Annotated in this window: 245 protein-coding genes, 4 tRNA genes and 2 pseudogenes (2 of these 251 running past the window's edge); 125 read left to right on the top strand and 126 right to left on the bottom strand. The window is 70.6% G+C overall.

Annotated features, from left to right (window positions below):
* The 3 genes in view from ACFPLC_RS15955 to ACFPLC_RS15965 are tightly spaced (at most 50 nt apart) and all read right to left on the bottom strand, a layout consistent with a single transcriptional unit that may run on beyond the window.
* On the bottom strand, positions 1–726 hold the 5' portion of the coding sequence (locus ACFPLC_RS15955) for a prephenate dehydrogenase (protein WP_378197437.1). 228 nt of this gene lie to the left of the window's left edge; only the first 726 of its 954 coding nucleotides appear in the window; the start codon lies at positions 724–726; its stop codon lies beyond the left edge, outside the window.
* A gap of 50 nt (positions 727–776) precedes the next feature.
* Positions 777–2,789: an FAD-dependent oxidoreductase gene (locus ACFPLC_RS15960; protein WP_378197031.1), complete on the bottom strand. Its 2,013-nt coding sequence runs from the start codon at positions 2,787–2,789 to the stop codon at positions 777–779.
* Entirely contained in the window at positions 2,789–3,331 is a 543-nt protein-coding gene (locus ACFPLC_RS15965) for a PadR family transcriptional regulator (RefSeq protein WP_378197028.1), read from the bottom strand. The genes ACFPLC_RS15960 and ACFPLC_RS15965 overlap by 1 nt, the downstream gene beginning before the upstream one ends.
* A 104-nt stretch (positions 3,332–3,435) precedes the next feature.
* On the opposite strand from ACFPLC_RS15965, the gene ACFPLC_RS15970 reads away from it, so the two are divergent.
* On the top strand, positions 3,436–4,374 hold the full coding sequence (locus ACFPLC_RS15970; RefSeq protein ID WP_378197025.1) for a patatin-like phospholipase family protein: 939 nt from the start codon (positions 3,436–3,438) through the stop codon (positions 4,372–4,374).
* On the opposite strand, the gene ACFPLC_RS15975 is transcribed toward ACFPLC_RS15970, so the two are convergent.
* Positions 4,371–5,213, bottom strand: coding sequence for an SAM-dependent methyltransferase (locus ACFPLC_RS15975; protein WP_378197022.1), 843 nt, complete (start codon positions 5,211–5,213; stop codon positions 4,371–4,373). The genes ACFPLC_RS15970 and ACFPLC_RS15975 overlap by 4 nt on opposite strands.
* A gap of 37 nt (positions 5,214–5,250) precedes the next feature.
* Complete coding sequence (locus ACFPLC_RS15980; RefSeq protein WP_191312508.1) at positions 5,251–5,700, bottom strand: MarR family winged helix-turn-helix transcriptional regulator; 450 nt, start codon at positions 5,698–5,700, stop codon at positions 5,251–5,253.
* A 153-nt stretch (positions 5,701–5,853) separates the two neighbouring features.
* Between ACFPLC_RS15980 and ACFPLC_RS15985 the strand changes: the two genes are divergently transcribed.
* Entirely contained in the window at positions 5,854–6,816 is a 963-nt protein-coding gene (locus tag ACFPLC_RS15985) for an alpha/beta hydrolase (protein WP_378197019.1), read from the top strand.
* Positions 6,817–6,960: 144 nt separating this feature from the next.
* On the top strand, positions 6,961–8,169 hold the full coding sequence (locus tag ACFPLC_RS15990) for an alpha/beta hydrolase (protein ID WP_378197016.1): 1,209 nt from the start codon (positions 6,961–6,963) through the stop codon (positions 8,167–8,169).
* Positions 8,170–8,178: 9 nt separating this feature from the next.
* Here the strand turns inward: ACFPLC_RS15990 and ACFPLC_RS15995 are convergent, their stop codons facing one another.
* A complete protein-coding gene (locus tag ACFPLC_RS15995; RefSeq protein WP_378197013.1) occupies positions 8,179–9,039 on the bottom strand; it encodes a serine hydrolase in 861 nt (286 codons plus the stop codon).
* A gap of 190 nt (positions 9,040–9,229) precedes the next feature.
* On the opposite strand from ACFPLC_RS15995, the gene ACFPLC_RS16000 reads away from it, so the two are divergent.
* Positions 9,230–9,922: a DUF4383 domain-containing protein gene (locus tag ACFPLC_RS16000; RefSeq protein ID WP_378197010.1), complete on the top strand. Its 693-nt coding sequence runs from the start codon at positions 9,230–9,232 to the stop codon at positions 9,920–9,922.
* A 15-nt stretch (positions 9,923–9,937) separates the two neighbouring features.
* On the opposite strand, the gene ACFPLC_RS16005 is transcribed toward ACFPLC_RS16000, so the two are convergent.
* Both ACFPLC_RS16005 and ACFPLC_RS16010 read right to left on the bottom strand, forming a co-directional pair.
* On the bottom strand, positions 9,938–10,942 hold the full coding sequence (locus ACFPLC_RS16005) for an SCO0930 family lipoprotein (protein ID WP_191312497.1): 1,005 nt from the start codon (positions 10,940–10,942) through the stop codon (positions 9,938–9,940).
* Between the two features lie 247 nt (positions 10,943–11,189).
* Positions 11,190–12,725, bottom strand: coding sequence for a class-II fumarase/aspartase family protein (locus ACFPLC_RS16010; RefSeq protein ID WP_378235834.1), 1,536 nt, complete (start codon positions 12,723–12,725; stop codon positions 11,190–11,192).
* A 69-nt stretch (positions 12,726–12,794) separates the two neighbouring features.
* Between ACFPLC_RS16010 and ACFPLC_RS16015 the strand changes: the two genes are divergently transcribed.
* The gene (locus ACFPLC_RS16015) at positions 12,795–13,436 is read left to right on the top strand and encodes a TMEM175 family protein (protein ID WP_378208252.1); all 642 of its coding nucleotides are present in this window, start codon (positions 12,795–12,797) and stop codon (positions 13,434–13,436) included.
* 4 nt (positions 13,437–13,440) lie between these two features.
* Here ACFPLC_RS16015 and ACFPLC_RS16020 read toward each other — a convergent pair whose 3' ends face one another.
* Positions 13,441–13,983 carry a DinB family protein gene (locus tag ACFPLC_RS16020; RefSeq protein ID WP_378208250.1) on the bottom strand — a complete coding sequence of 181 codons (543 nt, stop codon included), beginning with the start codon at positions 13,981–13,983 and terminating at the stop codon, positions 13,441–13,443.
* 213 nt (positions 13,984–14,196) lie between these two features.
* Between ACFPLC_RS16020 and ACFPLC_RS16025 the strand changes: the two genes are divergently transcribed.
* Together ACFPLC_RS16025 and ACFPLC_RS16030 are read left to right on the top strand one after the other, a co-directional pair.
* Positions 14,197–15,045, top strand: a complete 849-nt coding sequence (locus ACFPLC_RS16025) for a COG1361 family protein (protein ID WP_378235835.1) — start codon at positions 14,197–14,199, stop codon at positions 15,043–15,045.
* A gap of 127 nt (positions 15,046–15,172) precedes the next feature.
* Positions 15,173–15,245 (top strand) — tRNA-Lys (locus ACFPLC_RS16030).
* Between the two features lie 540 nt (positions 15,246–15,785).
* Here the strand turns inward: ACFPLC_RS16030 and ACFPLC_RS16035 are convergent.
* From ACFPLC_RS16035 to ACFPLC_RS16065, 7 genes are all read right to left on the bottom strand, one after another.
* Positions 15,786–16,268 carry a tyrosine-type recombinase/integrase gene (locus tag ACFPLC_RS16035; RefSeq protein WP_378208244.1) on the bottom strand — a complete coding sequence of 161 codons (483 nt, stop codon included), beginning with the start codon at positions 16,266–16,268 and terminating at the stop codon, positions 15,786–15,788.
* 170 nt (positions 16,269–16,438) lie between these two features.
* Positions 16,439–17,598, bottom strand: a protein-coding gene (locus ACFPLC_RS16040) for an IS3 family transposase (RefSeq protein ID WP_378208302.1) whose coding sequence is annotated in 2 segments (ribosomal slippage) — positions 16,439–17,317 and positions 17,320–17,598 — 1,158 coding nt in all. Because the reading frame shifts where the segments join, the coding sequence is not laid out codon by codon here.
* A complete protein-coding gene (locus tag ACFPLC_RS16045) occupies positions 17,567–18,067 on the bottom strand; it encodes a hypothetical protein (protein ID WP_378235836.1) in 501 nt (166 codons plus the stop codon). Before ACFPLC_RS16045 ends, ACFPLC_RS16040 begins: the two co-directional genes overlap by 32 nt.
* A gap of 975 nt (positions 18,068–19,042) precedes the next feature.
* On the bottom strand, positions 19,043–19,468 hold the full coding sequence (locus ACFPLC_RS16050) for a contact-dependent growth inhibition system immunity protein (protein WP_378197819.1): 426 nt from the start codon (positions 19,466–19,468) through the stop codon (positions 19,043–19,045).
* A 35-nt stretch (positions 19,469–19,503) separates the two neighbouring features.
* Positions 19,504–19,986 (bottom strand): polymorphic toxin type 28 domain-containing protein, encoded by a 483-nt coding sequence (locus ACFPLC_RS16055; protein ID WP_378197817.1) that lies wholly within the window; start codon positions 19,984–19,986, stop codon positions 19,504–19,506.
* A gap of 324 nt (positions 19,987–20,310) precedes the next feature.
* Entirely contained in the window at positions 20,311–21,276 is a 966-nt protein-coding gene (locus tag ACFPLC_RS16060; protein WP_378197815.1) for a metallophosphoesterase, read from the bottom strand.
* Between the two features lie 237 nt (positions 21,277–21,513).
* The gene (locus ACFPLC_RS16065) at positions 21,514–21,687 is read right to left on the bottom strand and encodes a hypothetical protein (RefSeq protein WP_378235837.1); all 174 of its coding nucleotides are present in this window, start codon (positions 21,685–21,687) and stop codon (positions 21,514–21,516) included.
* On the opposite strand from ACFPLC_RS16065, the gene ACFPLC_RS16070 reads away from it, so the two are divergent.
* Positions 21,663–22,658 carry an Lrp/AsnC family transcriptional regulator gene (locus ACFPLC_RS16070; protein ID WP_378235838.1) on the top strand — a complete coding sequence of 332 codons (996 nt, stop codon included), beginning with the start codon at positions 21,663–21,665 and terminating at the stop codon, positions 22,656–22,658. The two genes, ACFPLC_RS16065 and ACFPLC_RS16070, sit on opposite strands and share 25 nt — an antisense overlap.
* Here ACFPLC_RS16070 and ACFPLC_RS16075 read toward each other — a convergent pair.
* The 3 genes from ACFPLC_RS16075 to ACFPLC_RS16085 are packed head-to-tail and all read right to left on the bottom strand — an operon-like array spanning position 22,639 to position 23,943.
* A complete protein-coding gene (locus tag ACFPLC_RS16075; protein ID WP_378197812.1) occupies positions 22,639–22,977 on the bottom strand; it encodes a DUF1801 domain-containing protein in 339 nt (112 codons plus the stop codon). The two genes, ACFPLC_RS16070 and ACFPLC_RS16075, sit on opposite strands and share 20 nt — an antisense overlap.
* Positions 22,978–23,010: 33 nt before the next feature.
* Positions 23,011–23,685 (bottom strand): stage II sporulation protein M, encoded by a 675-nt coding sequence (locus ACFPLC_RS16080; protein WP_378197810.1) that lies wholly within the window; start codon positions 23,683–23,685, stop codon positions 23,011–23,013.
* Between the two features lie 60 nt (positions 23,686–23,745).
* Positions 23,746–23,943, bottom strand: coding sequence for a hypothetical protein (locus tag ACFPLC_RS16085; RefSeq protein WP_378235839.1), 198 nt, complete (start codon positions 23,941–23,943; stop codon positions 23,746–23,748).
* Positions 23,944–24,534: 591 nt separating this feature from the next.
* Between ACFPLC_RS16085 and ACFPLC_RS16090 the strand changes: the two genes are divergently transcribed.
* Positions 24,535–25,143 (top strand): TetR/AcrR family transcriptional regulator, encoded by a 609-nt coding sequence (locus ACFPLC_RS16090; protein WP_378197805.1) that lies wholly within the window; start codon positions 24,535–24,537, stop codon positions 25,141–25,143.
* A 24-nt stretch (positions 25,144–25,167) separates the two neighbouring features.
* Here ACFPLC_RS16090 and ACFPLC_RS16095 read toward each other — a convergent pair whose 3' ends face one another.
* On the bottom strand, positions 25,168–25,881 hold the full coding sequence (locus ACFPLC_RS16095) for a tyrosine-type recombinase/integrase (RefSeq protein WP_378197803.1): 714 nt from the start codon (positions 25,879–25,881) through the stop codon (positions 25,168–25,170).
* A 528-nt stretch (positions 25,882–26,409) separates the two neighbouring features.
* On the opposite strand from ACFPLC_RS16095, the gene ACFPLC_RS16100 reads away from it, so the two are divergent.
* Positions 26,410–26,916, top strand: coding sequence for a DUF4232 domain-containing protein (locus ACFPLC_RS16100; protein WP_378236271.1), 507 nt, complete (start codon positions 26,410–26,412; stop codon positions 26,914–26,916).
* A 482-nt stretch (positions 26,917–27,398) separates the two neighbouring features.
* On the opposite strand, the gene ACFPLC_RS16105 is transcribed toward ACFPLC_RS16100, so the two are convergent.
* Together ACFPLC_RS16105 and ACFPLC_RS16110 are read right to left on the bottom strand one after the other, a co-directional pair.
* Positions 27,399–27,815, bottom strand: coding sequence for a hypothetical protein (locus ACFPLC_RS16105; protein WP_378197799.1), 417 nt, complete (start codon positions 27,813–27,815; stop codon positions 27,399–27,401).
* 4 nt (positions 27,816–27,819) lie between these two features.
* Positions 27,820–28,119: a hypothetical protein gene (locus ACFPLC_RS16110; protein WP_378197798.1), complete on the bottom strand. Its 300-nt coding sequence runs from the start codon at positions 28,117–28,119 to the stop codon at positions 27,820–27,822.
* An 80-nt stretch (positions 28,120–28,199) separates the two neighbouring features.
* Between ACFPLC_RS16110 and ACFPLC_RS16115 the strand changes: the two genes are divergently transcribed.
* Positions 28,200–28,373 (top strand): hypothetical protein, encoded by a 174-nt coding sequence (locus tag ACFPLC_RS16115; protein ID WP_378235840.1) that lies wholly within the window; start codon positions 28,200–28,202, stop codon positions 28,371–28,373.
* Positions 28,374–28,614: 241 nt separating this feature from the next.
* Here ACFPLC_RS16115 and ACFPLC_RS16120 read toward each other — a convergent pair whose 3' ends face one another.
* Together ACFPLC_RS16120 and ACFPLC_RS16125 are read right to left on the bottom strand one after the other, a co-directional pair.
* Complete coding sequence (locus ACFPLC_RS16120) at positions 28,615–29,037, bottom strand: putative T7SS-secreted protein (protein ID WP_378197794.1); 423 nt, start codon at positions 29,035–29,037, stop codon at positions 28,615–28,617.
* Complete coding sequence (locus ACFPLC_RS16125; protein WP_378235841.1) at positions 29,037–29,216, bottom strand: hypothetical protein; 180 nt, start codon at positions 29,214–29,216, stop codon at positions 29,037–29,039. The genes ACFPLC_RS16120 and ACFPLC_RS16125 overlap by 1 nt, the downstream gene beginning before the upstream one ends.
* 518 nt (positions 29,217–29,734) lie before the next feature.
* On the opposite strand from ACFPLC_RS16125, the gene ACFPLC_RS16130 reads away from it, so the two are divergent.
* On the top strand, positions 29,735–34,045 hold the full coding sequence (locus ACFPLC_RS16130) for a LamG domain-containing protein (RefSeq protein ID WP_378235842.1): 4,311 nt from the start codon (positions 29,735–29,737) through the stop codon (positions 34,043–34,045).
* Positions 34,046–34,140: 95 nt separating this feature from the next.
* Positions 34,141–35,241, top strand: a complete 1,101-nt coding sequence (locus ACFPLC_RS16135) for a hypothetical protein (RefSeq protein WP_378197788.1) — start codon at positions 34,141–34,143, stop codon at positions 35,239–35,241.
* A 74-nt stretch (positions 35,242–35,315) separates the two neighbouring features.
* On the opposite strand, the gene ACFPLC_RS16140 is transcribed toward ACFPLC_RS16135, so the two are convergent.
* Complete coding sequence (locus ACFPLC_RS16140; protein ID WP_378197786.1) at positions 35,316–36,122, bottom strand: hypothetical protein; 807 nt, start codon at positions 36,120–36,122, stop codon at positions 35,316–35,318.
* 257 nt (positions 36,123–36,379) lie between these two features.
* Between ACFPLC_RS16140 and ACFPLC_RS16145 the strand changes: the two genes are divergently transcribed.
* Both ACFPLC_RS16145 and ACFPLC_RS16150 read left to right on the top strand, forming a co-directional pair.
* Positions 36,380–36,889, top strand: a complete 510-nt coding sequence (locus ACFPLC_RS16145) for a SixA phosphatase family protein (RefSeq protein ID WP_378197784.1) — start codon at positions 36,380–36,382, stop codon at positions 36,887–36,889.
* Between the two features lie 97 nt (positions 36,890–36,986).
* Positions 36,987–38,288, top strand: coding sequence for an alginate lyase family protein (locus tag ACFPLC_RS16150; RefSeq protein WP_378197782.1), 1,302 nt, complete (start codon positions 36,987–36,989; stop codon positions 38,286–38,288).
* A 56-nt stretch (positions 38,289–38,344) separates the two neighbouring features.
* On the opposite strand, the gene ACFPLC_RS16155 is transcribed toward ACFPLC_RS16150, so the two are convergent.
* From ACFPLC_RS16155 to ACFPLC_RS16165, 3 genes are all read right to left on the bottom strand, one after another.
* Positions 38,345–39,019 (bottom strand): S1 family peptidase, encoded by a 675-nt coding sequence (locus tag ACFPLC_RS16155; RefSeq protein WP_378197832.1) that lies wholly within the window; start codon positions 39,017–39,019, stop codon positions 38,345–38,347.
* 226 nt (positions 39,020–39,245) lie between these two features.
* Positions 39,246–39,617: a hypothetical protein gene (locus tag ACFPLC_RS16160; RefSeq protein WP_378197831.1), complete on the bottom strand. Its 372-nt coding sequence runs from the start codon at positions 39,615–39,617 to the stop codon at positions 39,246–39,248.
* 22 nt (positions 39,618–39,639) lie between these two features.
* Entirely contained in the window at positions 39,640–40,005 is a 366-nt protein-coding gene (locus ACFPLC_RS16165) for a hypothetical protein (RefSeq protein WP_378197780.1), read from the bottom strand.
* Positions 40,006–40,448: 443 nt separating this feature from the next.
* On the opposite strand from ACFPLC_RS16165, the gene lanKC reads away from it, so the two are divergent.
* The gene (gene lanKC, locus ACFPLC_RS16170) at positions 40,449–43,031 is read left to right on the top strand and encodes a class III lanthionine synthetase LanKC (protein WP_378197778.1); all 2,583 of its coding nucleotides are present in this window, start codon (positions 40,449–40,451) and stop codon (positions 43,029–43,031) included.
* Positions 43,032–43,820: 789 nt separating this feature from the next.
* Here lanKC and ACFPLC_RS16175 read toward each other — a convergent pair.
* Together ACFPLC_RS16175 and ACFPLC_RS16180 are read right to left on the bottom strand one after the other, a co-directional pair.
* Positions 43,821–44,234 carry an acyl-CoA thioesterase gene (locus ACFPLC_RS16175; protein ID WP_378197776.1) on the bottom strand — a complete coding sequence of 138 codons (414 nt, stop codon included), beginning with the start codon at positions 44,232–44,234 and terminating at the stop codon, positions 43,821–43,823.
* Complete coding sequence (locus ACFPLC_RS16180) at positions 44,228–45,460, bottom strand: hydroxyacid-oxoacid transhydrogenase (RefSeq protein WP_446681642.1); 1,233 nt, start codon at positions 45,458–45,460, stop codon at positions 44,228–44,230. The genes ACFPLC_RS16175 and ACFPLC_RS16180 overlap by 7 nt, the downstream gene beginning before the upstream one ends.
* 183 nt (positions 45,461–45,643) lie before the next feature.
* Here ACFPLC_RS16180 and ACFPLC_RS16185 point away from each other — a divergent pair, with 183 nt between their 5' ends.
* The 11 genes from ACFPLC_RS16185 (at position 45,644) to ACFPLC_RS16235 (ending at position 58,152) form a co-directional block, all read left to right on the top strand.
* On the top strand, positions 45,644–47,302 hold the full coding sequence (locus tag ACFPLC_RS16185; protein WP_378197829.1) for a thiamine pyrophosphate-binding protein: 1,659 nt from the start codon (positions 45,644–45,646) through the stop codon (positions 47,300–47,302).
* A gap of 213 nt (positions 47,303–47,515) precedes the next feature.
* Entirely contained in the window at positions 47,516–47,689 is a 174-nt protein-coding gene (locus ACFPLC_RS16190) for a hypothetical protein (protein WP_364245344.1), read from the top strand.
* Positions 47,690–47,895: 206 nt separating this feature from the next.
* The gene (locus ACFPLC_RS16195) at positions 47,896–48,099 is read left to right on the top strand and encodes a cold-shock protein (protein ID WP_004563013.1); all 204 of its coding nucleotides are present in this window, start codon (positions 47,896–47,898) and stop codon (positions 48,097–48,099) included.
* 64 nt (positions 48,100–48,163) lie between these two features.
* Entirely contained in the window at positions 48,164–48,388 is a 225-nt protein-coding gene (locus ACFPLC_RS16200; protein ID WP_378197772.1) for a heavy-metal-associated domain-containing protein, read from the top strand.
* 203 nt (positions 48,389–48,591) lie between these two features.
* Positions 48,592–49,626 (top strand): ATP-NAD kinase family protein, encoded by a 1,035-nt coding sequence (locus ACFPLC_RS16205; RefSeq protein ID WP_378197770.1) that lies wholly within the window; start codon positions 48,592–48,594, stop codon positions 49,624–49,626.
* Positions 49,623–50,372 carry a thiamine pyrophosphate-dependent enzyme gene (locus tag ACFPLC_RS16210; RefSeq protein WP_378197769.1) on the top strand — a complete coding sequence of 250 codons (750 nt, stop codon included), beginning with the start codon at positions 49,623–49,625 and terminating at the stop codon, positions 50,370–50,372. The genes ACFPLC_RS16205 and ACFPLC_RS16210 overlap by 4 nt, the downstream gene beginning before the upstream one ends.
* 86 nt (positions 50,373–50,458) lie before the next feature.
* Positions 50,459–51,721, top strand: coding sequence for a GAF domain-containing protein (locus tag ACFPLC_RS16215; protein WP_378197767.1), 1,263 nt, complete (start codon positions 50,459–50,461; stop codon positions 51,719–51,721).
* Between the two features lie 9 nt (positions 51,722–51,730).
* Positions 51,731–52,852, top strand: coding sequence for a sensor histidine kinase (locus tag ACFPLC_RS16220; protein ID WP_378197765.1), 1,122 nt, complete (start codon positions 51,731–51,733; stop codon positions 52,850–52,852).
* A gap of 191 nt (positions 52,853–53,043) precedes the next feature.
* The gene (locus ACFPLC_RS16225; RefSeq protein WP_378197763.1) at positions 53,044–54,462 is read left to right on the top strand and encodes a hypothetical protein; all 1,419 of its coding nucleotides are present in this window, start codon (positions 53,044–53,046) and stop codon (positions 54,460–54,462) included.
* Between the two features lie 29 nt (positions 54,463–54,491).
* Positions 54,492–55,433: a glutamate ABC transporter substrate-binding protein gene (locus ACFPLC_RS16230; protein ID WP_378197827.1), complete on the top strand. Its 942-nt coding sequence runs from the start codon at positions 54,492–54,494 to the stop codon at positions 55,431–55,433.
* Positions 55,434–55,488: 55 nt separating this feature from the next.
* A complete protein-coding gene (locus ACFPLC_RS16235) occupies positions 55,489–58,152 on the top strand; it encodes a tetratricopeptide repeat protein (RefSeq protein ID WP_378197761.1) in 2,664 nt (887 codons plus the stop codon).
* A gap of 66 nt (positions 58,153–58,218) precedes the next feature.
* Here ACFPLC_RS16235 and ACFPLC_RS16240 read toward each other — a convergent pair whose 3' ends face one another.
* Positions 58,219–58,812 (bottom strand): PaaI family thioesterase, encoded by a 594-nt coding sequence (locus tag ACFPLC_RS16240; protein ID WP_378197760.1) that lies wholly within the window; start codon positions 58,810–58,812, stop codon positions 58,219–58,221.
* A 236-nt stretch (positions 58,813–59,048) separates the two neighbouring features.
* Here ACFPLC_RS16240 and ACFPLC_RS16245 point away from each other — a divergent pair, with 236 nt between their 5' ends.
* Positions 59,049–60,377, top strand: coding sequence for an MFS transporter (locus ACFPLC_RS16245; RefSeq protein ID WP_191312423.1), 1,329 nt, complete (start codon positions 59,049–59,051; stop codon positions 60,375–60,377).
* A 56-nt stretch (positions 60,378–60,433) separates the two neighbouring features.
* Here ACFPLC_RS16245 and ACFPLC_RS16250 read toward each other — a convergent pair whose 3' ends face one another.
* The 4 genes from ACFPLC_RS16250 to ACFPLC_RS16265 all read right to left on the bottom strand — a co-directional run bounded on the left by ACFPLC_RS16250 (position 60,434) and on the right by ACFPLC_RS16265 (position 63,139).
* Positions 60,434–60,907, bottom strand: coding sequence for a superantigen-like protein SSL4 (locus tag ACFPLC_RS16250; protein WP_378197825.1), 474 nt, complete (start codon positions 60,905–60,907; stop codon positions 60,434–60,436).
* A 5-nt stretch (positions 60,908–60,912) separates the two neighbouring features.
* Positions 60,913–61,467, bottom strand: coding sequence for a SigE family RNA polymerase sigma factor (locus ACFPLC_RS16255; protein ID WP_378197758.1), 555 nt, complete (start codon positions 61,465–61,467; stop codon positions 60,913–60,915).
* A gap of 4 nt (positions 61,468–61,471) precedes the next feature.
* Positions 61,472–61,780, bottom strand: coding sequence for a hypothetical protein (locus tag ACFPLC_RS16260; protein WP_378197756.1), 309 nt, complete (start codon positions 61,778–61,780; stop codon positions 61,472–61,474).
* 159 nt (positions 61,781–61,939) lie between these two features.
* A complete protein-coding gene (locus ACFPLC_RS16265) occupies positions 61,940–63,139 on the bottom strand; it encodes a L,D-transpeptidase (protein WP_378197754.1) in 1,200 nt (399 codons plus the stop codon).
* 468 nt (positions 63,140–63,607) lie between these two features.
* On the opposite strand from ACFPLC_RS16265, the gene ACFPLC_RS16270 reads away from it, so the two are divergent.
* Positions 63,608–63,811, top strand: a complete 204-nt coding sequence (locus tag ACFPLC_RS16270) for a cold-shock protein (protein WP_003097368.1) — start codon at positions 63,608–63,610, stop codon at positions 63,809–63,811.
* 112 nt (positions 63,812–63,923) lie between these two features.
* Here the strand turns inward: ACFPLC_RS16270 and ACFPLC_RS16275 are convergent, their stop codons facing one another.
* Positions 63,924–64,382, bottom strand: coding sequence for a hypothetical protein (locus ACFPLC_RS16275; protein WP_378197752.1), 459 nt, complete (start codon positions 64,380–64,382; stop codon positions 63,924–63,926).
* A 713-nt stretch (positions 64,383–65,095) separates the two neighbouring features.
* Between ACFPLC_RS16275 and ACFPLC_RS16280 the strand changes: the two genes are divergently transcribed.
* From ACFPLC_RS16280 to ACFPLC_RS16315, 8 genes are all read left to right on the top strand, one after another.
* Positions 65,096–65,350, top strand: coding sequence for a hypothetical protein (locus tag ACFPLC_RS16280; RefSeq protein ID WP_086838175.1), 255 nt, complete (start codon positions 65,096–65,098; stop codon positions 65,348–65,350).
* A 151-nt stretch (positions 65,351–65,501) separates the two neighbouring features.
* Entirely contained in the window at positions 65,502–66,278 is a 777-nt protein-coding gene (locus tag ACFPLC_RS16285) for an SCO6745 family protein (RefSeq protein ID WP_378197750.1), read from the top strand.
* Between the two features lie 117 nt (positions 66,279–66,395).
* Positions 66,396–66,468: transfer RNA gene (locus ACFPLC_RS16290), tRNA-Glu, on the top strand.
* A 30-nt stretch (positions 66,469–66,498) separates the two neighbouring features.
* Positions 66,499–66,572 (top strand) — tRNA-Asp (locus ACFPLC_RS16295).
* Positions 66,573–66,603: 31 nt separating this feature from the next.
* A tRNA-Phe gene (locus ACFPLC_RS16300) sits at positions 66,604–66,677 on the top strand.
* Positions 66,678–66,768: 91 nt separating this feature from the next.
* Positions 66,769–67,686 (top strand): tyrosine-type recombinase/integrase, encoded by a 918-nt coding sequence (locus tag ACFPLC_RS16305; protein ID WP_378197748.1) that lies wholly within the window; start codon positions 66,769–66,771, stop codon positions 67,684–67,686.
* A gap of 29 nt (positions 67,687–67,715) precedes the next feature.
* Complete coding sequence (locus ACFPLC_RS16310) at positions 67,716–67,991, top strand: hypothetical protein (RefSeq protein ID WP_378197746.1); 276 nt, start codon at positions 67,716–67,718, stop codon at positions 67,989–67,991.
* A 45-nt stretch (positions 67,992–68,036) separates the two neighbouring features.
* A complete protein-coding gene (locus ACFPLC_RS16315) occupies positions 68,037–68,594 on the top strand; it encodes an NUDIX hydrolase (RefSeq protein WP_378197744.1) in 558 nt (185 codons plus the stop codon).
* Between the two features lie 3 nt (positions 68,595–68,597).
* On the opposite strand, the gene ACFPLC_RS16320 is transcribed toward ACFPLC_RS16315, so the two are convergent.
* Positions 68,598–69,938, bottom strand: a complete 1,341-nt coding sequence (locus tag ACFPLC_RS16320; RefSeq protein WP_378235843.1) for an XRE family transcriptional regulator — start codon at positions 69,936–69,938, stop codon at positions 68,598–68,600.
* A gap of 341 nt (positions 69,939–70,279) precedes the next feature.
* Here ACFPLC_RS16320 and ACFPLC_RS16325 point away from each other — a divergent pair, with 341 nt between their 5' ends.
* From ACFPLC_RS16325 to ACFPLC_RS16350, 6 genes are all read left to right on the top strand, one after another.
* Positions 70,280–70,873 (top strand): hypothetical protein, encoded by a 594-nt coding sequence (locus ACFPLC_RS16325; protein ID WP_378197741.1) that lies wholly within the window; start codon positions 70,280–70,282, stop codon positions 70,871–70,873.
* A 66-nt stretch (positions 70,874–70,939) separates the two neighbouring features.
* Complete coding sequence (locus tag ACFPLC_RS16330; protein ID WP_378235844.1) at positions 70,940–71,332, top strand: hypothetical protein; 393 nt, start codon at positions 70,940–70,942, stop codon at positions 71,330–71,332.
* A 143-nt stretch (positions 71,333–71,475) separates the two neighbouring features.
* A complete protein-coding gene (locus ACFPLC_RS16335) occupies positions 71,476–72,225 on the top strand; it encodes a DNA glycosylase family protein (RefSeq protein WP_378235845.1) in 750 nt (249 codons plus the stop codon).
* The gene (locus ACFPLC_RS16340) at positions 72,203–73,666 is read left to right on the top strand and encodes a B12-binding domain-containing radical SAM protein (RefSeq protein WP_378197735.1); all 1,464 of its coding nucleotides are present in this window, start codon (positions 72,203–72,205) and stop codon (positions 73,664–73,666) included. Before ACFPLC_RS16335 ends, ACFPLC_RS16340 begins: the two co-directional genes overlap by 23 nt.
* Positions 73,663–74,304, top strand: a complete 642-nt coding sequence (gene tmk, locus ACFPLC_RS16345; protein WP_378197734.1) for a dTMP kinase — start codon at positions 73,663–73,665, stop codon at positions 74,302–74,304. Before ACFPLC_RS16340 ends, tmk begins: the two co-directional genes overlap by 4 nt.
* Positions 74,305–74,376: 72 nt before the next feature.
* A complete protein-coding gene (locus tag ACFPLC_RS16350) occupies positions 74,377–74,838 on the top strand; it encodes an NUDIX hydrolase (protein WP_378197732.1) in 462 nt (153 codons plus the stop codon).
* Here ACFPLC_RS16350 and ACFPLC_RS16355 read toward each other — a convergent pair whose 3' ends face one another.
* From ACFPLC_RS16355 to ACFPLC_RS16435, 17 genes are all read right to left on the bottom strand, one after another.
* Positions 74,839–75,453, bottom strand: a complete 615-nt coding sequence (locus tag ACFPLC_RS16355) for a hypothetical protein (RefSeq protein WP_378197730.1) — start codon at positions 75,451–75,453, stop codon at positions 74,839–74,841. It lies immediately after the preceding gene.
* Positions 75,453–76,496, bottom strand: a complete 1,044-nt coding sequence (locus ACFPLC_RS16360) for a hypothetical protein (RefSeq protein WP_378197729.1) — start codon at positions 76,494–76,496, stop codon at positions 75,453–75,455. Before ACFPLC_RS16360 ends, ACFPLC_RS16355 begins: the two co-directional genes overlap by 1 nt.
* Positions 76,497–76,509: 13 nt before the next feature.
* Positions 76,510–76,812 (bottom strand): hypothetical protein, encoded by a 303-nt coding sequence (locus ACFPLC_RS16365; protein WP_378197727.1) that lies wholly within the window; start codon positions 76,810–76,812, stop codon positions 76,510–76,512.
* Positions 76,799–77,149: a hypothetical protein gene (locus ACFPLC_RS16370; RefSeq protein WP_378197725.1), complete on the bottom strand. Its 351-nt coding sequence runs from the start codon at positions 77,147–77,149 to the stop codon at positions 76,799–76,801. Before ACFPLC_RS16370 ends, ACFPLC_RS16365 begins: the two co-directional genes overlap by 14 nt.
* Positions 77,150–77,152: 3 nt before the next feature.
* Positions 77,153–77,611 (bottom strand): hypothetical protein, encoded by a 459-nt coding sequence (locus ACFPLC_RS16375; RefSeq protein WP_378235846.1) that lies wholly within the window; start codon positions 77,609–77,611, stop codon positions 77,153–77,155.
* A complete protein-coding gene (locus ACFPLC_RS16380) occupies positions 77,608–78,588 on the bottom strand; it encodes a LysM peptidoglycan-binding domain-containing protein (protein WP_378197721.1) in 981 nt (326 codons plus the stop codon). Before ACFPLC_RS16380 ends, ACFPLC_RS16375 begins: the two co-directional genes overlap by 4 nt.
* A 24-nt stretch (positions 78,589–78,612) precedes the next feature.
* A complete protein-coding gene (locus ACFPLC_RS16385) occupies positions 78,613–78,918 on the bottom strand; it encodes a hypothetical protein (protein WP_378235847.1) in 306 nt (101 codons plus the stop codon).
* Positions 78,919–79,064: 146 nt separating this feature from the next.
* Entirely contained in the window at positions 79,065–79,811 is a 747-nt protein-coding gene (locus ACFPLC_RS16390; RefSeq protein WP_378197718.1) for a hypothetical protein, read from the bottom strand.
* The gene (locus tag ACFPLC_RS16395; protein WP_378197716.1) at positions 79,811–80,941 is read right to left on the bottom strand and encodes a hypothetical protein; all 1,131 of its coding nucleotides are present in this window, start codon (positions 80,939–80,941) and stop codon (positions 79,811–79,813) included. The genes ACFPLC_RS16390 and ACFPLC_RS16395 overlap by 1 nt, the downstream gene beginning before the upstream one ends.
* Complete coding sequence (locus tag ACFPLC_RS16400; RefSeq protein WP_378197714.1) at positions 80,941–82,140, bottom strand: hypothetical protein; 1,200 nt, start codon at positions 82,138–82,140, stop codon at positions 80,941–80,943. Before ACFPLC_RS16400 ends, ACFPLC_RS16395 begins: the two co-directional genes overlap by 1 nt.
* 14 nt (positions 82,141–82,154) lie before the next feature.
* Positions 82,155–83,039: a phage tail family protein gene (locus ACFPLC_RS16405; RefSeq protein WP_378197712.1), complete on the bottom strand. Its 885-nt coding sequence runs from the start codon at positions 83,037–83,039 to the stop codon at positions 82,155–82,157.
* Positions 83,039–85,435: a phage tail protein gene (locus ACFPLC_RS16410; protein WP_378197710.1), complete on the bottom strand. Its 2,397-nt coding sequence runs from the start codon at positions 85,433–85,435 to the stop codon at positions 83,039–83,041. The genes ACFPLC_RS16405 and ACFPLC_RS16410 overlap by 1 nt, the downstream gene beginning before the upstream one ends.
* Before the next feature lie 183 nt (positions 85,436–85,618).
* Positions 85,619–86,164 carry a DUF7426 family protein gene (locus tag ACFPLC_RS16415; RefSeq protein WP_378197709.1) on the bottom strand — a complete coding sequence of 182 codons (546 nt, stop codon included), beginning with the start codon at positions 86,162–86,164 and terminating at the stop codon, positions 85,619–85,621.
* A complete protein-coding gene (locus ACFPLC_RS16420; RefSeq protein WP_378197707.1) occupies positions 86,164–86,688 on the bottom strand; it encodes a phage tail tube protein in 525 nt (174 codons plus the stop codon). Before ACFPLC_RS16420 ends, ACFPLC_RS16415 begins: the two co-directional genes overlap by 1 nt.
* A gap of 14 nt (positions 86,689–86,702) precedes the next feature.
* Positions 86,703–87,257: a hypothetical protein gene (locus tag ACFPLC_RS16425; protein ID WP_378197705.1), complete on the bottom strand. Its 555-nt coding sequence runs from the start codon at positions 87,255–87,257 to the stop codon at positions 86,703–86,705.
* A gap of 25 nt (positions 87,258–87,282) precedes the next feature.
* Positions 87,283–87,711: a minor capsid protein gene (locus ACFPLC_RS16430; RefSeq protein WP_378197703.1), complete on the bottom strand. Its 429-nt coding sequence runs from the start codon at positions 87,709–87,711 to the stop codon at positions 87,283–87,285.
* Positions 87,708–88,052 (bottom strand): hypothetical protein, encoded by a 345-nt coding sequence (locus tag ACFPLC_RS16435; RefSeq protein ID WP_378197701.1) that lies wholly within the window; start codon positions 88,050–88,052, stop codon positions 87,708–87,710. The genes ACFPLC_RS16430 and ACFPLC_RS16435 overlap by 4 nt, the downstream gene beginning before the upstream one ends.
* Before the next feature lie 55 nt (positions 88,053–88,107).
* On the opposite strand from ACFPLC_RS16435, the gene ACFPLC_RS16440 reads away from it, so the two are divergent.
* Complete coding sequence (locus tag ACFPLC_RS16440; protein WP_378235848.1) at positions 88,108–88,413, top strand: hypothetical protein; 306 nt, start codon at positions 88,108–88,110, stop codon at positions 88,411–88,413.
* On the opposite strand, the gene ACFPLC_RS16445 is transcribed toward ACFPLC_RS16440, so the two are convergent.
* From ACFPLC_RS16445 to ACFPLC_RS16465, 5 genes are all read right to left on the bottom strand, one after another.
* Entirely contained in the window at positions 88,406–88,735 is a 330-nt protein-coding gene (locus ACFPLC_RS16445) for a hypothetical protein (protein ID WP_378197698.1), read from the bottom strand. The genes ACFPLC_RS16440 and ACFPLC_RS16445 overlap by 8 nt on opposite strands.
* A complete protein-coding gene (locus ACFPLC_RS16450) occupies positions 88,726–89,151 on the bottom strand; it encodes a head-tail connector protein (protein WP_378197696.1) in 426 nt (141 codons plus the stop codon). The genes ACFPLC_RS16445 and ACFPLC_RS16450 overlap by 10 nt, the downstream gene beginning before the upstream one ends.
* A 69-nt stretch (positions 89,152–89,220) precedes the next feature.
* Positions 89,221–89,502 carry a hypothetical protein gene (locus tag ACFPLC_RS16455; protein ID WP_378197694.1) on the bottom strand — a complete coding sequence of 94 codons (282 nt, stop codon included), beginning with the start codon at positions 89,500–89,502 and terminating at the stop codon, positions 89,221–89,223.
* Complete coding sequence (locus ACFPLC_RS16460) at positions 89,502–90,506, bottom strand: major capsid protein (RefSeq protein WP_378197692.1); 1,005 nt, start codon at positions 90,504–90,506, stop codon at positions 89,502–89,504. The genes ACFPLC_RS16455 and ACFPLC_RS16460 overlap by 1 nt, the downstream gene beginning before the upstream one ends.
* Before the next feature lie 17 nt (positions 90,507–90,523).
* Entirely contained in the window at positions 90,524–91,183 is a 660-nt protein-coding gene (locus ACFPLC_RS16465; protein WP_378197690.1) for a hypothetical protein, read from the bottom strand.
* A 179-nt stretch (positions 91,184–91,362) separates the two neighbouring features.
* Between ACFPLC_RS16465 and ACFPLC_RS16470 the strand changes: the two genes are divergently transcribed.
* Together ACFPLC_RS16470 and ACFPLC_RS16475 are read left to right on the top strand one after the other, a co-directional pair.
* Positions 91,363–91,539 (top strand): hypothetical protein, encoded by a 177-nt coding sequence (locus tag ACFPLC_RS16470; protein WP_378235849.1) that lies wholly within the window; start codon positions 91,363–91,365, stop codon positions 91,537–91,539.
* Complete coding sequence (locus ACFPLC_RS16475; protein ID WP_364016464.1) at positions 91,536–91,844, top strand: hypothetical protein; 309 nt, start codon at positions 91,536–91,538, stop codon at positions 91,842–91,844. Before ACFPLC_RS16470 ends, ACFPLC_RS16475 begins: the two co-directional genes overlap by 4 nt.
* Here ACFPLC_RS16475 and ACFPLC_RS16480 read toward each other — a convergent pair.
* Genes ACFPLC_RS16480 through ACFPLC_RS16490 form a run of 3 tightly spaced genes read right to left on the bottom strand, consistent with a single transcriptional unit; the run spans position 91,841 to position 95,722 of the window.
* Positions 91,841–92,101 (bottom strand): hypothetical protein, encoded by a 261-nt coding sequence (locus ACFPLC_RS16480; RefSeq protein ID WP_378197686.1) that lies wholly within the window; start codon positions 92,099–92,101, stop codon positions 91,841–91,843. The genes ACFPLC_RS16475 and ACFPLC_RS16480 overlap by 4 nt on opposite strands.
* Positions 92,089–94,158, bottom strand: a complete 2,070-nt coding sequence (locus ACFPLC_RS16485; RefSeq protein WP_378197684.1) for a phage minor capsid protein — start codon at positions 94,156–94,158, stop codon at positions 92,089–92,091. The genes ACFPLC_RS16480 and ACFPLC_RS16485 overlap by 13 nt, the downstream gene beginning before the upstream one ends.
* A complete protein-coding gene (locus tag ACFPLC_RS16490) occupies positions 94,130–95,722 on the bottom strand; it encodes a phage portal protein (protein ID WP_378197682.1) in 1,593 nt (530 codons plus the stop codon). The genes ACFPLC_RS16485 and ACFPLC_RS16490 overlap by 29 nt, the downstream gene beginning before the upstream one ends.
* Positions 95,723–95,755: 33 nt before the next feature.
* Between ACFPLC_RS16490 and ACFPLC_RS16495 the strand changes: the two genes are divergently transcribed.
* Entirely contained in the window at positions 95,756–96,034 is a 279-nt protein-coding gene (locus ACFPLC_RS16495) for a hypothetical protein (RefSeq protein WP_378197680.1), read from the top strand.
* On the opposite strand, the gene ACFPLC_RS16500 is transcribed toward ACFPLC_RS16495, so the two are convergent.
* From ACFPLC_RS16500 to ACFPLC_RS16510, 3 genes are all read right to left on the bottom strand, one after another.
* A complete protein-coding gene (locus tag ACFPLC_RS16500; protein WP_378235850.1) occupies positions 95,994–97,256 on the bottom strand; it encodes a PBSX family phage terminase large subunit in 1,263 nt (420 codons plus the stop codon). The two genes, ACFPLC_RS16495 and ACFPLC_RS16500, sit on opposite strands and share 41 nt — an antisense overlap.
* Entirely contained in the window at positions 97,249–97,743 is a 495-nt protein-coding gene (locus tag ACFPLC_RS16505) for a helix-turn-helix domain-containing protein (RefSeq protein ID WP_378197677.1), read from the bottom strand. Before ACFPLC_RS16505 ends, ACFPLC_RS16500 begins: the two co-directional genes overlap by 8 nt.
* A gap of 109 nt (positions 97,744–97,852) precedes the next feature.
* Positions 97,853–98,425, bottom strand: coding sequence for a hypothetical protein (locus tag ACFPLC_RS16510; protein ID WP_378197675.1), 573 nt, complete (start codon positions 98,423–98,425; stop codon positions 97,853–97,855).
* Between the two features lie 63 nt (positions 98,426–98,488).
* Here ACFPLC_RS16510 and ACFPLC_RS16515 point away from each other — a divergent pair, with 63 nt between their 5' ends.
* Entirely contained in the window at positions 98,489–98,686 is a 198-nt protein-coding gene (locus ACFPLC_RS16515; protein WP_378235851.1) for a hypothetical protein, read from the top strand.
* An 898-nt stretch (positions 98,687–99,584) separates the two neighbouring features.
* On the opposite strand, the gene ACFPLC_RS16520 is transcribed toward ACFPLC_RS16515, so the two are convergent.
* From ACFPLC_RS16520 to ACFPLC_RS16570, 11 genes are all read right to left on the bottom strand, one after another.
* Positions 99,585–100,109: a WhiB family transcriptional regulator gene (locus tag ACFPLC_RS16520; protein WP_378197673.1), complete on the bottom strand. Its 525-nt coding sequence runs from the start codon at positions 100,107–100,109 to the stop codon at positions 99,585–99,587.
* Positions 100,106–100,438, bottom strand: coding sequence for a hypothetical protein (locus tag ACFPLC_RS16525; protein WP_378235852.1), 333 nt, complete (start codon positions 100,436–100,438; stop codon positions 100,106–100,108). The genes ACFPLC_RS16520 and ACFPLC_RS16525 overlap by 4 nt, the downstream gene beginning before the upstream one ends.
* A 16-nt stretch (positions 100,439–100,454) precedes the next feature.
* A complete protein-coding gene (locus ACFPLC_RS16530; protein ID WP_378197669.1) occupies positions 100,455–100,970 on the bottom strand; it encodes a zinc finger domain-containing protein in 516 nt (171 codons plus the stop codon).
* On the bottom strand, positions 100,967–101,947 hold the full coding sequence (locus tag ACFPLC_RS16535) for a hypothetical protein (protein WP_378197667.1): 981 nt from the start codon (positions 101,945–101,947) through the stop codon (positions 100,967–100,969). Before ACFPLC_RS16535 ends, ACFPLC_RS16530 begins: the two co-directional genes overlap by 4 nt.
* The gene (locus ACFPLC_RS16540; protein ID WP_378197665.1) at positions 101,944–102,186 is read right to left on the bottom strand and encodes a hypothetical protein; all 243 of its coding nucleotides are present in this window, start codon (positions 102,184–102,186) and stop codon (positions 101,944–101,946) included. The genes ACFPLC_RS16535 and ACFPLC_RS16540 overlap by 4 nt, the downstream gene beginning before the upstream one ends.
* A gap of 163 nt (positions 102,187–102,349) precedes the next feature.
* Entirely contained in the window at positions 102,350–102,694 is a 345-nt protein-coding gene (locus tag ACFPLC_RS16545) for a hypothetical protein (protein ID WP_378235853.1), read from the bottom strand.
* A complete protein-coding gene (locus ACFPLC_RS16550; RefSeq protein WP_378235854.1) occupies positions 102,673–102,939 on the bottom strand; it encodes a hypothetical protein in 267 nt (88 codons plus the stop codon). The genes ACFPLC_RS16545 and ACFPLC_RS16550 overlap by 22 nt, the downstream gene beginning before the upstream one ends.
* Positions 102,936–103,304: a hypothetical protein gene (locus ACFPLC_RS16555; protein ID WP_378197661.1), complete on the bottom strand. Its 369-nt coding sequence runs from the start codon at positions 103,302–103,304 to the stop codon at positions 102,936–102,938. The genes ACFPLC_RS16550 and ACFPLC_RS16555 overlap by 4 nt, the downstream gene beginning before the upstream one ends.
* Positions 103,301–104,110: a recombinase RecT gene (locus ACFPLC_RS16560; protein ID WP_378197659.1), complete on the bottom strand. Its 810-nt coding sequence runs from the start codon at positions 104,108–104,110 to the stop codon at positions 103,301–103,303. The genes ACFPLC_RS16555 and ACFPLC_RS16560 overlap by 4 nt, the downstream gene beginning before the upstream one ends.
* A complete protein-coding gene (locus ACFPLC_RS16565) occupies positions 104,107–105,012 on the bottom strand; it encodes a YqaJ viral recombinase family nuclease (RefSeq protein WP_378197657.1) in 906 nt (301 codons plus the stop codon). The genes ACFPLC_RS16560 and ACFPLC_RS16565 overlap by 4 nt, the downstream gene beginning before the upstream one ends.
* Entirely contained in the window at positions 105,009–105,173 is a 165-nt protein-coding gene (locus ACFPLC_RS16570; RefSeq protein ID WP_378235855.1) for a hypothetical protein, read from the bottom strand. The genes ACFPLC_RS16565 and ACFPLC_RS16570 overlap by 4 nt, the downstream gene beginning before the upstream one ends.
* 261 nt (positions 105,174–105,434) lie before the next feature.
* On the opposite strand from ACFPLC_RS16570, the gene ACFPLC_RS16575 reads away from it, so the two are divergent.
* Both ACFPLC_RS16575 and ACFPLC_RS16580 read left to right on the top strand, forming a co-directional pair.
* Entirely contained in the window at positions 105,435–105,902 is a 468-nt protein-coding gene (locus ACFPLC_RS16575) for a helix-turn-helix domain-containing protein (RefSeq protein ID WP_378197653.1), read from the top strand.
* Between the two features lie 34 nt (positions 105,903–105,936).
* Positions 105,937–106,434: a hypothetical protein gene (locus ACFPLC_RS16580; protein ID WP_378197651.1), complete on the top strand. Its 498-nt coding sequence runs from the start codon at positions 105,937–105,939 to the stop codon at positions 106,432–106,434.
* A gap of 179 nt (positions 106,435–106,613) precedes the next feature.
* On the opposite strand, the gene ACFPLC_RS16585 is transcribed toward ACFPLC_RS16580, so the two are convergent.
* Positions 106,614–106,997, bottom strand: a complete 384-nt coding sequence (locus ACFPLC_RS16585; protein ID WP_378197650.1) for a hypothetical protein — start codon at positions 106,995–106,997, stop codon at positions 106,614–106,616.
* A gap of 63 nt (positions 106,998–107,060) precedes the next feature.
* Between ACFPLC_RS16585 and ACFPLC_RS16590 the strand changes: the two genes are divergently transcribed.
* From ACFPLC_RS16590 to ACFPLC_RS16600, 3 genes are all read left to right on the top strand, one after another.
* Complete coding sequence (locus ACFPLC_RS16590) at positions 107,061–107,630, top strand: class I SAM-dependent methyltransferase (protein ID WP_378197648.1); 570 nt, start codon at positions 107,061–107,063, stop codon at positions 107,628–107,630.
* 114 nt (positions 107,631–107,744) lie between these two features.
* The gene (locus ACFPLC_RS16595; protein ID WP_378197646.1) at positions 107,745–108,095 is read left to right on the top strand and encodes a YciI family protein; all 351 of its coding nucleotides are present in this window, start codon (positions 107,745–107,747) and stop codon (positions 108,093–108,095) included.
* A gap of 33 nt (positions 108,096–108,128) precedes the next feature.
* Positions 108,129–108,920 (top strand): arylamine N-acetyltransferase family protein, encoded by a 792-nt coding sequence (locus ACFPLC_RS16600; protein ID WP_378197644.1) that lies wholly within the window; start codon positions 108,129–108,131, stop codon positions 108,918–108,920.
* Here the strand turns inward: ACFPLC_RS16600 and ACFPLC_RS16605 are convergent.
* On the bottom strand, positions 108,914–111,235 hold the full coding sequence (locus ACFPLC_RS16605) for a sensor domain-containing protein (protein ID WP_378197642.1): 2,322 nt from the start codon (positions 111,233–111,235) through the stop codon (positions 108,914–108,916). The genes ACFPLC_RS16600 and ACFPLC_RS16605 overlap by 7 nt on opposite strands.
* 65 nt (positions 111,236–111,300) lie before the next feature.
* On the bottom strand, positions 111,301–112,029 hold the full coding sequence (locus ACFPLC_RS16610; protein WP_378197640.1) for a rhomboid-like protein: 729 nt from the start codon (positions 112,027–112,029) through the stop codon (positions 111,301–111,303).
* Between the two features lie 168 nt (positions 112,030–112,197).
* On the opposite strand from ACFPLC_RS16610, the gene ACFPLC_RS16615 reads away from it, so the two are divergent.
* The gene (locus ACFPLC_RS16615) at positions 112,198–112,746 is read left to right on the top strand and encodes a hypothetical protein (RefSeq protein ID WP_378197638.1); all 549 of its coding nucleotides are present in this window, start codon (positions 112,198–112,200) and stop codon (positions 112,744–112,746) included.
* Positions 112,747–112,768: 22 nt separating this feature from the next.
* On the opposite strand, the gene ACFPLC_RS16620 is transcribed toward ACFPLC_RS16615, so the two are convergent.
* On the bottom strand, positions 112,769–113,974 hold the full coding sequence (locus ACFPLC_RS16620; protein WP_378197637.1) for an alkaline phosphatase: 1,206 nt from the start codon (positions 113,972–113,974) through the stop codon (positions 112,769–112,771).
* Between the two features lie 100 nt (positions 113,975–114,074).
* The gene (locus ACFPLC_RS16625) at positions 114,075–115,406 is read right to left on the bottom strand and encodes a nucleobase:cation symporter-2 family protein (RefSeq protein WP_378197635.1); all 1,332 of its coding nucleotides are present in this window, start codon (positions 115,404–115,406) and stop codon (positions 114,075–114,077) included.
* A 131-nt stretch (positions 115,407–115,537) separates the two neighbouring features.
* Here ACFPLC_RS16625 and ACFPLC_RS16630 point away from each other — a divergent pair, with 131 nt between their 5' ends.
* The 6 genes from ACFPLC_RS16630 (at position 115,538) to ACFPLC_RS16655 (ending at position 121,200) form a co-directional block, all read left to right on the top strand.
* The gene (locus tag ACFPLC_RS16630) at positions 115,538–116,677 is read left to right on the top strand and encodes a 5-methyltetrahydropteroyltriglutamate--homocysteine S-methyltransferase (RefSeq protein WP_378197633.1); all 1,140 of its coding nucleotides are present in this window, start codon (positions 115,538–115,540) and stop codon (positions 116,675–116,677) included.
* Complete coding sequence (locus tag ACFPLC_RS16635; protein ID WP_191312392.1) at positions 116,674–116,991, top strand: NIPSNAP family protein; 318 nt, start codon at positions 116,674–116,676, stop codon at positions 116,989–116,991. The genes ACFPLC_RS16630 and ACFPLC_RS16635 overlap by 4 nt, the downstream gene beginning before the upstream one ends.
* 124 nt (positions 116,992–117,115) lie before the next feature.
* Positions 117,116–117,889 carry an IclR family transcriptional regulator gene (locus ACFPLC_RS16640; RefSeq protein ID WP_378197631.1) on the top strand — a complete coding sequence of 258 codons (774 nt, stop codon included), beginning with the start codon at positions 117,116–117,118 and terminating at the stop codon, positions 117,887–117,889.
* 137 nt (positions 117,890–118,026) lie between these two features.
* Complete coding sequence (locus tag ACFPLC_RS16645; RefSeq protein ID WP_378197629.1) at positions 118,027–119,241, top strand: NAD(P)/FAD-dependent oxidoreductase; 1,215 nt, start codon at positions 118,027–118,029, stop codon at positions 119,239–119,241.
* Positions 119,241–120,410 (top strand): 4-hydroxybenzoate 3-monooxygenase, encoded by a 1,170-nt coding sequence (locus tag ACFPLC_RS16650; protein ID WP_378197627.1) that lies wholly within the window; start codon positions 119,241–119,243, stop codon positions 120,408–120,410. The genes ACFPLC_RS16645 and ACFPLC_RS16650 overlap by 1 nt, the downstream gene beginning before the upstream one ends.
* 52 nt (positions 120,411–120,462) lie before the next feature.
* A complete protein-coding gene (locus tag ACFPLC_RS16655) occupies positions 120,463–121,200 on the top strand; it encodes a Clp protease N-terminal domain-containing protein (protein WP_378197626.1) in 738 nt (245 codons plus the stop codon).
* Between the two features lie 96 nt (positions 121,201–121,296).
* On the opposite strand, the gene gndA is transcribed toward ACFPLC_RS16655, so the two are convergent.
* Together gndA and ACFPLC_RS16665 are read right to left on the bottom strand one after the other, a co-directional pair.
* The gene (gene gndA, locus ACFPLC_RS16660) at positions 121,297–122,736 is read right to left on the bottom strand and encodes an NADP-dependent phosphogluconate dehydrogenase (RefSeq protein ID WP_378197624.1); all 1,440 of its coding nucleotides are present in this window, start codon (positions 122,734–122,736) and stop codon (positions 121,297–121,299) included.
* A 141-nt stretch (positions 122,737–122,877) separates the two neighbouring features.
* Positions 122,878–123,798, bottom strand: coding sequence for an MBL fold metallo-hydrolase (locus ACFPLC_RS16665; RefSeq protein WP_378197622.1), 921 nt, complete (start codon positions 123,796–123,798; stop codon positions 122,878–122,880).
* Positions 123,799–124,033: 235 nt separating this feature from the next.
* On the opposite strand from ACFPLC_RS16665, the gene ACFPLC_RS16670 reads away from it, so the two are divergent.
* The 4 genes from ACFPLC_RS16670 to ACFPLC_RS16685 all read left to right on the top strand — a co-directional run bounded on the left by ACFPLC_RS16670 (position 124,034) and on the right by ACFPLC_RS16685 (position 127,262).
* Positions 124,034–124,897 carry a helix-turn-helix domain-containing protein gene (locus ACFPLC_RS16670; protein WP_013222333.1) on the top strand — a complete coding sequence of 288 codons (864 nt, stop codon included), beginning with the start codon at positions 124,034–124,036 and terminating at the stop codon, positions 124,895–124,897.
* Between the two features lie 88 nt (positions 124,898–124,985).
* A complete protein-coding gene (locus ACFPLC_RS16675; RefSeq protein ID WP_378197823.1) occupies positions 124,986–125,837 on the top strand; it encodes an SAM-dependent methyltransferase in 852 nt (283 codons plus the stop codon).
* Positions 125,809–126,657: an SAM-dependent methyltransferase gene (locus ACFPLC_RS16680; RefSeq protein WP_378197621.1), complete on the top strand. Its 849-nt coding sequence runs from the start codon at positions 125,809–125,811 to the stop codon at positions 126,655–126,657. The genes ACFPLC_RS16675 and ACFPLC_RS16680 overlap by 29 nt, the downstream gene beginning before the upstream one ends.
* Positions 126,654–127,262, top strand: coding sequence for a class I SAM-dependent methyltransferase (locus ACFPLC_RS16685; RefSeq protein WP_378197619.1), 609 nt, complete (start codon positions 126,654–126,656; stop codon positions 127,260–127,262). The genes ACFPLC_RS16680 and ACFPLC_RS16685 overlap by 4 nt, the downstream gene beginning before the upstream one ends.
* 62 nt (positions 127,263–127,324) lie before the next feature.
* Here the strand turns inward: ACFPLC_RS16685 and ACFPLC_RS16690 are convergent, their stop codons facing one another.
* Entirely contained in the window at positions 127,325–127,579 is a 255-nt protein-coding gene (locus ACFPLC_RS16690; RefSeq protein WP_191312374.1) for a hypothetical protein, read from the bottom strand.
* Between the two features lie 421 nt (positions 127,580–128,000).
* Between ACFPLC_RS16690 and ACFPLC_RS16695 the strand changes: the two genes are divergently transcribed.
* Positions 128,001–128,255, top strand: coding sequence for a DUF397 domain-containing protein (locus ACFPLC_RS16695; RefSeq protein WP_378197617.1), 255 nt, complete (start codon positions 128,001–128,003; stop codon positions 128,253–128,255).
* Positions 128,256–128,398: 143 nt separating this feature from the next.
* On the opposite strand, the gene ACFPLC_RS16700 is transcribed toward ACFPLC_RS16695, so the two are convergent.
* From ACFPLC_RS16700 to ACFPLC_RS16720, 5 genes are all read right to left on the bottom strand, one after another.
* Positions 128,399–128,944: a hypothetical protein gene (locus ACFPLC_RS16700; RefSeq protein ID WP_378197615.1), complete on the bottom strand. Its 546-nt coding sequence runs from the start codon at positions 128,942–128,944 to the stop codon at positions 128,399–128,401.
* A complete protein-coding gene (locus ACFPLC_RS16705) occupies positions 128,937–130,079 on the bottom strand; it encodes a hypothetical protein (protein ID WP_378197614.1) in 1,143 nt (380 codons plus the stop codon). The genes ACFPLC_RS16700 and ACFPLC_RS16705 overlap by 8 nt, the downstream gene beginning before the upstream one ends.
* A gap of 10 nt (positions 130,080–130,089) precedes the next feature.
* On the bottom strand, positions 130,090–130,482 hold the full coding sequence (locus tag ACFPLC_RS16710) for a FixH family protein (RefSeq protein ID WP_378197612.1): 393 nt from the start codon (positions 130,480–130,482) through the stop codon (positions 130,090–130,092).
* Positions 130,479–131,876 (bottom strand): hypothetical protein, encoded by a 1,398-nt coding sequence (locus ACFPLC_RS16715; RefSeq protein ID WP_378197610.1) that lies wholly within the window; start codon positions 131,874–131,876, stop codon positions 130,479–130,481. The genes ACFPLC_RS16710 and ACFPLC_RS16715 overlap by 4 nt, the downstream gene beginning before the upstream one ends.
* Before the next feature lie 95 nt (positions 131,877–131,971).
* Positions 131,972–132,826 (bottom strand): alpha/beta fold hydrolase, encoded by an 855-nt coding sequence (locus tag ACFPLC_RS16720; RefSeq protein ID WP_378197608.1) that lies wholly within the window; start codon positions 132,824–132,826, stop codon positions 131,972–131,974.
* A 54-nt stretch (positions 132,827–132,880) separates the two neighbouring features.
* Between ACFPLC_RS16720 and ACFPLC_RS16725 the strand changes: the two genes are divergently transcribed.
* A complete protein-coding gene (locus ACFPLC_RS16725; RefSeq protein ID WP_378197606.1) occupies positions 132,881–133,432 on the top strand; it encodes a CGNR zinc finger domain-containing protein in 552 nt (183 codons plus the stop codon).
* A 329-nt stretch (positions 133,433–133,761) separates the two neighbouring features.
* Here ACFPLC_RS16725 and ACFPLC_RS16730 read toward each other — a convergent pair whose 3' ends face one another.
* From ACFPLC_RS16730 to ACFPLC_RS16740, 3 genes are read right to left on the bottom strand one after another with little or no spacing between them, the layout of a single operon-like run.
* Positions 133,762–134,628, bottom strand: coding sequence for an oxygenase MpaB family protein (locus ACFPLC_RS16730; RefSeq protein ID WP_378197604.1), 867 nt, complete (start codon positions 134,626–134,628; stop codon positions 133,762–133,764).
* The gene (locus ACFPLC_RS16735; RefSeq protein WP_191312358.1) at positions 134,628–135,203 is read right to left on the bottom strand and encodes a TetR/AcrR family transcriptional regulator; all 576 of its coding nucleotides are present in this window, start codon (positions 135,201–135,203) and stop codon (positions 134,628–134,630) included. The genes ACFPLC_RS16730 and ACFPLC_RS16735 overlap by 1 nt, the downstream gene beginning before the upstream one ends.
* Positions 135,170–136,546, bottom strand: a complete 1,377-nt coding sequence (locus tag ACFPLC_RS16740; RefSeq protein ID WP_378197602.1) for an amidase — start codon at positions 136,544–136,546, stop codon at positions 135,170–135,172. The genes ACFPLC_RS16735 and ACFPLC_RS16740 overlap by 34 nt, the downstream gene beginning before the upstream one ends.
* A gap of 127 nt (positions 136,547–136,673) precedes the next feature.
* Here ACFPLC_RS16740 and ACFPLC_RS16745 point away from each other — a divergent pair, with 127 nt between their 5' ends.
* A complete protein-coding gene (locus ACFPLC_RS16745; protein ID WP_378197600.1) occupies positions 136,674–137,231 on the top strand; it encodes a dihydrofolate reductase family protein in 558 nt (185 codons plus the stop codon).
* Between the two features lie 28 nt (positions 137,232–137,259).
* A complete protein-coding gene (locus ACFPLC_RS16750; RefSeq protein ID WP_378197598.1) occupies positions 137,260–138,288 on the top strand; it encodes a D-cysteine desulfhydrase family protein in 1,029 nt (342 codons plus the stop codon).
* 78 nt (positions 138,289–138,366) lie between these two features.
* On the opposite strand, the pseudogene ACFPLC_RS16755 reads toward ACFPLC_RS16750, so the two are convergent.
* Positions 138,367–138,933: pseudogene (locus ACFPLC_RS16755) on the bottom strand (DUF998 domain-containing protein); the annotation flags it as partial.
* 34 nt (positions 138,934–138,967) lie between these two features.
* The gene (locus ACFPLC_RS16760) at positions 138,968–139,753 is read right to left on the bottom strand and encodes a protein phosphatase 2C domain-containing protein (RefSeq protein ID WP_378197596.1); all 786 of its coding nucleotides are present in this window, start codon (positions 139,751–139,753) and stop codon (positions 138,968–138,970) included.
* 636 nt (positions 139,754–140,389) lie between these two features.
* On the opposite strand from ACFPLC_RS16760, the gene ACFPLC_RS16765 reads away from it, so the two are divergent.
* Positions 140,390–140,599 (top strand): sigma factor-like helix-turn-helix DNA-binding protein, encoded by a 210-nt coding sequence (locus ACFPLC_RS16765; protein ID WP_014154112.1) that lies wholly within the window; start codon positions 140,390–140,392, stop codon positions 140,597–140,599.
* Positions 140,599–141,126 carry a Clp protease N-terminal domain-containing protein gene (locus tag ACFPLC_RS16770; protein WP_378197594.1) on the top strand — a complete coding sequence of 176 codons (528 nt, stop codon included), beginning with the start codon at positions 140,599–140,601 and terminating at the stop codon, positions 141,124–141,126. The genes ACFPLC_RS16765 and ACFPLC_RS16770 overlap by 1 nt, the downstream gene beginning before the upstream one ends.
* Here ACFPLC_RS16770 and yczE read toward each other — a convergent pair.
* Positions 141,123–141,749, bottom strand: a complete 627-nt coding sequence (gene yczE, locus ACFPLC_RS16775) for a membrane protein YczE (protein WP_378197592.1) — start codon at positions 141,747–141,749, stop codon at positions 141,123–141,125. The genes ACFPLC_RS16770 and yczE overlap by 4 nt on opposite strands.
* A 61-nt stretch (positions 141,750–141,810) precedes the next feature.
* On the opposite strand from yczE, the gene yczR reads away from it, so the two are divergent.
* Positions 141,811–143,259: a MocR-like transcription factor YczR gene (gene yczR, locus ACFPLC_RS16780; protein WP_378197590.1), complete on the top strand. Its 1,449-nt coding sequence runs from the start codon at positions 141,811–141,813 to the stop codon at positions 143,257–143,259.
* Positions 143,260–143,423: 164 nt separating this feature from the next.
* On the opposite strand, the gene ACFPLC_RS16785 is transcribed toward yczR, so the two are convergent.
* The 3 genes from ACFPLC_RS16785 to ACFPLC_RS16795 form a co-directional block, all read right to left on the bottom strand.
* Complete coding sequence (locus ACFPLC_RS16785; protein WP_378235856.1) at positions 143,424–143,588, bottom strand: hypothetical protein; 165 nt, start codon at positions 143,586–143,588, stop codon at positions 143,424–143,426.
* A gap of 165 nt (positions 143,589–143,753) precedes the next feature.
* The gene (locus tag ACFPLC_RS16790; protein ID WP_378197588.1) at positions 143,754–145,118 is read right to left on the bottom strand and encodes a hypothetical protein; all 1,365 of its coding nucleotides are present in this window, start codon (positions 145,116–145,118) and stop codon (positions 143,754–143,756) included.
* Positions 145,119–145,869: 751 nt separating this feature from the next.
* On the bottom strand, positions 145,870–147,036 hold the full coding sequence (locus ACFPLC_RS16795; RefSeq protein WP_378197585.1) for a pyridoxal phosphate-dependent aminotransferase: 1,167 nt from the start codon (positions 147,034–147,036) through the stop codon (positions 145,870–145,872).
* A gap of 29 nt (positions 147,037–147,065) precedes the next feature.
* Between ACFPLC_RS16795 and ACFPLC_RS16800 the strand changes: the two genes are divergently transcribed.
* Complete coding sequence (locus ACFPLC_RS16800; protein ID WP_378197582.1) at positions 147,066–148,364, top strand: DUF445 domain-containing protein; 1,299 nt, start codon at positions 147,066–147,068, stop codon at positions 148,362–148,364.
* A gap of 212 nt (positions 148,365–148,576) precedes the next feature.
* On the opposite strand, the gene ACFPLC_RS16805 is transcribed toward ACFPLC_RS16800, so the two are convergent.
* Positions 148,577–149,047: a CGNR zinc finger domain-containing protein gene (locus tag ACFPLC_RS16805; RefSeq protein WP_378197579.1), complete on the bottom strand. Its 471-nt coding sequence runs from the start codon at positions 149,045–149,047 to the stop codon at positions 148,577–148,579.
* 83 nt (positions 149,048–149,130) lie between these two features.
* Between ACFPLC_RS16805 and ACFPLC_RS16810 the strand changes: the two genes are divergently transcribed.
* The 3 genes from ACFPLC_RS16810 to ACFPLC_RS16820 are packed head-to-tail and all read left to right on the top strand — an operon-like array spanning position 149,131 to position 150,500.
* Positions 149,131–149,499, top strand: a complete 369-nt coding sequence (locus tag ACFPLC_RS16810; protein WP_378197576.1) for a VOC family protein — start codon at positions 149,131–149,133, stop codon at positions 149,497–149,499.
* Between the two features lie 7 nt (positions 149,500–149,506).
* Positions 149,507–149,887, top strand: coding sequence for a TFIIB-type zinc ribbon-containing protein (locus ACFPLC_RS16815; RefSeq protein ID WP_378197573.1), 381 nt, complete (start codon positions 149,507–149,509; stop codon positions 149,885–149,887).
* A 1-nt stretch (position 149,888) separates the two neighbouring features.
* Positions 149,889–150,500, top strand: a complete 612-nt coding sequence (locus ACFPLC_RS16820; protein WP_378197570.1) for a P-loop nucleotide/nucleoside kinase family protein — start codon at positions 149,889–149,891, stop codon at positions 150,498–150,500.
* Here the strand turns inward: ACFPLC_RS16820 and ACFPLC_RS16825 are convergent.
* Positions 150,497–151,642, bottom strand: coding sequence for a methyltransferase domain-containing protein (locus tag ACFPLC_RS16825; RefSeq protein ID WP_378197567.1), 1,146 nt, complete (start codon positions 151,640–151,642; stop codon positions 150,497–150,499). The two genes, ACFPLC_RS16820 and ACFPLC_RS16825, sit on opposite strands and share 4 nt — an antisense overlap.
* Positions 151,643–151,786: 144 nt before the next feature.
* Between ACFPLC_RS16825 and ACFPLC_RS16830 the strand changes: the two genes are divergently transcribed.
* From ACFPLC_RS16830 to ACFPLC_RS16855, 6 genes are all read left to right on the top strand, one after another.
* On the top strand, positions 151,787–152,197 hold the full coding sequence (locus ACFPLC_RS16830) for a helix-turn-helix domain-containing protein (RefSeq protein ID WP_191312562.1): 411 nt from the start codon (positions 151,787–151,789) through the stop codon (positions 152,195–152,197).
* A complete protein-coding gene (locus ACFPLC_RS16835; protein WP_378197564.1) occupies positions 152,194–152,883 on the top strand; it encodes a hypothetical protein in 690 nt (229 codons plus the stop codon). The genes ACFPLC_RS16830 and ACFPLC_RS16835 overlap by 4 nt, the downstream gene beginning before the upstream one ends.
* A gap of 84 nt (positions 152,884–152,967) precedes the next feature.
* The gene (locus ACFPLC_RS16840) at positions 152,968–153,261 is read left to right on the top strand and encodes a DUF2516 family protein (protein WP_013222364.1); all 294 of its coding nucleotides are present in this window, start codon (positions 152,968–152,970) and stop codon (positions 153,259–153,261) included.
* 13 nt (positions 153,262–153,274) lie between these two features.
* Positions 153,275–153,817: a YbaK/EbsC family protein gene (locus ACFPLC_RS16845; protein WP_378197561.1), complete on the top strand. Its 543-nt coding sequence runs from the start codon at positions 153,275–153,277 to the stop codon at positions 153,815–153,817.
* Positions 153,814–154,821 (top strand): ornithine cyclodeaminase family protein, encoded by a 1,008-nt coding sequence (locus tag ACFPLC_RS16850; RefSeq protein WP_191312323.1) that lies wholly within the window; start codon positions 153,814–153,816, stop codon positions 154,819–154,821. The genes ACFPLC_RS16845 and ACFPLC_RS16850 overlap by 4 nt, the downstream gene beginning before the upstream one ends.
* Positions 154,818–156,266 carry an aromatic amino acid lyase gene (locus ACFPLC_RS16855; protein WP_378197557.1) on the top strand — a complete coding sequence of 483 codons (1,449 nt, stop codon included), beginning with the start codon at positions 154,818–154,820 and terminating at the stop codon, positions 156,264–156,266. The genes ACFPLC_RS16850 and ACFPLC_RS16855 overlap by 4 nt, the downstream gene beginning before the upstream one ends.
* 228 nt (positions 156,267–156,494) lie before the next feature.
* Here the strand turns inward: ACFPLC_RS16855 and ACFPLC_RS16860 are convergent, their stop codons facing one another.
* Positions 156,495–157,010, bottom strand: a complete 516-nt coding sequence (locus ACFPLC_RS16860) for a GNAT family N-acetyltransferase (RefSeq protein ID WP_378235857.1) — start codon at positions 157,008–157,010, stop codon at positions 156,495–156,497.
* Between the two features lie 84 nt (positions 157,011–157,094).
* Between ACFPLC_RS16860 and ACFPLC_RS16865 the strand changes: the two genes are divergently transcribed.
* The 5 genes from ACFPLC_RS16865 to ACFPLC_RS16885 all read left to right on the top strand — a co-directional run bounded on the left by ACFPLC_RS16865 (position 157,095) and on the right by ACFPLC_RS16885 (position 159,318).
* Complete coding sequence (locus tag ACFPLC_RS16865) at positions 157,095–157,223, top strand: hypothetical protein (RefSeq protein WP_378235858.1); 129 nt, start codon at positions 157,095–157,097, stop codon at positions 157,221–157,223.
* A 270-nt stretch (positions 157,224–157,493) separates the two neighbouring features.
* Positions 157,494–158,057, top strand: a complete 564-nt coding sequence (locus ACFPLC_RS16870) for a cadmium resistance transporter (protein WP_378197551.1) — start codon at positions 157,494–157,496, stop codon at positions 158,055–158,057.
* A 72-nt stretch (positions 158,058–158,129) separates the two neighbouring features.
* Complete coding sequence (locus ACFPLC_RS16875; protein ID WP_378235859.1) at positions 158,130–158,417, top strand: hypothetical protein; 288 nt, start codon at positions 158,130–158,132, stop codon at positions 158,415–158,417.
* Positions 158,414–158,626, top strand: coding sequence for a hypothetical protein (locus ACFPLC_RS16880; protein WP_378235860.1), 213 nt, complete (start codon positions 158,414–158,416; stop codon positions 158,624–158,626). Before ACFPLC_RS16875 ends, ACFPLC_RS16880 begins: the two co-directional genes overlap by 4 nt.
* A 2-nt stretch (positions 158,627–158,628) precedes the next feature.
* On the top strand, positions 158,629–159,318 hold the full coding sequence (locus tag ACFPLC_RS16885) for a M15 family metallopeptidase (protein WP_378197548.1): 690 nt from the start codon (positions 158,629–158,631) through the stop codon (positions 159,316–159,318).
* 82 nt (positions 159,319–159,400) lie between these two features.
* On the opposite strand, the gene ACFPLC_RS16890 is transcribed toward ACFPLC_RS16885, so the two are convergent.
* Both ACFPLC_RS16890 and ACFPLC_RS16895 read right to left on the bottom strand, forming a co-directional pair.
* A complete protein-coding gene (locus tag ACFPLC_RS16890; protein ID WP_191312313.1) occupies positions 159,401–160,111 on the bottom strand; it encodes an ABC transporter permease in 711 nt (236 codons plus the stop codon).
* Complete coding sequence (locus tag ACFPLC_RS16895) at positions 160,108–160,797, bottom strand: ABC transporter permease (protein WP_378197545.1); 690 nt, start codon at positions 160,795–160,797, stop codon at positions 160,108–160,110. Before ACFPLC_RS16895 ends, ACFPLC_RS16890 begins: the two co-directional genes overlap by 4 nt.
* 138 nt (positions 160,798–160,935) lie before the next feature.
* On the opposite strand from ACFPLC_RS16895, the gene ACFPLC_RS16900 reads away from it, so the two are divergent.
* Entirely contained in the window at positions 160,936–161,856 is a 921-nt protein-coding gene (locus tag ACFPLC_RS16900) for an ABC transporter substrate-binding protein (protein ID WP_378197542.1), read from the top strand.
* A 1-nt stretch (position 161,857) separates the two neighbouring features.
* Here the strand turns inward: ACFPLC_RS16900 and ACFPLC_RS16905 are convergent, their stop codons facing one another.
* The 8 genes and pseudogenes from ACFPLC_RS16905 to ACFPLC_RS16940 all read right to left on the bottom strand — a co-directional run bounded on the left by ACFPLC_RS16905 (position 161,858) and on the right by ACFPLC_RS16940 (position 169,702).
* A complete protein-coding gene (locus ACFPLC_RS16905; RefSeq protein ID WP_378197539.1) occupies positions 161,858–162,637 on the bottom strand; it encodes a class I SAM-dependent methyltransferase in 780 nt (259 codons plus the stop codon).
* Between the two features lie 29 nt (positions 162,638–162,666).
* A complete protein-coding gene (locus tag ACFPLC_RS16910; RefSeq protein WP_378197536.1) occupies positions 162,667–163,137 on the bottom strand; it encodes a MarR family transcriptional regulator in 471 nt (156 codons plus the stop codon).
* A gap of 10 nt (positions 163,138–163,147) precedes the next feature.
* Positions 163,148–165,820 (bottom strand): fumarate reductase/succinate dehydrogenase flavoprotein subunit, encoded by a 2,673-nt coding sequence (locus tag ACFPLC_RS16915; protein ID WP_378197533.1) that lies wholly within the window; start codon positions 165,818–165,820, stop codon positions 163,148–163,150.
* Positions 165,817–166,536 carry an ABC transporter ATP-binding protein gene (locus ACFPLC_RS16920; protein WP_378197530.1) on the bottom strand — a complete coding sequence of 240 codons (720 nt, stop codon included), beginning with the start codon at positions 166,534–166,536 and terminating at the stop codon, positions 165,817–165,819. The genes ACFPLC_RS16915 and ACFPLC_RS16920 overlap by 4 nt, the downstream gene beginning before the upstream one ends.
* Positions 166,533–167,366 carry an ABC transporter permease gene (locus tag ACFPLC_RS16925; protein WP_378197527.1) on the bottom strand — a complete coding sequence of 278 codons (834 nt, stop codon included), beginning with the start codon at positions 167,364–167,366 and terminating at the stop codon, positions 166,533–166,535. The genes ACFPLC_RS16920 and ACFPLC_RS16925 overlap by 4 nt, the downstream gene beginning before the upstream one ends.
* Positions 167,363–168,499 carry an ABC transporter substrate-binding protein gene (locus tag ACFPLC_RS16930; RefSeq protein ID WP_378236272.1) on the bottom strand — a complete coding sequence of 379 codons (1,137 nt, stop codon included), beginning with the start codon at positions 168,497–168,499 and terminating at the stop codon, positions 167,363–167,365. Before ACFPLC_RS16930 ends, ACFPLC_RS16925 begins: the two co-directional genes overlap by 4 nt.
* Positions 168,500–168,747: 248 nt before the next feature.
* Positions 168,748–168,975: a 4Fe-4S dicluster domain-containing protein gene (locus ACFPLC_RS16935; RefSeq protein WP_176173465.1), complete on the bottom strand. Its 228-nt coding sequence runs from the start codon at positions 168,973–168,975 to the stop codon at positions 168,748–168,750.
* Between the two features lie 11 nt (positions 168,976–168,986).
* Positions 168,987–169,702, bottom strand: a pseudogene (locus ACFPLC_RS16940) (GntR family transcriptional regulator).
* Between the two features lie 198 nt (positions 169,703–169,900).
* Between ACFPLC_RS16940 and ACFPLC_RS16945 the strand changes: the two are divergent.
* Positions 169,901–170,335, top strand: a complete 435-nt coding sequence (locus tag ACFPLC_RS16945) for an SRPBCC family protein (protein WP_206797763.1) — start codon at positions 169,901–169,903, stop codon at positions 170,333–170,335.
* Positions 170,336–170,431: 96 nt separating this feature from the next.
* The gene (locus ACFPLC_RS16950; RefSeq protein WP_378197524.1) at positions 170,432–171,439 is read left to right on the top strand and encodes an NADP-dependent oxidoreductase; all 1,008 of its coding nucleotides are present in this window, start codon (positions 170,432–170,434) and stop codon (positions 171,437–171,439) included.
* On the opposite strand, the gene ACFPLC_RS16955 is transcribed toward ACFPLC_RS16950, so the two are convergent.
* Complete coding sequence (locus ACFPLC_RS16955; RefSeq protein ID WP_378197521.1) at positions 171,436–172,059, bottom strand: haloacid dehalogenase type II; 624 nt, start codon at positions 172,057–172,059, stop codon at positions 171,436–171,438. The genes ACFPLC_RS16950 and ACFPLC_RS16955 overlap by 4 nt on opposite strands.
* A 71-nt stretch (positions 172,060–172,130) precedes the next feature.
* Here ACFPLC_RS16955 and ACFPLC_RS16960 point away from each other — a divergent pair, with 71 nt between their 5' ends.
* Positions 172,131–172,517, top strand: coding sequence for an ArsR/SmtB family transcription factor (locus ACFPLC_RS16960; protein ID WP_378197518.1), 387 nt, complete (start codon positions 172,131–172,133; stop codon positions 172,515–172,517).
* Here the strand turns inward: ACFPLC_RS16960 and ACFPLC_RS16965 are convergent.
* Entirely contained in the window at positions 172,432–173,046 is a 615-nt protein-coding gene (locus ACFPLC_RS16965; protein ID WP_378197515.1) for a pyridoxamine 5'-phosphate oxidase family protein, read from the bottom strand. The two genes, ACFPLC_RS16960 and ACFPLC_RS16965, sit on opposite strands and share 86 nt — an antisense overlap.
* 9 nt (positions 173,047–173,055) lie before the next feature.
* Entirely contained in the window at positions 173,056–173,655 is a 600-nt protein-coding gene (locus ACFPLC_RS16970) for a TetR/AcrR family transcriptional regulator (protein ID WP_378197512.1), read from the bottom strand.
* 97 nt (positions 173,656–173,752) lie between these two features.
* Here ACFPLC_RS16970 and ACFPLC_RS16975 point away from each other — a divergent pair, with 97 nt between their 5' ends.
* Positions 173,753–174,802, top strand: coding sequence for an NAD(P)-dependent alcohol dehydrogenase (locus ACFPLC_RS16975; RefSeq protein WP_378197509.1), 1,050 nt, complete (start codon positions 173,753–173,755; stop codon positions 174,800–174,802).
* Between the two features lie 56 nt (positions 174,803–174,858).
* On the opposite strand, the gene purU is transcribed toward ACFPLC_RS16975, so the two are convergent.
* The 5 genes from purU to ACFPLC_RS17000 form a co-directional block, all read right to left on the bottom strand.
* A complete protein-coding gene (gene purU / locus ACFPLC_RS16980; RefSeq protein WP_310967945.1) occupies positions 174,859–175,725 on the bottom strand; it encodes a formyltetrahydrofolate deformylase in 867 nt (288 codons plus the stop codon).
* 23 nt (positions 175,726–175,748) lie between these two features.
* A complete protein-coding gene (locus ACFPLC_RS16985) occupies positions 175,749–176,192 on the bottom strand; it encodes a maleylpyruvate isomerase N-terminal domain-containing protein (protein ID WP_378197505.1) in 444 nt (147 codons plus the stop codon).
* On the bottom strand, positions 176,089–176,790 hold the full coding sequence (locus tag ACFPLC_RS16990) for a DedA family protein (RefSeq protein WP_378197502.1): 702 nt from the start codon (positions 176,788–176,790) through the stop codon (positions 176,089–176,091). Before ACFPLC_RS16990 ends, ACFPLC_RS16985 begins: the two co-directional genes overlap by 104 nt.
* A gap of 111 nt (positions 176,791–176,901) precedes the next feature.
* Complete coding sequence (locus ACFPLC_RS16995) at positions 176,902–177,705, bottom strand: class I SAM-dependent methyltransferase (RefSeq protein ID WP_378197499.1); 804 nt, start codon at positions 177,703–177,705, stop codon at positions 176,902–176,904.
* Positions 177,684–178,190, bottom strand: a complete 507-nt coding sequence (locus ACFPLC_RS17000) for a DUF2505 domain-containing protein (protein ID WP_378197497.1) — start codon at positions 178,188–178,190, stop codon at positions 177,684–177,686. Before ACFPLC_RS17000 ends, ACFPLC_RS16995 begins: the two co-directional genes overlap by 22 nt.
* Before the next feature lie 24 nt (positions 178,191–178,214).
* Between ACFPLC_RS17000 and ACFPLC_RS17005 the strand changes: the two genes are divergently transcribed.
* The 7 genes from ACFPLC_RS17005 to ACFPLC_RS17035 all read left to right on the top strand — a co-directional run bounded on the left by ACFPLC_RS17005 (position 178,215) and on the right by ACFPLC_RS17035 (position 185,397).
* Positions 178,215–179,267, top strand: a complete 1,053-nt coding sequence (locus ACFPLC_RS17005) for a UDP-N-acetylmuramate dehydrogenase (protein ID WP_378197494.1) — start codon at positions 178,215–178,217, stop codon at positions 179,265–179,267.
* 159 nt (positions 179,268–179,426) lie between these two features.
* Positions 179,427–180,605 (top strand): L,D-transpeptidase, encoded by a 1,179-nt coding sequence (locus tag ACFPLC_RS17010; protein ID WP_378197491.1) that lies wholly within the window; start codon positions 179,427–179,429, stop codon positions 180,603–180,605.
* A gap of 3 nt (positions 180,606–180,608) precedes the next feature.
* A complete protein-coding gene (locus ACFPLC_RS17015) occupies positions 180,609–181,424 on the top strand; it encodes an alpha/beta fold hydrolase (protein ID WP_378197488.1) in 816 nt (271 codons plus the stop codon).
* 21 nt (positions 181,425–181,445) lie between these two features.
* Positions 181,446–182,750: a D-inositol-3-phosphate glycosyltransferase gene (mshA, locus tag ACFPLC_RS17020; protein WP_229903205.1), complete on the top strand. Its 1,305-nt coding sequence runs from the start codon at positions 181,446–181,448 to the stop codon at positions 182,748–182,750.
* The gene (locus ACFPLC_RS17025; RefSeq protein WP_364460947.1) at positions 182,747–183,259 is read left to right on the top strand and encodes a type III secretion system chaperone family protein; all 513 of its coding nucleotides are present in this window, start codon (positions 182,747–182,749) and stop codon (positions 183,257–183,259) included. The genes mshA and ACFPLC_RS17025 overlap by 4 nt, the downstream gene beginning before the upstream one ends.
* 71 nt (positions 183,260–183,330) lie before the next feature.
* Entirely contained in the window at positions 183,331–184,203 is an 873-nt protein-coding gene (locus ACFPLC_RS17030; RefSeq protein WP_378197484.1) for a DUF4349 domain-containing protein, read from the top strand.
* Positions 184,204–184,647: 444 nt separating this feature from the next.
* Positions 184,648–185,397 carry a phosphoglyceromutase gene (locus ACFPLC_RS17035; protein ID WP_191316954.1) on the top strand — a complete coding sequence of 250 codons (750 nt, stop codon included), beginning with the start codon at positions 184,648–184,650 and terminating at the stop codon, positions 185,395–185,397.
* A gap of 51 nt (positions 185,398–185,448) precedes the next feature.
* On the opposite strand, the gene ACFPLC_RS17040 is transcribed toward ACFPLC_RS17035, so the two are convergent.
* Positions 185,449–186,087, bottom strand: coding sequence for a DNA-binding response regulator (locus ACFPLC_RS17040; RefSeq protein WP_378197481.1), 639 nt, complete (start codon positions 186,085–186,087; stop codon positions 185,449–185,451).
* Between the two features lie 67 nt (positions 186,088–186,154).
* Between ACFPLC_RS17040 and ACFPLC_RS17045 the strand changes: the two genes are divergently transcribed.
* The 12 genes from ACFPLC_RS17045 to ACFPLC_RS17100 all read left to right on the top strand — a co-directional run bounded on the left by ACFPLC_RS17045 (position 186,155) and on the right by ACFPLC_RS17100 (position 197,790).
* Positions 186,155–187,015 carry an oxidoreductase gene (locus tag ACFPLC_RS17045; RefSeq protein ID WP_378197478.1) on the top strand — a complete coding sequence of 287 codons (861 nt, stop codon included), beginning with the start codon at positions 186,155–186,157 and terminating at the stop codon, positions 187,013–187,015.
* A 146-nt stretch (positions 187,016–187,161) separates the two neighbouring features.
* Positions 187,162–188,403 (top strand): sensor histidine kinase, encoded by a 1,242-nt coding sequence (locus ACFPLC_RS17050; protein WP_378197475.1) that lies wholly within the window; start codon positions 187,162–187,164, stop codon positions 188,401–188,403.
* Complete coding sequence (locus ACFPLC_RS17055) at positions 188,400–189,089, top strand: response regulator transcription factor (RefSeq protein ID WP_285456391.1); 690 nt, start codon at positions 188,400–188,402, stop codon at positions 189,087–189,089. Before ACFPLC_RS17050 ends, ACFPLC_RS17055 begins: the two co-directional genes overlap by 4 nt.
* Positions 189,090–189,236: 147 nt before the next feature.
* A complete protein-coding gene (locus ACFPLC_RS17060) occupies positions 189,237–190,220 on the top strand; it encodes a Ppx/GppA family phosphatase (RefSeq protein ID WP_378197472.1) in 984 nt (327 codons plus the stop codon).
* Positions 190,221–190,383: 163 nt separating this feature from the next.
* Positions 190,384–192,075 carry a hypothetical protein gene (locus ACFPLC_RS17065; RefSeq protein WP_378235861.1) on the top strand — a complete coding sequence of 564 codons (1,692 nt, stop codon included), beginning with the start codon at positions 190,384–190,386 and terminating at the stop codon, positions 192,073–192,075.
* Positions 192,076–192,109: 34 nt separating this feature from the next.
* On the top strand, positions 192,110–192,922 hold the full coding sequence (locus tag ACFPLC_RS17070) for a sugar phosphate isomerase/epimerase family protein (protein WP_378197463.1): 813 nt from the start codon (positions 192,110–192,112) through the stop codon (positions 192,920–192,922).
* A gap of 132 nt (positions 192,923–193,054) precedes the next feature.
* Positions 193,055–193,876, top strand: coding sequence for a thioesterase family protein (locus ACFPLC_RS17075; protein ID WP_378197820.1), 822 nt, complete (start codon positions 193,055–193,057; stop codon positions 193,874–193,876).
* Positions 193,877–193,975: 99 nt separating this feature from the next.
* Positions 193,976–194,788 (top strand): pyrroline-5-carboxylate reductase, encoded by an 813-nt coding sequence (gene proC / locus ACFPLC_RS17080; RefSeq protein ID WP_378189376.1) that lies wholly within the window; start codon positions 193,976–193,978, stop codon positions 194,786–194,788.
* 193 nt (positions 194,789–194,981) lie between these two features.
* Positions 194,982–195,197, top strand: a complete 216-nt coding sequence (locus ACFPLC_RS17085) for a helix-turn-helix domain-containing protein (RefSeq protein ID WP_013222402.1) — start codon at positions 194,982–194,984, stop codon at positions 195,195–195,197.
* Between the two features lie 176 nt (positions 195,198–195,373).
* Positions 195,374–195,475, top strand: a complete 102-nt coding sequence (locus ACFPLC_RS17090) for a 30S ribosomal protein bS22 (RefSeq protein WP_007030867.1) — start codon at positions 195,374–195,376, stop codon at positions 195,473–195,475.
* 255 nt (positions 195,476–195,730) lie between these two features.
* Positions 195,731–196,774 carry an NAD-dependent epimerase/dehydratase family protein gene (locus tag ACFPLC_RS17095; RefSeq protein ID WP_378189375.1) on the top strand — a complete coding sequence of 348 codons (1,044 nt, stop codon included), beginning with the start codon at positions 195,731–195,733 and terminating at the stop codon, positions 196,772–196,774.
* Positions 196,771–197,790, top strand: coding sequence for a lysophospholipid acyltransferase family protein (locus ACFPLC_RS17100; protein WP_378189374.1), 1,020 nt, complete (start codon positions 196,771–196,773; stop codon positions 197,788–197,790). Before ACFPLC_RS17095 ends, ACFPLC_RS17100 begins: the two co-directional genes overlap by 4 nt.
* A gap of 31 nt (positions 197,791–197,821) precedes the next feature.
* On the opposite strand, the gene ACFPLC_RS17105 is transcribed toward ACFPLC_RS17100, so the two are convergent.
* From ACFPLC_RS17105 to ACFPLC_RS17125, 5 genes are all read right to left on the bottom strand, one after another.
* Positions 197,822–198,730: a CPBP family intramembrane glutamic endopeptidase gene (locus tag ACFPLC_RS17105; protein WP_378189373.1), complete on the bottom strand. Its 909-nt coding sequence runs from the start codon at positions 198,728–198,730 to the stop codon at positions 197,822–197,824.
* 47 nt (positions 198,731–198,777) lie between these two features.
* Positions 198,778–199,560: a maleylpyruvate isomerase family mycothiol-dependent enzyme gene (locus ACFPLC_RS17110; RefSeq protein ID WP_378189372.1), complete on the bottom strand. Its 783-nt coding sequence runs from the start codon at positions 199,558–199,560 to the stop codon at positions 198,778–198,780.
* Between the two features lie 95 nt (positions 199,561–199,655).
* Positions 199,656–200,558, bottom strand: coding sequence for an HAD family hydrolase (locus ACFPLC_RS17115; protein ID WP_167384412.1), 903 nt, complete (start codon positions 200,556–200,558; stop codon positions 199,656–199,658).
* A 59-nt stretch (positions 200,559–200,617) separates the two neighbouring features.
* The gene (locus ACFPLC_RS17120; RefSeq protein ID WP_378189371.1) at positions 200,618–201,694 is read right to left on the bottom strand and encodes a DUF5667 domain-containing protein; all 1,077 of its coding nucleotides are present in this window, start codon (positions 201,692–201,694) and stop codon (positions 200,618–200,620) included.
* 115 nt (positions 201,695–201,809) lie between these two features.
* On the bottom strand, positions 201,810–202,502 hold the full coding sequence (locus ACFPLC_RS17125) for a sigma-70 family RNA polymerase sigma factor (protein ID WP_191311422.1): 693 nt from the start codon (positions 202,500–202,502) through the stop codon (positions 201,810–201,812).
* 317 nt (positions 202,503–202,819) lie between these two features.
* Here ACFPLC_RS17125 and ACFPLC_RS17130 point away from each other — a divergent pair, with 317 nt between their 5' ends.
* The 15 genes from ACFPLC_RS17130 to ACFPLC_RS17200 all read left to right on the top strand — a co-directional run bounded on the left by ACFPLC_RS17130 (position 202,820) and on the right by ACFPLC_RS17200 (position 217,640).
* Positions 202,820–204,331, top strand: a complete 1,512-nt coding sequence (locus tag ACFPLC_RS17130; RefSeq protein WP_378189369.1) for an AMP-binding protein — start codon at positions 202,820–202,822, stop codon at positions 204,329–204,331.
* Positions 204,332–204,341: 10 nt separating this feature from the next.
* Positions 204,342–204,581 carry a glutaredoxin family protein gene (locus tag ACFPLC_RS17135; protein ID WP_103351881.1) on the top strand — a complete coding sequence of 80 codons (240 nt, stop codon included), beginning with the start codon at positions 204,342–204,344 and terminating at the stop codon, positions 204,579–204,581.
* Positions 204,582–204,638: 57 nt separating this feature from the next.
* The gene (locus ACFPLC_RS17140; protein WP_378189368.1) at positions 204,639–206,192 is read left to right on the top strand and encodes a molybdopterin-dependent oxidoreductase; all 1,554 of its coding nucleotides are present in this window, start codon (positions 204,639–204,641) and stop codon (positions 206,190–206,192) included.
* A gap of 399 nt (positions 206,193–206,591) precedes the next feature.
* Positions 206,592–207,503 (top strand): redox-sensing transcriptional repressor Rex, encoded by a 912-nt coding sequence (locus tag ACFPLC_RS17145; protein ID WP_378189367.1) that lies wholly within the window; start codon positions 206,592–206,594, stop codon positions 207,501–207,503.
* Positions 207,500–208,807 (top strand): glutamyl-tRNA reductase, encoded by a 1,308-nt coding sequence (locus ACFPLC_RS17150; protein ID WP_378189366.1) that lies wholly within the window; start codon positions 207,500–207,502, stop codon positions 208,805–208,807. Before ACFPLC_RS17145 ends, ACFPLC_RS17150 begins: the two co-directional genes overlap by 4 nt.
* A 20-nt stretch (positions 208,808–208,827) precedes the next feature.
* Positions 208,828–209,757, top strand: a complete 930-nt coding sequence (hemC, locus tag ACFPLC_RS17155; RefSeq protein WP_378189364.1) for a hydroxymethylbilane synthase — start codon at positions 208,828–208,830, stop codon at positions 209,755–209,757.
* 84 nt (positions 209,758–209,841) lie between these two features.
* On the top strand, positions 209,842–211,374 hold the full coding sequence (locus ACFPLC_RS17160; protein WP_378189362.1) for a bifunctional uroporphyrinogen-III C-methyltransferase/uroporphyrinogen-III synthase: 1,533 nt from the start codon (positions 209,842–209,844) through the stop codon (positions 211,372–211,374).
* A gap of 169 nt (positions 211,375–211,543) precedes the next feature.
* Complete coding sequence (gene hemB / locus ACFPLC_RS17165; protein ID WP_378189360.1) at positions 211,544–212,515, top strand: porphobilinogen synthase; 972 nt, start codon at positions 211,544–211,546, stop codon at positions 212,513–212,515.
* 17 nt (positions 212,516–212,532) lie between these two features.
* Positions 212,533–213,069 (top strand): hypothetical protein, encoded by a 537-nt coding sequence (locus tag ACFPLC_RS17170; RefSeq protein ID WP_378189358.1) that lies wholly within the window; start codon positions 212,533–212,535, stop codon positions 213,067–213,069.
* Positions 213,066–213,512, top strand: coding sequence for a hypothetical protein (locus tag ACFPLC_RS17175; protein WP_378189357.1), 447 nt, complete (start codon positions 213,066–213,068; stop codon positions 213,510–213,512). The genes ACFPLC_RS17170 and ACFPLC_RS17175 overlap by 4 nt, the downstream gene beginning before the upstream one ends.
* Positions 213,513–213,525: 13 nt before the next feature.
* Positions 213,526–213,864, top strand: coding sequence for a hypothetical protein (locus tag ACFPLC_RS17180; RefSeq protein ID WP_378189356.1), 339 nt, complete (start codon positions 213,526–213,528; stop codon positions 213,862–213,864).
* 62 nt (positions 213,865–213,926) lie between these two features.
* Positions 213,927–215,207 carry an efflux RND transporter periplasmic adaptor subunit gene (locus ACFPLC_RS17185; RefSeq protein ID WP_378189354.1) on the top strand — a complete coding sequence of 427 codons (1,281 nt, stop codon included), beginning with the start codon at positions 213,927–213,929 and terminating at the stop codon, positions 215,205–215,207.
* Positions 215,204–215,908 (top strand): ABC transporter ATP-binding protein, encoded by a 705-nt coding sequence (locus tag ACFPLC_RS17190; RefSeq protein WP_378189353.1) that lies wholly within the window; start codon positions 215,204–215,206, stop codon positions 215,906–215,908. The genes ACFPLC_RS17185 and ACFPLC_RS17190 overlap by 4 nt, the downstream gene beginning before the upstream one ends.
* Entirely contained in the window at positions 215,905–217,107 is a 1,203-nt protein-coding gene (locus tag ACFPLC_RS17195; protein WP_378189352.1) for an ABC transporter permease, read from the top strand. Before ACFPLC_RS17190 ends, ACFPLC_RS17195 begins: the two co-directional genes overlap by 4 nt.
* Positions 217,108–217,118: 11 nt before the next feature.
* Positions 217,119–217,640, top strand: a complete 522-nt coding sequence (locus ACFPLC_RS17200; RefSeq protein WP_378189351.1) for a hypothetical protein — start codon at positions 217,119–217,121, stop codon at positions 217,638–217,640.
* Here the strand turns inward: ACFPLC_RS17200 and ACFPLC_RS17205 are convergent.
* Positions 217,637–217,940, bottom strand: partial view of a TspO/MBR family protein gene (locus ACFPLC_RS17205; protein ID WP_378189350.1) — the 3' portion only. 173 nt of this gene lie beyond the right edge of the window; the window shows 304 of its 477 coding nt (coding positions 174–477); its start codon lies beyond the right edge, outside the window; the stop codon is at positions 217,637–217,639. The two genes, ACFPLC_RS17200 and ACFPLC_RS17205, sit on opposite strands and share 4 nt — an antisense overlap.

Consider the following 217,940-nt stretch of genomic DNA (forward strand, 5'->3'; position numbering starts at 1 on the left):
CCGGCCGAGTGCCTCGTCGACGATCGGCAGCAGCGCGTCCCGGTTGCCTTCGGTCATCGCGCGGACGAGCTGCGGGTTCGAGCCGGCGACGCGCGTGCCGTCGCGGTAGGACCCGGCGGCGAGCGACATCGCCAGCGGGCCACCCTCGGCGCCGATCGTGGCCAGGATCGCCGCCAGCAGGTGCGGCAGGTGCGAGATCCGGGCGACGGCCTCGTCGTGCGACTCCGCGGGCAGCGGGACGACGTGCGCCCCGACGTCCAGCACGAGCTTCGCGACCTCGGCCCAGGCTTCGAGATCGGTGTCCTCTTCGACGGCGACCACCCACGCGGCGCCTTGGAACAGCGAAGCGTCCCCGGCGAGCCAGCCGGACTTCGACGTCCCCGCCATCGGGTGCCCCCCGACGTACCGCGTGTACGGCACACGGCGGCGGACCGCGTCCAGTACCGGCGCTTTCACGCTGGTCACGTCGGTGAGCAGGCAGTGCGACGCGTGCTGGTTGACCAGCCGCAGCAGGTCTTCGACGGCCGGCAGCGGCACGGCGAGCACGACCATCGCGTCCTCGGCCGCGGCCCGGTGCAGGGCCGCTTCGACATCGGTCGTGACGTCGAAGCCCGCTCTGCTCGCCGCGTCGGCGTCCACTTCGGAGACCGCGGCACCCCACGCCGTGCGGCCGCTGGCGGCCGCCGCGCGCAGCAGTGACCCGCCGATGAGCCCGAGCCCGATCACGCATACGTCTCGCACGGGGCCCATCCTGCCAGTGCCGGACTGGTTACGGGCTACAGCGCGGCGGCGAGCCGCGTCCCCTGGTCGATCGCGCGTTTCGCGTCGAGTTCCGCGGCCACGTCGGCGCCGCCGATCAGGTGCACCGGCAGCCCGGCCGTGCGCAGGTCGTCGGCGAGGTCCCGCACCGGTTCCTGACCCGCGCAGACGACCACCGTGTCGACGTCGAGCACTCGCGGCTCGCCGTCGACGGTGATGTGCAGGCCGTCGTCGTCGATCCGCTCGTAGGTGACGCCGGGCAACTGCTCGACGCGCTTGGCCTTGAGCGCCGCCCGGTGCACCCAGCCGGACGTCTTGCCGAGCCCGGAACCGATTCCGGACTTCTTGCGCTGCAACAGGAACACCTGCCGCGGCGACGGCTCGGGCTGCGGCGTGCCGAGGCCGCCCGCCGCCTGTTCCGGGTCGGTGACACCCCATTCGACCATCCACGCGGCCCGATCGAGCGCCGGAGACGCCGTGTGCGTGAGGAATTCGCTGACGTCGACGCCGATGCCGCCGGCCCCGATCACCGCGACCCGCTCGCCGACCGGCTTGCCGTGCTTGACGACGTCGACGTAGGACAGCACCTTGGGGTGCTCGATCCCGGGCAGCGACGGCACCCGCGGCGCGACCCCGGTGGCCAGCACGACCTCGTCGAAGCCGGTCAGGTCGGCCGCCGTCACGCGCTTCCCGAGGTGCAGCTTCACGCCGGTCACTTCGAGACGGCGCTGGTAGTACCGGATGGTCTCGGCGAACTCCTCCTTGCCGGGGATCTTCCGCGCGATGCCGAACTGGCCGCCGATTTCGTCGTCGGCCTCGAAGAGTTCGACGCTGTGCCCGCGTTCGGCCAGCGCGGTCGCCGCCGAGAGGCCCGCCGGACCCGCGCCCACCACCGCGACGTGCTTCGAGCGCCGCGTCGGCGACAGCGTCAACGTCGTTTCGTGGCCCGCGCGCGGATTCACCATGCAGGACACGAGCTTGCGCTTGAAGGCGTGGTCGAGGCAGGCCTGGTTGCACGCGATGCAGGTGTTGATCTCGTCCTCGCGGCCGCTCTCGGCCTTCCGGATCCACTCGGGATCGGCGAGGAACGGCCGGGCCATCGACACGAGGTCGGCGTCGCCGCTGCTCAGCGCTTCTTCGGCGACCTGCGGCATGTTGATCCGGTTCGAGGTCACGACCGGGATGCCCACGTGCGGCTTGAGCTTCCCGGTCACCCAGGTGAACGCCGCCCGCGGCACGGACGTGACGATCGTCGGCACCCGGGCCTCGTGCCAGCCGATGCCGGTGTCGATGATCGTGGCGCCGGCGGCCTCGACCTCCTGGGCGAGCGCGACGACGTCTTCCCAGCGCTGGCCGCCCGCGACGAGGTCGAGCATCGAGAGCCGGTAGACGATGATGAAGTCGTCGCCGACCTTTTCCCTGGTGCGCTTGACGATTTCGACGGCGAACCGGCGGCGCTTCTCCGGCGTCCCGCCCCACGCGTCGGTGCGCTTGTTGGTGCGCTCGGCCAGGAACTGGTTGATCAGGTAGCCCTCGGAGCCCATGATCTCGACGCCGTCGTAACCCGCTTCGCGTGCGAGAGCGGCGCAGTCGGCGAAGGCGCGGATCTGCTGACGCACGCCGTAGCCGGTCAGCGCGCGCGGCCGGAACGGGTTGATCGGCGCCTTGATGCTCGACGCCGAAACGCTCAGCGGGTGGTAGGCGTACCGGCCCGCGTGCAGGATCTGCAGCGCGATCTTGCCGCCCGCCTCGTGCACCGGTGCGGTGAGCTGCCGGTGCTCCTTCGCTTCCGCGGACGTCGTCAGCTTGGAGGCGAGCGGCAGCAGCCAGCCGGTGCGGTTCGGCGCGAACCCGCCGGTGACGATCAGCCCGACGCCACCGCGGGCGCGTTCGACGTAGTACTCGGCCAGCGCGGGGAAGTGCGCGGCCTTGTCCTCGAGCCCGGTGTGCATCGAGCCCATCAGGACGCGGTTGCGCAGCGTCGTGAAGCCGAGGTCCAACGGCGAGAGCAGGTTCGGGTACGGGCTCATCAGGCGTCCTTGGGGTGGTGGAGGGCGGCGAGGACTTCGTCGAACCACTCGACCTGGCCCTCTTCGACGCGGATGCCGCCGCGGAGGACCAGGTACTGGTGCAGGTCTTGGCCGGTCAGCGCGGCCGGTGCGGGGAAGTCGCGCTTTTCGATCTGGCGGTAGACGTCGAGGCGTTCGGCGTGCTTCGCGCGGTGCCGGACGATCTCCTCGGCGACCTGCGCCGGGTCGCCGAAGGTCGCGCCGCGGATCTTCACGGCCAGCTCGACCGGCCCGGCGGACGGGTCGGGCTCGGCGAGCCAGCGGACGAGTTCGGCGCGGCCGCCGTCGCTGACCGTGTAGACCTTCTTGTCCGGGCGGCCCGACTGCGCGACGACGTCGACAGCGACCCAGCCGGCCTCTTCCATCCGCTTCAGCACGCGGTAGATCTGCTGGTGGGTGGCGCTCCAGAAGAGCCCGATCGACTTCTCGAACCGGCGCGTCAGCTCATAGCCCGAACCGGCGCGCTCGGACAGCGAGACGAGGATCGCGTGCTCCAGTGCCATGGTCGAAGGGTGCTATGCAACGAGTTGCAGTGCAACGAGGCGCGTATCACTTCACCCCCCTGGATGGGGCAAATCGGGTCGACTAATCGATCGAAAAGACCAGGATGGGAGGAGTGCACCCGGTACTCGAACTGATCTCCGAACGGATGGCGGCGGGCAGTGTCCCGGGCGAACGCACGGACGGCCGGCGTCTCGCGCTCGCCATCGAGGGCGGCAGCAGCCGCGGTACGTACTCCAGCGGCATGGTGCTGGCCCTGGACGAACTCGGCGTGACACCGGCGTTCGACGCCGTCTACGGCTCGTCGGCGGGCGCGCTGAACGGCGCCTGGCTGCTCTGCGGCCGCTCCTCGACCGGCGTCCGGACCTGGTGGAACCCGGTCGTCATGCGCCGGATCATCAACCCGCTGCACACCCTGCGCGGCCGCGCGGTGATCGACCTCGAATACCTCGTCCACCAGGTCTATTCGGTGCTGGAGCCGATGGACTTCCCGGCCATCCTGGCCAACCCGGTCACCTTCCACCCGCTGGCCACCGACGCCGACACCGGCGAGTCCACCGACCTGCACCCCTTTCTGGCCGACGTCGACGCGATCAAGGTCGCGCTCGCCGCGTCCTCGTGCATGCCCGTGCTGGCCGGGCCGCCGATCCCGATGGCCGGCCGCCGGTTCGTCGACGCCGGCGTGGCCGAGCCGATCCCGTACCGCACCGCCTTGGCGCAGAACGCCACGGATGTCCTGGTACTGCGCACCCGCCGCGCCGACGAGCTGCCGGTGCGGCCGCCGCGGGTGCACGACGTCGTGGTGCCGCGGTTCCTGCGCCGCCAGGCTCCCGGGGCGATCCCGGCCTGGCAGGACACCTACCGGCGGGACGTCGAGGACGAAGAGACGCTGGCGACCGACCCGCGCATCCTGAGCATCCGCCCGCCGGCCGGCGCGCCGGACGTGGCCGTGCTCGAACGCGATCCCGAGGTGCTACGCAAGGCCGTCGACCTGGGCAAGAGCGCTGTCCTCGACGTGCTGGACAGCCTGCGCGAAGCGTCTTAGGGCTTGCGCGCGACGCCGCCGATCACCCGCGACTCGGACGGCGAGGCGGCGAACACGGTGTGCTCGTCGGGGTGCCACGCCGGGGCGTAGACGAGGCCCGGCTCCAGCATCGGCCAGCCGCCGAAGAAGCGTTCGAACTCGGCCATCGTCCGCAGGAAACCCGGGTTCGTCGTGCTTTCGTAGTACTCGAGCAGGTCGAGCAGCGCCTGCCGCTCGTCTTCGTTCACCGGGTTCTCGTTGGTCATCTGCGAGAGCACCAGCAACGAGCCGGGGGCCACGCGTTCGCGGTAGAACTCGAGCAGCCGGTCCGGGTCCTGCTCGTCCTTGACGAAGTGCATGACCGCGTTGATCACCAGGGCGAGAGGCTGCTGCGTGTCGATGATGTCCGACGCCTTGACCCGCTCCCAGAGGTCGTCCGGCTGCAGGAAGTCCGCGGCGATGGCGTGGTGGCGCTCGGGGTCGGCGGTGTCGGCGAGCAGCAGCGTCGAGTGGGCCAGCGCGATCGGCTCGTTGTCGATGTAGAGCACCCGCGTGTCGAGCTCGGGCCGGACCTCGTCGGCGACCTCGTGCACGTTGCCCGCGGTCGGCAGGCCGGAGCCGACGTCGACGAACTGCCGGATGCCTTCCCGGACGCACTGCCGGACCGCGCGGCCCAGGAACTGCCGGCTCGTCAGGCAGTACTCGCCGATGAGCGGCAGCCGGGCGCGGACCTTCTCGGCGAAGTCGCGATCGATCGCGTAGTGGGTGTTCCCGCCGATGAAGTAGTCGTAGATCCGCGCGGCCGACGGCCGGTCGAGACTGCTTTCGACGGCCTTGAGCGCGTCGTCGTGGTTGATCATGGCCACCCCTTCGCGGCCCATGCTGCCACGGGAACGATCACGCCGGCGACAACGCCTCCCGATAGGCGTTGACCGACTCCGTCAACCGGTCCAGTTCGGTGCGCATCCGGGCGAGCCCGGCTTCGTCCAGGTCCATCGCGGCGCCGATGACGTCCGGGATGCCGCGCGCCTTCTCGTGCAGCGCCTTCCCGTCTTCGGTGAGGCTGATGCGGACCGAACGCTCGTCGTCGGCCTGCCGGTTCCGGACCACCAGTCCCGCCGCCTGCAGCCGCTTGAGCAGGGGCGAGAGCGTGCCCGAATCGAGGTTCAGCTCGGCGCCGAGCTCCTTCACCAGGCGGTGGTCCTTTTCCCAGAGCGCCAGCATGACCAGGTACTGCGGGTAGGTCAGGTCGAGGTCTTCCAGGACGACCCGGTACAGCGACGTCACCGCGCGCGACGCCGCGTACAGCCCGAAGCAGAGCTGATCGTCCAGCCGCAGCGATGCCATGGCGTCCTCCTTCTCTCGTACCCGTCGATGGTCCTCGCCATCCGCCTGGGCGGCAACTCAAGTGCGCTGCATCTCATTGCCTTCCAAATAGTTGTGCACAACTTAGTTGCAAGCTACCTTCGGGACACCAGCTTCCACCCCGAGGAGGACGAGATGACCGCCAACCCGCACAACCTGGCCCTCGAACCGGCCGCGCAGGCGTTCGCGGAGGCCACCGACCAGCCGCCGTACCTGTTCCAGCTGCCGCCGGAGGAGGGCCGCAAGGCCGTCGACGGCGTCCAGGACGGCGAAATCGCCATGCCCGCCGCCGAGATCGAGGTGCTGACCGTCCCGGGCGGCCCGAACGGCGACGTCGAGACGCGGATCGTCCGCCCGGCCGGGGTTTCCGGCCCGCTGCCGGTGATCGTCTACATCCACGGCGCCGGCTGGGTGTTCGGTGACTTCCACACCCACGAGCGGCTGGTGCGCGAGCTGGCCGCCGGCGTCGGCGCGGCCGTCGTCTTCCCCGAGTACAGCCGCTCGCCCGAGGCGCGCTACCCGATCGCCATCGAGGAGAACTACGCGGTGGCGAAGTGGGTCGCGCAGAACGGCGCCGAGAAGGGCCTCGACACTTCGCGCATCGCGATCGCCGGCGACTCCGTGGGCGGGAACATGACCGCGGCGCTGACCATCCTGGCCAAGCAGCGCGGCGACGTCACCTTCAAGCAGCAGGTGCTCTTCTACCCGGTGACCGACGCGTCCTTCGACACCGCGTCGTACCACGAGTTCGCCGAGGGCTACTTCCTCGGCCGCGAGGGCATGAAGTGGTTCTGGGACCAGTACACGACGGATCCCGCGCAGCGCGCGGAAATCACCGCGTCGCCGCTGCGCGCGTCGCTCGACGAGCTCGCCGGGCTGCCGCCGGCCCTGGTGATCACCGGCGAAGCCGACGTGCTCCGTGACGAAGGTGAGGCGTACGCGGCGAAGCTGCGTCAGGCCGGTGTGCCCGTCACCGCCGTCCGGTACCAGGGGATCATCCACGACTTCGTGATGGTGAACGCGCTCCGCGAGACGCACGCCGCCGAGGCCGCGATCACCCAGGCCGTCACCGTGCTGTCGCGGGCTTTGGCGAAGTAGTTGAGAAAACGCTGAGCCCCACTGCACGTCCGGCCTATGACGGACCTCACAGATCGACAACGTGCAGTGGGGCTCAAACGTGATATGTACGCGACTCCCGCGATCCGGGCGCGCATCCCCGCCCGCCCGGAAGGACCGTCCCCCATGCACCTCAGCCGTATCCGGCTCGACTCGCCGATCACGATGAGCATCGTGGTCGCGGTCACGCTGCTGGCGATCATCGCCATCCCGTTGTTCTGGGAGCGGTGGAAGCGGAAACTGCTGTGGCGCAGCGTGACCATCCTCTGCGCGGTCGTCTCCATCGTCGTCACCACCGGTCTGGCCGGCAACATGATCGGCGGGTTCTTCCCCACGCTCGGATCGCTGCTCGGCACCGGCGTCTACGCGGCCGACAGCATCGACGCCGAAACGAGCGCGAACGGCGAGAACCTCGAAGTCGTCCGGGAGGTGGGCGCGGCGCACGCCAAGGAGGGCAAGGGAACCGTCGTCCACATGAAGGTGACCGGCCGGCGCACCCAGCTCACCCGCGATGTCACGGTGTACCTCCCGCCGCAGCACTTCGACCCGGCCTACAAGAACCTCCGGTTCCCGGCGATCGAGTGGATCCCGAACTACCCGTCCGGGCCCGAGGTCGTCACCGACGGGTACAAGCTGCCGGAACAGCTCGACGCGGCCATCGCCAAGCGCGTGCTGCCGCCGGTCGTGGTGCTCATGCCGGACCCCACCGGCGTCCCGAAGATCGGGCACGACACCGAGTGCGTCGACGAGGTCAACGGCACCGCGAACGACACGTACCTGACGGCGGACCTGCGCGAGTGGGCCCTGCAGAAGCTGGGCGTGGCCGCGGACCGGAAGGCCTGGACCTTCGCCGGCTGGTCCTCCGGCGGCTACTGCGCGATGAACCTGGTGACCCGCCACCCGCAGTGGTACGGACAGGCCGTCAGCGTCAGCGGCTACGACCGCGCCCAGATGGACGCCGAGACCGAGGACCTCTACAAGGGCCGCCGCGACGTCGACGACGCCAACAACGTCGGCATCACCGTCCGCCTCCACCCGTCCCCGGTGGACATCCTCGCCATCTGGGGCGAGAACGAGAAGTTCGAGGGCGCGGCGGCCGAGCTGATCCGCACCGGCGTCCGGTCCCCGGTGCGGTTTTCGTCGTGGAAGGTCCCGGACGCGGGCCACAACATGAACACCTTCAAGTCGCAGATCCCCGAGATCCTCACCTGGATCGGCGCCCACACGACTTCGCCCGCCACGGTGGGCCGGCAGGTCGAGACCACCGGCGGGGTGCAGCCGTGGCCGCTGCCCCGGTCGGGCGCGGCGGGCGCGCTGGCGGACCTGGAGCAGTGACCCCGCGGCTCAGCGGAGCAGCGCCGAGACGATGTCCGTGACGCGCTTCGAGCCGGTCGTGTAGTCGACCTTGGCGGGGTGCTCGGTCAGCACCACCACGATGAAGTGACCGACCACGCCCGAGGTGTGCAGCATCCGCGTCGGGCGGCAGCACGACCAGCCCTGCTTCACCATCCATTCCTGCCCGCCGGCGGCGTCCGGGATACCGAAGTACTGCCGGAACCCGTCGGACCCACGCTCGGTCGCGTCGCCCAGCGCCTTCAGGATCGCGTTCACCTTGCGGTCCAGCAGGTACTGGTAGATCTTCACGACGTCGGCGGCGGTGATGCGCGTGTCGCCCCAGCGGCCGGAGTCCTCGGGCGGCCGGGTGCCGGTGAGGCCCAGCTTCTTGGCCCAGCGCGTGACGATCGCCGGACCGCCGTAGGCCGACCAGAACCGGCTCGCGAGGTCGTCGTCGCTGCGGGCGAGCATCCGCTGCACGTCGGCCACCGGGCCGCCCTGGTCGAGCACGGAAAGCGCGATCAGCAGCTTCACGACCGACGCGGAGGTGTAGCCGCGGTCCGCGCGCACGGACACCGTCGTCGCGGCGCGCTCCCGGTCGAACACGACGGCGCTGACGGTGCCTTCGCGCAGGATCTTGTCCAGCGCGGCGGCGGTCACCGGGGCGGAATCCACTTTGGGCGTGGGCGTCGGCGTCGCCGGTGCTTCGGGGGTCGGCGTCGGCGTCAGCGTCGCGGACGTCGTCGTGACGACTTCGGTGACCGCGATCGGCTGCGGCGCGGCGGCGGTGCTGTGCCTCGCCGTCACCACCACCGCGCCGATCGCCCCCAGGCACAGCCCCACCAGGAAGATGCCGCTCAGCTTGCGCATGCCCTGGATTGCCGGAAAGGCCGCGCGCTGTTCGCCGGAACGGGCCTGGTTGTGGGATAGCTCTCGATCCGGGCCCGATCCGGGAACGCTTCCGGGCCCTGCGGGCAAGCACCATCGTTTCGCTCACCGTGGTCACGGGGTACCCCAGCGCGGTGACGGTCGTCACCACCCCCTGGGAAGGACTGGAGTCATGGTTCACGCGAAAGGCGCCCGCATCCGGGTCCGCGGCCTGCAGCCGGCGCAGGTGCTGGCCGGACTGGCCGGGATCGCGTTCCTCGTCGTCGGCATCATCGGATTCTCAAGGACCGGCTTCGGCAACTTCGCCGGGCACCACGACGCCGGGTTCTGGCGGTTTTCCGCCAACCCGCTGATGAGCCTGGTCCGGGTCGTGACCGGTGTCCTCGGCCTGCTGCTCGCGTTCGGCTCGGGCCGCGCGCGGACGTTCGGCTGGCTGCTGTTCATCGGCTACGGCCTGCTGTTCGTGTGGGGCCTGATGATCGACGGCCTCATTTCGACCAACCCGTTCGCCAACGCCGGCAACCCGATGGACCTCGAGCCCGCCGACACGTGGCTGCACCTCGGCGTCGCCGCGCTCGGCCTGCTGATCGCGGTGCTGCCGGCCCGCCGCACCATTCTGCTGCCCGAGGACGAGGAGGAGCCGGTCGTCGCCGAGCAGCGCACCGAGGTCATCGACCGGCCGGTTGCCGATCGCGGTGTCACCGACCGCCCGGTTGCCGACCGTGGTGTCACCGACCGCGCTGTCACCGACCGCGCCGACGGGGTCACCGACGAGCCGCGCCGCCGGTCGTTCCTGCGTCGTGACCACAAGGGGCGAGGCCCGGAGGTCACTCGCGAAGAGCGTCCGCCGGGCCTCGCCCACTAGGAGGTTCGGGGTGGTTCAGTAGGTGGTGCCCCCGGAACCGGAGGTGCTGGTGCCCGCACCGCTGTCGGCCGCAGGAGCCTGCTGCTGGCCGGCGGCGGTGTTCGGGTTGCTGCCGAGCTTGCAGCCGGCGGGCTCGATCACGAACCAGGTGCCGTTGACACCCTGACCGTTCGCGTCACCCGGCTTGGTGTCCTTCGAGAAGGTGTAGACGGGCCAGCCGCCGATGGTCACCTGCTCGCTGCCGTCCTGCCGCTTGATGCTGCCGAGCAGCTTCGAGTCGATGCCCTGCAGCTCGACCTTGCCGTTGGAGAGCACCGGCGGCCACGTCTTGGCGCAGTCGCCGTTGCAGGCGGAAGCCTTCTTCTTCGTGTCCTTCTGGAACAGGTAGAGCGTCATCCCGTTCTGGTCGGTGATCGCCTCGCCGAGGCCGTCGATCTTGCTGGCGCTGAGCTTGACGCCACCGGCTTCGGAGCCGGCCGCCGCGGCCTGCCCGGCCTTCCCGCCCTTGGCGTTCGCCGCGTACCAGGCGCCACCGACGCCCTGGCCGGTCGCGTCGCCGGGCTTGGTGTCCTTGGCGTAGCGGTAGAGCGCCCACCCGCCGACGGTGATCTGCTCGGTCCCGTCGGAGCGGGTCACCTTGCCGACCATGTTCTTGTCGACGCCCTGTACTTGGACGTCCCCGGTGGCCAGCATCGGCGGCCACGCCTTCGCGCAGTCACCGTCGCAGTTCGACTTCGGCGGCTTCGCGGTGTCCTTGTCGAACCGGTAGAGGGTCATGCCGTTCTGGTCGGTGAGCACCTGCCCGACATCGGCAACATCCGCGACGACCAGTTTGCTTTCGTTCGACGCCGGAGCGGCGTTGCCCACCTGGCCGTTGTTGGCGGCCTGGCCGCCCCCGGTACCACCCGCCGCCGCAGGAGCGACAACCGGCTGGGCAGTCTCGACACCCGAGCAAGCGGTGAGCACTGCCAGCCCGGCTGCCGCCGCGGCGACGGAGACGGCGATGCGCGTGCGAAGCATGGAAGTTCTCCTTGTGTCCGTTGGGGTTTCCCGCCGCTCGGTGCGGCTGCCTGATACCCACTACACGGACACTCGGCGAAGGCGGTTCAAAGAATTTTCCCGGGGGTCGGCGACCGCCCGGGCCAGCCGAGACGGGGGGACTCCTCCCTGGTTGCCCTCGCCAGGCATCGGCTCGCCGCAGCCAGCCGGGCTGGAGAGCCGCTCGCGACTTGCCCGAGCTCTCGGTCAGTCCCCCGGAGCTCGGCCGTCAGTCCGAACCGCGCGGCTCGCTGCCGCCGAGGGCGCGGTCGACCAGGGCGCCCGCCGCGCCGGTGTAGCCGGCGGGGTCGAGCAGCTCGTCCAGCGCGGCCGGCGTCAGCACGTCGGTGACGGCGGGCAGCTCGTCCAGGACGTCCCGGAGCGGCCGGTCTTCGCGCACCGCCCGCCGGGACGCCTCGCCCAGCAGCTCCTTGGCCGTCGCCTTGCCGAGCAGCGGCGCCAGGACCGCGGAGAGCCGTTCGGAGACGATCAGCCCGTGCGTCGACGCCAGGTTCGCCCGCATCCGCCCGGGCTCCGCGCTGAGCCCGCGCGCCAGCTCGGCGGCGGTGTGCGCGGCGCCGCCGGTCAGCCGCAGGCACTCGCGGATCAGCTGCCACTCGGCGTGCCAGACCCCGGCCGACCGTTCGTCTTCGGCGAGCATCGCCTGGGTGACCCCCGCGGCCAGCACGGGCACCTGCAGCGCGGCCGACCGGATCAGCGTCGCGAGCACCGGGTTCCGCTTGTGCGGCATCGCCGAGGAACCACCCCGCCCATCGGCGGCCGGTTCGGCGACTTCGCCCAGCTCGGTCCGGCTGAGCGTCTCGACGTCGACGGCCAGCTTCCCCAGCGCCCCGGCGGTGAACGCGAGCGCACCGGCGAGGTCCGCGACGGGCGTCCGCATCGAGTGCCACGGAAGCACCGGAGCGGCCAGCCCGGTCTCCTCGGCGAACGCGGCGGTCAGCTGCTGCACGTAGTCGCCGACGTCCGCGTCGCGAGTAGCCCCCGACCTGCCGGGGACACCGGCGGGTGTGCTGGCATCGCCCCCGCCCCCGCCCCCGCCCCCGCCCCCGCCCCCGCCCCCGCCCCCGCCCCCGCCCCCGCCGCCCCGGCCCGTCGCCGGCTCGTCGGCCAGGCGCGCGTACTCGACGTACGCCGCCAGCGTTCCGGCCGCGCCGCCCAGCGAGACCGGCAGGCCGCCGTCGAGCACGCGGCGGATGCGGACGGCCGCGTCCAGCACCAGCTGCCGCCAGCCCGCGACCTTCAGCCCGAACGTCGTCGGCACCGCGTGGGCCGTCAGCGTCCGCCCGGCCATGGTCGTGTCCCGGTGCGCACGGGCCAGCCCGGTCAGGGCCTCGGCCGTGGCGTCGAGGTCGGCGGCGAGCGGCCGCAGCGTCCGGTCGGCGACCAGCATCATCGCGGTGTCGAAGATGTCCTGGCTGGTCGAGCCGCGGTGCACGTACTCGGCGGCACCGGGCGCGAGCTCGCCGACGGCCGACGTCAGCGCCTTCACCAGGCCGACGACCGGGTTCGCGGTCGCCCGCGACCCGCGCGCCAGCTCGGCGACGTCGATCCGCGCCTTGCCCGCGGCCTCCGTGATCGCCTCCGCGGCCTCCGGCGGCACCGTCCCGAGCCGGGCCTGCGCTCTCGCGAGGGCCGCTTCGGCGTCGAGCATCGCGCGCAACCAGGCCTCGTCTCCGGTCGAGGCTTCGGCCGGCGTACCGGCCCGCACCGGGGACAGGAGTCCCGAATCGGGGTCGACGGTCATGGCCTCAGCATCGCACGCGGCCCACCTCGGCGACGGCCGCACGACCGGCGTCTGGCACGCTCATCCGCCATGACCAGCGCCCCGTCCACCGAGGACACCGCCGGCTCCGAATCCCGGGCAATCGCCGCCGAGCGGCTGACCTTCTTCTCGGACGCCGTCGTCGCCATCGCGATCACGCTGCTCGCACTCGAGCTGCCGCTGCCGGAGGGCGCCACCAGCGCCGAACTGCTGCGGTCACTCGGTCATCACCAGTCCGAATACGTCTCCTTCCTGATCAGCTTCATCGTCATCGGCGGGCACTGGCGCGCCCACCACCGCCTGTTCAACTACGTCACCACGCTCGGCGGCGGGCTGGCCCGCCTCACCTTCGGCTGGCTCCTGATGCAGGTGATCATGCCGTTCGCCACGAAGGTGATCGCCGAAGACGAAGCGTTCGAGTTCCGCTTCGTCTTCTACGCCCTCGTGCAGGTGGTCGCGTTGACGCTGTTCCTCCTCATGGCCTGGCAAGTCCAGCGGAACCGCCTCTACCGCGCGGACACCCCGCCGGAGCTCTTCGGCGCGGTCTACCGCGGGATCGGCGCGATGATCGCCGGCTTCGCCGTCTCGATCCCGGTCGCCTTCTTCACGCACTGGGCCTACGCGTGCTGGATCGTCGTGCCGTTCGTCGTCAACCTCCAATCCCACTTCCGCCGCCGGAAGGCAGCTGCCTGAGCCGTCACTCGCCGGTTGCCCCGTCGATCCGTTCGCGGATCAAGTCGGCCTGGCCGATGTGGCGCGCGTACTCGCCGATCATCCGCAGCATCAGCCAGCGCAGGGTGAACGGTTCGCCGGTGCTGCGCCGGGTGCCGGTCTGGTCCAGCGAGCCGGCCGCGACGATCTCGCGCGAGCGCGCACATTCCGCGTGCCACAACGAAAACGCCTCGTCGACGTCGCCGCCCAGGTCGGTGAAGTCCTGCTCCGGGTCGTCGTCGGAGTAGTAGAGGTTCGGGATGTCCTCGCCGGTGAACTGGATCCGGAACCACCAGCGTTCGCAGCCGGTGAGGTGCCGCACCAGGCCGTGCAGGGTCAATGTGGACGGTGGTACCGAGCGTTCGGACAGCTGCGCGGGGTTCAGGCCGGCGCACTTCAGCTCAAAGGTGCGCCGGTAGTAGTCGAGGCTCTCGGTGAGCGCCTGGCGCTCGTCGGCGACCGGCGCCGGGTCGGTTCTGGGGGCGGTCAGCCGAGGTGGCGAGGCCACCGGGGTCGTGTGTTCGGTCATGCGCGGAGCGTGCCACGGGGGTCCGACAATTTTCGGTGCCCGGTCGTGGTCGGTGACCGGGCAACCGGGGCAAAACCCCAGTTCAAGCACGGTTTGACGAACCCGGTAACGAATTTCGGGGTGCGCCGATCTGATCTTCGTCACCCCTGCTGCGCACGCCAGTTTCACCGGTCGGAGCGGCACCCCTCGGTTCGGAACCAGGAGATCACGAATATGCAGCGAACCGGACGAAGAGCCGCTGTGCTGGCCGCGCTGGCGACCGCGGCCCTGTGCGCGTCGCCCGTCGTCGCGTCCGCGGCCCCGCCCGCGAGCACGATCGACGTCAGCGCGACCACCGTGCGCGCGGGCAGCACGGTGACGGTCACCGAGCAGTTGACCAACCCGACGGACTTCACGGTCACGGGCGCCAAGGCGGCGCTGTACGTGAAGGAGAAGCCGATCGCCGACGTGGTGGACCTGGTGTCCTGCACCGGAGCGATCGCGCCGTGCGCGCCGTACCTCAGCAGCTTCCGCGGCGGCGTCGGTGACCTGGGCGCGGGCGAGAGCCGGACGGTGACGTTCACCCTGCGCGTCAAGGACGACGTGGCGCCCGGCCAGTTCACGCTCCAGCACCAGTTCGCCGGCGACAACTACGCGTTCGGCGTGGAGGACGGCCCGGTCGTCACGATCGCCCCGCCGGACGAGGCCGACGTCAAGGTCGCGCTGACCGCCACCCCGCACATCGGCCTGGTCGCCCGCGTGGAGTACGCGATCAAGGTGTCGAACACGGGCCCGGCCACCGCGACCGGCGTCCGCGTGACAGCCACCCCGGGCTCCGGCCGAACGATCGTCTCGACGACGGGCTGCACCCGATCGGGCGCGACCCTGAACTGCGCAATCGGCACCCTGGCCCCGGGCGCATCGGCCACGGCGAAGTTCACGTCGGAAGGTGGCGTCTTCGCATGGGGAACCTTCACAGCGACGGCCCAGCGAGCGGCAAGCACACCAGCCGACCCGCAGGCGGCCAACGACAAGGCGTCGAAGAAGTGCACGGCTTACACGGGCCTGTTCGTCCAGTGCTGACGGCGTGACGCGCGGGGTCCGGGTGGGCCCCGCGCGTTCGTGTCGGGGCCAGTCTCGACCTTTCCCGAGGCCTCAGCCGGACCCGGCGTGCAGGCGGCCAACTGGGGCCTGGCTAAACTGGGGGCGCGGGCCGTTAGCTCAATTGGTAGAGCTGCGGACTTTTAATCCGTAGGTTCTGGGTTCGAGCCCCAGGCGGCCCACTACAATCATGCGTCTGACCTGCGGAAGCGTTCGATTTGGCGATCTTTTTGCAGGTCAGGTGGATCTGTGTGGCCCGTTGTGTGTCCGCGGCCGTAGGCTCCGGCGAACGGGTTGGCCCGTCAGTGCACGTCGGCACGGGATGTTCGATCTGGCGGCGGCGGTCGTTTTTGTTGCTGCTGCGGGGAAATCGTCGTTGTGGCGATGGGCGGCCGGCGTCCTCTGGGTGTGGTTCCGCGTCTGTGTTCGTCGGGCGTGGTGTGTCCGTGGGTGTGGCCCGGCGGTGCCGGAGCCGTTCGGCACGGCGCGCGTAACGGAGACGCATCGGAGCCCCCTGGTGCTGGGCAGTCACCATCGTGTGACCGTGTTTGCCCAGCTCAGGGTCAATATTTAGTGCTTGGTGAAGGGGTGAACCTGCGGATTTACTGACAGCCTCGGAGCGGTTCGGCACGGCATGACGAACGGAGACGCATCGGAGTCCCGTAGTACTCGCGGTAGCCCGCGTAGACCGTGTTTCTCAGCTCAAGGCCGACATTTGGTGCTCAGCGAAGGCGGCGGACCTGCGGATTTGTCGTCCGAGGGTCAGGTTCTGCGGCAGTTGTCGACATGTGACGGCACTTTGCGGCACCGCCCGCTACGCGTCGGCAGTGGAGCGGGAGCTCGGTCCGGTGCGTACGGCCGGGCGGCGCGGCGAACAGGGACGCGCTGATCTTCTCGGCGGCCTGGTGGCGAGTGCCGGGGTGGAGCGAGACGTAGTAGTCTGCAGTGAAGGACATCGAGGCGTGCCCGAGCATCTCCTGCACGCTCTTGAGGTCGTTGCCGGCGGCCAGCGACAACGAGGCTGCGCCATGTCGGAGATCGTGCAGGCGGATCGGTGGCAGGGTCGTGCGCTCGACCAGCAGGTCCTCGAACTGGTGGGTGAACAGGTCGCGTCGGCATGGCATCCCCGTGGGAGTGGTGAACAGGTACCGCTCTCCGTCTGGTCCTGTAGGCAGCCCGGCTTGAGCCGTGAGGTGGCGTCGCATCAGGCTGGCGGTGACGTGGTCGAGAGCGATGGTCCGTGTGCTCCAGGAACTCTTCAGCTTCCCATCGTCGTCTTCCTGCTCTTCGGGGTCTGGTCTGGTGGTGACGAACAGTTCGTTGTGTCCCAGGTCGGGGCTGCCCAGACTTCGGTTGACACCGGAGCTGACTATTTTCAGGCCGCTGCTGCGGCTGTGTAGATGGTCTCAAACTCGACTGGGGTGAGCTTGCCCAGGGCGCGTTGCCGGCGTTTGCGGTGGTATTTCGTCTCGATCCAGGACACGATCGCCAACCGGAGCTCCTCCCGGGTGCGCCACCGCCGGGTATCGAGAACGTTCTTTTGCAGCAATGAAAAGAACGATTCCATCGCGGCATTGTCACCGCACGCACCGACCCGCCCCATCGACCCGGTCAGCCCATGAGCGTGCAGCAGGCGCCGGTAGGCCGCTGATCGGAATTGGGCTCCGCGGTCGGAGTGGACCACGACGCCGTGTGGCTCGCGCAGTGCGATGGCGTTGCGCAGCGCGCCAACGGCGAGTGAGGCTCGCATGTGGTCGGCGATGGAGTACCCGACGATCTTGTTGGAGTAGCAGTCCTTGACCGCGCAGAGATACAGCTTGCCCTCGCCGGTGGGATGCTCGGTGATGTCGGTCAGCCACTTGGTGTTCGGTGCGGCGGCGGTGAAGTCGCGGCGGACGAGGTCGTCGTGCACCGGCGGCCCCGCCTGACGTGTACGGCCTTTCTTCTTGGCGTGCAGCGAGAAGATCTGCTGCATCGAGCAGATCCGCCACACCCGGTTCTCCGACGCGGCGAAGCCCTGTCGGGCGAGCTCGTCGGCGATGAACCGGTACCCGTCCGCCGGGTCATCGGCATGGATCTTCAGGGCGGCGTTGATCAGATGCGCGTCGTCGAAGTCGCGCTGCGAGACCGGGGACGAACACCACTGGTAGTAGGCCTGCCGGGAGAACCCCAGCACCCTGCACGTCACCGCGACCGGCACCCGCACGGGGGCGCCGGCCGCGGCCAGTTCACGGACGAGCGGGAACGCTATTTTCCCGGCAGGTTGCCCTGCGCGAGATAGGCTGCGGCCTTGCGCAGGACCTCGTTCTCCTGCTCCAGCAGCCGGTTCCGCTTCCGCAGTTCCCGCAGCTCGGCGGACTCGTCCCGGGTTACGCCGGGCCGCGCGCCGTCCTCGACGTCGGCCGAGCGCAGCCAGTTGGCCAGGCACGATTCGGAGATCCCGAAGTCTTTGGCGACCTGCTTCAACGGGGCCTCGCCGCGACGGGCCACGGCGATGACGTCGTCACGGAACTCGCGGGGGTAGGGCTTGGGCACGGTGACATCCTTCCAGGTGAGGCTGAAGCCTCACAGGTGAGGTGTCAACCAGACCCTGGGCAGACCCGTCCACGTCGACCTCGCGCAAGGCAGCGGCTTCGCCGCGGCGTAGGCCGGTGACGGCGACGAGGTGGTAGTACAGGTAGCGCTTGTGGTCGGTGATGGCGTTGAGGAATTCGATCGTCTGTTCTCGGGTCCACACGCATACCGGTCCGGGGCGCCATCCGGTTGCCCGCCAGCGTGCTACCCGCTCGTCGGTCCACACATACGGTTGCGGCTTCACCGCTTCCGGGAGCTCGATCTCGCGGCCTCGTGCTGGGTTGTGTGCCAGCAGTCCGTGACCGACCGCGGTGGTCAGGGCGGAGCTCAACGTCGCGCGGACCCGCGTCACTGTCGACGGGGCCAGCCGGCCATACCGGGATCCGCTCCCGGCTGCGATCGCGGTGAACGCCTTCTGCACGTCGGTCACGTCGAGTGTGACCAACGGTAGATCACCCAGCTGCGGGATCAGGTACGTGAGGACATGCTGCCGGTAGGACCGGCGCGTCCTGGGACGTAGCTTGCAATTGGTGATCCAGTAATCCAGCCAGTGACCGGTTGTCAGTCCAATGCCTTTGGAGGTCGCTGCGACCTGTTCCCGGGCTGCTTTCGCGGCCTCCTCTGAGACGTAGCCACCGCGACGCACTCGCGAACGAGAACCGTCCAGAGCGCGCGGTCCCTCGACCACGAACCACCACGACCCATGCTCTGGCTCGCTCAATCGGCGGCAACGTGTACCCAGCTGCCTCCCCGTTACGTGGCACCGGCACCCACACCGCTTGAACACTCCATCACCCAATGTCATGGTCATGCACCTCATTCACAAGAAGACCATTCGTGACTATGACTTCGCAGAGATTGCTGTGACGGCGTGCTGCCGCGATCACGGCAGATCACCGCGAGACTACGATCGTGAACGGGTGCCCCAAGAAATGTCTACAAGAGACAGTCTATTTGTAATAATTCAAACGAAGAGGAACTTAATTTGGCAGTGTGGCAGCAGCCTCGGTCTCTGTGGTCATAGTAGGCCATAAAGCATAGATGTCCGATCTGATCGATCACGAGGCTTGGCTGGTATGCTCATGGCCAGCGCGAGGTTGATCGAGTCGCCGCTGGAAGGGCCTCGGTCTCGATTGGTTCGATCCCACTACGCATAGGGCGTCGTGAGCCGGCGACGGCACCGGCAAGACGATGATCACCGCCCTGCGCTATACGCTCCACTTACTCACTGCACGGGGAACTCCATCCGCGGTGACTCCGACCGATTCCGCACGAAACTGGTCTGTTCACGCGACGTCTGCCACGTCGTCGAGCAGGGTGGCCAGCAACTCTAGCGACTCCCTCTCTCGACCCCCAGCAAGTCAGTGTCGCCGTGCGTCCAGCAAAGAGTGACATCAGGCTGTCGTCAGCCGCGGAAGGCGTGGATCTGTTGCCAGACGATGTCGTGTGGTGCGCCGTGATCGTCGAGGTTGCCGAGGGCCTCGACTGCTGTGGTCACAGCTGATGCCCGGCGACGCTGGTCAGGGTGCTGCTGCCAGTACGCCTGCGAGATCTTCAGGACCGCTGTGAGCAGGTCGCCGGGGTAGAAGTCGCCTTCGGCGAGTGGGTTCTGCTCGAGGTGGGTCAGCGCGATGGGGACCAGCACGTCGACGCTCTCCTGCTGGAGCAGCAGGACGCGGAGGTCTTCGATGTCCATGGAGCCGATCGGCTTGTGGCGCAGCTCGTAGACGGTTTTGATCAGCCGGGTTGCGTCGGCTGGTGGGTTGCCCCAGTGGTGGTCTTCGATCTGCTCGAGGGTGAGCGATTCGTCGACGTCTGGACTGGTCCCCATGGCTCCTCGTGTCAGCTGTCGTATAGGTGAGGCTGCTATCCGCGTGGTACCCACTGTTCACTGTAGTCGAGCAGCCGGCTGGCCTCGGACAGCTCGGCCTCGACCGCAGGACGGTCTTCCGGCGATAGCCGCGAGTCGCTGAGCTGGCGTTTCAGCCGGTTGATCTGGTTCGAGAGGCCGTTCTGGGCCTCTCTGACTTCGGTGACGTGGTCCCAAGGTGTGCCGTCACCCTTGCGGGCTACGACTTCGCCATTCAGCTCGCGGCGGGCTCCGTCGAGGTCCTTGTCGGTGAGGTGTTCCCTGAGTCGGTCGGTCTTGGTGGGGTTGGTGTGTGGCTTGACGGGTTCGACGTGGTCGTCGGTCATGGCGTGCCGGGCGAGGTCGCCGACGGCGCCGACGGTCATCGTTCCGCCGACGGCGATGCCGGCTGCGGACACGGCGTTGAGGGGTACACCGGCGATGGCGCCGATGCCGGTGGCGTCGAGGGCGATGCCGACGCCTTCGCCCGCTGAACCCACCGGCGGGCGGCCCGCAGGGCGCCACCGTCGACGGCAGCGGCACCCCCTGCGTCAACTGACCGACGAGGCAACTCCGTGCCGAGGCCTTCCCTCGTGCCCGTGCCTGCGCACCCACGTTGATGGGTCCGGCCGCTCGACGACGGCTCGGCCGAGATCGAGGCGTGGGCGCGGAATGGACGCGAGACGTGTTCGAAACCGGCCTGATATCTCACCCAGGATGGCGGCCCGAGGCACCCGGCGGCCGCGACGCCGGAGAAGGGTTTCGCCCGCTGCGCACCGGAAACCAGGTGCCCCGGCCCCCAGGCCCGGGGCACCTGGATGGACTCAGGCCACGGCGGGCAGGAACGCGACGTTGGTGAGCGTGAACTGGTTTTTCGCGTCGGTCAGGTACTTGTTCAGGTAGGGCGAATACGTCGTCACCGCGACGGTCCGGGCGGCCGGGTCGAAGTTCATGACGCGGAAATAGCTGTTGGGGGCGAGCTGGAGGATGTTCTGGTAGTCGGCCTGCACCTGGTAGACGGTGTTGCCGTTCATGCCCTTCTCCGTGATCAGGCCCTGGGCCGTGTAGTGGCCGGAGAAGACGAACGAGACGTTGGCGTGCTTGCTGACCAGCTGCGTCCACAGCTTCTTGCCCACGCTGTCCTTGGTGGTGCCGCTCTGGTAGGCGTGGGTGACGACCATGACCTGATGGCGCGGGTGCGCGGCGATGACGGTGCTGCCCCACGCGATCTCCGCGTCGGTGGGGGCGTACTTGAGCGCGAGGATGAGCCAGCTGGTGCCGCCGGCGGTGAAGGTGTGGTAGCTGTTGTCGTTCTTGCCGGCCGGATAGGAGGCGCCGAAGGAGGGCAGCCCGGAAAAGCGGGTCACCGGGAAGTTGGCGTTGAACGCGGCGGCGTCGCGGACCACCGCGGGATCCTGCCCCTTGGGCATGGCGTCCATGTCGTGGTTGCCGACACCGAGGATGTAGGGGGTGTTGCCGTCGAGGCGGCCGAGGGCACTGTTCGCGTTGGCCCACTGGCCGGTCTGGTCGGAGTCGTCCACGATGTCGCCTTCGTGGACGACGTACCGGATGTTGCGCGCCACCCGGTTGTCCTTGATCCACTGGCCTTGTGCGTTGAAGGCGGCCGGGTAGCGTTCCGCGGCGTATTGGGTGTCGGGGATCACGACGATGCTGAACTTCTCCGCAGCGTCGACGGCGGGTGCGCCGTGCGCTGTCGCGGGCAGGACCGCGGACGAGAGCAGCATGATCGTCGCCGCGCCGAACAGGCGCGCTGTGCCTAACGTCGCCATCACATCTCCCAAGTTGACGGAAAGTCGCCTCAGTGTGACGGCTGGTGAGAAACTTTCACTTATCGGTGGATGGCGACAAAAGGAAGTTCCGAGGAGAACTCGGGCAGGCTTCCGGGCGGTGGCGACAACTCAGCTCGTCCGCGCGACGTGCCAGCGCGGGGTATCCGACGTCCGCCGTGGCCTGGTCCGCGGGTGACTGTCCCTGGCGATTCGCGTCGCCGGCCCGGCATCCGGAGATCACGTGGCGTCCGGATCGCTCGGCGGCCGTTCGCCCGGGCGCCGCGCGGCCCCGGCGGCCGGTGTCACGGATGAGGTGCGGGCGGGCGCCGTGCTGCTCAGCGCCGGGTGCGGCGGGCCGACGTGCGACGGCGCCTTCGGTGTCGTCGGTGACGGCGGGCGCCGCCAGCCCATCCTCAGCCGGAGAGCAGGATCCGGCCCGGTCCGCCACCCAGGTCGGCTCCGCCCGGGTGATCGCCTATCCCGAAGTCAGGCGGTGGGCGCAGGACCACTGCAACGCGTTCATCGAAGTGGATCTCCAGCCGACCGCCCGCGCGTATGCGGTGGAGGTGCTGTCCCGTGTCCCACAGATCGCCTCGATCTCGATCGTCAGCAGTGGCCGGGACCTGTTCCTGACGGTGCTGACTCCCGATCTGGCGACGCTGTCCCGGCTCGTCCTCGAGAAGCTCCAGCAGCTTCCCGGGCTACGCGGGACGCGGACCCACGCGGTCACCACCGTCTACGGCGAGGGCAACCAGTGGCGGCTCGACGCGCTGTCGCCGCAGCACCGTGTCTCCAGCCCACCGAAAGCCGGAAACCGGCCTGTCTGGAAGGACGACTACCGGGAAGTACTCCGCGCCCTGGGCGACGGCCGGAGCCCCGCGGCCGACATCGCGGCCCGCACGGCGGGAAGCGGGTCCACCGTCCGCCGCCGGCTCAACGAAATGATCGGCGGCGGCCTGCTGTCCCTGCGTTGCGAGGTCGCCCAGCCCATCACCGGATGGCCCGTCGCCGCGACGTTCTGGGCGCGGGTACCACCGAACGAGCTGCACCGGACCGCCACCGCCCTGACCGAGCTGCCGGAAGTCCGCCTGTGCGCGGCCACCACCGGAGCGGACAACCTCGTGATGACCCTGTGGCTGCGCTCCCTCGGCGACGTCCAGCGGCTGGAAGCGGAACTCGCCGCAAAACTCCCCGCCCTCTCCCTCACCGACCGCGCCGTCACACTCCACGCCGCCAAACGCATGGGCTGCCTGCTCGACGACACCGGCCGGATCACCGACGTGGTACCCATCGATCCGTGGGCATCGTTCTCGAACACCGACGACCGCAGGGGCCAGCCTGCCGGGGCGCGAGCCGTCGTCGTCAGATCACCGCCTTCTTGATCAGCGCGCGAATCCTGGCTTCCGTCGCGTCGTCCAGCGACGTGAGTGTCCACGCGACGGGGTGCATGTGGCCACCCTCCTCGCGAGCGGGGTTCACAACCTCGCCGAAGCCGAACGCGATGAAGTCCTTGTCCACCTTGATGTAGCAGACGTCCTTGCCGTCCTTCACGTAAAACGGAAGCCCCCACCGCACGATCGGCTCCAGCGACGGGGCGCTCTCCCGGATGATGCTGTGCAGGCGCTCGCCGATCTCCCGATATTGGGCAGGGGCATCACCGAGCTTGGCGAGGACAGCCGCGTCACCCTTCTTCGTGAACATCTGATCAGGCCTCCTTGGCAGATTCGATGCAAGTCACGGCATCGACGTTAGTTCCGGCTTCGTGCTCGATGCTTCTCGATTCCTGATCGGGTTGACCTGGCTCGACACATCCGTCATGTGCTGAGTATCAGCGGCACCAGGCAGTAGATCTCGACGGCCTCGTAGACGGCGCCGAGGACGAAGAGCGCGAGCGCCGGGAGCCAGAGCCAGCCGAGCCGGCTCAGGCCTCGTGGCACCTGAACTCGTCGGCCGGAGCCAGGACCTGCCCAGCAAGTAGGCGCCGAACAGCACCAGTGCGTATGCCTGGAACTCGATCAGGAGGGTCAGGGAATGCGGAATCAGGGTCAGCGCTGATGTCCGGTCGACGGGTGCGACGAGGATCCCCAGGTCGATCGTTTTGATCGAGAAGATCGCGAGGCCTGCGAAGGGCACGACGGCTGACGGCAGGACGATGAGCGGCAAGGCTGTCGCGAATACGTTGACGAGGAAGATGGTCGTGGCGAACAGCCAGGGGCTGCCGACCACGGCGTCGACGAGGGCTCCCTGGTTCCCGCCGGCGAAGGAGGAGGTTCGCGCGGCGTGGAGATCGGGGAAAATCGTGGCGAGGGCGATGCCCAGGAGGAGCATTCCGTAGACGAGGGCGGTGACGAGAACGTACGCGCGGAGATCGGCGCGGATGATCTGAACCGGTGTGCGAAGGCCGTTCAAGGCGAGTGATCCATTCTTATGGGCGGCGCCGGCACGCCGGCGAGGGCGCGCGGTGGTCGGCTAGTGGCCTCCGCCGTCGAGCAGCCAGTGGTAGCGCAGGCGGAGGGTTCGTTCCGTACTGGCCAGCGCAGCGCCGAGGGCGAGCGTGATGTTGAGCCAGGGAGGCAGTCGGATCGGCGAGGTGAAGGTGCCGAGGCTTTCCGCGATCGCCGGTGCCCGGGAGATCGGTTCGATGAGCTGCAGCAGGTTTAGTCCCACTCCAATCACGAGCAGCAGCACCGAGACAGCGCCGATCACACGACTGGCCGTCGGGTGGTTGCGCTCGAGATGGGCCCGCCTGCCCACGGCCGACTTCGGGTCGGGATCGAGCTGGTGTTCCTGCCCCCCCCGGCGGTGACGAAGTGGCAGCGCTTGATCCCGAACCTGCTCATCGCCACCTCGATGACGCCGTTCTTCACCGAGAACACCGTGGGAATCCTCGATTGAGCCTGATGGCGGTCGTTGAGATACAGGTGTGCGAGCGGCTCGCCGCCCCAGCGCCGGACGTCGACGGCATATGTCGCCGTCCGGCGGGCAGCGGGCGACGGCCGTAGGTAGAACAGTCCACGCCCCATCGGCAGGTGCCACCAGCGGAAACGCTGCAGAGGCCGGCCGTTGCCCGGCTTGACCCGTCGGATCGCCTGCCGGCGTCGTGCCGTCTCGAACATGGCTTCCGCTCCTCCAATCAGCCCGACCGGATTCGTCCGAAGCGGGGTCGTCGGTGTACTAACACACTGTGCTAGTCCACCCGGGCGACAAACTAGCACAGTGTGTTAGTAAAGATGGAAGCGTGACGTGGAGGTTCACGGGATGACGGAGCGAAACGGGCAGCTGAGCAGCCGGGACAAGGTGGTGCGGGCGGCGATGCAGATGATCGGGGAGAATCCCGGCGCGAAGCTCAGCGTGCGGGCGGTTGCCGCGCGTGCCGGGGTGAGCACGGGGTCTCTCCGATTCCACTTCCCGACGCAGCGCGAGCTGCAGGACGAGGTGCTCACCCGGCTGTACGACGTCGTCGTCCCCGCAGAGAAGATCCACGACCGGACGGTGCCGGCTCGCGAGCGGCTCGCCGACTGCTTGCGGCAGGTCCTCGCGCCCGCCGGCGTGGGTGCCGGCGCCCGGGAGGCGTTCCACCTCCTCCACGAGCAATTCATCGCCCCGGAGCCGACTGAAAAGGTGCGAGAGGCGTACGCCGCCATCGAGCGGGAGGGACTACGGCGCGTCGAATTCTGGCTGACGGTCCTCACCGAGGAGGGCGCCCTTGCCGCCGGCGACAACTCCCGGCGCGCAAGGTTCCTGCTCTCCGTCTTGAACGGCCTCTCGCTCGAGCGAGCGCTTCCCGCCGAGGGATCGGTCCTGCAGGCCGAGAACGACACCCTGTACTTGGCAGTCGACGCTGTCCTGGGCTCCACCACCTGCTGACCGGCTTCCGGGGCGAGTCCACGTTCAGGCGCGCGGCGGTCCCGGTGACCTGCCGACTTCAGTCTTTGCGCAAGAACAGGTGAGGAAAAGCTTCCCTGGCCTGAATTCGCTCGTTCCACCCGCTGCCGGATCCGGCCGGTTTCCCTGGCCTGCCAACACAACCACAGCAGCTGCGCTGTCGGTGCGCAGTTTCCCCTGGCACGCGGCACCGCCCGCCGCGACAAGGGCAGGACCGGGACTGGCTGATCGGCGCGTCGCCGCCGACGATGGTCGGCCGGCGGCCGCGTTCATGCGGGCCAGCGAGGTGAACATCGCCTGCACCCGGGTAGGGGTCAGCTCGGCGACCCGTTCATGCCCCAGGCTCGGTATTAGGTGGCGCCGGGCGTGCATGGCATAGCTGCGCATCGTGGAAGGCGCCAGGTTATCCCGGCTTTCCAGCCACAAACGCAACCACTGCGCAATCGTCACCGCCGACCCCGAAACGCCGTCCAGGGTGGTGGGGTTGTGCAGGAAGTCCCGTGCGGCACCGGCGGCTTTCCGGGAGGCGAACCCGCCACGGCGCAGCTGCCGTCGCCTGCCGTTCTTCCCCGGCGGCAGTTCCAGCCGGAAGTACCAGCTCCCATGCCCCCGCACCGCCAGTTGAGGGCACCGGCTCCCCAGCCGGCGACCCGTCACGAGATCGCGACATCCGCATCGCTTGAACAATCCATTTCCTGATGCCATGGTCATGCGCCTCATCCAGAAGAAACACCTATGACCGCTTTCCTTATGGTGGTCGCGGAGGGTGGCGTGCTGCTGTCGTGATCACGGCGAACTCGCCACAGGCGATGATCGTGAACCCGAGTCGGGCTGATGTCCATAAACGACGGTCGATTCGTAACAAAAACAGGTGAGGAGGAACGGAATTTGGCAATGCGGCATCAGCCTCGGCCACGCGGTCAGCGTAGATCACCAAGGACACCTGTCCCATGCAGGCTTGCGCGGAATCGGGCTTCGTCGTCGCTCACCCCGACCGGGCCAGATCGTTCGCCTCGGCTCTCGCGGGGGACCTTCGCCGCAGGCCGCCGTGGCCGCCTCCTCGACGTCGTGGACCCGGACGTCAGGTTGCGTCCCGCGGCCGGGACGCCGATAGCGGGTGTCGCTTTCCAGCGGGCGTCATGACTGCAGCGCAGCCCCGGATTTGGCTGGGATACTTGCCGGAAGGAATGCTGGTCGGAGGTGGTGGCTGTGGACTCCGGTGATCAACGCCCGGCCGATGGTGGTCGGGTGCCCTGGCGCGTCACGTCGGCTGAGCCGGATTCAGGTCCGCCGGCGGGGGAGTTGTTTGCCGCTCGATCGTCGCGATGGCAGGAAGAGGCACGGGTTCCTCCGTGCGGCTCGGGTGATCTCGCGGTGTCGGTCCGGTGGTTCCGGGCTGCGGGTGGCGGGTTGCGTGGCGAGGTGGTTGCGGAGAACGTCAGCGGGCGGGTCTGCCGGTTGGGCAGCAAGCCGGGACTGCAGCCGCTGGGGTCGGATGGGCAACCGCTTGGCGTGGATCAGTGGGTCACGCTGGAGATGCGCGTCCCGCCTTTCGTGATATTGGAGCCGGGTCAGTCGGCGTCGGCGCCGATCACCTGGTCGGGGTGGAGCGGCAGGTCTGCCTCAGGGCGGATCGTCGTGTCCTGGCAGGGCGGCTCGGCGACAGTCGACGCTGCAGGACCAATCGAGCCCGGGCCGCCGAAACGAGGGGTGGTCGGCAGTCTTTCGTCGAGTTGGTTCACTCGGATTCACTGAGTCGATTGGCGGCGGCGACCAAGTCGTCTTTTCGTCGCTCAGGCTTGTCCACAATAGACCAGAATCAATGCCAGTGCGTCTCCGATGGGGCTCCGTTGCTTGAGTAGTGCCTGACATCGTGCAACACTCGACGACACTGAAAGGCGGTGCAAATGTCGGCTGACCTGCATTTATTAGCAGAGTCCGACACGTAGCGGCACTCGCTGACATTCATTTCCCGTAGACTTTTAATCCGTAGGTTCTGGGTTCGAGCCCCAGGCGGCCCACTGTGATCATGCGTTTGACCTGCGGAGACGTTTGGTCTGATGATCTTTCGCAGGTCAGGCCGATCTCTGTGCCTGTTGTATGTCCGAGGTCGTCAGGTTCCGGTGATCGGGTCGCCTGCCGAGGTCGTGCTGGCGGCGGATGCCCGATCTGGCGTTCGCGGTCATTTTTGTTGTTGTCGCGGGAAACCGGCGGTGTGCTGAGAGCCGGTGGCTCGATCAAGCGGTTGTGTTGCCGTGCGGGTTCGAGGGGTTCGTGGCTTCGGAGGTAAGGGTGAAGCGCGGCGCCGCGCTCGAGTAGATCCGGACGTGGCCCCAGTCCCCGGCGATCTCGTAGTGATCGTCGTGACGTTGGAGGCTGTCGATGTTGCCGAGATCTTCTTCGCCGGTGGCGTCGCGGTAGGTCTGGGACGACCGGGTGACCCATTCGATCTTGGTGGCGTCGGCGATGGTCAGCACGGCGTCGGCGTAGCAGTGTGCTTCGTCCGGTCGCGGCTGGTGATAGCGCGGGTGTGACTCGGTCAGTACGGCCTCGAGCCGGAAGGTCAGCGAGGTGGGTGTCTCGTCGATGGCGAGGACGAAGCTGTCTTCGAGGTAGACGTTGGCGAGGCCGGGGAAGTCGGTGTAGTTCGTCATGTGCTCAGTTGTCCCAGGTGATCGGTGTGTGGTTTCCCAGGCTCTTCCTGGTGACCGGGTTGCCTTGCGGGTCGATGCGGACACCGTCTTCGTTGCGCAGTTCGACGTGGGGGTTCTCGCTGCCCGGGGCGCGGCCGCTGCCCTCCTTGAGGGTCATCCGGACGATGCCGTTCTCGTCGACGTACTTCGGCGGGCCGTTCGGTGTCTGCTGCTTCCTCCATCCCTTGGACTCCGCATAGCGGGCCAGATCGGATGCCTTCGGCGGTGTGCCCTGGTCGAAGTACTCCTTCAGGGCAGCCTTCACCGGCGGCAGTTTCGGCGCGGCCGGGTCGGGTTTCTCTCCGGCGCGGGTGCCTTTGAGCAAGCTTGCCGGCTGCGCCGCCGATGAGCAGCCCGCCGACGATCTGGCCGGTGGCCCGGCCGGGGTGGTCGGCCCAGTCGTCCCAGGCGATCAGGCTCTTGCCGAAGTCCACCGGGTGGGTGATGTTGTGCCACGCGGCCGAGGCGATGTCGGCCAGCCCCTCGTGGTCGGGGTTGCCTGGGTCGCCGATGGCGTAGACGAGGTTCCACACGCCTTCGTCGAACCCCTTGAACGCGTTCCAGGCGCCTTCGCCGAAGTCGGCGAAGAAGCCGCCGACGTCGTCGAGCCAGTCTGAGGCTGTGGGTGCGCCGCCGGCCTCGTCGGAGATGGTTTCCGCGGTCCGGTCCCCGGCCTCGGTGAGCTGCTGGCGGGCGCGGTTCAGTGTCTCACGCGCCGCTTGCCGGTCGGCCTCGCCGGGGTCGGGGAACGGCGCGACGGTCACCCGGTGGGGTCACCGTCGGCGGCGTGCTGTCGGTTCTGGGTGTCGGCGTTGGTGACGTCGCGGTCATAGCGGGCCTTCGCGTCCGCCGTTGCGGCCTGGCCTCGGTCCCACAGCCGGATGGCTTCGCTCGCCTGACCTTGCGCCCAGCGCCGCGCCGGCGCGTACCCGTCGAGTGCTTCGGCGACCGCGTCGAACGAGTCGGAGGCGGCCTGCCACTTGGCAGGTTCGTAGCTGAACTTGTCGTGGAACTTGACCGCGGCCGGACCGGCCCAGGAGCCGGTGTCGATTCGGCGGAGGCTGTCTCCGGCCTGTCCGGTTCCCCGCGACCGGGCATGCAGTACCCGGGCGTTCTCCTCGATCGCGGCCGGGTCACCGGGAACCAGGGCGCGCGGATCAGAAGTCTCACCAAGTTCGGCCATCAGTCACCGATCGCCACGCTGCCGGGATCCGCGGGCAGCTGCCGTGCGGCCGCCTCGTCGATTCCCCGGTAGGCGTCCGCGGCATGCGTGAGGCAATCGCCGATCACGCCGGCATCCTCGGTCAACGTGTCCAGCCCCGTGCTCCACCGCGCGCAGTAGTCCGCAAGCGCACTGTGCACGCCGGCATGGCCGTAGAGTCCGGCGTCGCCGCACAAGCCGCGCCCTCCTCGCGCTTGACGTTGAGCTCGGTGGTGGGCATGGCCTGCCCGGTGCGTTTCTGCTCGGCTCGTCGCCGTATCGCGGTGAGCGCCTGTGGGGGCACCATCCGGTTCAGGATTCGTAGACCGTCGCCCGAGCGAACACCGGATCGAACTCGTGAAGACTGCGCCGGCCAGCCACCACCTCCTGCGCGCACCTGGCCACGACGGGTTCACTTTCTGCCTCCGCGCCTTCTCCTTTCATAGCTATGAGTGTACCGCCGAATGCAAACAGTGACCGTCGGTGAAGTAACGCCAGCTCGGCCTCCATTGTCCTATTTGGGCAGAATACCAAGATTTGGGCGCTTTTGGCCGAGCTGGTTACTGTGCGGTGAATACCCCGCTTGGACTATTCCTTTTTGGACCGTCATCGGCAAGGGTGATCTTGGGTTCGTCGGGGGCCCGGCTGTGTGCTGGTGCTCTTTGGCGAGGGGGATCTCGTGAGTTCTTTTGGTGCGCGTTCGCGCGCTCTTTTGGTCTGTGTAGCGGTTGCTGCCGGGACTGTCACGACGTACGCGACAGCCCATGCGGCCACCCCCGCCGTCCCGGACGCGGCTCCGGACGAGGTCACCGCCGCTGCCTATGCGCGGCAGGGGAACAAGCCGGTCGAGGTGACGTCGGAGACCACCGAAACGTCGCTGACCACGGCCAATCCGGATGGCTCGTGGACGATGACGCAGTACGTCCACCCGGTGCGGGTCAAGCAGGCCGGCACGTGGACGCCGATCGACACCACGCTGGTGCGGCGGGATGACGGCACCGTGGGGCCGAAGGCCATCACCATCGACGTCAAGCTCAACCCCGGCGGCGCCGGGTCCGCGGCGAAACCCATCGTGCAAGCCGGGCAGGATAACAAAGAAGTCGGCCTGAAATGGTCGAACGATCTGCCGGTGCCGACGCTCGATGGCGACACCGCCACTTACCCGGAAGTGCTTCCCGGCGTCGACCTGACCGTGAAAGCAGTTCCTCAAGGCTTCACGGAAAACCTGGTCATCAAGACGCCGGAAGCGGCGAAGAACCCCAAGCTGCGGGAGATCCCGTTCGGTCTCCACACGCGCAACACCACAGTCAGCGTTGCGGATGGGGAGGGCCGGGGCACTCCCGCGCAGGCCGCCCCGACCGATGGGCTCGAGGTCAAGGACGCGGCCGGGCAGGTCATGTTCTCCGGGGACGCCTCGCGGATGTGGGACTCCTCCGGTGACGGCTCGGCCGCCGAGCGGGAGCTCGGCGAGGGCGGCGGCCGGCGCGAAGCCGTGATGGACGTCGCTCTGACCAGCGACAAGGTGACCATCACCCCGGACCAGGCGTTCCTGAACGACCCGGCCACCCGATACCCGGTCCTGCTCGATCCGGACAGCTGGTGCGACTCGTGCGGGATCCAGGCGCACGTGGTGGTCCAGTCCGGGTTCCGGGACGCGCACAACTGGAACGCCACGGGCGGAGACCTGTCGAACCTGAAGGCCGGCTACGAAAACTTCGACTCCGCCGGGACGTCGCGGTCCTACATCCAGATGAACTCCGCGCGGCTGGGTGGCACGGTGGTGCACAGCGCGACGCTGAACACCACGATCCAGCACAGCGCCAAATGCAGTGACACGGCGAAGCCGACCGGGTTGTGGTTGTCGAACGCCGCCTCGCCCGACACGACGTGGGCTGCGCAGCCGGGCTGGGGTTACCAGGTGTCGACGATGAACGTCGCGAACTGCAACGACACGCCGGGCGTGGCGGGCCAGTTCAACGCCACCCGGGCAGCGCAGGACGCGGCGGCGAACCGGTGGCAGAGCACGTGGTTCGTGCTCGCGGCCGCCAACGAGGGTGACGGGGTGTTCGCGTGGCGGCGGTTCGACCTGAACCCCTACTTCGCGGTGAACTTCGACTCCTACCCGAACCCGCCGGCGAGCCTGTCGATGCAGAACGGGACGCTGCCCTGCACGTCGGGGGCGAACCGGCCGTGGGTCTACACGAAGACGCCGCAGATCGCGGGCCGGCTGTCCGATCCGGACGGTGGCACCGTCTACGGCAAGTTCGCCCTCGCCTACGGCGCGCTCGGCCACAACGTCTACATCCACGAGAACGCCGCGAACCTCGTCCCGGTGGGCACGGCGGGCCCGAACCAGCAGGCGACCGCGCAGCTGGCCGCGGTCCCCTCGGGGTGGATCAACGAAGACGGCATCTACAACTGGTCGATGCAGGCCTACGAAGGCGAGTTGTGGTCGAACTGGGTCGGCAACTGCGAGTTCGTCGTGGACACCAAGGTCCCGGCGCCACCGGTGCTGGCGATGGCGTCCTCGACCGACCCGAAGGTCCAGGGTGACGCGGTGGAGTTCGACGTGTGGACCGGCATGGCCACCGACAACTTCTACGACATCGACCACTTCATCTACACCACCGACGGTTCCGAGCCTCAGACCCAGGGCTCGCCGACCGCGCCGGCCACCCAGGGGGTCGACGGCAGCGGGAAGATGGTTGCCACGACGGCGATCAAGGTGGTGGCGGCCAACGGCAACCAGAACCTGATCAAGGTCAAGTCGGTGAACAAGGCCGGCATGCCCAGCCCGAACGCCACCTGCGTGGTGCTCGCCGAATCCAACCCGGCGCTGGACGGCCCGTCCTGCTCCTACCACGTCCAGCCGCTCACCCCGGGCAAGAACCTGGTCGCCGCCTGGGGCGCCGACGAACCGTCCGGCACGACTCTGGTCGACGCCGCTTCGTCGACGCCGGGCAACGCGACCCTGCCCACGCACCCGGCCACCACGTCCGGCGGTGTCACCCGAGGTGCGGGCTACAACCACGGCACCAGCTGGACCCATCCCGACACGGGCGGCTACAGCGAAGACGTCAAGGGCGCGATCAGCCTCGACGGCACCACCGGCTACGCCCAGAGCGCCGATCGGGTGCTCGACCCGTCGAAGTCGTTCACGGTGGCGGCCTGGGCGAAGCTCACCGACGCGACGCATTCGCAGACCGTCCTCGCCCAGGACGGGACCCAGGTGATGGCGATCGCGCTGCAGTACAACAAGGAAAACAACGCCTGGGCGATGCGCGTCTCGACCGGCGATTCGGCCGCGCCTGGGTCGGTCTGGGCCTTCTCAGGCGCCCCACCCCAGATCGGGGTGTGGACGCACGTGGCGGGGACGTACGACGCGTCGACCCACGTCGCGACGCTCTATGTCGACGGCGCGAAACAGAGCACGGTGATCGCCCAGCCCTGGGCCGCTACCGGACCGGCCGTGCTGGGCGCGGCGAAGTGGGCCGGGGCCCGCACGGACTTCTTCCACGGGTCGCTCGACGACCTGCAGGTGTGGCAGCGGGCCCTGTCCGGGCCGGAGGTCCACGACCTGGCCGGGGTGGCCGTCCCCCTCGCGAACTACGCACTGGCCGAGGGGTGCGGGCCGGAGCTGATCTCCGCGACCTCGCGCGTCCCGTCGCTGCAAGCGAGCTGGGCGCTCGGGCAGACCAGCGGGAACACCGCCACCGACAGCACCGGTTACGGCAACACCATCACCCTCACCGGCGGTTACGGCTGGGTACCGGGCCACGGCGGCGGCGGGCTGCAGCTCGACGGCGCCACCGGCTACGGCACCACTCCCGGCCCGGTGGTGAACACCGCGGAGTCGTTCACCGTGTCGGCGTGGGTCAACCCCACTGACCTCAACGCCGGGTACACCGTCCTGTCCCAGGCCGGCAGCGCAAGCGCGAACTTCGTCCTGCGCTACGACAAAGCCGCGAACCGCTGGGCCTTCGGGATGTCCCCGTCCGATACCGCGACCACGGCGATGACCTGGGCGACCGGTACGTCCGTTCCCCAGGTGGGGACCTGGACCCTGCTCACGGCGACCTTCGACAAGACCACGTCACGCCTGCGGCTGGCGGTGAACGGAAAACGCGAAGCCGACGCGTCGGTGGCCGGGGCGTGGACGGCGAACGGGCCGCTGCTCCTCGGCGCCGAGCCCGGGGCGAAGAACCTGTTCGAGGGCGTGCTCGACCAGGGGCGGATCTGGGCGCACGCGCTCACCGACGACCAGATCGCCGCGCTGAACAGCCTGCGGTACGTCGACACGGTCACCCAAAGCGCGGGCACGCCGTCGGGCGGGGTGTCCCTCGGCACGGAAACCGACGCCGCCGGGAACCCGGCCGGGTGTGCGGCGCAATTCACCGTCAGCGGCGGCGAAGTCGCGACCACCAAGCCCGCGAACCTGCGGTCCGACAAGTCCTTCACGGTCGAAGCGTGGGTCAAGCACACCTGGACCGCGGCGGACGCCTCCGTGAACGGTCCGCTCGACCCCTCTCCCCGTGCCGTCGTCGGCACGATCGACACTCAGTACTCGCCACTGCTGCTCGGCTATCGGCCGTGGGCCGACGCCTCGGGCGCCCAGCACGGCAAGTGGAGCTTCCTGATTTCCCCGTCCGCGACCGGCAACGACAGCCGGATCGTGTTGAGCGACGCCGACGCGGCCGACAACACGTGGACGCACCTGGTCGCCACCTACGACGTCGCCACCGGCTACATGGCGCTCTACGTGAACGGGAAGAAGCAGAACTTCTACGTCAACACGCCCGACGGTGGTGGCGTCGTGGCCCGGGATTCCAGCGGTCTCGTCCTCGGCCACGGCGTGTGGACGGGACGGCGCAGCGACACCTGGTACGGCGGCCTGGCCGGCGTGCGGGTCTATGCCGGACTCCGCGGCACCGCCATGAGCTTCGACAAGCGGGCCGACGATCCCGGCGACCTCTTCGGCGTCACCCACTAGCACCGGCTTCGGCGCGTCGAGCGCCCACCACACTTAGGTAGGCAGAGATGACTCACTCGCGTGGCTTTGTGCGCTTCACCAGGAGCAGACGGGCCTTGGCCCTCGGCCTGGCGGTCGTGTTGCTGGGTTCGGCGCAGACCGCGGCGGCGGAAGCGGCGGCCGGTGGCTGGCACGGGCTGGGCTGGGACCTGCCGCCGCTGCAGCAGACCAGCTCGGTCAACGGTGTCGACGGCGGTTTCCGCGCGAAACTCGTGGCTGCGGCCGGTTCGGGCGCTCCGGCGAAGGTCAGCTGGCCGGCGGCGGCCACCGCCGAGGTCGACCTTCCCGCGGCCGCGGCTGCGGCGAAGGTGCCTGCCGGTCAGGCCGTCGCGGTGGCCCGGTCCCGTGCCGGGGCTGCTCATGCCCCGGGCAAGGTGCGGATCAGCACCCTGGACCAGGCCACGACGGCCAAGACCGGGATCACGGGTGTGCTGGTCAAGGTGGAGCCGGTGGCCGGGGACACGAGCGGGCCGGTGAACGTCGACGTCGACTACCGCTCGTTCGGTGACGCCTACGGCGGCGACTTCGGTGGTCGCCTGCACCTGGTGCAGTACCCGGCGTGTCTGCTGACGACGCCGGACAAGCCCGAATGTCACGTCGGTACGCCGCTGGCCTCGGACAACAACACCAAGACCCGGCACGTCTCGGCCGATGCGCAACAGGCGACCAGTTCGATGCTGGTGGCCGCGGAAGCGGCAAATCGCCGCTCAGTTGGGCCTCGACGTGGACCTGTCCATCGTGAAAATCGGCGGCGAGTTCGACAATCCTCCGTTCATCGAGGTTCCGAAGTGATGTCCGAGAAGTCGTATGAGTTCTGCAAGCTCTACGTCCGGGCAGACTCGGTCGATGCTGTCGTCGGCGCTTTGTCGGTTGGCCTGGGTGTCGAATTCGTTGCGAAGATTGCGACGGTGGCAAGGACTCTGATTGAGGTACTGAGAAACGACGACCGCCTTCCGTTGGATCAGTCCGGTGACGACTTCGTGCGATGGCCGGTCTTGGTCGAAGTCGAATCGCCGGACGGAGCCGACCAAGCCGAAGTTGTCGGGTTGACAAGTCGTCTGCTGGAGATCCTATGGGGAACTGAATACGCGGCCGTGGCGTCGTGCGACTTCGAAGACGAGTTGCCATACGACGGAGGGATCAGGCGAATCCGATAGCCTCATCAACAAAATGCCCGCCTCGCAAGCGCGAGGCGGGCATTTCGTTGTGGCGGCAGTCGCCGCCGGAACTCTCAGAGCGCCGACTGGGCGTAGACCTCGCGCGTCAGGTCCGTGATCCGCGTGGCGGAGTCCTGCCAGGACAAGGTGGTCGGCTCCAGCGTCAGCACCACGACGATCTTGCCGTTGCCCGAGCTCACCGTGCCGCTCGTGTGCATGGCGCGGCTGGTCAGGTCGATGCCCTGGACGGCGCCGGTCGTGCCCTCGCCGCTGGACGCGACCGCGGTGGCCGCCCTGACGTCCGGGGAGCTCAGCCTGCGGAGGGCCCTGGCGTCGGTCTCGTGGCACTCCTGGCCGGGGGCCGGCGCGGCCCCGAAGCCGGACCAGCCCTGCTTGACCGCCATCGGCTCAAAGATCGCGCTCGGGAGGCCGAACGACTGGTCGAAACCGTCCGAACCGCACTTGGTCGACTGCGCCAGGTTGCCCATGATGAAGGCGCGGTACCTCGGGTTCGCCTCCTGCTCGATGTACTGGTATGTCCGGACGATGTCCGCGGCGCTGATCGCGGTGTAACCCCACTTGCCGCGGGAGGTGGGCGGCGCGGTGTCGGTGAGACCGAGCTTGACGACCATCCGCTTGACGATCTCGTCCCAGCCGTCGCGCACCCACAGCGTGCTGGCGGCGTCGTCGTTGCTCGACCGCAGCATCGGTTCGAGCAGGGCCAGGTCGTCGGCCGGGATCTGGTAGTCGGGGCCGTGCGATTCGAGGTAGTCGAGGGCGATGAACAGCTTGACGAGTGAGGCCGAGCGGTACTGCTTGTGCTCGTCGGAGCCGAAGGCGGCGCCGGTCTCCTGGTCCACGACGAGGTAGCTGGCGGTCATCCCTTCAGGGAGGTTCACCGAAGACGTCCCCGCCGAAGCCGATCCGGCTGCCAATGCCACCCCCGCCACGACACCGGTCGCTATCGTTGCCAGACGCCGGATTTTCCCCATGTTCGACCACCCCAGATTTCCTAGATCGACTTCGGTCGGGGGCCACCCTATCGGGTCAATCACGCCGACGTCAGCGATCCGAGACGCCCACCTTGGGGCCCTGGAGCGATCCGCTCCAGCGCCCCTTCGCCGTTAGGGTGGCGGGCATGGACGCGACCCGGTGGCTCATCGTTGTCCGGCACGCGAAGTCGGACTGGTCGGAGGGCCTGCCCGACCACGAGCGGCCCCTGGCGCCGCGCGGCCTCCGTGACGCGCCCCGGCTCGGTCGGTGGCTGGCGGCGGAGGGGCACGTGCCCGAGCTGGCCGTCTGCTCCACCGCGCGTCGCACCCGGGAAACGTGGCTGCGCCTGAGCGACGAACTCCCCGTGCCGCCGCCCGTCGAGTACGACGACGAGCTCTACGGCGCCGACGTCCCGGAGTTCCTGAACGCCGCCAGCCGGACGCCGTCCGACGTCGCCGCGCTGGCGCTCGTCGGGCACGAACCCGGGGTCAGCGACCTGACCCTGCACCTGGCCGGGCACGGGGACGAGACCGCGGCGGTCCAGACCAAGTTCCCCACCGGCGCCGCGGCCGTGCTCGCGACCACGGACCCGTGGGACGCCCTCCGGACCGCCCGGCTCGTCGCCTTCTTCCGGCCGCGTGACTTCACCGACTGAGTGGGTGGTCTGAACCGGGCATTGCTCAGAGCATGTTCACATGCGTACCCTCCATTCACTCATAGGTCTGGTGTTCATATTTGTGAATGGAGCGGACATGGTTTTCCGCCACACCGTCGTGGCCGCGCTCGCCGCGCTCGGCCTCGTCGCTTCTTCCGCCGTGCCGGCCGAGGCCGCGCCGCGGCCCACCGGCTGCGCCGTCCCGGTCATCGGGCCGGTGTGCGCACCCGCGACCGTCGTCCTTGACGGCAAACAGCTGCTTCGCACGAAGTTCGCCGCTCTCGTCGGCGAAAATACGTCACGCACCGCGCTGGACAACCTGCTCACCGCGGCGAGAACCGACCTCACGGCGGGGCCGTGGAGCGTCACGTCGAAGAAACAGGTCCCGCCCAGCGGGGACAAGCACGACTACCTCAGCCTGGCGCCCTACTGGTGGCCGACCACGCAGCCGACCGCCGAAAACCCCTGGGGCTGCCCGTTCGTGCAGCGTGACGGCCAGCGCAACCCGATCGTCGACGAGATCACCGACCACGCCTACCGCGGTGAGGCGTTCGCCGCGATCTACCGGCTCGCGCTCGCCTGGTACTACACCGGGGACGCGCGGTACGCCCAGCGCGCGGCGCTCGACCTGCGCACGTGGTTCCTCGACGCGGCCACGAAGATGAACCCGAACATGAACTTCGCCCAGGGCATCCCGTGCAAGGTGGACGGCCGGGGCATCGGCATCATCGAGTTCTCGTACACGTTGAGCCAGGTCGTCGACGCCACCGCGATCCTGGCCACCGGTGCTCCCGGCTGGACGAAGACCGACCAGGCCGGCATGACCGGCTGGTACACGCAGTTCCTGGACTGGCTGCGCACCAGCAAGAACGGGACCGACGAAGCGAAGGCCCAGAACAACCACGGCAGCTTCTACGACATGCTCGTCGCCTCGCTCGCCCTGGGCACGGGGCAGCGAGAGCTGGCCGCGACCATCGCGCGTGACGCCGGTCCTGGCCGCATCGCGGCGCAGATCCAGGCCGGCGGCCTGCAGCCGCAGGAGACGAGCCGGACGCGCAGCTGGCACTACTCGGCGTTCAACCTCGTCGCGTTGACCCGCCTCGCGCAGATCGGCAAGCACGTCGGTGTCGACTTGTGGCACTACACAGCTCCGAGCGGGGCGACGCTGTTCGCCGCCGTCGACTTCCTGATCCCGGGAGCCACGCAGGGGCAGCCGGCGTGGCCGTACCCCGAGCTGGACTTCCGGCCGTACGCGGCGCTGGACGTCCTGCACGCGGCGGCCGACGCGGGCGATCGCGCCGCGCGGACGGCCTTGCCGCGGGTGCCGGTGGAGCCGGGCGGAGACCTCTACCCGGTGCGGCCGGCCGCGGAACAGCTGGACGACATTTCGACGTCCTGACGTTGTCCCGCGGAAAGGGCCCGGCCTTTCGCGGCCGGGCCCTTTCCCGGCGGAAATCAGACGCCCGCCACCTGCGAAATCCAGCTGCGATAACGCGTGATGTTGGTGTAGGCGGTGTTGTTCACCCGGTCGCTGGTCGAGGCGACGCCGACCTGACGGCCGGAGGCGAACATCGGGCCACCGGAGTCGCCGCCGGCGGTGATGCCGTTGACGCGGTTCGCGCAGACGGCGACGCCGCCGTTGTAGTCGCTGCAGCTGATCGAGTTCACCCGCACGGTCGCGACCTTCAGGTACCGCGACTGGCAGTTGATCTCGGAGCCGCACTGGCTGGTCGCGCCCCAGCCGTAGACCGAGACGTTCTGGCCGACCGAGACGTCACCGACGCTGCCGAGCGGCGAGTAGGTGGCGTTCACCGAGGTGGTGAGCCGGACGATCGCCAGGTCGGCGGAGCCGGGGTAGCGCGTGATGGTGGAGCCGGTGGCCATCGTCCCGCCGCTGGACTGGTCCAGGCTGCCGATGCGGAACGTGTAGGTGCCGGAGCTGCTGACGCAGTGCTTGGCGGTCAGGATGTACTGCGGGGCGATGATCGTCGCGGTGCAGTTCTGCTGGCCGTTGACGAACAGCCGGGCGGCCCAGGGGCCGCTGGTGGCGGTGCTGCCGCCGATGATCGACGGCTGGGCCTGTGGGGTGGTGTCGGCGGACGCCGGACCGCCGAGGCCGACGACGGCCAGTGCGGTGCTCGCGGCCAGCAGGACGAACTTGCCGAATTTCACGCTCACTCCTTTTCACGCGGGGGAGAACCGCGTGGGGAAAGCCGGTGGGGACCGAACTCGATGAGTGTCCGAGTTCTAGGCGAATGTCCGGAACCGACGAAAGTCGCCGGTCGAATCCGTATTTATTTCCCGGAGTGGGCTACGTGCAGTTCCCGTACTGTTCCGCGCTCGGGCGCGTCGGGGATCAGGCGGCGATCTTCGCCGGGGCGGTCTTCCGCAGCCAGTACAGGCCGATGACGGGCAGCACCAGCGGGATGAACAGGTAGCCCTCGCCGTAGACGGACCAGACGGTCGGGTGCCGGAAAGCGGCGGCGTCGACCAGGCTCAGCGTGCCAATGGTCAGGACGCCCAGTAGTTCGATCGAGCAGGCGACGAGGGCCACGCGCCACCAGCCGTCGCCGCGGCGGGCCAGCGCGATCGTCGCGACGATGTAGACGACCGCGGCGAACGCCGAGAGCAGGTAGGCGAGCGGGGCTTCGTGGAACTTCGTGCCGATCTGGACGCCGGCCCGCGACGTCGCGGCCAGCGCGAAGATCGCGTACACGGCGACGAGCACCCGCCCGGGGCCACTGGCCGTCCTACGCTGTTGCGCCACTCCACACCTCGTTCAGTCGCAGCACCATCACCGGGATGGCCAGGCAGGCGATGCCGAGCACGGCGGTGCTCGACCGGCTGCGCTCGGCCAGCGCCCAGGCGGCGCCGACGGGCAGTACGACCAGGCTGCCGATCAGGTAGGCCAGGTAGGTCGCCAGGCTCCCGGGCCGGTCCCCGCCGGCGAGCAGCACGATCCCGATCACCAGCTGCACGACCAGCAGCAGTTCGACGATCGCGAGCGCGATCAGGAGCGGGTTGTCCGGAAGCCGGTTCCGAGCCGACTGGACGAAGCTCCAGAGCGCGACGAGCGTGGCAGCCACGGCGACCGTCACGGCGAATCCGAAGATCACCCGTTCCTCCTTCCGGTCCGCCGCGGTCAACTTACTCCGTGGTACCTGCGGGCCCGTGTGCCGAGGTGCCGCGGGCGTGGCGCGGACCACCACGGTGGCTCTGCGGCCGCCGTATCACCGACGCGAACGGCGCCTACCGGGAAAGTTGATCACCGGAAGGTGTTGATGGCATTCGGCCAATTCGGCGGGGTATTCGACGTGATCCACTGGTGGACCTGGGGAAAGGTCTTCGCGTTACACCACTATGGTGTGGTGGTCGGACTGGACAAAATTACCCTGGGTTCGGATACCGGTCGGTAGGCGCCCTTTTTGCCTACCTCGGATAGCCCAGTTGAACCGCCGGGTTGGCGGATTGGCCCAGAGCTGTTCGGCATGGGGGAATAATGCTCGTGCCGGGGGCTGTGACGTCGATGCCCGGGCGCTCGCACGGAGGGGTATCACGGATGGACCTGCGCCACGAAGCGTTTTGCTTCGCCGACCGGTTGTTCTACGACGAACAGCAGGAAAACGGTGCGCCGGTCGAAGATTTCACCGCGTCGCTGTCGGCGCCGGACACCGGTTGGGTGACCACCGATCGCGGCGGGTGGCGCGTGGTGCAGCCTCGGGGGCTCGTGCTTCCCGCGCAGGGCTGGCAGATCCGGGTCTCGGCCGGTCTGGACAACGCGAGCCGGGTGCTGGCGCAGGTGTACGAGTCCTGTGCCCAGCACATGGTCACCTATCGGCATCTGCGCTCGCTGCTGACCCTGCTCGCGCGGAATTCGAAATACGCTTCCGCGGAGAGCGCCGCCGAGCTGGCGACCATTTACCCGGTCGACCACCACGAACTCGAGCTCGTACTCGCCGACCTGTCAACGCGGCTGGAGGGTGAGCACGGCCCGGACATTCCGAACGCCTTGCGGTACGGCGACGGCCCCCTCTACGTGCGTTACGGAGGATTCGTCGAACAGTGGGTCGAGCACAACGGCAATCGTGTTCCAGCGGTCCGCAAGCCAGACGGCCGGCTCGTACCCGAGAAGCGTGAACCGGCGTTCTCCGTGCCCGACTGGGTCAAGCTCCCGGCCTGTTTGCGCAGCAGCATCGCCGCGCGCAATGCCGGTGCCCGGGCCCAGTTCCCTTACCGGATGACGAGGCCACTGCACGTTTCGACCGGCGGCGGCAGCTACCTCGCCCACCCCAGGCTCGCCGACGTCAAGGCGGGTGGCGACCAGGTCGTCGTCAAGGAGGCTCGCCCGCACGCGGGCCTCGACGAGTCGCGGATCGACGCCGTCGAACGGCTGCACCGCGAGCACGAAGTACTCAGCCGGCTCGCCGGTATCCCGGGCGTTCCTCGGGTCGTCGAGCGGTTCACCGTCGCGGAGCGCGACTACCTGGTCACGGAGTGCCTGCCGGGCACTTCGCTGACCGGTTGGCTGAGCCGCAACTATCCCCTGACCAGCAGCAATACGACGACCGCCGACCTCGTCGCCTACGTCCGGCGAGCCCTGGAGATCGTCGCGGGCGTGGAGAAGACGATCGCGGAGATCCACGCCCACGGTCTCGTCCTGGGTGGCCTGCACCCCCAGAACATCCTGATCGACGAGGACCACCACGACCGCACCTCCCTGACCGGCTTCGGCACGGCGTTCGACGCCGAGTCCGCCGACCGCCCGGCCATGGGCACGCCCGGCTTCCGCACCCCGGCCGACCGCAGCGGCTTCGCGATCGACGAGCACGCGCTCGCCGCGTTGCGGCTGTGGCTGTTCCTGCCGCTGTGGCCCCTGGCCGAGCTCGCGCCGGACAAGCTCCGTCGCATCGCCGACTTCGTCGACCGCCGGTTCCCCCTGCCCGAGGGGTACGCCGACGCCGCAGTCGCGGTGCTGGCCCCGCGTGAAGGTCCCGCGGAGCCGGCACCGGTCCACACCGAGCTCGACCACGACAAACCGGACTGGCCGCTGGTCCGCAAGCAGATCGCCGAGGCGATCCTGGCCAGCGCCACTCCCGCACGACAAGACCGGCTGTTTCCCGGCGACATCGAACAGTTCCGCGTCGGCGGTGCGTGTTTCGGCGTCGGCGCCGCCGGCGTGCTGCACGCGCTCGACGTCGCCGGTGCCGGCCGCTTCCCCGAGCACGAACACTGGCTGATCGAAGCGGTCCGCCGTGAGCCGCCGACCCGCCCCGGCTTCTACGACGGCAGCTCCGGCATCGCCTACGTGCTGGAGAACTTCGGCCACCACGACGAGGCCGGCAAACTGCTGGCGTCGTCCGCGCGGCTCGTCGAGCAGACGACCGACCACTCCCTGGAGAGCGGCCTGGCCGGCATCGGGCTGACCTTGCTGCACTTCGCGACGGTCCGCCAGGACAACGAGTTCGGCCGCCAGGCGCTGACCACGGCCGTCCGGCTGGCCGAGGCGCTGGAGACCGCGGCACCGCCCGGGACCTCGGCCCGCGCCGGCCTGCTGTCCGGCTGGGCCGGGCCGGCGCTGCTGTTCCTCCGGCTCTTCGAACGCACCGGCGAGCCGGCCTGGTTGTCGTTCGCCGACCAGGCACTGTGCCGTGACCTCGAAGAATGCATCGAGGCCGACGACGGTTCGTTGCAGGTCCGCGACGGCGCAACCCGAACATTGCCCTACGCCGGATTCGGCAGTGCCGGAATCCTCCTGGTCGCCGAGCAGCTGGCCCGGCACCGCCCGGACGCGGAGGCAGGCGACAGCCTCCCCGCCTTGCGCGACGCCTGCCTCGCGGAGTTCGTCGCCGAGCCGGGCCTGCTCAACGGCCGGTGCGGGCTGACGGTGGCGCTGGCCGCGAGCCCGGACGCACACCACCCGAGCCGCGTGGCGGCGATCGACCGCCACCTGGAGTGGCTGGCCTGGTACGCGGTGCCGTACAAGGGCGGTCTCGCCTTCCCGGGCAACCGGTTGCTGCGCCTCTCGATGGACGTCAAGACGGGTGGCGCGGGGATCCTCCTTTCTCTCGCTTCACTCTTCGACGGCAAAGAGGTATTGCCTTTCTTGGGTGGCAAGCCCTCTTCTCCGACTACCGGTCATTGAGGCTGGCCGGTGCGGGCAGCCGCGGGAGGCTGTAGCAGGCCGGTGATGTAGTCGGCCTTCTGTCCTGTAGACCGCACAGGAGCTCGCAGCCTCGCTTCAAGCCTCGACGAGACCCGGTCGGCTCGCCGCCCACTGCCGTGAGGGGCTTCGGACGGCTGCCGGTGGTGGCGCGGACCCCTGGGTGGAGCTCCTGCTGACTGCCTCGGTAGTGGTGCGGGCCCATCGGCGGGGCGCCTTCCGGCGACGGGCCCGCGACCACTAGGAGGCCTTCTGCGGTGGGTTGCGGTCGTCGGCGGGGCGCCTTCCGGCGACGACCGCAATCCCACGCTGGCCACCTGGGCGGTGGCGCGTCCGCTCCCGGGGCGCCCCGAGAGCGGACGCGCGACCACCATCTTGCTTTTGGTCCACTTCTGTGCCGGGTGCCGCGCCCGTCGCAGGGACGCCTTCCGGCGACGGGTTTGGGACCACTCTCGAGCCGTCGGCTCACCACTCTGCCGCCGCAACCGGAATGACTCCTAGGTCGCCATCCGTGTTACTAGCCGATCCGGTGAGGAAACAGCTCGTCCACTGTGGACCGATCTCATGCGCTTTCCAGCTTATCGCGGTCGGGGGGGTGCGGAACCCCTCGATGCGAATCTGTGGACAACTCGCCGGGTTCGGGTTGGTTGTGGACAACTCCGGCCGATCGGCCGGAGTTGTCGGTGCCGTCATGCATCATCGGAAGCGTGGGAACAACACAGCCCGGAATCGGGGCCGCCAGAAAGGGAGGTGATACGGCGGCGGTGCACGTCATCCGGGTTGCAGTGCTTCCAATGCCTCGCGCAGCTTGCCGACGAGCGGTGTCGGCCGGCGGGACTCGCGGTCCACGAAGACGTGCACGAAGTGCCCTTCCGCGACCAACGACTCGTCGGCCGCGTACATCCCGATCTCGTAGCGGACGCTCGACTTCCCGAGGTGCGCCACCCGCAACCCGACCCGCAGCGAACCAGGAAAGGACACCGATGAGTGATACCCGCAGTGCGACTCGACGCACAGCCCGATCACCGCCCCGGCTTCGATGTCGAGGCCGCCCTGCTCGATGAGCCACGTGTTGATCACGGTGTCCATCAGCGAGTAGTGGACGACGTTGTTGACGTGCCCGTAGACGTCGTTGTCCTTCCAGCGCAACGGGACCGTCTGCCAGTGCGGGTAGGCGCTCACCACAGCGACACCGACTCGCGCAGGATGTCCGACAGGTCGTCCGCGGAGGCCTCGCGGGGCGCGGTGGCCAGCAAACGCTGCTGCTTGAGCGTTCCCTCGACGAGGGAGTCCACATCGGACTCCGTGTAGCCGACGGCACCGATGCCGTCCGGGATGCCGATCTGGCGCATCAGGTCGATCAGCACCGCGGGCAGGTGGTCGGCGAAGTCGCCGGGCCACTCGAAGTCGGGTGCCAGCAGGCGCGCGACGCGCAGGTGGCGGTCCGGGGCCGCGTCGAAGGTGAAGCGGAACGCGGCGGGCGCGGTCAGCGAGACGGCCATGCCGTGCGGGACCATGGGCTCTTCGCCCGGGTAGCCGTCCGGGTGGAAATCCCGGACCTGGCCGGCGATCGGGTAGGCGTTCGCGTGCGGGATGTGCACGCCGGCGTTGCCGAAGCCGAGCCCGGCGAACGTCGCGGCCAGGGCCATCGCCTCGCGGGCCTTGAGGTCGGAACCGTCGCGCACCGCAGCCGGGAGGGCCCACGACAGCAGCCGCAGCGACTGCTCGGCGAACATGTCGGCCAGCGGGTTCGAGCCGCAGTACGGCACGCGCTGCTCCGGGCGCTTGCGCTCGAACTCGGTGTACGGCTTGGCCGTGTAGCTCTCCGCGGCGTGACACAGGATGTCCATGCCGCTGGCGGCCGTCACGCCGGGTGGCTGGCTGACGGTGAGCCGCGGGTCGACGACGGCCAGGGTCGGGCGCAGCCGCAGGTGGCTGATCCCGCTCTTGACGCGCAGCGACAACACGTCCAGGACGCAGACCGTGGTGCTCTCGGAGCCCGTGCCGGTGGTGGTGGGCACCGCGACCAGCGGCTTCAGCGGCCGGGCCGGTGCGCGGCCGCCGCCGACGGGGGCGTTTACGTAGTCCATCAAGTCGCCGTCGTTGCTCGTCAGGAGGTTCGCCGCCTTAGCGGTGTCGATGGCGGAGCCGCCGCCGACGGCGACGAAGGCGTCGTACGGACCCGTCCCGCGCGCGAAGTCAACCGCCTTCTGCATGCTGACATCGGTGGGCTCGACGTGTACACCGTCGAAGATCTCGGTCTCGATGCCGTAGCCGGCGATGCCGTCGGCGATGCGGCGGGGCCAGCCGGTCGCGGCCACCTGCGGATCCGTCACGACGAGCACGCGGCGCGCGCCGTACTGGGTCAGGTCGTAGCCGATCTCGTCGCTGGCTCCGGTGCCGTACTTCAACGCCGGGGCACCATAAGTAAAAACAGTTTCATGTTCGGTCGCGGCCAAGTCTGCGGTCCTCGCTCCCCTGATCGGCTACCAGTCGGTCAAAGCGGACATTCGGCCTATCCTTGTCCGGATTCGGTGAAGATCACTTGACTGCACTGAACGGTGCCCGCCTAAGCTCTCCTCATTAGATACCAACTGGGAGCGACCGTCGCCCAGACGGCCGTGCGGATCCTGACCGAGGCGCGTGTCCGCCGCGTGTACGCGGTGGTCGGTGAGTCCTTCCTGGAACTGCTCGACGCCCTGCAACGCGAGCGGGAGATCACGCTGGTCTCGGCGCGGCACGACGCGGGTGCGGCGTTCATGGCGGAGGCCGAGGGGAAGCTCACCGAACGGCCCGCCGTGCTGCTCGCCAGCCGGGGACCGAGTGCGGCGAGCCTGGCCATCGGCGTCCAAACGGCGTACCAGGACGAGACGCCGATGGTTGTCCTGCTCGAGACGCCGGCGATCGAGCCGGTGCCGTCGTCGTCGGGGGAGCTGCCGACGTCGGACCTCACCGCCATGTTCGAGTCGATCGCCAAGTCGACCGTGCGGGTGACCGACCCGGACGGGCTGCCGGGGCTGCTCGCGCACGCGCTGACGACGTCGCAGGAAGGGCGCCCGGGACCGGTCGTGCTCGGCGTGCCCTGCGACATCTGGGGGATGCCCTACGACGCGGCGAAGCCGATGGCGCGGGTGCGGCCGCCGGCGTCCGGGACGCTGGGCCGTTCGGCTGACGCCGTGGCGCAACTGGTCGACGAGGCGAAATACCCCGTGGTCATCGTCGGCGGGCGGGCGCGGTCGGCGCGGGACGAGCTGATCGCGGTCGCCGATGAGCTCGCGCTGCCCGTCTACAACGCCTTCCGGCGGCAGGACGCCTTCCCGGAGAACCACGCCCGCTACGCCGGTCACCTGGGGCTCGGCATCCCGGCCCGGCAGCTGGACGCGCTCGAGCGCGCGGACCTGGTGCTCGCGCTCGGCACCCAGCTCGACGAAGTCACGACCCAGGCCTACCGCTATCCGACCCCCCAGCAGACGCTGGTCATGGTCGGCACCGGCATCGATGTCAGCCCGAAGCGGCGGGGGCTCACCTTCCGCGTCGACTCCGAGGTTGAGCCGTTCCTGCGAGAGCTGCGGGAGGTGGCGTCGCCGCGTACGCGGCGGGCTTCGGCGGCGAACGCGGCCGTGCACACCTTCATGACCCCGCCCGACACCAGCGGGAACACCCGGGTGCATCCGGTCGACGTCGTCCGCGCGCTGCGGAAGCTCGCGCCCGAGGACACCATCGTGACCAGCGACGCGGGCAACTTCGCGCAGTTCATGCACCGCTACTGGTGCTTCACGGCGCCGCGCAGCCAGCTCGGCCCGAGCAACGCCGCCATGGGCTACGCCGTGCCGGCCGCCGTGGCGGCGAAGCTGGCCGAGCCGCGGCGGACCGTCGTGGCCATGGTCGGGGACGCCGGCACCCTCATGACCGGTCAGGAGATCGAAACGGCCGTCCGGTACCGGGCGCCGGTGATGGTCGTCGTCTTCCAGAACGGCGTGCACGGTGCACTCGCGATGCACCAGGCCCGCACCTACGGCCGGCTCACCGGGGTGTCCATCCCGCTGACCGACTTCGCCTCGTGGGCGCGTGGGCTCGGCGCGGCCGGGTACACCGTGGACGATCGGGAAGAGCTCGAGCCCATCATCGCCAGCGCGCTCGTGCGGCAGCGGCCGTGCGTCATCGACGTGCGCACCGACCCCGACGTCGTGACCCCGGACGTGCGGATTTCGGCCCTGCTCGGGCAAGCCCGCCCGCAACCTCCCGCCCAGTAACGGTTTTGCTCGGTTTCGTTCCGGAAAAGCTGGGAATGTCGTGTGGTAGCAGGGCCTTGGCTCGGGTAGCCTGACGGTGTTCCGGTGGTGGTTCGCCGCTGAACCTTCCCGGCCGGGTCCCGGCGGGAGACAACCGGTTTCTGTCGGTGCCGCGTGGCACCATCACGGTCATGACCCGCGCCGAAGCGGGCAGGGAACGAGGGGAGTTTCGACGTGACCGATCACCAGCACGCATCCGAAGCAGCGCGGAAGTCCTCCGGCGTCGTCCCGGTGCTGTTCAGCGCCAGTGCCGAGGCCCACGACGACGCCGTCATCGCCGGCGAGCACGACACCGCGTGGCGTTCGCCGTTCGCCACCGAGGGGCTGCGTCCGGCGAGTGGCGAATAGCTCACCTCGCCCGGGTGAAGACAGCTTGTCCGCCCTCGTCGAGGTGTGCTTTACTGCTTAAGGTCTCGATTTTTGTGTTCGTGATGAGTCACGCTCGCAGAACTCAGCGGGCGTAGTGTCTCCTCGCCGAGGAAGCAAACCGTCCGGGTGCTGACCCGGGTCGCCGAAGTGGCTTCCTGTTTTGGTGTTACACATGGAGATTTTTGATGACTCAGGGCACTGTGAAGTGGTTCAACTCCGAGAAGGGGTTCGGCTTCATCACCCCCGACAACGGTGGCGGCGACGTCTTCGTTCACTACAGCGAGATCCAGGGTAACGGCTTCCGCACCCTCGAGGAGAACGCTCGCGTCGAGTTCGAGATCGGCCAGGGCCAGAAGGGCCCGCAGGCCACGTCGGTCACCGTGATCTGACTTTGATCTTGGGAAAGGGCCGTCACCCGTTCGGGGTGGCGGCCCTTTTCGTAGGCTGCGCACCATGATCGAGCACGGTTACACCGTTTCCGGGATGAGCTGCGGCCACTGCGCCCAGTCGGTCACCGAAGAAATCACGGCGCTGCCCGGAGTGACCGAAGTGGACGTCGACGTCGCGGCCGGCCGGGTGCTCGTGCGTGCCGCAACCGCGCTGACGGAGGACGACGTCCGAGCCGCTGTCGCGGAAGCCGGCTTCACCTACGAAGGCGTCGCCGACCTCGTCCCGTAGACCTCTGCCGGGATCTTGCCCCGGTTGGTTCTTCCCAGCCTGCGCCTCCGGGTTGGACAGTCCACTGAAGATCACCAGGTGAGACGCGTGGTGTGATCTCCGTCGCTGCGGCCACCTTCCGCCAGCACTGCAACGCCCTGCAACCCTTCCCCTCCGCCCGTTCGCGGAGTCTCCTGTTCTCCGGTGAAAGAACGGGAGGTCAGGTGGGTGAAACGGTGGCGGGGATCGTGGCGAACCCCGCTTCGGGACGGGACATCCGCCGGCTGGTCGCGCAGGCGTCGGTGTTTCCCACCGCGGAGAAGGCGAACATGGTCCAGCGGCTGCTGGCGGCGTTCGCCGTCACCGGGCTCGACCGGGCCCTCGTCTCGACCGATCTCGGCGGCATCTCCGCCGCGGTCCTGCGCGCCCTCGGCCGCGGTGGCTCCTGGCCGAAGGTCGACTTCTGCGAGGACGACGCCCTCACCGGCACCGCCGCGGACACCACGAACGCGGTGCGCCGCATGGTCGAGGCCGGCGCCGGCGTCATCGTCGTCCTCGGTGGGGACGGGACCGCCCGGGTCGCCGCCGCGGCCTGCGAAGACGTTCCGCTGCTGGCCCTCTCCACCGGGACCAACAACGCCTTCCCACAGATGCGGGAGTCGACCGTCGCCGGCCTGGCCGCCGGGCTGATCGCCACCGGGCAGATCGATCCCGACCTCGTCACCCACCGCGTCAGCGTGCTCGAAGTCGTCACGAAAGCACGCCGGGAGATCGCGCTCGTCGACGTCTGCGTGTCGCTGAGCAGGCACATCGGAGCACGGGCGTTGTGGGACCCGTCCTCACTCACCGAGCTGTACTGCACCTTCGCCGAGCCGGACGGCATCGGCCTCTCGAGCGTTCCAGGCCAACTCTGCCCGAGCCCGCGGTCGAGCCCGGACGGCGTCGCGCTGCAGCTCGGGCCGGTCGGGGAGACGCCGTACGTCGTACACGCGCCGATCGCGCCCGGGCTCGTGCGGCCGGTCGGCGTGCGCGGCTGGGGACTGCTGCGACCCGGCGTGCGCGTCGAGCTCGCCGCGGCGGGCGGTGTCATCGCTCTCGACGGCGAGCGCGAGCTCGAGCTCAAAACCGGGGAGAGCGCGTTCGTGGAGCTCAAACCCGACGGGCCTTGGGTCGTCGACGTCCGGGCGGCGATGGCGGAGGCCGCGCGGAAGGGACTGCTGCGCACGGAAACCGAACCGGGGAAGGAGCGCCGAAGATGACGGACGCCCTCCAGGGTGCGTACCGCGTGATGCGGACCATCCGAGCGGTCGAAGAGGTCGCCGAAGAGCACGCAACCGGTGGACCGCGGCAAGCCGGCGAGGAGGCCCTGGCCGCGGGCGTCTGCCTTCACCTCGACGGGCGCGACGCGATCGCCGGCACCCACCGGCGGCTCGGCCACCGCATCGCCAAGGGCGTCGACGTCCGGGCCGTCCTGGCCGAAATCCGGCGCCACCGGCTGGTCACGACGGACACGCTCAGCGGCGTCCCGCTGCTGATCTGCGGCGCCGCGATCGCCGCGAAACAACAGGACAACGGCGGTGTCGGGGTGGCGTTCCTCGGCGACGGCCCCGGGACGACGCTGGAGGCGCTGAACCTCGCGTCGGCCTGGCACCTCCCCGCCATCTTCGTCACGGAGAACTCCGGCTACGCCGATCGGGTGGCGGGACTCGGCGTGCCGGGGGTCGTCATCGACGGATCCGACTTCTTCGCCGTCCACGAAGCGGCCGGAGAAGCGGTCGGCCGCGCCCGGGACGGCGGCGGTCCGACGCTGATCGAGGCCGGTTTCCCACGGCACACCGGCGACTGCCTCCAGCGGTTCCGCACCCGGGTCACCGACAGCGGTGAGCTGCGCGAACAGGTCCTCGACGCCATCGACGCCGAAGTCGCCCGGCTCATCGAGGACTCCGTCTCGGCACCGGAAACCGCCCCGGACGACCCCGAGATCGACTTCTACGTCTCTTACTGACCCGCCGAAAACCGCGACGTGCGCCACCTACCGATCATCCGGCCGAAACGGCAGACTCCCAGGAGGTACAGCACAAGGAGCGGCGGTTGGGGCAGCGAGACCTCGAGGCGGCGTTGCCGGCCGGGGCGGATCCCCGGCGGCACGCCCGTGTCCTCGCGCAAGTGCACGAAGCGGCCCTGAACGGCCAGGCGCTGCCCAGCAGGCTGCGGCCGGTCATCGGCGCGTCCTGGCAGCGGATGCGCCGGCTCGGCATGGACCCGGACAGCCGGGCCGCCGCGCCCGTCCTGAGCTTCGAACAGCTGGAAGCCCGCCGCCGCGCCAGTGGGCTGGCCGAGGCGCTGCCGGTGCTGCGCGGCGGCCTGATCAGCCTCGCCGAGCAGGCCGCGCACATCATGGTGATCGCCGACGCGCGCGGCGCCGTCCTCTGGCGTGACGGCAGCGCCGCGGTCCGCCGCCGCGCCGACGGGCTCGGGTTCGTCGAAGGCGTCGACTGGCAGGAAGAATCCGTCGGTACGAACGCGATCGGCACCGCCCTGGTCGCGCGCAGCCCGATCCAGGTGTACTCGGCCGAACATTACGTCCGGGCGCAGCACTCCTGGACGTGTGCGGCCGCGCCACTGCACGACCCGCGCGACGGCAGGCTGCTCGGTGTCGTCGACCTCTCCGGCCCGGCCTCGACCGTCCACGCGACGACGTTGGCACTGGTCGACGCCGTGACGCGGCTCGCGGAGGCCCAGCTGCGCACCACCCACCGCACCGAACTGGAGAGACTGAGGGGCTTCGCCGTCCCGGTTCTCGCGAAGGTCGGCGGCCGGGCCATGGTGGCCGACGAACACGGCTGGGTCGCCGCGGCCGCCGGGCTCGCCCCGGTCGACCGGGTCGCGCTGCCCACCGGCCTCGGACCGGGGCGCACCTGGCTGCCCGCGTACGGCGGCTGCTCGGTCGAGCCGGTGCCCGGCGGCTGGCTGCTCCGGCTGACCGAGCACGACGCCGCCCCGCCCACCCGCGTCGTGCTCGACGTCCGGTCGCCGCGCGAGCCCGAACTCACCGTGGCCAGCGCCGCGGGGACCTGGACGCACCGGCTCAGCCCGCGCCACGCCGAGGTGCTGTACGTGCTGGCCAACCGCCGCGACGGCCGGTCGGCGTCCGAACTGTCGGCCGACCTGTTCGGCGACGCCGGCCGGACGGTCACCGTCCGCGCGGAGATGTCCCGGCTGCGACGTCACTTCGGCGGCATCCTCGGCGCGAAGCCCTACCGCTTCGCCGACGACGTCGAGGTGGTGGTCCGCCGCCCGCCGGACCCCGAAGCCGTGCTCCCGCACTCGCTCGCCCCGGCCATCCGCGGCTGAGCGGATCCCGTGCCGAACCGCCTGCCCGACACGATCGCCCCGAGCTGGCTCGTGGTGCAGCTGCTCGGCACGCTCTTCTTCGCGGCGACCCTGCTCACCGCGCGCGAAACCGACCCGCGCATCTGGACCGCGTACGGCGTCGCGACCGCGGGCTGGCTGGGCTTTGTCCTGCAGACACAGCGACGGCCGAAGACGGCGGCCGCGCTGCTCGCCGCGGCGAGCGCGCTGCCGGCGGCGATCGTCGGCTGGGCCGGGGACTCGTCGGCGATCCTGCTGTCCGTCATTGCCCTCGGCCGGCTCGCGACGCTCACCTCGGTCGGCGTCGGCGCGATCCTCGCCGCCGCCCTGCTGGACGTCGTGCTGGCGGTGACGTCGCACGCGCTCGCCGGCGACTCCCTCGGCGAGCCGCTCGCCGACGCCGGCGTGATGCTGCTGCTGGTGCTGCTCGGGCTCAACCGCCGCCAGTACGAGGTGCAGGCGACGCAGAGCCGGGCGCTGCTGGAGCAGACGCGGCTCGCCCAGGCCGAACACGCCCGCGCCGCCGCGCTCGACGAACGCACCCGGATCGCCCGCGAGCTCCACGACGTCCTCGCTCATTCCCTTGGCGCGCTGGGGGTGCAGCTCGAGCTCGCCGAAGCGCTGCTGGCCGAGCGGTCCGATGTGGACGGTGCGCTGCGGTCCGTCCGGCGATCGCGGAAGCTCGCCGCGGACGGGCTGGCCGAGGCACGCGACGCCGTCGCCGCGCTCCGTCAGGATGTCCCGCCGCTCACCGAAACCCTCGCCGCGGTGGCCGCCGCGCACGCCCGCGACCACGGCGTCACCGTGGACTTCGAGGCGGACGGCGAACCGCGGCCGCTGCCGTCCGCGGCGGTCGTCGCCCTGGGCGGCATCGCACGGGAAGCCCTGACCAACGCCGGCAAGCACGCGCCGGGGGAGGACGTCCGGATGCGGCTGAGCCACGCGCCCGGCGCCGTCCGCCTCGACGTCCGCAACGCCCTTCCGGCTCTCACCCGGACAGGTGAAGGGTTCGGGCTGGCCGGCATGCGCGAGCGGCTCGCGCTCGCCGGCGGCACGCTGACGTCGGGCCCCGAAGACGGCCACTGGCGCGTGCTGGCGGAAGTCCGGACCTGATCACCGGTGTGCGCCGGAACACGTCCGCGCAGATCACGTGCTGATGACAGCGGGCGGTGCCGGTGGCTGTGCGTGCGGCGACTCGGCTACCTTCTGCGGGTACGGCTCACAGCGAGTTTTTCGGGGGCTCCGGGGTGGCCAGGCCCCCGGCCTGGGGCGAGGCCCCGGACAGCAGGGGGAGGAATTCGGGGATGACCAGCACTGCGACCGCCCCGGGACCGGCGGCGCCGGCGCCGGGACCCCCACCGTCGCCGCCGGACGGCCGTGACCGCACCGCGGGCCGCAGCGGCCTGCTGGGACTGCTCGACCTGCCGGGCCAGGGCGTCCGCGCGGTCGTCCGCTCGGCCGCGACCACCCCCGGCAGGCTCACCGTGATCGCCGTCGGGCTGGTGCTGCTGGCCCTCGTCGCCGGGCTGGTCGCGACGCTGTCGGTGCAGGACCGCGACGACACCATCTCCGGCGTCATCGACCACCGCGAGCCGCTCGCCGCCGCGTCGCAGCAGGTCTACCGCTCGCTTTCGGACGCGGACGCGACCGCCGCGAGCGCGTTCCTCTCCATCGGCACCGAGCCGCCCGCACTCCGCCAGCGCTACGAGCGGGACATCGCCGAAGCCGGCGCCGCGCTCGCGAAGGCCGCTTCCGACGCCGCGGACGTCGCCGACGCGGCCGGCCCGGTCGACGTGCTGAACCAGCAGCTGCCGGTCTACACCGGGCTCGTCGAGACGGCGCGGGCGAACAACCGCCTCGGCTACCCGGTCGGCGCGTCCTACCTGCGCGAGGCGTCCGAGCTGATGCGGGCGAAGATCCTGCCCGCCGCCCAGGACCTCTACCGGATCGACACCGAGCGGCTCATCGAAGAGCAGGACAGCGCCACCGGCTTCCCGTGGCTCGCCACGATCCTGGTGGTCGCGCTGCTGGCCGCGCTGATCGTCGCCCAGGTCTACCTGACCCGGCGGACCAACCGGCTGCTCAACGTCGGGCTCGTCGTCGCGACGGCCGCGGTCGTGGTGTCGCTCCTGTGGGGCGCGGTCGCGCTGATCGTCCAGGGCAGCCTGGTCGGCAGCGGCCAGGACGACGGTTCGCACCGCGTCGACGTGCTCGTCCGCGCGCGGATCGCCGCGCTGCAGGCCCGCGCCGACGAAACGCTGACGCTGGTCGCCCGCGGCGACGGCGGGGCGTACGAGAAGGACTTCGCCGCCAAGGCGGTCCAGCTGGTCGGCCAAGACGGCCAGGGGGGTCTCCTCGGCGAAGCCCGCGGCCTGATCAAGGACGGCGCCGGCGCCGCGAAGGTCGATGACGCGTCGAAGGCCGCCACCGCCTGGATGAAGGCACACGGGCAGGTGCGCGACCAGGACAACGCCGGCGCGTACCAGGAAGCCGTGAACTCCGCCGTGCAGGAAGACGCCAACGGCGGCTCGGCGCCGGCGTTCCGGCAGCTCGACGACAGCCTCCAGGCGGCGATCGACGTCGGCAGGCAGGACTTCCTCGACGACACCCACAACGGCGACCGCGCGCTGACGTTTCTCGCGCCCGGCCTGGCCGTGCTGGCGATCGTCGCCGCGGCGGGTGTCACCATGGGGATCCGGGAACGACTGAGGGAGTACCGGTGAGCAGGCGGGGCAACACGGTCCGGGCGGGCGTGCTGGCGTTCGTCGCGCTGCTGGCGGCGTCCTGCGGCAGCCCCGGGAAACCGGTCGACCCGGCGCCGGTCGGCAACGCGGGCTGGCCGCAGCCCGCGCACGTCGGCGGCCCGGACGCGACGGCCGGCGGCAGCTCCGACACCAGCTGCAACCCGCTCGCCAGCCTGGCGCCGGCCGCCAGCACGGCCGTCCCCGACAGCTCGACGATGTCCGACATCAAGAAGCGCGGCAAGCTCATCGCGGGCGTCGACCAGACCACCTACCTGTTCGGGTTCCGCAACCCCACCTCGGGCAACCTCGAGGGCTTCGACATCGACATGGTCTACGCGATCGCCAAGGCGATCTTCGGCTCGGCCGACGGTCACGTCCAGTTCCGCGCGATCCCGTCGTCGCAGCGCGAGGAAGTCCTGAAGAAGCACCAGGTCGACGTCGTGGTCCGGACCTACAGCATCACCTGTTCCCGCAAGAAGGACGTCGAGTTCTCCTCCGTCTACTACGTGGCGGGCCAGAAGATCCTGGTCCCGAAGGAGTCGAAGGCGCAGAAGCTGTCCGACCTGAGCGGCAAGCTGGTGTGCGCGACCAAGAAGTCGACGTCGCTGGCGAAGATCGCGACCGACGCGGCCAAGCCGGTGCCGGTCTCGGTGGACAACTGGTCGGACTGCCTGGTCATGCTCCAGCAGGGCCAGGTCGACGCGGTGTCGACCGACGACACGATCCTCGCCGGGATGGCCGCGCAGGACTCGACGCTCGAGGTCCGCGGCGAGCCGTTGACGCAGGAGAACTACGGCATCGGCGTGTCGAAGGACCGCCAGGACCTGGTCCGCTACGTCAACGCGGTGCTCGACCAGATCCGCGGCAACGGCGTCTGGCAGGACAGCTACCGCCGCTGGGTGGAGGCCCGTCTCGGACCTGCTTCGCCGCCGTCACCGCAGTACCAGTGAACACAGCGCGACTAGGATCGATCTCCGCACGTCGCAGGGGATCCGGGAGGTAGCAGTGTCGGAGGAGCCGCGCCGTCCTCGGCACGCCGCGCCGGACGAGGGGCAGGGCGCCAAGCCGAACTGGCAGCCGCCGCCACCGGTGCGGTGGGAGACGCCGGAGCCGTCGATCTCCGGCCGCCTGGACGACGGCGAGCCGTCCGGCGGGGAAGAGACCGTCTTCCACGCGCCCGTGCGCCGTCCGCCGACGCCGCCGGGTGGCCAGCCCGCGCCCGCGCGCGGGACGATCCCCGGCGCCGAGGACCCGACGCGTCCGCCGGGCAGCATGAACCCCGTCGCGCCGCCGGTCGAGCCGACGCAGGCCGTCCGCCCGGACCCGGAAGCACCGCAGCCGACGAGCGTGCTCGCCGCGCCGGCGCCGGAGACCCAGAGCATCATGCCGCCGGTGCCACGGCCGGACACCGGGCCGGGAACGCCGTTGCCGGATCCCGGCACCGAAAGCGTGCTGCCCGAGCGCACCAGCGAAGGGCGGCACACCGGCACCGGAACGGGGACCGGCACGGGAACGGGTACGGGGACCGGCAGCGGCTCCGGCTCGGGACCCGGTTCGTTCCCCGGCACTTCGCGGCGGACGTCGTCGCGGACGTCCCGGTCGCGGCGCGGCCGGCTCGGCGCCGGGCTGGTCGAGGTCCCGCCGGTGCCCGCGCGCGACCCCGCGTCCGCGGTGCTGACGAACCCGGTGGTGTCGGAGGAAAAGCGGTTCTGCGGCAGCTGCAACGCGAAGGTCGGCCGCGGCAAGGACGGCCAGCCCGGTGCGCCGGAAGGCAAGTGCGAGAACTGCGGCGCGCCGTTCTCCTTCCTCCCGAAGCTGCAGCCGCACGAGCTCGTCGGCGGCCAGTACGAGGTCCTCGGCGCGATCGCCTACGGCGGCCTCGGCTGGATCTACCTCGCGCAGGACCACAACGTCAGCGACCGCTGGGTCGTCCTCAAAGGACTGATCGACACCGGTGACGCGACGGCGATGGCGGCCGCGGCCAACGAGCAGCGGTTCCTCGCCGAGGTCGAGCACCCGAACATCGTCAAGATCCACAACTTCGTGCAGCACCCGGACGCCCACAGCGGGACGACCACCGGCTACATCGTCATGGAGTACGTCGGCGGCCAGTCGCTGCGGCAGCTCGCGCTCGCCCACCACCGGGAAAGCCGCCGTCCGGAGCCGCTGCCGATCGGCCAGGTCATCGCCTACGGCCTGGAAATCCTGCCCGCGCTCGGCTACCTGCACAGCCAGGGCCTGCTGTACTGCGACCTCAAGCCCGACAACGTCATCCAGACCAACGAGCAGCTGAAGCTGATCGACCTCGGCGCGGTCCGCCGCACCGACGACTACGAGAGCCCGCTGTTCTTCACCACCGGCTACAGCGCGCCGGAACTGCCGACGCAGGGCGCGTCGGTGGCGTCGGACCTGTTCACCGTCGGGCGCACGCTCGCCGTGCTCAGCTTCGAGTTCACCGGCTACACCACCAAGTACAAGACGACCCTGCCCGGACCGGACGCCGTTCCGCTGTTCACGCTGTTCGGTTCGTACTACCGGTTCCTGCGCCGCGCGACGCACACAGACCCGGACCGGCGGTTCCTCTCCGCCGAAGAGATGGCCGACCAGCTCACCGGGGTGCTGCGCGAGATCATGGCGCTCGGCACCGGCAAGCCGCGGCCCGGCGTGTCCACGGTGTTCGGCCCGGAGAGCCGCACGTTCGGCGTCCAGCTGGTGGTGCCCGAAGCCGGCGCCAGCGTGCCGCTGCCCGGCGCGGACGAGGTCGTCGCCGGGCTGCCGATCCCGCAGGTCGACACGGACGACCCGGCGGCGGGCGTGCTCGCCACCACGACCGCGCTCGACCCGCGCGCCGCGATCGAGGCGCTGGCCGGCGCGCCGCGGGAGTCGATCGAGGTGCGGCTGCGGATCGTGCGTGCCCGGATCGAGCTGGGCGAGTTCGCGGAGGCGCAGCGGCAGCTGCAGGCCGCGCAGTACCTGGCCATCAAGAACGGCTTCCCGCACGACTGGCGGATCGACTGGTACCGCGGCCTGATCGAACTCGCGGGCGGCCGTTCGCGGGTGGCGCACGTCGCGTTCGAAGCGGTGTACGACGACCTGCCGGGCGAGATCGCCCCGAAGCTCGCCCTGGGCATCAGCGCCGAAGGCGTCGGCGACTACTTCGGCGCCGCGCGGTTCTACGAACTGGTCTGGCGCACTGACCGCACCTACGTCAGCGCCGCCTTCGGCCTCGCCCGCGTGTACCTGGCCCAGGGCGCGCGGTCGAGCGCGGTCGAGGTGCTCGAGACCGTGCCGCCGTCCTCGACCCACTACGTCGACGCGCAGGTCGCGGCGATCAAGATCAAGACGACGGTGACCAAGGCCCACGGCCGCGAGACCCCGGTCACCGAGCACGACCTGCTCGACGCGTCGGCCCGGCTCGAGCGGCTCCGGCTGGACGCCGAACGCCGGACCCGGCTGTCCGCCGGGGTGCTCGAAGCCGCGCACGAGTGGCTCAAGCAGGGCAAGCCGACACCCGGCGCGCGCGTGCTGGGGTGCTCGCTCGAGGAACGTGAGCTGCGGTTCGGCCTCGAACGGTGCTACCGGGCGCTGGCCCGGCTGGCGGGCACGCTCGACGAGCGCATCGAGCTGGTCGACCGGGCCAACGCCATCCGCCCCCGCACCCTCACCTGACGCCCTCGTGAGTGGTAAGGCGGGTTAGAACCCGCTTTACCACTCACGACCGGCTGCGGAAGGGGGTCAGGGGTTGATTTCCCAGTCGCGTTCGGCGCGCGCACGCTGGTTCTGCTCGTGCTGCGCGGCGAGCTTCTCCAGCGCCTGCGGGTCGCCGTGGGTGCTGAAGTGCTCGAAGCCGACGACGACGAACAGCGCCCGGGCGCTGACCGCGATCGGGCCGTCCTCGGCGTCGAGGCGGCCGTCCGCGCTGACGTAGATCTTGCGGCCCGCGATGCCGTCCAGCCGGGCCGCGATGAACAACGTCGAACCGACCGGGACCGGCCGCCGGAAGTCCGTCTCGAGCTTGCCGGTCACCGCCGGGCGGCGCATCAGGTTGCCGACCGCCGAACCGAGCGCCTCGTCGAACGCGCAGGCCAGCAGCCCGCCGTGGGCGAGCCCCGGCGCGCCCTGGTGGGCCGCGGTGACGGTGAACCGCGAGTGCACGACCTGGCCCTCGCCGACGGTCGAGCGCAGGTGCAGCCCGGCGTCGGCCTCGTCGCCGCACCCGAAGCACTCGGCGAAGTGCACGCCGAGCTCGGTGCCCGGCGCCGGCGCCTTGGGGTGCGGGACCGCGGGCTCCACCGGCACCGGCGGCCACGGTTGAGAAACACGACTCATGCGCTGACGTTAACCGGCCAGTAGCCGGCGGGCGCGCCCGGCCCGCGAGGTATGTCGGCACGCATATCTCTCAGTAGCCGGAAAGTTCCCCACCGTAGACAATTCGCGGCTCAGGCTGCCGACCGCGGAGAGCCGGTCGAGACTGGGCGGATGAGCTCGAACGGCCCAATGGGCACTGCACGGGAGGAGTCGTCGCCGGCATGAGCGAACCAGCAGCAACGACGGGCAAACCGTCAGTGGACGAGAGAACCGTCAAGCGCGCGGTGTGGGCGTCGGCCATGGGCAACGCCACCGAGTGGTACGACTACGGCGTCTTCACCTCGGGTGCGATCGCGGTCAGCATCGGCACGCAGTTCTTCCCCGGCGAAGGCAACGCGGTCCTGAAGTCGCTGGCGCTGCTGGCGATCGGGTTCATCGTGCGCCCGTTCGGCGGGGCCTTCTTCGGGCCGCTCGGCGACAAGCTCGGCCGCAAGCGCGTGCTCGCCATCACGATCCTGCTGATGTCCGGCTGCACGTTCCTGGTCGGCGTCCTGCCGACGTACGCGGGCAGCTACAGCATGGGCATCGCGGCGCCGATCGCGATCCTGCTGCTGCGGATCATCCAGGGTTTCTCCACCGGCGGCGAGTACGGCGGAGCGGCGACGTTCATCGCCGAGTACTCCCCGACGAAACGCCGCGGCTTCTTCGGCAGCTTCCTCGAGCTCGGCACGCTGGCCGGCTACGTGCTCGGCAACCTCGTGGTGCTCTCGGTGACGCTGTCCCTGTCGGCCGACCAGGTCGACGCCTGGGGCTGGCGGATCCCGTTCTTCGTCGCGCTGCCGCTCGGCCTGATCGGGCTCTACCTGCGGAACAAGCTCGAGGACACCCCCGAGTTCCGCCGGATGGAAGCCGCGGGCGAGGCGCCGAAGAAGGCGCCGCTCAAGGAGATCTTCGTCCGCAACTGGCGGATGATCCTCAACCTGATCGGCATCGTCCTGCTGCTGAACGTCGCGGACTACCTGCTGCTGACCACGATGCCGACGTACTTCACCGACACGTTGAAGATCAACGACAACACGGCGACGCTGATCATCATCGCGGTCGAAGTCATCCAGATGGCGATCATCATCCCGCTCGGCGCGCTGTCCGACCGGATCGGCCGGAAACCCCTGCTGCTCACCGCGGCCATCGGGTTCCTGGTGCTGAGCTGGCCCAGCCTGAAGCTCATGCAGTCCGGCAGCATCCTGTGGCTGTTCGTCGGGTTCCTGATCGTGGCGATCCTGCTGGTCCTGATCCTCGCGGTGATCGGCTCGACGTTCCCGGCGATGTTCCCCACGCGGGTGCGCTACGGCTCGTTCGCGATCGGCTACAACATCTCGACGTCGCTGTTCGGCGGCACCGCCGGGGTCATCGTGACCGCGCTGATCAAGAGCACCGGCAACGAGGACTGGCCGGCGTACTACCTGATGGCGGCGGCGCTGATCGCGATCATCCCGATCATCAAGATCCCGGAGACGTCGCAGGTGCCGATGGAGCAGATCGACACCGAAGACAACAGCGGGAAGTTGGCCTCGGCTCAGCGCTGAGCGGTCTGCGGGAAATCGTGTGCCCCGCCCGGTGGTCCGGGCGGGGCACACGTGCGTCAGCGCGTGGTCGCCGTCGGCGCGCCCGGCCGGGTCGCGGCCGTGCTCGTGGGAGTCGACAGCGACGAGCGGGAGTTCTCCCGCGGGCCCGCGGACGGTGCCTGGGGAACCGACGTCCGCGGGCTGCGCGGCCGGGTCTGGCCCGGCTCGGCCGACGGTGACGCCGGGGCGATCGACGTCGCCGGGACCGGCAGCTCGGTGGGCGACGGGCTGGGGGACGTGGTGCCGACCGTGGACAGCCCCGGCCCGGCCGGCTGCACCGGCTCAGGTGGTCCCGCGCGGTGGCCGGCCAGGAAACCGGCCACCGCGAGGACGACCGCCGTCGCGGCCGAAGTGCCCGCCACGGCGAAGCGCTTGCGTCGTCGCCGGACCCGGCCGCCGCGCTCGATCACGTCGGCGGCTTCGAGGCGCATCGGCGGCTGCGTGCCGGCCGCGCCGGTCAGGAACGCGCGGACGTCGTCTTCGGGGTCCATGTTCGTCACCTCCCCTCCGTGCGGGCGCTGAAGGTCAGCGCACCGTAGTGCGGGCCGAGCCGGTTGCGCAGCGTGGCCAGGCCCCGCGAGGCCTGGGACTTCACCGTGCCGGTGCTGCAGCCGAGCGCCTTCGCCGTCTCCTCGACGCTCAGGTCCTCGAAGTACCGCAGCACCAGCACGGCGCGCTGCTTGGGGGCCAGCACGGCCAGCGCCTGCCGGACCAGTTCGTCCTGGTCGCTCGCGGCGGGCTCCGCCGGGAGTTCCGGCGGAGCGTCGGTGAGCCGCTCCCGTTTCCACCTGCTGCGCCGGTGCTCGGCGAGGAACGTGCGCAGGACGACCTTGCGCGCGTAGGCGTCCAGCGCGTCGTGCCGCGACAGCCTCGGCCAGGCGAGGTAGAGCTTGAGCAGCGCGGCCTGCGTGAGGTCTTCGGCCTGGTGCCAGTCCCCGCAGAGCAGGAAGGCGGTCGATCGCAGGCTGTGCGCGCGCTCGCCGAAGTACCGGGCGAACTCGCCGTCCCACGGCGAGCCCGGCCCGGTCGACGGACGGGAGCGGGAAATCACCGGGTTACCGGGTCTCCCACACGGCCGGCAGGTGCAGGTCACCGGTCGGCCCGGCCGGGACGGCGCGGGGGACGCGCGGCGCCTCACCCGGGGCGATCGGGGCCCGCGACGTCGCGGGGACAGCGCTCGGCGCCTGCTGGGGCCGGGTCCGGGTGGCCGGGGCGGGCGCCACGGTCGGCTCGCCGGGCCGGGTCGTCTGGGTCGGGCTCGGGGCGGCCGGCGCCTGCGCCTCCGAAGCCAGCGCGATGCCACCGGTCAGGGCACCACCGGCGAGCACGAGCGCGCCGAGGGTCAGGGCGATGCGGATACGCAAGACAGCTCCTCATTCTCGCGGGCGCAGCTGGGGATCGCTGCGCCTCTGCCCCTAGTCATGCGGCGGGTGAGCGCCGGGGTTGCACCGGATTCCGGCGAAAACACGAACGGCCGGGAAGCCCGCAATGGACTTCCCGGCCGCCCGGTGTTCCTCAGTGGTTCAGTGGGCCAGCGCCGACAGCTTCTGCCAGCTCGCCCAGTCGTAGGTCCAGTCGCTGTAGTCGCCGTCCTTCGAGGTCAGCGTCTGCGTGCTGCCGGTGATCTCCACCGGGTCGCCGGTGAGCACGCCGTCGTAGTACTCCTTGGCCCGCGCCGGGGAGAGGTTCAGGCAGCCGTGCGAGATGTTCTTCTTGCCCTGGGCCCAGACCGACGCCGCGAGACCGTGGATGAACTCGCCGTTGTTGGAGATCCGGACCGCCCACGGCACGTTCACGTCCGTGTAGTTGTACCGGGGGTTGCTCATCGAGTAGGTCGCGTGCTTCGACATGACGACGTGCACGCCGCTGTGCGTGACGCGGCCCGGGTCGGAGTCGAGGCCGTAGCTCACCGGGTAGTCGGCGATCTGCTGGCCGTCGCGGATCACCTGCATCGTGTGCTGCTGGGTGTTGCCCTTGACGATCTGCGACCGACCGATGGCGAAGCTGGCCGAGACGTCCTGCTTGCCGTACACGCCGTCGCCAATCTTGACGCCGTAGATCTTGGCGTTGACCTTCACCTGCGTGTTGGGCTTGAAGTACTCCTTCGGCCGCCAGTGCACCGAGGCGTCACCGGGCATCCAGGCCCAGGAGCCCTCGGTCTTCGGCGTGGTCTCGACCGACAGCGCCTTCTCGACCGAAGCCTTGTCGGTGACGCGGCTCGGGAAGGTCAGCGCGATCGGCATCGCGATGCCGTACGTCTGGCCGTCGCCGACGTTCAGGCTGGCCGCCATCTGCTTCTTCGGCTTGACCGTGGTGAAGGCGCCGGAGATCGGGACGTTCTTGCCGTCGGCGCCCTGCACCTGGCCGGTCCAGGTGTAGGTCTTGCCGTAGCCGAGCTGCTCGGTGGTGGTCCAGCTCTTCTTGTCCGCCGAGGCCTGCCCCTGGACCTGCTTGCCGTCCGGGTTGGTCAGGGTGACCGACATGATCGTGCCGTCGGTGACCTGCACCCCGACCGGTTCGCCGGGCGCCACGTCCTGGGCGCCGCCGGCCGGCGTCACCGTCAGCTTCGCGGGCTGCGCACTGGGCGCGGGCGAGCTGGTCGGGCCGCCGCCCGACGAACCGCTCGCCGAGACCGTCGGTTCGCTGCTGCACGCCCCCAGCGCCAGCGCGGCGACCAGTCCCAGTGCCACGGCAGCGCCCCGGCGCCGCGTGGAAATCCTCACCGTCACACCCAATCCCCTTTGCCCCTTTGGTGCTTCCCCTCTCCGAGACGTCCCGTGAACCGGATACGTTGAGCAACCACGGCGTGACGAACGTCACAATAGCCGTGGGGAGCTTTCACGGAGGGGGCACGGGCGACTCCGAGCCGTATCCGGTGATCACGGCGCCGCTGTGCTGCGCCAGACTAGCCGGTGGGTACGGCAGAACGGGGTGGAAGCCCTACGACGTTCCGGTGACCTTGGTGCCCAGAGCCGGTTTTCGCCTCGATCACGGGGTTCAACTTTGGCCAGATCCCGGTAGTCTGCTCTCAGGCCGTCGTTTTGCGTGTTAGTGGCTTCACACTCGCGGAACTTCTGACGCGAGCCATGGAGCCGACACGCTCTTGACTCGACTCGTTGGAACCGCCCGGGACGGTCGGGGTGCCGCTTCGGTGGCATTCGAAGCGGATCTGTGTAACGAGGAGTACAGCGGTGGCGCAAGGCACTGTGAAGTGGTTCAACGCGGAGAAGGGCTTCGGCTTCATCGCGCAGGACGGCGGCGAAGGCGACGTGTTCGTTCACTACTCGGAGATCGAGGGCCGCGGTTTCCGCACTCTCGAGGAGAACCAGCGAGTGGAGTTCGAGGTCGGCCAGGGCCAGAAGGGTCCGCAGGCCCAGAAGGTCCGCGCGATCTGAAACTGAGGCTGAACAAGCCTCGCAGGCCCTTTTGCGCGTCTTAAGGCCTGAGTGAAGGGCCCCCGGCTTCCGCCGGGGGCCCTTTCTCGTGGGTCGGTGTGGTCGCTGCGGTTCAGCGCCGCGCGACGGCCGGCGCGTCGAAGGCGTCGGCGGGGAAGTGGAACTCGTCGGTGAGGTCGGTGAGGTCGGTGAGGCCGGCGACCTCGTCGGCGGCGTGCTGCCGCTGGTCCTGCGCGGAGGAGGCCTGCCCCTCCCAGTTGAGCCGCTCGAGGATCCACTCCTGAGCGAGCGCCTGCGGCGAGATCTCACGCTCGGCGGCGATGTCCTTGAGCTGCTGGTTGGCCACGAGGCTCATCCGCAGCTGGATGACCTGCGCCTCACCGAATCGCTTGCCGGATCCGGTGCTTTCGAGGTCGTTGTCGGGCGCCAGCGCCGCCAGGTACGACGTGAGCTCACTGTCCTCGACAACACCGTCGTCCACGGGCTTCGCGGCACCACGATGACGCCCGGAAGACGCGGCGGCTTTCAGGTTCGTGCGGCTGCTCAAGCGGCCAAGGGAGGGAAGAGGCACGCCGCCACGATAACGTTTGTATCTCGCCACACAAACCACTGTGAGCTACAACACGCCCCCCACCTTCCCCATTCAGCCCAACAAACCCCCATTCAGCCCAACCCCCCACCACCCAAAGCAACCCCCACCTAACCCACCGAGTCGATCACCCCTCTCAACGCAACCATTCCTTAATTGAGGCTAGGGCGCGCAGCGCCCGAGGCCGGGGAGCGCGCAGGCAGGGCGCGCAGCGCCCGAGGGCAAGGGCGGCTTCGCAGGGCGCGCAGCGCCCGAGGCAAAAGGGACCACGCTGGGAGCCGAGCCAGAGGCACCGTGGGGGGTCCGGGGGGCTCGGCCCCCCGGGTCAGCACACCGAAATGATTGGGCCAGGCGAAGGGCGAAGCCCGAGCGGCCCAAGAAATGGAGGACCCCCGCGCCAGGGGGAGGAACGCGGGGGTCGGAGGGGATCTCCACAGGCGCTGACCGGGGGTGTGTCAGCTCTTCGATTGTTGCACGAGTTGGGTGGTTGGGCGAGTGGAGAGCGGGAAATTTCCCCGTGTGGTGTCACTTTGGCTGGGGGGTGACGTTCGTTCGGGTGGGGTTCTTCTCCGGGGTTGCCGATTGCGCTGCGTTGAGCGGAGCGTGGCCTCAGGTTCACTCTCCGGGGGGCTGTGTGTGGTGGCTGGTGCTGGTTAGCCTCGCGGCCAAGTTGTTGTGAGCCGTGTGGAGGGGCTATGAGCGGGTCTGTTGAAGTGCGGCAGTTCCTCCTTCGGTACGAAGGTGCCGATGGGGGGAGTGCGCCGTTTGCCGGTGCGTTGCCGGCGCAGCGGAGTGGGGCGGCCGATGCGCAGCGCGTGTCGGATGATCAGGTTCGGCGGGCTCGGCTGGCGGTGGCGAATGGTGCCCTGGGGGTCGAGGACTGTGTTCAGTTGCTGGAGATGCTGGGTCTGAACCTGGATGAGGACGGGCAGGCGCCGGTTCAGCGTTGAGCGGGTGGGCCCGGCGTTGTGGCGCCGGGCCCGTTCCGTGATATTTCCGCAGGTTGCGGCCCTTTTCGGGTAGTCATTGCCAGGCTGTTCCGGGCTGGTTGACGCAGGTTTCGTAACAGTGTTACGGTCGTGGTGTCGAAAGGGGAACGGCATGACGACCATCGAAGGCGCGGCGAGTCTGGCCAACCGGATCAGGCCGGTGGTGCAGGTGCTGGGCGGCAAGTTCATGACGTCACCGGAGCTGGCCGCGGTGGAAGCCGAAGTGGGGCTGCCGCCGCGTTCGCTGTACGTGCGGGGGCGGTCGGCGGTGCTCGGGGACGTCCCGCCGAAGGTGGCCGCGGAGCTGTTCGGCATCTTCCCGCACTGGCTCTTCGACTTCGTCCTGCCGCCGGCGACGGCGGTCCTCGACGCACCCGCCGCGGTTCGCGCCTACGCGGAGTCATCGGCTCGGTGGTCGCGCGTCAACCTTTCGGCCGTATCGGAGCCCGGCCGCTTGGCGGAGCTGTTGTTCCGCGTCGTCGACGCCGCGGACGCCAGCGGCCTGGCGCTGTTCGCGGGGTGGAAGAACGCCGAGCGTCCCGCGGGTGACGTCGAGCGCCTCGGCTTCGCGCTGATGGTCTTCCGCGAGCTGCGCGGCGGCCTCCACTTCGCGGCCCTGCGCGCGCTGGGCCTGTCGGTCCCGGAGGCGGTGGTCGCGGACCCGGAGGGCGGCCGCGAGCGCCTGCTGCGCACGGCGTGGCCGGAGGACGCGGCCGACGAGCTGATGGCGTCGGCGGAGCGCAAGCCGGACCTGCGAGAGCGCTGGCAGCGCGCCGAAGCCCTGACCGACGACCGGATCGGCGAGCTGCTGGCGTCGGCGCTGACCGAGCCGGAGCGCGCCGAGCTTGATCGACGCCTGGCCGAGTTGGCGACGTTTGTGCAGGTCTGAGCGCCGCTGGGGGCTTAAGGAACCCCCTGTGCAAAGCGGTGGCGGCGTGCCCTATGCTTGTAATCGCTCCCAGGGGAACCTGAGAGCGCGGTCGGTCGGTCACCCGAAACCGGCCGGGCTCCCATCGTTCAGCGGCCTAGGACTCCGCCCTTTCAAGGCGGCAACGCGGGTTCGAATCCCGTTGGGAGTACGCAGTAAAGCAGTACCGATGTAGATGCAAGGCCCTGTGGCGCAGTTGGTTAGCGCGTCGCCCTGTCACGGCGAAGGTCGCGGGTTCGAGTCCCGTCAGGGTCGCAAGATCGTTCGGCTCCTAGCCGGCGTTCCCGGCCAGGTAGCTCAGTTGGTACGAGCGTCCGCCTGAAAAGCGGAAGGTCGCCGGTTCGACCCCGGCCCTGGCCACTTTCAGCCCCTGACCTGCGGAAATATCCGCTGGTCAGGGGTTTTCTTCGTAGCACAGTGCTCAGTGACACTCCGCTTGGAGGATCTGAGTATGCAGTTACCCCACGACTGGGCGACCCTGATCAAGGACTGGGAGAGGGCGCTCAAGGCCGAGAACAAGTCCGATCGGACCATCGGCATCTACACCACCGCCGCCCGTGACTTCGGTCTCTGGGTCAACCGCGAGGACGAGATCGGCCCCGACGAGGCCGGCACTCATGAGGTCCGCGACTTCGTCGCTTCCCTCATCGAGAGGACGTCTCCCGGCAACGCGAACACCAATTACCGGGCTCTTCAGCAGTGGTTCAAGTTCTTGATCATCGAGGACGAGATCGAGACGAGCCCGATGGTGAACATGAAGCCGCCGTACGTGCCCGAGAAGCCGGTGCCGATCGTGCCGGACGACTTGCTCAAGCGCGTGTTGGAGGCTTGCAAGGGCAAGGACTTCCAGTCGCGCCGCGATACGGCTCTCGTCCGGATCTTCTTCGACACCGGCGCTCGCTTGTCGGAGATCGCGAATCTCACGATCGACGATATCGACTTCAACGTCGACGCCGTCCGCGTCGTGGGCAAGGGCAGCAAGGAGCGGGTGATCCCGTTCAGCCCGAACACCGGCACGGCCTTGTCGCGGTACCTCCGTGCGAGGAAGGCGCACAAGCTGCACGAGCACGAGCGTGTCTGGCTCGGCATCAAGAACCGCGGTCCGATGACGCCGAACGGCATCGGGCAGATGCTTCGCCGTCGCGGCCGCGAGGTCGGTGTCGAGGCTGAAATGGGCCGACACTTGCACGCTCACCTCGGCCGGCACGCCGCGTCGCACCACTGGCAGGCCAACGGCGGGTCTGAAAGCGACCTCATGCTCGTGATGGGCTGGACGTCGCCGCAGATGCCGAAGCGGTATGGCAAGAGCGCCGCCGTGGAGCGCGCACACGCATCGGCGCGGAAGCTGCGGCTCGGAGACCGGTTCTAGGTGACACGGGATGCGCTGTGCTGGGGATCATGACTGAACCCAAGATGACCCCGGCGCAGCGCACCTTACGAGCCAAGCTCGCGGCACACGCCTCATGGGCGAACACGGCGAACCGGTCGGCGCGAACCGAGGCGGCGCGCAAGGCGTCGCATGACCGGTTCGAGCGGCAGGTCGATCCTGAGGGAACGCTGCCGGCCGACGAGCGTCGCCAGCGTGCGGCCTCGGCGCGCAAGGCTTTCTACACGGCGATGGCTTACCGCAGCGCGCAGGCACGCCGTCGGCCCTCGACCATGAGCAGTGAGTGAAGCGCCACGCTGCGACATGGCTCGTTCGCCGTAGCATCTACGCACGTGGCCACGGAACCCAATGGGCAAGAGCTGACGCGCTGGAAGATCCACGGCGAGCGGCTCGTCGACGACACACGTCGCGACCGCGTGAGCATTGCCTCGGTCGAACTACCCGACGGGGTGACCTTCGAGCAGTGGGTGTTCCGCATCCGCAAGGCCGCGATGATGGCCGTTCTTGACGATCAAGACCGGGTCCTCATGCTGTGGCGGCACCGATTCATCATCGATCGGTGGGTGTGGGAGCTGCCCGGCGGCTACGTCGACCCGGAGGAAGATCCCGCGTTGACCGCGGCGCGCGAGGTCGAGGAAGAGACCGGCTGGCGTCCGCTGGACGTCGAGCCGCTTGGCTCGCTACAACCCCTCATCGGTAGCGCCGACGCCGAGAACCTGCTGTACGTCGCTCGACGGTCCGAGTACATCGGCGAGCCCGCCGATATCAACGAGGCCGAGCGGGTTGCTTGGATTCCCCTCGACACGGTCCGAGACCGGATCTTGAAGGGCGAGATTGTCGGCGCGGCATCGCAGGTCGCGCTACTGCACATCCTCGCCTTCTACCGCTGAGCCCTACGCCGGCGTAGGAACCCCTACGGCCTTCATCTGCGCATAGACGACCCCAACTCGGCGGTCAGTCTGGTACGGAGCCAGACGCCTACCGACGTCGGCGAGATAGGCGCCACCTCTGATCGAGCGGACGTTCTCGCTCATCCGCACTGCCTTCGCTGCCTCGGCGCACGCTTCGTCAACGCGGCCTTGGTCAGCCAGGATCGACGCGAGAAGTGCGGTGTTGAACAACCGGCCGCGGTCGTAGCCGTCGCTCATGCTGAGCGACCGACGGGCGAACTGCTCAGCTTCCGGGAGGTGGCCGAGGTCGCGGAAGGTGTGAGCGAACTTGGCCGACAAGTAGGCGTTGTCGAAGTAGCTCAGCCAAGCCGGCCCGGAGCCAGGCACGAACCGCTCGAAAGCCCGTTCGGCCTCACCGAGCGCCGCGAAGCACGCCCCGGTGTTCCCCTTGAGAGCCTGGCCGTGCGCCTCCAACACGGCTGCCTCGGCTTGCAGCGCGACCAGGCCGGACCGCTTCGCCGTTCGCCTGGACGCGAGCGCCATGTCGACCGCGACGTCGTGGGACCGGTTGAACGCCGCGTGGTGCGACATGGCGGCGAGCATCTCGGCCTCGAGCGCATCGTCGCCGGCATCCTGCGACAGCTTCAACGCGTCGCGCAAGTGCCGTTGCCCGTCTGCTGCGTTGCCGACGTCGTAAGCGCTCCATCCCGCGACCTGGTGTAGCTCAGCGGCGGCGGCGAACAGTTCGCTTCGAGCGGCTGTCGTCCTGCTGGTGTCGTTCAGCATCGGCGTGACGCTCGAGGTCAAGTAGCTGGTGATCGTGGTCGTTCCGCGGCTGTGTCCGCCGCCGAACCGGTTGTCGAGCTGGCGGAACGTCTCCGTCATGTGGCGGACGATTTCGGCGTCGGTGCTTCCGGACTTGGCCGGTCCGGACGCGGCTGCTGGTGTCGAGCCGAGCAGGGATGCGCCAATCGCTGTGACGCCTACGCTTGCGGTCTTGAAGAACTGTCGCCGTTGCACGTCATCGAGGCTAACCGCGACTGTCGGCTCGGCCGATTCTTCGGGCGTATGGGAAACGTTGAACCAGAGCAGCGAGCGCGGCACGTGGAGAGCCCGTGCCCATCGCTCGAGTTTGTGTAGATCGCTCGGAGGTCGGGCGTCGGGAGCCTCGAGGCGGCTCACCTGCGCTTGCGTGAGGCCGAGCCACAGGCCGAGCGCGGCTTGTGAGACGTGAGGCTTGTGTTCTTGGCGGTAGGCCGCGAAGAACCAGCCGAAGTGACGCGCCTTGAGCGCGGTACGGATGCTGTCCGCTTCCCAGAACGCTTCAGGCTGAGGCTGCGCCACGTGGGAGATCAGCCGACGAGTGCAGGAGCCGCAGTAGTCGCTCACGCGGTCGCGAGCCAGCCGTGCGCCGCACGCTTCGCACGTTCGCGCTGCTGTCCGCACCGTGGTCACCCCTCGTTCACCGTTCACCGCGCAGTGTATGTGACTCACCACGCTATGTCACAGATTTCATACGGGGCACGTATGAAATCCGGCGTTATGCCGCTGTACCTGTCGGATCTCATGCGCCGTTGTCGTTTTCCGGGGAAGGTCCTCGGCGGACGCTCAATGCATGTACGAGGTAGCTCACCGTAACAACAGCACGTCGCGCTATGTGGCGGCCCGGTCGACGGGGGTGCCGCGTGAACGTCGGTGAGGTCGCCGTGCGTGCGGTGATCGGTGGCGTAACTGCCGCCGCGGTCGTGGCGGCCGTAGTTCCGTACCTGCGGCAGGTCCGCCGAGACCGTGCTCGCTTCCTGGGCGAACCGCACAACGGCCGGAAGCCGGAAGGCGCGTCCGATGATCCCCATGAATTCGTGGCGGATGCGGGGAGTGTGCCCCCCGGACCCCCGCGTCCGCCACGTTCCAACGCTGCCGCTCACAAGGTCGCGCTAACAGGTGAGGTTTTCGCTCGTGCCGGCGCCGACATCCCCGAAGGCGATCGCGTGAGCGTTTGGTATTACCTCACTTGCGAAAGTCGGCCGATCCGGGTTGCGCACTGGTGGGCGTCAAGCTTCGGAAAGTTCTTCACGCTAGGCGTTCTATTTTTCGTGATGTCGATTTTCGTGATTCTTGGCGAGCGCTCCCCTGTCTTTCTAGTTGCAACGCTGTCAGCTAGCGCGATTCTTATTGGGCTTCCGGCGATCAAGCTGCATCGGGTCGCATGGCAGGCCCTAAATGTGGCTGCTGGATTGTATGCCATCGCACTCAAAGGAATGCGAGATGTGGACGGGTGAAGACGTGTTGAAGGTCGTTTGTGGCACTCGTCAAATTCGATGACTGTGGGGTCAATTATGTCTTTCGTGGTTGTTGTCGGTGGGGCTATCAGCCTTACGCTCGTGTTGCTTGTCGTACTTTTCCTGCGCTGCTATGCCTTCTCGTCGAGTACAGGCCGACATGCGCTCGGCGTCGATGTCGACAGCGGGCCCCGGTGTGTGGGCGTTGGGTGCGACGAGGCCGGAGAAGTGGCCTCTGTGTCGGTCGGTGGCGACATAATCGACCAATGCGGCAACGGACTAGCCGTGGACGATGATTTCCCTACTGACCTGATTGGTGCTCGCCCGTATCTGGAAGAGTACTGGCGAACCTCCGGGTGTCATCTCGTTGACCAGACCGTCGAATTTGCGGCGCCTCTGAGTGATGAGAAGGACGACGAATACAGAAGCGTGAGCGGCCAACTTGAGTTGGTCGCATGACACGCGTGCGGCGTGAAGTCGGGCGGGCGCCACCCGCGCGAGAATGCCGGGAACCAACGCGAGAAGGGCCGAACGTGTCGCAACCGATCATGATGCTTGACCACCCCGGATGGCTGCGTGGGGACGACGGACACGCTCGGCGCGTGCTTCGGTCGGCCGGCTCGGTCTGGTCGGTGATCTGCGCACCCGCGGCTGACCGCGGCCAACTGGTCGACGTCGTCCGGCTCGCCGGCGACACCGATGTCGCACCGGTCGTCGACGTGATCGACCCGCGGACGTTGATGGGTGATCCGCTGGTGTGCGATCCGTTGCGGGCCGACGGCCCCGTCGCGCGTGTGCGGACCCCGGACGTCTGGGAAGCCCTCGGCACGGCGGTTGCGCGCCAGGTCATCAAGGCCGCAACCGCGCGCGAGAACTACCGCCGGTTCTGCGAAACCTACGGCGAGCGGTACGACACCGCGGTCGGCCCGGCGTGGTTGTTCCCCTCGCCCGAGACCGTGCTCGCCCTGTCCGACGACGAGTTCAAGGCCGCACGGATGAAGTTCTTCCGTGACGGTCTGCGCTCGGCCGCCGAGGCGAGCCTAAAGGCCGCCGACGACTGGGCCGGTATGGCGGGCGAGCAGCTCGCCGCTGCCCTGCAGAGCGTTCGTCGGATCGGTCCTTGGACCGCCGGTGCCGCGGTTGCCGACGTCACCAACGACTACAGCCTCTATCCGTTCGCCGATCTCGCCGTGCGCACCTGGGCGCGCAAGCTCGCCCCTTCGGTCGACTGGCCGAAACCCGAACCTGAGTTCGGGCGGTTGTGGCAGGCGATGGCCGGCGCGCAGTTGTCCGAGTGGACGCTGCTCACCCTCGCTTGGGGAGTTCGACATGCAACGGGAGTTGCTCTCTGACCTGATCGCCGGTGCCGACCTGACGCGCGGGATCGATGCCCTGTTCGTCAACGCGCCGTTGCGTGACTACGACGAGCGTCCGCGGGTGAACGACTTCACGTTGCCGGTGCTCGGCATGGCCTACATCGCCACCTACGCGGCCGCGAAGGGCTTTAACGTCGGCGTGCTCGACGCCGAGGCGCACGGGCTCGGCGTCGAACAGACCGCCTGCCTGGTGAACGCGGCCGCGCCGCGCTGGGTCGGGTTCAACCTGCTGGCCCCGACGTACGAGATCAGCGCCCGAATCGCCGAGCGGCTCGACCGCGACATCATGCTCATGCTCGGCGGGCACCAGGCGAAAGCGATGCCGGCCGAGATCCTGTGTGACCAGCGGATGAGCCAGTGCGAAGCGCTGGTGATCGGCGAGGGTGAAACTCGGGTCGCCGCCCTGCTCGACGACCACCGACGACGGACCGAGCTGCCCGGTGTGATGTGGCTCGACCCGATCATGCACACCCCGGTCACGGGCGGGATTGGGGCCAAGAACGGGCACTACCTCGCGCCGGACATCAACGGGTTGCCGTTCGTCGACCGCGGCTACCTGGCGCAGGACCCGCACCACGACGGCGGCCGGCTTGAAGCGAACATGGTCGGCGCCCGCGGCTGCCCTTACGACTGCTCGTTCTGCGGCGCCGCGGTGTCGGCGAACCCCGATATCACCATCCGCACACGGGAGCCGCACAACATCCTCAACGAGATGGACAAGCTTCGCGGCACGGGCGTGAGCGCCTTCCGGTTTGTCGACGACCTGTTCCTCGGCGTACCCCGCGTCATCACAACGATGATGACCGCGTTCGCCGCGGACCACGTCGGAGACTGGGCGCAGTGGGACGCCACGGGGCGAATCAACGTGCTGAACCGCACGAGCGACGCCATGCTCGACGCCCTCGTCGCGAACGGGCTGCGCGAGGTCGCGCTCGGCGTCGAGTCCGGCAACGCGCGGATGCTCGCGCGGATCGACAAGCGCATCACTCCCGACATGGCGCGGTCGGTGGTGCGCCGGCTCGCCGAGCGGGGCATCAACGTGAAGGGCTACTTCATCGTCGGGTTTCCGACCGAGACGTGCGCCGAGATCGACGACACCATGCGGCTCGTACACGACCTGTGGGACATCACCGACCGCTTGCCCGGCCAGTTCCGTGCGTCGGCCTTCGAGTACCGCCCGTACCCGGGTACCCCCGACTGGGGCGAGCTGATGAGGTCCGGCAAGTACACCGCCGAGCAGCTGCTCAACTACAGCGCCGTGGATCTCACCTCCGGCGGCGTCGACGAGTCGATGCGTGAGCGCGACGAGTTCAATTTCTCCGTCAACATCCAGTTGAGCGAGGCACCGATCGACTACGTCCGGCGCAGCCTGGTCACGCTCACCCGCGCGCAGTTCGACCGGAAGGCGGCCGCGTGAGGCGATGGGGCCGCGGGCTGTTCGTGACCATCGACGGCCCGGCCGGTGTCGGCAAGACCACGACAACCCGGCTGCTGCGCGAGTGCCTCGGCCGGCGCGGGTTCCAGGTGCACGCCACGACTCAGCCGTCGCACGGTGTGCTCGGCGAGACGGCTCGGCGCAACACCGACACCTACCGCGGACACACGCTCGCCTGCCTGGTCGCCGCCGACCGGTATCACCACCTCGAGAAGGAGGTGCGGCCGCACCTCGCCGCGGGGGCCATCGTCGTGTGCGACCGCTACGTCGCCTCGTCCTACGTGCTGCAATGCATGGACGACGTACCGCTGCCGTTCGTCGAGGCGATCAACTCGGCGGCCGACGTGCCCGACCTCGCCGTCATCTTGCAGGCGCCGCCAGAGGTGGCCGCGGCCCGAGTCGCCGCCCGAGGCGCGCACGACCGGTTCCACACCGGCGAGGACAGCAGCAGACGGGAGTGCGAGTTATACGAGCAGGCCGCGATACGGCTCGCGCGGTGGCGGTATCCCGTGGTCGCCGTGGACACTGCCGGCGCTTCACCTGTGGAGGTCGCTACGTACCTCGCGGGTCGAATCGCCGAGCGGGTTGAGGGTCCCGGCGCCGACGTGGCCACGGCGTAGCCTGCCTGCGAGCCCGCCGGCGCGGGCGGGCTCGCAGGTTCAGCGCCCGCCACCCGTGAGGATCATTGCCGGATGCCCGACGGCCAGCACACGATCATTGACGTGCACGTTCTGCTCGTTCGCGGCGCCGAGCTGCTGCTCACGCAGCGGCGCGGCACCTACGGCGGGGGCATGTGGCATCTTCCATCCGGCAAGCTCGACGCCGGCGAGTCCCTGCCGGCCGGCGCGGCGCGCGAAGCCGCCGAAGAGGTCGGCGTGCACATCGATCCGGCCGACCTGCGGCACGCGCACACCGTGCACGTGGCCGGGTCCGGCCCGGTACCGCGGCTCGGCGTGTTCTTCGAGGCTCGCCGCTGGTCCGGGGAGCCGTACAACCGCGAGCCTGACAAGTGCTCGGCCGTCGAATGGTTCCCACTGGACAGCCTGCCCGACGACGTGATCCCGTATCCGCTCGCCGGTATCCGTGGCTATCTGGACGGCGTTCCGTTCGGCCTGCTCGGCTGGGCCGACCAGCCACGGCCCGTTCTTGCCTGATCAGCGCAGCGAGCCCCAGAACTTCTGATTTGCCCTGGTCCAGGCGGCATCGTTGAGGTTGAGCGACTGCGGCAAGGGCGCGGCTTGTCCGGAGCGGTACACGCTGTAAGGGGTTTCGTTGAGCAGCGAGGACGCGCCGGCGCCGGTGGCCGGCGTGGTCGAGGCGAGCCTCGGCGCGGTCCCGCTGCCGGCAGTGAGCCCGGCGAATGCGACGGCTTCGCCGCGGTTCACGGCGACCGCGCCGAGGTTGACCGACTTCATGCCGGCGGAGGCGATCCAGCTCAACCCGGACACGGTGACTTTCCGGTCGAGGCTGGACACATCCGGGCCGACGTAGACGCCGAAGTCAAACCCGGTGAGCCCGTTGTGCACGGCGTAGACGCAGAACTTCGCCACGCTCGCGGCGAGCGACCGCGACGCGACGGTCGCCCACACGGTGAGATAGCCGGGAGAGAGCGTCTCGCCCCAAATCGCATCGGTGCGCCGGAGCGTCGAGACCTGGTCCCCGTAGAGCGCGGTGTCAGTGGCCTGCGATTCGGTGGGTAGCTGCCCCATCGTCGCGACGTCGACCCCGTCGACCGGGACCGGTCCGCGGTACTCGAGTGCGCCGGCCACTACCCGACCACCACTACGCGGTAGGTGCCGGCGCCGCCGAACGAAAGCGCGACGTTGTCGGCGTCGGTGAGATCCACGCCGGTGAGCACCAGCGCCGGCGTGGTGGCGCTGATGTCGTAGACCGAGACGTCGACGAACTGATTTCCGAGCCCGTGCCGGATGGTGACCGGGCCGGCCGCGGTGGGCGTCACGTTGGCGATGACCTTGCGGGCGACGACGGCCGTGTCGACGGCAACGGCGTCCGCGGTGACCACGATGCCGGGGCCAGCGCCGACGGCGATCGTGTCCGCGCCGACGGCGAGCAGGCCGGCGCCGGCGAGGGTGAAGCCATCCGATCCGGTGCCGTAGACGGCCCACGTTTGCCCGGTCTCGCCCGGGATGATGCTGCCGTTCGTGGTGAGCAGGTAGAGCCGGTCGCCGTTGGTGGCGCCTTCCTCGACCGCGACGACGGCGCCGCCGCGCAGGTCTCCCGGGCTGTCGGCGTCCGCGGCGCGTGCCCACCCTGCCGCTTTGGCGAGGTAGATGCCGTTCTCGACCGGGTCGGCCTGGGCTTTGACGAGCACGCGGTCATCGGGGTTGGGGGTGATGCCGTCGACGGCGGCGAGCCCGGTGCGGGTGACGGGGCCGGTGGTGGCCAGGCGCACGGCGGCTTTGAACGAGACGCCGGCGGCCGCGGCGGCTACGGCGTCTTGGAGCTGCCCGTACGTCGCGAGGTCGCCGGCAGCCGAAGCCGGCGCGGCGTTGGTGATGCGCTGGGCGCCGGCGTTGATGGGCGCGGTGGGGGCGGCGAACTCGTCGAGCCGGTAGCCGGTGACGGTCGCGCGCAGGTCGGACACGGTCGAGGCCGGCTGGTTGCCGGTGTGGTTCGCGCGGGCGGTCGGGTCGATCCAGTTGCCGGCGGCGTCGCGGATCTTCAACCGGCCGTTGTGGTAGATGACCTGCGCCTCGGCGCCTGCGGGCAGGCTGGCGACCTTGTGGGCGACCAGGTTGCGGGCTTCGTTGAGCCCGTGGTCGGTGTGGGTGCCGAACTTCAAGTCGGCCATGTTCGGGGCTCTCCTAGCTCAGGTAGGCCACGCCGGAGCACGGCGCGGAGAACTCGATGCGGACGTGTCCGGCGGCCGGGTAGGTGACCACGCCGAGCAGCGGTTCGCCGGTGGATTCGATGACGTGCACGCCGGCGGGGGTGAACGAGAGCGGATGGAAGATGTTCCAGACCGCGGTCGCGATGGTCTGCTCGTGGCGGTGGCCGAACTCGAGGACGTCGCCCGGCTCGCCGGGCGGGGCGGTGTCGACGGGTGAGCCGACGGCGAGCCAGTCGAGCGCGACCGGCGGGCCGGCTTCGGGCTCAAGTGCTGTCACGGGTCACCCCCCGAGACACGCGCACGGTGCCCTCGACGATCCGGGCGACTCGGCCGCCGGGGTCGATGAGCAGCACGTCGAAGACGCCGGCGAGCCACGGCCAGGCGCGCGAGGTCGCTGCGGTCACGGTGAGCGTGACCCGCGAGTCCGCGGTGCTGGCGTTGCCGGCCGCGGTCGACCACTCGTGCAGCACGTCGCCGGCGTCGATGCGTTCGCGGACCTGCGCGCGCACGGTCCATCCGGAAAGGTCGAGCGGCCGGCCACCTGAGGTGACCGGCCACGCTCGACCCCACTCGGCGCCCTTCTCGATCACGACGTCGTCGTGCAGGGCGGGCACGGGCTACTCCTGGTTGTAGGTGGGCGGGCGGCTCGAGCCGAGCAGGAACCGCGCGAGCCAGCTCGGCACCCGCGGCTCGAGCCACCGCAACCCGGCGTAGACGGCGCCGAGCACGATCGGCACGGCGGCCGTCTGGCCGAGCCCGTTCGCCGGCTCGGTGAGCCACGCGGGGAGCCCGAGCGCGACCAGGTAGGCGACGCCGGCGGACCACAGTGCGGGTACGACGGTGCGCACCCACGACGTGACGCGGTCCGAGCGCAGCCACGCGGCGAGCCGCTCGCCGAGCTGGCGCTGCGGGGTGTCCGGCTCGCCGGGGACGGGGGTAGCCATGGTTGTTCGTTCCTTTCGCGGGGGTAGGGAGTCGAGCCGCTCATAGAGGCGGACGAAGGTGCGGGCGGCGACGCTGGCGAACCAGCCGAGCAGCACGGCGGCGTAGAACGTGCCGGCCGGTGTCGAAGTCACGGCAGGGTGAGCCAGGCGCCGGCGTTGATCTTGTTCGGGTTGGCGATGCCGTTGCGTGCGGCGATGGCCGCGACGGTGGTGCCGTACTGCTTGGCGATGCCCGAGAGGGTGTCGCCGGGCCGGATCTGGATGCGGCGGCCGCCGGACGGGGCGCCACCGGAGAGCTGGAGCACCTGGCCGGCGTAGATGCGGTCCGGGTTGGCGATGCCATTCGCCTGGACCAGCGCGGCGACGGTCGTCACGAAGTGGGCGGCGATGCCCGAGAGGGTGTCGCCCGGCTTCACGGTGTACGTGCCGGCGGCCGGCGGCGCCGGTGGCGCGGGCGGGGCCGGGGGCGTTGGGGTGCCGGCGGGGTTGGTGCCCAGCAGCGCCGCGAGCTGCTCGCGGGTGCCGCGGTAGGCGTTGCTGTCGACCGGGGTGTGCCCGGCGACGGTGGCCGAGCTGGTGAACTGCAAGACCTCGACGCCGGCGCCGCCGTAGCCGTCCCAGTAGTTCGCGGGCACGCGCTCGTAAATCTGGGAGGCGTATCCGCCTTTCATGTCCGGGTATTTGCTGGACCACAGCGGCGGCAGGCCGTCGAGGGACGGCGAGCCGAGCGTGTCTCGCCAGTACCAACGTGGGATGTAGGTAAGCGGGACGGTGTAGCCGGCGCCGCGCAAGCGGCCGATGATGTCGCGAGTGAGCGTGAGGTTTCCGCTGCCCTTCTCGACGTCCAGGACGACCGGCATGTCGCGCGGGACGGTGCGGGTGATGGTGTCGACCTGGGCCGCGGCCGAGGCGTTGCCGCGCTGGTAGTGGTAGGCGGCGACGAGCAGGCCGGCGCCGCGGGCCTCGCCGAGGTTGCGGCCGAACTGCGGGTCGACCCATCCGGTGCCGTCGGTGGCCTTGAGGAACGCGAAGTCGAACCCCTCTGCGCGAGTGCGGCGCAGGTCGAACGCGCCGCCCTGGTAGTGGCTGATGTCAATTCCGTAGAGCATGAAATCCTCTCGAAACGTTGTGTATCAACGGTTCTTGCGGGTGATGGGTGACTCAGCGGGCTCGGCAACGGCGTTCTCGACGCGGTCGATTGCGTCGCGCAGGCTCGCGCCGGAGTTGGGCCGCAGCTCGTGCTCGACGCGCTCGACGCGCTCGACCAGGCCGCGCACGTCGTCGCGGGTGGCCGCGCCGTCGGTTTCGATGGCGGCAATGCGCTCGATCACCCCGGGCCGGGCCGGTGCGCCGTTGCGTTCGGGTTCGCCGAACCAGTCGTCGGCGAAGTGGCCGAGTCGACGTAGGCCGCGCGCGGCGCTGCGGACTGCTGTCCACACGCGACGGATTACGAGGTATGCGGCGACGGCGACACCCGCCATCCCGGCGATGTCGAGCGCGCCGAGAGCGGCGAGATTCACGGGTTCCTCGCTGTTTCAGGGCATGACGAAATGGCCGCGCGTTGCGGCCGGTGAGGTGGTGCGGGCTAGTGGCAGTAGCAGCCGAGCAGCTGACAGGCGACCGTGCCCGAGCCGGATACCGACACGGTCAGCTCGACTTTCACCCAGTCCCGCCCGACAAATTCGGCGACGCTGAATCGGCCTTGACGAGATACCACGGCGCCGACGTTGACGTTCCACGCGCCAACTTCCGTGCCGTCGAGCCTGAGCCGGTACGTCGGGTTCGGCCGGTCAACAGCCCAGCCCCAGACGCCAACGACGCTCATCCACGGGTGCGATATCGAGGCGCGGCCTTCCCACAGCTTGGTTTCGCCGGAGAGCCGCCCGGCGTCGATGCTCCAAAAGCCGACGTCGCCGAGATCCGGGTCGGGCGAGAAGGTGTGCGGGAGGAACCGCGGATAGAGCGGGATGGGAAGGTAGGGACGCGCGAGGCCGGCGCCTACCTCGGCGCTGTCAGACACGATGACGCGGCCGGTGGAATCAGTCATCGCCCAGAAGTCGCGGCCGAACTGCGCCGATCCAGCGGTGTACATGAGCGTTGCGCCGCCTTCGCGGCGGAGTACGAAACGCTGTTTGCCCTCGGCGTCGGGGCCGATGTAGAGGATTTCCACGCCGTCGGAGTCGGTCATCTTGATGTGGCTGTCGTCGACAAGGGTCAAGCCGCCGCGCGCGATCACGGCTGAGGACAGGCCGACCTTCTTGCGGACGGCGGCGAGTTCGCGCTCAAGGGCGATGACGCGGTCGATGATGTTGGAGGGCTGGTTGACCTGCATTACGCGGCATCCTCGATTAGGGGACTCATGGTGATGGTGACGGTTTCGACGGACTCGCCCGGCGCGTACTGCGCGTCGACGATCCGCATGGCGGTGTCCAGCCCGCGGCGCATGAATTCGTCTCGGATGACGACGCGGACGTCGTCGCCGGTGTCCCACTCCCCGACGTGGGGGGCGGTGTTGCCGCGGACGGTGAGCGTCGGGAGCACGACGGGTAGCCGGGCGACGAGCTGGTCGGCGTCGGCGTGGCTTTGCAGGGTGTCGGCGTCGCTCACGCTCGAGTAGCCCTGTTCGGACTCGAGCAGCGGCCAGTGGTCCGGGTACTTCGCGGTGTCCTCGGCGACGGCGATCGGAGTTCCCTCGGCGACGCCGTCACCGGCCGCGAACGTGCGCGTGGCCATCCGCGTAGCGTCGGAGGGCCACACGTAGGTGAGGATGTTGCCGCCGGTCTCCCACACGTGGACGGTGCCGGGCTGGCCGAGCCGTGGAGTGCCCACGCGCATGATCCGGCGGACGCGGCCGCCGGTGCCCGGGGCGACCCCGAACATGATGTCGGGGCCGTCGATGACGCTCGAGAGCTGGCGCAGGGCCTCGCCGGTGTCCGCCAACGCGTGCCCGGGGTACTCGCGGTCGCGGTAGACGAACGACTGCGAGTCGTCGACCTCGACCCCGATGTCGCCGCCGGCGTGTGACTGCGCGAGCTGGACCAGGCGCCGCGCGATGTCGTTCTGCTCCGTGTCGTTGAACCGGGTGGTGAGGGTGGCAACTTGGTCGACGGCGACGGTGTCGGGCAGCAGCGGCAACACCTTGCGGTGGTCGAAGTAGCTCCACCAGTCCGCGCCTTGGATGTCGACGGCGCCGGTGCTGCTGTCGTACTTGCGGGTCCAGATGAGCCCGCCCCACATCGGCCGGTCGTCCCGCAGGACGTAGAGCGCGCGGCGGGCCGGCATGGTCAACTCGTACGGATCACGCCGGCGCGTGGCCGGGTGACGGGACAGGTTCCAGGTACCCGAGAACTTGCCGGCGTCGTTCAACGGCTTGTTGTACTTGACCCCGGACAGCGGCAGCTCGTCGAGTACGTGGCCGCTGCGCAGGTCGGCGACAAGGTAGGTGTACGTCGGAAGCGCCATCAGGGCCCCCGCCACACCGCGGTGAACCCGCTGATCAGGTCGTCGGCCGACTCCTTGGTGACGGCGTTCGCCGCGCCCGAGTAGCCGTAGCACCGGAATGTGGCGCCCTTGTCGAGCCACTTCGAGGTAGAGGCCGAGACGTTGTTGCCGCCGCCGCCCGTGCTGTCCTTCGCCCACAGGTTCCCCGCGGACGAGCCGCCGATCATGGCGTACTTGTCGATGTTGCCGAGCCCGTAGCGCAGGTTCAGCGACAGGTCCCACCAGCCCGGTTCACCGATGGTGAACACCCCGCCGGCGAGGCTGATGCCGACCGGCGGCCGGTTGATCTGCGGGAACGTGAGCAGGGTCGGTGAGTTCGAGGTCGGCTGGTTGGTGGTGATCGTCCAGTCGCCGCCCGGGGTCGACCCGCTGAGCAGGGCGGCGTACAACCACCTCTCGCCGTTCCAGCGGTACAGCCCGCCGGTACCAGCGAGCACGACGAGCTGACCGGGGTACGGGTCGGTGATGTCGGACAGGGCGACCGCGGTCACCTGTCCACGCACGCGCCACGCGGCGCCGTCGTAGACCTCGGTCCATCCCTTGTCGATGCGGTAGACCGATTGCCCGGGGTAGGCGGCGAGCGCGTTGCGTTCGGCGGCGCTGCCGACGGGCAGCAGCCCGCCGAGAGCGACCGTCCACCCAGGCGTTAGCTGGTCGATCATGGCGTCGGTGATCTTGTCCGCGCCGGCGGTCACCCGGACGCGGCCGAGGGGGAACCAGTCGAGAGAGCCGTCGACGACGGGGTCGCTCGGCGTCGCTGACGCGGTACCGCGCACGAGCCGAACCTCGAATTTCGTCGCGGTGTCGAGGTAAAACTCGTCGGACTGCTGGGCGATCACCAGGTCGTAGCGGTCGTTCGCCGGGGCCGCCGGGACGGCGAGCACGTCGAGGGTCTTCGGGCTGTCCAGCGACACCAGGTACGAGCCAACGCCGCGGGAAGCGCGGATGCTGCCCTGGAAGGGCTCGACCACGATCGAGCCGTTTGCCGTGCCGGCCGCGTGCACGCGACCCGGGGTTGCCGGGCCGGGTCGAATGCCGTCGCGAGCAGTGACCGCGCTCGGCCCAGGAACGAGCAGCGCGGACACCGCGACCCGGGCATCTTCGGTGGTGATGAGCGGGTGAGCGTCGGACCCGACGGCCCACGAATTGCGCTCGGGCATGAGGAACCTCCGTCTCACATGGCGGTGTTGTGCACGGTCACCGACAGGCGCGAGTCGGAACTCGGTGCAGCGGAATCGAAAACGGCCTGTATCTCTCGGCCGGGCGGGAAGCTGAACCACCCGCGGGTGAACAGGCGATCGGACGCCGAGACGTTGCTGCCGACGAACAACACGGTTCGGGCGAGCGTGTCGACCTCGACGATTTGGCCGGCCGGGATGATCCAGTCGGGATCGAACTCGAGCGCCTGCCCGGTGTCGCGGCGGGTGATCGAGGGGCCGCGGACCGGGCCGGCGATACGCCAGACCGGCCACGCCTCGGCTGTGCCGGTGTTCGCCCACGTAATGGCTCCGCCGCGGGCCGAGGCACCGAACCGCATCGGAAACCGCAGTGGGAAGCCGAGCCCACCGGCGTCGACTGCGCCGAGCGTCGTCGAGCCCCTGTAGCCGGGTAGCTCGAGCAACCGCGGATCGGTCGCCACCCACTGCACAGCACCCGCGACGTAGCCGGTGTCGTAGGCGAGGCCGGTAGGAATCAGGCGGCGGGTGCATCGGGCGAGCGCCTGCCAGGTCCGGCCGGCGAGCCGGATCACGAGTGGTTCCTCGTCGGGGTTCTCCGTCGGCGTGGTGGCTGCGCGCAACCGCTCGAGGGCGGCCGCGTACTGGTCGCGCGTGGCACGCCGCGCCGAGATCACGTACGAGTACGTGATCGTGCGCGACTGGGCGAGCAACTGCCCAGGGAACGCGCCGTGTTGTCCGGGCCGGTCGATATCGCCGCCGCGCATCTGCGGCAGGTCGAGCCAGCCCTCGAGGGCGCGCCACCCGTACGCCGTGCCGGCGCCGAGCAGGGTGCCGCGCCACTCGAGTTGTCCGTCGCGGGTGATCAGGTCCCCAGCAGTCACTACCCACCCCCGCGGCTCAACCAGTCCAGCTCGCCGGCGATGTCGGCCGGTGACTGCGCCGGCGTCGCGTGGAACTGGTCAATGTGGACGGTCGCTCGGTTTCCGCTCGCCGCGTAGGTGCCGGTCGCCGGGCCGGCGCCGCGGCCGGGCGCGCCGGCGAACGCGAGTTGTGGCGTGGTCAAGCCGGCTGCCATCGTGTCGGACACGCGGGTGGCGAGATCCGACGCCGAGCGCAGCGCGACGCCGGCCGCCTTGTCGATGCCGCCGGCCAAGCCGGGCGGGATCCACCGACCGATGCCGGCGAACACGGTCGACGGCGAGTTGATCCCGAGAATGTCTTTCGCCCATCCGGGCAGCAAGCCGCCGAAGAACCCGAGCACCTTGCCTTTGAGCCAGCTCGCCGCATTCTGAATCCCGTTCCACAAACCGGTGAGCAAGTCGCGTCCGGCGTTCAGTAGCAGCGATCCGAAATTGCCGAGTCCGTCGAGCACGCGGCCCGGCAAGCCGCGTAGCCAGTCGACCAGCTCGGCCGCCTTCCCTATCGCGGCCCTCGCCAGATCTCCGAACCAGGCGGCCACCTTGCCCGGCAGGGAGCCGAGCCACGCGACCGCGTCAAGGACCCAGTTCACAGCCGTGCGGACGCCGGCCACGATGGTGTCCCAGTGCTTGATGATCAGACCGGGGAGTGACCAGTTCAAGAACAGGTTGACGATGAAGTCGACCGCTCCCGAAATGAAATTTCCGATCCAATCGAGCGCGGCGCCAATTGCGTTCTTGATCGTGTCCCAATTTGAAATGATCAGCACGGCGAGAAGCGCGACGGCCGTTGCGATCAGAACAAACGGGTTGGTCATCATCGCGACGCGCAAGGCGTTGAAGATCGTTGTCGCGCTGCGGAAGGCGGTCGAAAGGCCGCCGACCAGTGTCGTGAGCGGTCCGGCGGCCGCGGCGACGGTGCCGAACCCGATCGCCAGCGGGCCGAGCCACGTCATGTTGTCGGACAGGAAGCCGGCCAGCATCGCCAGCAGCGGGCCGGCGACCTGGAGCGCCGCGGCGAGCACGGTGCCAATCTGGCCGGCCAAGGTGGCGAGTCCGGGAGCGAGCGCGACGACGGTCGGCTCGAGGGACTCGACGGCCGAGGCCAGTCCGCCGGCCAAGCTCTGCGCGACCGCGGCGACCACGGGCGCCAGCGCGGCGAGCACGCTGCCCAGCGGGGCGACCGCGGGTGCCAGGGAAGCGAGCGCGTCGCCGAGCTGCGGGCCGAGAAGCGCGATTGCCGGGCCGACGTCGGACGCGAGAACGCGACCGATCTCGGCGAGCACCGGGGCCAGTCCGCGGCCGGCGGCGGCGATGCCGCCGAAGATCTGCTGTAGCAGCGTGGCGCCTTGCGCAGAGTTCAGGAAGTCCCGCACGGCGCCGGTGGCCTGCAACAACACGTCGAGCGTCGACGTACCGTTCGCCGACATCGCCGAGAAGACGGCCGAGATGATGCCGCCGACGTTGCCGGCGAGCTGGCCGAGCTGCTGTAACGCGTTGAGCCCGTTGCGCATCCACGCTTCGAGCTGCCCAGACTCGCGCGCCGCGGAGATGAACGCGGCGAACCGCTCGGCCGCCGAGCCCGCGCCGGTAGTGAGGTCGGCGAACACCGTCGACCCGACCGTCGCGACGTCGCGGAACACCTGCGCGAGCGGCTGCGTGACCTCGGCCAGGTTCGACACCGCGGTCGAGGAGTTGTCGAAGATCGTCGCGACGTCGCGCCCGGTCCGCGCTTCCCGCAGGAACGCGGCCAGTCCGGCGGCGCCGACGCCGAAGCTCGAGGCGACGTCGGTCATGCCGCGCTTGAGGATCGGCAGGTACTGCGCGCCGAGCTGGCGCACAACCGAGCCCATCTCGGAGAACAGCTCTTGCTGTACGGAGCGTTTGACCGCGTCCCACGCCGGCGCCAGTGCGCGGACGGCGTTCGCCGTGTCGCGTGCCGCGGGGGCGAGTTTCGCGGTGGCCTCGGCGAACTTGGCGGGGTCGTCAATCGCCTTCAAGGCGTCGCCGAAGCCGGACAACCCGACCTTGAGCGAGGCCAGTGCGGCACCACCAGCAACCGCCGCACCAGGCAGGATCAGCAGCGCACCTGACGCGGTGACGATGCCGCCGCCGAGCGCACCGAGCGCACCACCGGCAAGGTTCGCGGCGCCTGCGAGTGCGCCGACCTTGAGCCCACTCGCGCCCGCGGAGAGCGCCATGTCGCGCGCGGACTTGCCCGCGCGCACGAGCGCGTTGTCGTAGACGTCGGTGTCCCGGGCCGCGGCAGCGAACCGGGCGCGGGCCTGCGCGAGCTTGCCGGCGACGCCCTTGTCGTCGATCCGGAGGTAACCGACAAGCTCGCCGATGGTGAGCGCCACGGGACCACCCCCGCCCGCTGCTCAGTCAGGGGCGGGGACGGTCAGCCTCCGGGTACAGCGCGCGACGGAGCCGGCTCGCGTCGGTGGAGAACAGGCCGGCGATGCGGATGCGCAGCCAGCGCCACGAGCGGGCGCGCAGCAGGCCGGGCGCCTCGAGGTCGAGCCCGTAGACCTCGTGCAGGTCTAGCTCGACGAGCGACCAGCGCGCGAAGATGTCCGACCAGCGCGGGCCGTCGCCGGCGCCGCCTTCCGCGTCCGGGTCGTACCACTCCCGGATTCCCGTTGCGGGGTCGATCGGGCCGCCGCGCGACGGCTCGCCCGATTCCCCGCCGAGGCTTCCGGGCGGCCGCCGGCGTTCCAGTACGCCTCGGCGGCCTCCGGGCTCTGCGTGTGGTGCAGGAACGCCGTCATGCCGGCCACCTTGAACCGCGGCCAGGCGACACCGTCGGCGACCATCTCGTCGTAGGCCGCGCCGAGCGACTTGCGGTACATGTCGATTTCCTGCGCATCGGACAGCAGCTCGCCGCCCGGTTCGGGCACCGACAGCTCGCCGGCGTCGGGGTTGTCCTCGTGCGCCTTGACGGCGGCCGCTACGCCGAACATCCAGTCGTGAAGCCGCTGCAACCGCAGACCGGTCTCGGCGTCGACCGGCGGTACGGCGTAGACCTTGCCGCCGATGGGCAGCTCGAGCCCGCCGTCGAGCAGCTCGTCGAGATCCCGATACGCCATCACTTACCCCCGCTCGTCGTCGCGGCCGCCGCGGCGCCCCCGGCCGGCGGCGCGGTCACCGGGTTGGCGATCTCGAGCGGCTCGCCCTGGCCCAGCAACGTGAAGTTGAACGGCTCGAGGTCGGTAGTCTCGCCGCCCTTGGTGAACTCGGACACCTGCGCGTAGCCCTCGGACGCGTCCGGCGAGCCGTCTCGGCGGTACCACCGCACATGCACGTCGGCTGAGAACCCGACCTTGCGTGCGGCTTTGCGGATGAACTCCTGGCCGGGGTCGGGGGTGTAGGTGCTCGCGCTGGTGTCCCGCTTGCGCTTGCCCTCCGCCTCGATCTTCCATTTCCGCTGAGTGATGACGTCGGCGCCCCATCCGGGCGCGTCGTTGGTCGAGTCGTCCTCGGTGTTGTCGTCGGTGCTCTCCGAGAAGTTCGACAGCCCGCGAACGGGCGTCCACTGCGGCGCGGTGGCGCCGCTTGCCGCGGTGTCGACCTCAAGTGCCCAGTCGCTGGCGAGCATAGAACGCAGAGCCATTTTACCTCTGATTGTCAGGATGCGGCCCCAATTTCAGCCTGCATCGTCGTTAATACTTTCTTGTACGCTGCTGAAAGATCGCTAGTAGCTTCGTTGATTTTGGAAGTCCAGGGTTCGCCGGGATTGATTCGAGCGAGCCTTTGTACCCACACACGAGAAGCCAAATGGTATTCTTCGATGGAATTGTTTACAACTGGTGAGGCGATTAGGCGGGCGCGCGTTTGAAGTAATGCAAATTCCCGCTGTACCCGTTTGAGGTCTTCGGCGGTCGGCGTGGAACCGTCGTCCAAGGTGTCGTTACGCCAGAGGCGCGACATCAAGGTTGATAGTTCCTCAAGCTTGGCGAGAACCGACTCGTAGAGCTCGAGCTTTCTCTCGGACCAGTGGAGGTTGAAATCGTGTCTTGCCTTCTTCTGTTCGCGTTCAGTTTCGCGCGAGTGTCGCAGCTCTTCGCGCTTCGTTTCGCGTTCCCATCGCTTGCTCTCACGCCACGCTGACGTCAGGTTTCCTGCTACGGCGCCGACTATCGCGGCAGATCCCGTTACGACTGGTGCCCACTCAAATGCCATGCGGGAACGCTACCGACACGGTGGCTCACTCTCTAAATCGTGTGGGGTGGTGTGTCCGTATTCGGTAGGTGTCGGTGTGCACGTAGCGGCCGTTCTGGTCGGTGCCGCTGGGGTTCGAGGTCTCGCGGGCGACCAGGTGGACGCCCAGCCCGAGCTGCTGCTCGCCGGCGCCGGCGAGCGCGTCGAATGCGCCGTCGACGAGGTCGAACAGGTCGCGCGGGTCCTGGCCAGCGGAGCGGAAGCGGATGCGCAGGCCGTACTCGGCGTCGGCGTCGGTGTCGTGGGTAAGCGGGTAGAGCAGCAGGGCGACCGCGCGCGGCGGGTCCGCCGGCAGACCGCCGAACACGATGCCGGTCTCGCTGGCCGTGTAGCCGGCGTCGGGCCGGTAGGCCCCGACGCCGGCTGCGGCCAGGTGGCGGGCGATGAGGTCGCCCAGCTCGGCGACGAACCTCATGAGCGGGTCGCCTTCCGGATCTGTGCGGCGATGATCTGCCGGGCGACGTCGATCTCGTCGTCGAGCGCGGTCTCGAGGTACTTCGCCTGGCCGTCTTCGTGGTGCCAGGTCTCCTCTTCGTGCTGGGGCACGGCGTACTCGGTGTCGAACGAGACGGCGCCGGTGAGCCCGTCGGTGGTCGCCGTGCCGGTGTTGCGGAGCGCGCCGGTGTCCTTCGGGGCGCGGTTCACCGCGACACCGCGGACGTGCTCGGCGGCGAGCTTGACGCCCTTCTCGGCGCCGCGGGTGAAGTCCTCGAGGACGTGATCGCCCTTCCAGTGAAACTCGGTCTTGAGCCGCACGGGTGAACCTCCTTGCCGTTGTCGCCGGTCAGGGCCGGTGCAATAATCCGAACTTGTGTTCGATGATGGTCGGGGTGTGGCGCCGGGTTCGCGGTACTTCCGCGGGCTGCGCCCGCACCGGCCCGTGTGGGTTGACCTGGGCAAGGTCTATCGACTCGGTCCGCCCCGGGCGGTGATCCCGGACGGTCTCGATCTACAGGCGACCGTGCCCGGCGAGCTGGCGATGTGGCACGCGACGACCACCGGTCATTGGGTGGGCTGGGTGCGGTTCAAGATCCATGACGGCCACGGCGGCGCGCCTGCCGGGCAGTGGGTGCCGGGCGACGCGATCGAGCCGCGGCGTGAGGGCACAACTAGGTGAGGGTGACCTCGAGGTGCGCTGGCGCGCTGGGGTGGTCGAAGGTGCTCGAGGTGATCACGGTCGCCGTGCGCTCGGCCGGCGTCCCGGGCCACACGGTGACCTCCGACCCGGCCGGTATCGCCGCGCCGGGTTGGGTGATCACGGTCGTTTCGCTGATGGTCTCGGCACCATCGGTCGCGCGGACCCGGCGCCGGCGGTCCTCGACGTAGGCGCGGCGGACGGTGAACGGCCGGCCGAAGATCGGGCCGTACGCGCCGTTGCCGGCGTAAGGCTTGACGGTGACGGTGTGCGGGAGCAGGAACGCGGGCATGGTCAGCGCCACCGGGCGACCTCCTGCTCGACCAGGCCGTCGCCGAGCAAGCCGGCCGTGGTGAGTATCTGCATGGCCTCGGGTGACAGCCGCGCGACCTGCGCGCCGGCGGGCGTGCCGGCGGCTGCGGTGGTTGCCCGGGTGAGGTTTACGGACCCGATGCCGGCGGAGGCGAACCGGGCGGCCGCGCCGGAGTCGTCGCCGGTGTCCTCCCACCATTCGACGGTCGCGCACGTGGCGTCGCGCACCGCGGCGCGCACGTCCGGGTCAGTCGGGTAGCCGGCCGAGTCGGTCAGGTAGACCGCGGTGACGAGCAGCCAGTCGACGAGCTGCGACGCGCGGGCGAGCTGCCGGGTGATGCCCTCGGGCGGGGTGGTGACGTCCAGCCAATTCGCGTAGTCCTCGGCGGTCGCGTACACGCGCGCCACGGTGACTCCCCTCCCCTCGGTGGAGGCCACGGCCGGCGCCCGGTCGGGGCAGGGCGCCGGCCGCGGTGGCTACTTCGCGGGCGTCCGGCGGCCGGTGCGCTTGGTCCCGTCGGGCTCGGCCGCCGGGGTGTCGACCGGTGCCTCGCCGGCGGATGCGGCATCGCTCGTCGGGGCGTCGACTGGTGGCTCGGCGGGCTCGACGTCGTCGACGGGCGTCACGGTGTAGCCCTGGCGCTGGAAGTAGGCGACCGCGTTCTCGTCGTCGGTCTCGCCGCGACCGGCGGCGAACCGGACGCCGGCGACGGTGCCCGTGTAGTCGGCGACTGGGGTTTCGATGGTGTGTCGTGGCATCACTGCACCTTGATGTTGCGGAAGACGGCGGCGGACTTCGTGGCCTTGAGCGCGACGGCGACCGGGCCGAGCTCCACCTCGCCCTTCTTGACGGCGCCGGCGACGGTGAAGTCGGGCAGCCAGCTCTCGACGAGCTGCGTGCCGACGGTCGCGACGCCGTGGAAGCCGTCGAGCCCCACCCGGTAGGCGTAGAGGTCGGTGAGCCCGGTCGCTGCGGTGCCGCCGACGGTCCGGCCGAGAATCGGCACGATGGGGTTGTTCGTGCCGGCCTTGGCGCCGGCGTCGACGAGCAGCACCCCGCCGTAGGTCTCGCGGACCACCGGCCGGCCGTTGACGCCGATCAGTCCCTCGACCGGGTCGCGGGTGTACATGCTGGCGCGGCGCGCCGCCGCCCGGACCCGGGCCAGCGACTTCGCGTTGCCGATCACGACCGACGGCGCACCGTCGAGCAGCGAGAGAAACTCGTCGATGGCGTCGAGCGCCTTGTGCTCGGCCCGCGCGTTGGTGTCGAAGTCGGTCCAGTCGGTGACCTGGCCGGCGCGAAACTCCGTGGTGGAGCCCACGAGCGCCTTGTCGAGCCCGTCGAATCCGTTGGTGTCGACGGCGGTGTCGCCGTTGATCACCGCGTCCTGAAACCGGGTGTTCGCGGCCTTGATCTTCTGCGACATGTTCAGCGACACCGCGGCGGATGCGGCCGGGCCGACCTTGGCGATAACCCGGTCGACCTCGAACGCGCCGCCGAGCACGGCCAGGTTGACCGAGAACGGTGCGGTGGTGACGTTCTGCGGCGCGTACTCGGAGTTGAGCGGGCGGAAATCCGCGGTCGGCTGGGTGATCAGTCGGCGGTACCCGTAGGTCAGGGTCGCGCCGCCCCCGGAGGGGTTGACGACGTCGTCGAAGATCAGCGAATCGAGAATCGCCGACTCCTTGCGGAACTCGTCGATCACGGCCGGGTCGTAGTCGGTCTGTGCGTTGTTCTTGGCCTCGGCCAAGGTTACGGGCATGGAACTCTCCTAGGGGCTTAGCTGCCGTAGTGGCGGGAAATGGCGTCCGTGAGCGACTTCGCGGCGGGCTTCTCGCCGGACCCGCCGGCGTGCTGGCCGCTGCTGCGCGGCGGCGCCTGGCCGGCGGCGCGCAACTTCGGGTTGTCGGTCACGGCCTTGGTGATCGCTGCGCCGACTTTCTCGGCGAAGCCGGCCGCGGTGGGGTCGAGCTGTTCGACCGCGGAGAGGAACGCGCGGGAGTCGACCAGGGCGGCCGGGTCGGCACCGAGCGGGCCGGCGGCTTTGAACACGGCCAGCTCGACGGCGGCGGCGCGGGAACGCTGCTGCTCGGCGGTGACCTGCTCGGCGAGCTTGGCCGGGTCCGCCTTGTCGTCGTCGCCGGCGACCAGGCCGAGGGCCTTGCCGATGTCCTGCGCGAGCTGCTGCCGCGCCTCGTCGGCCGCCTTCGTCTTCGCGTTCGTGCGGTCCGCGGCGTTTTCCGTGCGCAGGTCGCGCACCATCTTCGCCAGCGTCGCGGGGTCCAGCGCGGCGAGTTCGTCCGCAGCCGCGCCCTGATCGGCCGGCGCCGGCGCGCTCGGCTGACCGGCCTCCGGCGGCTGCTCACCGGTGACGGCCGGCGCGCCGGTTGTGCCGGACGGCTCGCCAGCGGGGCCGGCCGGGGTGATGGGTGCAGACACGGGTGCCTCCTGGGCGGTCGTGGGATTGGTGCTCGGCGCCTGGCCGAGAAGAAACTTTGTCTCGATTATTGACAAGGTTTGCGGCTAGCTTTAACCTTGTCTCAATTCAAGACAAGGTTTTGAGGGGTGAAGAGATGGACGCGCTTTTCGAGGTCAAGCCGCTGCTTGAGGCAGAGGCCATGCGCAAGCACATCGCCGACCAGATCCCTGGTCAGGTCGACATCTGGGAAGCGTGCGCCGAGGTCGCTGCCGAACGCGCGGCCGCAGAACCGGCACCGTTCGCGTGGCCGGAACCTGTCGGCCCTCTGACGCTTTACGTCCGCGACGAGCTGTTCGGCGGGGCGGTGCTCTCGTGAGCACCGCTCGCTATCTCGGCGTAAGCGGGCTGGCCGAGCGTCTCGGCGTCACCCGGCACGCGGTCGACAAGTGGCTCAAGCGCTACCCCGCCGACTCGGCGCACCCGTTCCCCGCGCCAGACGTCGAAATCGACGGCGGCACCCCCGGCTGGCTGCCGGCGCGCTTGCCGGAGATCGAACAATGGCGAGCCGGAATGCCAGGGCGCGGCGCGGGTGGCGGCCGGCCGCCTGCGCCGAAGGTTGACCCGGAAATGAAGGACTGGGAACGCGAGCTGCTTGACGGCGGACCGTCCGAATCGGCCTAGTTGGCGTCTCCGGCCGAACGCTCGCGCGCGTACGCGGCTTGTCCGTCGTGGTAGCCCTGGCGCCACACACGCGCGAGCGCGAGCGGTCCGCGCTCGACGTTCGCACGGTGGGCACGCTCGGCCGGCGTTCGCGGGCCGAGCCACTCGGGCACGTGGGCCGGCGTGTACGGGTTCGGCGTCGGTGGCGCGAGCCCGTAGCCGGCTGCGTAGCCCTGTTCGCGGGCGGCGCGGACCTGCTCGGCGGTTATTGCAGCCACGACTCACCCCCGGTGCGGAACCGTTCGCCGTTGCCGCCGCCGAGCTGCTCGGCGACGAATTGGTCGAACGTGACCCTACCGTTTTCGTCCCACCACTGCTTTAGCTCGTCGGATGCCCAGCGGCGGGCGTAGTTTTCGTTCTGCCGCCACAGGTTCCGCGGGTCAAGTCCGGAACGCTGGCCTTCCGCGGTGAGTAGGACGCCGTTGGTTGCGGCCTCGGCCGCGAAGTAGTCGCGTTCGAGCCGGTCGGCGTAGGCGGCGCGGGCGAGTTCGTCGAATCCGCGGCCGCGGTAGCCCTCACGTCGTAGTCGGGCGATGGCGTCCTCGCGGCGCATCTTCTCGACGTCCTTGTCGAACACCTCGGCGTACGCCTGTTCGTAGTCGAGTCCGGTCTCGACGAGCCGGTCGACCTCGGCCCACTTCTCGGCGTCCGGGTCGTCGGCGACCGCGTCGGCATACTGCTGGTCGGCTTCGCGCCGGTCCAGCTCGGCGAGCACCGCGGCGACGGCGTCCTCGTCGTCGCCAACGTCGGTGAGCCGGTCGGCGAGCTGCTCGTCGGACAGCTCCCGCAGGTCGACCGGCGCGGGCGGCGGCGCGGCACGGCGTTCGATCTCGTCGCGTACCGCTTGGTGCGTTTGGCTGACCTGATCGGGCTTGCCGAGCAACTCGGCGCGCTCGGCGAACACCCTGTCGGCGACGGTGAGTTCGTCGTCGCTCAGCTCGGCCGGCGTGCGCTGCTGTGCGGCGAGCGCGTCGGCGACGGCGTTGTCGGCCGCGGCCTTCTCCGCGGCGAGACGCTCGGCCTCGCGCCGGCGGGCCTGCTCGGCGGCGATGGCGTCGAGCCGGTTCTGCTCGGTGTTGCCCTCGGCGACCTGGTCGGCGAGCTGGTCGCGTCGGCGCTCGGCGGCCCGGAGGTCGCCGTGTCCGAGGTTGACTTGCTCGCGGTAGCGCTTGCGGTTGAGTCCGGTCCGCTTCACGTGCTTGCGGATCTCGGCTTGCGTCTCGCGCACCCGGCGCTCGGCGGCCTGGCGCTCGTCGTCGGTGAGCGCAGCCGCGGCCTTGCGCTTGTTCCGGCGCACCTTGCGCTCGAGCGCGCGCAGGTCTTCGCGGTCCTGCTCGGCCTTGGCGTCGTGCTCGCGGATCTCGTCGAGCTTGGTCACCCCGGGCAGGTAGGGCACGAACTGATGCCGGCAGTTCGGGTGCATGAGCCCCTCGAGCCGCGCCTGCTCGACCGTAGCGGCAACGTCGACCGTGACCGTCTCGTCGGTGATGGTGTGCTCGACCTGGCGCTCGCCGGCCGGGCCGGACAGCGCCAACACCCGCCCTTCCCACCGGGTACAGAGCCGGCAGGCATGGCGCGAGCGGGTGATCGTGACCAGCTCGACGCCGGCCTCGGTCATGCGGGCGAGGTGCCCGTCGTTCCACGCCCGCCCGGTCGCGGTGCGCACCGCCATCTCGACGTAGCTCGCGAGGTTCCAGTCGCGGCCGGCACGGTCAACGAACCCGGTCACGCCTTGGGCGGCGAGCCGGTCCCACGCGGCGCGCTGCGCCGAGTGGATCGTGCCAGTACCGAGCAACTGATCGGGCGCCGCGGCGGCGACCGCCGTTTGATAGGCGTCCTGCTGCCAGCGCAAGACGCGCAGCGGCAGCGCCTCGAGTCGGCTGGTGAGGTCGGCGGCGAGGATGGCGGCCGCCTGCATCCCGGGCACTACGCCGGCGAGCTGCTCGAGCTGCTCGGACGACAGCGCGCCGAGGTCGGCGAGCTGCGCGAGCCCTTGCTCGGCGCCGGCCTGCCACGCGGCGAACACGGAATCGGCGGCCGCCTGGCCTGCCTGCCCGGTGACTTGCGTAGCGATCCGCTCGGCGGCGAGCCGAAGCTCACGCGCCGCGGCGGCCTTCTGCGCGGCCCACTCGGGCACGTTCTGACCGGTGCGGACCCGGCGAGCGATGTCGCCGAGCAACCGCGCCTCGGCCTGGGTGTACAGGGCGAGGATGTCCGCGGCGAGCTGCTCGACGACGTCGGCCGGATCAACTCCGGGCGGGGGCTCCCACGGCATCGGCGGCCCCCTCGTCGTCGCCGGTGGCCGGCGGGTCGGGGAACTGGTCGAGGCCGCGGAATGTCGCCGGATCGGGCACGGTCCGGCCGGACTCGGCGAGGATGGCGGCGACCTCGTCGTCGACTTGGTCGTCGTCCCAATCGGGGTGAACCATCCGCACCCGCACGTCGGTCGAGGCGGCCTCGGCCGCGCTGAGCGCCTGCACCGTGCGGGCGAGCGCTTCGGGGTCCGGTTGCGTCCGGTCGGGAAACTCGACCTTCGGCACGTCCGGCACCGTCGCTGTACCGCCGAACGCGTACCGGTCGACCTCGACCAACGCGGCGGAGATGTGCGCGAGCCCCGACCCCCAGTAGCGCGCCTTCTTGTCGCGGGTGCGGTTCGACAGCTTCTCGCGGGCGGTGACCTCGGTCGCGGTGATCGAGGCGTCGCCGTCGTCATCGCCGAGCGTGGCCAACGAGTAGCCGGCGGCGCGGAGCGCGGTCCGGGTGATGTCCTCGGCGGTCTCGCGGTGCTCGGCTACCCGGATCGCGAATTGGTGCGCGGAGACGGTGAGGGTGTCCGAGCCGCCGCGCGACAGCGCGTTCAACTCGGTGTAGACCTCGCGGTCTTCGTCGAAGCTAGCGCCGCGGCCGGCACCGTTGTACTGCAAGTACCCCGTGGGGACCAGTAGCCGGGCCTTGGCGATCCGGACGTCACGCATCCAACTCGTGTACGTCTCGTCGAGCGCGTCGAAGAGACCTTCGACCCCGTCGAAGTCCGACCGGCCCAGCGGAGCGAGTTGCGGAGTGCCGCGCCACACCCGGTTAGGGCGAACGTTGGGCACGTACGCGGCTGCGAGCCGGTCGGTGCCGGTGGCGATGCTGCCCTCGGCGTCGACCAGCGTCGCCGCCCACTCGGTCGCCGGGTCCTCGGTGAGCGGCACGGCTCGACCGAGTTCGGTATCGGTTCCGACGTGCAGCGCGTGCACGATCCGGCCCGGTTCGTAGCGCTCGAGGTGGCGCCACACGGCCGGCCCGTCGACGCGTACCCGCGTGTAGAAGGTGACCGCGGCCAGCTCACCCCACCGCCATTCGGGCACCGCGGCGTCGGCATGGACGGCGTCGAGCATGGCGTGCTCGGCCACGTCGGCATCCCAGACCACCCGCAGGTAGGCACCGCCGAGAGCCGAGGCGATCTCGGCCGCCTCGAGCAACCGCGAGTGCATCGCCGGCGAGTTGAGCACGAGGTCGAGCCGCGCCTGCGCCGCGGTGTCGTCGACGACGATGCGGGGCGGTTCGGAGAACAGGAGATCGGCCGACGCGGTCGCGATGTCCGCGGCGAGCGGCACATGCAACCGCTGTCGGGTCTGGCCTACTGGGACCGGACGGCCCCAGAAGAACCGGGCGAGCCCGCCGACCAGGCCGCCGCGGTAGGTCGAGGGCCGAAGCCGGGGTGTAACAGCGCGCCGGCGTTCACCGGTGTAGATCTCGACGAGCCGCTCGGGATCGCCGGTGTACCAGGCATCCCACTCGCGCATCCGCGCGTGCGCGTCGTCGAACGGCGGGGGAGGCCAGGAAGACGGCATGACGCACCCCCTTTCACCAGCACAGGGAGAAACGTGGGATTCATCAAGGACGCCAAGGCGGCTCAAGCCGGCGCCGATGCACAGAAGGCGTACGCGGCTGGTCACTACATCTTCGCGGCGCGGCTGAACTGGCCGGCGACGCACCACGCCATGTCCGGCGAGGTCGCCGACTGGTCCCAGCAAATCGAGGCCATCGAGCGCGCCGGGTGGGCGCTGGCCGAGTGGGCAGTCGGACAAGACAAACAGGGCCGACCGGAGGCGTACCCGCTGTTCAGGCGGCGGCGAGAGCAGGCCGCCAGAGCGCCTCAGTAGTCGTCACGGCATAGCGGCCGCCGTCGAGCGAGTGATCAGCGATCTTGATCGGCTTATCCTCGCCGGCGGCGGTCGCCTTGTCGTCCCACGAGTAGCCGGGTACCTCGGCGATGAAGCCGCGGCACCGGTCGGCGACGCGCAACCGGTCCTCGGCGAGCAGGCTCGACACGGTCCGGATGCCGTAGGCGACGTCGTTGTCGGCGGCTTGGGTGAGCACGCCGTCGGACTGGAGTTGCACCCGGAAGCTCGCCGCGGCGGGGTCGACGACGACGAACTCGGGCCGGCCCTGCTGGCGCGGGTGGTGGTCGACTTCGAGCCACTCCCGCAGGCCGGCGGCGAGCTGGGAGTCGGTGAGCCGGGTCCGCGCGTGCGCCGGGTCGTGGCGCCACTCGTCGACCAGGTAGAGCCGGTCGTCGGCGCCCAGGCCGAGCAGCAGCGCCGCGGTTGCGTTCGTGGTGCCGTAGTCGACGCCGGCGGCGAGCAGGCGCCGCAGGTCGGGCAGCTCGGCCCACGGCACGACGTGCCGGTCTGGGTCCCACATGTCAAACACGGCACCCTCGGCGGCGACCCACTCGCCGAGGATGAATCGACGGAACCACAAGCCGGTGTACTCGCGGCGGATGCTCGCGCGGTACTCGGCAGACAACGAAGGGTTGTCGTCGAGGGTGAACGCGAACGAACGCCAGTCGGGCAGCTCGGCGAGCCGGTCGAGGTAGTCGTGTTTCAGCCAGTGCGCCGGGTTGTCCGGGTTGGTGGTGCCGAACAGTTGCGCGCCCGGAACCGACATCCGCCCTAGTAGCTGCTTGAAGAACTCGCGGGCAACGACGGTGACCTCGTCGACGTACGCGCCGGCGCAGGTCAACCCGCGCAAGACCTTCTCGGCCTTGCTGTCCGAGGCGCCGAGCACGAACACCTGCCGGCCGAGAATCCACCCGGACGGCGCGCCGGCGGTGTAGCGGACGTGGTCGGCGACCGCACCGAAGAGGGTCGGGTCTTGCAGCGGCGCGAAGACGTTGCGCGCGACCGAGTCGCGAGTGCGGCCGACGACCACGAGTTGCCCGCCGCGGGGCGCGTGCGCGACGTAGATCAACCAGCGCAACAGGCTCGCGATGGTCTTGCCCGACCGGATAGCACCCGACCAGATGTTCACACGCGCACGCGACTCGCGCATCGACTCGACCTGTGCCGGCGAGAGCGGCAGGTCGAGCGCGGGCTCACCCACTCGCCGGCCCGGTCGCGATGCCGAGCGCGACGGCGAGCCCGCCGAGCATCGACCGCGCGCCCTCGGCACCGGTGTCGGCGTCGACCTGCTCGAGCTTGGCCGCGGCAGCAAGATGCGTCGACATCGCCGAAGCGAGCGCCTTCTCGTCCGGTGCTGGCACGTGGTCGAGCACCTTGGACTCGATGCCGTTGATCGTGGTCGCGGTGAACGTGTACCGGTCGGCCTCGAGCCGGCCGAGGATGCGCTCGGCTCGGCCGTAGAGCCGGCCGACGATCTCGGTACGGCGTGCCCGGTTGTCGACCTGGCGCGCGTGCGTCGCGGCGGCAGTGGCCGAGCGGTCGAAGGACAGGCCGAGCGCGCGGGCGATGCCGGTCACCGTGGACGGCGAGCGGTTGATTGCCCGGGCGATGTCGTTGCGGGTCTTGCCCTCGGCGTGCAGCTCGCGCACGTGTTCCCGGTCGGCGTCGGTGATCAGATTGCGCGGCAAGGTGGTCACCTCGCCCCCGGGCAGCAGACAGCCCCGGACCGAGGGGGGAGGTAGTCCGGGGCTGTCAGATCGTGGTGCGGGTACAGCTCACCCGCTGCTAATCGCCAGTTTAAGCACAACCGACCGGATCGCGGGTTACACGCACCCGGACGGGGGTCACGAGCGCAAGGTCGATGACGTCGCCGACGCGGTACCGCGGCCGACCGTGCTCGTCGGGCTCGCGCTTGTTGAGCTTGCCGGCGCGCGCCCACGTGCGCAGCGTGTTCGCCGACAGTTCGCGGCCGAGCAGCTTCGGCAACGCGCGGGCGATCTCCGCCGCGGTCGCCTCGACGTCCCGGGCGGCGTCGAGCAGCTTTTCGCGCCGAGCCTCGACGTCGTGCCGCATACCGCAGTCCCGGCACGCCACGACGGCCCGGTCGGGGCGTACATAGAGATCGGCCGAGCAGTCCGGGCACGGCCCGCAGTACACGCGCGCTGGCGGGAGGTCGACAGCCCGGCGAACCTGCTCGACGGCATCGCCGATCTCGTCGACCAGCTCGCCGCCCGCCGGGTGGTACTCGACCCACGACGGGTGTCGGCGCAGCCACGCGGCCATCTCGGGCACGGTGTCATCGAGGTCGAGCGGTTCCAGCTCGGCGACCGTGAGCGGCGAGCCGTCCGGCGCGGTCTCCCCGGTGGGCACCGGCGGCGTAGGCCGTGCGTCTCCCACAAGTCCCGCACCCACGTCGAGAGCACGTTGTGCACGATGTCGCGGACTTCGGCGGCGCCGACGTTGAACGGCAGTCCGGTCTCGGCCGGCCGCGAGCCGACCCGCGGCGGCCCGGTGTTGGCGAGTCGGGCGACAGTGTCCTCGAGTTCGTCGACCAGCTCGGCGACGTCGACCAGGTCGGCCCGAAGTCCGCCGAGGCAAGAGGCACACACCGTTCCGGCGGCGGTTGCGTAACTACACATGGGGACGGCGCACGTCGCGATCATGTTCTCGAGCGTCTTGCGTCGGTGTCACCGAGCCTGGCCGAGCCAGTGACCTACATCACACATAGGCGATTGCTTGGTACCGACCCTGTAACAGGAATCGGGATAAAACGGGCGCGGGCAAGGGCTCGGTGCAGGCGCGATGGCTTGAGCCTTGGTTCCGAGGTGGTACCAAGCGTGCGCTTAGGAATTGGCTAATGCTTGCGAAGGCGGCCGCGTAGCCGTTGAATAGAGGGGCGGCAGCTCATGATTCTTGCCGTTGCTCTCCGAGTGGCCCTTCATGTGAGGGTCGCTCCTACTCGGAACAGGAAGGAAAAACTCCAATGTTTCATGATCGATCGCACCCGCCGGATGGCGCGGGGACGGCCTTGGCGGACTGGTTTGACCGCTGTGCGGCAGGTCTGGATGTCGCGGTGACGCTGCTGGAGATGTGGGGAGTCAGCGGCCTAGTCCGCTGGGCTAGGCCGCTGACCTGGGCTTTCCGCCTGCTGGGTCGACTCCTGCGCGGTTAGGAAAGCGGTCACACGGGCGGCGGCTCGGCGGGTGTTGCACCACCCTGTCGGGTCGCCGCCTGTGTTTTGAGCGGCAATCTCGTTCCGCTCATCATCCAAACTACGTCGTAGAAACTAGTTTTGCAACAGTGGGAGTTATAGTTCTAATTCGGCAATTGGGCTGCTTGTGTGGAAACTCAGTAGTTAGATCCTTCGAAGTTAAAACCGGCAAAACTAGGTTCTCGTATCCAGTGCGTCATAGTTTTCGTTCGTCAGACGATGAGTTAAAACCTGCGAGTAAGCTTCCGGGTTTTCCGTCTCGTCATGTTGCTTGGGCTAGAAGCCTAAAACCGCAGGTCAGAGGGTTTTTGTTCGGTGTCATGCGGCAGTAGACGCGGTCTGCGCAGGGCGCGCGAGGTCGTGCTCGGCCTCCCGAAGCGGGGGGACGCCAGGCAGTGGTAGGAGGTACTGCCCGGCGCCGGCCCACGTCCGGCCGCACCTGACCGGCTCAGCGAGCACGTACGCGCGCGCCACCGCGCCGCGCCGGCGAGCCCGCAGACGGGCACGGCGCTCGCGTTCGTACTCGGTGTGCGCCGCGGTGCACGCCGAGCAGCGGCACCGGTGTTTCGCGTACCGGGCGTTCGTGCCGTGCGCCGGCCGAACCGTCGGCGTGGGGTGTCCGTCCTGCTCGGCGACCGCGGCCCGCTCGTCGGCGTCGAGCCCTCCCCAGATCCCCCACGCTTCCCCGGAGGTGAGCGCGTCGGCGAGGCACAGCTCGCGCACCGGGCACTCGGCGCACACGGCGCGGCACTGGTCGACCTGTTCGTCGGTCGGGTCGATGAAATCAAGGTCGAGGCGTCCGCGGCACGCTGCGCGCTCGCGCCACGACGGCCGGCGCGTCACTGCGGGGCCTTGTCGACCAGCAACGGCGCGGCGAGCACGGCCTCGGCGAGCCGACGTAGCCGGTAGGGCAGCAACCCCGTACCCGGTTGCCATGCGAGCCCCTCGAGCGCGATGCCGAGTCGGCGGCCGAGATCGCCCTCGACGACGGCCGGTGCGCGCTCGCCGGCCTGGCGCAGCAACGCGGCGAACTGGTCGAGCGCTGAAGAGTCGACCGACGCCGGTTCGAGGTGACTCGTACCGGAAGCGTCCGCCGAGCCGGCGTCGACGCGCGCGTGCGCGCGGAGGCGCCGGCGACCGGTCGCCGCGGTGGTCTCGTCGTGGTTGTTCATCGGTTCCCCCTGGTGGTCATCGTGTGGTCGCGAGCGCGTCGGCGAGCCGGGCGTCGTGCGCGGGCTGTTTGGTGAGTGGCTTGCCACCGGGGCCGGTGCACGGTGAGCCCGGTCGGGCTTTGCACCAGGTGCACGGCACGGCGAGGAAGGCGCGGCGGGCCTCGACTTCGGCCTCGGCGTACTCGGGATCGACTCCGCGGGTGATGGCGAGAGCCGCGGTGACCCGGGCGACACCGTCTCGGATGGCGCGCAGGTTCGGCGGGCGCTCGATGGCACGGGCTTGCAACTGCGCGTTGTGCACCCGCTCGGCGGCGTCGCGACGGATCGTTCGCCAGTACTCGACGATGTCGGCCGGCATCACGGTCTCGCCGTTGCGCCGGTAGTGCGCGCGCACGGCGGCGCCGGCGATGTCGGCCGGGACGTCGTCGAGGATGCCGGCCCACATCGTGAGCACGTCCGGATCGGGTTGCGGCACCTTTGGGTCGACCGCGGAGGCGGCGCCGAGCAGGGTCGCGACTTCGGCTCGGTTCATGCGCGCACCCCGTCGACGAACTGCTCGGCGTCGACGGGCGCGGGCTCGGCGGCAAGCGCGAGCCATCCGCGGACCTTTTCGCCTCGAGCACTGCTGCGCACGGGCGGACGCGCGGTCGGCTGGGCGGCCTTGACCGCGTCGTCGTACAGGTGCGGCAACAGACCAGGCCGAGCACCGGCTCGGCGGTTCCACTCGTCGAGTGCGGCACGCAGCGGGACCAGAGCGCCACCGTCGCGCAAAATGCCGTCGGCCTGCTTGGCGAGAGCCCGAATCGTCGCCGGCCGGTAGGCGGCGCCGGTCTGGTCACGCCATGCCGTGACCAGGCGATACGCGTCGGGACGTGACGCGGTGGCGGCGAGTTCGGCCGCGGTGGTCGTGCCTCGCGTACGTGCGCCCCGACGCGCAGGGCTACTACCCCCGTCAGGGGGTAGTAGTTCTCCCTCTCCCTCTACCTCTGGCATCGGGTTGCTACCCGCTTGTCTTGGCTCGTGCATGGCGTCGGCTATGGCACTTGCTATCGGTTCAGCTGCTGGCTTGCCGTCGGATTCGGTGTCGTCGACTTGGTCCTCGACGGCGTCGCGCTGCTTGGCCCATCGCTTGGCCGCGCCCTTGCTGCCGGCCTCGCGGCGAGCGTCGCGCAGGGCCTTCGCTTCGCCGGCGGATCGCTGGTGCTCGAGGTAGTCGTGCACGATGACGTGTCCGAGGCGCGGCTGCGGGCAGTCCGGGCAGTTGTGCCCGAGGCGGTGCCAGAGCCCGACCTCGACGAGCCGGTCGGCGAGCCGCTTGTGAACGCCGGCGAGCCGGACGACGGCGGCCGGCGGGATCTCCCCGTCGGTGAGGTGTTGGCCGGCGTAACAGAGCCCGGTCACGTACAACCAGCCGGCGGCCGGCTCGTCGATCTCGACGAGCTTCGGGTGCAACGGCAGGTCGACGGAGAGCCGGATGTACTCGCGCCGGTCCTGTGCGCGAGCGTTCATCGCGCCCCCGCTGCGGCTTCGTACTCCTCGGCGATCATGAAGTAATCCACGTCGAGCAGCGCGGCGACCTGGTCGAGGGTGTCGCCCCGTCGGTAAGCGATTCGGACGACCTCGAACACCTCGCGCTGGTGCAGTTCGTCGTACGTGCGTCGGCCGTTGAGCGCGGCCTCGACGGCGAGCGCGTCGAGCTTGCGCACGGGCGCGGCCGCGATTCGGCCGCTCGGAAATTCGATGATCATGGGTCCCCCTGGAGTGGTGCAGTGGCGGACGCGGGCGCGCTTCACCGCGCCCGCCACTGGTCGGTGACGCGCCTATTCGTTGGTGCGCTTGGGTTTCGAGTGGCGCAGACGCTATGGCCGAACTGACGCGGTTCGTGCACCAGGAGTACACAAACCGCCTGGTTCACCCGGTCGGCGCAACGGTCGTCGTTCGGGCAATCCACACCCGGTTTCGGCTCGCACGTCGGCTTCGCCGGCGGCTGCGGTACTCGCCGCACGGCACAATCAGCCGGCGTGCGGCCCACGTGCCGAGCACGGACGGAAGGACGTTCGGCGAGTGCGGCTCGACGTCCTTGGGAACGGCCTTGCGGACGTCCTCGGCGGTGAACGGCCGGCCCTCGCGGACCAGCTCGGCGAGGGCGGCCTCGGCCGCGGCCCGGTAGTCGCGGTTCACGGCGACCGCGGCGGCGAGGTTGGCCTCTTGGCCGGCGTGCCGGTCGGCGAACCCTAGGGCGAGCTGGTCGGCCACGGCTTGGACCCCTCCCACGGTCGTGACCGGATCTCGCGAGCCCACTCGGCCAGGTAGGCGAGCAGTTCGCGGTGTCCGGACATGTCGTAGACCCGCTGCGCCGGCGTTCGCTCAGCGACTACCGGGCATGTCGGGCACTCCGGGCAGCAGGGCGAGCAGTCGGTCGGGTCGCAGCAACCGGCGTCGAGGTGCTCAGCGCAGCAGACGACAACGCGGCCAGTTGGCACGAGCGCGGATGCGATCACGCGGTCACCTCCCGCAGGGCCGAGCGCAGCATCGACAGGTGTTGCTCGGCGCGCACGGCGCGCGCCTTCCACTCGGCGGCCGCGGTGAGCTGCTGCCGGATCTCGCCGAGGGTGAGCCCGTCGAGCGGGTCGACCTCGATCTCGGCGGCCGGCGTGGTCCGGTGCTTGTTCAGGTGCGGCCGGATCGAGTGCATGTTGTCCGAGGTGTAGTCGCAGTGGACGCACCCGTACGTCGTCGAGCCGTCGGCGAGTAGCAGCGTTCGCGTTTGCCGCCAGTGCACCGGCGCTCCACCCTTGGCGCGCATCGGCGCCTCGGTCGGCTCGTCGGCGATCACCTCGAGCCCCTTCGCGCTGGTCGCGGTCATCGCTCACCGTCCGCGGTGTCCGCCGGCGTGGCCGGCCAGTCCTCGACGACCTCGGCGTCGACGACGTCCTCGGCGGTGGGCAGGGTGACCGGTGCGGCCGGCGGCGTCTCGGGCGGCGGCCCGTCGGGCTGCCAGACGCGCTCGGCGCTGGTCGGCACCCACTTCGCGAGCTGGTGCGCGGCCGACTTGAGCCACATCGCCTTGGGGTTCCACTGCCACGGCGAGAACGGCGAGTCGGCGCCCTCGGCCTTGGACAGAATCACGGCGATGTCCTGGGCGGACAGCACCGAGACGTTGCTCGTTGCCCCGTCGCGCATCTTCGCGTAGGCGTAGGCGAGCACCAGGTCGCCGCGGTCGGCGCGCCAGTTGATCTCGTGCACCGGCCGGTCGTGCTCGCCCGGGTTGTAGGTGAACGTGTCGTGCTCGCGCACCACTTCGACCTTGACCGACGACACCGCGCCGGCCCTGTACATGAGTTCCACCTCGCCCTGATAGCCAGTGATTCCGAGGACCTCGGGACCGCGCTTGGTCTTGCGCGGCACTAGGTAGTACTGCTCCGTGCCCGGCTCAAGGCCCTTGCGCGCGGCGTCGAGCAGTGCGACAAGCAACGACGTCGGGTTCTTCTCCGCAGCGTGCGCGAGCTGCGGACTCCGGCGCAGGGCACCGGTAGCGATGCGCAGCCAGGTCTCGGGCTTGATGTGGCTGGGAAGCACGGTCGCGAAGTCCGTGCGGTACCTGCGCACGAGCGCGGCCGGCGAGTTGTCCCGCTGCTGCGCGACGGTGGACGTAACGGTCTGGGTGGTCATGCTGCTGCGCTCACCTTCTGCGGTGTCGAACGGATGGGAGACGGGCGCAGCGACGGCGGCGAGTCGCCGGTGCCAGGTACACGGATGGCGATCGACTCGCCCGCGACCACGGCGCGCCGGCCGGAGCCGAGCGCGTCGAGCACTTCGGCGGCCGCCCGCCGCTTGGCGTCTTCTGCTGCTTTGTGCTCGGCGATCGCACGTCGGTACCGCTCGGCCAGCCCCGGGGCGATCTCGACCTCGACGTCGTCGATCAGCGGGTGCAGTGCGCGCACTGTCCGGTAAGTCGCGGTGTGCTCGTCGATGTCCGGGCGTTCGTCTCGCTCGAGGGTGTCGAGAAACTCGCGGCCAGCCTCACGCAGCACCGAAACCTCGGCGATGTTCCAGTCGACGACGTACTCGCGGTAGTCCGAGCCGGAGATCAACACGGCGATGTGCGCGCGAGACAGGCCGAGGGTGTCGAGCTGCCATAGGGCTTGCGTCCGGTAGTAGATCGGCACCTCGTCGGTACCCGGCTCGCCCCACTCGTCCGTGTTGTGCGACGTCTTCACCTCGAGCAGCGCGCGCTCGGTGAGGCTCGACAGCAGCCGGTCAGGCGTGGCGACCTGCCAGCGGCGCGCCCTGCTCGCCCACGTGCCGGACCGACGCATCCGGTACTCGGGGTGCTGCTCGGCGAACGCGCGGGCGATCGGGTCCTCGAGCCAGCGACCCCACCGCATGACAGCGTTGTCGCCCTCCGGGTCTACGTTGCCTTTCTTCTTGTGCCAGAGGGAAAAGCGGCTTTCCCACGGCGACAGCCCGAGCACCGCGGCCACTTCGGACCCGCCAAGCACGGACGTGCGGGCGGCGTGCCAAGCGGCCGAGCCTGGCTCGAATGTGCCCACCCGGACAGCGGCGGTGCTCAACTTGCCACCTCCGCGCGCTCGAGCGTCGAGGCGCCGTCGCTGCCGGTTACCTCGAACACCACGTCGAACGGGATGTCAAGTCCGGTGATGGTCGCGGCGATGAACTCGTTTCCGGGCCACTGCTCGCCGTCGAGCACGCGCCCGACGGTCGACTGACTCACGCCGAGGCACTTCGCGAGCGCGTACCGCGACCGCAGCCCTTTCGCAGTGGCAATCTTGCTCAGCGCATCCGGTCGGATGCGGACGTGCGATGTCACTAACGTTCCCCTCCTGCTTCCGCGTGTGGAAGTCGCAAACCCCCGCGGAAGATCGACAATACGGGCAGGTGGAACGGACTTTCAACGCTTCCGTGCACGCAAGTACGTGAGTGACAGACGTTCGTCGGGTGTCGATACTTCCGTGTGCGGAAGTAGGATGCCGCCATGGCTGACGGGCAATGGTGGGCTTACCTGCAAGCGCAACTCGAGCAACGAGGATGGAAGCCGGCGCAGCTCGCGCGCGCTTCTGGCGTCTCCGAGAGCAGGATCTCTGATTGGCGAAAACGCGGCTCACCACCCACGATTCCCAACGCGCGAGCTGTCGCCGAGGCTCTTGGTGAGCCCCTTGTGCCGCTGCTGGTCGGTGCTGGACTGCTCGAGCCGGGCGAGGCTCGTCAAAGCCTCTCGGCGTACTCCGTGCGCGAGCTGCTCGACGAGGTCGACGCCCGATTCGGCGAGTTGACCTCCCGAGTTCCCGATGTGCACGTGAACAAGGCCACGTTCGACCGAGGTAACCCTCTTCAGCTCGTCGCCGACAGCCCAAGTACGGAACCGATGAGAGTTCAACAAGAGCGCGAGTGGCTCAGCGAGGCCGAACGGCCCGACGAACCCGGCCCGGACACCGGCGCCTGACTTCCCACCGCCCGCGTGTTGGGGAGGAACACGCATGGAATGGGGCCGCACCTACGACCCGTACCAGCACGCCGAGGCGCTCGGCGCCGAGGTGATTGTGTCGCCTGCCGTGTCCGGCTGGGGCGACTACCGCGGTGGTTTGATCCGCCTTAACCCGCTCCTGAACCAGGCTGAAGCGCGGTGCACGGTCGCGCACGAGATCGTGCACCACGAGCGGCGAGACGACGTGCTCGGCTACTGCGGTGTGCGGTGGCTTGATACCAGGCTCGAGCGGCGCGTGCACGCGACGGCAGCGCGTCGGCTGATCGTGGTTGCCGAGTTGGCCGATGCCGTCCGCTGGTCGGACGACCCGGACGAGATAGCCGAGGGGCTCGTCGTTGACGTCCGGACGCTCTACCTTCGAGTGCTCGATCTTCCACGGCGCGAGTTCGACGAGCTGCACAAGCGAGTCGGTGCACGCGAGCGTCGAGCGCTCGACGACGTCCGCCGCTACGCGGCCCGGCGGCTTCGACAGCCACGGCGGGCTGGTTAGCAAGATCGTTTAGCGAGCGTACAACTTACGGGGTTGCGCTTGCTGATAACCTGCAATCCCGCAGGTGAGCACAGCGCTCGGAGAGCTACACCTGAAAAGCGGAAGGTCGCCGGTTCGACCCCGGCCCTGGCCACGCACGAAGAAGCCGTCTTGACTCCGGTCGAGGCGGCTTTCTTGTTTCAAGCGCTGAACGGCACGACGACGATCTGGTCGTCGTCCTCGTAGACGATCCTTCCGGGCGCCTGGTGCGAGACCAGCTTGTCGCACCGGAGGCCGTGGGCGTCGAGGATTTCCAGGTAGCCGGCGGCGCGCGCGACGAGCGCTTCGGCCGACTCCTTGAACCACGCAGTCGCCCCCGGATTGACCGAGTGGTCGTAGACGGTCGGGTCGACCGTCGTCGGGTTGGTGTAGTGGGCCTCGTACCAAGCGTGGTTGGTCCGGCGGAACTCTTCCTGCTCGGGCGTGAGCCGACCGGCCCGGCTCAAGGTGTTGATCAACCCGAAGAACCCGGGATGACGCCCTTCGGCGGTGGGCTCGGCGCTCTGGAACCTGACGTAGGCCATGCGGCATTCATACCGCGTCCGCGGGCGCGCGGAATTGTCGGTGCGGACCGGCACGATGTCACCGTGACGAACATCTGGGACGCCGAAGCCGCCACTTTCGACGACCAGCCCGACCACGGCCTGCGGGACCCGGCCGTGCGGGCTGCGTGGTCGGACCTGCTGCTGCCGCTGATGCCGCCGGCTCCCGCGGCCGTCGTGGACCTCGGGTGCGGGACCGGAAGCCTCTCCTTGTTGCTCGCGCAGGCCGGTCATGCCGTGTGTGGCGTTGATCTCTCGCCGCGGATGCTCGCGGTCGCCGCCGGGAAGACCGCCGAGGTGGACTTTCGGGTGGGAGATGCCGCCGATCCGCCGTGTCCACCTCATGCCTACGACGTCGTGCTGGCGCGGCACGTGCTCTGGGCCATGCCCGACGCGGCCGCCGCGCTCGGGGCCTGGGTGCGGTTGCTGAAGCCCGGCGGCCGGCTGGTGCTCGTCGAAGGCCGGTGGTTCACCGGCGCCGGGATCACCGCGGCCGAGTGCGAGCGCCTCGTCCTGGCCTGGAGAGAAGAGGCGGCCGTGACCCGGCTCGACGACCCGGCTCTGTGGGGTGGCCCCGTCGAAGACGAACGGTACGTGCTCGTCAGCCACCGCTGACACGCTAGGCCGAACGAGTGAACCGCGGAAAGCCGTGTCCGGACTCGCGCGGCCGCACCGACCCCTCGGCGAAAGGCGCCCACCAGGGGCGCCACCCACCCACGGGAGCCGAAGATGCGTTACCTGCTGACCCTCCACATGAACCCTGCCCTTTGGGTCACCCTCACCGACGACCAGAAGAACGCCGTCTACGAAGGTCACGGCGCCTTCATCAAGCTCGTCACCGAGACCGGCGAGATGGTCGAGACCAAGGCGCTCGCCGAACCCGGCGACACCAAGACCATCCGGGTCGAGAACGGGGTGGCGCACACGAAAACCGGCGGCTACGTCGAGTCGGAGGCCTTTCTCTGCGGCTACTACGTCGTCGACGTCGAAAGCGAAGAGCGCGCCGTCGAGCTGGCCGCGAAGATCCCCGACGCCGAGTACACCGCCGTCGAGGTGCGGAAGATCGTCCATGAAGGTTGACCTCCAGCAAGGTCGAGGGTCCACCATGGATCCATGACCACCGAAGGGGAATGGGGCATCGGCGCCGTCGATCTCGACGCCTACCTCGCGCGCGTCGGGCAGCCGCGGCGGGCGCCGTCCGAGGCCGCGCTCAAGGAGCTCATGCGAGCCCACGTCAACACCATCCCGTTCGAGAACATCGACGTCGTTCTCGGGCAGCACCAAGGGATTTCGCTCGACGTCGTCAGCGCGAAGCTGGTCGGACGGCGACGGGGCGGCTACTGCTACGAGCAGAGTGGCCTCTTCGCCGCCGTCATCGAGCAGCTCGGCTACACCGTGCACCGGCTGTCCGCGCGCGTGCAGCCGCGGCGGCCGGGGCCGTACACGCACATGACGCTCGTCGTCGACGTCGACGAGCAGAGCTTCCTCGCCGACGTCGGGTTCGGGGCCGGGATCCTCGACCCCATGCCGCTCGTCGACGGCCACGAAGTCGACCAGGCCGGGTGGCCGCACCGGATCACCCACCGGAACGGCTGGTGGACGCTGCAGAAGGGCGAGGAGGACATCCTCGAATTCCGCCTCAACGAGATGCACCCCATCGACTACGAGGTCTACCACCACTACACGTCGACGCACCCGAAGTCGCCGTTCACCGGGCGGCTGGTGATCATGACGATCGAACCGGGCGTCAGCCGCAAGCTCCTCGGGCGCGAACTCACCGTCGAGAAACCCGACGGCAGCAGCAAGACCACCACCATCGCGCCCGACGAGCTCGACGCCACCCTCAAGGACCTCGGCATCGAGCTGACCGATGACGAACTGGAGCGGCTGAAGCAGATCTACTGACCGAACAGCTCGGCCGCCGGCACTGGGCGGCCGAGGTGGTAGCCCTGCGCCTGGTCGCAGCCGAGGGCGCGGAGCAGTTCCAGCTGCTCCGCGCACTCGACGCCCTCGGCGATCACCGTCAGGTCCACCGCGTGGGCCATCGCGATGATGCTCGTGACGATCGCCTCCGCGTCCCGCGACTCGGCGATCCCGGTGATGAACGACCGGTCGATCTTGAGCGTGTCCAGCGTCAGCCGGCGCAGCTGCGCCAGCGACGAATAGCCGGTGCCGAAGTCGTCGATGGCCAGCAGCACGCCCAAGGACCGCAGGGACGCCAGCACTTCCGCGGCCGCTTCCTGGTCGCGCATCAACGCGCTTTCGGTGACCTCCAGGCAGAGCGCACCGGCCGGCAGCCCGGTGGCCGCCAGCGCGTCCTGAACCGCGGGCACCAGGTGCGGGTCGTCGAGCTGCCGGGTGGAGAGGTTGACCTTCAAGGTGAGGTCCAGACCTTGGCGCACCCGCCGCGTAGCGAGCTCGCGGGTCGTCGCGCGCAGCATCTCCTTGCCGATCACGTTGATCAGGTCGCTCTCCTCGGCGAGCGGGATGAACTCCGACGGCGAGATCGGGCCGTGCCGCGGGTGCGTCCACCGCAGCAGCGCCTCCACCGCGACCATCTCGCCGCTCCGCAGGTCGACGACCGGCTGGTAGGCGGGCCAGAGCTGCCCGTCGTGGACCGCGTCGCGCAGGTCCTGCTCCATCCGCAGCCGCCGCTGCATCCGCTCGCGCAGGCTGACGTCGAAGAAGTGGTGCCGGCCGCGGCCGAGCGCTTTCGCCTGGTACATCGCGACATCCGCGTCGCGCAGCAGGTCCTCGGCGCTGCGGCGGTCGTCGCGGCCGACGAGCACGACGCCGATGCTCGCGTCGAGGTGCAGCTGCCTGCCGAGGACGCCGATCGGTTCGGCCAGCGCGGCCCGCAGGTGCTCGGCCAGCGCGCGGACCTCGCCTGCGTCGGTGACCTCGGCGGTGACGACGACGAACTCGTCGCCGCCGAGCCGGCCGACCAGGTCTTCGCGGCCCGAGCTGCGGCGCAGGCGTTCGCCGACGATCCGCAGCACCTGGTCGCCGACCGAGTGCCCGAGCGAGTCGTTGATGACCTTGAACTTGTCCAGGTCGAGGAACAGCACGGTGACCGCGCCCCGCGAGCGGACGTCGAGCCTGCCGAGCACCAGGGTCCGGTTCGCCAGCCGGGTCAGCGGGTCGTGCGTGGCGTCGTGCGCGAGCTGCGCGCTGATCGCGCGGGTCTCGGTGATGTCGGTGAACGACGTGACCACGGCCATCGCCGCCGGGTCGTCCGGGTCGAGCAGCCGCGAGGTCAGCGACACCCAGACGTCCCGGCCGTCCGGCCGGCGCAGGCGGACGACCAGGCCGTTGTGCGTGACACCGGTGCGCCGGGTCTGCACCGACGGCATCTCGTCCGGCGGGATCCACTGCCCGGACTCGGTGAACAGCGTCAGCGTGTGGCACGGGACGCCGATCAGGTCGGCTTCGGCGACACCGAGGATCCGGCAGGCCGCCGGGTTCGCCGCTTCGATCAGCCCGCCGGCGCCCATCACGAGCACGCCTTCGTCGAGGGACGCGACCACCGTGCGGTAGTTCTGCTCGGCCCGCCGCCGCGCGGTTTCGTCGGCGCAGACGAGCACGTACCCGTCGTTCATCTCGGCGGCCGAGACGCGGATGGCCAGGGGAGCACCGTCCCGCCGCCGGTGCACCGCTTCCGCGACGCCGCCGCCGCGCCGGATGGCCGGCAGGTCGAGCGGCGCGCCGACGAGCTCGCTCGCCCGCCGCCCGACGGCTTCGGCCGCGGTCCAGCCGTACACCGCCTCGGCGGCCGGGTTCCAGCTGGTCACGACGCCTTCGCCGGTGGTCGCGATGAGGGCGTCGCTCACGTGCGACACCAGCGCGGCCTGGTAGCGGAGGGCGTCGGCGGCCGCCTTCTTCGCCGTGATGTCGCGCATGACGACCTGGTACTTGGCCGCACCGAGCCGCACGAACACCGTCTCGACGGCGAACTTGCTGCCGTCCACCCGGGACATCAGCGCTTCGACGGGCTCGCTCGCCTGCCCCGGCTTCGTCAGCCGGGCGAGCTTTTCGATCACCGCGGCCTGCGCGTCCTCGGCGACGAAGTCGGTGAAGCGGCGGCCGACCACCTCGTCGGCGGAGCGCGCGGCGAACGTTTCGAGCGCCGCGCGGTTGGCGTAGGTGAGCACGCCGTGCTCGTGCACGCAGATCGCGTCCGGACTCAGCTCGACCAGTTCGGCGAGCGAGTCGGCCTCCATGTGCGTCCGTCCCCCGTCAAGTCGGCGTGTGGCTCGTCGATTACACCACCGACTCCGGCTCGTGCCTACCCGGCGGAATCCGGGCCCGGCCTGCGGATGCGCGTCCGCAGCCACGGCCCGCAGACCAGCAGCCCGAAGTGCGCGGCGAACGCGTGGCCGAGCAGCGTGACGATCGAGTCCAGGCTGATCGGGTCGTCGCTCAGCCAGATCACCGCGATGAACGCCTCCATCGCGGCCAGCGCCGCCAGGCGTACCCGGCGGGGCAGGAGGAACACCAGCGCGCCGGCGGTGGTGAAGAAGCCGTAGCTGACCCCGATGTCGAGCCAGTGCCCGGCCGAGCTCGGCAGCACGTGCGCGCTGATCAAGGCCATCACCGGCAGCTCGGTGACGAGCGTGGCCACGATGTGGCCGGAGAAGAACACCAGTGCGGTGTGGCGGGTGCCGAACCGGCGTTCCAGCGGCGCGACGGCGATCGCGAAGATCACCGCGTAGGGCAGCCAGCTCTCGCCGGGCAACCAGATCGCGCTGGTCAGCAGGGAGGTCAGCGGCCGCCGCCACAGGTTGTGGGCGTCGGTGCTGGACAGCCGGAGCAGCCGGTCCGTCAGCGCCGGGTCGGCGAACCTGAGCAGCAGGGTCGTGCCCAGCAGGACGACCAGGTAGCCGAAGGTGAACGGCGTCGTCTTCGGGGTGGGGACGTACCGCAGCACCGCCCACGGGCCGCGGCGGCGCGGCACGGCGATCGAGGGGATCGGCCGGTCGGCTCGCAGCAGCATGGACCGAGCTTCGGTGGTCATGCTGGGAGTATCACGAGCGGCAGCTTAGAAAACGCTGTGGATGTCACTCAACGTCAGATCTTGCATCACGTGACGAATTTTTGCCGCTACTTCACCCGTTCGGGGTCTTTTTACGGTAAGAATACGGCCACGATGTCGGCCGAAAGGCCTCTCGGGAAGGTCTGTCGGGTGAACGACGAGGTATCGGTCGCCGAGCTGCTCGTGCGTGAGGGCTGGGGCGACCGTGCGGAACCGGGGCCGTCGCGCTGGCGGGTGGTCGCGGTGATGCTCGCCGTCATCGTGGGCTGCGGCGCCGCGGCCGCCCTGGTCGCCTTCGGCGGCAAGGACCGCCAGGACGCGTCCCCGGTCGACCAGATCCAGGTGATCCCGTTCCCGCAGCGCACCACCGGGCTGGGCGGCGCCGACCAGGCGACCGACTCGCCGCCGGAGGGCGGGATCGGCGGCGGCACCGGCGGCGACGTCGTCACGGCGTCGAACGAGCACCGCGGCACCGTCACCGAGGTGCCGGGCCGCGACCCGGCCACCACCGACAGCGCCGCCACCGGAACCGCGACCCCGACCGCCACGGCGACCGGCTCGGCTCCCGCGACCACGGGCGGGGCGACCACCACACCGCCGGGGAACCCGCCGCCGTCCGGCGGTCGCCCGCCGACTCCGACTCCGACTCCCACGCCGCGGACCCAGCCCTCGTGCCTCCTGGGGATCATCTGCTGGTGATCGGGGCCGGCTGCTTCGCGATTCAGTTGGCTTCGAGCCGTGCTGCCTGGACCATCGCGCGGTAGACGTCGGTGTTGTCCAGGGTGCGGCCGAGCGCGCCGGACCCGGGCCCGCTTGCGGTGACCGGCGTGGCGGCGCCGGTGTGGTCGCCGGTCGTCCAGTCCACCTTGAACCGCAGGTTCGAGCCCGGCACGGGGAACGGCCCGTCCTCGTCACCCTCGTTCGGCCCGTCGGCGTTCTCGATGCTCAGCCCGCCGGTTTCGTGGTCGCCGCCGACGATCACCAGGGTGTCCGGGTGCGCGCGGGTGAAGCGCAGCACCTCGGTGATCGCGGCCTCGAGCGCGCGGCCCGCGTCGATCACCGCGTGCGCGTTGTTCTCGTGGGACAAGCCGTCGATGCCCTCTTCTTCGAGGAAGAGGAAGAACCCGCGCGGGTTGGCCGATAGCGTGTCGAGGGCCTTCTTCGCCATCTGGGCCAGGGGGACGCTCGGCGCGTACTTCCCGACGCCGTCCGGCCCGTAGTCGATCATGTCCTCGTTGGCGAACAGGCCGAGGATCCGCGCCGACCGCGTCCGCTGCAGCTCCTGGGCGTTGCGGACGTAGGTGTAGCCGCTGCGCCGGGCCTGCGTCACGAGGTTGCCGTACGGGCTCCGGCTTTCCTCGCCGGGCTTGGCGGGCCACGCGCCGGTCTCGCCCTTCGGGAACCACCAGTCCTCGCCGCCGCCGAGCAGGACGTCCGGACGGCTGTCGGCGACGTACTGGCGGGCGATGTCGCTCTGGAGGTCGCGGCTCGGGACGTGGGCGGCGAACGCGGCCGGGGACGCCCCGGTGACCTGCGCCGTGGTGACCAGGCCGGTCGACTTGCCCGCGCGTTTCGCCTGCTCCAGCACGGTTGGCAGGGGTCGCCCGGCGGGATCGACGCCGACCGCGCCGTTGCGGGTCTTGTGCCCGGTCGCCAGCGCCGTGGCCGCCGCGGCGGAGTCGGTGACGACCTCCTCGGGGTCATCGGGATCGGTGTGCACGAGCCCGGTGACCGGCAGCCGGTTCATGGCGAGGTCGCCGTGCCGCCCGAGGGTGGCCAAGCGGACCAGCTCGCGCTGGCCGAGGCCCATGCCGTCGCCCTGGATGTAGATGATGTTGCGCGCGTGGCTCGCCGCCGGCCCGGCCGCCGAAGCGGTCACCCCACTGCCGAACAGGACCACTGCCGCCACGAGTACCCCGGACCGCATCGCGCCTCCCGTCGAAATAGTTAGGAAACTTTCCTAACATACGATAGGGAGAAACGCGAGGTCCCGCCCGGGACCGCGGCCGTGCTCGTCGACCGGCTGCTCAAGGCGTTTCGAGCAGGTCCGGCTCCGAGCGCCGGCCAAGGTGGTTGAACAGCAGGTTCAGCGCGAACGCCAGCACCGCCGCCACCGTGATCGAGCTGCCGCAGATCGTCTGCAGCCAGGCCGGGAAGTGCTTGAAGATGTCCGGGGCGAACGCAGGCAGCAGGCCGACGCCGAGGGCGACCGCGACGATGAAGGTGTTGTGGTTGCCGGAGAACTCGACCGTCCGGAGGTTCTGGGCGCCGACGGCGGCGACCATCGCGAACATCACGACCGCGACCCCGCCGATCACCGGTTCCGGGATGGCCGCGATGAACGCGCCGATCTTCGGCACCAGGCCCATCGCGACCAGGATCCCGCCGGTCACCGCGACGACCCAGCGGCTGCGCACGCCGGTCATCCGCACCAGGCCGACGTTCTGCGCGAACGCCGTGTCGGGGAAGGAGTTCATCACCCCGCCGAGCACGGCCGAGACGCCGTCGGTGGCCAGGCCGCGCGCGAGGTCGGCGTCGGTCGGCGGGCGCCCGGTGATCTCGCCGACGGCGATCATGTCGGCGGTCGACTCGGTGAACGTCACCAGCATGACCACGCACATCGACAGGATCGCGGCGATCGGGAACGTCGGCGCGCCGAAGTGGAACGGCGAGGCCAGCCCGAACCAGCCGGCCGCACGCAGGCCGTCCCAGTGCACCAGCCCCATCGGGATCGCCGCGACCAGGCCGATCGCCAGCGCGAGCAGCGGCCCGATCTGGTTGGCGAACCCGCGCAGCACCCGCGTGAACAGCACGAGCAGCGCGAGCACGCCGAAGGCCAGCCCGAGGTGCGACGGCGCCGCGTAGTCCGGTGCCGTGCTGTCGTGGCCGGCGATCATCGCCGCGCCCGGGCCGAGCAGCGAGACGCCGATGACCAGCAGCAGCGTCCCGGTGACCAGCGGCGGGAAGAACCGGATCAGCTTGGCGAACGGCCGCGCGATGAGCAGCCCGAACACGCCGGAGGCGAGCATCGCGCCGTAGACCGCGGGCAGGCCGTACTGGGACGCGATGAGGATCATCGGGTTGACGACGGTGAACGTCGCGCCCGCCACCACCGGCAGCCGGATGCCGAGCAGCTTCCCGACGCCGACGGCCTGTATGACCGTCGCGATGCCCGCGACCAGCAGATCGGCGTTGACCAGCAGCCCGATCGTCGCCGGGGCGAGCTTCAGCGCGCTGCCGACGATCAGCGGCACCGCCACCGAACCGGCGTACATGATCGACATGTGCTGGAGGCCGAGCAGGGCGAGCCGCCCGGCGGGCAGGCCCCGGTCGACCGGGTGGACCGCGGATTCCGTCATGAGCGCCCCCTGAGGCAACAGCTTGGTCGATGTCACAGCCAACGCGGTGCCGGTGACGGTGGCAAGTCCCGGGCGTGATGATCATGTTTCGGGGGGCGGCGCAACGGCCGGGAATGTGTGAACATCGGTGCATGACTTCGGGTGGCATTTCCCAGGTGGGCCCGCCGTTTCGCGCCGATCACGTGGGGAGCCTGCTCCGGCCCCCGGTGCTGCGTGACGCGCGACGGCGGCACGAAAGCGGTGAGATCGGCGCGGAGCAGCTCCGCGCGGTCGAGGACGACGCGATCCGCGACGTCATCAAGATGCAACGGGCCGCCGGGCTGAGCTCGGCGACCGACGGCGAGTTCCGGCGCGCGTCCTGGCACATGGACTTCATCTACGCGCTCGGCGGCATCTCGAAGAGCGACCAGCGGCTGCACGTCAAGTTCCACAACCTCGCGGGCGACCTCGAGTTCAGCCCGCCCGGGCTGCAGGTCGACGGCAAGGTGCGGCTCGACGAACCGATCTTCGCCGACCACTTCCGGTTCCTGCAGTCCCATGTGGACCCCGGCGTGACGCCGAAGCTGACCATCCCGTCGCCGAGCATGGTCTACTACCGCGGCGGCCGGGCCGCGGTGAGCGAAAGCGTCTACCCGGACCTCGAGGAGTTCTTCGCCGACCTCAGCGCGGCCTACTCCGCGCAGGTCGCGGCGATGGCCAACCTCGGCTGCCGGTACCTGCAGCTCGACGACACGAGCCTCGCCTACCTCAACGACCCGGCACAGCGGGAGCTCGTCGCGCGGATGGGCGGTGACCCGGACCGGCAGCACCTGCGCAACATCGCCACGATGAACGCGGCTCTGGCCGGGCGGCCCGAGGGCCTCACGGTGACGACCCACCTGTGCCGCGGCAACTTCCGGTCGTCGTGGGCGGCGGAAGGCAGCTACGAGTTCGTCGCCGAGGTGCTCTTCGGCGAACTCGCCGTCGACGGGTTCTTCCTCGAGTACGACGACGAACGCTCCGGCGGCTTCGAGCCGCTGCGGTTCGTGCCGAAGGACAAGAAGGTGGTGCTCGGCCTGGTCACGACGAAGCGGCCCGAGCTGGAGGACCCAGACGCCCTGGTGCGGCGGATCGAGGAGGCTTCCCGGTACGTCGACATCGACCGGCTGTGCCTGTCCCCGCAGTGCGGGTTCTCCTCGACGGAGGAGGGCAACGACCTCACCGCGGACGACCAGCTGCGCAAGCTGGAGCTGATCGTGTCGACGGCCGACCGCGTGTGGGGCGGCCAGTGATCACCTGCGTCGTCGACTACGTCATCGACCCCGCGAAGCTGCCCGACTTCGAGCGCTTCGCCGCGGCGTGGATGCGCCTGGTGCAGCGCGAGGGCGGCATCCACCACGGCTACTTCCTGCCGTCGGAGGGGGCGAGCGACGAAGCCCGGGCGTTGTTCAGCTTCGAGAGCCTGGCGGCGTACGAGCGCTACCGGACGCTGTTCGGCGTCGACCCGGACTTCATCGAGGCGGACAAGATCCGGGACGAGAGCGGGTGCGTGGTGCGGTACCGGCGCACGTTCATGCGCCCGCTCCTACCGGACGACGACCTCTGAGGTGGGGCCGCCCCGGGAGGCGTTCCCGGGGCGGTGGGCGAGGCGCGCCACCCACCCGCGTGCGGCCTTCGCGCGGCCCAGCCGCGGGTTGCGGGTTCTCCGCCGGGTGCGAAAACTGACCCCCATGCGACACAGCGCGCAGCGGCCGCCGTCGGTGGTGGATCGGGTGCTCGATCTCTTGGGTGCCTTCACCGCCGAGCGGCCGCGGCTCACGCTGTCCGAGCTCAGCCGCCGCGCCGGGCTGCCGCTGTCGACCACGCACCGGCTCGCCGGCGAGCTCACCCGGCGCGGGGCCCTCGTGCGCGACGAAGCCGGCGGCTACCGCGTCGGCCTGTGGCTGTGGGAAGTCGCCTCGCTCGCCCCGCACGGCGCGGAGCTGCGGGAGAGCGCGATGCCGTTCCTGGAGGACCTCTACGAGGCCACGCACCAGAACGTGCAGCTCGCCGTGCTCGACGGGCCCGAGGTCGTCTTCGTCGAGCGCATCTCCGGCCGGGGTGCGGTCAACGTCGTGACCCGCGTCGGCGGGCGGCTGCCCGCGCACGCCACCGGGGTCGGGCAGGTGCTCCTCGCGCACGCCTCCGCCGAGGCCCAGGAGGAGGTCCTGGCCGGCCCGCTCAAGACGTTCACCCCCAAGACGATCGGCTCGCCCGCGCACCTGCGGCGGGTCCTCGCCGACGTCCGCCGCGACGGCTACGCCATCAGCGACGGCCAGATCGAGCTCATCGCCCTGTCCGTGGCCGCGCCGGTCCGCGACGCCACCGACGACGTCGTCGCCGCCATCTCCGTGGTCGTCCCGGCCGAGGGGACCGATCCGCGGACGTTGGTGCCGGCGGTGCTGGCCGCCGCGCGGGGGATCTCGCGGGTGCTCGGCGCGCCCCGGCCGCCCGGCCGCGAGTAGCAGCCCTGCCGCGGCTTGGTCGTGAGTGGTAAGGCGGGTTAGAACCCTCCTTGCCACTCACGACCGGCGACTCGACGATCCAGGGCGGGGTGTGGTCGGATGAGATCGAGGCCTACCGGATGGGGTGAGGAGAAGGAATGACCACCGTGCTCGTCGTCGGGGCCGGTCAGAGCGGGTTCCAGGCCGTGGCTTCGCTGCGGGACCGGGGCTTCGACGGCCGGGTCGTGCTGGTCGGGGACGAGCCGGGCGTGCCGTACCAGCGGCCGCCGCTGTCCAAGGCCTACCTGGCCGGGACCGCCGGGCTCGAACAGCTGCACCTGCGCGGAGCGGACTTCTTCGCCGAGAAGGACATCGAGCTGGTCGAAGCCCGCGTCCGGAGCATCGACCGGGCCGCGCGGAAAGCGAACCTCGAAGACGGCCGCGAGCTGGACTACGACTTCCTCGTGCTGGCCACCGGCGCCCGTAACCGGACGCTGCCCGTGCCGGGCGCGGACCTGCCGGGCGTGCTGACCCTGCGCACCCGCGACGACGCCGACCGGCTGCGAGCGTCCCTGGAGCAGGCCGAAGACGTCGTCGTCGCCGGCGGGGGATTCATCGGGCTGGAGTTCGCCTCCCACGCCGGGCGCCCGGTGACGATCGTCGAGATGCAGGACCGGCTGCTCAACCGCGTCGCGACGCCGGAGATCTCCGCCTACTTCGCCGAGCTGCACCGCGCCGCCGGGCACACCGTGCTGCTCGGCCAGGGCGTCGCGGCCCTGCACGGCGACGAGCGCGTCCGCGAGGTCGAACTCTCCGACGGCACGCGGCTGCCCGCCGACCTGGTCGTCGTCGCCGTCGGGGTGGTGCCCGAGACCGCGCTGGCCGAGGCCGCCGGGCTGCCGGTGCGCAACGGCGTCGTCGTCGACGCGCACCTGCGGACGGCGGACGAGCGGATCTTCGCGATCGGCGACTGCGCCAACTTCCCGTGCGTGCAGGCCGGCGCCGAGACCCGGCTGGAATCCGTGCAGAACGCCGTCGACCAGGCCCGCTGCGTGGCCGCGGCGATCACCGGCACCGCGGAGCCGTACGCCAGCCTGCCGTGGTTCTGGACCGACCAGGCGGGCGCCAAGCTGCAGATCGCCGGCATCCTCTCGGGCGCGGACCGGACCGTGGTCGCGGGTGATCCGGCCGAGGGCAAGTTCTCCGTGCTGTCCTTCCGCGACGACGTCCTCGTCGCCGTCGAGTCGGTGAACCGGCCGGCCGACCACATCGCCGCGCGCCGCCTGTTCACCGCCGAGCCGAAGCCCGCGTACGCCGATCTCGAAGCCAGCGCCTTCGACCTCAAGGCCCACCTGAAGTCGCGAGCGGCGTGATGCGCACGCAGGTCGCGGTCATCGGGGCCGGCCCGGCCGGGCTGCTGCTGTCGTTCCTCCTGCACGAAGCCGGGATCGACTGCGTGGTCCTGGAAGCCCGTGACCGGGAGTACGTCCGGCAGCGCGTGCGGGCCGGGGTCTGCGAGCAGCCGACCGTCGAGCTGCTGACGTCGCTCGGCCTCGGCGAGCGCCTGGCGGCGGAGGGCATGCCGCACGAGGGGCTGTCGCTGCGGTTCGACCGCGCCGACCACCGGATCGCCCTCACCGAGCTGACCGGCAAGGCGATCACCGTCTACGGGCAGCAGGAGATCGTCAAGGACCTCATCGACGTGCACGAGGCCCGCGGGTACCCGATCTCGTTCGAAGTCTCGGACGTCGAGTTGTCCGATGTGGACACCGATCGGCCGCGAGTGGCTTACCGGGACGGTGAAGGCAACGCGCAGGTCATCGAGTGTGACGCCGTGGCGGGCTGCGACGGCTTCCACGGCGTCTCCCGTCCGGCCATTTCGGACCACTTGACGGTGTTCGAGCGCGAGTACCCGTTCGCGTGGCTCGGTGTCCTGGCGCGGACGCCGCCGTCGCACCACGAGCTGATCTACACCCACCACGAGCGCGGGTTCGCGCTGCACAGCATGCGGACGCCGGAGATCACCCGCCTCTACCTCCAGGTCGATCCCCACGACGACCTGGCGAACTGGTCCGACGACCGGATCTGGGCCGAGCTGACCGCGCGGCTCGAGGTGGAGGGCGACTTCACGCTCCGGGAAGGCCCGATCCTCGACAAGGGCATCACGCCGATGCGCAGCTTCGTCGCCGAGCCGCTGCGGCACGGGCGGCTGTTCCTGGCCGGCGACGCCGCGCACATCGTGCCGCCGACCGGCGCGAAGGGCATGAACCTGGCGATCGCCGACGTCCGGGTGCTGGCGCGGGCCCTGGAAGCGTTGCTGCGCGGTGACGAATCCCTCGCCGCGGCCTACTCGGACACCTGCCTGCGCCGGGTTTGGCGGGCCGAGCACTTCTCGTGGTTCATGACGACGATGCTGCACACCGACCCGCACGCCGACGGCTTCGCGCGGCAGCTGCAGCTGTCGCAGTTGCGCTACACGACGTCGTCGCGAGCGGCGGCGACCAGCCTCGCCGAGAACTACGTGGGACTGCCGTTCGCCTGAGATCGTCAACTCGTGGTTGACGCCCGCTGGGCGTCAACCTACAGTTGACGGCATGACCCTTCCCTTCAACGTCAAGCTCGACGACCTCATCAACGCCATCAAGAGCAACAACGAAACGGACGCCCTCGCACAGCTGACCGACGCGGTCTACGTGGGCCAGCACCTGGGCGAGGTGGCCGACCACCTGATCGGCCACTTCGTCGACCAGGCCCGTCGATCGGGCGCGTCCTGGACCGACATCGGCGCCAGCATGGGCGTCACGAAACAGGCCGCGCAGAAGCGGTTCGTGCCGAAGGTCGACCCCGGCGGCGACCCGTACGGGGCGATCGAGCGCGTCTACGGCCGGTACACCGACCGGGCCCGGCACGTCGTCGTGGCGGCCCAGAAGGCCGCCGTCGAGCACGGCAGCCCGGCCCTCGACACCGTCCACCTGGTGCTGGGCCTGCTCACCGAGCCCGCCGCACTGGCGGCCGGGGCCATCCTGGCCCAGGGCGTGCAGCTGGACGCCGTCCGCGAAGCCGCCGAGGCGCGGCTGCCCAAGGCCGTCGTTCCGGTCCCGGACCCGATGCCGTTCACCGGGGCGGCCAAGAAGACCCTCGAGCTGACCATGCGCGAAGGGCTGCGGCTCGGCCACAACTACATCGGCACCGAGCACCTGCTCCTGGCGCTGCTCGAACAGGGCGAGGGAACCGGCTTCGAGGTGCTCGACGGCCTCGGCATCAAGAAGGACAAGGCCGAGGCGAAGATCCTGGAGGTGCTGGCGGAGATCCTCGCCGCCCGAGGCCAGTGAGGGTCCTGCTGGCCGCCGCGCTCCTCGCGCTGCTGCTGGTGACGCTGCTCTGACCGGGAGGGACCAGGGGGTCTTCCCGGTCAGAGCAGCACCGGCTCAGGCGCCGGACTCCGGGCGGCCGTCGGCGGCCCAGGCCGTGTGGAACGACCCTTCGCGGTCCACCCGGCGGTAGGTGTGGGCCCCGAAGAAGTCCCGCTGGCCCTGCACGAGTGCGGCCGGGAGGCGGTCGGCGCGGAGGCCGTCGTAGTACGCCAGCGCCGTCGAGAAGCCCGGCGTCGGGATGCCGAGCTTGACCGCCGTCGAGATCACCGAACGCCACGAGTCCTGCGCGTCCTCGACCGCCTTGCGGAAGCCGCCCGAGGTGAGCAGCGTCGGCAGCTCCGGCTCGTCGGCGTAGGCCGCGGTGATGTCGTTGAGGAACTTCGCGCGGATGATGCAGCCGCCGCGCCAGATCGAGGCGACCTTGCCGAGGTCGATGTCCCAGCCGTACTCGGTGGCGCCCGCCTGGATCTGGTTGAAGCCCTGCGCGTACGCGACCACCTTCGACGCGTACAGCGCCTGCTCGACGTCGTCGGCGAAGCGCTCCAGCGACGAACCCGACAGCGGCGCCGCCGAAGGACCGCCGAGGCCGCGGGCCGCCGCGCGCAGCGACTTGGACCCGGACAGCGAACGCGCGAAGACGGCTTCGGCGATGCCCGAGATCGGGACACCGAGGTCGAGACCGATCTGGACGGTCCAGCGGCCGGTGCCCTTCTGCTCGGCGGCGTCCTCGACGACGTCGACGAACGGCTTGCCGGAGGACTGGTCGACGTGCGCGAGCACCTCGGCGGTGATCTCGATCAGGTAGGAGTCGAGCCGCCCGGTGTTCCACGTGCGGAACACGTCGGCGATCTCGGCCGGCGCGTAGCCGCCCGCGTGCCGGAGCAGGTCGAACGACTCCGCGATCAGCTGCATGTCGGCGTACTCGATGCCGTTGTGCACCATCTTGACGAAGTGGCCGGCGCCGTCCGCGCCGATGTGCGTGCAGCACGGCTCGCCGTCGACCTTCGCCGAGATGTCCTCGAACAGCGGGCCGAGCGACTCGTACGACTCCTTCGAACCGCCGGGCATGATGCTCGGCCCGTGCAGCGCGCCTTCCTCGCCGCCCGAGACGCCGCTGCCGACGAAGTGCAGGCCCCGCTCGCGCAGCGCCTTCTCGCGGCGGCGCGTGTCGGCGAAGTGCGCGTTGCCGGCGTCGATGATGACATCGCCCTCTTCGAGCAGCGGCGCGAACTCCTCGATGACGGCGTCGGTCGGGCCGCCCGCCTTGACCATGATCACGACCTGCCGGGGCCGCTCCAGCGCGTCGACGAACTCCTGCGCGGAGTACGCCGGGATGAAGTCGCCCTCGTCGCCGAACTGCTCCACCAGCGCGCGGGTCCGCTCCTCGGACCGGTTGTGCAGGGCCACCGTGTGCCCGTGCCGGGCCAGGTTGCGGGCCAGGTTGCGGCCCATGACCGCCAGGCCGGTGACCCCGATGCTCGCCTTCTTGCTCATCCGAATCCTTCCGAAGAACTCTCTCGATTCACCCTAGGACACAGTGCGGCTCCGCCGCTCCGTTGAGGGTGGTGGTGGGGGCATGGATGGATAGTCCGATCGAGGCCTCAACGGAGGGCACGGAGGAGCAGCTCACCTAGTTCAGGAGAAGCAGCGGATGGGGCCCTTGTTGTAGGCGAGCATGTCGGTGATCGCCGCGACGAGGTCGATCTGCGCGCCCCACTCGGCCCCGTCCAGCTCGGCGTACGCCCGGTGCAGGTTGCCCGGCAGGCGCTCCTGCTCAGAGAGCGACGCGAACTCGCCCAGGTCCGTCTCCTTCGCCACCTCGAGCGGCGACAGCCCGGCCGCCTTCCCGCGCTCGGCCGTCTGCTGGACGAAGGCGAGGTATTCGTCCACTTTGTCCACGACGTCCAAGCCGCACGGGCCGCCGTGACCGGGTAAGATCACCTCCGGTTCCAACTCCCGGATCACGTCCAGGGCTTTCCGCCAGCCCGCGACCGAGCCCATCAGCGCGAACGGGCTGCTGCCGTGGAACACCAGGTCACCGGCGTAGAGCACCCGCTGCGCGGGCAGCCAGACCAGGACGTCGTTGGTCGTGTGGGCCGCGTGGCCGGGGTGGATCAGCCGGATCTCGACGTCGCCGGCGTACAGCGTGAGCCGGTCGTCGAAGACGATCTCGGGCGGCCGCGGCCGCAGCTCGCCCCAGTCGTTGCCGACGAAGACACCCTCGTAGGTCTGGATGCCCTCGGCGGCGATCAGCTCGCGGGTCTTGCGGTGGCCGACGACCGTCGCGCCCTCGACGAGGTAGTTGCCGTTGGTGTGGTCACCGTGGTGGTGGGTGTTGACCAGCGTGGTCACCGGGCGGCCGGTGGCGCCCTCGACCGCCGCCAGCAGGGCGCGCGTGCGGCGCTCGGTCGCGCAGGTGTCGATCAGCACGGTGTGGTCGCCGGCGTCGACCAGCCCGCAGTTGTTGATGTACCAGGAGCCGTCCGGCTGGACGTAGCCGTGCGCGTGGTCGGCCAGGCGGGTGACGGCGGCGGCGGAGGGGGAACGATCGGTCACGGCGTCACTATGCCCGAGACCGGGCTCCGCCGGTTGGCCGAATAATTCCGAATTTCGCTGGTCCAGGCGAGTGATACCGCAGGTGACTGGCATTCTGCGGCGTTTCCTGGAACGCTGCGCGGTGTCATCATCGAGATCCGCAAGGTGAAGCACTAACCTGGGTGGGTTCGATAGTTCGCGTGCGACGGCGGCCGGTGGCCGTCGTCGCTTGGTAGTGGTCCGGGAGAGCAGGGCGATGGCCAGCACCGTCACCTCGCGCCGGAAGCAGCTCGGGAACGAGCTCCGGCATGCCCGCACCGCGGCGCGGATGACACAGCAGCAGGTCGCCGAGGTTCTCGGCTGCACCCAGGGCAAGGTCAACAAGATCGAGTCCGGTGCCGTCGGGGTGAAGCTCGGGGATGTGCGATCGATGCTGAACGCGTTCGGGATCAACGGCGAAGAGGCCGACACGCTGATGAACCTGGCCCGGGCCGCGGCCGGGCAGCGCGGGCACTGGTCCGGCTACCGCTCGGTGGTGCCGCACTGGTTCCGCACCTTCACCGACCTGGAACCCGCGGCGGCGGAGATCCTCACCTGGCACGGTGAGCGCATCCCCGGTCCGCTGCAGTCCGAGCACTACATGCTCAAGCAGTTCACCGAGGCCGGCGCGACGGACGTGACGTCGCTGGTCCGCAACCGCCTCGACCGCAAGGCGGTGTTCGAGCAGCAGCAGCCGCCGTACTACCGCTTCATCATCAGCGAAGGCGCGCTGCGCCGGGCACCGGGCGGGTACGCGCCCGCGGTGATGCTCGACCAGGTCGAGCACCTGCTGTCCCTCGAGAAGCACCCGCGCGTGTACGTGCACGTACTGCCGTTCGGCGCGCGCCTGGCCGCGGTGCCCAACGACTTCACGATCATGCGGTTCCCGGACCGCACGCGGGACTTCGTCTACATCGAGCACTCCGCCGGCGGGCTGTACCTCGACGACGTCAAGGACTTCAACATCTTCGTCGACTCATGGGACCGGCTGCGCGGAGCCGCTCTCGAGCGCCAGGAGACCCGGCAGTTCCTCAAGGAGCTCGCGGAGGGTTACCGCGCGCAGATGCAGCAGCTCCAATAGGGCGAATGGCGGCCTGAACCGTCCCGGCCCGTGAACAACTTTCGGTAGAGTCGGTCCGTTGCGCTTGAATCCACCGGAAGTGGACATCGTGGACCCCGACTTCCTCCCCGACGTCATCGACCTCGACCGGCCGAACATCGCGCGCATCTACGACTGGGCCCTCGGCGGCACCGCGAACTGGGCCATCGACCGGCAGTTCGGGGAGCAGGCCGTGCAGGCGTTCCCGTTGGCGAAAACGCTGGCCCGCAGCAACCGCGACTTCCTCGGCCGGGCCGTGCGCTACTGCCTTTCCGAAGGCATCACGCAGTTCCTCGACCTCGGCTCCGGCATCCCGACCGCGGGCAACGTGCACGAGGTCGCCGACGACTACGCCGACGACAGCCGGTGCGTCTACGTCGACAACGAGCCGGTGGCCGTGGCGCACGGGCGGATGCTGCTCGAGGAGGCAGGCGACCCCGAGCGCCACGCCGTGCTGCACGCCGACCTCCGTGACGCCTGCGAGGTCTGGGAAGCCGCGCTGGCCACCGGCGTGCTCGACCCGGACCGGCCGATCTGCCTGCTGACCGTGGCGGTGCTGCACTTCCTGCCGGACGCCACCGGCGTCCGCGAAGCCATCCGCGACTACCGGACGCTCTTGGCGCCCGGATCCGCGTACGTGCTTTCGCACGCGACCGAGTCCGGCGTCGAAGGCGAAGAGCTGGAGCAGATCCGGAAGCTCGTGAAGCTGTCCGAGCGGTCGAGTTCGCCCGCGGTTTCCCGGTCCCTCGACGAGATCGCCGCGTTCTTCGGTACCTTCGACGTCGTCGAGCCCGGGATCGTGCCTGTGGGAGAGTGGCGCCCGGAGCCCGGCGCCGCCACGGTCCCCCTCGCGAGCGTGGTCGGCGGTGTCGGCCGCAAGCCTGGAGGACGCAATGACGACGCAGGACCCCGAAGCCCCTGAAGGCGTGGACCTGGAGCGGCCGAACGCGGCCCGCATCTACGACTGGTTCCTCGGCGGCGACGCCAACTGGGCCATCGACCGGCAGTTCGGGGAGCAGGCGGTCAAGACCTTCCCGATGATCAAGACCGTCGCGCGCGCCGGCCGCGACTTCCTCGGCCGCGGCGTGCGCTACCTGGCGCGCAACGGCATCGACCAGTTCCTGGACCTCGGCTCCGGCGTCCCGACGGTCGGCAACGTCCACGAGGTCGCGACGGAGGTCAACCCGGACGCCCGGTGCGTGTACGTCGACAACGAGCCGGTCGCCGTGGCGCACTCCCAGATCCTGCTGGAGCAGGAAGGCGTCGCGGGGCGGCACGCGGTGCTGCAGGGCGACCTGCGCGACCCGGCCGACATCTGGAAGCGCGCGCTCGACACCGGCGTCCTCGACCCGAACCGCCCGATCGGCCTGATCATGGTCGGTGTCCTGTACTTCCTCGGCGCCGACGAGCCGGTGGCCCAGACCATCCGGAAGTACCTGTCGCTGCTGCCGTCCGGCTCGTACTTCCTGTCCTCGCACCTGACCGACGACAACCTGCACGAGATGGCCGACGCGGACAGCCGCGAGACGATCATGAAGCAGTACAACAAGTCCAGCACGCCGCTGACCCTGCGCAGCCGGGCGGAGTTCACGTCGTTCTTCGAGGGGCTGGAGCTGGTCGAGCCGGGCATCGTCTACCTCCCGGAGTGGCACCCGGAGGAGATCGAGTCCAAGGCCACGAAGAAGCTCGCGAACGACCCGGCGTTCGTCGGCCACCTCTGCGGCCTCGGCCGCAAGCCGTGACGGCCGCCGCCTACGACACGGTCGCCGTCCAGTACGCGGAATTCGCCGCCGAGGTCTGGGACAAGCACCCGCTGGAACGCGCGGTGTGGACGGCGTTCGCGGATTCCGTCCGCGGGCGCGGCCCGGTCGCCGACCTCGGCTGCGGGCCCGGGCACCTGACCGCGCACCTGCGTTCCCTCGGGCTGGACGCGTTCGGCGTCGACCTGTCCCCGGCGATGATCTCGCTCGCCAGGGCCGCCCACCCGGACCTGCGGTTCGAGGTGGGCTCGATGGCGGCGCTGGACCTGCCGGACGCGTCGCTCGCCGGGATCCTGTCGTGGTACTCGCTGATCCACACGCCGCCCGCGGAGCTGCCGGGGTACTTCGCCGAATTCGCCCGAATGTCGGCGTCCGGCGGTCACGTTCTGTTGGGGTGCTTCGAATCCGGCGGCCGCCCGCTGACGTCGTTCGACCACAAGGTGACGACGGCCTACAGCTGGCCGCTGGACGAACTGGCCGGGCTCGCGGCCGCGGCGGGCTTCACCGAGGTGGGCCGGGTGTACCGCGAGCCGGTGGCGGGGGAGCGGCCGATGCGGCACGGCTGCTTACTACTCCGGAAACCGTAGCCCCGCAAGGCAAGAGCCCCGGTTCCGCAGGAAACCGGGGCTCTTTCGCGGTGTGCAACAGGTCAGGCGCGCGAGCCGATCCGGCCGCGCATCAGCGGCGTCAGGTCGATCGCGGCTTCCAGCGGGCGGGTGGTCCGGACCCCGTCGGCGTGGCGCCGCAGCGGGAGGTCCTGGTCCGTCGCCCAGGTCGTGGTCTTGCGCAGTGGTGCCTGGATCAGGCTGAAGCCGAAGCGGTTCCGCAGCTCGTTCCCGATGCCGCGGCGGCCACGGTGTTCTTCGTCCTCTCGCCGGAAGAGCGAGTTCACCCGGACGGCCATTCGTCTACACCCCCAGCTCTCGTCGCGGTGCTTCGGTCCGGACCAGCCTGGTCACGGTGAGCGCGCCGGGTGGCGCAGCTTCCTCGACGATCACGCTGTTCCTCCCCCATGAGGTCCTGCGGTGGTTTGGCGCGGTTCTGGTCTTTTCGACACTGAGCCGGTGCAACACTTCAGCGTCGTTCCTGCACTTCGGCCCGCGTCGACGACCGCCCGCCGCGGGCAGGCAGTCATTCACCGACGCCTGCGGCCCCGGCCGATGCGATTAATCCTACTCCTGGAATAATCTTCATGTCGAGGCCGTACCCAGTTGATCACCCGCTTGGCCCTGTGACTTGCTCCATTGAGACACTGAGTAGCCGGGAGCGGGTGCCTTCGACCAGGTCACGACCGCGCCGCCCATCGATCCTCGGAGGTACGACCCATGGCGGATTATCCGTCGTTCGCGGATTACGATCCGAACACGGCCGTGACCCTGTTCGAAGAGGCCGCTTGGGAGAAGTCGTTCGCCAGCGAGCCCAACGGCGGCAGCTGCGTCGAGGTCAACCTGGGCTCCGACGGCCTGATCGGCGTCCGGGACACCAAGCTCGCGACCAGCCCGGTCTTCGTGTTCGACACCGCCGAGTGGGAAGCGTTCCTGATCGCCGTCAAGGCCGGGCAGTTCGACCTGCCCGCCTGACCGCCGTCCGGTGATCATGATCACCGGAGGTCCGGTCCACGCCGCGGAAGACAAATGGTGAAGGCCCCCTTCCCCGCTCTCTACGGTGAAGGAGGCCTTCGCGGCCGCCCGGATACGCCTGGGCGGCCGATGTGAGGGGAATCTCACCCGATTGCCGGAAGCTCACCGCCCCGCAGCCGGCCGCGGGTCCGACGCCAGGCCACCACGACGAGCACCACGAGCCCGATCAGCGGCAGCGTGCTGATCGCCCAGCTCAGGGCCATCGGCGGCCCCGGCTGGTCCAGCACCGGCAACGCGCGCAGCTCGCCGGTGCCGGGCCCGGCCGGGCCGTTGACGGTGAAGCGGAACGTCCAGTCGCCCGGGCGCGGCATCGACCGGACGTCGAGTCCCCACACCTCGCGCTTGCGCGGGTGCCGGACCAGCGGCTGAGCCCGGCGCTGGGCGCCGTCGGGGCCGGACATGGCGAGCGTGCCGGACTTGCCCTCGATCCCGCCGTCCGGGATGAAGGTGAAGTCCAGCGACTGCATGGCTTTCAGCGGCCAGGTGCTGAACCCGACGGTCAGCCCGTACGGCCCGGCCTGCACCCGTTCGGTGTGCACGATGTTGACCGGCTCGTAGGCGTTCGCCGTCCCGGCCGTGGTGAACAGCAGCCCGGCGACCGCGGCCAGGGCGAGCAAGCTCTTACGCATCAGCGGTTTCCCCCTTCTTCGCGGGCGCCAGCAGGCACAGCATCCCGCCGAACCGCCACCCGGCGAACCCGCCGAGCAGCCCGAGCAGACCGCTGAGCACGGCGGTCGTCGCCAGGTACCAGGCCGGCGGCAGGTGCGCGCCGGTGTAGAGCAGCGTCCGCTGCACCGGCAGGCTCAACCCGAGCAGCAGCCCGGCGATCCCACCGACGACCACGGACACCCGGCCGGCACGCCACCCCCGGCGTCGGCCGGCGAGGTAGCCGAGCTCCATCAACGCGGCCACCGGCAGCAGTGCCATCGGTGTCAGCGATGGCATCGCCGGCACGCCGGAAACCGCGTCCCGCAGCGGCAAGCCGACCAGGTCGGCGTACGCCTGCGCCGCCCACGGCGAGAACCACCAGAACACCGCCTGCACGACCGCGACCAGCGCCGCGGTGCCCACGGCGCCGCCCGGACGGCGGGCGAATCCGGCGCCCACGGCGACCAGCAGCACCGCCATCATCGAGGTCCCGATCGCGACGGCGTCGGCGTAGTCGTCGGGCACCTGCTGCAAGCCGAGCGCCAGCACCGGCCCGAAGGTGAGCAGCACGGTCAGCGACGCCAGTGTGCCGAGCCGGCCCCAGCGGTGCTCGCGGGCCGCGGCGAACACCGCGGTCGTGCCGATGAGCGACACCGTGATCGACAGCAGCAGCCCGATGTGCGGCGGTGAGTCGATGACCGCGTCGAAGCCGTAGAGCCCGTGCCACCACTGGTCCCACAGGCCGTACAACAGGAACGTCGCCGCGCCGACCCCGGAGACCAGGTAGCCGAGCGGGGCGGCGAACGTCCGGCCGAAGACGTTGACCACGCGTCCGCCGATGCGCGGGTCGACCGGCCGTCCCGCACGCCGCGCCGCCGTCGTCAGCAGCACGACGGCGAGGCTCGCCAGCCCGACGACCGCGCTGCCCGCGTACAGGAACAGGTGCGGCAGCGTGAAGAACGTGTCCGGCCCGACGTCGTCGTGCCACTGGATGTCCCAGGTGAGCCCGACCAGCGACAACAGCGACCCGCCGAGCACGACGTTCGCGGGCAGTGCCCCGGTTCGCGCCTGGTTCGCCACCGACGTGGTGCGCACGCCGGATGCGGTGAGATCCATGCCCCCTCCTTTACTTGACCAACACGGGAAAGACGACCTGCGCGGGCCCGGCGGGGCCGCGCAGCGAAACGGTGATCTCCCACTGCCCGGCCATCGGCAGCCCGACGTCCGCGGCGCGGAAGCGGCCGGGCCCGTCCGGCCCGGCGGGCACCGGCGCGAGCGCGTGCCCCATCTGCGCCATGACCGGCGCGACCGTGACGGCTTCGGGCGCGGGCCCGGTCACCGCCACCGCGAACGTATTGGCGCCGACGCGGGGGTGCTCCGCGGAGAACTGGACGGTGTACGGGCCCGAAACCGCCTGCTGGGCCGTGGGTTTCGCGCCGCTGCCGCCCCAGAGCAGCCACGCGGCACCGGCCGCGACGACCAAGGCGACGACAACGATCAGCAACGTCGGGCGTTTCACCGGCCGGCTCCCGTCGCCGGGACGTCGACCACGGCGGGCACGGTGAGCACCCGGTAGCCGCGTTCGGCCTGCAGCCAGATCCGGTACCGGCCGGGCGCGGCGAAGGTGTAGGTGAAGCTGACGTCCGGGCCGTAGGCGGCGACCGTCTCGTCAGGACGGTCGACTTGCCCCGCGACCGGCGGGACCATCGCGTGGACGTGCGCCCACGTGGGTGCCTTCGCGGCGCTTTCGCCGACGGGACCGGTGATCGGGCCGGTGATGATCAGGTGGCCGAGCATGCCCAGCCACGGCTGGAGGTCCTGGGCGGGGAAGTGCGCGGTGATCGTGGCCGGCGTCCCGGGACCGATGGTGAGGTCGACCGGGGTGCCGTCGATCGTCCGCGGACCGGCGCCGGGCGGTTCGGGTGCGGGGGCGGCGGTACCGTCGACGTCCACTGTGGACCGGACCAGCTGGACCCCACCACCGCGCCGGGCGAGTTCGGCGGCGACCGCGTACGTGCCCGCTTCCGGGTCGGCAAGGCGGACGCGGTAGTCGCCGGGGCCGACGCGCACCGGGTGCAGGTGGCTCAGCCGGCCGGACGGCGAGACCAGCACCAGGTGCACGAGGGCGTTGTCGTGGACCAGCAGGTCGTCCGCCGGACGGCCGGTGGCGCCGTCGGTGAGGCGCAGCTCGAGCTCGTCGTGCTCGTTCCGGACGCCGAGGTTCACCGGTGGCCGCGAGTAATCCACTGTGGACAGCCGGGCGTTCGCGTACGGGTCAGTGACGTTGTCGAACGTCGGATCCAGCTGGCTCCCGGGTGCCGGCGGCGGGGGAGTGTTCGCCGACAGCAGCGCACCGGTGACGGCGACGGCGATCGCGGCCACCACGCCGGCGCCCGGGATGAGTGCGTACGCGGTCCGCCTGGCTCGCACGCCGACGATCAGGGCGATGAGCAGGAACGCGCCCGCCGCGACGAACCCGCCGTAGGTCGCCTTCTCCCAGGGCGGGACCACCCGGGCGGGCACGAGGAACGGGATCGTGGCGTTCTGCCCGGCGTCGTCGCTCAGCCGGAGTTCCCACGGCCCCGGTTTGTCGACTTGGAGATTTCCCGGGTACGCAGCGGGTGTCGCGCGGAGGACGACGTCCGCGCGCGAACTCGGGACGCCGTCGGCCGCGATGGACAGGTGGAGCGTGCCGGGCGCGGCGCCCTGGTGCGTCACGACGTCGACCCGCAGCGGCGACGGTGTGGTGTCGACGCGCCGGATGATCACGGTGAGTTCGCGCGCGCCGAGCGTCTGGGCGACCTGGACGTCGGCGCCGCTCGGCGCGCCGTCGGCGTGCGCGGTGCCGCCACCGGCCACGATCCCCAGCGCGGCCAGCAGCATCAGCAGTGTGGCTTTCGATTTGCTCCCCATCGTGGAGCGAACCTAACCGGTGTGACCGGTGGCGGGCGTCACGGCGACGAGGGAACCTTGGTCCCCGGCTCGGGGGACTCTTGCCCCAGGGAATCTCAGGGGTCGAGGAATTTTCGCAGGTGGGCGACCACTGCGTCGGGTTGTTCCTCGGGGAGGAAGTGGCCGCACTCGGCGAGGGCTTCGCCGATGACGTCGTCGGCGTACTCCCGCCAGATGTCGAGCGTCGGGAGCGTGCCGAGCAGGCCGTTCGCGCCCCAGAGGGCGAGCAGGGGCTGGGTGACGCGCTTCCCGGCGGCGAAGTCGGCGTCGTCGAGCTCGGCGTCGTCGGGGAAGGAGGCGCGGTAGTCGTCGAAGCCGGCCCTGAGGGCTCCGGGCTGGGAGAAGGCGCGGACGTACTCGGCCTGTGCGTCGGCGTCGAGGGCGTGGCGCTGGTAGGTCCAGCGTTCGAAGAAGTAGCCGAGGTAGGCGGCGATGTCCTGCCCGGCGAGGAGTTCCGGCAGGTCGGGCTGGAGGTGGAAGAGCCAGTGCCAGTACGCCTTGGCGATGCCGGTGTCCATGCGCTGCCACATCGCGCGGGTCGGGGCGATGTCCAGCACGGCCAGGCGTTCGACCTGGTCCGGGCGGTCGAGGGCCCAGCGGTGGGCGACGCGGCCGCCGCGGTCGTGCCCGGCGACGGCGACCTTCGCGAAGCCGAGGTGCTCGGCGAGGGCGGCGACGTCGGCGGCCATCGTGCGCTTGTCGTAGCCCTCTTTCGGCTTGTCCGTGCGGCCGTAGCCGCGCAGGTCCGGCGCGATCACGGTGTGCGTCTCGGCCAGCGGGGCCAGGACCTTGTGCCAGCAGTGCGACGTCTGCGGCCAGCCGTGCAGCAGGAACAGCGGCGGGCCGTCGCCGGCGCGGAGGTAGTGGACGCGGATGCCGTTCACGGTGGCCATCTCTTCTAACCGGTTCATGGGGTTAGACGGTAGCGCTGCTTCTAACTGTCTTCAAGGGTTAGAATGACGAACATGGAATGGGTCTTCGACGGCGGACGGCCGTGCCTCGACCTCGTCAACACGATGCGCAGCCGGCACGAGGAAGGCGTGGAGCTGCTGACCGGCCCGGACGCGCTGGCCGAGTGGCTTTCGCTGGCGGGGTTCACCACGGGCCCGGTCCCGGTGACGGCGGGCAACGTCCTGGCGGCGAAGGCGCTGCGGGAGGCGATCGACCGCGTGCTGCTGCCGCCGGAGGAGCTGTCGGCGATGGACGTCGAGCTGGTCAACAACGCGGCGGCGTCGGCCCCGGCACCCCCACCGCGCCTGGCGTTGGTGGACGGCGTGCTCCGGCGCGAGGTCCCGGCCCCGAAGGACCCGGTGGCGGCGGCGTTCGCGGCGCTGGCGGCGGACGCGATCGACCTGGCCACGAGCGACGCGGAGGTCCGAATCTGCGCGGCGGACGACTGCGGCCAGCGCTTCTGCGACGCCTCACCCCGCCGCAACCGCCAGTGGTGCTCGATGTCCCGCTGCGGCAACCGCGCCAAGGCCCGAGCCCACTACGCCCGAACCCTAACCCGCAACTAACCCGCCCACCCCCGCGCGCCGCCCCCCAATCACGCAAGATGCCCCTCCAATCACGCGAGATGCCCCTCCAATCACGCGTGATGCCTTTCCAGTCACGCGAGATGCCCTTCCAGTCACACGAGGTGCGCCCGCAATCACGCGAGATCGCTCCCTGGTCACGCGAGATGCGTCCCCAGTCACGCGAGTTCGCTCCCCAATCACAAGAGATGCCCCTCGGTCACGTGAGATGCGCCCCCCCATCACGCGAGTTCCGCTTTCAGGCGCGAGAGTTCCGCTTTCGGGCGCGCGGGGTCGTGAGTGTTTAGGCGGGTTCTAACCCGTCTAAACACTCACGAGCGGGGAGGGGAGCCGGGGCCGTGGCCGCTGATCAGCCGTTCGTAAGCCTTCGGGTGCGCGCGGAACCAGACGTTGAGCTTCCCGGTCCACCGCATGGGTGCCGTCCGCACGCCGGCCGGGATCGGTGTGCTCACCAGCCGCACGACCCTGGCGAACCGCGAGAAGCGCCGCTGATCCTCTTCCGTCCACGTCAGGCCCAGCACCTCCCGCAGCGAAGGCGGCAAAGTGGCCCGCACCAACAACATCTGCCCCCGCCGCAACCGCTCCCACCACGCCTCCGGGAACCACTTCACCGGCTTCGCCACCGTCTGGATCGTCTCGAGGAGCGTCTCGATCGTCGGATTCTTCTCGAAACCCGCCACCATCTCGTCGTAGTACCGCTCGAACGCCGCCCAGTCCGGCGGCAGATCACGCTCGCGGACGCCCAGCAGGCGCCCGATTCCGCACATCTGCGCGTAGTACTCCGCAAGCTCCGATGTGGACAGTGGCCGACCGAAGAACCGTTGCGCGTCAACCGGAGCCTTCACCAACGTTGCGTGTACCCACGCATACGCCAACGGATTCAGTGCGCTGTACCGGCGCCCGCCCGCCTCACCCGTGAACGTCCGGTGCAACGACCGCAGCCGCGCGGCTTCCACCCGCGCGCCCGCGACACCGCCGTAGACGTAGATGGACAGCGACGCCACCGTCCGCATCAGCCGCGTCCACGGATCCGACGTGTAGTCCGAATGATCACGCACGCCCGCCGCCACGACCGGGTGCGCCACCTGCAGCACGAGCACCTGCTCGGCCAAGAGCGCGTCGCGGAAGTCGCCGAAGTACTTCCACGCCGCCGTGCCGCGGACGATCGGCCGGGTCATCAAGCCCCGCGGATCAGCATCATCAACGGCTCGGCCACCGGCGTGTCCGTCTCACCCGTCGCCAGCCGCCGCAGCTGCAACCCCGCGATCAGCGCCACCACCGGCCCGGCCAGCCGCGCGGGCTCCGGGACGCCCAACGCCGCCAGGATCGTCACGGCCAGCTCGTCGTACGCCGCGAAGCAGCGCGATGACGCCTCATGCAGTTCCGGATCGCGGGCCGCTTGCAGGTACAGCTCGTGCGCGCCCAGCTCGTCGGCGCCGAACGGCAGCTGCGCGATCACGTGCTCCACCACCGAGGCCGCCTCTTCGACCGAAAGCCCCGCCGACCGGTAGCCGTCGACGATCGCGCCGAGCTTCGCCGTCTCCTCCTCGGCGAACAGCAGCATCGCCTCGCGCAGCAACGCCGTCTGGCTCGGGAAGTGATAGGTCAGCGTGCCGAGCGAGACGCCGGCCGCGGCGACGATCCGGCGGTTCGTCAGCCCGCCGACGCCGTGTTCGCCGACGACGGTCAGCGCGCCGCGCAGGATGGCCTCCCGGGTGCTCACCAGCTTGTCGCGGGATGCCGCTCCGGCCACCGTTCGACCTCTTCCAGTTGCGCGGCAAGCGAAATCAGCCGCTCCTCGGCGTGCGACGGGCCGAGCAGCTGCGCGCCGAGCGGCAACCCGTCCGCCGTCTGCCCGGCCGGGACGTTGACCCCCGGCCAGCCCAGCACGTTCCACGGCCAAGCGTACGGGCAGGCGGCGATCATGGCCTGGTCGGTCTCCCAGCCGGACAGCCCGTCGAACGTGCCGACGGCAGGCGGCGGAGTCGCGGTGGTCGGCGTGAGCAGCACGTCGACGCGGCCGAACACCGAGCCGATCCGCCGGTGCAGGCCCGGCTCGAGCGCGCGGGCCAGCCGCAGCGCGGGGCCGGCCAGCAGGCGGCCGTGGCCGGCGTTGCTGCGCGTGCGCGGGTCGAGCCCGGTCCGGTCGGGCACCCGCAGCGTCCAGTCGCGGACGCCGGTGAGCGACCGCGGCAGGAACGTCAGGCCGATCAGCCCGTAGTCCGGCTCGACCTCGACGATCTCGTGCCCCAGCCCGGCGAGGGACTCGGCGAGCCGCCGGACGGCGGCGTCGACGACCGGGTCGAGCCGGGTCTTCGTGGCGGTGAACGGGATCCGCGTCGACAGCCCGATCCGCAGCTTCCCGGGCTCGCGTGCCGCCGCCGCGCGGAACACGCCGGGAGTCCCCGCGGCCGCGTCGAGCAGCAGGGCGGCGTCCTCGGTCGTGCGGGCCAGCGGGCCGAGCACGGTGAGGCCGTGGAACAGCTCGCCGCCGGTCGGGATCCGCCCGCGCTGGGTCTTGATGCCGACCAGCCCGGTCCACGCGGCCGGGATGCGCACCGAGCCGGCGCCGTCGGACCCGAGCGCGGCCGCGATGACCCCCGACGCCACCGCGGCCGCGCTCCCGCCCGAAGAACCCCCGGGGGTGTGGCCGGGGTGCCACGGGTTCCGCGTCACGCCGAAGGCCGGGCCCTCGGTGAACGGCCACTGGCCCAGCTCGGGGGTGTTCGTCTTACCGATGATCACAGCTCCGGCCTCGCGCAGCAGCGCGACGGCGGGGGCGTCGGCCGTCGCGCACGGGAATTCGCCGACGCAGCCGAAGGAAGTGGGCAGGCCGGTGAGGTCGACGTCGTCCTTGATCGCGATCGGGACGCCGAGCAGCGGCGCACGGTCCCCGGCGGCGAGCCGCCGGTCCGCGTCCGCCGCCTCGGCGAGGGCTTCGTCGTCGCGGAGGTACCGGAAGGCGTTGAGCGTGGCCTGGCTCGCGTGGGCGCGCCCGAGCGCGGCCGCGGTGAGCTCGGCGGAGGTGACTTCCCCCGCAGCCACCTGCGCGGCCTGGGCGGCGAAGCCCGTGAAGTCGAGGCTCGTGGCGGTCATGGCGGCCCCCGAAGGTTCTCGTTCGTTCGAACGAACGTTACCGGATACCGGCGGTCTTCGGCCAGCACCGATGAGTTTCCGGCGGCCCGGGCGTCTACCTCTCCAACGACTACGTGAGGAGAAACCCATGGCCACGGTGCACGCGGGGATGAGCATGTCGCTGGACGGATTCGTCGCCGATCGCGACGGCGGCACGGCCCGGCTGTCCGACCCCGCCGCGTCGAGCGGCAGCGAGTGGATGACCGACCTGATCCGGGAGACGGGCGCGGTCGTCCTCGGCCGCCGGTCGTTCGACATGGCCGAGGACCCGGACTGGTACGCCGGCAACTACGAGTTCCAGGTCCCGATCTTCGTCGTCACACACACCCCGCCGGCCGTGCTGCCCGCCGAGACCGAGCACCTCACCTTCACCTTCGTGACCGACGGGATCGCTTCGGCGGTCAAGCAGGCGCGGGCGGCGGCGGGGGAGCGGGCGGTCAAGGTGATCGGCGCGAGCGTGGTCCGGCAGGCCGTGCGAGCCGGGCTGGCCGACGAGCTGCACGTCCTGATCGCGCCGGTGCTGCTGGGTGCCGGGTTGTCGCTGTTCGGCGATCCCGAGCTCGACGGCGTCGCGCTCCGGCGGACCGGCATGCGCGAAGTCGGGCCGGTCACCGAGCTCCGCTTCCAGGTGCTTAACCCCCTATAGTGGTTAGAAAGCCGAGCCTGGAGGGCCGATGACGTTCGACTTCGCCGGATTCCCCGACGCCGCGCTGGCCGCGATCCCGCGCGTCGACCTGGGTGGCTGGCCGACCCCGCTGCACCGGGCACCCCGGCTCGGCGAAGCCCTCGGCCTGCGGAACCTCTGGTTGAAGCGCGACGACGTGCACCCGCTCGGCGCCGGCGGCAACAAGCTCCGCAAACTCGAATACCACCTGGGTGCGGCCCGGGAAGCCGGCGCGGACACGGTGATCACGTTCGGCGCGCTCCAGACCAACCACGGCCGGCAGACCGCCGCCGCGTGCGCGAAGCTCGGCCTGCGCTGCGAACTCGTGCTCACCGCCAAGGTCCCGCGCGACGGCGAGGCCTACGAACGCGGCGGCAACCTCCCCCTCGACCGGCTCTTCGGCGCGACCGTGCACATCTGCGCCGACGGCGAGGAGACCGGCCGCACGTACGACCGCCTGGTCGCCGAAGCGCAGAAGGAGGGCCGGAAGGTCTTCACCGTTCCGGTCGGCGGCTCCAACGACCTCGGCGCGCTCGGTTACGTCCGCGCCACGCACGAACTCGCGAAGCAGCTGGAAGAACGCGGTGTCGAGCGGGCCCACCTCGTCGTCCCGCACGCCAGCGGCGGCACGGCGGCCGGCGTGACGCTGGCCGCCGGGCTGCTCGGCGGCCTCGGTGTCGGCATCGCCTGCGTCAGCCACCCGCTCGACGAGGCCACGGAAAACCTCCGTGACCTCGTCGGCGGCGCGGCCAAGCTCCTCGGCGTCGAACCGCCGCCGTTCACGCACGCGCGACTGGGCGATTCCACCCTCGGCCCCGGTTACGGCATCCCGACCGACGCCGTCTGGGACGCCCTACGGCTCTTCGGTCGCACTGAGGGGGTGGTGCTCGATCCGGTCTACACCGGCAAAGTGGCCGCCGCGCTGGTCGAATGGGCCGGCCACTTCGCCCCGGACGACCACGTGGTGTTCCTGCACACCGGCGGCATGCCCGGCCTGTACGGCTACGCGCCCGAATTCGCCGCGGCCGTCGAAGGCTGACTCCAGCCGGGTCGACAGCCACAGCAGGGTTCCCAGCAGCACGACGTCGGCGAGCAGCAGCAGCCGCTGCATGACGCCGATCGGGAAGGCGTCGGAGATCGCGCGGAACGGCGTCACGCCGGCCTCGCTCAGCCGCACGAACACGAAGCTCAGGGCGAAGAGCGCGAACGCCCCCGCGGTCAGCCGGATCGCCCGGACCAGCGCGACGCGTTCCGGGCGGCCCCGCAGCGGCTCCAGCAGCGAGATCGCCGCGCCGGGCAGGCTGCAGAACGCGACCAGGCACGCGTAGAGGTGGATTTCGCCGCTCACCGGGTCCGGCGCCTCGGGGTAGCTGGCCGGGAAGATCGCGGCCGCGGCCAGCCCGAGCGCCCACAACGCGAGCAGCAGCCGGGTCGTCCGCGACAGCGGCACGCCGGCGACCTGCAGCGCGCCGAGCACGGCGAGCGACCCGATGGCCAGCGAGAGCACGCTCGCCGCGAGCATCCCCTCGCCGCGGTCGGTCACCGTGTAGCTCGACAGCGTGTCGTACACCGGATTGCGCGAACTGATCACGTGCAGCACCACGGCGGTGAACAGGCCCCACCCGATCGCCGCCACCGCGACGAGCCGCCACGGCCTCGTCCGCTTCCCCGCTTCCGTCCCCATGCGTCCAGGGTTGCCGGAAACGCGACCGCCGTGATCAGGGAAGACCCTGATTAACCCCCTGATTGAAGTCGACGAGAACGAGCGCCTGGTCGTCGTGCCGCTTCGGCCGGGGCCAGCGCTCGCCGTCCGGATCCTGCTTTTCGGCGGTGCGGACGGCGTCCAGGACGGCGTCGGGCCCGTCGGCGCGGGCGACGGCCAGGACCTCGCGCCAGCCGAAGAGCGCGTACTGGTCGACGCCGATGGACACGCCGTCGCTGGCGAGCAGCACGGCGTCGACGTCGGCCCGCGGCCAGCTGCGCCGCACCGAGTGCGCGGCGGCGCCCGGATCGGCTTCGGCGACCCAGAAGCCGTCGTGGGCGTTGCGACGGCGGCGGACGTCGGCGCCGGTCTGGAGCAGCCCGCGCCTGCGCAGCCGGGTAAGCCGGTCGTCCGACACGACGTCGACGCCGAAGCCGCCGAACCCGACCACCGGGCTGTCGGCCAGCACGAGCGCGTCGACCCGGTTTTCGAGCCACCGCACGGCCGCGACGGTGCTCGACGGCGAGCGCTGCGGCCGCAACGCGTGTTCGGCCGTGAGGGCGGCGATTGCGCTGGTCAGGACCTCGGTGAGGTCGGCTTCCGGGGCGGCGCGGAGGTCTTCGGCGAGGCGCCGGGCCAGGCGTTCGGCGTACCAGCCGCCCGGGGGCTGCGAGGGATCCGACGAAGTGGCGCCGTCGAGAAGAAGCACCGCGTTGTCCAGCACGACGACGTGGTCCTCGGTGGGGCGTGGGTGGCCGTCGGCGCCCACCCCGGCCCGCTCGGCGATCGCGATCTCGGGCATCACCCGACTGTACGTCGCCCGTCCGGGGGCTTCGCGCTGAGCGGGGCCGGGGTAAGCCGGAGAGCTCCGGCGCGAACGGGACGCCGACGCCCAAACCCGCACCCCACCCAGACCCTGCCCTGCACCCCGATCCGAAGCCAGAACACGGCCGGTGGCGCCGGGTCAAGGCACGCTTTCCCGCCTTGACGCGGGGCTACCGGCCGTAGTCACAATCGGGCTTCGGGGTGGTGGGCACCGAGCACACCGGCCGGGACCTGACCCATCAAGGCGCCACTGAACCGGACAAACCGACCACACGTGGGCGGCCTGGCGCGTCGATGGCGCAGTGAATGACTCATTCCTGGCATCAGACGCCAGGAATGAGTCATTCATGACCTCGGCAGCAGCATCCGAACCCTCGCTGCTGCCGCGAAGAGGTCCAGCGATCGACTTCGCCGGGATCCCACCCTCCCCAGGGGGCCATCCCCGGATCCAGTCTATCGAGAGCCTCCGACGAAAAGCCCCAAAAACCCCAGCTCAGAGCCAGTTGTCCACACCGAGGCCAGAATGTGGACAGCCCACCCTCGAAGCCGGAACCGGCAGCGACACGTCAACCGCGGTTGACAACTCCGCCCATGTCAACGTAGGTTGACAACCATGACGGAAGCGACGGATTTGGCCGCCCGCGCCGGTGACCGCGACCCCCGGGTGGGGCTGCGCGCGGTCGCCGCGCTCCGGCGGCTGCTGGAACAACTGGAGGCCGTGCAGGTCCGCAGCGCGCGGGTGCAGGGCTGGTCGTGGCAGGAAATCGCCGCCGAGCTGGGGGTCAGCCGGCAGGCCGTGCACAAGAAGTACGGGAGGCACTGATGTTCGAAAGGTTCACGGCCGAAGCCCGGATGGCGGTGGTCGAGGCGCAGATCGTGGCGCGGCAGTCCGGCTCGGTGGAGATCGGGCCCGCCCACCTGCTCGCCGGCCTGGTGAAGACCGGCGCTCCGGTGCTCGCCGAGCTGGGCGTGGCCACCGACGACATCGCGGCCGAACTGGCCCGCACCCGGCGCCGCGGCGGCGTGAGCGACGCCGACGCCGAGGCGCTCACCGAGTTCGGCATCGACGTCGAGCAGATCGTCGAACGCGTCGAGCAGACGCACGGCGAAGGGGCGCTGGCCGGGCGGCTCGGCCCGGCCAAGCGCGGGCACATCCCCTTCACCGCGCAGTCGAAGAAGACCCTGGAACTGAGCCTCAAGGAAGCCGCCCGGCTGGGCGACAAGCACCTCGGCCAGGAGCACATCCTGCTCGCGCTGGCCCAGCAGCGCGGTACCGACGACGTGCTCGCCCGGCGCGGCGCGGACTACCTCACGCTGCGCCGGGCGGTCCAGCAGCGCAAAGCGGGTTAGACCGCCCGCTCGCGCCACGTGGTCAGTGGCAGCAGCGCCTGGGTCAGCGGCCCGATGGCCAGCGCGTAGAGCACGGTGCCGACGCCGACCGTCCCGCCGAGCAGGAAGCCGGCGGCGACCACGGTGACCTCGATGCCGGTGCGCACCAGCCGCACCGAGCGGCCGGTCCGCGCCGCGAGCCCGGTCATCAGGCCGTCGCGGGCTCCCGGGCCCAGCCGGGCGCCGACGTAGGTGGCGGTCGCGAAGCCGTTGAGCGCGACCCCGCCGACCAGGAACGCGATCTGCCACGCCAGCTCGTGCTGGTCCGGGAGGAAGGCGCGGACGACGTCGACCATCACCGAGATGACCACGACGTTCGCCACCGTGCCGATCCCGGGCCGCTGGCGCAGCGGGATCCACAGCAGCAGCACGGCCACCGAAATCACGCCGGTCACCGTGCCGAACGTCAGGCCGGTGTGCTTCATGACGCCTTCGGCCAGCACGCCCCACGGCTCGAGGCCCAGGTGCGCGCGGGTCAGCAGGGCAACGCTCGTGCCGTAGAGGGCGAGGCCCGCGAGCAACTGGACGCTGCGGCGGACGGGGTCACGGGTGATCCGGACGGGCCGGAGATCGATCTGAGCCACATCGCCACTATCGACGAGAAGTGGACTGGTAAACCATAGCCAATTCCGGGATATTGGTCTTATGGAACCGGGTCTCCCACTAGGTGGACGCATCTCAGGGCCACGATTGGCCGTCATGCTGGGCTCGTGGCGGCAAGGTGGCTCCCGGCAGGGCGCGGCCGACCTCGCCGCGGCCATCGAGCTGCAGGTGCTGGACGGCCAGCTCCCGCTCGGCACCCGGCTGCCCGCCGAGCGCGAGCTGGCCGACGCGCTCGGCGCCAGCCGGACGTTGATCGGCGCCGCACTGGACCGGCTGCGGGAGAGCGGGTTCGTCGCGAGCCGCCGCGGCGCGGGCTCGTGGATCGCCGCACCCGGGCGGCGGCGCCGCGGGCCGCTCGCCCCGGCTGGCGACGGCTCGATCGACTTCACCCACGCGTCTTCGCCCGCGATCCCCGGCATGGCCGCCGCGGTCGACACGGCCCGCGTCCGGCTCGCCGACCACCTCGGCGACCACGGCTACCAGGAACGCGGCCTGCTCGCCCTGCGCGAGCGGATCGCCCGGCGCTACACCGAGCGCGGGCTCCCGACGACCCCGGCGCAGGTCATGGTCACCAACGGCGCGCACCACGCGTTCGTCCTGGTCCTGCGGATGCTCGCCGGTCCCGGCGACCGCGTGCTGGTGGAGCAGCCGACGTACCCGAACGCCCTGGAGGCGATCCGCGCCGCGCACGCCATCCCGGTGCCGGTGGCCCTCGACCCGAGCGGCGAGCGCGGCTGGGACATCGCCGGGATCGACGCGGCGCTGCGCCAGGCGTCGCCGCGGTTCGCCTACCTGGTCGTCGACTTCCAGAACCCGACCGGCCTGCGCCTGGACGCCGAAGGCCGCTCCCGGCTCGGGACCGTGCTGGCCCGCGCCCGGACGCCGGTCGTGGTGGACGAGACGCTCGTCGAGCTCGACCTCGAGGGCGATCCCCGGCACGGGCCGCCGCCGCTGGCTTCGTTCGCCGGCGACCTGGCCATCTGCGTGGGCTCGGCGTCGAAGACGCACTGGGGCGGGCTGCGGCTCGGCTGGATCCGCGCGTCGGAGGACCTGCTCGGCCGGCTGGTTTCGGCGCGCTACGCGGTCGACCTCGGCTCACCGGTGTTCGAGCAGCTCGTGCTGACCGAGCTGATGGCCGACGACACCCTGCTGGACCGGCGGCGCGAAGAGCTGCGCGGCTACCGCGACGCGCTGGCCGGCGCGGTGCACCGGTACCTGCCGGACTGGACGTTCACGCTGCCCCGCGGCGGCCTGTCGCTGTGGTGCCGGATGCCGGAGCCGGTGAGCTCGCGCCTGGCGGTGGCGGCGGCGAGCCACGGCGTCCAGGTGGCGCCGGGCTCGCGCTTCGGCGTCCACGGCGGGCTGGAGCGCTGGATCCGGCTGCCGTTTTCGCTGCCGCCGGACCGGATCGACGAAGCGATCCGCCGGCTGAGCGCGGCCGAAGCGTCCGTCCGCGGCACCCCGGCCTCCTTGGACGCGCCCATCGCATGAACGAACCGGTGCGCTGGATGCGAGCCTGCTCCCAGGGATGGGCGGCGTTCATGTGCATCCAGCGCACCGGTTCGTGTTCCACACACCCGCTCACGGACGTGACCCCGTTCGCGGGTACCGCGGCTTCCCGGCACAGCCCCTCGACGTGCCGGGAAGCCGGCGGCTCAGGTGCGCTCGCGGTACTGCGAGTCCTCGCTCGGCGCGGTGAGCAAGGGCTCCCTGAGCGCACCCGGTGTGGGTCCCGGCGCCGCGGGGGCAGCGCGGCGCCGGGACCGGGATCCGACCCGGCCGGGCGCGGTCGGCCGGTCGGAAAGACTGGGTGGTCGCATGGTTTTCGCCCCTGGGGTACGTCGGACGCGCTACCGGCGTCACGAGACGTGAAAGAGCCACGGATTCCGTGCTGGAGCAGGGGAAACGTCACGCCTCAACGGCGTGCGGGCGCACCATGGTGATCTTGATTTGGGCGCACTTGTCCCCGGCTGCCCGGTCGGGGGTCAGTCGGGAGAGGTGGTCGGCAGGGCGGCTTCCCTGCCTGCGCCGTCGACTTCGTGGTCGCGGCTGGTGCCGATCAGCTTGAGCTGCGTGGTGGTGACGTCGTCGGTGTGGACGGCGAAGGTGTGGCGGGCGCCGCCGGGGCCGTCGTGGCCCGGGGCCGCGGTGGGAGCCGGCGCGCTCGGAGCCGTGGTGCCACCGGGGAGGCCGGGCGTGGTGTCGCCGCCGCCGCCCGTGGCGCGGGTGCCGGAGTCGCGCGGCTGCTCGTGGACCGCCGGCAGCGGCTCCGCGTGCCGGACGACGAGGCGCACGACCGCGACCCGGGTGACCTGCTGCTCGTCCGCCGCCGCCGTCGTCGGGACGGCGGCCGGAACGGTCTCGACGGCCACTGTGGCGGGTGCTTGGGTGACGACGGCCGTCGTCACACCGGGCACGGTCGCGACGACGCCGCCGGAGTTGAAGCCGCCGCTGAACACGGGGCCGAGGAGGTCGTCGAGCGGCAGGAGCACCGGGGCGCCGGGGTTGCCTGCGGGCGGCTGGGTGAGCGGTGCGAGCACCGTGTGGGTGAGCGTGCCGGTGACGGCGCCGACGGTGTCGGTGACCGTGGAAAGCGTCCCGCCGACCACGTCGAGGAGCCCGCCGACGAGGCCGCCAACCAGGCCACCGCCGGACGAAGTGGCCTTGGGGGCCGAGTCGGCGGTGGTGTCCTTTGTGGTCGCTCCGGTGACCGCCGTGAGCGTGCCGCCGACGAGGTTGCCGAGCAGGTTTCCGCTGGACGACGTGGCCTTCGGTGCCTCGGCGGTGGAGCCGGCCGTCGAAGTGGTCTTGGTGGTGGCCGCGGGCTCTTCGGGGGAAGTGCTTTCCGAGGAGGTGACGTCCGGCTGCTCGGTGGTGGCGCTGCTCGGCGTGGTGGCCGGCTCTTCGGCGGCCGGGCTGTCCTTTGTGGTCTCCGGCGTGGTCTCGGCCGCGGTGGACGGTTCGTCCGCCGGTGGCTCGTCCGCCTGCGGCGGCTCGGCGCTGTCGGTCTTCGGCTGCACCGCGCAGGTGCTCTCGCCGCTCTCGTGGTGGTTCTTGCGGTGCCTGGCGTGCCAGAGCGGCTTCGCGGCATGGTCCACAGTGGAGACCACGGGCGCTTCGGGGCACGCCGGGCGTTCGGCCGCCGATGCGGTGCTGCCGGACAGTGCGCCGCCGAGCAGCCAGCCCGCGAGGGTCAGCCCGCCGGCGACCAGGATCTTGGCGGCGGGCCGCTGCAGCGCGGCCGTCCACGGGCGCGGCGCGCGTGCGCGCGCGTATGAGATTTCCGGTTCACCCCGGGTGAGCGCAGGCCGCGCGGGAGCGTCGCGGCGCGCGTCCGCCGTGCTGCTCACCGCCACCACCACCGTCCGCGCCTGCGGCTTCCGCGATTTCCGCTCGAGCCTGTTCTTGCTGGGGTCTTTCTCCGGTCAGGTCGCAGTTCCCCCGGGGCTGCACTCGTTCCAGCGCCGCTCGGAGTCTTTCATCTCTCCCGCGTTCGATCCAGCCCGTAAGCCCGTGCGGCCCTGTCAGGCAACGCATCTGCGGCCGACGAGTTGATCACTCTCAGTGCCGTTCGGGTGCTCTCTTACGGCCATTCGGACGAGTTCTGCAACTTGCACGTTTGCGCGTTGACCTGATGTTTCCGCGTCCGCGAACGCGCTTGGTGTCGAGACGGTTCCGCTCGGTGCGCGCGCTGCGGTTTCGGCCACACGTCCGGAATTCGACCGGGACGTGGGACAGGCGCTGGGCCGAATGGGTTCCGGGAGCGGCTTCACTTGCCCGGCACCAAAACTGCGCCCCCGCGAGCGGGTTCGGGATCCGGCTGCGGTCCGTGATCACGAAACTCCTCGGCTCGGCGGCGCCCGGCTCGGCCGGCACGCCGGACGGTCGCCAGGCGGAGCCCGTCCCGCGGACTCTCCTGTGCCCGCCGAGGCCGTCGCGGGGAGCAGCGGTCGTCATTGCGGAGAGTGACGATCGGAGAGGGCAAGTGGCGGACGCGCGGCCCGGGCCGTTCGGGCTCCGGCGCGCCGCCCGCACCGGGACGGGACCCGGTGCGGCGCCGGAACGGCCGCGAGCGGCGTCTACTCAGCCGAACCGCGGTGATCAGACCAGTTTGCGCAATCGGGTGATGGCTTCGTCGATGACCTCGTTGCGCTTGCAGAACGCGAAACGCAGCAGGTGTTTCCACTCGTCCGGGTGATCGGTGAAGACCTTCACCGGCACCGCGGCCACCCCGACCCGGCCCGGCAGTTCCCAGGCCAGCTCGGCGGCGTCGGTGAAGCCGAGCGGCCGCACGTCGACGCAGACGAAATAGGTCCCCGCCGTCGGCCGGACGGCGAACCCGGCGTCCGCGAGCCCGGCCGAAAGCCGGTCGCGCTTCTCCTGCAGCGACTCGCGCAAGCCGTCGACCCAGGCCAGCTCGTGGTCGAGCGCGTGCGCGACGGCCGGTTGCAGCGGCCCGCCCGACACGAAGGTGATGAACTGCTTCGCCGCCTTCACCGCCGCGACGAGCTCCGGTGTCGAGCAGACCCACCCGATCTTCCAGCCGGTGCAGTTGAACGTCTTGCCGGCGCTGGAGATGCTCACCGTCCGCGGCCGCATGCCGGGCAGCGTGACCAGTGGGATGTGCTCGGCGTCGTCGAAGACCAGGTGCTCGTAGACCTCGTCGCAGACGGCGATGAGGTCGTGTTCGACGCACAGCGCCGCGACCGCTTCCAGCTCGGCCCGGGTGAACACGGTCCCGGTCGGGTTGTGCGGCGAGTTCACCAGGATCGCCCGGGTCCGCGGCGTGACGGCGGCGCGCAGGCCGTCGACGTCGAGGCCGAACCGGCCGTCCGGGCCCTCGACCAGGCTGACGACCCGGCGCTCGGCCCCCGCCATCGCGACGGCGGCGGCGTAGGAGTCGTAGTAGGGCTCGATGACGATCACCTCGTCACCGGGCTCGGTCAGCGCCAGCAACGCTGCCGCGATGGCCTCGGTGGCGCCCGCGGTGACCAGGATCTCGGTGTCCGGGTCGTACTCGGTGCCGTACCGCCGCCGGTGCCGCGCGATGGCGGCCCGCAGCTCGGGCCGCCCGGGCCCCGGCGGGTACTGGTTGGCCCCGCCGAACAGGGCGTTCTTCGCCGCTTCGAGCATGCCGGCCGGGCCGTCGGTGTCCGGGAAGCCCTGGCCGAGGTTGACGGCGTCGTGCCGGACGGCCAGCGCCGTCATCTCGGCGAAGACGGTCGAGGTGAAGGGCCGGAGCCGGGGGACGAGAGCAGGTTCGCGCACGATCAGCCATCCTCACGGACAATGGTGAGGTGGAGCAACTGACCCCCGCGAAGGTGACGCCCGCCGACCCACCGGGCGGCGCGGCCGGTGAAGAGGAAAAGCGGCGCGCGCTGCGCAAGATGAAGCTCGTCGCGCTGTCGTTCCTGCTCGGCGCCACGCTCGTGTTCCTGCTGACCAGCTGGGCGCAGGCGAGCGGCTGGCCGGGCTGGGTCGGGTACGTGCGCGCCGCGGCCGAGGCGGGCATGGTCGGCGCGCTGGCCGACTGGTTCGCCGTCACGGCCCTGTTCCGGCACCCGCTGGGCCTGAAGATCCCGCACACGGCGATCATCCCGAACAAGAAGGACGCGCTGGGCAACAGCCTGGGCGACTTCGTCGGCTCGAACTTCCTGTCCGAGGAGGTCGTGCGCGACAAGCTCAAGCGCGTCGAGATCGCGCGGCGGCTCGGCGCGTGGCTCGCGGAGCCGGACAACGCCGAGCGGGTGACGTCGGAGCTGGCCACGGTCGTGCGGGCGGCCGTGAAGGTGCTCCGCGACGAGGACGTCCAGGCGATCATGGAGCAGGCTGTCGCCCGGCGGATCATCGACAAGCCGTGGGGCCCGCCGCTGGGCAAGATCCTGCAGGGCGTGTTCGCCGACGGCGCGCACCACAAGCTCGTGGACCTGATGTGCGACCGCGGCTACGAGTGGGTCCGGGACAACCACACGACGATGCTGCGCGTGGTGTCCGACCGGGCGCCGAGCTGGTCGCCGAAGTTCGTCGACGAGATGCTCGCGGACAAGGTCTACGGCGAGGTGCTGTCCTTCGCGTGGGCGGTCAAGACCGACGTCAACCACCCGATGCGGCTGGCGCTGGACAAGTTCCTCGGCGAATTCGCCCAGGACCTGCAGACCAACCCCGACGTGATGGCCCGCGCCGAGCAGGTGAAGGGCCAGCTCGTGCACCACGAGGAGGTGCAGCGGCTGATCGGCTCGGCGTGGAGCACGGCGAAGGAGATGCTGCTGACCGCGGCCGAAGACCCGTCGAGCGAGCTGCGCCGGCGCGTCCGCCTCGGGCTCACCTCGCTCGGGCAGCGGCTGATCGACGACGACCAGCTGCGGTCGAAGGCCGACGGCTGGGTCGAGGGGGCCGCGGCGTACCTCGTGAAGAACTACTCACGGGAGATCACCACGATCATCACCGACACGGTCGAGCGATGGGACGCCGAGGAGACTTCGCGCAAAATCGAGCTCCAGGTGGGCCGTGACCTGCAGTTCATCCGGATCAACGGCACGGTGGTGGGCGCGCTCGCCGGGCTGGTCATCTACGCCGTCGCTGAGCTGCTGTTCTGACGGCCGGGATCTATACCACACCTGGAGAGGTTTCAAACCAGTTGTCCACAGGAAGCTGAGTTATCCCCGGGGTTATCCACAACTTTTCACGGTGATGGCCTAACGGCTGTCCACAACGTGTGGGGGCAGCGCGGTCTGGGGCGTGGATATGTGGTGCTTCGTCCCCAAGTTGTCCACAACCGTTCGAGTGTCCGCCGCTCGGATGAGGGCCCTCAGCCCGCCGCCGCGCGGGCGCGCCAGCCACGCGCCTTCTCGCGGTTGCCGCAGACGCGCATCGAACACCACGTGCGCGAGCGGTTGCGCGACTCGTCATAGAACGCCCACAGGCAGGTGTCGGCCGGGCAGATCTTCAGCCGGATCCAGTCGCCGCGCACGACCAGCCGCGCGCAGGCGGCGAACACCGCGCCGACGACGTCGTCCGCGACGAGCGCTGGGCCGTCGGCGGTGAGAGAGATCCGGGTGTCGACGCTGACCGTGCCGTCGCTGCCGGGCGGCAGCCGCGGGTCGCCGATCGCCGCGCGCAGGGCGTCCCGCGCCGCCCTCGCTTCGGCCGCCGGATTGGCCGTCAGGGCGTGCGCGGCCGCCCACTCGCGCCACTGCCCGGCATCTTCGAGCAGGTCAGTGCCCTCTTCGACGTTGACCGTGTTGAGGAACTCCACCACCAGGGAGGCGTCGGTGTGCACTTACCGAGTGTACGGCGGTTGCCTTCGGGGGTACTAACCCACATAATCGCTTCACTGGTTACTCAGGATCGAAGGGAGCGACGATGAGTGCGGTACCGACCCTGGGTGTGGTGGCCCTCGACTGCCCCGACCCGGCGGCGCTGGCCGAGTTCTACCGAGCGGTGCTGGAGTGGGGCGAGCCCGAAGTGGTCGCGGACGGGCACTGGGCGACCTTGCGCAATCCCGAGGGTGGCGCGGGCATCGCGTTCCAGCGGGTGCCCGACTACCGGCCGCCGGCCTGGCCGTCCGCGGAGAACCCGCAGCAGCTGCACCTGGACCTGAACGTCACGGACCTGGAGGCGGCGCACGAGCGCGTGCTGGGGCTGGGCGCGAAGCTGCTCGACGACAACCCGAAGACGTTCCGCGTCTACGCCGATCCGGTCGGGCACCCGTTCTGCCTGTGCGCCTGCTGACCGGTTTTTGCGTAGGCTTCGCGGTGTGATTTGTCCGAAGTGTCAGAACCAGATGCGGACCGTCGACAAGAACGGCATCCACATCGACCAGTGCGACGGCTGCCGCGGGATCTTCCTGGACCGCGGTGAGCTCGAGGCCATCGTCGGTGCGGAGAGCTCCTACTACGGCCAGCAGCCGCCGCCCTACCAGGCCGGTCCGGCGCCGACCGCGCACTACGGCCGTCCGGACTCGCCGCGGCCCTACCGCGGCGGCTACCCGGACTCGCCCAAGGCGTACCGCGGGGGTTACGCGGACTCGCCGCGGCCGCACCGCGGGTACTCGGATTCGCCGCGGCCGTACGGGCACGGGCACCGCAAGCGCAGCTTCCTCGAGAACCTGTTCGACTGAGATGGGGCTCGACCTGCGGATCTGCCCCGCCTGCGGCGATTTGGGCGACCGCCCGATCGTCGCGGGCGCGGTCCTCACGTGCCGCCGGTGCGGGCACGAGTGGCCGTTCCGGAAGCTGCCGCTGTTCGCGGTGACCGGGCCGAGCGGAGCCGGGAAGTCGACGGTCGGACCGCTGCTGGCCGACCGGTTCGGTGGCGACGTCGTCGTGCTGGACCAGGACATCCTGTGGATCGGCGCCCTGCGCGACGAGGTCGGTGCGTTCCGTTCGGTGTGGCTGCGGATGGCGGCGATGCTGCACCAGAACGGCCGCCCGGTCGTGCTGTGCGGGACGGTGGCGCCGCCGGAGTTCGAGCCGCTGCCGGAGCGCGCGTTCTTCAGCGAGATCCACTACCTGGCGCTGGTCGGCTCGCCGGAGTCGTTGCGCGCGCGCCTGCGGGCCCGCCCGGCGTGGCGGGAGTGGGACGAAGAGCGGATCGAGGAGATGCTGGAGTTCAACGACTGGCTCCAGAAGTCCGCCGACGAACTGGGCGTGCACGTTTTCGACACGACGGACGCCTCGCGGGAGACGACGGCCGACCACGTGGAGAAGTGGATCCGCGCGCGGCTGCCTTAGGGCAACGGCCAGGTGCGGCCGTCGGGGGAGTCGAGCCAGAACTCCTGGCGGTCGCCGGTCACCGTCACCCCGAACCGGTCGCGGTCGGGTTTGCCCAGCTCGCACCACTCGACGAAGGCGGACTCGGCCAGTTCCCACAGCGCTCGCGGGCCGCCCTGGGCGACCTCGTCCGCGCCGCCGCGCTTGCGGTGGCGGACCCACGAACCGTCTGGGTGGACCAGCGCGACGCCCGCCCCTTCGCCGTCGCGTTCGCGCACCGGGCGGACGCCGGGCAACGCCAGACCCGCGAAGAATTCGAAGCGCTCACGGGGCTGGAGCACCGTCGACATCGGCAGCCGCGTCTGCTCCCAGTCACCGCGCGACGGCATCGGCAGCGGATCCGTCTCCGGCAGCCGGTGCGCGCGCAGCGGCATGAACCGGCCGTCGCGCGCGAGGACGCGGCCCCGCGCGGTGCCGTCCCCGCCGGCGACGAGCCGGACCAGCCCGGCGCCGATCGGCCGGTTCAGCGTCGTCACGATCAGCCCGCCCGGCGCGGTCTGCGCCAGCCAGGGGAGCGGGATCTCCGATACCGAGGCCGTGCACAGCACCCGGTCGAAGAGCGCGCCGGCCGGGAAGCCGAGCGCGCCGTCGCCCACCGCGCACGCGGGTCGGTACCCGGCGGCGGCCAGCCGTTCGCGCGCGGCCGCGACGAGCGCCGCGTCGATGTCCACTGTGGACACGCGGGCGGCCCCGCAGCGGTGGCTCAGCAGGGCGGCGTTGTAGCCGGTGCCGGTGCCGATCTCGAGCACGCACTGCCCGTCGCGCACCCGCAGCTCTTCGAGCATGATCGCCATGATCGAGGGCATGCTCGACGAGCTCGTCGGCGTGCCCGCCAGCGGGCCGGTGCGCCGGGCGAGGTCCCAGCGGCCCGGGTCGTCGTCGAGCTGCGTCACCAGCACGTCCCGCGAGTAAACGGTCTCCAGCCAGCCGGGGTCGCCGCGCTCGACCGCCGCCCACAGCCCGCCCGCCGGCACGAAGAACCGCGGCAGGAAGACGTGGCGGGGGACGGCGCGGAAGGCGGCGATCCACTCCGGCGCGTGCAGGACGTCCTCGTCGAGGAGGTGCTCGACGAGGCGCCGCCGCAGCCGGGCCGAGCGCGTCATGGGACCACGGTAGCGGTGCGCGTCACACCCGATGGTTGCAAGCAGAGTGCTTGCAATAGCTAGCACTCGCGCGTACCGTCGAAGGTGTCGCGAGGAGGTGACCGGATGACGGAGACCGGTGGGACGTCAGGATCCGGCAGTCCCATGGAAAAGGTCGCGGACATCGCTTCCGACATCGGCGAGTACATCCGCCAGCAGCGCAACACCGCGAAGATCTCGTTGCGCCAGCTGTCGAAGCTCGCCGGCGTGTCCAACCCGTACCTGAGCCAGATCGAGCGCGGGGTGCGCAAGCCCAGCGCGGAGATCCTGCAGCAGATCGCCAAGGGCCTGCGCATTTCGGCGGAAGCGCTGTACGTGCAGGCCGGGATCCTCGACCTGCCGACGGGCGGGCCGGTGGGCGACGCGATCCGCGCCGACGCCGAGCTGACCGAACGCCAGAAACAGGTCCTGCTCGACGTCTACGAGTCCTTCCGCCGGGAGAACGCCGCGGCACGGCCGGCCGCCACTCCCGCCACCGACAGCACACCAGCCGCGAAACCCGAGGAGTCAGCATGACCACCCCCAAGACCGAAGACGTGAAGAAGGCCGTCACCACCGCCCTCGACCAGGTCCGCACCCCGCTGCTCGCCGCGCTCGGCGCCGGCAACCTGGCCACCCACGCCGTCACCGACGCCGTGGCGAAGGCCAAGGAGAACGTGACCAAGAGCGGCGAGGTGGCCCGCAAGAACCTGCAGGAGCTGCCGACCGACGTCGAGAGCCTCCGCGAGAAGCTGGACCCGGCCGAGCTGCGCAAGGTCATCGACGAGTACACCGAGGCCGCGCTCAAGCTGTACAACAAGCTGGCCGAGTCGGGCGAGCAGGCGTGGGACAAGATCGCCGCGCAGCCGCAGGTCAAGAAGGCCATCGAGCAGCTCGAAGAGGCCCTCACCACCGCGCAGGGCCAGGCCGAGGTCGTCAGCACCGAGGTCCGCGAGCGCGTCGACGGCGTGCTGGCCAAGGTGACCAAGCGCACCCGTTCGGCCGGCGAGAAGACCGCCCGCAAGGTGACCAAGGCCGCCGGCGAGGCCGCCGACGCCATCGAGGAGCTGGGTGACGACGTCGCCCACGAGACCCGCTCGGCGAGCCGCCGCGTCGCGAACAAGACGGCCCCGAAGACGGCCGCCCCGGCCCGCCGCACGACCACGTCGGGCACCACCGGCGCCGCCGCGAAGAAGCCGGCCGCGCCGAAGACCGACAAGTAAAGACGCCGTGAACACCCGGCCCCGCCATCGGCTCCCCGACGGCGGGGCCGGGGTCGTTCGGGTGGTTTGCCGTAAGCTGTCGCTGTGCTAGTCGCCATCTGGATCCTCAATGTCATCCACTGGGGCAGCGCGCTGGTCGGGCTCTTCGCCTTCGTGCACGCGCTGCTCCAGCGCGCCGACGCCTATTCCGCGGCCGACCGCAAGACCAAGCCCATCTGGATGCTGATCACCGGCGGCGCGACGCTCGCCATGGTGCTGTTCCCCGTGATGGGCCCGGGAATGATCTTCTACGTGCCCGCCATGGCCGCGGCCCTGGTCTACATCGTGGACGTCCGCCCGAAGCTGATCGAGGTCCAGCGCGGCGGCTCCAGCTGGTAGTTAGGCTGGCGGGGTGACCTGGACCATCGCCGGGAGCCTCGCCGTCGTTCCCGCCCCCACGCGTACCGATCTGCTTGCCGAGCCCGTGGCCAAGGCGCTGGCCGCGCTCGCCGACCCGGACGCCGTCGGCGTCGCGGAGATCGACCCGTCGCTCGCCGACACCGCCGCCTTCTGCGAGGCCTACGGCTCGCCGCTCGAGGCGTCCGCGAACTGCGTCGTCGTCGCCGGCAAGCGCGCGGGCGAAGTCCGCTTCGCGGCCGCGCTCGTGCTCGCGACCACTCGCGCCGATGTCAACGGCGTCATCAAGCGCCGCCTCGACGTCCGCAAGGCGTCGTTCGCGCCGATGGACGAAGCCGTCTCGCTGACCGGGATGGAGTACGGCGGCATCACGCCGGTCGGCCTGCCCGCCGAATGGCCCATCCTGCTCGACCGCCGCGTCGCCGAGGCGTCCGAGCTCGTCATCGGCAGCGGGATCCGCGGCAGCAAGCTCCTGATCTCCGGTGCCGCGCTGGCCGCCCTGCCCGGCGCGGAGGTCATCGAGGACCTCGCCCGGTGACGTCCGTCTGGCTCCGGTACCTGACCGGTGCCGACATCGACGCGCTCGGCGTCACGGACGCCGACATCGTCGGCGCGGTCGAGGACGTGCTCGCCGACCACGGCCGCGGCCAAGTCGTCTTCGAGCCGCGTACGCACCTCGTGCCGGACAACGGCGGCAAGGGCCACTTCAACATCCTTCGCGGCCACCTGTCCGCGAAGCAGGTCAGCGGTGTGAAGGTCGTCGGTGACTTCGTCGGTAACTTCGAACGGGGCCTCCCTTCGGAGATGGCGTTGATCCTCTTGCTCGACCCGGACACCGGCATGCCGCGGGCCATCGTCGACGGCACGATGATCACCGAGGCCCGCACCGGCGCGATGACCGCCGTCGGCGCGAAGTACCTGGCGCGCCCGGACGCCCGGGTGCTCGGGCACATCGGCGCCCGCGGTACCGCCTGGTGGAACGTCGTGCTGCTGGACTCCTTGTTCGACTTCGCCGAGATCCGCGTGACGAGCAAGCGCCCGGAATCACGGGAGGACTTCGGCCGCCGGCTGTCCGAGCGGCTCGGCAAGGACGTCCGCGTCTGCGCCACGGCCGAGGAGACTCTGGACGGCGCGGACATCCAGGTCGAGGCCTCCCGGCTGGTCGAGCCCGAGGCGCTGGTGCGCCGCGAGTTCCTCCGGCCGGGCACCTTCCTGGTGCCCTACGGCACGATCAGTGCGCTCGAGCTCACGCTGCTCGACGACGTCGACAAGGTCGTCGTCGACGACTGGCGCGAATCGCGGTCCGGCAACCCGCGGTTCGGCGCCCTGCGCCCGCAGCTCGACGCCGGCCTCCTCACCGAGGACAACGTCCACGCCGAGATCGGCGACATCGTGGCCGGGAAGAAGCCGGGCCGCGAGCACGACGCCGAACGGATCCTGTTCTGGCACCGCGGACTGTCCACAACGGACGTTGCCGTGGCGAACATGATCCTCGCCCGTGCCGAGGCTTCCGGCGTCGGCACCATGCTGCCCTACCGATGATCGTCTCCGACAGCGAGTTCGCTGACAGTGAACGGTTGGTTCTGGACAAACCGCTGGTAGAAGCCCTGACGCGGCGCCGGGAAGAGGTCTTGACGGCCCTTGCGAAGCCGGACGAGCCGGTCTACGGCGTCACCACGGGCATGGGCCGGCTCGCGGGGGTGGCGCTGGATCCCCGGCAGCAGGCCGAGCACCAGCGGAACCTGCTGATCGGCCGGGCCGTCGGCGGGCCGCCGTGGCTGCCGCCCGAAGACGTCCGCGCGCTGCTCGTCGTGCGGCTGCGCGACTTCCTGCGGCCGTGGTCGGGGGTGAGCCCCGAGCTGGTGCAGTTCCTGGTCGACCGCTTGAACGACGGCTTCACGCCCGCCGTCCCGCGCTCCGGGCTCGGGAGTTCGGGCGAGATCATCGCGCTCTCCCACGCGTTCCAGACGTTCCTCGGCATCGGCACGGTCCTCGAGGACGGCGTGGAAGTGCCGGCTGCTTCGGCGCTCGCTGCGCGGGGTGCCACGCCTTACGTCCTCGGGCCGAAAGAGGGCGCTTCGCTGCTTCAGGGTTCTCCGCTGGCGGTGATACACGCTGCGCGGGGCTGGACCGAAGCCCAGCAGCTCATCGACCTGCAGACCCTCACCGCGGCGATGGCGATCGACGTGCTCGGCGCGCCGCGCGCGGTGTTTTCCCCGGTCATGGCGGGCGGCGATGACCACCTGCGGACGGTGCTCCACGAGCTGGCCGGGCTGGTGGGCAGCGGCCCGGTGCGGCCCGGCGTGGTCCAGGCCCCGCTCTCGGTGCGGGTCGCACCGCGGGCGCTGGCGCACGCGTCCCGGGTCAACGGCGACCTGCACGAGACCCGGCGGCGCTGGGAGACGATGCCGGGCGATTCGCCTTCCTTCGTCGACGGTTCGTTCGTCCCGGGCACCGCGTACCACGCGGTGGACCTGGGGTTGCGGATGGACGCGGTGACGGCCGCGCTCGTGCATCTGGGTGAGATTTCGGTGCAGCGGACGCACCGGTTGCTGGACGAGCGGTTCAGCGGGTTGCCGCCGCAGCTCACGGCCGATCCGGGGCCGCGGGCGGGGTTGGTCCCGCTGCACAAGCGAGCGGCCGGCGAACTCCACGCCCTGCGCCGGCTCGCGACCCCGGCCACACTGGGTTCGATCGACACCTCGGCCGGCCAGGAGGACGTGCAAGCGTTTGCGCCGGCAGCGGGCGAGCAACTGCGGGCGGCGGCTTCGCACCTTTTCGCGATCACGGCGTGCGAGCTGATCACGGCTTCGCAGGCCAGGTACTTGGCCGGTGGGGACGGTGCGCCGGGGCTTCGTGCGGGTTATGAGTGGGTGCGGTCGGTCGTGCCGCCGGTGGACGAGGACCGGCCGTTGGGGCCGGAAGTCGAGCGGCTGATCGCGGCGTGCCGGGCGGCTTTCTTCGATGACCTGGAGACGCTTGGCTGACGGGCTTTTTGGCGCCGTACCTGGCGGATACCGGCAGCCCGGCGGCCCCGTTTGCTTCGCCGGAACCCGGCCGCCCGCGGGGGCGCCCCCCGTCTCGACACTATCGCGCGGCACCGACGTTTTCGGGGCTGTGACAGGGAAATCCACGGGGTTGTCCACAACCTTGCCCCCATGTGGACAACCGGTCCCCGGAGATCGTCGAATCGGACAGCCGGCGCGGGCGGGGCGCTACGTTGGTCGGCGAGCGCCCTCCGGGGACGCGGACCCCGGGAAGGGAGGGATACGACGACGGGTCCGCGTGAAGGTGAGGGTGCGGGCATACGGGTGGAAGCCCAGATCGCGATACAGAGGGAGGGCACCTGCGGACTTCGGATGGTTGATCACCGGATACACGACGGCTTCGCGAGCACCGGCGTGGTGGGCCGCGCGCAGCGCGGCGAGGCACACCGCGCGGGCGAGTCCCGTGCGACGGAACTCCGGCAAAGTTCCGACGGGCTCCAGCTCGCCGACGGCATTGCGCTCGTCGAGCCAGATCAGGCACTGGGCGGCGAACCGGCCGTCGGGTGCCTCGACGACCCAGTCCAGGCCGGCCCGGTACGGCCAGGCGGCCATGACGGCCCGGTAGCTCGGTTCGGTCACCCTCGACGGGTGCCAGACCGCGCGGTGCACGGCGACCCGGCGGGCCAGATCGTCCGGCCCTGCCGGCCGGAGCGTGAACCCGGCGGGCACGACCGGCTCGGGCACATCCACGAGGAGGCGAGACAGATACGACTGGAAAACGGAACTCTCCCGACGCGCGTAACCGCAACGCTCCAGAGCGGCGATGAGATGCGTCTCGGCGTCGAGCACGGTGACAGCGAGCTCGGCCGCGGAGGCGGTGTCTTCGAACCAGGCGAGCACCTCGGACGCGAGTTCGGGGCGCGCCGGATCCACGAGCAGCGCCAGTTCACCGGGTAGCGAAAGCCAGCCCCACGCGAGGACTTCGCCACCCGCTTCCCACAGCACGGTCGGCCACTCGGCTTCCCGGCCGGCGTGCTGGAACCGCTGCCACGCGAGATCCCCGACGTGCAGCGAACTCGACGTCGACTAGATGCGCTGCGCCAGGCTCTGCATGGCGCGCAGGTCGGCCGGACCGGCGTAGCCGCGGCGCGTGACGTCGGCGGGCATGGGCAGAATCGTCCTGTGCCGCGCGGGCCTTCGCCAAGCGGTTTTACCGCGGAGGTGGGAGTGGACGTCGGACTGCTCGGGCGCGCGGCCGCGATGTTCGCGGTGACGAACGTCGACGACCTGGTGCTGCTGGCGGTGTTCTTCGGCCAGGCGGCCGGCCGCCGCGGCGCGCTCAAGGTCGTGGCGGGGCAGTTCCTGGGCTTCGCGGCGATCTTGGCGGTGTCGGTCGCGGGAGCGCTCGGGGCCGGCCTGCTGCCGGACGGCGCGGTGCGCTGGCTGGGCGTGCTGCCGGTGCTGCTGGGAATCCGCGCGGCATGGCAGGCGTGGAACCAGGACGACGACGAGCCACCCCCGGCGGCCGGCGTGCTCGGAATCGCGACGGTGTGCTTCGCCAACGGCGGCGACAACGTCGGCGTGTACGTTCCGGCGTTCGCCGCGACCGGGCCCGCGGGCCTGGTGGGGTACGTGGTGGTGTTCCTGGCGGGTGTGGCGGTGTGGTGCGCCGCGGGCCGGTTCTTGGCGACCCGGCCGGGCGTCGCGCGAGTCCTCGCGCGGTGGGGCCACGTGCTCCTGCCGCTGGTGCTGATCGCGCTCGGCGTGCTGATCCTGCTCGGCGCGTTCTAGCCCGCCAGGGCCGGGACCGCCCTGTCGCGGTTCGCGCGGCCTGGCCCGGCTCGACGAGGACTGCCGGGCTCGATGCGGGCTCCCCGGCTCGGTGCGACTCGGCACGGCCCGGTCCACCGCGGCCTGGCGCGCTCGGCTCGCCCCCGCCCGGCCTGGCGCGGTCCTGCCGGGCCCGACCCGACCCGGCGCGGTCCAGCCCGACGCGGCTCGGCCCGGCTCGACGAGGCCTGGCGTGGCCTGCCGGGCTCGATGCGGGGTTGGCGCGGCCCGCTCCGGCCTGGTGCGGTCCGGCCCAGCCTGGCCCGGCCCGGCGCGGCCCGGCGCAGCGCAGCGCGGACCGGTGCGCGCGGCCTGGTGTGACCCGGCGCGGCCCGGCGCGGCGCGGCCTGGCCCGGCTCAACGCGGCCCTGGCGCGCTGCGGTCCGCTGCGGCCAGACCCGGCGCGGCCCGGCCTGGTCCGGCCCGGCCTGGCGTGGTTCGCGCGGACTCCGCCGGGCCGCTCAAGGTTGAGTCGTTGTGGCGTATCCGACTTCGGCGCAGCCGAACGGCGGGGCCAACGCGTGTGGTGATCATGAATCTGAGAACCAGAGTTCTGGCCATCGTCACCTTCACGCTCTCCGCGGTCTGCGCCGTGGCCGCGCCGGCGCCGGCTGCCCCGGCTCAAACCGTGGAAGTCGCCGCTCCGGTCGGGAGTGGGCTTGCGCCTTACCTCGCCGTCATCAGGCCCGTCTCCGCTGAGCGGCTCGGGAACAGCTGGCACGAGGGGTGCCCGGTCGGGCCTGACCAGCTGCGGCTGGTCAGCCTGTCCTTCCTCGGCTTCGACGGCGCCGTGCACCGGGGCGAACTGGTCGTCAACGCCGATCGGGCGATCGAGGTCGCCCGCACCTTCGCCGATCTTTACTTCGGGCGGTTCCCCATCGAACGGATGGAGACCGTCGAGAAGTACAACTCCGACGACGACGCTTCGATGGCGGCGAACAACACCTCGGCGTTCAACTGCCGGGCGATCACCGGCGGTACCGCCTGGTCCAACCACTCCTACGGGCGGGCCATCGACGTCAACACCGTGCAGAACCCCTACATCTCCGGCAGCGGTGCGGTCTACCCGCCCAACGGCGCGCCCTACGCCGATCGCACCCAGCACCTGCCCGGCATGATCCACGCCGGTGATGTCGCCGAGCGGGCGTTCACCTCGCGCGGCTGGACCTGGGGCGGCTCCTGGGACACCCCGATCGACTACCAGCACTTCGAGAAGCCCTGACCGAAGCCCGACCAAGTGCACGAACCAACCTGGGGATGAGCCTCTCGTCCAGGACCGTCATCCAGCGACGGTCCTGGACGTCTCAGTCTCGGCGCGCGTTCTGCAGTGCGAGGCCGCGCGGAGTCGCCACGCGGGTGATCAACGCGAAGGCGCCGTCGCACGCCAGGGCCAGTACCACCGCTGCCAGGCCGCCCGCGAAAATTGCTCCGTAGCCCTGGGCTCCGAGCGCGAAGCCGTCCACTATGTACCGGCCCAGGCCGCCGCCGTCGTTGACGATGGCTCCGATGGCCACCGTGGCGATCAGCTGGAGGAACGCCACCCGCGCGCCCGCCAGGATCACCGGGGACGCCAGGGGGAGCTCGAGGCGGAGCATGATCTGCCACTCGCGGTAGCCCGTTCCGCGAGCCGCGTCGATCGTCTCCTGCTCCAACGTCACCACGCCCGCGTACGTGTTCGTGAACAACGGGGGCATGGCCAGCGCGACCAAGGCCAGGAGCAACGGCCAGAACGTCGTGTCCAGCTCCCAGCGGCTGGCCAGGAACCAGAACAGGATGATCAACCCGAAACTGGGGATCGCGCGGCCGATGTTCACCGCGCTGCTCGCGAGGAACGCGCCGCGGCGGTAGTGGGCCAGCCACAGGGCCGCCGGGATGGTCAGCACCGCCGCAATCGCCAGGGCCAGCAGGGAAAACCTGAGGTGCTCCAGCGTGCGGTACGGGACGCCGGCCTTGTCGGTCCAGCTCCAGCGGTTCGGGTCGGCGAGCCACGCGTTCAGCTGGTCGAGGAAGCTCATCGCGCCCGCACCTTCCGCGACCAGGGCGCCAGCACGCGCTCGCTGAGCCAGAGGACCAGATCGACCGCCACCGCCAGCGCCACCGACAGGACCACGCCGACGATGATCATCGTCGGGTTGGGGGTCGCCGTCTGGATGCCCGCGCGGATGAAGTAGCCCAGGCCGCCGAGGCCCAGCATCGACGTCACCGTGACCAGGCCGATCGTCGTCACCGCCGCGACCCGCAGGCCGGCGATCACCACCGGCAGGGCCAGCGGCAGCTCGATCTGCCAGAGCAGCCTGCCGCGCGTGTACCCCATGCCGACCGCGGCCTCGCGGACCTCGTTCGGCACCTGGTCGACGCCGGTGACGATGTTGCGGATCAGGATGAGCAGCGTGTACGTCGCCAGCGGGATCATCGCCGAGACGAACGTCAGCCCGAAGAACGGCACCAGGACCGCGAACGCACCCAGGCTGGGGATCACGTACAACGCGCCCGCCGTACCGAGGATCACCGGGTACGACCAGCGGAAACGCAGGGAGAGCACGGCGAGCCCGATCGACACGACCAGGCCGATGCCGAGCGCGGCGCCGGTCAGGGAGATGTGCTCGACGAGGCGCTGGACGATGGCGTCGGCGTTGCGGTCGACCCACTTCCACTGGAAGAGCGGGGGCCCGCTGTCGGCGGCCAGGGGCGTCACGTGCACGGGCCGACCCTACCCCGATCGGGCCCAAATATTCCGCGGAGTGGGAATTCTGGGTGCTTTCTCCCACGATGTGGATTCTTGTCGGAGCCCGGGGCTAGGGTCCTTGCGTCTGTTCGAGTGACGAGGGAGTGGGGATTCGTGCGCTGGTTCCGGAACGCGTCGGTGGTGGCGGTGGCCGTCGCGGCGACGCTCGGTTTGGCCGCCTGTGGCGGCAGCGACAGCGGTGACAAACCTGCTGCGCAGGGCAAGGGTGGCGCGCCGATCGTCGTCGCGTCCTTCAACTTCACCGACAGCCAGATCCTCGCCGAGATCTACGCTCAGGCGCTGGAGGCCAAGGGCTACCCGGTGACGCGGAAGCTGAACCTCGGGTCGCGGGAGCTGATCTACCCGTCGCTGAAGTCCGGTGAGCTGCAGTTCATCCCGGAGTACCAGGGTGCGGCGATCACCACGGGCTTCGGCAAGGAGGCCGGCAAGACCGCGCAGGAGGAGCACGAGCAGCTGGCGAAGCTGTTCGAGCCCAGCGGTGTCGGGCTGCTGAACTTCGCGGCCGCCGAGGACAAGAACACCTACATCATCAAGTCCGACCTGGCCAAGGAAAAGGGCATCGCGTCGATCAGCGACTTGAAGAAGCTCGACAAGGTCGTCATGGCCGGCCCGCCCGAGTGCGAGAAGCGCCTTCCGTGCTTCAAGGGCTTCACGGACGTCTACAAGCTGACCAACATCAGCTTCCAGACCATCCAGGAAGCCGGCCCGCGCGTCCAGCAGCTCAAGTCCGGGGCCGTCACGGTCATCCCGGTCGACTCGGTCAGCCCGCTGACCGGTGACCCGGCCTACACGGTGCTCAAGGACGACCAGAACATCGTGCCGACCGAGAACGTCGTGCCCGCGGTGAACAAGAAGGTCCTCGACGAGCGCGGTGCCGACTTCGCCAACGCCGTCAACGCGGTCAGCGCGAAGCTGACGACCGACGTCATGCGGGATCTGAACAAGCGCGTCGACTCCGACGGCGAACGCGCCGAAGACGTCGCGAAGGACTGGCTGGGCCAGGCCGGCCTCTGAGCTACGCGGTCCCGCTGACGACCCACGCCCGGGCCGTCAGCGGGATCGAGCCGTCCGGGTTCGCCGGCAGGCGGCTGCGCAGCAGGTCGCGGATCCGGTCGCGATGCGCCTCCGGCAGCGTGGCCAGGTACGACGGCGCCGGGCCCTGCGCGCCGAGGAACGGCTGCCAGTAGTCGTCGAAGTCCGCGAACACCGTCGGGATCTTGATCTCGCCGACGGACACCGAGGTGAAGCCCGCGTCCGTCCACAACCGGCCCAGCGGCTCGGGACGGCACAGCGTGAACTTGCGGCCTTCGTCCAGCTCCGCGACGGTCGAGGGGTCGAACTCCGCGGCCGCGTCCCAGAACCGGCGGATCAGCTCCATGCCCTCCGCGAGGTCCCAGAAGTAGGCCGCGGCCAGGCCGCCCGGCGCGGTCACCCGGGCGATCTCCGCCGCGGCGCGGGCCGGCTCGGGAACGAAGTTCAGCACCAGGCCCGACACGACCACGTCGAAGCGGTCGTCGGGGAAGGGCAGCGAGCGAGCGTCGGCGAGGGTGAACGTCACCCGCGGATCGGTGACGCTCGCGCGAGCCGTCTCCAAGAACCCCTCGGACGGGTCGACGCCGACGACTTCCGCGGGGTCGGCCGCGGTCAGCACCGCCGCGGTCAGCGCGCCCGTGCCGCAGCCGACGTCGAGCCAGCGCCGGCTCGCCGGCACGTCGAGCTGCCGGACGAACGTCGCCGCGATCCGGCGGCTCCACCGTCCGATGTAGGCCTCGTAAGCGTCGCCTGACTGCCACATGCGCCCGAGTACAGCACAGGAACCCCTGCTCAGTCGCCCGCCAGCGCCCCGGTGGCGTCCTGCCCCGCCGACGTCGCGCGGCGCAGGAACCCGGCGATCAGCGCCAGCTCGTCCTCGCTGTACTCGGCGCAGAGCTCGTCCATCGCCGTGTTCATCCCGGCGTAGAGCCGGAACAGCTCCCCGTTGCGGCCGCGGACCGCCCGCACGGCGACCGAGCGCCGGTCCGCCGCCTCGGGATCGCGTTCGCGGACGATCCAGCCGCCCTTCTGCAGCCGGTCGAGGATGCCGGTCATCGTGGCCGGGTGCAGCCCGGCCCGGCGGGCGACCGCGCTCGGGCTGAGCGGGCCGTGCCGGGCGATCAGCTCCAGGCACTCCAGGTCGACGTCTTTGAGCGCCAGCTGGGCGCTGACCTGGTGGTTCAGCAGCGCGAGCTGGTTGCGCAGCTCCCGCAGCGCGTCCTTCACCGCCACGGTCGACCGGCGGTGCGCTCCCGAACTCATATCGGCGAGCCTAACCGCCGAGGGCCATCCTCGTGTACGCGCGGACGTCGGCGTCGGAGTCACCGCGCCGCGCTCGCAGCCGCGCCGCCACCGACGGCTGAGCAGCCCACTTGCCCAGCGCCTGCACCGCCGCCCGGCGGACGTTCGGGTGCTCGTCCTCCAGCGCTCCGAGCAGCTGCTCGGACGGCTCGGCCAGCGCACCCAGCGCCGTCGCGGCCCCGCGGCGGACCTGCCAGGCCGGGTCCGCCAGCGACGCGAAGGCCAGCCGCGCCAGGTCGCCGCCGCAGCCCAGCTCGGCGGCGGCGGTCAGGGCGGCCGCCCGCACCAGCAGGTCGGGGTCGACGGCCAACGCGGCCACCGTCCCGGTCGCGCGGGGGTCGCCGATCGTGCCCAGCCCGGCCGCCACCGCGACCCGGACCTCGCGCGATGCGTCCGAAGCCGCCTCCGCCAGCGTCGACGCCGCATCGAGCGACACCAGGCCGCGGATCGCCTCCAGCCGGACGACGACCGCCGGGTCGGCCAGCGAGGCCGCGAACAGCGGCGCATCGCCGAGCCGCAGCGCCCGCAGAACGTCCAGGGCCACCGACCGCACGTCGGCGTCGGACACGGTCAGCGCCGACCGCAGCCCGTCGCCCAGGGACGACGACGGCGTCAGCACCTCCACCAGCTCCCGCAACCCGGCCGCCGCCGCGGCGCGCACGCGCGCGTCGATGTCGTGCAACGCCGTGACCAGCGCCGGGCCGAAGCCCTCCGGCGCCGACTCGGTGAGCACCGCGATCGCCGTCGTGCGCACCTCGGCGTCCGGATCGGCCAGGTACCCCGACAGCACCGCGAGCGAAGGCTGCTCCTCCGCCAGGGCGACGACTTCGAGGACCCGCGGCGACGAATGCGTCCGCGCCGGAGAGACCGTGGCCACGTCCGGCGGCGTGTGCCCGCTGAAGGCCGTGTGGGTCCCGAGGAGCTCGACGTCGAACTCCGGCACCGAGAACTCCGGCACCGGCACCACATACGGCGTCACCGGCCGCTTCAGGAACTCCATCTCCCCGGACGCCGTCTTGCGCAGGTTCAGGTGCGCGAGCCAGGAGACGTCGTCGCGGCCCGGGTGGTCGGTCCGGTCGTGGTAAAGCCCCCACCGGCTCTCGGTCCGCACCAGCGACGCCCGCGCCGCCATCTCGGCGCAGTCGCGGATGAACGTCACCTCGGCGCAGCGCATCAGCTCGTGCGGGGTCCGCGCCCCCATCGACGCGATCTCGCCGGTCATCCGCGCGAACGTCTCCAGCGCGATCTCCAGCTTCGCCGTCGTCTTGGGTGGCGCCACGTAGTCGTTGACGAACCGGCGCAGCTTGTACTCGACCTGCTGCTGCGGCGGACCATCCGGAGTGGACAGTGGTCGGTAGATCAGCTCGTGTGCCAGTGCGATCTGGTCCTCGGGCAGCGGAACCAGCGGACGCAGGGAGCCGGAAGCGTGCGCGCCCGCGAGGTCGCCGTAGACGAACGCGCCGATCATGTAGTTGTGCGGCACGCAGGCGAGGTCGCCCGCCGCGTACAGGCCAGGGACCGTCGTCGCGCCGTGCTCGTCCACCCAGACGCCGGACGCCGAATGCCCGCCGCACAGCCCGATTTCCGAGATGTGCATCTCGACGTCGTGCGTGCGGTAGTCGTGGCCACGGGCGGCGTGGAACGTCCCGCGCGTCGGCCGTTCGGTCGTGTGCAGGATGTTCTCCAGCGCGCCGAGCGTCTCCTCCGGCAGGTGCGTCAGCTTGAGGTAGATCGGGCCGCGCGCCGACGAGATCTCGCGCGCCACCTCGGCCATCATCTGCCCCGACCAGTAATCGCAGTCGACAAAGCGATCGCCGGCCGCGTTGACCTGGTAGCCGCCGAAGGGATTGGCGACATAAGCGCAGGCCGGGCCGTTGTAGTCCTTGATCAGCGGGTTGATCTGGAAGCACTCGATCCCGGACAGCTCGGCGCCCGCGTGGTACGCCATCGCGTAGCCGTCGCCCGCGTTCGTCGGGTTCTCGTAGGTGCCGTAGAGATAGCCGCTGGAGGGGAGGCCCAGCCGGCCACAGGGGCCGGTCGCCAGGATCACCGCCGACGCCGACACCGTGACGAACTCGCCGGTCCGCGTGTTGAACCCGGCGGCCCCGACCGCGCGCCCGCCGGACGTCAGCACCCGCACCGGCATCACGCGGTTCTCGATCGTGATGCGCTCGCGCATGTGTTTCGCCCGCAGCACGCGGTAGAGCACCTTTTTGATGTCCTTGCCCTCCGGCATCGGCAGGACGTAGCTGCCGGACCGGTGCACCCGCCGCACGGCGTACTCGCCGTACTCGTCCTTTTCGAACTTGACGCCGTACTTCTCCAGCCGCTGCACCATGGCGAACCCGCGCCGCGCGGTCTGGTACACAGTGGACTGGTTGACGACGCCGTCGTTCGCGCGGGTGATCTCGGCGACGTAGTCCTCCGGGGTCGCCTTGCCGGGGATGACCGCGTTGTTGACGCCGTCCATGCCCATCGCCAGCGCGCCCGAGTGCCGGACGTGCGCCTTCTCCAGCAGCAGCACGTTCGCGCCGCTCTCCGCGGCGGTCAGCGCGGCCATCGTCCCGGCTGTGCCGCCGCCGATGACCAGGACGTCCGTCTCGAAGTGCGTGCGGGCGGACACCGGCGGTGCTTCGAACGTCATGCCGCCACCAGCCCGTCCAGGACCTCGGCGCGCTCGGCGGCCACGGCGGGCTCGGCCGTCCGCGGCCGCGACGACTCGACGACCTTCGCCAGCCGCCCGTCGCGGGTCAGCACCGCGACCCGGTCGGCCAGGAACAGTGCCTCGTCGACGTCGTGGGTCACGAACACCACCGTCGTCGGCCGCTTGCGCCAGACGTCCACGAGCAGCCGCTGCATGGCCGTGCGGGTCTGGGCGTCGAGCGCCCCGAACGGCTCGTCGGCCAGGATCACCCGCGGCGACCCGGCGAGGGTGCGGGCGAGCTGGACGCGCTGCCGCATGCCGCCGGACAGCTCCCGCGGCAGGTGGTCCTCGTAGCCGGCCAGCCCGACCTGGGACAGCCACGACTCGGCCTCCGCCCGCCGCCGTGCCCGCGGCACCCGCCGGATGGACAGCGGCAGCTCGACGTTGCGGCGCACCGAACGCCAGGGCAGCAGCCCGTCGTCCTGGAACACCAGGGCGCGCTCGGCGGACGTGCCGGTCACCTCCACGCCGGCGGACCGGACACGGCCCGAAGACACGGGCAGCAGCCCGGCCAAGGCGCGCAGCAGCGTCGATTTGCCGCACCCCGACGGACCGGTGACGGCCAGGATCTCGGCGTCGGCGACGTCCAGGTCGATGCCGGACAGCACCGCGCGCTGTCCGTAGTGGACGCTCAGGTTCTCGATGCGGAGGCTCATGCGTTCTCCCCTCGGGGCAGCCAGCGGGTGGCGCGGCGGCCGAGCAGTTCGACGGCGGCCGAGGTGACCCAGCCGAGCAGGCCGATGGTGAGCATCCCGACGATCACGCCGGGGTAGTCGACGACGGTGTAGGCCTGCCAGGTCCGGTAGCCGACGCCGAACTCGCCGGAGATCATCTCCGCCGAGATCACGCAGATCCACGAAACGCCCATGCCGACGGACAACCCGCCGAACACGCCGGGCAGCGCGCCCGGCAGCACGACGTTCCACAGCACCCGCCCCCGCGAGCCGCCCATCGTGCGGATCGCGTCCTCCCAGACCACCGGCAGCGCGCGCACGGCATGCCGCGTGCTGACCACGACCGGGAAGAACGCGGCGATGAAGGTGATGAAGATGATCCCCTGCTCGTTGCTGGGGAACAGCAGGATGGCGATGGGCACCATCGCGATGGCCGGGATCGGCCGCAGCACCTCCAGGAGCGGCTGGACGACGTCGGACGTGCCGCGGGAGCGCGCGATCGCCGTGCCGAGCCCGATCCCGAACACCGCGGCCAGCGCGAAGCCCGTCACGATCCGGCGCAGGGAGTCGAGCAGGTCCTGGTAGTAGACGGCGGTGCCGAGCTGGTAGCCGAGGTCGCGGGCGACTTCGACCGGCGTGGGCAGGCGGTCGAAGTGCAGCCACAGGTCGACGTCGAAGGCGGTCAGCAGCTCCCACACGACCAGCGCGGCGACGATGCTGCCCGCGCGGACGGCGAGCCGGCTGAACCGCCGTCTCGGTGGCGTCGGCGGGGCTTCCGCGATGGCGGGTTCGTGGTCGAGGGTCTGGGTCATCGGGACTCCTCCACGGCTTGCGCGTAGCTGACGATCGAGCCGGGGTGCCCGGCGAGGTGGGCGCGGGCGCCGTCTTCGGTGGTGAAGGGCAGCAGCGCGCCGCCCGCGTCGCGCACCCAGACGGCCTTGTCGGCGAACCAGCGGGTGCCCGTGGCCGCGTCGGGCACGTAGGCCGCGCGGACCGGCTTCCCCGCGTGCGCCACGGCCTCGAGCAGGCACGATGGCGTGGTGGCGGGGTGGGTGGTGGTCTCGCCGGACAGCCACAGCTCACCCGCGCCGCGCGGATCGGTGACGGGCCGCGAGCACGTCGTGTCGAAGCCCTCCACCGGTGCTGGGTTGTCCAAAGAGGACGCGGCGGTGTCGTAGGACGGGCCGTAGATCTCCCGCAGGTACCGGTCGTCGACGAACGCGCCGAGGTCGAGCCGCTTGATGTTGCCGATCGACCGCAGGAAGGGCGCGTCGGTTTCGAGGGCGCCGATCAGCGGGCGCTTGAGCGGCAGGTCGAAGGTGACCATGCCGCCGGCGCCGTTGTAGAGGTAGACGACCTCGGCCGGGAGCTTCGTGGCGGACGCGACCTTCAGCGCCGCGTCCATCGGGTGCTGGTGCAGGTAGTCAGTCGCGTCGCGCTGCGCCCGCAGGAACTCCGTGACGACGTCGTGGTGACTGTCCGCATAGGACTCCCGGACGACGACACCGTGCCAGGTCGGCAGGTTCAGCGCCGAGCCGTCGTAGAGCAGCCGGGCCTGGTTCGCGAACACCAGCTGGCCCGGCCACGCGACGAACTGCCCGAGCGCGTCGACCGACCCGGACAGCAGCCCGGACGCGCCGACCGCGGGCGCCTGGTTCTGGAGGTGGACGTCGTCGGGCCCGACGCCGATGTTCTGCAGGGCGTGCACGGTGGTGCCGTGCCCGGCCGAGCCGATGCTGGCGGAAATCTTCTTCCCGCGCAGGTCGGCCAGCGTGCGGGCGGGAGAGTTCGGCGGTACGACGACCATGTTCAGCGCGCCCAGCAGGTTGTAGCCGGTGGCGGCGACCAGTTTGGTGCGGCCGTCGCCGAACTCCTGCGTGCGGGAGCCGTTGATGAGCAACGGGTAGTCGCCCATCGAGCCGATGTCGATCTTCCCGGCCACCATCTGAGCGGTGATCGGCGCGCCGGTCGAGTAGTCCTGCCACGTGACGTGATAGCGCTTCCCGTCCCGTTTGCCCAGGTCCGCGAGGCGCTGCTCGAAGTACCCGAGCGAGCGCAGCAGCGTGCCCGCGGTGACGGTGTTGATCGTCTTCGACTGGTAGCCGATGACGACCTCGACGTCGTTCGACGTCGACGCGTTCGCGGTGCAGCCCGCGGCCAGCAGCGCGGCGGCGAGCAGGGTCCGGACGGCCTTCACCGCAGCAGGTAGGGCATGTTGATGGTCACCGCACCCGTCGGGCAGCGCGCCGCGCACGGTCCGCAGTACCAGCACTCGTCTACGTGCATGTACGCCTTGTCGGTGTCCGGGTCGATGGCCAGTGAGTCGAGCGGGCACATGTCGACGCACAGGCGGCAGCCGTCGAGGCACTTCGACTCGTCGATCGTCACCGGGACGTCGACCCGGCTCGGCACGAGGGGCATGGCGGTCTCCTTCAGGAACGGTCGAGGCGGGCGCGCATGGTGAGGCGGTCGCCGCGCAGCCGGATGTATTCGAGGTCGACGGGCCGTCCGTCGGCGAAGTGCGTGAGGCGCTCCCACCGCAGCAGTGCCGCGCCCGGTGGAACTTCCAGCACCGCGGCGGTTTCGGGTCGGCGTTGAGGGCTTCGACGTCGATGTCGGCGTAGCCCAGCCGCTGCCCGGACGTCTCCTCGATGAGCGCGAAGACGTCCCGGCCGGCGAGGTCGTGCTCCAGCAGCGGCTTCCCGATCTCCGGCAGCAGGTAGGTGAGGTCGAGCGACAGCGGCACGCCGTCGAGTTTTCTGAGTCGCTCGAGGTAGACGACCTCGGAGCGTTCGGGCACGCCGAGCCGGTGCGCCACCACGGCGGGCGCGGGCACGAGATCCGCGGCCCGGACCTCGTTGGTGACCTCGCCGTGCTCCCGCAGCACCTCGGCGAGCCCGGCCAGCCGGTTGAGCCCGTGCGGGTACTTGTGCCCGACCACGACCGTGCCGACCCCCGGCTGACGGGTGATCAGGCCGTCGTCGCGCAGCAGCGCGAGGGCCTCCCGCACGGTGTTCCGGGTCGCCGAGAACTCCACCGTGAGGTCTTCCTCGCACGGCAGCGTCTCCTCGGCCAGCACCTGACGGCGCAGCAGGTCGGCGACCTGTCTCGCGCTGTCGGACCTGGTCCGCCGGGGTGTGGTGGGCATGGCGGCGAGGATGGCCAGCGGACGTTAACACCGTGTTACGCCACTTCTGGCAGTGTTGGCGACGCGCTGACCAGCGGAAACAGCTGTCCAGGCCGGACTTCCGCCGCTCACTATCTGGGACGTCCGAGGGCGCCCGCCGCGGGTGCTGGGTGCGGTGAAATCGTGGACCCTGATCTGTACGCCGGGAAAAGGAGTGAAATGGGAAAGGTCACGGCCACCGCGGAGCGCACCATCGACGCCCCGGCCGACAAGGTCCGCGCGCTCGTCGCCGACTACGCCGAGACGCGGCCGAAGCTGCTCACCGAGCACTACCGCGACTACCAGGTGACCGAGGGCGGCGTCGGCGCCGGGACCAAGGCGAGCTGGAAGCTGCAGGCGACTTCGAAGCGGGTGCGGGACGTGGCCGCGACCGTCACCGAGCCGCGCCCGGGGACGCTGGTCGAGACGGACGCGAACTCGAGCATGGTCACCACGTGGACGGTCACCGAAGCGGGTGAACGCAGTGTGGTGAAGATCGAGACCACGTGGGACGGTGCCGGTGGCATCGGCGGCTTCTTCGAGAAGACTTTCGCGCCGGGTGGGTTGAAGAAGATCTACGACGGCGTCTTGGAGAAGCTCGCCGAGATCGTGTGACGCCTCACAATCGGAATCTGCGCCCCGGTTAGCTGGTTACATCGGGTGGAATCCGGGGCGCCTGCCCCGCTTCGAGACCATGGAGGAGATCCGACGATGAGCACGGCGACCGAAATCCGGCTGGCTTCGCGACCGGAAGGCGTGCCGACGCACGAGAACTTCGAGATCGTCGACACCGAGGTGCCGACGGCGGGCGACGGCCAGATCCTGGTCCGCAACCTGATCATGAGCGTCGACCCCGCGATGCGTGGCCGCATGAGGGACGTCAAGTCCTACGCGCCGCCGTTCCAGGTCGGCGAGGTCATGTCCGGCGGGGCGGTCGGCGAGGTCGTCGAGTCGAACGTCGACGACGTCAAGGTGGGTGACCACGTGCTGCACCAGGCCGGCTGGCGCACCCACGCCGTGCTCGACGCGGGCCGGTACGTGAAGGTGGACGGGGCCGCGGCGCCGCTGTCGACGTACCTCGGCGTGCTCGGCATGCCAGGCCTGACCGCCTACTCGGGCCTGCTGGAGTCGGCCGAGTTCAAGCCGGGCGACACCGTGTTCGTCTCGGGTGCGGCCGGCGCGGTCGGCTCGCTGGTCGGGCAGATCGCGAAGCTGAAGGGCGCCAAGCGCGTCATCGGCTCGGCGGGTTCGGCGGAGAAGGTCCGCCACCTGATCGACGACCTCGGCTTCGACGCCGCCTTCAACTACAAGGACGGCCCGGTCGCCGAGCAGCTGCACAAGGCGGCGCCGGAGGGCATCGACGTCTACTTCGACAACGTCGGCGGCGAGCACCTCGAAGCCGCGATCGACGCGATCACCCTGCACGGCCGGATCGTCATCTGCGGGATGATCTCCACCTACAACGCGACCGAGCCGACGCCGGCGCCGCGCAACCTCGCGCAGGTCATCGCCAAGCGGCTCACCATCCGCGGCCTGCTGGTGATCGACCACTGGCACCTGCAGCAGCAGTTCGTCACCGAGATCGCGCCGCTGGTGAACTCCGGCGAGATCAAGTACTCGGAGACCTTCGTCGACGGCATCCGCAACGCCCCCGAGGCGTTCATCGGCCTGCTGTCGGGCGCCAACACCGGCAAGATGCTGGTCCGGATCGCCGACTAGAGCAGTCCGGCCAGCTCCGGCAGGGTCGACGCAGTGTAGGTGGGCGCGGGCGAGCCGGGCAGCGGGTGGACGCCGGGACGGGTGAGCAACGCCGTCTCGAGCCCCGCCGCCTGGGCGCCCGCGATGTCCCAGTCGTGCGCGGCGACCATGACCGCGCGCTGCCCGGGGTAGGCCGCCGTGACCTGCCGGTACGGCTCCGGCGCGGGCTTGAGCCTGCCGACCTGCTCGGCCGAGAAGATCCGGTCCAGCAGCGCGGCCAGCCCGGCGTTCTGCAGCTGGGCCTCGGCGGTGGCGAGCGGCGAGTTCGTCAAGGCGACGAGGGTGTGGCCCTGGTCGCGGAGTTTCGCCAGGCCCGCTTCGACGTCCGGGTGGGCGGGGAGGCCGCGCAGTCCTTCGCCGACCTTCGCGAGGTCGATTTCGCGCCCGTGCCGGGCCGCGACCTCGATCGCGGCCTCCCCGGCGATGCCCGCGAAGTCGCGGTAGCCACCGGTCGCCGTCACGGTCAGAACGGTGTGGATGGCCAGGCCGAACCACTCGCGCCGCAGCTCGGGGCCGCCGATGACGGGATCGATCGCGGTGAGGTCGAGCAGCGTCTCGTTGACGTCGAACACGCACAGCACTGAGGGCCTCCGGAGGTTCGATGGTGTTCGTACCTCGCCGAAGGTACGACGATTGTCGTACCATGTCCAGCATGGCTGGTGAGTTCCCCGTTCCCGAGCTGGCCGAGGTCGACCTCGGCGCGGTGCTGTCCGCCCTCGCGGACCCGCACCGGCGTGAGGTGGTGCTGCAGCTGCTCCGCGAGGACGGCGAAGAGCGGGCCTGTGCGTCGTTCCCGCTGCCGATCGCCAAGTCGACCCGCACGCACCACTGGCGCGTGCTGCGCGAAGCCGGCCTGGTCCGGCAGCGCGACGCGGGGAACGGCACGTTCGTCCGCCTGCGCCGGGACGAGTTCGACGCGCGGTTCCCCGGGTTGCTCGACGTGGTCGCCGGGATCAGTACTGCTGGGTCATCGCCCGTTCGTCGAGCCGCGCGTCCAGCTCCGCCGCCGAGACCGCGAGGGACATCTGGTCCCGCATGATCGTGCCCATCGACGGCAGTGCCGCGCGGTCCGGCCACGTCTCCGGCTGCCACAGCGACGACCGCAGGAACGCCTTGGCGCAGTGCATGTAGAGCTCCTCGACCTCGACGACCACGGCCAGCCGGGGCCGCTTGCCCTTGACCACCAGGTCGTCGAAGAACGGCGCGTCCGAGACCAGTTTCGCGCGGCCGTTGACCCGCAGCGTCTCGTTCATGCCCGGGATCAGGAACAGCAGCCCGGCGTGCGGGTTGTCGACGATGTTGCGGAAGCTGTCCGCCAGCTTGTTGCCCGGGCGGTCCGCGAGGGCCAGCGTTTTGTCGTCGAGCACCAGCACCGAGCCCGCCGGGTCGCCGCGCGGGGAGACGTCACAGCTGCCGTCCGGTGCCGACGTGGCCAGCAGCACGAACGGCGAGTGCGCGATCAGGTTCCGCGCGTGCTCGTCGATCCGGTCGATGACCTTCTGCTGCGTCAGCTCGGCGACCTCGCCGATCACCTCGCGGAGTGCCTCGTGTGAGTCGATGATCCCCATGCGCCCAACCTAGCGGGCACCACCGACAATCCGGCCGGCGATGGCGGCGCGCGCGGCCTCGGTGGACTTGCGCACCACCAGGTCCGTCGAATACCCGTGCTTCACGAAGACGCCGTCGAGCTGGAACGTGCCGTAGCCGTGGGCCTGGGTGAACAGCTGCTCCATCAGTTCCAGCGCGGTCGCCGGGTCCGGGGCGACCGTCAGGCAGCGCATCAGGAACACGTCGGTGAGCCGGCGGGTCTGCTCGTGCAGGCCGACGTGCTCCGGGCCGTGCAGCCCTTCGGCGTAGATCACGTTCATCCCGGCGCGCCGCTCGATCAGGTACCTCGTGTACGCCCCCGCGGCCGCGGCCAAGGCGTCCGCCGGATCCGGGTGCTCCTCGGCCGCCGCGGTGACGCGGTCCGCGAGCTGGCAGGCGACGTGCGCCGCCACCTCGGCCAGAAGGGTCTCCCGGGTGGCGAAGTGCCGGTAGGGCGCGCCGGGGCTGACCTTCGCCCGCCTCGCCACCTCGGCGACCGAGAAGCCGGCCAGGCCCTGCTCGGCGATCAGGTCGAGCGAGACGCGCACGAGCTCGCCGCGGAGGTCGCCGTGGTGGTACTTGCCGCCCATGACCCGGATCACATCTCTCGGTCGAAATATGTAAGAGGGCTCTTACGTAGGACATGTATGAGACCTCTTACGACGGTACTTGAACTTGGAGGGTTCCATGAGCACCACCACGCACGCCATCGCCGCTCCGGCGCCGGGCGCGCCGCTGGCGCCGACCACGATCGAGCGCCGTGACCTGCGTCCCGACGACGTGCTGATCGACATCGCCTACGCCGGCATCTGCCACAGCGACATCCACCAGGCCAAGGAGGACTGGGGCCAGGCGATCTTCCCGATGGTCCCGGGCCACGAGATCGCCGGCGTGGTCGCCGCGGTCGGTTCGGACGTCACGAAGTACCAGGTCGGCGACCGCGTCGGCGTCGGCTGCATGGTCGACTCCTGCGGCGAGTGCGAGTACTGCCTGGCCGGCACCGAGCAGTTCTGCGTCAAGGGCAACGTCCAGACCTACAACGGCGTCGGCTTCGACGGCGAGAACACCTACGGCGGCTACAGCAACCAGATCGTCGTGAAGGACGCCTTCGTCTGCCGCATCCCGGAGGGCATCGACCTCGACGTCGCCGCGCCGCTGCTGTGCGCGGGCATCACCACCTACTCGCCGCTGCACCACTGGGGCGCCGGCCCCGGCAAGAAGGTCGCCGTGATCGGCCTGGGCGGGCTCGGGCACATGGGCGTCAAGATCGCCGCCGCGATGGGCGCCGAGGTGACCGTGCTGAGCCAGAGCCTCAAGAAGCAGGAAGACGGCCTGAAGCTCGGCGCGAAGGACTACTACGCCACCAGCGACGAAGCGACCTTCGACGTGCTGCGCGGCAAGTTCGACATCATCCTCAACACCGTGTCGGCCAAGCTGCCGATCGACGCCTACCTGGGCCTGCTCAAGGTCGGCGGCGCGATGGTCAACGTCGGCGCGCCGGGCGAGCCGCTGGCCTACAACGCCTTCTCGCTGCTCGGCGGCAACAAGGTGCTGGCCGGCTCGATGATCGGCGGCATCGCCGAGACCCAGGAGATGCTGGACTTCTGCGCGAAGCACGGCATCGGCGCGGAGATCGAGACGATCTCGGCCGACCAGGTCAACGAGGCCTACGAGCGCGTCGAGAACTCCGACGTCCGCTACCGCTTCGTCATCGACGCCAAGACCATCGGCGCCTGACGGCTCGTGAGTGTTTAGGCGGGTTCTAACCCGCCTAAACACTCACGAGGCCGGGGTCAGAAGACGACGGTGCGGTTGCCGTGCACCAGCACGCGGTTCTCCAGGTGCCAGCGGAGGCCGCGGGCCAGCGTGACCTTCTCGATGTCGCGGCCCTTGCGGACCATGTCCTCGACCGAGTCGCCGTGGTCGACGCGGATGACGTCCTGCTCGATGATCGGGCCCGCGTCGAGGTCCGCCGTCACGTAGTGGCAGGTCGCGCCGACCAGCTTCACCCCGCGCGTGTGGGCCTGGTGGTACGGCTTCGCGCCGATGAACGACGGCAGGAAGCTGTGGTGGATGTTGATCGCGCGGCCGGCCCACTCGCGGCAGAGGTCGGCGGGCAGGATCTGCATGAACCGGGCCAGCACCACCGCGTGCGGGTCGTGCTCGTCGACCAGCTTGCGCACCTGCTCGAACGCTTCCTGCTTGCCGCCGGCCGGGAACGGCACGTGGTGGAACGGGATCCCGTGCGCGCGGGTGATGTCGGCGAGGCTGTCGTGGTTGCCGATCACCGCGGCGACGTCGACGTCGAGTTCCCCGGACGCGACCCGGCCGAGCAGGTCGTACAGGCAGTGCCCGGCCTTGGAGACGAGGATCACCGCGCGCCGCCGCTCACCGGTGTCGCTGACCTGCCAGCTCGACTCGGCGGACAGCTCCGCGGCCACCTCGCCGAAGCGGGCGCGCAGCTCGGCGGCGTCGAAGGGCAGCGAGTCGGCCCGGACCACCTGGCGGGTGAAGAACCAGCCCGTGTCCGGGTCGGTGTGGTAAGCCGCCTCGACGATCCAGCCGCCGTGCTCGGCGAGGAACCCGGAGATCCGGGCGATGATGCCGGTGCGGTCGGGGCAGCCGAAGGTGATGACGTAGCGGCGTTCGGGAGCGGTCACCCCGGCATTCTCTCTTGCGCTGGTCAGGGCGCCGGGAGCCGGTCCCCGCACCCGGCCGAACTCGGCAGCAGGACTCCGCACACCATTTCGTCGGCACCCCGCGCGAACTCGGGCGCCAGTCGCGTCGGCACGGGCTGCGCGAGGGCGGATTCGGCGTCGAGGCGGTGGATCGCCGTCGCGTGGGCCAGCCGGGGAGTCCACGGCGATTCCGGGTTCCGCGCCAGGGCTTCGCGCAGGGCGAGGCGCTGGCCGTCCCACCATCCGAGCACGTCCTCCCAGTCCGGCGGCGGCGTCGGTGACAACGGCCGGTCCAGCACCCGGCCGATCGCCGCGCCGTGCACGGAAGCGATGTGCGTCACCAGGTCATGGACAGTCCACTTCGGACAGTTCGGCACCCGCGCGGACGGCCCGGCCTTGAGCGCCGCCCGCTTCAGCGCGTCCGCGTGAACGTCGATCGCTTCGAGCATGCGCCGACCGTAGCCGCCGTCCGGCTTCGATGGCGAAGACCAGGCTCAGACCGAGGCCGAAGGACAGCAGCAGGCCCTTGGCCGGCTCGTCGGCGAAGGCGGCGCCGCCGGCGAAGCCGATCAGCACGCTGTACACCGCCCAGATCGCCGCGCCGGCGGCGTCGAGTGGCACGAACCGGCGTAGGGGATAGCCGAGGCTGCCGTTGGCGAGGGCGCTGGCGACGCGGCCGCCCGGCAGGTAGCGGGCGGCGATGATCAGCAGGCCGCCGTTGTGCCGCACCTGGTCGCGGGCCCATTCGTGGCGACGGCGGCCGTCCGGGCCGCGCTGCAGCCGCGCGATGGCCTGCGGACCGGCCGCCCGGCCGACGGCGTACCCGAGGCAGTCGCCCGCCCACGCGCCCCCGGCCGCCACCGCGGCGAGCAGGGTGAGCTGCACGGGGTCGGGGCCGAGCAGGACGGCGACGGTGACGACCGTGGTCTCGCTGGGCATGAACGGCAGCAGCGCGTCCAATCCGGACACGGCGAAGACGAGCACCCACAGCCACGGCGAGCCGAGCGCGCCGCGCAGCAGCTCGGTGACCTGCCCCAGGAGTTCCACGGCTCAATGGTGATCACCGCAGGTCACTTCGGGGTGACGCAGCGGGGGTGGCCCGGTGAACAGGTGCAGTGAATGACTCATTCCTGGCGTCCAACGCAAGGAATGAGTCATTCACTGCGTTGGGGCGACCACGGACCAGGGGACGGTCAGCTCGCCGAGGCGGATCCGGGACGGCGGCCCCAGCACCGGCCAGCCCCGCGCGGCCAGCAGCCGGACCGTCTCCAGCCAGCGCGACCGCACCCCGAACGCCTGGTGCGGAGCCGCCGTCGCCCAGCAGGCGTCGAGGGCCGACAACAGCGCGTGGACGCGTTCCCCGGGCACGTTCCGGTGGATCAGCGCCTTCGGCAGCCGCTCGGCCACGGTCGACGGGCGATCCAGTCCCGCCAGCCGCATCGAGAGCGTCAGCGAGACCGGGCCGGACCGGGCCACCAGCACCCAGGACGACAACCGGCCGATCTCGTCGCACGTGCCCTCGACCAGCAGGCCCTCGGCGGGCATCGAGTCCAGCATCAGGCCCCACGCGCCCGCGACCTCGTCCTCGGCGTACTGCCGGAGCACGTTGAACGCCCGGACCAGCACCGGGCGCGTCCCGGCCAGCTCGAACCCGCCGCGGCGGAACTCCAGGAACGGCGGTGCGGCGGCGGACTGGGCGACCGCCACCCGCTCCGGGTCCAGCTCGAGGCCCAGCACGCGGACGTCCGGCCGGACCCGGCGCAGCCACCGCGCCAGCTCGACCGTCGTGACCGGGGAAGCGCCGTAGCCGAGGTCGACGACCAACGGCGAGCCGGCCGCGCGCAGCAGCCGGGACGTCGGCGGCGCGGAGGCGATCCAGCGGTCCACCCGGCGCAGGCGGTTCGGGTTGGTCGTGCCGCGGGTCGGGGCGCCGACCGGGGTCAGTTTGCTTGCGCGAGCCACTTCGCGGCGAATTCGGCTTCGCGCTCCAGCAGCTTGGTGACCTGCTCGGCGATCACGGTCTCCAGCTTCCCGCCGAACAGCGGGATCCGGACGGTGACCTCGCCGCTGATCCGCAGGACGGTCTGGTCGCCGTTGGCGAGCAAGGCCGTCCGCGCGCTGATCTCGCCGGGGACGCCGCCGACCTCGACCGAGGCGTCGCCCTGCCGTCCGGTGCCGTCCTTGCTCACCCGCCAGGTCTGCGTGCGGGTCACCATCAGGTCGCCCTTGTGCACCGTCCGCACCGCCTGCGGCAGCTTGTCCGCGCTGATGCCCTGCCGCAGCTGGTACCGCAGGTCCGACCCCGAAACCTCGTACGACAGCAGCGCCGCGCCGTGGCCGCCAAGCTCCTCCAGGCGGGCCCGCAGCGCCTCCTCGCCGGCGACGGCCGCGTACGTGGCCGCGACGTCGGCGGCGAACTCGGCACGGTGCTCGATCCGGGATCCCATGGACCGAACAGTACCGTCAGGCGGGTGAACCCCCGTACTTCCGAACTCCCGAAGCTCGCCGCGTACACCACGTTGCGCCTCGGCGGGCCGGCCCGCCGCTTCGTCAGCGCCACGACCAGCGAAGACCTGGTCGACGCCGTCCGCGAGGCGGACGCGGCGGGCGAGCCCGTGCTGCTGCTCGGCGGCGGCTCCAACCTGGTGGTCGGCGACGCGGGGTTCGACGGCACGCTCGTCGAGGTGGCCACCACCGGCTACCGGCGCGACGGCGGGATCGTCGACGTCGAAGCCGGCCAGAACTGGGACGCCTTCGTCGCCGGCCTGGTCGAGGCCGGGCTGGGCGGGCTCGAATGCCTCTCCGGCATCCCCGGCAGCGTGGGGGCGACGCCGATCCAGAACGTCGGCGCGTACGGCTGCGAGGTCGCCCAGTCGATCGTCTCGGTGGAGCTGTACGACCGCGGGACGCGCGAAGTGCGCACGCTCGAGGCCGCCGAACTCGGCTTCGCCTACCGCACCAGCGTCCTCAAGGGCACGGACTCCGGCGTGGTGCTCTCGGTCCGCTTCGAGGTCCGCGAAGACGGCCTCTCCGCGCCCATCCGCTACGCCGAGCTGGCGCGCACGCTCGGCGTCGAGATCGGCGCCCGCGTCCCGGCCGCCGATGCCCGCGAAGCCGTCCTGAAGCTGCGTCGCGGCAAGGGCATGGTGCTCGACCCGGCCGACCACGACACGTGGAGCGCGGGCTCGTTCTTCACCAACCCCATCGTGCCGAGCGCCGAGGCCGAAGCGGTCCTGAAGCGGATCACCGAGGTCGTCGGCGCGGAGGTCCCGCAGTACCCGGCCGACGGCGGTGTCAAGCTGTCCGCGGCCTGGCTGATCGAACGCGCGGGCTTCGCCAAGGGGTACCCCGGTCCGGGGAACCGGGTTTCGCTGTCGACGAAGCACACCCTGGCGCTGACCAACCGCGGCGACGCGACGACGGCGGACCTGCTCGCCCTGGCCCGCGAGGTCCGCGACGGCGTCCACGAGCGCTTCGGCGTCCGGCTGCACCCCGAACCGCTGCTGATCAACTGCGTGATTTGAGCCAAACCGGGCAACCCGTCCGTGTGTAGGACGTCTTTGTCGACAAGACGTCCGCCACCTGGCTGGTGGGACTTTGCCCACCGGCGGGTAACGTCGGTCGGGTGACCAGCGCTAGAGGGCGTGTGCCCGCTGGTCGGCGGGGGATTCCAGGAGGTATCGGTGATCGAACGGCGTACGGTCTTCAAGGCTGCTCTGGCGGCTGGAGCCGCACTGGTCGCCGCCGCGTGTTCGAGCGAGACGGGCGGCACCGCCAAGCCGACCGGCGCCAACAGCGACGGCGAGGGCGGTGGCGCGCAGCCCGTGGCGAAGATCACGGCCGAGCCCGCCGCCGACGCCAAGGACGTCCCGGTGCTCAAGCCCGCCGTGCTCAAGGTCGCCGACGGCAAGCTCACCGAGTGCAAGCTGAGCGCCGACGGCGGCAAGGACGTCAAGGGCGACCTCGCGCCGGACGGCCTCACCTGGACCAGCTCCGAGCCGCTCGGCTACGGCAAGACCTACACCTACTCGGCCAAGGCCACCGGCAGCGACGGCAAGCCGGTCGAGTTCACCGGCAAATTCACCACGATCAACCCGGCCAAGCAGGTCCGCGCCACGCTCAACCCGGCCGACAACCAGACCGTCGGCGTGGCCATGCCGATCAGCGTCAAGTTCGCGTCGCCGGTCAAGGACCGCAAGGCGGTCGAGAAGGCCCTGTCCGTGAAGACGGACAAGGAGGTCGAGGGCGCGTGGGGCTGGCTCTCCGACAGCCAGGTCGACTACCGGCCGAAGGAGTACTGGCCGCAGAACATCACGGTGAACGTCGAGGCGAAGCTGTACGGCGTCGACCTGGGCGGCGGCGCGTACGGCAAGGCCGACGTCACCACGAAGTTCAAGATCGGCCGCAACCAGGTGGTCAAGGTCAACACCCCGGACCACCAGATGCGCGTCTACCGCGGCGGCTCGCAGGTCAAGAGCTACCCGTGCGCGAACGGGCTGGACGCCGAGGTCGACCGCAACACCCCGAACGGCACCTACATCATCATGAGCAAGGAGCCGTCGGCGATCTTCGACAACGCCCGCTACGGCTACACGAACGTCAACAAGAAGTGGGCCTGCCGGTTCTCCAACCACGGCGAGTTCATCCACGAGAACCAGGACAACGCGGCCAACATCGGGAAGAACAACAACTCCCACGGCTGCGTCAACCTGCTCGAGGCGGACGCCAAGGACTACTTCGACTCGGCGCTGGTCGGCGACCCGGTCGAGATCACCGGCTCCAAGCTCGGCCCGCCGATGAACTCGGACGTCAAGGACTGGAACTTCAGCTGGTCGGCCTGGCAGGGCCTGGGCGCGAAGTAACCCGTGCGCACCGAAGTCGTCGGGCACGGCGGGGTCCGGCTCGGCCTGCGGGTCGAGGGCGAGGAGAACAGCCGTCCGATCGTGTTCGTGCACGGCTGGGCGCAGTCGGCCGGGTGCTGGGCCGCGCAGCTCGCCGACCCGGCCCTGACCGAGCGGTTCCGGCTGGTCGCGGTGGACCTGCGCGGCCACGGCGCCTCCGACGTCCCGGCCACCGGGTACGACGCCCCGGAAGCCTGGGCCGACGACCTCGCCGCGGTGCTCGACTTCGCCGGCCCTGAGGCCATCGTCGTCGCCTGGTCCTACGGCGGCCTGGTGCTGACCGACCACATCCGGGTGCACGGCACCGCACGCCTGCGCGGGCTCGTGCTCGTCGGCGCGATCACCGAGATCGGGCGCGACCGGCCGGGCGGACGCGTCGGCGCGCTGATGCGCGAGCACATGCGGGCGATGCTTTCGGACGATCCGGACATCGCGGTCCCGGCGCTCACCGCGTTCAGCCGCGGGATGACCAGCGGGCCGGTGCCGGGCGCGCAGGCCCAGGCCCTGCTCGGGGCTTCGCTGAGCGTGCCGCCGTCGGTCCGTTCGGCGCTGTTCCGCCGGGACGTCGGCAGCGAAGACGTGCTGGCCGGGATCGACAAACCGGCCCTGGTCGTGCACGGCACGGCCGACCGCGTGATCGAGCCCTCGGCGGCCGAACACGCCCTCGGGAAGATTCCGGGTGCGACCGGGCGTTGGTTCGTTGGTGGGGGGCACGCGCCCTTCGCCGAGTCCGCGGCCGAGTTCGGCGCGGTGCTCCGGCAGTTCGCCGAGGAATGCTGACGCAGCAGGAGACGTGACCAGGTGACCAGCAACATCCGAAGGTTCCGCGCTGTGCCGCGCCGGATCGCGGTGCTGTCCGTGCACACCTCGCCACTCGAACAGCCGGGGACCGGCGACGCCGGTGGGCTGAACGTCTACGTCCGCCAGACCGCGACCGAGATGGCCCGCCGCGGCGTCGAGGTCGAGGTGTTCACCCGCGCGACCGCGTCCGGTCAGCCGCCGGTGGCCGAACTGGCGCCCGGCGTGACCGTGCGGCACGTGCAGGCCGGCCCGTTCGAGCCGCTGGGCCGCGACGAGCTGCCCGCCCAGCTGTGCGCGTTCACCTCCGGCGTGCTGCGGACCGAGGCCTTCCACGAGCCCGGCCACTACGACCTCATCCACTCGCACTACTGGCTGTCGGGCCAGGTCGGCTGGCTCGCCCGCGACCGGTGGTCCGTCCCGCTCGTGCACACCGCGCACACACTGGCGAAGGTGAAGAACGCCGCGCTCGCCGAGGGCGACAAGCCCGAGCCGCGCACCCGCGTGATCGGCGAAGAGCAGGTGGTCGCCGAGGCCGACCGGCTGGTCGCCAACACCGCGGTCGAAGCCCGCCAGCTCATCGACCTCTACGACGCCGAGCCGCACGCGGTGCACGCCGTGCCGCCGGGTGTCGACCTCGAGCGCTTCACGCCGGGCTCCCGGTCCGCCGCGCGGGCGGAGCTGGGGCTGGCCGAAGACGACGTCGTGCTCGCCTTCGCCGGCCGGATCCAGCCGCTCAAGGCGCCGGACGTGCTGCTGCACGCCGCGGCCGCGATGCTGCGGCGCCGTCCCGAGCTGGCTTCGCGGCTCGTCGTACTGGTCGTCGGCGGCCCTTCGGGCACCGGGCTGGAGCAGCCGCAGGCGTTGCGCGAGCTGGCCGTTTCCCTGGGCATCGAGCGGCAGGTCCGGTTCCTGCCGCCGCAGCCGGGCGAGCGCCTCGCGCGCGTCTTCCGCGCCGCCGACGTCGTCGCGGTGCCGAGCTACAACGAGTCGTTCGGCCTGGTCGCGCTGGAGGCGCAGGCCTGCGGGACGCCGGTGGTCGCCGCCGAGGTCGGCGGCCTGCCGGTGGCGGTGCCGCACGGCGTCTCCGGTCTCCTGGTGCCCGGGCACGGCGCCGACGAGTGGGCGGACGCGCTGGCCGCCGTCGCCCTGCGCCCGGACCGGCGCGCCGAACTCGCCGCCAACGCCGTGGTGCACGCGCGCCGGTTCTCCTGGCGCCGCACGACGGACGCGCTCCTCGACATCTATGCTCAGGCCACCGGCGCCTTCCGGAACGCGCTGGACCTGCGCGCGGAGGTGGCGGTGTGAGCTTGGACCAGCTGATCCAGTCTACGTTGGACTCGGCCGAGCTGAAGTACGACAAACGCGGTCCCGGCAAGTACTTCGTCACGCTGCCCGGCACGAAGAAGCTGCAGACGAACGCCTGGCTGGTCGACGGCGACCACGCGTTTTCGGTGGAGGCCTTCGTCTGCCGGCGTCCCGACGAGTCCCATGAGGACGTTTACCGCTTCCTTCTGCAGCGCAACGCGAAGCTCTACGGCGTGCACTACACAGTGGACAGTCTCGGAGACATCTACCTGGTCGGCCGGTTCGGCAAGGAGACGATGAGCGCCGACGAGCTCGACAAGGTGCTCGGCCAGGTGCTGGAAGCGGCCGACGGCGACTTCAACACGCTGCTCGAGATCGGGTTCGCGACGTCGATCAAGCGCGAATGGGACTGGCGCGTCTCTCGCGGTGAATCCCTGGCGAACCTCCAGGCGTTCAAGCACCTCGTCGCGCCCGAGAAGCCGCATGAACCGGGCTTGACCGAGTCGTAATCGGAGGTCGTGCAACGGCCCGGAACCGGACATCCGTCCCCTCGCCAGTCGAAACTGGAGGGAGACGCAGGATGCGGATTCGATGGAGAGCCGGGCTCGCGGCCGCGGGCGTGGTGTTCGTGCTGGCCGGCTGCTCGGCGGCGCAGGAGGGGAAGTCGTCCACGGCGGCGGACAGCGCCGGTTCCGGGCCGGTCCCGGCCGCGCCGCAGCAGGGCAGCGGCAAAGCCGGGCAGGAGAAGGTGACCGCGCCGCAGCCCGGGGCCACCGACCGCAAGCTCGCGCGCAGCGCCCGGCTCGAACTGACCGCGCCCAAGGTCACCGACGTCGTCGCGCAGGCCCGCGGGATCGCGGAGGGCGCGGGCGGCTACACCGGCCAGGAGAGCACCGGCGACGAGCTGGCGACGCTCAACCTCGCGGTGCCCGCCGACAAGCTCGACGGCGTGCTCGACCAGCTCTCGCACCTGGGCAGCAGCCTGGTGAAGCGGGAGCTGAACACCCGGGACGTGACCGAGCAGGTCATCGACGTCGAAGCCCGGCTGGCGACGCAGCGGGCGTCGGTGGAACGAATCCGCGCGCTGCTGGCGCGGGCGACTTCGGTGTCGGAGATCGCCTCGGTCGAAAGCGAGCTGACCAGCCGCGAGGCGACGCTCGAATCCCTCGAACAGCAGCGGAACTCCCTCGCCGGCAGTGTCGCGATGGCGACCGTGGCGATGACCGTCCGCAACGTCGCGGCGCCCCCGCCGCCGTCGGAGGACCACAGCGGGTTCCTCGGCGGGCTGGCCGGCGGCTGGCACGCGTTCCTCGTCTTCGGTGGCGGCCTGCTGACCGTGCTGGGCGCGGTCGCGCCGTTCCTGCTGTTCCTCGTACCGCTGGCGTGGCTCGGCCGGTGGCTGTACCGCCGTCGACGTCCGGTGGGGCCGGCGCCGGAACCGAGCGAGGGCTGAGCGGAACAGGCGGGACGGCTCGAGGGAGGGGGAGTCGCGATCTCGAGCCGCCCCGCTGAAGTTCCCGCCGATCAGGACCCGGTGACGAGGGGGGTGCCAACGGGGCCGGCGGGCCGCGGCCCGGCAGGGGGGAGACGAGCCGCGGTCAACGCCCGAATCCGGCCGGGGAGTGCGTGGAATCCGGCCGCTCGGGACGTAGTCAACCTGTCAGATCCCGGCCGGTAATCACAAGACTACTGGCTAGCCCGTTCGAGTGAACTTTCGAAATGTCGATAACGGTATGCAGTCTGTCGTCGGGATTTTGCGCGCTGTTGGCAGGTGGACTTGTCGAAGAGTGAGGTGTTACTCCGCGGTAACGCACTCTGGGTAGGACCACTGTCCCGGCGTTCGATGCGGCGGAGGTCACCGATCGGTTGCACGGTGCGTTCTGGCAGGCTGTGAGCCATGGCCGAGATTGGGACGTTGGTGCTGCTGCGGCACGGGCAGAGCACGTGGAACGCGGAAAACCTGTTCACCGGCTGGGTGGACGTACCGCTTTCGGAGCAGGGCGAGGGCGAAGCCCGCCAGGGCGGGCAGCTGCTGGCCGACGCCGGGCTGCTCCCGGACGTGGTGCACACCTCGCTGCTGCGTCGCGCGATCTCCACCGCGAACATCGCGCTGGACGCCGCCGACCGGCACTGGATCCCGGTGAAGCGCGACTGGCGCCTCAACGAGCGCCACTACGGCGCGCTGCAGGGCAAGGACAAGAAGCAGACCCTGAACGAGTTCGGCGAGGAGCAGTTCATGCTCTGGCGCCGCTCGTACGACACCCCGCCGCCGGCGATCGACCCGAAGGACCAGTGGAGCCAGGCGGGCGACGCCCGCTACGCCGGCCTCGGCGACCAGGCCCCGCTGACCGAGTGCCTGAAGGACGTCGTCGAGCGGCTGCTGCCGTACTGGGAGTCCGAGATCGTGCCGGACCTGCGCGCAGGCAAAACGGTGCTGGTCGCCGCGCACGGCAACTCGCTGCGCGCGCTGGTCAAGCACCTCGACGGCATCTCCGACGCCGACATCGCGGGCCTGAACATCCCGACGGGCATCCCGCTGCGCTACGACCTCACCGAGGACCTGCGGCCGGCGAAGCCGGGTGGCGAGTACCTCGACCCCGACGCCGCCAAGGAAGCCGCGGCCGCGGTCGCCAACCAGGGCCGCTGAGCTTTCCCGAAGGCCGCGTCACCAGGATCCCGGTGACGCGGCCTTCGTGGTTCACAGCAAACCGGCCTCGCGGGCCCGCGCTCCGGCCTGGAAGCGCGACGACGCCCCGAGCAGTTCCATCAGCTCCGCCACCCGGCGCCGGTAGGTGCGCAGGCTGACGCCCAGCGCCCGGGCCGCCGTCTCGTCCTTGCAGCCCGATCCCAGCTGCTCGAGGATCTCCCGCGCGCCCAGCTCGGTGAACCGCGCCTGGTACGACTCCAGGTCGGTGGCGCCGTGCCAAGCCGCCTCGAACAGCGACTCGATGCCCTGGACCAGGGCGGGGCTGCTGATCACCGTGTAGCCGCGGACACCGGCGACGTGGTCGCCGGCCACGATGGCGATCCGGCGGTCGAGGATGATCGTCTCGTTGATCTCGCGTTCGGTGATCCGGATCCGGGCGCCGCCCGCGGCCATCGTCCGCAGGTGCTCGGCCAGCGCGGGGTCGATGAGCACGCCGGGCTGGTAGACCTTGCGCACGGTCATGCCCCGCAGCGACTGCTCGCGCTCCGGCGCGGCCGGGTGCGCCACCGACCACGTGTGCAGGTCGCGGGCCGCGCACGAGATCTCCGTCGCGGCCTCGAACAGGTGCGCCGTGCGCTCGAACAGCTCGGCCTCACCACGCACCATGACGACGTCGGTCACCTTCTCCACGTGTTCCAGTGTGGCAGCAAACTGCCAAACCCGGTGGTCACGACGGCCCGGCCGGAAGGCTGGAGCCATGACCACGAACACGCTCCCCGCCGCCGCGGCGGGCACCTGGAAGCTCGGCTCCTTCGAAGTCAACCGCCTCGGGTTCGGCGCCATGCGCCTGATGTCCACTTCGGACGGGGGGATCCGCGCCCGCGAAACGTCGCTCGCCGTCCTGCGCCGGGCCGTCGAGCTGGGCGTGAACCACTTCGACACCGCGGCCTTCTACTTCGACGGCCCGCGCTCGGCCAACGAACTGCTCAACACCGCGCTGGCGCCCTACGACGACCTGGTGATCACCACCAAGATCGGCCCGGGACGCGACTACGAAGGCACCTTCTCCACGGCCCGGCCGGACCAGCTGCGCGCCCAGGTCGAACAGAACCTGCGCGAGCTGGGCCTGGACCACCTCGACGTCGTCAACTACCGGATCGGGCAGAGCCTCGAGCGCGGCACCGGCTCGCTCGCCGACGGCTTCGGCGTGCTCGCCGAACTGCGGGAGCAGGGCCTGATCCGCGAGCTGGGCATCTCCAACGTCGGCCCGGAACACCTCACCGAGGCCCTGGAGATCGCGCCCGTCGTCTGCGTCCAGAACCAGTACGGCCTCACCGCCCGCCGCGAGGACGACGAACTGGTCCGGATGTGCGCCGAGCGGGGGATCGCCTTCGTGCCGTTCTTCGCCGTCGCGAGCGGTACCGGCGAGGACGCGCGGGTCGCCGAGGTCGCCCGCCGTCACGACGCCACCCCGGCGCAGGTGCGGCTCGCGTGGACCCTCCACCAAGGACCGCACGTGCTCGCCATCCCCGGCACCGGCGACGTCGGGCACCTCGAGCAGAACGTCGCCGCGGCGGCGCTCGAGCTCACCGCCGAAGACCTGCGGACCCTGGGGTGAATTCGCCCGGAATGTCTCGCCGAGGAATCGATCGGGTGAACGCCGCCTGAAGCCCCGGCGAACATGTCCTCCGCAGGTGTCGCGGTGCTCACGACAAGGCGGACAACGCTAGGCCGAAGGGCCACTTCTCAGCTTACGATCGGCCCGTGACCACGCCTGTTTCACTCGCACTGGCCATCGGCGCACTGGTGGCCGGTGCGGTGGTCGGCTACTTCCTGGCGCGGGCGCGCACCCGCCGGGAAGAAGCCCGGCCGCCGGGTCCGACCGTCGCGGAGCTCCTCGAACGGCTGGTCCGCTCTTCCGACAACGGCATCGTCGTGCTCAACCGCTTCGGCGACATGGTGCTGCACAACCCGCGTGCCTACGAGCTGGGCCTGGTCCGGGTCAACCAGGCGGATCCGCGGGCCCGCAAGGCCGCCGAGCAGGTGGCCGAGACCGACGAACCGCTGGAGATCGACCTCTCGCCGCTCGAAGCGCGCGGCCGCCAGCCGGAGGCCGTGCTCGGGCAGGTCCGGCCGCTCGGCGACGGCTTCACCGTCGTCGAGGCCGTGGACCACTCCGAGGCCATCCGGCTGGAAGCCGTGCGCCGCGACTTCGTCGCCAACGTCAGCCACGAGCTCAAGACCCCGGTCGGCGCGATCGCGCTGCTCACCGAGGCCGTGCTCGACGCCGCCGAGGACGTCGAGGAGGTCCGCCGCTTCGGCGGCAAGATCCTGCGCGAGTCCACCCGCCTGGGCCAGCTCGTCACCGAGCTGATCGCGCTGTCGCGGCTTCAGGGCGCCGAACGGCTGCCGGACCTCAACGTCGTCGAGGTCGACGCGGTCGTCCGCGAGGCGCTCGGCCGCACGACGCTCTCGGCCGAGTCCGCGGACATCAGCGTCACCACCGACAGCCCCAGCGGCCTGCTCATCGAGGGCGACCGCACGCTGCTGGTCACCGCGCTGTCGAACCTGCTGGAGAACGCCGTCGCCTACTCGCCGGCCGGCAGCCCGGTGTCGATCTCCCGGCGGCTCGCCGACGGGATGGTCGAGATCGCGGTCACCGATCGCGGCATCGGCATCGCCGAGGACGAGCAGCAGCGCGTTTTCGAGCGCTTCTACCGCGCCGACAAGGCCCGCTCGCGCGCCACCGGCGGCACCGGCCTCGGCCTGGCGATCGTCAAGCACGTCGCGGCCAACCACGGCGGCTCGGTCGGGCTGTGGAGCCGTCCGGGCACCGGCTCGACGTTCACCCTGCGCATCCCCGCGCACGTCAGCCCCGACCCGGCCGGCGAGCCGGCGCGGGCGGCCAAGACCTCGCCGGCACCGCGGCAGGAGAAGACCCCCGAGCGCACCCCGAGGCTCGTGGTTACCGGGCAGGACAGCCCAGATCATGGAGGAAACCTGTGACCAGGGTTCTCATCGTCGAGGACGAGGAGTCGTTCGCCGACCCCCTCGCCTTCCTGCTGCGCAAGGAAGGGTTCACCGCGGCCGTCGCCGGGACGGGCCAGGCCGCGCTGGAGGAGTTCGACCGCAACGGCGCCGACATCGTGCTGCTCGACCTCATGCTGCCCGGGATGAGCGGCACCGACGTCTGCAAGCAGCTGCGCCAGCGCTCGGCCGTGCCCGTCATCATGGTGACCGCGCGCGACAGCGAGATCGACAAGGTCGTGGGGCTGGAGCTGGGCGCGGACGACTACGTGACGAAGCCGTACTCGGCCCGTGAGCTGATCGCCCGGGTCCGCGCGGTGCTGCGCCGCGGCGGCGAGCCGGGCGCGGACGGCGAGCTGGCCCCGCTGGTGCTCTCGGCCGGCCCGGTCCGGATGGATGTCGAGCGGCACGTGGTGACGGTGGACGGCGCCGAGGTGTCGCTGCCGCTCAAGGAGTTCGACCTGCTCGAATACCTGCTCCGCAACGTCGGCCGGGTGCTGACCCGCGGGCAGCTGATCGACCGGGTGTGGGGCGCGGACTACGTCGGCGACACGAAGACGCTGGACGTCCACGTGAAGCGGCTGCGCTCGAAGATCGAACCGGACCCGGGCTCGCCGCGCCACCTGGTGACGGTTCGCGGCCTGGGCTACAAGTTCGAGACGTAACCCCCGTTCAAGCCGTCACTTTCATAGGGAAAGTGATCCGGAGTTCCCGCTCCGGGCACTTTCACGTGAAAGTGGCGGCTTGGCCGGACCGAGTGTTTTCGGTTACATGTTCGAGACCTGCGCCTGAGGCCGGTACCCTGGACCCCCGTGCGCCTAGGGGTACTCGACGTCGGTTCCAACACCGTCCACCTGCTCGTGGTCGACGCCCACCGTGGCGCCCACCCGACGCCGATGCATTCCGAAAAATCCGTGCTGCGGCTGGCCGAGCAGATCACCCCCGGCGGGGAGCTCTCCAAGTCCGGCGCCGACGACCTGGTGACCGCGGTCGAATCCGCCAAGGAGTCCGCCGCCCGGCTCGGCTGCGAAGAGGTCATGGCCTTCGCCACCTCCGCGGTCCGCGAAGCGAAGAACTCCGCCAAGGTGCTGGCCCGCGTGGCCGACAAGACCGGCGTCGACCTGCAGGTGCTTTCGGGCACCGACGAAGCGAGGCTCACGTTCCTCGCCGTCCGCCGCTGGTACGGCTGGTCGGCCGGGCAGCTGCTGGTGCTCGACATCGGCGGCGGCTCCCTCGAGGTCGCCATGGGCCGCGACGAAGAACCCGTGCTCGCCGAATCGCTGCCGCTGGGCGCCGGCCGCACCACGCGCACCCGCTTCAAGCACGACCCGCCGACGCGCTCGGAGCTCGTCGCGACGTCCGCGTGGCTGGACGACCAGCTCACCGACCTCGCGCGCAAGGTCACCAAATGGGGTGAACCCGACCGGGTCGTGGCCACATCGAAGACGTTCCGCTCGCTCGCCCGGCTGACCGGCGCCGCCCCCTCGGCGGCGGGTCCCCGCGTCCGACGTACGCTCACGGACACCGCATTGCGCCAGCTCCTGGCCTTCATCTCGCGGATGCCGTCGGCCGATCTCGCGCAGCTGGAAGGCGTCAGCTCGAGCCGGTCGCACCAGCTCGTGGCGGGTGCGCTCGTCGCGCAGGCCACGATGCGGGCGCTCGGTGTGCCGGAACTCGAGATCTGCCCGTGGGCTCTGCGAGAGGGTGTCATCCTGCGGCGGCTGGACCATTCGAACGGCGCGGATGAGACTGGAGCCGCCCGCACCGGGCGCTTCGGCGCACAGGAGGACCGGTGAAAGCACGCGGCTGGACTTCCCGGACGGATAACGGGCACGGTGGAGAGGTGACGGACATGCAGAGGTCGGTGTACAGCGCGCGCGGCGCCGCCGGTGTGCCGTCGGGTACCACTCCGCCAGGTGCCGCAAGTGGCAACACGGTGCGCGCAGGGGATCAGCAGGTATGACGGACCAGACCGGAGGCGACCAGCCGCCGCAGAAGACCGTGGCTGAGCTGCTCGCCCAGCACGGTGCCCAGGTCGACGGCGGACGCCGTCGCCGTCGGCGTGCCGCCGATGACGACGACGAACCCGGCACCCCCGAAGCCCCGCCCGGCGCCACCGGCTCGCACCGGCGGCCGGGCGTGACCGACACCGGCCCGCAGGCGATCATCGACCGGGTGGCGTCCGAAGGCACGCCGCCCCCGCCGTCCCCGCCCGCGCGGCCGGCCGGGCGCCGCCGCGCCGAGCCGCCGTCCCCGCCGCCGCCCGCGCCCCGCGCGGTCCCGCAGGACTCCCAGCCGCTGCCCCGGCCGGTGCCGCCGCCCCCGGCGCGGCCCGCCCCCGGCGCGGCCGAGTCCGGCCAGTACGCCCGCCCGGTCCCGCAGGAGTCCGGCCAGTTCGCCCGGCCGCCGCAGGAATCGGGCAAGTTCGCGCGCCCGGTCCCGCCCGAGCCCGTGCCGCCGCGCCCCCAGGAGTCGGCGCAGTTGCCGGTGCCGCCGCGGGCCGCGCCGCGCCGCCAGCCCCCGCCGCCGTCCCAGCCGTCCCAGGCGCTGCCGGTGCCGCCGCAGCCGTCCCAGCAGCTGCCGATTCCGCCGTCGGCCGAGGAAACCCGCGCCGTCGCGCCGGTCCGCCGCCGTCCCGGCCCGCCGCAGCCGTCCCAGGCGCTGCCGGTGCCGCCCCAGCCGTCACAGCAGCTGCCGACCCCGCCGCCGCCCGGCGGCCCGCTGTCGGCCCGGCTCGACGGCCTGAACGGCACCCCGGACGCCGAAATCGACGTCCCGCCGCCCCCGATGGCCAGCGGCACGTTCGCGACGCCGCCCGCGGCCCCCGGCCGTCCGCGCCGGGCGCCGTCCCGCCGTCCGGAGCCGAAGCGCGAGGACCACACCGAGCAGTTCTCGGCGGTCCCCGACGACGAGCCGCCCGCCCCGCCGGTGCCGCCGAAGGCCAAGAAGCCCGAGCCGCCGGAGCCCTCCTCGCCCGCGGGCCTGGCGAACTGGCGGAAGCGGCGGCAGAAGGAGCAGATGGAGGACACCGAGATCGGCGTCATGCCGGCGGTGCCCACCGACGCCCCGGACGACGGCTACCCCGAGGACGACTTCGACGAGCCCGACGGCTTCGCCCCGGAGGGCAGCGGCTACCAGGCCGCCTACGACGCGGGCCCGCCGACCGGCGCGTACCCGCCGCCGATGCCGTTCGCGCCCGGCGACCGGGCCTCGCGGGCGCCGATCCCGGACGACCTGGCGCCCTACGAGCGCGAGTTCGCCGACGACTACCCGGCGGACGGCCCGGACTTCGAGCAGGACGACTACGGCTACGAGCAGGGCGAAGGCTACGAAGACGACGAGTACGACGACGCGCCCGAGCCGGTCGCGGAGCCGGAGCCCGCGGCTTCGGCCGGCAAGCAGTGGCTGGCCCTGGCCGGCCAGCTGGCGATGGGTGTCGTCGGCGGGGCCGCCGTCTGGCTCGGCTTCAACTGGCTCTGGGTGAACATCCCGGCCGCCGCGCTGATCGCCGCGCTGCTGGTGGTCGTCGCGCTGGTCTGGATCGTGCGGAAGATCCGCCGCGCCGAAGACCTGCAGACGACGGTGCTGGCCGTGCTGGTGGGCCTGGTGGTGACGGTCTCACCGGCGGCGCTGCTGCTCGTCGGCCGCTGACCCCCCGGCGCCCATCGCGACGCGCGCGGGCAGGATGGCGCGCGTGACAGACGAGCAGCCGGTCCCCGTCGGACTCAGCACGGCGTCCGTGTGGCCCCTCAAGGCCGGGACGGCCTTCGAGCTGGCCGCCGAGCTCGGCTACGACGGCGTCGAGGTGATGGTCTGGGCCGACCCGGTCAGCCAGGACGTCTCCGCGCTGCGGCGCTGGTCGCGGCGCACCGGCGTGCCCGTGCTGTCGGTGCACTCGCCGTCGCTGCTGATCACCCAGCGGATCTGGTCGCCGGACCCGGCCGTGCGGCTGCGGATGTCGGTCGACGCCGCGCTCGAACTCGGCGCGCGCACGGTGGTGGTGCACCCGCCGTTCCGCTGGCAGCGCCGGTACGGGGACGCGTTCGGCGATCTGGTCGACGAACTGGAGGAGTCGAGCGGCGTCGAAATCGCCGTCGAAAACATGTTCAAGGTCCGGCCGCCCGGTGGTTCGAAGAATTCGCGCGTCTCCGCGTTCCGGCCGTCGATCGATCCGACGGACGTCGGGTTCCGCCACTACACGCTCGACCTGTCCCACACAGCGGCAGCCGACATGGACGCGCTGGCGCTGGCGCAGCGGATGGGCGACGGCCTCTCGCACGTCCACCTGGCCGACGGCACCGGCCTCCCGAAGGACGAACACCTGGTACCCGGGCGCGGTGGCCAGCCCTGCGCCGAACTGCTCGAGAAGCTGGTCAGCAACGGTTTCGCCGGCCAGATCGTGCTGGAGATCAACACCCGGCACGCCGTCACCGCGGCGCAGCGGGTCCGCGATCTGGCGGAGGCGTTGTTGTTCGCTCGGTTCCACCTCGGGCAATAACGCGCCGCGCCTTTCTGCTCCCGAGTGCATTTCCGCCGGTCGAACCCGTAAAGTTCGGACCGTGAACCCGTCGCTCTCGTTGCTCGTCACCTACCCGGATTCCCGAAATGGCGCGGACCGTTCGTGAGCGGAATGGACGGCACCGCCGTGTCCTTCGACACGGCGAGTGCGGCGCGGTCGCTGGGGGACGGCACCTTCACCGCGGTGCTGCGTGCGGAATGGGCCATCGGCTCGCACCCGCACGGGGGTTTCCTGCTCGCCCTGCTGGCCCGGGCGGCCATCGCCGCCCTGCACGAGCGCGGTGAGCCGCACGCGGAGCCGCTGGTCGTCAGTGCGGAGTTCCTGCACGCGCCCGCGCTCGGCCCGGTGCTGCTGCGCACGGACGTCCGCAAGGTCGGCCGCCGCGCCACGGTGGTCGAGGTCCGCCTGGAGCAGCGCGGCCGCAGCTGCGTGGAAGCCAGGGTGACGACGGGACGGCTCCCGATGCGGCGCCCGGAGTGGACCGACGTGCCGTCGATGCCCGCCGAGCCCCCGCCCGGGGCGCTGGCGATGGCCGAGAGCACCGAAGGGCCGTTCAACCTGGCCAAGGGGTGCGAGGTCCGGCTCGATCCGGCGACCGCGGGCTACCTGACCGGGCGCACCGGCGAGCCGCCCCGGATGCGGCTGTGGGTCCGGCCCCGGCACAGCCTCGTGGACCCGTACTTTTCGCTGCTCGCCTCCGACGTGAACCCGCCGGTGGTGATGAACCTCGGCCGCATCGGCTGGGCGCCGACGGTCCAGCTGACGGCGTTGCTGCGGACGCGCCCGGCGCCGGGCTGGCTGCGGGTGGTGGTGGAGTCCAGGTCGGTGCACGAGTCGTGGTTCGACTCGGACGCCACGGTGGTCGACGCCCAGGGCCGGCTGGTGTGCCAGGCCCGGCAGCTGGGCCTGGCCCCCGCTCCCGGAACGCAGTGAATGACTCATTCCTGGCGTCGGACGCCAGGAATGAGTCATTCACTGCACGCCGGCGACCCGGCACCGGGGCGACCGGGCGGGTTTGGCACGCTTGCCCCCATGACGGTCATCGCGGTGCTGGGTGCGGGCAAGATCGGTGAGGCGTTGCTTTCGGGGCTGCTCCACGGCGGCCACGACGCCGGCGACCTCCTCTTCACCGAGCGGTACCCGGCGCGCGTCGACGAGCTGACCGGCCGCTACGGCATCCGCGGCGTCGAGGTCGAGGAGGCCGCCAAGCGGGCCGACATCCTGGTCGTCGCGGTGAAACCGCAGGACATCGAGCCCGTTCTCGACGAACTCGCGCCGCTGCTCGGGCCGTCGTCGCTCGTGGTCTCGCTGTGCGCCGGGCTGCCCACCTCGCTCTACGAACGGCGGCTCGCCGAGGGCGTCCCGGTCGTGCGGGTCATGCCGAACACGCCGATGCTGGTCAACGAGGCCATGAGCGCGATCTCCGCCGGGCGGTACGCGACCGCCGAGCACCTCGCCGTGGTGCGGGACCTGCTCTCGCACGTCGGGCAGGTCGTCGAGGTGCCCGAGGCTCAGCAGGACGCCGTCACCGCGCTGTCCGGGTCCGGGCCCGCGTACTTCTTCTACCTGGTCGAGGCCATGATCGACGCCGGGATCCTGCTGGGCCTGCCGCGCGCGCTGGCCGGGCAGCTGATCATCCAGTCGGCCGTCGGCGCGGCGAAGATGCTCGCCGAATCCGACGAGCACCCCGTGCTGCTGCGCGAGGCCGTGACGTCCCCGGCCGGGACGACCATCAACGCCATCCGCGAGCTCGAGAAGCACGGTGTCCGCGCCGCGCTGCTCGCCGCCATCGAGGCCGCGAAGGACCGGTCCGTGGAGCTGGGCAAGGCTCACGACGAGGGCTGATTTCGCCGTAACGGGCGATTGCCCGGGTCTTGCACGCGCGGGTGCTTGTGCGTTAGCGCAGGTAGGGGCCCATCTCGGTGACAGGCGTCGCATTAGTCCCACCAGTCCCGCTACTCTCGATAGAGCACGTGCGTGTCGATACCACAGGTGGGGAAGCCTCGTGGCGCGACACGTGTCGAAGGACGCGGTAAACATGTCGCCGAACAAAAAGGAGGATTTGCCCGCCGTCGGGCAGGTCCAGTTCCTGACGGTAGCCGAGGTGGCCACGCTGATGCGGGTCTCCAAGATGACCGTCTACCGTCTCGTGCACTCGGGTGAGCTGCCCGCCGTCAGGGTCGGGAAGTCCTTCCGGGTGCCGGAAAAAGCAGTGCACGAATACCTCCAGGGTGCCTACTACGACGTGGGCTGACCGGCCGCCGGGCACGCCGTGGCCAGCGGCGCGCAGTGCTGCGACGTGCCCGCGACCGGCCCGCCGACCGCCCCGCCCGGGGTGACGGGTAACCTGGAAAACCGCTCGTGCCTGTGCGCTCCACCCGTTGGACGCTGCGCCGGGCAGCGTGACCGACGTCGACCTAAGGAGCGCCCATGGGCTCTGTGATCAAGAAGCGCCGCAAGCGCATGTCGAAGAAGAAGCACCGCAAGCTGCTTCGCCGTACGCGCGTCCAGCGTCGTAAGGCCGGCAAGTAAGCCTGCTGAGCGTGATCGTGGCCCGTCCAGTCTCTGGACGGGCCACGTCCATGTGGTGGGCAGGTCCGCCCGTTCGAGTGAGGCGTTCGTCGCTTTCCGGGGAAATCGGCGTCAATAGCACGTGAGACGGGCCGGAGCTACCACTGAAGAGCGGTAACATCTCAAGGGCGTCCGCGCGATGCTTCCAGTGAGTGCAGGTTCGCGCGCCTCGGGTGACCGTCCACCCCCCACATGCCCTACGCCGCAGGGAGTCGCATGCCGTCGAACATCGTGCTCGTCACCGGCGTCGCCGGGGAACTGGGCGGGAAACTCCTCGCCCGGCTGGGCAACAACCCCGACTTCGAGCGGGTCATCGGTGTCGACACGGTCCCGCCGGACAAGACGGTGCTGCAGCGCATGGGCCACGCGGAGTTCGTCCGCGCGGACATCAGGAACCCGTTGATCGCCAAGGTGATCAGCACGGCCAAGGTGGACACGGTGGTGCACGCGTCCTGCACCGCGCACCCGGCCGGCCCGGGCCGCCGCACGGCGATCAAGGAAGTCAACGTCATCGGCACCATGCGGCTGCTCGCCGCCTGCCAGCGCTCGCCGCTGGTCCGGAAGCTGGTGGTGAAGTCGACGGCGGCCGTCTACGGCGCCGGCGCCCGCTCGCAGGCGGTGTTCACCGAGGACTCCGAACTCATCCCCACCTCGACCAGCGGGTACGCGAAGGACGCCGTCGAGATGGAGGGGTACGTGCGCGGCCTGGTGCGCCGCCGCCCGGACATCACCACGACGCTGTTCCGCTTCGCCAACATCATCGGCCCCGAGACCGACACCGTCCTCGCGCGCTACTTCGCGCTGCCGGTGGTGCCGACGGTCTTCGGCTTCGACGCGCGCATCCAGCTGCTGCACTCCGCCGACGCGCTGGCCGTGCTGGAACGGGCGACGTTGACCGACCGGCCCGGCGTGTTCAACGTCGGCGCGGAGGGGGTACTCACCCTTTCGCAGGCGATCCGGCGAGCCGGCCGGGTCGAGCTGCCGATGCCGCGGAGCGTGGTGCCGTCGGTCGGCAAGGTCCTGCGCGGCGCCCGCGTCGTGGACTTCTCCGCCGACCAGGTCCGGCTGCTGAACTTCGGCCGGGTCGTCGACATCGCCAAGCTGAAGCAGGAGTTCGGGTACACCCCGCGGTGGACCACGCGGGAGGCGTTCGACGACTACATCGCAGGACGCGGGCTCCGTCCGGTGCTCGACGGCGGCAAGCTGGCCGGGCTGGCCGGCAAGGTGCTCGTCGCGGCGGCTACCGGGCAGAGCCGATGACCAGACCACACTTCGGAAGTGAGGCGGAAACGGTGGGTGCCGAGGCGCAAGTCATCCCCCTGCACGGACCGGGCCGCGAGAAGCCCGAAGCACTGGAGGCCGAGCGGGACCTCCGCGAGCAGGAGGAGGCACCGGTCGTCGCCTTCCCCGGCGGCGTCGACCGCCCGGCGCCGGAAGAGCCGCTGTCCGCCGCGGCGCGGTCGGCGCTCGGCTTCCTCCGCGACCGGCTGACCGGCGACTACACCGTGGACGAATTCGGCTTCGACGCCGAGCTCACCGAGGCGGTGTTCCTCCCGCCGCTGCGCGCGCTGTACAAGAAGTGGTTCCGCGTCGACACGCACGGCGTCGAGAACCTCCCGGCGTCGGGCGGCGCGCTGCTGGTGTCCAACCACTCGGGCACGATCCCGCTCGACTCCCTGATGACGGCGGTGGCCGTCCACGACGAGACCGGCGGCCGTCACCTGCGCGGCCTCGGCGCCGACCTGGTGTTCCAGGTGCCGCTGGTGGGGTCGTTCGCGCGCAAGTCCGGCCAGACGCTCGCCTGCCACGCGGACGCCGAGCGCCTGCTGCAGAAGGGCGAGCTGGTCGGGGTGTGGCCGGAGGGCTTCAAGGGCGTCGGCAAGCCGTTCGCCTCCCGCTACAAGCTCCAGCGCTTCGGCCGCGGCGGCTTCGTGTCGGCCGCGCTGCGGGCGGGCGTGCCGATCATCCCGGTGTCGGTCATCGGCGCCGAGGAGATCTACCCGAAGCTCGGCGACATCAAGGTGCTGGCCCGGATGCTGGGGCTGCCGTACTTCCCGGTGACGCCGTTCTTCCCGATGCTGGGCCTGCTGGGCGCGGTCCCGCTGCCGACGAAGTGGAGCATCGAGTTCGGCGAGCCGATCGCGACGGACTCCTTCGGCCCGGACGCCGTCGACGACCCGATGCTGGTGTTCCAGCTGACCGACCAGGTGCGCGAGTCGATCCAGCAGACGCTGTACCGGCGGCTTTCGCAGCGGAAGTCGGTCTTCCGCGGCTGAGCCGCGCCGTGCACGAGCACCTCCGCAAGCGTCAGGCGGCGGGTTCCCGGCCCGCCGGCCGATAGCCCAGCCGTCCCCGGGTCGCGACGAGCAGCACGAGGGCGATCACGGCCGAGGCGAGCAGGAACGCGTGTGTCGTGTTCCGGGGCGACAGTGACGGGAACATCTCCGACCAGGCGAGCGAGAAGAAGTTGTTGACGCTCGTGTGCAGCAGCATGGCGATCGGCAGGCTCTGGCCGGTGCGGTTGAACACCCACGTCATGATGATGCTGAAGGTGACGCAGGTGGCGACGAACTCGACCGGCGTCAGCCAGGTGACGTCCGGCCAGCCGCCCCACTCGCTGAAGAACAGGGGCAGGTGCCAGATCCCCCAGAGCGGGCCGAGGATCAGCGTGCCGCCGAGCGGTCCGTAGCGCTGCTGGAGGCGGGGGAGGGCGAAGTCGCGCCAGCCGGGTTCCTCCGCGAGCCCGGTCGTGACCATCTGCAGCAGCAGGCCCGGCAGGTAGGCCACCAGCGTGGCCACGGCGGGAACCACGGGGTTCTGCTCGGACAGCGCCATCGTGGTGATCGTCAGCACGGCCGGCACGCTGAGCACCACCGTCACGTACCAGAGCCAGCTGACCCGCCACTTGAACAGCCGCCCGGCCCAGCGGCGCAGGCCGATGCGCCCGTCGGCGATCGCGGTGACGAGGAACGCCGAGGCGATCGGGCCGAGGTAGGCGCCGGGCAGGACGCCGGCGAACTGCGAGGTCCCGAGCAGCTCCGGGAACCGGAAGGGCAGGACACCCAGCCCGTTCTCCGACAGGATGTAGGGCGTCCACGCGACCCAGCTCAGCAGGTTGGCCAGGACGAAGAACCAGGTCAACGGGTGTCTGCGGACGCTGTCCCGCAGTCCGCCGCCGCCGCCGGTCCGTTCTTCGATGTCCACTCGGGTCGCCACCGCACTGCCCCTTCGCCGAAGCCGTCTCCCGCGGCCGAGGTGGGCGCTCAGTCGCTGACGTGGGCGGTGTGGTCGAGCCAGTGCCGGACGAGCTGGACGTCGCCGTCCACGTCGACGCTGCCGAGCGGGCTTCGCCTGGTCAACGTCCGCAGCAGGGCCGCGGCCGAGCCGGTGATCGTCACGTCGGCCGGCCGGGTCGCGGGCTGCCAGGTCGCTCCCTCGGGGCGCCGCTCGACGAACCACGCGCCCTCGGCGGTGTCGGTGGCCCGCCACTGCAGGGTCTGCCCGGTGCCCCGGAGGGCCTGCGCGGACTCGGCCCGCTGCAGTGCCCAGGTCGGCGAGGTCAGCATCCTCAGGTGGTTGGTGATGAGCGCGGCCGCGACGTCGGCGTCGACGTCGAGCGGCCGGCCCGCCGCGGCCGCCGCGTCGAACCCGTGGACGACCGCTTCGTTGAGCATGCTGGACAGCCAGAACTGCGTCCCGGATCGCTCGTCCCCGGCGGCGTTGAACACCGGCGCGTCGAGCGCGTCATCGGAACAGGCGGCCGCGACCCGGTTCGCCGATTCCGCCAGCCACGCCTGCCACTCGCGCGGGTCGGCGGGGAGCTCCGGCAGCTCCGTGGGCAACCGGGTGGGGTCGGTGATGCGCTGCTCGATGATTTCCGCGACCCAGTGCTGGGTCTGGCCCAGGTGCCGCACCAGATCGGTGACGGTCCACTCCGGAGCCGTCGGCACGGCAGCGTCGGGGCCGGCCGCGGCAGCCGCTTCCGCCAAGCGCCGGGTGTGGTCGACGATCGCGCGCCTGGTGCGGTCCGCGTTCAAGCCGGTCATCGTGATGTCCTCTGCGCTCGGGGCGCCCGGTGCGGGTGCCTTCACACCGGCGTCGAACGACCGCGGCGGGAATCGACCGGTGTCCGGCGGAATTCTCAGCGGCGGCGGTAAGCCATCCCGGCCGCCACGGCACCGGCCAGCGCTCCCGCGCCCAGCACCGACGGCACGCCGATCTTCGCGGCCTTCCGTCCCGTCCGGAAGTCGCGGATTTCCCAGCCCCGCGCCCGGGCCACGTCCCGCAGCCCGCCGTCCGGGTTGACCGCCACCGCCGTGCCCACCACCGACAGCATCGGGATGTCGTTCGCCGAATCCGAGTACGCCGTGCAGCGCTTGAGGTTCAGGCCCTCGCGGGAGGCCAGCGCCCGCACCGCGTGCGCCTTGGCGCGGCCGTGCAGGAGGTCGCCCACCAGGCGGCCGGTGTACACCCCGTCACGGGTCTCGGCCACCGTGCCCAGTGCGCCCGTCAGCCCCAGCCGGCGCGAAATGATCGCCGCCAGCTCGATCGGGGTCGCCGTCACCAGCCAGACGCGCTGGCCCGCGTCCAGGTGCATCTGGGCCAGCGCGCGCGTGCCGGACCAGATCTTGTCCGCCATCAGCTCGTCGTAGATCTCTTCGCTTATCGACGTCAGCTCGGCCACCGTGCGGCCGGCCACAAAGGACAGTGCGCGCTCGCGGTGGGTCTTGATGTCCTCTTTGTTCTCCCGGCCGCCGAGCCGGAACTTGATCTGGCCCCACACGAACCCGGCGAGGTCCGACGACGTGAAGAACTTCCTAGCCGCGAGCCCGCGGGCGAAGTAGAAGATCGACGCGCCCATCATCATCGTGTTGTCGACGTCGAAGAACGCGGCCGCGGTCAGGTCCGGGGGCGCGGGCGGGGCCGGGGGTTCGGACAGCGCGTGCGCGGCTTCGGCCGACGCTTCGCCCGCCAGCTCGGCGAGCCGTTCGAGCTCCTGACTCTTGTCCTTGCCACGCCAAGCTGACACGTACACCGCCTCCACGTCTCCTTTGCACAGCGTAGCGAGCCGCCCACTGCTTCGTCGCAGGTGTGGGCCGGACCTCAGCCGATGACGATCGGCGGCAGGCCCGGCAGCAGCGGCGGCAGGGAGATCAGCGGCGGCGAGGACGTCGTCGTGGTCGGCGCCGGTGGCCGGGTGGTGGTCGTCGGGCTGCCGTACACCGGAGGCGGCGTCACCCCGCCGCTCGGCACCGGGAGGCCCGGGGTCGCCGCGGCGTCCGACGGCGGCAGCTGCGTGCCCGTCGGGACCGGCGACGTGCTGTCCGACGGCGGGGGCGCGGCCGAAGACGACGCCGACGTCGGCTGGGTGCCTGCCGCCGGGGCCGGGCGCTGCGCGCACTCGCCGGTGGCGGGCAGCGGACCGAGCTCGTCGGCCGAGCCGGCGGTGATCCGGTAGCAGTTCATCCGCGCGACCAGGCCGCTCGTGCGTTCCTGGACCTTGCCCAGCAGGTCCCGGACGTCGCCGAACACCGGCGCCGCGTCGGCCGGGAGGGGCTGCGCGGCCAGCCTGGCCGCCTGGTTGCGCGCCCACAGCCGGAGGTCGGACAGCGCCTGCGCGCCACTACCGTCGCTGGTGGCCACGGCGGACAGCTGGGCGACGCCGGCCCGCAGGTCGGTGGCGAAGTCGTCGTACGCGGTCCGGTAGTCGGCCGCGCTCGCGTCTTCGGCCGCCAGCTCGCCGAGCTCGGTGATCCGGTTGGTGGCGAACTCGAGGTGCTTGCGCGCCTTCTCCTGGTCACCGAACGTCAGGCCCAGTGCGGTCGACTCGCCGGCGCGCTTCACGCTGTACAGCGGGTCGCCGGGCAGCGCGGTGCGCGAGAGCACCAGCGTCAGTCCCGCGAGGGCGAGGAAGAGGAACAGCGCGGCGGCCACCAGGTCGGCGGTCCGCGGCCGCCACCTCCGACGGGGGGTGGTGGCCGCCGCCGTCTCCAGGCGGCCCGCGATCTCGGCGCGGATCCGCTGCCGGGTCTCCAGGTCCGGGGCCCCGGCCGCGCCCAGGTCACGCAGGGCGCCGACCAGCGCGAGCTCGTCGGCGAACTCGTCGTCGCGGCGGACCGGCGACGGTTCCAGGGCACGCGCGAACCGCTCGCTCTCGGCTCGCTCACGCGCAAACCTCACGGCGCTGCTCTCCATCCCTGGCCTCGGCCGGTCCTGACACCGGTCTGCGTGGGGTAACGATCCAGAAGCCGCCAGGGTTACCGGTTTCCGCCGACGAACGGAAAAGTTCGCGGGTTCAGCGCAATCCGGTGGGCAGAAGTTGTGCCAATCGGCGTACGGCGCGGTGCTGGAGCGCCTTGATCGCGCCTTCGTTGCGGTTCATGATCTCGGCCGTCTCGGCCACCGACAGGCCCTGCAGGAACCGCAGGACAATGCATTCGCGCTGGTCATCGCCCAGTTCCGCGACGCAGCGCAGCAGCTCGGCCCGGGTGGCGCGGCTGATCGCCTCCTGTTCGGGGCCGACCTGGGTGGCCGCGCCGACGCTGAAGGGCGCCGAACCGGGCTCGGTCACCTCGTCGGTGACCACTTCGAGCTTGAACCGGCTCGACTTGACGTGGTCGAGCACGAGGTTGCGGGCGATGGTGACGAACCAGGCGCCGACGTCACGTCCCTGGTAGCTCACCGACGTGATGCGGCGCAGCGCCCGCAGGAACGTCTCGCTGGTGACGTCCTCGGCGAGGTCGCGGTCCCCGAGGCGGAACAGCACGTACCGGTAGACGACGTCGACGTAGCGGTCGTAGAGCCGGCCGAAGGCGGACGAGTCGCCGTCCTGCGCGGCCCGCACCAGGTCCCAGGCTTCCGCCTTGGCCGCCTCGGCGCGTTCGTCGTCGGCCGCCTGCCTGCTCAACGGCACGGCCGACGTCCGGCCGAAGACGCGTTCGGCGAACATGAAGACGGGCCCGCGGCTCACGGCGGTCGGCAGGGTCATCGGGCGGCACCTCCGGCGGCGGCTTCGGCCCGGCGGCGGGCCACGGAACCCCCGGCACCCCGGCGAGCAGGGGCCGGCCGGCTCGCATGCCCCACGACCTCGTGGGCAGGCAAGTTCCTCACGGCGACTCCCTCTCTCCGGTCGCGGCGGTGATCATCGACACCGGCGCGACGCAGTGCAGCATACGTGTAGTTACCGCTAAGTAGGTAGTGGTTCCGGGGTTGCGCAGACGCGACGCTCGCGGTCAGCACCCATGACGTCGCTTCAGATGACAGACTTGCAACGGTTCACGCCGGGCGAGGAGAGGCAGGTCGCGGGTGAGTGCTCCAGAGGGGACGCAGCCGGGGGTCGGCGGGCTGCTCACACGGGCCGCGGAGACGTGGCCGGAGCACCCGGCCGTGCTCGAAACCGGCACCGGACGCAGCCTGACCTACCGCGAGGCCGACGCGGCCGCCCAGGCCCAGGCCCGCCGGCTGGCGGACGCGGGTGTCGCGCCCGGCGACCGGGTCGGGCTCCGGCTGCCGACGTCGGTCGACTTCGTGGTCGCCTTCTTCGGCGCGCTGCGGGCCGGTGCGGTGGTCGTGCCGCTGTCGCCGCAGGTGCCCGGCCCGGAGCTCGGGAAGCTGCTGGAGCACAGCGGCGCGAAGGTCGTCGTCCAGCGCGACTCCGGCGACGACCTCCCGGACGGCGTGACCGGTCTCACGCTCGCGGGTGACCCGGACGGAGGAGGCGAGTTCGCCGACGCCGGCCGCTCCGGCGAGGACATCGCGGTCGTTTCGTACACGTCCGGCACGACCGGGCCGCCGCGCGGGGTGATGCTGTCGCACCGGGCGCTGCTGGCCAACCTGGAGCAGATCGGCGGCGTCGAAGGCGCGCTCGAGCACGACGACCGGGTGCTGATCACCATCCCGCTCTTCCACGTCTACGGCCTCGGGCCCGGCCTCCTGCACGCTGTTTCCGCCGGTGCGACCGCGGTGCTCTCGGAGCGCTTCGAGGCCCAGCGCACGCTGGACGACTGCGCCGAGCACCGCGTCACCTCGATCACCGGCGTCCCGACGATGTACGGCGAGTTCGCCGCGTTCGGCGCCGACGAGCTGCGCCGCGGCCTGGCCACCGTGCGGCGGATGACCTCGGGCGCCGCGCCGCTGCACCCGAAGGTGCTGACGGCGATCCGCGAGGCCACCGGCCTCGACGTCTACGAGGGCTACGGCCTCACCGAATGCGCCCCGGTGGTGACGTCGACGCTGGTCACCGGCTACCCGAAGCCGGGCTCGGTCGGGCGGCCGCTGCCCGGGATCGAGCTGCGGCTGGTGGACAGCGACGGCACCGACCAGGCCGTGCCGCTCGACCCGGACGACGTCGACGACGTCTTCGAGGCCGAGGGCGAGACCGGGCTGGTGTCGATCCGCGGCGCCAACCTCTTCTCCGGCTACTGGCCGGACGGGGAGCACGGCCCCGACGACGAGGGCTGGTTCCGCACCGGCGACGTCGGCTACCTCGACACCGACGGCGACCTGCACCTGGTCGACCGGGCCAACGACCTGATCATCGTCAACGGCTTCAACGTCTTCCCGCGCGAGGTGGAGGAGGTCATCGGGCAGCTGCCCGAGGTGGCCGAGGCCGCGGTCGTCGGCGTGGTCGACGAGCGCAGCGGGGAGGCGGTCAAGGCGGTCGTCGTGCCGTCGGCCGGGGCGGCGCTGTCCGAGCAGCAGGTCGTCGACCACTGCGCGGCCCACCTGGCCGGGTACAAGGTGCCGCACGCGGTCGAGTTCGCCGAGTCGCTGCCGCATTCGGCCACCGGGAAGCTGCGCCGCCTGCGGCTGCGGTAGGAAGAACGGCATGGCGCACGAAGTGACGGTGATGGGCCGGGACGGTTGCCACCTCTGCGAGGTCGCCGAGGCCGAGGTCGCCCGGATCTGCGGCGAGCTCGGCGTCGCGTGGAAGGCCGAGGACGTCGACACCGATCCGGAGTGGCGGGCCGAGTACGGCGACCGCGTCCCGGTGATCCTGGTCGACGGCGCCGAGCACGGCTACTGGCGCGTCGAAGAGGACCGGCTGCGGCGAGCTCTGCAGCCGTAACCGGCTCGTAAGGGGGATCCGGCAGCCGCTGCCCGCTCGCGCTCCGAAGATGGAGTCGTGAGCACTCTGCAGGACGCGCCCCCGGAGACGCGCCGCCTTTCGCTGCCGGTCGCGACGCTGATCGGCCTCCTCGCGCTGGCCGCCGCCCTCGGCGTCGGGCACCTGGTGGCGGGCTTCGTCGGGTACACGGCCTCGCCGTTCATCGCGGTGGCGAACTACGTGATCGACCACAGCCCGACCGCCGTCGTGAAGTGGGCCGAGCGGACGCTGGGCACCTGGGACAAGCCGGTGCTCAAGCTCGGGCTCGCCGTGGTGCTGGTCCTGTTCGCGCTGCTTGCCGGGCAGCTGTCGCGCCGGACGCCCCGGGCCGGGCAGGTGCTCGTCGTCCTCCTCGGTGCCGCCGGGGTCGCGGCCGTGTACGCGCGCAGCGACCTCGGGCAGGTTTCGCTGCTCGCGCCGGTCGCCGCCCTGGTCGCCGGCCTGATGGTGTTCACCTTCCTGCACCGGCTCGCGCTGCCCGTCGACGTCGGCCACGACCGCGGCTTCGACCGGCGGAAGTTCCTGCGGGCCGGGGTCGGGGTGGCCGCGGGGTCGGGCCTCGCGGCCGTCGTCGGCCAGGTCGCCGGGACCAGCTCGAACGCCGAGGACTCGCGGGCCGCCGTCGGGCCGCTCGTCCCCGCGCGCACCGCGCCGCCGCTGCCCGCGGACGCCGACTTCGCGAAGCTCGGTTCGCCGCCCTTCATCACGCCGAACGCCGACTTCTACCGCATCGACACCGCGCTGGTCGTGCCGCAGATCCGCACCGAGGACTGGAGCCTGAAGATCCACGGGATGGTCGACCGCGAGGTGAGCTTCTCCTACGCCGACATCCGCAACCGGCCGCTGGTCGAGCGCCGGGTGACGCTGACCTGCGTGTCCAACGAGGTCGGCGGGCCGCTGATCTCGAACGCCGCCTGGATCGGCGTCGACCTCGCCGACCTGCTCGACGAAGCGGGCGTCCAGCCGGGCGCGCAGCAGATGTTCGCCACCAGCGTCGACGGCTGGACGTGCGGGACGCCGGCGAACGTCGCCCTCGACCGGACCCGCGGGGCGATGCTGGCGATCGGGATGAACGGCGCGCCGCTGCCGGTCGAGCACGGCTTCCCGGCGCGGATCGTCATCCCCGGCCTGTACGGGTACGTGTCGGCGACGAAGTGGGTCGAATCGCTCGAATTCACCCGGTGGGACGCCCGGCAGGCGTACTGGCTGAGCCGCGGGTGGGCCGAGCAGGCGCCGATCAAGACCGAGTCCCGGATCGACACGCCGAGCGGCTTCGCCAAGGTGAGCGCGGGCAAGGTCCGGCTGGCCGGGACGGCGTGGGCGCAGCACACCGGCATCGCGAAGGTCGAGGTCCGGCTGGACCAGGGGGAGTGGCGGGCGGCGACGCTGTCGGCGGAGGTGAGCAAGGACACCTGGCGGATGTGGTGGATCGAGCTCGACGTGCCGGCGGGGACGCACCAGGCCTCGGTCCGGGCCACCGACCAGGACGGCTACACGCAGACGGAGAACCGCGCGGACCCGGTCCCGGACGGCGCCACCGGCTGGCACTCGGTCACCCTCGACGCGAGCTGAGGTCCGGGCCCGTCACCTACCGCAGTGAATGACTCATTCCTGGCGTCCGACGCCAGGAATGAGTCATTCACTGCACCGGGGCGCGGCCGATCAAGGGCTGCCGCTCGCAGCGCGGGACCGGCCGTTCGCCGCGCGGCGAAGATCGGCGCCCGCACGTCCCCTCGCGGGCCGTCCGCGCGAACTGCCTTGCCGGACAAGGATTCTGACGCCGTGTCATGATCGCGTGGCCTGCGGAACGGCCTCCGACCAGTGACTTTGTGCGTGCGTTCACAAGTGGTCTACCGTAGGGCTGTCGCCCGGGACGGGCCGGTATCGAACCGGACTCCGGGTCCTGGGTCAAGACACAGTTCCGAATGGCGATGGCCGCCAGACGTGCACAGCGGGCAGGAGAACTACGGCGTGGTGACACAGCGGGGGAGGCGCGACGCGGCGGACTCCCCGGGCCGGGCGTCCCGGCGGCCCCGCCGTCCGGCCGGCCTCGACGCCGACAACGCCCCCACCGCCGAAATGCCCGCGGTGCCCGCCGGTGAGCCGGGCCGCAACGGGGATGCCCCCGAGGCCGTCCGGGCGAAGTCCATTCCCGAGGCCGCCGTCGCGCGGCTGGCCGTCTACCTGCGCGTGCTGTCCGGAATGTCCGAACAGGGTGCGACGACCGTTTCGAGCGAAGAACTGTCGCAGGCCGCCGGCGTCAATTCCGCGAAACTGCGCAAGGACCTCTCCTACCTGGGTTCCTACGGCACCCGGGGCGTCGGCTACGAGGTCGGCGTCCTGGTCAGCCAGATCGAACGCATCCTCGGCCTGACCCGGCAGCACAAGGTCGCCGTGGTCGGGATCGGCAACCTGGGTCACGCGCTGGCCAACTACGGCGGCTTCCCGGGGCGCGGCTTCCCGGTCGAAGCGCTGTTCGACCTGGACCCGGACCTGATCGGTGTGCCGGTCGGCGGGCTCCCGGTGTCGCACATGGACGACATCCCGCGGATCTGCGCCGAGCGCGGCATCTCCATCGGCGTGATCGCCACCCCGCCCACCGCGGCGCAGTCGGTGTGTGACCGCCTCGTCGCGGGTGGTGTCCAGTGCATCCTCAACTTCGCCCCGGTCGTGTTGCAGGTTCCTGCTCACATCGAGGTCCGCAAAGTGGATTTGGCCGTCGAGCTGCAGATACTCTCGTTCCATGTGGCCCGCCGTGCGGACGACGCCGGGAATCAGGGCAATTCCGGATTACCCGGTGCGGTTCACCCATCCGAGAATGGGAACGGCAGGCGGAACGGCTCGGGTCCGGACGGCGGACGGGAAATGGTGGTGCGCTCATGAGCGTCTTGGCGGTCGGTCTCTCGCATCGGAGTGCGGAGCTGAGCACGCTCGAGCGCGTCGCGGTGCCCGCTCCCGAAGTCGGCAAGATCCTGGACGAACTGCAGCAGGCCGAGCACATCAGTGAGGTCATGCTCGTCTCGACCTGCAACCGGATCGAGGTCTACGCGGTCGTCGAGACCTTCCACGGCGGCCTCAACGACGTCTCCGAAGTGCTCGCCCGCCAGGCCGGGATGGCCCCCGCCGAGCTCTACGACAGCCTGTACGTCCACTACGCCGGCGCCGCCGTCGAGCACCTGTTCTCCGTCACCTCGGGCCTGGACTCGATGGTCGTCGGCGAGACGCAGATCCTCGGCCAGATCCGGTCCGCCTACGCCACCGCCCGCGAGGCCGGCACCGTCGGGCGCACGCTGCACGAGCTGATCCAGACCACGCTGCGCGTCGGCAAGCGGGTGCACACCGAGACCGGGCTCGACCAGCTCGGCGCGTCGGTCGTCTCAGAAGCGCTCGCCGCGGCCGGGGACGTCACCGGCAAGCACGCCGTCATCGTCGGCGCCGGCTCGATGGGCGCGCTCAGCGCGTCGCAGCTGCGCAAGGCCGGGATCGGCGAGATCACCGTGGCCAACCGCACCGACGCCCGCGCCCGCCGGCTCGCCGCGAACGTCACCGAGCAGGGCGTGCCGGCCCGCGCGATCCCCCTGACCAGCGTCGCCGGCGCCGTGCGGGACGCCGACATCGTGATCTGCTGCACCGGCGCGCAGGACGCCGTCTTCACCCCCGAGCACGTGCTGCCGCGCGGCGGCCGGGAGCTCGTCGTGTGCGACCTCGGCCTGCCGCGGGACGTCGACCCGGAGGTCGGCGAGCTGGCCGGTGTCCGGGTGGTCGACCTGGCCACCGTCCAGCGCCGGATGCGCGAGGCCGGGACGCCGACCACCGAGCGCCAGACCGCGAAGGCGACCGGGATCGTCCTCGACGAGGTCCGCGACTACCTCGCCGGGCAGCGCAGCGCCGAGGTGACCCCGACCGTGACCGCGCTGCGCCGCCGCGCGGCCGAGGTCGTCGACGCCGAGCTGCTCCGGCTGGACAACCGCCTGCCCGGACTGGACGGCGCGGTCCGCGAGGAGGTCGGCCGCACGGTCCGCCGGGTGGTCGACAAGCTGCTGCACGCGCCGACGGTGCGGGTCAAGCAGCTGGCCGCCGAGACGGCCGACACCGACTACGCGAACGCGTTGCGAGAACTGTTCTGCCTCGACCCGCAGGCACCCGCCGCGGTGGCGAGCCCGAAGCCCCCCTCAGAGAAGAAGTAGTAGTGACCAGAGTCATTCGCATGGGTACGCGCGGTTCCAAGCTCGCGCTCGCCCAGACCGGGACCGTCGCCGACGCCCTGCGCGCCACCGGCGCCGAGGTCGAGATCGTCAAGGTGACCACGCCCGGTGACCAGTCCTCCGCGCCGATTCCCACGATCGGGGTCGGCGTCTTCACGTCGGCGCTGCGGGAAGCGTTGCAGCGCAACGAGGTCGACGTCATCGTCCACTCGTACAAGGACCTGCCGACCACCCCCGAACCGGGCATCACGCTGGCCGCCGTGCCGCCCCGCGAGGACCCGCGGGACGCGCTGGTCGCGCGCGACGGGCTGACGCTGGGCGAGCTGCTGCCCGGCGCGAAGGTGGGCACGGGCTCCCCGCGGCGCACCGCGCAGCTGCGGGCGCTGGGTCTCGGTTTGGAAATCGTGCCGATTCGCGGCAATATCGACACCCGCATGCGCAAGGTGTCCGACGGCGAGCTCGATGCCGTGGTGCTCGCGCGTGCCGGACTGGCCAGGATCGGCCGGGCCGAGGCGATCACCGAGACCCTCGACCCGATCCAGATGCTGCCCGCGCCCGCGCAGGGTGCGCTGGCGGTGGAGTGCCGGGCCGCCGACGTGGACCTCGAGCAGCTGCTCAGGTCCACTTTGGACGACGAAGGCACGCGGGCCGCGGTGACGGCCGAGCGTGCGCTGCTGGCCGCGCTCGAGGCGGGGTGCAGCGCGCCGGTGGGCGCGCTCGCCGAGATCGTCGAAGATCTCGACGCCGAGGGCAAGGTCGTGGAACGGATCTCGCTGCGCGGCACCGCCGCCGCGGAAGGCGAGAACGGCGCGGTGGACATGGTCCGGGCCTCCGCGCTGGCCGACAAGGACCAGGCCGCCCAGCTGGGCAAGGACCTGGCCGCCGAGCTGCTGGACCTGGGAGCCGGAGCCCTCTCCGGCCCTGCCCGATAGCGCTCTCGCGAGCGCTTTTCCCAGACGTAGGAGATCTGCGGCCGCGCGATCGTGCACGGTCGCCGCAAGAGGAGAAACGCACAGATGACCCCCGCGCGAAAGACCACCGGGCGCGTCGCGTTCGTGGGCTCCGGCCCCGGCGACGCCGGCCTGCTCACGGTCCGTGCCCAGGAGCTGCTGACCAAGGCCGAGGTCGTGGTGACCGACCCCGACGTGCCGCAGGCCGTGCTGGCCATGGCCGCCGAGGGCGCCGAGGTCCGGCCCGCCGTCGGCGAGGCCGCCGAGGTCGCCAAGGACCTGACCACCGAGGCCAAGGCCGGCCGGCTGGTGCTGCGCCTGGTCGCGGGCGACCCGCTGACCACCCCGGCCGTGGTGGCCGAGGTCCAGGCGGTCGCGCGCACGAGCGCCGTGTTCGACGTCATCCCCGGGGTCTCCCCGGCGGCGGCCGTCCCGGCGTACGCGGGCGTCGCGCTGGGCGGCACGCACACCGAGGTCGATGTCCGCGGCGACGTCGACTGGGCGGCACTGGCCGCCGCGCCCGGCCCGCTGGTGCTGCACGCCACGTCGGCGCACCTGGCCGAGGCCGCCTCGGCGCTGACCGGCAACGGCGTCCCGGCGTCGACCCCGGTCGCGGTCACCGCGAACGGCACCATCAACACCCAGCGCACCCTCGACACCACGCTCGAGAAGGTCGCGAACGACGCCGGCGAGCTCGTCGGGCCGCTGATCGTCACGATCGGCCAGGCCGCCGGGCAGCGCTCGAAGCTGTCGTGGTGGGAGTCCCGCGCGCTGTACGGCTGGAAGGTCCTGGTGCCGCGCACGAAGGAGCAGGCCGGCGAGATGGCCGAGCGCCTGCGCGGCCACGGCGCGACGTCGCACGAGGTGCCGACCATCTCGGTCGAGCCGCCCCGCAGCCCGGCGCAGATGGAGCGCTCGGTCAAGGGTCTGGTCGACGGCCGCTACCAGTGGATCGTCTTCACCTCCACCAACGCGGTCCGCGCGGTGTGGGAGAAGTTCGAGGAGTTCGGGCTCGACGCCCGCGCGTTCTCCGGCGTCAAGATCGCCTGTGTGGGCGAGTCGACCGCGGCGAAGGTGCGCTCGTTCGGCATCATCCCGGAGCTGGTCCCTTCCGGTGAGCAGTCCTCCGAGGGCCTGCTGGCCGAGTTCCCGCCGTACGACGACGTCCTCGACCCGGTCGACCGCGTCCTGCTGCCGCGGGCGGACATCGCCACCGAGACGCTGTCGGCCGGCCTGCGCGAGCGCGGCTGGGAGATCGACGACGTGACGGCCTACCGGACCGTCCGGGCCGCCCCGCCGCCCGCCGAGACCCGCGAGATGATCAAGACCGGCGGCTTCGACGCGGTCTGCTTCACCTCGTCCTCGACCGTGCGGAACCTGGTCGGCATCGCCGGCAAGCCGCACACCCGCACGCTGGTCGCGTGCATCGGCCCGAAGACCGCCGAGACCGCGGTGGAGTTCGGGCTCCGGGTCGACGTCCAGCCGGAGAAGGCGGACGTGCCGCACCTGGTGGACGCGCTGGCCGAGCACGCCGCCCGGCTGCGCGCCGAGGGTGCCCTGCCGCCGCCGCGCAAGGCGAAGCGGGCCCGCCGCTCCTGAGTTCCAACGCGGTGAATGACTCATTCCTGGCATCGGACGCCAGGAATGAGTCATTCCTGTCTTGGGGTTCGGCGCCGCTGATCCAGCCGGGGGCCACTCACCGCTCGGGAGGCGCCGCTGGGCACCCTTGCGGAACTCCGGCAAAAGCCGCGGGAGTACCTTGGGAGGGGTGTTCCCCGAGCATCGTCCCCGCAGGCTTCGCACCACCCCGGCCATGCGCAGGCTGGTGGGCGAAACGACGCTGCGGCCACGCCAGCTGATCCTCCCGATGTTCGTCGCCGAAGGGATCGACGCGCCGCGGCCGATCTCGAGCATGCCCGGCGTCGTCCAGCACACCCGCGACACGCTGCGGAAGGCCGCCGTCGACGCGGTCAACGCCGGTGTCGGCGGCCTCATGCTGTTCGGCATCCCGGCCACGCGTGACGCCGAAGGCTCCGGCGCGGTCGACGAGAAGGGCATCCTCAACGTCGCCCTGCGCGACCTGCGCCACGAGCTCGGTGACGCCACCGTGCTGATGGCCGACACCTGCCTCGACGAGTTCACCGACCACGGCCACTGCGGCGTCCTGGACGCCGACGGCGCGGTCGACAACGACGCCACCCTGCGGATCTACGCCCAGATGGCCATCGCGCAGGTGGAAGCCGGGGCGCACGTGCTCGGGCCGTCCGGGATGATGGACGGCCAGATCGGCGTCATCCGCCGGGCGCTCGACGAGGTCGGGCACAAGGACGCGGCGATCCTCGCCTACTCCGCGAAGTACGCCAGCGCGTTCTACGGCCCCTTCCGCGAGGCTGTCGACTCGCAGCTCAAGGGCGATCGCAAGACCTACCAGCAGGACCCGGGCAACGGCCGCGAGGCGCTGCGCGAGATCGAGCTGGACCTCGCCGAGGGCGCGGACATGATCATGGTCAAGCCGGCGCTGTCCTACCTGGACGTCATCAAGGCGGCGGCGGACATCTCCCCGGTGCCGGTGGCGGCGTACAACATCTCGGGCGAGTACGCGATGGTCGAAGCCGCCGCGGCGAACGGCTGGCTCGACCGCGAGCGGACGATCCTCGAGGTGCTGACGTCGATCCGCCGCGCGGGCGCCGACCTGATCCTCACCTACTGGGCCGCCGAGGCCGCTGCCTGGCTGGACTGACCCGTTAGAGTCCACGCGTGGCAGAGAACGACGACCTCACCGGTCTGACCGACGACGAACGGCGCAAGCAGGGCCGGTCGCCCGATCCGGTGCTCCCCGGCGAGCGGGCCCCGAAGGCCAAGCCGCCGCGGCCGGTGGCCGTGTCGTTCTGGCTGTGGCTGGCCGGCGGGGTGATCCTGATCCTCGGGTACGTCCAGTTGATGGCGGGCAAGTCCGCGGTCATCGACCGGTACGTCGAGGGCACCAAGGACCCGAAGATCACCCCGCAGATGATCGCGGACGGCGTCACGGCGATGCTGTGGTTCCTCCTCGTCGGCTCCATCGTGTTCACGCTGCTGTTCCTGCTGTTCGCGTACAAGGCCCGCGAAGGCACCCGCTCGGCCCGGACGGTGCTCACCGTGCTGCCGATCGTGATGGTGCTGCTCATCTTCACGTTCGCGCCGGTGCTGACGTACCTGACGCTGGTCGCGGTGCTGCTGTTCGTGATCGCGCTGGTGCTGCTGTACCTGCCTTCGGTGAGCGGCTACTTCCCCAAGGTCGGCAAGAAGCTGTGAGTGACCGGCTGTACGCCGAGTCCGGCGTGAGCTGGGCGGCGATCGGCTGGGGTCCGGTGTTCGCCCTGGTGGGCGCGCTGGCGGAGCTGGCCACCGGCGGGCCGGTGCACGTGGTGGGCTGGCTGCTGGTCGGGTTCGCGCTGTGCGTCATCACGATGCCGTGGGTGTACGCGCGCCGCCGGTTCCTGTCGCTGGAGGTGACGACCGAGCAGCTGCGGCAGGGCCGCGAGAAGGTGCCGGCCGCGGACATCGCTTCGGTGACGGACGTGGGGACACCGGTGGGCGCCCGGGTGCTCGGGGGCGGCTGGTCGGTGCCGCGGAAGTACGACTCGCTGCCGGTGCGGCTGGCCGACGGCACGGTCGTGCTGGCGTGGGCGAAGGACGTCGAGGCGCTGCGGGACGCGCTGGACCGGCTCGTCCGGGCGACCCCGCGCGAAGCATGAGAAAATCTCCGGTGTGATCGACCTTCCGCAGCCCACCGGGGCCGAGCTCTGGCCGCCGGAAGAACCCGGCCCGCAGGCGAGGCTGCACAAGCCGTGGCGGACGCTGGTCGCCGTCGTGGAGGTGCTGCTCGCCGGGCTCGCCTGCTGGGTGGCCTTCCTGTGCTGGCACGACAGCGTCGCCACCGTGGTCACCACCACCGAAGACGGCGCCGTGCTGGAGTCGCACCGGTACTTCGGCGGCCTGCTCGCCGCCGCCATCGGGCTCGGGACCGTGGCCGCGCTGCTGCTGGTCGACGCGGTGCGTCAGCTCGCGCTCGCCATCCGTGCGCGCAGCCCCAAGCCGAAGGCCTGATACACAGCTCGCGCACAGGCAACGAACAGTCCATTGCTAAGCAGCGGCACCAAAGTTGCCGCATGACGCGCGTGCGTGCCTCGAAGGCATGGGTGATCAACGGAGCTCTGGTCGTGCTGCTGGCCGGGGCGGGATTCGGGATATACCAGGCATTCAGCCCCGAACCGAGCTCGGCTCAGGCGCAGTCGCGCAGCACCCCGGTCCGCCGCGCGACGGTCACCGAGACCGTCTCGGCCGCCGGGACGCTCGCCAGCAGCTACACCGGCGCGGCGAACTTCGCGACGGCCGGCAAGGTCACCTCCATCGACGTCAAGGTCGGTGACGTCGTCAGCGCCGGGCAGAAGCTCGCCACGGTCGACAGCACCCAGGCGGCGAAGCAGCTTCAGGTTGCGAAGGCGAACCTCGCCGTTGCGCAGGACGGCCTCGACACCGCCGAGACGGCCGAAGCCACCCCGGCCACCGGGCAGAACAGCCAGAACGCGCAGGCCAACGCGGCCAACAACGTCACCTCGGCGCAGGCGAAACTCGACCAGGCCGAGCTCGACGTCCAGACCGCGCAGCAGGCGCTCGACAACACCGTGCTGTACGCGCCCGGCGCCGGGACGGTCACCGCCATCAACGGCACCGTCGGGCAGCAGTCCTCCAGCGGCTCCTCCGCCACTTCTCAGTCGGCGAGCGGAAGCGGCCAGGGTGGCCAGGGCTCGTCGTCGAACTCCAGCTCGGCCGCGTCTTCCTCCTCCAGCAGCTCCGGGTTCATCACCATCACGAACCTGACCGGCCTGGTCGTCGACACCTCGGTCGCGGAGATCGACGTCAGCAAGGTCAAGGCCGGCCAGAAGGCCACGGTGACGCTCAACGCGCTGCCGGACAAGCCGGTCCAAGCCACCGTGTCGAGCGTCAACCTGACCCCGACGACCAGCGGCAGCGTCGTCTCCTACGGCGCGCAGCTGGCCCTGACCAGCCCGCCGGACGGGCTGCGGCCCGGCCAGTCGGCGAGCGTCGTGATCACCGTCGCCGAGGCCGACAACGCGTTGAGCGTGCCCGCCGCGGCGGTGCAGACCGTGGGCAGCACCAACCTCGTCACCGTCCAGGAAAACGGGCAGAACGTCACCCGGCAGGTGCAGGTCGGCCTGCGGGGCGAGTCGACCGTCCAGATCACCTCCGGACTGACCGAGGGCGAGAACGTCGTGCTCACCGCGACGGCCTCGACCGGCACCACCGGCGGCACCGGACGCACGGGCGGCGGCACCGGCGGGTTCCCCGGTACCGGGGGCACCGGCGGGTTCCCGGGCGGCGGCCAGCGCGGCACGGGCACCGGCGGCGGCTTCGGCGGGCGCGGATGAACCCGGTGATCGCGGTCTCCGGACTGCGCAAGACCTACGGGGCAGGCGAGACGGCGGTGCACGCGCTGCGCGGCGTCGACCTCACCGTGTGGCCCGGCGAGTACGTCGCGATCATGGGCGCGTCCGGCTCGGGGAAGTCGACCCTGCTGAACATGCTCGGCTGCCTGGACGTGCCGACGTCCGGCCGGTACCTCCTGGACGGTTTCGGCGTGGGCAAGCTGAACGAACGGCAGCTGGCGCTGCTGCGCAACCGGAAGATCGGCTTCATCTTCCAGTCCTTCAACCTCGTGCCCCGCACCTCGGCCTTGTCCAATGTGGAGCTACCTCTGGTCTACAGTGGACTTTGCCGGTCGGAACGGCGGCGGCGTGCGCTCGCGGCACTGGAGATGGTCGGGCTCTCCGATCGGGCCAAGCACCTGCCGAGCGAGCTCTCCGGCGGGCAGATCCAGCGGGTCGCGGTGGCGCGGGCACTGGTCACCGGCCCGGCGATGCTGCTGGCCGACGAGCCCACCGGCAACCTCGACCGGCGCAGCACCGAGGACGTCCTCGGCGTGTTCGACCGGCTCAACTCCCTCGGCCGCACGATCGTCGTCATCACCCACGAGGACGAGGTCGCCGAGCACGCCCACCGCGTCGTGCGGGTGGACGACGGCTTGATCGTCTCGGACGAGGTCACGCGCGCGGTGGGGGCGGTCTCGTGAACCTGCTGGAGATCCTGCGGTTCGCCGTGCGCGGGCTCACGGCGAACAAGCTGCGCTCGGCCCTCACCACGCTCGGCATCACGATCGGCGTCGCCGCGGTGATCCTGCTGGTCGCGGTGGGCAACGGCGCGTCGGCGGCCATCGCGGCCAGCATCCAGGGCCTCGGCACCAACGTCGTCAACGTCTCCCCGGCCCGCGGCGGCGGCCAGGGCACGGCCGCGCGGCCGCTGACCGTGCAGGACGCACACGCGCTCGTCGACCCCGTCGGCGCCCCGGACGTCAAGGCCGCCTCGCCGGTGGTCAACACGACGGCGACCGCGACCTACGGGCAGACGTCCTACGACGTCTCCAGTGTCGCCGGCACCGAACCCGCGTACTTCACCACGACCAACCGCGAACTCGCCCAGGGGCAGCTGTTCACCGGCGAGGACGTGACGGCCGCGCGGAAGGTCGTCGTGCTCGGCCCGACGACGGCGGAGTCGATCTTCGGCACGGCCGACCCGGTCGGCAAGAACGTCTTGCTGAACAGCATCCAGTTCACCGTGATCGGCGTGCTGCAGGCCAAGGGCAGCACCGGCCTCCAGAACGCCGACGACGTCGCCATCGCGCCGATCTCGGCGGTCCAGAACTCCCTCGCCGGCTACGGCAGCCTCAGCCAGATCGCCGTCCAGGCCACCAGCGCGGACTCCGTCTCGCTGGCGCAGTCCGAGATCACCGCGATCCTCAACGCCCGCCACGGCATCCGGCTCGGCGGCACCCCGGACTACCAGATCCAGAACTCCGAGCAGCTGCTCGCGACCCGGACGTCGGCCACCGAGACGTTCACCGTGCTGCTGGGCGCGGTCGCGGCGATCTCCCTGCTGGTCGGCGGCATCGGCGTCACCAACATCATGCTGGTCACGGTGACCGAGCGGATCCGCGAAATCGGCATCCGCAAGGCCATCGGTGCCCCGCGCGCGGCCATCCTCGGCCAGTTCCTCGCCGAAGCGACCATGCTCAGCCTGTTCGGCGGGCTGCTCGGCGTCGCCATCGGGGTGATCGGCAGCCGGTTCACCATCTCCGGGATCAAGCCGGTCGTGGTGCCGTCGTCGATCCTGCTCGCTTTCGCGGTATCCGCCCTGATCGGGTTGTTCTTCGGCAGTTTCCCGGCGAACCGGGCCGCCAAGCTGAGGCCCATCGACGCCCTGCGTCACGAATAAGGAGTCTTCGCATGTCTTCGTCCGCCACGACCCCGCTGAACGCGGAAGAGATCGTCGCCAGCCCGGCGGTCGACGGCGACCTGAACGCCGAGATGCGCCGGGCCGCGAAGCCGTTCTCGCGCACCACGCTGGTGCTGGCCGGGCTCGTCGTGCTCGCGATCGCGTTCGGCGGCGGCGCCTGGACGCACGCCGCGTTCGGCTCCTCGACGCCCGCCCGCCCGAGCGGTACCGCGGGCGGCAACCAGGCCCGGACCGGCGGCCAGCAAGCCGGTGCCGGGCAGCAGGGCGGCGGGTTCCGCGGCGGCCGCGGCACCACCGGCACGATCGACCGCGTCGACGGCACCACCGTGTACGTCAAGACCGCGCAGGGCGACGACGTCAAGGTGTCCACATCGGACTCGACCACGGTCGGGGTCACCCAGCCGGGCAAGCTGTCGGACCTCAAGCCGGGCGCGGCGGTCGTCGTCCAGGGTCAGGCGGGCGACGACGGCACGGTCGCCGCGCAGGCCATCACCCAGCAGGCCGCGCGCTAGTTGAGGACGACGATCGCGGCGTTGAGCGTGGTCGCGTAGAGGATCCAGCCGAGGTAGGGCACCAGGAGCGCGGCGGCGGCCTTCGACCGGCGGCCGAACAGGATGATCGTCACCACCACGACGACGTCCAGCAGGAGGATGTCGGCCAGCGCGACCCTGGCCGCGCCGCTCTCGAAGAACAGCGGCGTCCAGAGCAGGTTGAACAGCAGGCCGATGCCGTAGGCGGCGAACCCGCGCGTCTCGCCGTCGGTCCGCCAGTACAGCCAGCCGGCCACCGCGATGGTGACGTACAGCACCGTC

This window comes from Amycolatopsis plumensis (genome assembly GCF_042652605.1).
Lineage (GTDB): Bacteria > Actinomycetota > Actinomycetes > Mycobacteriales > Pseudonocardiaceae > Amycolatopsis > Amycolatopsis plumensis.

Excerpts from the sequence above, each read along its gene's own strand:
- ACFPLC_RS16530 (WP_378197669.1), bottom strand. The coding sequence starts at position 100,970 with ATGAACCGAGCCGAAGTCGCGACCCTGCTCGGCGCCGCCTCCGCGGTC.
- ACFPLC_RS16240 (WP_378197760.1), bottom strand. The coding sequence starts at position 58,812 with ATGAGTCGTGTTTCTCAACCGTGGCCGCCGGTGCCGGTGGAGCCCGCG.
- ACFPLC_RS17200 (WP_378189351.1), top strand. The coding sequence starts at position 217,119 with ATGTCTTCGTCCGCCACGACCCCGCTGAACGCGGAAGAGATCGTCGCC.
- ACFPLC_RS15990 (WP_378197016.1), top strand. The coding sequence starts at position 6,961 with ATGCACCTCAGCCGTATCCGGCTCGACTCGCCGATCACGATGAGCATC.
- ACFPLC_RS16005 (WP_191312497.1), bottom strand. The coding sequence starts at position 10,942 with ATGCTTCGCACGCGCATCGCCGTCTCCGTCGCCGCGGCGGCAGCCGGG.
- ACFPLC_RS16985 (WP_378197505.1), bottom strand. The coding sequence starts at position 176,192 with ATGCTCGAAGCGATCGACGTTCACGCGGACGCGCTGAAGCGGGCGGCG.
- ACFPLC_RS16390 (WP_378197718.1), bottom strand. The coding sequence starts at position 79,811 with ATGCAGGTCAACCAGCCCTCCAACATCATCGACCGCGTCATCGCCCTT.
- ACFPLC_RS15980 (WP_191312508.1), bottom strand. The coding sequence starts at position 5,700 with ATGGCATCGCTGCGGCTGGACGATCAGCTCTGCTTCGGGCTGTACGCG.
- ACFPLC_RS16630 (WP_378197633.1), top strand. The coding sequence starts at position 115,538 with ATGACTTCGGGTGGCATTTCCCAGGTGGGCCCGCCGTTTCGCGCCGAT.
- ACFPLC_RS16770 (WP_378197594.1), top strand. The coding sequence starts at position 140,599 with ATGTTCGAAAGGTTCACGGCCGAAGCCCGGATGGCGGTGGTCGAGGCG.
- ACFPLC_RS16035 (WP_378208244.1), bottom strand. The coding sequence starts at position 16,268 with ATGCGACGCCACCTCACGGCTCAAGCCGGGCTGCCTACAGGACCAGAC.
- ACFPLC_RS16280 (WP_086838175.1), top strand. The coding sequence starts at position 65,096 with ATGAGCGGGTCTGTTGAAGTGCGGCAGTTCCTCCTTCGGTACGAAGGT.
- ACFPLC_RS17035 (WP_191316954.1), top strand. The coding sequence starts at position 184,648 with ATGGCCGAGATTGGGACGTTGGTGCTGCTGCGGCACGGGCAGAGCACG.
- ACFPLC_RS16555 (WP_378197661.1), bottom strand. The coding sequence starts at position 103,304 with ATGACCGCGACCAGCGCGAAGGGGCTCGAGGTGATCGCCGACGAGCCG.
- ACFPLC_RS16060 (WP_378197815.1), bottom strand. The coding sequence starts at position 21,276 with ATGGCGACGTTAGGCACAGCGCGCCTGTTCGGCGCGGCGACGATCATG.
- ACFPLC_RS16855 (WP_378197557.1), top strand. The coding sequence starts at position 154,818 with ATGATCGTCTCCGACAGCGAGTTCGCTGACAGTGAACGGTTGGTTCTG.
- ACFPLC_RS15985 (WP_378197019.1), top strand. The coding sequence starts at position 5,854 with ATGACCGCCAACCCGCACAACCTGGCCCTCGAACCGGCCGCGCAGGCG.
- ACFPLC_RS16015 (WP_378208252.1), top strand. The coding sequence starts at position 12,795 with ATGACCAGCGCCCCGTCCACCGAGGACACCGCCGGCTCCGAATCCCGG.
- ACFPLC_RS16970 (WP_378197512.1), bottom strand. The coding sequence starts at position 173,655 with ATGGGCGGCAAGTACCACCACGGCGACCTCCGCGGCGAGCTCGTGCGC.
- ACFPLC_RS16395 (WP_378197716.1), bottom strand. The coding sequence starts at position 80,941 with ATGGCGCTTCCGACGTACACCTACCTTGTCGCCGACCTGCGCAGCGGC.
- ACFPLC_RS16945 (WP_206797763.1), top strand. The coding sequence starts at position 169,901 with ATGGGAAAGGTCACGGCCACCGCGGAGCGCACCATCGACGCCCCGGCC.
- ACFPLC_RS16825 (WP_378197567.1), bottom strand. The coding sequence starts at position 151,642 with ATGACGCGCTCGGCCCGGCTGCGGCGGCGCCTCGTCGAGCACCTCCTC.
- ACFPLC_RS16575 (WP_378197653.1), top strand. The coding sequence starts at position 105,435 with ATGGCTGACGGGCAATGGTGGGCTTACCTGCAAGCGCAACTCGAGCAA.
- ACFPLC_RS16810 (WP_378197576.1), top strand. The coding sequence starts at position 149,131 with ATGAGTGCGGTACCGACCCTGGGTGTGGTGGCCCTCGACTGCCCCGAC.
- ACFPLC_RS16340 (WP_378197735.1), top strand. The coding sequence starts at position 72,203 with ATGCAACGGGAGTTGCTCTCTGACCTGATCGCCGGTGCCGACCTGACG.
- ACFPLC_RS16430 (WP_378197703.1), bottom strand. The coding sequence starts at position 87,711 with ATGAGGTTCGTCGCCGAGCTGGGCGACCTCATCGCCCGCCACCTGGCC.
- ACFPLC_RS16285 (WP_378197750.1), top strand. The coding sequence starts at position 65,502 with ATGACGACCATCGAAGGCGCGGCGAGTCTGGCCAACCGGATCAGGCCG.
- ACFPLC_RS17070 (WP_378197463.1), top strand. The coding sequence starts at position 192,110 with ATGGCGCGCGTGACAGACGAGCAGCCGGTCCCCGTCGGACTCAGCACG.
- ACFPLC_RS16610 (WP_378197640.1), bottom strand. The coding sequence starts at position 112,029 with ATGACCACCGAAGCTCGGTCCATGCTGCTGCGAGCCGACCGGCCGATC.
- ACFPLC_RS16485 (WP_378197684.1), bottom strand. The coding sequence starts at position 94,158 with ATGCCGTGGGAGCCCCCGCCCGGAGTTGATCCGGCCGACGTCGTCGAG.
- ACFPLC_RS16415 (WP_378197709.1), bottom strand. The coding sequence starts at position 86,164 with ATGGCGTATCGGGATCTCGACGAGCTGCTCGACGGCGGGCTCGAGCTG.
- ACFPLC_RS15965 (WP_378197028.1), bottom strand. The coding sequence starts at position 3,331 with ATGGCACTGGAGCACGCGATCCTCGTCTCGCTGTCCGAGCGCGCCGGT.
- ACFPLC_RS17085 (WP_013222402.1), top strand. The coding sequence starts at position 194,982 with ATGTCGCCGAACAAAAAGGAGGATTTGCCCGCCGTCGGGCAGGTCCAG.
- ACFPLC_RS17030 (WP_378197484.1), top strand. The coding sequence starts at position 183,331 with ATGCGGATTCGATGGAGAGCCGGGCTCGCGGCCGCGGGCGTGGTGTTC.
- ACFPLC_RS16025 (WP_378235835.1), top strand. The coding sequence starts at position 14,197 with ATGCAGCGAACCGGACGAAGAGCCGCTGTGCTGGCCGCGCTGGCGACC.
- ACFPLC_RS16925 (WP_378197527.1), bottom strand. The coding sequence starts at position 167,366 with ATGACCCAGACCCTCGACCACGAACCCGCCATCGCGGAAGCCCCGCCG.
- ACFPLC_RS16725 (WP_378197606.1), top strand. The coding sequence starts at position 132,881 with ATGGAATGGGTCTTCGACGGCGGACGGCCGTGCCTCGACCTCGTCAAC.
- ACFPLC_RS16105 (WP_378197799.1), bottom strand. The coding sequence starts at position 27,815 with ATGACGAACTACACCGACTTCCCCGGCCTCGCCAACGTCTACCTCGAA.
- proC (WP_378189376.1), top strand. The coding sequence starts at position 193,976 with ATGACGGTCATCGCGGTGCTGGGTGCGGGCAAGATCGGTGAGGCGTTG.
- ACFPLC_RS16065 (WP_378235837.1), bottom strand. The coding sequence starts at position 21,687 with ATGGGCTGGCGGCGCCCGCCGTCACCGACGACACCGAAGGCGCCGTCG.
- ACFPLC_RS15970 (WP_378197025.1), top strand. The coding sequence starts at position 3,436 with ATGGGAGGAGTGCACCCGGTACTCGAACTGATCTCCGAACGGATGGCG.
- ACFPLC_RS16765 (WP_014154112.1), top strand. The coding sequence starts at position 140,390 with ATGACGGAAGCGACGGATTTGGCCGCCCGCGCCGGTGACCGCGACCCC.
- ACFPLC_RS16965 (WP_378197515.1), bottom strand. The coding sequence starts at position 173,046 with ATGGGGATCATCGACTCACACGAGGCACTCCGCGAGGTGATCGGCGAG.
- ACFPLC_RS16905 (WP_378197539.1), bottom strand. The coding sequence starts at position 162,637 with ATGTGGCAGTCAGGCGACGCTTACGAGGCCTACATCGGACGGTGGAGC.
- ACFPLC_RS17110 (WP_378189372.1), bottom strand. The coding sequence starts at position 199,560 with ATGACCGGCTTGAACGCGGACCGCACCAGGCGCGCGATCGTCGACCAC.
- ACFPLC_RS17150 (WP_378189366.1), top strand. The coding sequence starts at position 207,500 with ATGAGCGTCTTGGCGGTCGGTCTCTCGCATCGGAGTGCGGAGCTGAGC.
- ACFPLC_RS16010 (WP_378235834.1), bottom strand. The coding sequence starts at position 12,725 with ATGACCGTCGACCCCGATTCGGGACTCCTGTCCCCGGTGCGGGCCGGT.
- ACFPLC_RS16920 (WP_378197530.1), bottom strand. The coding sequence starts at position 166,536 with ATGAGCCTCCGCATCGAGAACCTGAGCGTCCACTACGGACAGCGCGCG.
- ACFPLC_RS16700 (WP_378197615.1), bottom strand. The coding sequence starts at position 128,944 with ATGCGTAAGAGCTTGCTCGCCCTGGCCGCGGTCGCCGGGCTGCTGTTC.
- ACFPLC_RS16930 (WP_378236272.1), bottom strand. The coding sequence starts at position 168,499 with ATGGTGGCCGGGAAGATCGACATCGGCTCGATGGGCGACTACCCGTTG.
- ACFPLC_RS16950 (WP_378197524.1), top strand. The coding sequence starts at position 170,432 with ATGAGCACGGCGACCGAAATCCGGCTGGCTTCGCGACCGGAAGGCGTG.
- ACFPLC_RS15960 (WP_378197031.1), bottom strand. The coding sequence starts at position 2,789 with ATGAGCCCGTACCCGAACCTGCTCTCGCCGTTGGACCTCGGCTTCACG.
- ACFPLC_RS16360 (WP_378197729.1), bottom strand. The coding sequence starts at position 76,496 with ATGGCCGACTTGAAGTTCGGCACCCACACCGACCACGGGCTCAACGAA.
- ACFPLC_RS16535 (WP_378197667.1), bottom strand. The coding sequence starts at position 101,947 with ATGAACGCTCGCGCACAGGACCGGCGCGAGTACATCCGGCTCTCCGTC.
- ACFPLC_RS16090 (WP_378197805.1), top strand. The coding sequence starts at position 24,535 with ATGACGGAGCGAAACGGGCAGCTGAGCAGCCGGGACAAGGTGGTGCGG.
- ACFPLC_RS16150 (WP_378197782.1), top strand. The coding sequence starts at position 36,987 with ATGGTTTTCCGCCACACCGTCGTGGCCGCGCTCGCCGCGCTCGGCCTC.
- ACFPLC_RS16425 (WP_378197705.1), bottom strand. The coding sequence starts at position 87,257 with ATGGCATTTGAGTGGGCACCAGTCGTAACGGGATCTGCCGCGATAGTC.
- ACFPLC_RS16600 (WP_378197644.1), top strand. The coding sequence starts at position 108,129 with ATGACCACCGAAGGGGAATGGGGCATCGGCGCCGTCGATCTCGACGCC.
- ACFPLC_RS16400 (WP_378197714.1), bottom strand. The coding sequence starts at position 82,140 with ATGCCCGAGCGCAATTCGTGGGCCGTCGGGTCCGACGCTCACCCGCTC.
- ACFPLC_RS16875 (WP_378235859.1), top strand. The coding sequence starts at position 158,130 with ATGCGGGCTCCCCGGCTCGGTGCGACTCGGCACGGCCCGGTCCACCGC.
- ACFPLC_RS16145 (WP_378197784.1), top strand. The coding sequence starts at position 36,380 with ATGGACGCGACCCGGTGGCTCATCGTTGTCCGGCACGCGAAGTCGGAC.
- ACFPLC_RS16540 (WP_378197665.1), bottom strand. The coding sequence starts at position 102,186 with ATGATCATCGAATTTCCGAGCGGCCGAATCGCGGCCGCGCCCGTGCGC.
- ACFPLC_RS16910 (WP_378197536.1), bottom strand. The coding sequence starts at position 163,137 with ATGAGTTCGGGAGCGCACCGCCGGTCGACCGTGGCGGTGAAGGACGCG.
- ACFPLC_RS16095 (WP_378197803.1), bottom strand. The coding sequence starts at position 25,881 with ATGAGGCGCATGACCATGGCATCAGGAAATGGATTGTTCAAGCGATGC.
- ACFPLC_RS16785 (WP_378235856.1), bottom strand. The coding sequence starts at position 143,588 with ATGCGACCACCCAGTCTTTCCGACCGGCCGACCGCGCCCGGCCGGGTC.
- ACFPLC_RS16020 (WP_378208250.1), bottom strand. The coding sequence starts at position 13,983 with ATGACCGAACACACGACCCCGGTGGCCTCGCCACCTCGGCTGACCGCC.
- ACFPLC_RS16605 (WP_378197642.1), bottom strand. The coding sequence starts at position 111,235 with ATGGAGGCCGACTCGCTCGCCGAACTGGTCGAGCTGAGTCCGGACGCG.
- ACFPLC_RS16960 (WP_378197518.1), top strand. The coding sequence starts at position 172,131 with ATGGCTGGTGAGTTCCCCGTTCCCGAGCTGGCCGAGGTCGACCTCGGC.
- hemC (WP_378189364.1), top strand. The coding sequence starts at position 208,828 with ATGGGTACGCGCGGTTCCAAGCTCGCGCTCGCCCAGACCGGGACCGTC.
- ACFPLC_RS16740 (WP_378197602.1), bottom strand. The coding sequence starts at position 136,546 with ATGACCGCCACGAGCCTCGACTTCACGGGCTTCGCCGCCCAGGCCGCG.
- ACFPLC_RS16835 (WP_378197564.1), top strand. The coding sequence starts at position 152,194 with ATGACCACCCCCAAGACCGAAGACGTGAAGAAGGCCGTCACCACCGCC.
- ACFPLC_RS16120 (WP_378197794.1), bottom strand. The coding sequence starts at position 29,037 with ATGGCCGAACTTGGTGAGACTTCTGATCCGCGCGCCCTGGTTCCCGGT.
- ACFPLC_RS16050 (WP_378197819.1), bottom strand. The coding sequence starts at position 19,468 with ATGGGGACCAGTCCAGACGTCGACGAATCGCTCACCCTCGAGCAGATC.
- ACFPLC_RS16720 (WP_378197608.1), bottom strand. The coding sequence starts at position 132,826 with ATGAACCGGTTAGAAGAGATGGCCACCGTGAACGGCATCCGCGTCCAC.
- ACFPLC_RS16525 (WP_378235852.1), bottom strand. The coding sequence starts at position 100,438 with ATGAACAACCACGACGAGACCACCGCGGCGACCGGTCGCCGGCGCCTC.
- ACFPLC_RS17135 (WP_103351881.1), top strand. The coding sequence starts at position 204,342 with ATGGCGCACGAAGTGACGGTGATGGGCCGGGACGGTTGCCACCTCTGC.
- ACFPLC_RS16745 (WP_378197600.1), top strand. The coding sequence starts at position 136,674 with ATGGCCACGGTGCACGCGGGGATGAGCATGTCGCTGGACGGATTCGTC.
- ACFPLC_RS16820 (WP_378197570.1), top strand. The coding sequence starts at position 149,889 with ATGGGGCTCGACCTGCGGATCTGCCCCGCCTGCGGCGATTTGGGCGAC.
- ACFPLC_RS16975 (WP_378197509.1), top strand. The coding sequence starts at position 173,753 with ATGAGCACCACCACGCACGCCATCGCCGCTCCGGCGCCGGGCGCGCCG.
- ACFPLC_RS16210 (WP_378197769.1), top strand. The coding sequence starts at position 49,623 with ATGACGGACGCCCTCCAGGGTGCGTACCGCGTGATGCGGACCATCCGA.
- yczR (WP_378197590.1), top strand. The coding sequence starts at position 141,811 with ATGGAACCGGGTCTCCCACTAGGTGGACGCATCTCAGGGCCACGATTG.
- ACFPLC_RS16670 (WP_013222333.1), top strand. The coding sequence starts at position 124,034 with ATGGCCAGCACCGTCACCTCGCGCCGGAAGCAGCTCGGGAACGAGCTC.
- ACFPLC_RS17045 (WP_378197478.1), top strand. The coding sequence starts at position 186,155 with ATGACCACGAACACGCTCCCCGCCGCCGCGGCGGGCACCTGGAAGCTC.
- ACFPLC_RS16625 (WP_378197635.1), bottom strand. The coding sequence starts at position 115,406 with ATGACGGAATCCGCGGTCCACCCGGTCGACCGGGGCCTGCCCGCCGGG.
- ACFPLC_RS16620 (WP_378197637.1), bottom strand. The coding sequence starts at position 113,974 with ATGCGGTCCGGGGTACTCGTGGCGGCAGTGGTCCTGTTCGGCAGTGGG.
- gndA (WP_378197624.1), bottom strand. The coding sequence starts at position 122,736 with ATGAGCAAGAAGGCGAGCATCGGGGTCACCGGCCTGGCGGTCATGGGC.
- ACFPLC_RS16885 (WP_378197548.1), top strand. The coding sequence starts at position 158,629 with ATGAATCTGAGAACCAGAGTTCTGGCCATCGTCACCTTCACGCTCTCC.
- ACFPLC_RS16200 (WP_378197772.1), top strand. The coding sequence starts at position 48,164 with ATGATCGAGCACGGTTACACCGTTTCCGGGATGAGCTGCGGCCACTGC.
- ACFPLC_RS16760 (WP_378197596.1), bottom strand. The coding sequence starts at position 139,753 with ATGCCCGAGATCGCGATCGCCGAGCGGGCCGGGGTGGGCGCCGACGGC.
- ACFPLC_RS16715 (WP_378197610.1), bottom strand. The coding sequence starts at position 131,876 with ATGGGGAGCAAATCGAAAGCCACACTGCTGATGCTGCTGGCCGCGCTG.
- ACFPLC_RS16705 (WP_378197614.1), bottom strand. The coding sequence starts at position 130,079 with ATGGATCTCACCGCATCCGGCGTGCGCACCACGTCGGTGGCGAACCAG.
- ACFPLC_RS17090 (WP_007030867.1), top strand. The coding sequence starts at position 195,374 with ATGGGCTCTGTGATCAAGAAGCGCCGCAAGCGCATGTCGAAGAAGAAG.
- ACFPLC_RS17065 (WP_378235861.1), top strand. The coding sequence starts at position 190,384 with ATGACGGACCAGACCGGAGGCGACCAGCCGCCGCAGAAGACCGTGGCT.
- ACFPLC_RS16490 (WP_378197682.1), bottom strand. The coding sequence starts at position 95,722 with ATGCCGTCTTCCTGGCCTCCCCCGCCGTTCGACGACGCGCACGCGCGG.
- ACFPLC_RS16690 (WP_191312374.1), bottom strand. The coding sequence starts at position 127,579 with ATGGCCGTCCGGGTGAACTCGCTCTTCCGGCGAGAGGACGAAGAACAC.
- ACFPLC_RS16640 (WP_378197631.1), top strand. The coding sequence starts at position 117,116 with ATGCGACACAGCGCGCAGCGGCCGCCGTCGGTGGTGGATCGGGTGCTC.
- ACFPLC_RS16730 (WP_378197604.1), bottom strand. The coding sequence starts at position 134,628 with ATGACCCGGCCGATCGTCCGCGGCACGGCGGCGTGGAAGTACTTCGGC.
- ACFPLC_RS16560 (WP_378197659.1), bottom strand. The coding sequence starts at position 104,110 with ATGACCACCCAGACCGTTACGTCCACCGTCGCGCAGCAGCGGGACAAC.
- ACFPLC_RS16075 (WP_378197812.1), bottom strand. The coding sequence starts at position 22,977 with ATGTTCACGAAGAAGGGTGACGCGGCTGTCCTCGCCAAGCTCGGTGAT.
- ACFPLC_RS16310 (WP_378197746.1), top strand. The coding sequence starts at position 67,716 with ATGACTGAACCCAAGATGACCCCGGCGCAGCGCACCTTACGAGCCAAG.
- ACFPLC_RS16650 (WP_378197627.1), top strand. The coding sequence starts at position 119,241 with ATGCGCACGCAGGTCGCGGTCATCGGGGCCGGCCCGGCCGGGCTGCTG.
- ACFPLC_RS17125 (WP_191311422.1), bottom strand. The coding sequence starts at position 202,502 with ATGACCCTGCCGACCGCCGTGAGCCGCGGGCCCGTCTTCATGTTCGCC.
- ACFPLC_RS17100 (WP_378189374.1), top strand. The coding sequence starts at position 196,771 with ATGACCAGACCACACTTCGGAAGTGAGGCGGAAACGGTGGGTGCCGAG.
- ACFPLC_RS16935 (WP_176173465.1), bottom strand. The coding sequence starts at position 168,975 with ATGCCCCTCGTGCCGAGCCGGGTCGACGTCCCGGTGACGATCGACGAG.
- ACFPLC_RS16655 (WP_378197626.1), top strand. The coding sequence starts at position 120,463 with ATGACCCTTCCCTTCAACGTCAAGCTCGACGACCTCATCAACGCCATC.
- ACFPLC_RS16595 (WP_378197646.1), top strand. The coding sequence starts at position 107,745 with ATGCGTTACCTGCTGACCCTCCACATGAACCCTGCCCTTTGGGTCACC.
- ACFPLC_RS16250 (WP_378197825.1), bottom strand. The coding sequence starts at position 60,907 with ATGGACCCCGAAGACGACGTCCGCGCGTTCCTGACCGGCGCGGCCGGC.
- ACFPLC_RS15995 (WP_378197013.1), bottom strand. The coding sequence starts at position 9,039 with ATGCGCAAGCTGAGCGGCATCTTCCTGGTGGGGCTGTGCCTGGGGGCG.
- ACFPLC_RS16515 (WP_378235851.1), top strand. The coding sequence starts at position 98,489 with ATGTCGCGGACTTCGGCGGCGCCGACGTTGAACGGCAGTCCGGTCTCG.
- ACFPLC_RS17185 (WP_378189354.1), top strand. The coding sequence starts at position 213,927 with ATGACGCGCGTGCGTGCCTCGAAGGCATGGGTGATCAACGGAGCTCTG.
- ACFPLC_RS17000 (WP_378197497.1), bottom strand. The coding sequence starts at position 178,190 with ATGGGATCCCGGATCGAGCACCGTGCCGAGTTCGCCGCCGACGTCGCG.
- ACFPLC_RS16195 (WP_004563013.1), top strand. The coding sequence starts at position 47,896 with ATGACTCAGGGCACTGTGAAGTGGTTCAACTCCGAGAAGGGGTTCGGC.
- ACFPLC_RS17190 (WP_378189353.1), top strand. The coding sequence starts at position 215,204 with ATGAACCCGGTGATCGCGGTCTCCGGACTGCGCAAGACCTACGGGGCA.
- ACFPLC_RS16460 (WP_378197692.1), bottom strand. The coding sequence starts at position 90,506 with ATGCCCGTAACCTTGGCCGAGGCCAAGAACAACGCACAGACCGACTAC.
- ACFPLC_RS16455 (WP_378197694.1), bottom strand. The coding sequence starts at position 89,502 with ATGCCACGACACACCATCGAAACCCCAGTCGCCGACTACACGGGCACC.
- ACFPLC_RS16680 (WP_378197621.1), top strand. The coding sequence starts at position 125,809 with ATGACGACGCAGGACCCCGAAGCCCCTGAAGGCGTGGACCTGGAGCGG.
- ACFPLC_RS16225 (WP_378197763.1), top strand. The coding sequence starts at position 53,044 with ATGACCAGCACTGCGACCGCCCCGGGACCGGCGGCGCCGGCGCCGGGA.
- ACFPLC_RS16420 (WP_378197707.1), bottom strand. The coding sequence starts at position 86,688 with ATGGCTCTGCGTTCTATGCTCGCCAGCGACTGGGCACTTGAGGTCGAC.
- ACFPLC_RS16305 (WP_378197748.1), top strand. The coding sequence starts at position 66,769 with ATGCAGTTACCCCACGACTGGGCGACCCTGATCAAGGACTGGGAGAGG.
- ACFPLC_RS16470 (WP_378235849.1), top strand. The coding sequence starts at position 91,363 with ATGCGCAAGCACATCGCCGACCAGATCCCTGGTCAGGTCGACATCTGG.
- ACFPLC_RS16645 (WP_378197629.1), top strand. The coding sequence starts at position 118,027 with ATGACCACCGTGCTCGTCGTCGGGGCCGGTCAGAGCGGGTTCCAGGCC.
- ACFPLC_RS16000 (WP_378197010.1), top strand. The coding sequence starts at position 9,230 with ATGGTTCACGCGAAAGGCGCCCGCATCCGGGTCCGCGGCCTGCAGCCG.
- ACFPLC_RS17160 (WP_378189362.1), top strand. The coding sequence starts at position 209,842 with ATGACCCCCGCGCGAAAGACCACCGGGCGCGTCGCGTTCGTGGGCTCC.
- ACFPLC_RS16830 (WP_191312562.1), top strand. The coding sequence starts at position 151,787 with ATGGAAAAGGTCGCGGACATCGCTTCCGACATCGGCGAGTACATCCGC.
- ACFPLC_RS16115 (WP_378235840.1), top strand. The coding sequence starts at position 28,200 with ATGAGCAGCCCGCCGACGATCTGGCCGGTGGCCCGGCCGGGGTGGTCG.
- ACFPLC_RS15975 (WP_378197022.1), bottom strand. The coding sequence starts at position 5,213 with ATGATCAACCACGACGACGCGCTCAAGGCCGTCGAAAGCAGTCTCGAC.
- ACFPLC_RS17075 (WP_378197820.1), top strand. The coding sequence starts at position 193,055 with ATGGACGGCACCGCCGTGTCCTTCGACACGGCGAGTGCGGCGCGGTCG.
- lanKC (WP_378197778.1), top strand. The coding sequence starts at position 40,449 with ATGGACCTGCGCCACGAAGCGTTTTGCTTCGCCGACCGGTTGTTCTAC.
- ACFPLC_RS16865 (WP_378235858.1), top strand. The coding sequence starts at position 157,095 with ATGCGTCTCGGCGTCGAGCACGGTGACAGCGAGCTCGGCCGCGGAGGC.
- ACFPLC_RS16915 (WP_378197533.1), bottom strand. The coding sequence starts at position 165,820 with ATGACGTTCGAAGCACCGCCGGTGTCCGCCCGCACGCACTTCGAGACG.
- ACFPLC_RS16350 (WP_378197732.1), top strand. The coding sequence starts at position 74,377 with ATGCCCGACGGCCAGCACACGATCATTGACGTGCACGTTCTGCTCGTT.
- ACFPLC_RS16140 (WP_378197786.1), bottom strand. The coding sequence starts at position 36,122 with ATGACCGCCAGCTACCTCGTCGTGGACCAGGAGACCGGCGCCGCCTTC.
- ACFPLC_RS16695 (WP_378197617.1), top strand. The coding sequence starts at position 128,001 with ATGGCGGATTATCCGTCGTTCGCGGATTACGATCCGAACACGGCCGTG.
- ACFPLC_RS16750 (WP_378197598.1), top strand. The coding sequence starts at position 137,260 with ATGACGTTCGACTTCGCCGGATTCCCCGACGCCGCGCTGGCCGCGATC.
- ACFPLC_RS16380 (WP_378197721.1), bottom strand. The coding sequence starts at position 78,588 with ATGCTCTACGGAATTGACATCAGCCACTACCAGGGCGGCGCGTTCGAC.
- ACFPLC_RS16585 (WP_378197650.1), bottom strand. The coding sequence starts at position 106,997 with ATGGCCTACGTCAGGTTCCAGAGCGCCGAGCCCACCGCCGAAGGGCGT.
- ACFPLC_RS16580 (WP_378197651.1), top strand. The coding sequence starts at position 105,937 with ATGGAATGGGGCCGCACCTACGACCCGTACCAGCACGCCGAGGCGCTC.
- ACFPLC_RS17095 (WP_378189375.1), top strand. The coding sequence starts at position 195,731 with ATGCCGTCGAACATCGTGCTCGTCACCGGCGTCGCCGGGGAACTGGGC.
- ACFPLC_RS16890 (WP_191312313.1), bottom strand. The coding sequence starts at position 160,111 with ATGAGCTTCCTCGACCAGCTGAACGCGTGGCTCGCCGACCCGAACCGC.